Raw genomic sequence first — 222,768 nt, 5'->3', positions numbered from 1 at the left:
CCGAGGAGACCGGCACCATGACCAACCTCGAGGGCCGGGTGATCCTGCGGCAGCAGGCTGTCGAGCCGCCGCCCGGTGTCCTCTCGGACCTCGACGTGATCGCCGCGCTCGCCGAGCGTCTCGGCTCGCCGGTGCCGTTCGCGGCCGACCCCGAGGAGGTCTTCGCCGAGCTGGCCCGGGCGTCGTCCGGCGGCCGCGCCGACTACGCCGGCATCACCTACGACCGGATCCGGTCCGAGCACGGCGTGTTCTGGCCGTGTCCCGACCCCGAGCACCCGGGGACGCCCCGGCTGTTCGCCGGCCGGTTCGCCCATCCCGACGGCCTCGCCCGGTTCGTCGCTGTCGACCACCGCGGTCCGGCCGAGCCGACCGACGACGACTTCCCCGTCCACCTCACCACCGGCCGGGTCCTCGCGCAGTACCAGTCCGGCGCCCAGACCCGGCGGGTCCGCGACCTGCCCGACACCGGTCCCTTCGTCGAGCTGCACCCGATGCTGGCCGACCGCGTCGGTGCCCGTGACGGCGAGCTCGTCGTCGTGGCCACCCGGCGCGGTGAGCTCAAGGCCCCGGCCCGGGTCGTCTCGACGATCCGCCCCGACACCGTCTTCGTGCCGTTCCACTGGGTCGGCGCCAACCGGCTGACCAACGACGCCCTCGACCCGTCCAGCCGGATGCCGGAGTTCAAGGTGTGTGCAGCGCGGGTGCGCGCATGAGGATCGTCATCGTCGGCGCCGGCATGGCCGCGGCGCGCCTCGCCGACGGGCTCTCCGGCCACGAGGTCACGCTGCTGGGCGACGAGGCCCACCCGCCCTACAACCGGATCCTGCTCTCCGCCGTCCTCGAGGGCACCCACGACGCCTCCAGCCTCGCGCTGCGGCTCGCGGACCACGTCGACCTCCGGCTCGACGCCCGGGTTGTCGAGATCCACCGCGACGAGTGCGAGGTCGAGCTCGCCGACCGGTCGCGCCTGCCCTACGACGCGCTGGTGCTGGCCACCGGCAGCATCCCGACCCTGCCGCCCATCCGCGGCATCGTCCGGGTCGACGGCCGGCTCGACGACCGGGTCCACGCGTTCCGCAGCCTCGACGACTGCCTGCGCCTCGACGCCGCGGTGCCGGACGCCCGGCGGGCGGTCGTGGTGGGCGGCGGCCTGCTGGGCCTCCAGGTCGCCCGGGCGCTCGGCGTCCGCGGCCTGGAGACCGAGGTCGTCGAGGGTGGCGACCACCTGCTGCGCAGCCAGGTCGAGGGCAAGGCGGGCGCGATCCTGGCCCGGGACCTCAAGCGGCTCGGCACCAACGTCTACACCGGCGCCCGCGCCACCCGGCTCACCGACGAGGGGCCCAGCCGACGATTGAGCCTCGACAACGGCTACGAGCTGGACGATGTCGACCTGGTGGTGCTCACCGCCGGCGGCCGGCCCTCGACCGCGCTGGCCCGGCGCGCCGGCCTCGAGGTGCGCCGCGGCATCGTCGTGGACGACCGCCTCACCACCAGCGACCCACGGATCCACGCGATCGGCGACTGCGCCCAGCACGGCGGCCGGGTCACCGGGTTCGTGCCGCCTGCCTGGGAGCAGGCCGGGGTCCTGGCCAGGGTGCTCGCCGGCGAGGAGGCGACGTACGACGGCAGCCGGACCGTGGCCCGGCTGCGGGCCACCGGCCTCGACGTCGCCGTCCTCGGTGACCCGCTGGAGGCCGAGGGCCAGGTCGTCGAGGTGTCCAACCCAGTGGTCGGGTCGCACCGCCGGCTGGTGGTCCGCGACGGGGTCGTCGTGGCCGCGACCCTGGTCGGCGACCTGTCCCGGATCGGGCTGATCACCCAGCACTTCGACCGGCGCACGGTCCTCGGCCCCGCCGAGCCGGGCGACCTGCTGATGCCCGACCGCCCGCCACTGCCGCACGTGCTCGGCGCCGACGCCGAGGTCTGCGCCTGCGCCGGCGTCTCCGCCGGGGCCATCAGGGCATGCGCCTCCCTCGCCGAGGTGCGGGAGACCACCCGGGCCACCACCGGCTGCGGCGGCTGCACCGACACCGTTCGCCAGCTCCTAGCCCAACGCACCACCCCCACCCTGGAAGGAACCAGAGCATGAGCCCCCAGTTCCGCCGCCGCCTCGTCGTCGTCGGCCACGGCATGGTCGGCCACCGCTTCGTGCAGGCCGCCATCGAGCGCGGCCTCACCGAGACCCACGACGTCGTCGTCATCGGTGAGGAGCCGCGACCGGCCTACGACCGGGTGGCTCTCACCTCGTTCTTCGAGGTCGGCGCCGACGCGCTCTCGCTGCTGCCCGAGGGGGAGTACGACGACCCGCGCGTCGAGCTCGTCGTCGGCACCGCCGTCGAGGGGTTCGACACCGAGACGCAGACGGTGCTCCTGGAGGACGGCCGGGTGGTCGAGTACGACGAGCTCGTGCTCGCGACCGGCGCCGCGCCGTTCGTGCCGCCGGTCCCCGGTCACGAGCTGCCGGGGTGCTTCGTCTACCGGACCATCGAGGACCTGGAGGCGATCCGGGAGGCAGCGGCCGGGGCCACGGTCGGCGCGGTCATCGGTGGCGGCCTGCTCGGGCTCGAGGCCGCCAACGCCCTGGCCCAGCTCGGCCTGGAGACGCACGTCGTCGAGATGGCCCCGCGGCTGATGGCGGTCCAGGTGGACGACGCCGGCGGGGCCACGCTGCGCCGCCACATCGAGGGTCTCGGGCTGAGTGTGCACACCGGCGCGACGACCACCGAGGTGATCGAGCGCGACGGGCGGGCCGCTGGCCTCGGCCTCAAGGACGCCGAGCCGATCCCGGCCGAGGTCGTCGTCTTCTCGGCGGGCATCCGGCCCCGCGACGCCCTCGCCCGGAGGGCCGGGCTGGACCTGGCCGAGCGCGGCGGCGTCCTGGTCGACGAGCAGTGCCGCACCTCCGACCCGCACGTCTGGGCGATCGGTGAGTGCGCCGCCCCCGGCGGGATGATGTACGGCCTGGTCGCGCCGGGCTACGCCATGGCCGAGGTCGTCGTCGACGCCCTGCTCGGCGGCCCGGGGAGCTTCACCGGCGCGGACATGTCCACCAAGCTCAAGCTGCTCGGCGTCGACGTGGCCTCGTTCGGCGACGCGTTCGCCAAGACCGAGGGCGCCCTCGAGCTCGTCTTCGCCGACGCCGTCGCCGGGGTCTACAAGAAGCTCGTGGTCAGCGAGGACGGCGGGCGGCTGCTCGGCGGCGTGCTGGTCGGCGACGCGACGGCGTACGGCGTGCTGCGGCCGATGGTCTCCAGCGGCATCCCGCTGCCGGACAACCCCGAGGAGCTGATCCTCCCCCTCGGTCGCGGTGGCGTGGAGCTCGGCCTCCCCGACGAGGCCCAGGTCTGCTCGTGCAACGACGTGACCAAGGCCGAGATCACCGAGGCGGTGGCCGAGGGCGGCACCTGCGACAGTCCGTCGTGCGTCACCGCCTGCACCCGCGCAGGGTCCACCTGCGGCTCCTGCAAGCCGGTCGTCAAGAAGATCGTCGAGGAGTACTTCGAGTCGGTCGGCAAGGTCGTCGACCGCAGCCTCTGCGAGCACTTCCCGATGACCCGTCAGGAGCTCTTCGACGTCGTCGCGGTCCACGGCTACCGGTCCTTCGACCAGGTCGTCGAGGGCCACGGCCGGGGTCGCGGGTGCGACATCTGCAAGCCGGCGGTCGCCTCCATCCTGGCCTCGCTGGTCGGCGGGCACGTCCTGGAGGGCCCGACCCGCGTGCTGCAGGACACCAACGACGCCTTCCTCGCCAACATCCAGCGCAACGGCTCCTACTCCGTGGTCCCGCGCATCCCCGGCGGCGAGATCACACCGGAGAAGCTCATCGCCATCGGCGAGGTCGCCCGCGACTTCGGGCTCTACACCAAGATCACCGGCGGCCAGCGGATCGACCTGTTCGGCGCCCGGGTGGAGGAGCTGCCGGCGATCTGGCGGCGGCTGGTGGACGCGGGCTTCGAGTCCGGCCACGCCTACGGCAAGGCACTGCGCACCGTGAAGTCCTGCGTCGGCTCCACGTGGTGCCGATACGGCGTGCAGGACTCCGTCCAGCTCGCGATCGACCTCGAGCTGCGCTACCGGGGGCTGCGCTCGCCGCACAAGCTCAAGGGCGGAGTCAGCGGCTGCGCCCGCGAGTGCGCCGAGGCCCGGGGCAAGGACTTCGGGGTCATCGCGACCGAGAAGGGCTGGAACCTCTACGTCGGCGGCAACGGCGGTGCGACACCGGTGCACGCGCGGCTGCTGGCGGGCGACCTCGACACCGAGACGCTGGTCCGCTACCTGGACCGGTTCCTCATGTACTACATCCGCACGGCCGACCGGCTGCAGCGCACGGCCCCCTGGGTCGACTCGCTGGAGGGCGGCCTCGACCGGGTCCGGGAGGTCGTCGTCGACGACGCGCTCGGGCTCGGCAGCGAGCTCGAGGCGGCGATGGCCCGGCACGTGGAGGGCTACCGCGACGAGTGGGCCGCGACCCTGGAGGACCCCGACAAGCTGCGCCGGTTCGTCTCGTTCGTCAACGCCCCGGGTGTGCCCGACCCGCACATCACCTTCCGCGACGAGCGTGACCAGATCGCGCCCGCCGACTCCGCGGGCCCGGTGTCGCTGGGCGCGACGATCCCCGTGGGGGCGCCCCGATGACCCCGATGACGAGCACCGGGGTGGACACGTCGACCTACACCGAGGTGTGCCGCGTCGACGACATCGACGTCGAGGGAGGTGTCGCAGGTCTCGTCGACGGCGAGGCCGTGGCCATCCTGAGGACACACGACGGAAACGTCTACGCAATCAGCAACTACGACCCTTTCTCCAACGCCTCGGTGCTTTCGCGCGGCATCGTCGGCTCCCGCTCCACGGCGGAGGGCGACGTGCCGTTCGTGGCCTCACCGATGCACAAGCAGGCTTTCGACCTGCGCACCGGCCAGTGCCTCGACGACGCGGACGTCCGGATCCCGACGTACGACGTGCGGGTGCTCGACGGCTGCGTGCTCGTCGGCCCCGCCCAGGAGTTCCCGCAGACCTAGGAGACACAGTGAGCCTGCCGCTCACCGGCTACCGGATCGGCGTCACCGCCGCCCGGAAGGTCGACGAGCAGGTCGGCCTCCTGGAGCGCCGCGGGGCGGACGTGGTCTGGGCCCCAGCGCTGTCCATAGCGCCCAACCAGGTCGACGACGCCTCCCTGCGGGACGCGACGCTCGACGTGCTGGCCCGGCCGGTCGACCTGTTCCTCGCGACGACCGGCATCGGCATGCGGGCGTGGTTCGACGCCGCCGAGGCGTGGGGACTGCTGCCGGACCTCCTCGCGTCGCTCGAGCGGGCCGAGATCCTGGCCCGCGGCCCCAAGAGCGTCGGCGCCCTCCGCCGACGCGGGCTGCGCGAGCTGTGGGCCCCGGACTCCGAGTGTTTCGACGACGTGCTCGCCCACCTGCGGGGCCGGTCACTCGACGGCCTGCGGATCGTGGTGCAGGAGCACGGCCAGTCCCTCTCGATGGACGCCCACGCCCTACGCCGGCAGGGAGCCGACGTCACCACGGTCACCGTCTACCGGGTCGCCTCGGCCGAGGACCCCGAGCCGATGTTCCGGATGGTCGACCTGGTCGCGGACCGCGCTCTCCAGGCGGTCACCTTCACGTCCGCGCCAGCGGTTGCCGCGATGATGGAGGCGGCCGGCTCGACGGGTCGCCGCGACGACGTGATCGGCGCCTTCCAGGCCGACGTGCTGGCCGCCTGCGTCGGCCCGGTCACCGCCGCGGCGTTCGAGATGTGGGGCGTGCCCACGATCTTCCCGGACCGTTCGCGGCTGGGTGCCATGGTCAAACAGCTGGAGACCGAGCTGCCGTCGCGGACCGCGGGCACCACGCTGGAGGTGGCCGGTCACCGGTTGCTCGTCCATGGCGAGACGGTCCTGCTGGACGGCGTCGAGACCAAGCTCTCCCCCGCGCCGTTCGCCGTCCTGCAGAGCCTGATGGTCAACCCGGGGCACGTCGTCTCCCGTCGCGAGCTGCTGGCCGCGCTTCCCTCGGGGACGGCGGGCTCCGAGCACGCGGTGGAGATGGCGGTGGCCCGGCTGCGGGCCTCGATCGGCACCCGCTGCGTGCAGACCGTGGTCAAGCGCGGCTACCGGCTGGCGGTCTCGCTGCCCGGCTCGGTGCCCGGGTCGACGCCGGGGTCGCCGTCATGAGGCTGGTCACCGTCGCCCACGGGACCCGGCTGGCCGCCGGCAACCGGGTCGCGGCGGACCTCACCGCCGCGGCCGGCGTGGAGCTCGGCCTGCCCGCCACGGCGGCGTACGTCGAGCTGTGCGAGCCCTCGCTCGAGTCGGTGCTGGCCTCGTCGGCAGAGCCCACGGTCGTGGTCCCGTTGCTGTTGTCCACCGGCCACCACGTCCGGCACGACCTGCCCGCGTCCGTGGCGGGCGCTGCCGGGCCGGTGGTGCTCGGGCCGGCGCTGGGGCCTCATCCCCTGCTGGCGCAGGCCCAGGCCGAGCGCCTCCTCGTGGCGGGAGCAGTGCCCGGCCAGCCGGTCGTCCTGGTCGCGGCAGGGTCGCGCGACCCGCTCGCCGCGCGTGACCTCGACCAGGCCGGCCGCCTCCTCGCCCAGCGGTGGGGTGGGCCGGTCGCTGTCGCGACCCTGGGCGGACCCGGTGAGCGCCCCGCCGACCTGGTCACCCCCGAGTGCGCGGTGTCGCCCTACCTGCTGGCCGAGGGCCACTTCGCCGAGCGACTCCGCGAGCAGTGCGCCGGGGCCCGCGTCGTCGCCGGGGTCATCGGTGCCCACCGCCGCGCGGTGGAGCTGGTGGTACAGAGGTTCCGTGAGGCTGTGAGGGAGGTTTCACCAGGCGCGGTCGCCTGAGCGCAACGAGGTGAAACAGGCCGGCGGCAACGTTCCTCCATGGACACCGACCTGCTGACCGAGAGCCTGATGCTCGCCGACGCACCCGAGGACGGGTTGACCCGTCGCTTCTACGACATCCTCTTCGAGCGCTATCCGGACGTCCGCCCGCTCTTCGGCGCGGACCTCGGGCCGCAGGCAGCGATGCTCCGCACCGCCGTGCTCGCGGTGCTCGACCACCTCGACGACGAGCCGTGGCTGGCGAGCACGCTGGGCTCGTTGGGCGCCAAGCACGCGGAGTGGGGCGTCACCGAGCCGATGTACGCCGCGGTGGCCGAGTGCATGCTCGCCGCCATGGCCGAGCTCGCCGGCGACGACTGGACGCCGGACATGACCGCGGCGTGGACCGAGGCGCTGACCGCCGTGGCCGGGCTGATGCTGGCCGGCGACCCTGCCTTCCGGGCCGAGGCGAGCTGACCCCTGGGGCTTGCTCAGCCGGCTCAGCGGAAGTCGATGAGCAGCATGTCGGTGTCGGCGCCGTCCGAGGTCTGGGCGGCCGGCTCGGCCTCGACAGTGCTGGTCTCGGAGGTCCCGGTGTAGGACGCCGGCCGGTCCAGCACCCGGGTCCGGTAGCAGTGTGCGCCGTAGGGCAGCTGCATGCCGTCCATGCCGCGGCCGTATTCGCCGTAGAGAGCGAGCACCTCGGCGATCTTGGCCTCGCGCTGGTCAGGAGGAAGGGTCGCGATGTTGGAGCGGGAGAGCACGAGGTCCTTGATCGAGTGCTGGTCGACCTGCTGGCGGAAACGGAACACCGCGTGCTCGAGCTCGCCGAACAGGCCGGTGCCCTCCAACGCACCGGACGGGTCACGGAGCTGCTCCTGGGTGCCGATGATCGCGCCGAGCCTGCGTACCCACGGCACCCGCTCGTCGCGCTCGTTCCAGACCATCGACAGCCGGCCCCCGGGCTTGAGCACCCGGGCGATCTCGGGCAGCGCCTTGTCGAGGTCGAACCAGTGGAACGCCTGCGCGCAGACCACGACGTCGTAGGAGCGGTCGCCGGCCGGGATCTCCTCCGCGGACGCCTGTGAGGTGCGCACCTTCGGCAGGCGCTCGGAGAGCCTGGCCAGCATCGCCGCGTCCGGGTCCGTGGCGTGCACGTCGTGACCGAGGGCGACCAGCTGGTCGGTGAGCTTGCCGGTGCCGGCGCCGAGCTCGAGCACCGACACCGGGGCGTCAGCGGTCAGCCAGGCGGCCGCCTGACGGGGGTAGGTCGGCCGGCCGCGGTCGTAGGCGTCGGCCACCGCTCCGAAGGAGTGGGCGTAGTCGGGGGCGTCGTGGCTCATCACCGCCGAAATTACCCGGTGGGTAGCGTTCCGGCCGTGACCTCGCCCGCCGCGTCCTCGCCGAGCTCGCAGGAGTCGCTGAAGTCACTGGCGAACCTCGAGGGTGTCCCGTCGGCGTTCGCCGCGGCCCGCGACGGGATCGACGCGCTGCTGCGCGACCGGGGCCTGCGGCGCACGGCGCCGGAGATGACCGCGGAGTCGCTGCTTCGTGGCGCCCACGCCAGCGCAGTGCTCGAGGGCTCGGCGTCGTCCCTCGACGAGGTCCGGGCCGGGGCGGGCGACGAGGTCTCCCAGGACGCGGTCCGGCTCTCCACCGAGCTGCTGTCGTGGGGACCGACGCTGTCCCGCTCGCCGCTGCAGGTGCTGGCGCGCCTGCACACCGTGGTCGCGGCCCGGTCCCTGCCCGACGACCGGCTCGGCCGGCCGCGCGACGCGGAGTCGGCGGCCAGGCTGCACGGCGTGGCCGACGTCCTCGCCGCGAGTGCCGACACACCGGCGATGCTCGTGGCCGCCGTGGCCCACGCCGAGCTCCTGGCCGCAGCGCCCTTCGGGTCCCACAACGGGGTCCTCGCCCGCGCCGTCGAGCGCCTGGTGCTGGTCTCCCGCGGCGTGGACGAGAAGTCGCTGGTGGTGCCGGAGCTGGGCCACCTGGCCAACCGCGCGGCGTACGAGTCCAACCTCGGCGCCTACCGCGACGGCGGTCCCGCAGGGGTCCACGCGTGGCTGCTCTACGCCGCCGAGGCCTACGCCGCCGGGGCCGAGGCGAGCCCGCTCGCGGACGCCTGACACATGGCGAGTGCGGCCCAGGAAGGCCGCACCCACGCCCCAAGATCCTCCCTTCGGGGCTCGATTTCAAGGCCTTGTCTGCGCGCCCGAAGAGGCGTAGACATGAGGACAGACAACTACACAGACAACACGCGAGCCGGGTACCCACGCGGCGATCTACCCTCTCGAAGAGGGCGCTTGCCACACCGGAACCTGTCCGGGGCAGTAGTTAGATGTTGCACGCCTGGTAGCCGATCGGCTCACGTGTCAGCGGTGGCACTCGAGGTCCTGGAGAACTCGGGTGCCACCTGCATTTGAGGAGCGCAGCGACGAGCGTGCAGCCGAGCCTCCGAACGTCACGCGATGTGAGCTCGTGAACCGTCCGAGCGGGAGCTCAGACGCCCAGCCGCTTCTTCCGCGCGTTCGCCCAGAGCACCCCGCCAGCCGCCAGCACCCCGCTCACCGCCAGGACCGCAATGGTGTGTTTCGCCGGCGGCAGCGAGACCCGGCTGCGCAGCGCGACCGGCTTGGTGAAGACCAGGACCGGCCACCCTTTCGCCACCGCCACCCGGCGGAGCTCCTTGTCCGGGTTGACGACGTGCGCGTGCCCGACCACCTCGAGCATCGGGACATCCGTCACGGAGTCGCTGTAGGCGTAGCACTCGTCGAGGTCGTAGCCGCGCAGCTCGGCCAGCTCGACGATCGCGCGGGCCTTCTCCTCGGCGTAGGCGTAGTACTCGATCTGACCGGTGTACTTGCCGTCGACCACCTCCAGCCGCGAGGCGACCACGATGTCCGCCCCCAGCATGGCGCCGATCGGCTCGACCACCTCGGTGCCGCTGGTGGAGACGATGACGACGTCCCGGCCGGCGGCCTTGTGCTCCTCGATCAACCCGACCGCCTCGTCGTAGACCAGCGGGTCGACGACGGTCTGGAGGGTGTCGGCGACGATCTCGCGCACCGTGGCCACGTCCCACCCGGCGACCAGGGTCGACATGAACGCGCGCATCTTCTCCATCTGGTCGTGGTCGGCACCGCCGAGCACGTAGACGAACTGGGCGTACGTCGAGCGCAGCACCGCGCGCCGGGAGATGAGGCCGCCCGCCTGGAACGGCTTGCTGAACGCCATCGTGCTCGACTTGGCGATGATCGTCTTGTCGAGGTCGAAGAAGGCCGCGGTGCGTCCAGGAGGCCGCGAGGATGTCACCGCCGCGGCCATGCCTTCATCGTAGGTGGGCACCCGGCTGTGCCGCGGGAGATCCGGCTCGCGCGCACAAGCCCGGTGTGAAGCACGTTGTCCACAGGTGACGTGTCGTCGGGACCCGGCGGTCGCGGCCCCGGGCAGGGTCGCGTCATGCGCCCTCCTCTGGTCGTCTCGCGCGACTCACCTCTCCTCGAGGAGCTCATCCGCCTCACGGCGGCCGCGGGGGTCACCCCCCACGTGGAGCCGCCCGGGATCGCCGCGCTGCAGGGCTGGGTCCTCGCCCCGCTGGTCCTCGTCGGCCTCGACGCCGCTGCGGAGCTGCAGTCCTTGGGGCCACCTCGGCGCCCGGACGTGCACGTCGTCACCGCCACGCCCCCCGAGCACGGCGACACTGACACGACCTACCGGACGGCGCTCGCGCTGGGAGCGGAGCGGGTCCTCAGCCTGCCGGTCGACGCCGAGTGGCTGACCCAACGGCTCATCGACGCCGGAGACGACGGGCTGGCTCCGGGCCGCCTCGTCGGGGTGCTCGGCGGCTCGGGTGGCGCCGGGGCCACGACGTTCGCCTGCGCCCTCGCCCAGGTCGCCTCTCGGTCCGGCACCGCACTCGTCGTCGACACCGACCCCCTCGGCCCAGGGGTCGACCGGGTGCTCGGCCTCGACGCGACCGAGGGGGTGCGCTGGCCCGACCTCGAGACCACGACCGGGCGGCTGGGCGCCCGCGCCCTCCGGGAGGCACTGCCGGGGCGCGACCGGCTGAGCGCCCTGTCCTGGCCGGCCGGGCGCTCGGCACCCCTGGAGCCCGGCGTCCTGCGCGAGTGCCTTTCCGCCGCTCGGCGCGGACACGACCTGGTCGCAGTCGACCTGCCCCGCAGCGCCGACCCGATGGTGGCCGAGGTGGCCTCGCGATGCGACCTGGTCGTGCTCGTGGTGGCGCCCACCGTCTGCGGGGCGGCTTCCACGACGAGCACCGTGGCCCGGTTCGAGCAGCGCGGACAGTGGGGCGTCGTCGTGCGCGGACGGGGCCTGGATCCCGACGACGTCGCCCGGGTCACCGGGCTGCCGCTGTTGGCGGAGATGGCCGACCAACGACGGGTCGTCGAGTCCGTCGACCTCGGCCTCGGCCCGGTGCGCTCGCGTGGTGGGCCACTCGCCCGGGCGGCGTCCCGGGTGCTGGCGGCGGTGCGCCCGTGATCGACCGATCGGGCACAGCCCTGGTGGAAGTGGTCCGGGAGCGCCTCGCGAGGACGCCTGGGGAGCTGACGCCCCACCGGGTGGCCGAGGCCCTGCGCGAGACCGGCCGGCCGGTCGGAGACGCGACCGTCCTCACCGTCTACGAGTCCCTCCGGCACGACGTGGTGGGCGCGGGCCCGCTGGAGCCCCTGCTCCGGCAGGACGGGGTCACCGACGTGCTCGTCAACGGGCCTGGTCAGGTCTACGTCGACCGCGGCGCCGGTCTCGAGGGCGTCCCGGTCCGGTTCCCCGACGACGAGGCGGTCCGCCGGCTGGCCCAGCGCCTCGCTTCCCTGGGGGGTCGCCGGCTGGACGACGCGACCCCACACGTCGACGTCCGCCTGCCCGACGGCACCCGGCTGCACGCGGTGCTCGCCCCGGTCTCCCGGCCCGGCACGTTGATCTCGCTCCGGGTCCCCCGGGCCCGGGTCTTCAGCCTCGACGAGCTCATCGACGCCGGCACCGTGTCCCGCGCCGGAGCCGAGCTGCTCCGTGGGCTGGTGGCCTCCCGCGTCGCCTTCCTGGTCAGCGGGGGCACGGGCTCGGGCAAGACCACGCTGCTCTCCTCGCTGCTGTCGCTGGTCGACCCCGCGGAGCGGGTCGTGCTGGTCGAGGACGCCGCCGAGCTGCGCCCCGACCACCCGCACGTGGTCGGGCTCGAGGCGCGCACCGCCAACGTCGAGGGGGCCGGGGCGATCGAGCTCCGCACGCTGGTGCGCCAGGCACTCCGGATGAGACCGGACCGGCTGGTCGTCGGCGAGGTCCGGGGCGGCGAGGTGGTCGACCTGCTGGCGGCGCTCAACACCGGGCACGACGGCGGCTGCGGCACGGTGCACGCCAACTCGGCCGGCGACGTCCCCGCCAGGGTGGAGGCGCTGGCCCTGGCCGCCGGCCTCGACCGGCTCGCGGTGCACAGCCAGCTCGCCTCCGGGGTCGCGGCGGTCGTCCACCTCCGCCGCGGCCGCGACGGCCTACGCCGGCTCGCCGAGGTCGCGTTGCCGACCAGGGACACGGCCGGGTTCGTCACCATGACGCCCGCCGTGACCGTGTCCTCCGACGGCGGGCTCCGGGAGGGTCCGGCGGTGGCGCGGCTCCAAAGGCTGCTGGACGGCAGTGGCCGGTGAGCAGCGTCTCCGGGCTGGGGGCCGTCCTCGCCTCGGTGGCCGCCGTCGCGCTGCTGCTGACGCCACCGCGTCCGAGCGGTGCCGACGGTCGTGCGTGGCCGGGCTGGCTGCTCGTGGCGGCGGCAGTGACTGCGGCCGGGCTGGTCGCCGGGCCCGACCGGCTGGTGCCCACGCTCGTCGCGGCCGCCGCCTGCTGGTCGGGCTGGTCACTGTGGCGACGACGACGCCGACGTCATGAGGAGTGGCTCGTCGCGGAGCGGGTGCGCGAGGCGTGCGAGCACCTCGCCGCCGAGCTCGCGGCCGGCCGGCCGTCCGGCGCTGCCCTCGACCAGGTGGCCCTGAGCTGGTCGCCGTTGGCCCCGGTGGCCGAGGCCCACCGGGTCGGCGCCGACGTCCCAGACGCCCTACGGCAGGCAGCTTCCCTCCCGGGCGCTGCCGACCTGCGGCTCCTCGCGGCCGCCTGGCAGGTGGCTCACCGCACGGGCCAGGGACTCGCGTCGGCCGTGGAACGGGTCGCCGGTGACCTGGTCGCGACCCGACGCACACGTCGCGTGGTCGAGGGCGAGCTGGCCTCGGCCCGGGCCACGGCCAGGCTGGTCGGCGGTCTGCCGCTGCTGGCCTGGGCGATGGGGTCCGGTGCCGGCGGCGACCCGCTCGGGTTCCTGCTCGGCACCCCACTGGGGTGGGGCTGCTTGGTGCTCGGGGTGGCCTTCGGGGTGGTCGGTCTGTGGTGGATCGAGGCGATCGCGCGCAGCGTCCTCGACGGGGCCGACGGGCCATGAACGGCAGTGCGGTGGTGGCGGTGTGCCTGGGGCTCGCGGCAGCCATCACAATGCCTCCGGCGCCGCCCAGGTGGGCGCCGGCACAGGGCGGCCGCGATGTCGAGGCACCCGCCGGCGAGGGCTGGATGAGGCGATGGCGCCCCTTGTGGGCACTGCTCGCCGGGGGCGCGGCGGCGACGTTCCTCTCCGGGTCGCTGGCCTGGCCGGGCGGGCTGGTCGCCACGCTCGCGGTCTGGGTGGTCATCGGTCGGGCCGAGCCACCTTCGGTGCGACGGGCGCGCGAGAGGGCACGACGAGACCTGCCCCACCTGGTCGGACTGCTTGCCGACGCACTGCGGGCCGGCCAGTCGCCTACCGACGCGCTGGCCCTGGTCACCCGGGCTCTGCCCGGGCCCGCGAGCGACCGGCTGGCACCCGTCGTCCCGCGGCTGCGGCTCGGCGTCGAACCGCAAACCGTGTGGGCGAGCCTGGCCGCCGACCCCGCTCTGGCGCCGCTCGGCCGGGTCCTGTCCCGTGCCGAGGCGACGGGCGCCCCCATCGTCGGTGCCGTGGCCCGCCTGGCCGAGGCCCTGGCCGAGGACGTGCGGGGCGAGGTCGAGGACCGCGCCCGCGCGGTTGGCGTCAAGGCCGCGCTCCCCCTGGGGCTGTGCCTGCTGCCGGCGTTCGTCCTGCTGGGCATCGTGCCGGTCGCCGCCGGGATGCTCGACACCCTGGGCCTGTGATCTGGGCCTGTGATCTGGGCCCCTGACCACCAACCCTCCCCAGCGCACCTGTGACAGCGCTGCTCCACAGGTGGCCGCCGACCCGGCCTCGAGCGGGGCGGGCCTCGCGCAGAGTCGCTGCAGCCGGCCGCGACGCGGCCACCCGACAAGGAGGACTCGCATGCACCACACCACGCCCACCCCTTGCGCTCCGGGCCGCAGTGACGACGGCATCACCACGGCGGAGTACGCCGTCGGCACCGCCGCCGGCGCCGGCCTGGCCGGGCTGCTCTACCAGCTGCTCACCGGAGGCTTCGGCGACCGGCTGCTCAAGACGCTGTTCGACCACGTCTTGGGGCTCCTGGGCATCGGATGACCCGACCAGGACGGCAGGACGAGCGGGGGGCCGTGACGGCCGAGCTGGCGCTCGTCCTGCCGATGCTGGTGGCGGTGACAGTCGGACTGGTCTGGCTGCTGGCCGTCGGCAGCGCCCAGGTGCGCACCGTCGACGCGGCCCGCGAGACCGCCCGGGCTCTGGCCCGGGGCGACGAGCAGGCCGCCGCGCTCGCGCGAGGAAGGCAGGTGGCCCCACCCGGCAGCACCTTCACGGTGGTGCGCACCGGCGGCGAAGTACGGGTGACGGTCAGCGACGAGGTGACCGGCCCCGGCGGCCTGTTCTCCCGCCTGCCGACACCGACCGTCCGCGCCGAGGCCGTCGCGGCCGACGAGCAGGAGACGCCGTGAGCCCGCGCCGGTCCAGGGGCGAGCACGGCGCCGCGACGGTGCTGGCGATGTCGTTCCTGGCCGTGCTGCTCCTCGTCGGCAGCGCGTTGGCGGTCGTCGCCGCCATGGTGGTCGCCCACCGCGCGGCTCAGTCCGCGGCGGACCTCGCGGCGCTGGCCGGGGCGGGTGCCGTCGCCGAGGGCACCGACCCGTGCCTGGCCGCAGCCGGACTGGCCGCCGACAACCACGCGCGGCTGGTCAGCTGCTCGGTGGCCGGGCGCGAGGTGACCGTCGAGGTGTCGGTGCCTGGGCCACGCTGGCTCGGCCAGCCACACGACCTGACGGGCCGGGCGCGTGCCGGGCCCGCGGAGACTCAGATCGTCGGGCGATCCTCGTCGGCGTGGTCGCTGATGTCGTGGCGGCGCTCGGCGTCAGCACGGTCCAGCTTCTCGGACAGCTCGTTGAGCTTCTTCTGCTCGCGGCGGCGGGCCAGCCCACGCTTGGTGCCCCACTTGAAGATGGAGAACCCCCACAAGACCGCCACGCCTGCGGCGACCCCGACGATGAAGAGGCCGAGCGGCGAAACCTCGACGCCGACCAGCTCGATGTCACCGCCGACGATCTCGACGGTGAAGACCGCGGCGACGATGGCCAGGGCCCCGAGCGCGATCAGGATCAGTCCGAGCAGCAGCATGGGGGGACAGTACCGCTGCACTGCGCCGGCGGGCAGCAACCGGAGCGCGCGGATCCTCGGGACCGAGACGCCTGCGCCAACCTTTCACGGACGCCTTGCCAGCGTGATTACATTGGGGTCGGCGCAGGAGGGGTTCACAGGTGACCACCCCGCGGCTCGGACAGGGAGCACACGTGGATCTGACTCTTTCGACCCGAGAGGTCGACGGCACCACCATCGTCGCGGTCGGTGGCGAGATCGACGTCTACACGGCTCCCAAGCTGCGCGACAAGATCACCGAGCTCGTCGCTGACGGTGTCTTCAACATCATCATCGACATGGAGTCGGTGGAGTTCCTCGACTCGACGGGTCTCGGCGTCCTCGTCGGCGGGCTCAAGAAGGTCCGCGCCCACGACGGTGCGCTGGAGCTCATCTGCACCCAGGACCGGCTCCTCAAGATCTTCCGGATCACCGGGCTCGCCAAGGTCTTCGTCATCCACGACTCCGCCGACGGAGCGCTCGCCGCCCGCTGAGGCCACCGGCCGGTCGGCGGCCCCGTGCGACAGGTCACACCGGGTTCGGTGACCCGGTTTCCCATGCGTAGACTCCGGCTCGTTCCGTGCCCTGTCGGCCCTTCTGCGCAGGTGGACAGCCGGCGCGGCGTTCTCAGCTCATCCCTGATCTGCATGGAGGCAACCGCATGGCCGGGATCATTCCCGCTCTCGCCACTCCCCTCGCCATCGAGCTCGAAGGCACCAACCTGGTCCTCGTCGTCGTCGTCGCCCTGATCGCGCTCGGCGCGCTGGCGATGGGTGCGATGTTCCGCCAGGAGGTCCTGTCGGCCGACGAGGGTACCGACAACATGAAGAACATCGCCCTGGCGGTGCAGGAGGGTGCGGACGCCTATCTGCAGCGCCAGTTCCGCACCCTGGCGATCTTCGCGGCCATCGCGTTCTTCGCGCTGCTCGCGCTCCCCGCCGACGACGCCGCGGTCCGGATCTTCCGTTCCGTGTTCTTCCTCGTCGGCGCCGGGTTCTCGGCATCCGTGGGATACCTCGGCATGTCGCTCGCGGTGCGCGCCAACCTCCGGGTGGCCGCCGCAGCCAACACCCAGGGCCGCGACCCGGCGATGAACATCGGTTTCCGCACCGGGGCAACCGTCGGCATGCTCACTGTCGGCCTGGGCCTCCTCGGCGCCAGCGTCGTGGTGCTCGCCTTCCAGGACCAGGCCCCCAAGGTGCTCGAAGGCTTCGGCTTCGGCGCCGCCCTGCTCGCCATGTTCATGCGTGTCGGCGGCGGGATCTTCACCAAGGCCGCCGACGTCGGCGCCGACCTGGTGGGCAAGGTCGAGAACAACATCCCGGAGGACGACCCGCGCAACGCCGCCACTATCGCCGACAACGTCGGCGACAACGTGGGTGACTGCGCCGGCATGGCCGCGGACCTGTTCGAGTCCTACGCCGTCACCCTGGTGGCCGCGCTGATCCTCGGTTCGCAGGCGTTCGGCGAGAAGGGCCTGGTCTTCCCGTTGCTCGTCCCCGCGATCGGCGCCCTGAGTGCCGTGGCCGGCGTCTTCCTCATGAAGCCGCGGGCGGGCGAGAACGGCCTGGTCACGATCAACCGCGCGTTCTACCTCTCCGCCGCGGTCGGTGCCATCGGCAGCGCGATCCTCGCGTTCGTCTACCTGCCTGGTGAATGGAGCAAGCTCAAGGGTGCCGGCGGCTTCGGCGGCGTGTTCAGCCTCGGTGAGGAGCCCCCGACCAGCCCGCGGGTCCTGGCGGCCGGAGCGGTCGTCATCGGCATCGTGCTGGCCGCCGCCATCCTGGCGCTGACCGGCTACTTCACCGGCACCGACTACAAGCCGGTCAAGGACGTGGGCGCGACCTCGCGCACCGGCCCGGCGACGGTCATCCTCTCCGGCCTCGCGGTCGGCTTCGAGTCGGCGGTCTACACCGCCATCGTGATCGGCGCGGCTGTGTTCGGCGCCGCCCTGCTCGGTGGCTCGGCGGCGCTCTTCGCGGTGGCACTGGCGGGCTGTGGCCTGCTGACCACCGTCGGCGTGATCGTGGCGATGGACACCTTCGGCCCGGTCTCCGACAACGCGCAGGGCATCGCCGAGATGTCGGGCGACGTCAGCCCGGAGGGCGCGCAGATCCTGACCGAGCTCGACGCGGTCGGCAACACGACCAAGGCGATCACCAAGGGCATCGCGATCGCGACCGCGGTGCTGGCGGCGAGCGCGCTGTTCGCGTCCTACACCCAGGACGGGGTCGAGGCGCTGGCCGAGGCCAGCGGCGTGACCGGCGAGGAGGGCAGCGCGTTCGCGCTCGGCTTCCTGGTCTTCGACGCCAAGCTGCTCGTGGGCGCGCTCCTCGGCGCGGCCGTGGTGTTCCTGTTCTCCGGCCTGGCGATCAACGCGGTCGGCCGGGCGGCCGGCGCGGTGGTCTTCGAGGTCCGCCGCCAGTTCCGAGAGATCCCCGGGATCATGGAGGGCACGGGTCGTCCGGAGTACGGCAAGGTCGTCGACATCGTCACCAAGGACTCGCTGCGCGAGCTGGCGACCCCCGGGATCCTCGCGATCCTGGCTCCCGTGGCCGTCGGCTTCGGCCTCGGGGTCGGTCCGCTGGCCGGCTTCCTGGCCGGCGCGATCGTGACCGGCACCCTGATGGCGGTGTTCCTGGCCAACTCCGGTGGTGCCTGGGACAACGCCAAGAAGCTGGTCGAGGACGGCCACCACGGCGGCAAGGGCTCGTCGGCCCACGAGGCGACGATCATCGGCGACACCGTCGGTGACCCGTTCAAGGACACCGCCGGCCCGGCCATCAACCCGCTGCTCAAGGTCATGAACCTGGTCTCGCTGCTCATCGTGGCGGCGATCGTGGACATGTCCTACGGCGAGGGCGAGAACGACGTCCTGCGCATCATCATCGCGCTGGCCGCCGCCTCCGGCATCGCCGCCGCCGTGATCATCTCCAAGCGGCGCTCGACGGTCCTCGGCGACGACGAGGACACGCCCGCATCACCGGCGACACCGGCTCCGACGACCGAACCGGCCGTCTAGCCACAGGCTCCACACGCCGACCCGCCCGACCTGTTCGGGCGGGTCGGTGTCATTTCGGGGTCATCGAGGGAGCAGGACGACGAACGTCGCTCCGCCCTCCGGCGCGGTATCCACGTCGATCCGGCCGCCGAGCCGCTGGACCAGCCGGTGAGCGATCGCCAGCCCGAGGCCGGCGCCACCCGCCCGGTCCGGGTGGCGCTCGTGCAGGACGCCCGGCGCGAACGCGACCGCGGCCTCCTGCGCCGTGAGGCCAGGGCCCGAGTCGCTGACCTCGACCCGCACGCCCGCGTCGTCGGGCCCGGCCCGCAGGACGACCCGGTCGCCCCCGGCGCACACCCGCACCGCGTTGTCCACGAGCACGTCGAGGACCTGGCGCAGGCGGGCGCCGTCGGTCACCACGACACAGGGAGTCGTGACGGTCTCGACAGTGACCCCGGCCCGTTCGGCACGGTCGCGCCAGGCGACGGCCGCCTGCTCGACCACCTCGGCGACGTCGACCTCACCGGGCGAGAGGACGAAGTCGTCGGCCTCGAGGCGCGAGAGCGCGAGGAGATCGGCGACGTAGCGCTCCAGCCGCTGCGTCTCGGCGACCATGGTCCGGCCGACCGAGGCCGCCTCGTCCGGGCCGACGACGCCGTCGGCCAGCCCCTCGGCGTACCCCCGGATGGTGGTCAGCGGGGTCCGCAGCTCGTGCGAGACCGACCGCAGGAACTCGCGCTGCCTGCCCTCGCTGGTGGCCAGGGCGGCGTCCAGACCGCCGAGCGCGGTGGCCACCTCGGCGACCTCGAGGGTGGTCGACGCCGGCACGGGTACGCCGCGCTCGCCCGCGGCGAGCCGCCGGGCCGCGGTGGCGGTCTCGGCCAGCGGCCGGGACAGCCGGCGGGCGAGCACCGTGGCCGCCAGGACGGCGACCACCAGTCCGAGCCCGATCGCCAGGACGACCCGGCGCACCAGCCGGGCACCGACCGCGTCGGCCAGCCGGAGGTCCTTGGCGACGACCACCGCGCCGCCGTCCCGGGTCGGCCGGGCCTCGAGGAGGAGCAGGTCGCCGTCGTAGCGCGTCCGCGACGAGACCGGCCGCCCCTCGGCGAGCGCCTCCACGTCCTCCGGGGCGAGGGCGGCCGCGACCCCCTCGGCGCTGCCGTCGGGACCCACCAGACCCAGGATCACGTCGCTGTCCGCGGTCAGCCGGTCGAGCCGCTCGGAACGGAGCACCGCCGGGGGAAGCCTGGCCAGCAGCTCGGCCTGCTGGGCGAGCGGCTCCCGCACGGCGTCGCGGGTCGCGCCGGAGAGCAGCGGCGCGGTGAGCAGACCGGCCAGCAGCGCGCCGAGCACCGCCACGCCCGTCATCGCCAGGAGCAGCCGCGAGGAGAGGGAGCGCATCGGGTTGCTCAGCTCCGGACCCGGTAGCCGACGCCGCGGACCGTCTCGATCGGGCAGTGCTCGCCGAGCTTGGCGCGCAGCTGGGCGACGTGCACGTCGACCGTGCGGCTGGCCGCGTAGTCGGCCTGGCCCCACGCCGAGGCCATCAGCTCCGGCCGTTCCACGACCCGGCCACTGGCGGACATCAGCGCCGCCAGCAGGTTGAACTCGGTGACGGTGAGCGTGACCTCGTCCTCGCCCACCCAGACCCTCCGGGTCGCCGGGTCGACCCGGACCGGCCCCGCCTCGAGGCTGCGCCGGCCCGGGCGGCCGTCGCTGCGGCGCAGGATCGCCTTGATCCGGGCGACCAGCTCGCGCGGTGAGAACGGCTTGGTGAGGTAGTCGTCCGCGCCGATCTCGAGGCCGAGGACGCGGTCGACCTCGTCGTCGCGGGCGGTGACGAACAGGACCGGCGTCCAGTCACCTCGCTCGCGCAGCTCCCGGCAGACCGAGACGCCGTCCCGGCCCGGCAGACCGACGTCGAGCACCACCGCGACCGGCTTCAGCCGGGCCGCAGCGGCGAGGGCCCCCTCGCCGTCCCGCTCGACGTGCACGCCGAAGCCCTCGTCGACGAGGTAGCGGCGCTGCAGCTCCGCGATCTGAGGTTCGTCCTCGACGACCAGGACCAGACCGCGTCCGCCCTCCGTGCCCGTCATGCGAGTCACGCTAGTGGCCGCGGAGCTCACCGGACGGCGTCTCGACGCGCCCTTACCGAACCCGAACATCCGCCTGACGCTGCGGTCACCGCGCGCCGCCACCGTGGTCGACATCCCACTCATCCATGAAGGAGCACGTCATGTCCCGTCCCGTGATCACCACCGTCAGCGCCGCCCTCGCCGGAGCCGTCCTCGCCACCGTCACCGTCGTCGGGGTCACCAACGCCTACGCCGCGCCTGCCGCGGACCCGACCGCCGTCGACGAGCTGGTGGTGCCGTGCGGCGCCATCTGGAAGCGCCTCCCCCAGGAGCTGCGCGACGACCTGTTGGCCATCCAGGACCTGCCGGACGCTGACAAGCCGGCCGCGATCCGCGAGGTCCGCGCCGACGCTCTCGCCGGGGAGTACGGCGAGAAGGTCGCCGCTGCCGCCGAGCGCATCAAGGAGCGACGGGCCCGGCTCTTCACCCGCCTGCCCGAGGATCTGCAGGCCGACCTGAAGACGCTCAAGACCCTCCCGGACGCCGACAAGGTCGCCTACGCCAGGGAGATCCGGGCCGACGCGCTGGCGGGAGAGTACGGCGAGCGCGTGCAGGACTTCGCCGAGAAGGTGCAGGACCGCCGCGAGCAGTGCGCTGCCTGATCTCAGTGCCCGCTCAGCCGCCCCTGGCCGAGGTCACATCCGTGTGCGTGAAGTCGTCGCCCTTGAAGAGCAACGGCTCACCGGTCACCTTGGCCAGGGCGTAGGCCATGCAGTCGCCGAAGTTGAGCTGTGCCTTCGAGCCGGACCTCTTGCCGTACCTCGCGTAAGCCGCCCGAGCGAACCTCGCCTGCGCGGCATCGAAGGGGACCACGGTGATCTCGGCGTCCTCGAACAGGCGATCCAAGTCGTCGTGCCGGTCCTCTCCGACCACGATCGCGGTCTCCAAGGCTGAAGCCGCGGAGATCTTGGTGACGTCCCTGGACATGCTGAGCATGAACTCCGCCCGGTCCGGTTCGGCCTTGAGGATCGCCACCAAGGCGGACGAGTCCGCGATCAACGGGGCAGCCCCCGGTCGTCGTAGAGGTCGTCGTCGGTGAGGTAGGGCCCAGGCTTGGCGGCCGCGCGCAGGGCGATCTCCTCCATCCGACGGACCTTCTCCTCCGGCGTCAGCCGGGTCCGCTGGAGGGCCTCGGTGAGCGCGTCACGGACGGCACCCGTCATCGAGGTGTCTCTACGACGGGCGAGCTCGTGGGCCAGCCGGTACACCTCAGGATCCTTGATGTTGAGTGTCGGCACGACAGACATTCTACCGTCCACGGTAGAACTCACCCCGCCGCCTGCTGAGCCTCCAGGGCCCGGTCCCGGGCTCGGCACAGGGTGCGCCGGGTCGAGGCGAGCAGCAGGTCGGACCGGCCGAGCGGCAGCAGGTCCGGCAGCTCGTAGAGCCGCCCCGTCCGCTGGGACGTGAACTCCCGGTAGCCGACCAGGGCGCGGTGGACGACCTTGCCGTAGGTCGACGGGGTCGCGTGGAGCGCCAGCTCCTCCTTCAGCCGGGTGACGGAGATGCGGCGCTGGGGGCCGAGCACCCCGTTGGCCTTCGCCACGAGCCAGGCGACGCCGCCGGCGACCTGGGCAGCGGTGACCGCGTCGAGCACGATGTCGGGCTCTCGGTCCCAGACGCTCAGCAGGCAGACCCGAAAGGCGACACCGGCCTCCGCGTCGAACCGGCGCGCGGCGACCGCGTCCAGCAGCTCGGCGACCGCGGACAGGCGCGACCGCGCCTGTCCGCTGGCGACCTCAGGGAGGTCCGGGCAGTCCTCGAGTGGAGCGGGGTCGAGCGCGATCACCGCGCCGCGTCCTCCGCAGACGTCGTCGAGCCAGGCCAGCACCCGCTCGTACGTCGGCACGGGTGGTGGCGCCGGCCGCTCGCGCTCGCGGTCGAAACGCTCGGCGACCTCGGCCCAGGGGCTCCCCCCGACCGGCTCGGTCCAGGTCTCGACGAGCCGGCCGTCGACGTAGGCCACGAGCCGGAGCCGCTCGGCAGGATCGGGGCTGAAGGACTCGAAACCGCCGTAGGAGTCGCGGTGACGATAGGGATCGGGTGCGTAGCCGTGCATGGTGGGACCTCCCGGGACTCGACCGACTTCCGGGTCCACGCTGGCACGGTCCGGTGACCTCCCGCGGGGCTCATCCACAGGCCTGAAGGGGGGAACGGTCGACAGGTCGCGCTACCGTGTGCCGCCGTGGGCCGCTCGGCCCACGACTCTCGAATGCGCAGGACAGGCAGCAGTGGCACACAAGTTGGTGATCGTCGAGTCCCCGGCGAAGGCCCGCACGATCGGCGGGTACCTCGGTCAGGGCTTCGTCGTCGAGTCCTCCATCGGCCACATCCGCGACCTCCCGCAGAGCGCCGCCGAGACCCCGGCCAAGATCAAGGACAAGCCGTGGGGGCGGCTGGCGGTCGACGTCGACAACGGGTTCGAGCCCTACTACGTCGTGCCGCGCGACAAGAAGCAGCACATCTCCAAGCTCAAGTCACTGCTCAAGGACGCCGACGAGCTCTACCTCGCCACCGACGAGGACCGCGAGGGCGAGGCGATCGCCTGGCACCTGCTCGACGAGCTCAAGCCCAAGGAGGGCATCCCCGTCAAGCGGATGGTCTTCCACGAGATCACCAAGGCCGCGATCCTCGAGGCCGCCGAGCACCCCCGCGAGCTGGACATGGACCTCGTCGAGGCCCAGGAGGCGCGGCGCATCCTCGACCGCCTCTACGGCTACGAGGTCAGCCCGGTGCTCTGGAAGAAGGTCATGTCCGGCCTGTCGGCCGGCCGCGTCCAGTCCGTCGCCACGCGCCTGGTCGTCGACCGCGAGCGGGAGCGGATGGCGTTCAAGGTCGCGTCCTACTGGGATCTCGAGGGCACCTTCGACGCGGGCGCCACCAAAGAACCGCGGATGTTCCCCGGCAAGCTGCACGCGATCGACGACGTCCGGGTCGCCAGCGGCTCCGACTTCGGCGACGACGGAGTGCTCAAGGACAAGAAGGGCGGCCGGGTCCACCTCGACCGCTCCTCCGCCGAGGCGCTGGTGGCGGCCCTGTCCGACACGACGTTCGCGGTCCGCTCGGTCGAGGCCAAGCCCTACCGGCGCTCGCCGTACGCGCCGTTCCGCACTACGACGCTCCAGCAGGAGGCGAGCCGCAAGCTCGGGATGTCGGCCTCGGTAACCATGTCGGTCGCCCAGCGGCTCTACGAGAACGGCTTCATCACCTACATGCGCACCGACTCGACGACGCTCTCCGACGGCGCGGTGCAGGCAGCGCGGTCGCAGGTCCGCGAGCTCTACGGCGCGGAGTACCTCCCCGACGCGCCGCGCACCTACGCGAGCAAGGTCAAGAACGCCCAGGAGGCGCACGAGGCGATCCGGCCCGCGGGCGAGACCTTCCGCACCCCCGCCGAGACCGGTCTGACGGGCGAGCAGTTCCGGCTCTACGAGCTCATCTGGATGCGCACCGTGGCCTCACAGATGAAGGACGCCGTCGGCCAGTCGGTCTCCGTCCGGATCGGTGGCGCCGCGTCAGACGGCCGCGACGTCGTCTTCTCGGCGTCCGGCCGGGTCATCACCTTCCACGGGTTCCTCAAGGCCTACGTCGAGGGCACCGACGCCGGCAAGCGCAGCGACGACGACCAGGTGCCGCTGCCCGAGCTCGCCGAGGGCGATGCCGTCTCCGCCGCGACGCTGACGGCCAACGGCCACGAGACCAAGCCGCCGGCCCGCTACACCGAGGCCACGCTGATCAAGGAGCTCGAGGAGCGCGAGATCGGCCGCCCGTCGACCTACGCCTCGATCATCGGGACGATCATCAACCGCGGCTACGTCTACAAGAAGGGCACCGCCCTGGTGCCGGCCTGGATCGCCTTCTCCACGATCCGCCTTCTCGAGGAGCACTTCCCGCGCCAGATCTCCTACGAGTTCACGGCGCGCATGGAGGACGTCCTCGACGACATCGCCGGCGGTCGCAAGGATCGCGAGACCGAGCTGGCCGAGTTCTACTTCGGCTCCGAACGGGTGCAGGGGCTGCATGACCTGATCACCAACCTCGGCGAGATCGATGCGCGCGAGCTGGCGACGTTCCCGGTGGGAGGCCCGGGCAGCGGGATCAACCTGCGGGTGGGTCGCTACGGTCCCTATCTCGAGGGACCGGACCCCGACGACCCTGAGGGCAACCCCACCGGCAGGCGTGCCAACGTCCCCGACGACCTGCCGCCCGACGAGCTGACACTGGAGAAGGCCAAGGAGCTGTTCGCCAACCCCGCCGGTGAGGAGATCCGGCTCGGCGTGCACCCCGAGACCGGGCTGGAGGTCGTCGCCAAGAACGGGCGCTACGGCCCCTACGTCACCGAGGTCCTGCCCGAGGACGCGAAGAAGAACGACAAGCCGCGCACAGGCTCGCTGTTCAAGTCGATGACGCTGGACACGATCACCCTCGAGGACGCCGTCAAGCTGCTCTCGCTCCCCCGTGTCGTCGGTGCCGACCCGGAGTCCGGTGAGGAGATCACCGCGCAGAACGGCCGCTACGGGCCCTATCTCAAGAAGGGCACCGACTCCCGCTCGCTCACCTCCGAGGACCAGCTGCTGACGATCGGTCTCGACGAGGCGCTGCGGATCTACGCCCAGCCCAAGCAGCGCGGCCGGGCCGCCGCGACCCCGCCACTCAAGGAGCTGGGTCCCGACCCGGTCTCCGGGCAGCCGGTGGTGGTCAAGTCCGGCCGCTTCGGCGAATACGTCACCGACGGTGAGTACAACGCCACCCTCCGCAAGGACGACACCGTCGAAAGCATCACCCTCGAGCGCGCGGCCGAGCTGCTCGCCGAGCGCCGCGAGCGCGGTCCGGCCAAGAAGGCTGCGAAGAAGACCGGTGCGAAGAAGACCACCAAGAAGACCGCGAAGAAGACCGCCAAGAAGGCGGCTGCGAAGAAGTCCTGAGCCCTGGGGAGGGATGGAGATGGCATGTGCCCGGACGGGCTTGGCCACGGTGACAGGGCTGCTCCTGGCCGCGACGATGGCGGCACCCGGGGGCGCCGTCGCCCCATCAGGACCCCTCGGGGCCACGCAGGTGAGCGCACGCGCCACCGACCTGGGTCTCGCGCCGACCGACGCTGCTCCCGGTGAGGTGTCCTCGGCATCCCATGTCTACGACGTGGGTCTCGGCCCCGAGACCCGTCATTTCACCTATCGCATCCCCAAGTCGCTGGCCGAGGCCGCACCGTCGACCGTGCCGGTGGTGGTCCTGCTGCACGGCGGGATCCCGCGAGGGACCGGCGACGAAGGCTTCATCCGGGACTTCCTCGACGGGATCGACGAGACCGCCGCGCCCTACTCGGGCTACGCCTACGTCTCGCTGCGCGCCGCCCGGCTGCTGCCGCGCCAGTGCCGGGACCGTTTCCAGCGTAGGCTTCTCGACCGGGCGGGCCGCGACCGCTGTCTCGCCCGGGCCGCACAAGGCCGGCAGCCGTGGCGGTTCGTGGGCGCCAGTGCGAGCGGCTCACCCGACATCGACGCATCCGACGCCCTGACCGTCGAGGACCCCGACGCCTACGCCGACGTCGCCACACTGCGCGCGCTCCTGGCCGACCTGCAGGCAACCTTCCCCAGTCTCGCTCTCGACCAGGTCCACCTCGCCACGTTCTCCTACGGCAGCCACGTGGCCGACCAGGTCATCTGCTCGGCCTCCTCGCTGGTCCGCGGCGTCGCGAGCATCACCGGGAGCTGGTTGACCGCACGGCAGTTCGGCGCCGACGGAACCCTCGGCGGAAACGACGGCAACACCGAGTGCGGGTCGGGACGCGAACCCGGGCACCGGGCTCTCACCGGCGAGTCGTCCGACGCCTACGGTCGGCGGCACCGCGGCTTCCCCTCGGCGCAGGGCACGGTTCGCCACCGGATCCCCGTGTTCCGTGCCCTCGGGCGCGCGGACCACAACCTCGAGGAGGGTCTCACCGCGGCGGTGGCGGCCCGCGTGATGGCTGCCCTCAACGGGGTCCGGGCGCGCCCGTCGTCAGTGGCACTGCTGCCCGACATCGACCCCGCGAGCGACGACGGCAAGGCGATGACCATGGCCGTTCACCGCACCCGCAGGTCAGGGGAGCGGCTGCGCGCGGTCCGGCCCCTGGTGATCGGCCAGTGCGGGCTCAGCACCCGGCAAGGCCTGCCGCGGTTCGACCCGAAGGTCGTCCCTGGGAAGGCGGGGCGCGGCTGTGACCACGGCGTGTGGGGCAAGAACGACGACGCGTCCATCGGCACGGACCAGCATTGGCCTCAGCTCGCGATCCAGTTCTTCGAGCAGCTCTGAGCCGAGGTCACCACACCCAGCTGAAGCCGACCAGCCCGGCCCGCAGGACCGTCCACGTGGCCGACGCGCGGTGCTCGTGGTCCAGGTCGACCAGCGCCGAGGCCACCGGCTCGGAGTCGGCCACCGTCGCCCAGGTGCTGAGGTGCACGGCGGCGGGCAGCCGGGTCGGGTCGAAGGACACCACCATCTCGACCTCGGTCTCCTGCGGTGATGCGGCGCGACGGACCACCGGGGCGGGGGCCTGTGGGAAGTCGAACGTCGTGGTGTAGGTCAGGTCGCAGGACTCACCGGCGCGCAGCGGTCTGTCGAGGGTGATCACCACTGCCCAGATGCCGTCGGCGACCTGCCGCGGCGCGTCTCCCGTGCCGCCCCCCGACACCTCGACGCTGACCGGCTCGGTGTCGAGGAGGTAGCGGCATGCGGTCACGTCGTCGACGAGGGCACGGACGGTCTGGGTGGTCCGGTGGTAGGCGGGTCGTCCGTCCGCGCCCAGGACGTGCTCGTCGCGCGTGCGGTCGACGGCGTAGCGACTCCTGTCGGGGAGTCCCTCGAGGCGCAGCTCGCCGGGCTCGTACATCGCCGGCGAGTCGCTCTCGAGCAGCTGACGCAGCCGGTCGCGTTCGCCCTCCTCGATGCCGAAGGCATCCAGGAACAGCTCGAGCTCGAGGTGGGTGAGCATGGCACCGCTGAGCCGGCTGCGCACCCAGTCGCGCCGCGCCCGTGGCCAGTCCCCCTCCTCGAAGTCCGCGAGCAGGCCCCGGTCGACGAGATAGGCAGCGACGACCTTGGCGACTGCCGTCTGGTTGAGGTCCCGGCCCCGGTAGGCTGCGCCGCGTTGCTCCCACAGGTGTCGATAGGGAAGCCCCGGATCTGCGAGAATGCGACGCAAGGCACGACCCGCGTCGACCCCCGTCATACGACCAGTGTCACTGATGTCTGGCGATAGCGGGCCTCCCTCGACATGATTCGACATCTGTCTCCCTACGGTCACTCCAGCGGCCACTCCACGAGAGCGGTGAAGAACGGGACCCGGCAACGGGTCAAGGGCCTGGGGGGTCCTTTCTCGTGGGGTGGTCGCCGCTATGTTCGCCGTGATGGACTTCCACGGGACCTACCTGCCACGCGGTGTCTTCGTCTGCTTCGAGGGCGGCGAGGGCTCCGGCAAGTCGACGCAGTCCCGGCTCCTCGCTCAGCGCCTGGAGGACCTCGGCCACGTCGTGCGGCTGACCTTCGAGCCCGGCGACACCGAGGTGGGCGCGCAGGTGCGCCGGATCGTGCTCTCCCCCGAGACCGGTGAGCTGTCGCACCGCACCGAGGTGCTGCTCTATGCCGCCGACAAGGCCGAGCACGTCGACACGGTCGTCCTCCCCGCGCTGGCGCGCGGCGAGGTCGTCATCACCGACCGCTACGTCGACTCGACGTTGGCCTACCAGGGCGCCGGCCGCGCGCTCGACGTGCGTGAGGTCGAGGAGGTGGCCCGCTGGGCGACCGGCGACGTCCGGCCGCACCTCACGGTCCTGCTCGACGTCGACCCGCGCGAAGGCTTGAGCAGGTTCGAGGGCCGGGACCGGATCGAGGCCGAGTCGTTCGACTTCCACGAGCGGGCACGGCAGTCGTTCCTCGACCTCGCGGCGGCCGACCCCGAGCACTACCTCGTGCTCGACGCGCGCGCCGACCGCGACGACCTCGCCGACCGGATCCTCGAGCGGGTCTCGCCGCTGCTCGGCCAGGCCACGGCCACCGTGGAGGCCCGCGCGTGAGCGTGTGGGACGACCTGGTCGGTCAGCACCGCACCGTCGAGGAGCTGCGCACCGCGGCTGGCGGCCACGGGATGAGCCATGCGTGGCTCTTCACCGGCCCGCCCGGCTCGGGGCGTTCCAACGCGGCGATCGCCTTCGCGGCCGCGTTGGAGTGCGAGCAGCACGACCCGCAGGCCAAGGGCTGTGGCACCTGCCCGCAGTGCCACACCGTCCTGGCCGGCTCGCACGCCGACGTGACCCTGGTGCGCACCGCGAAGCTGTCGCTGGGCGTGGCCGAGGTCCGCGACCTGGTCCGGCGCGCGGCGATGCGCCCGGTCGGGCTGGGTTGGCAGATCATCATCGTCGAGGACGCCGACCGGCTCACCGAACAGGCCTGCAACGCGCTCCTCAAGGCCATCGAGGAGCCGAACTCGCACACCGTGTGGATGCTGTGCACGCCGACGATCGAGGACGTCCTCCCGACCATCCGCTCCCGGTGCCGGCTCGTCACGCTGACCACCCCGACGACCGAGGACGTCGCCGCCTTCCTGGTCCGCGCCGACGGCGTCGAGCCCGGCCTCGCGGCCTACGCCGCCCGGGCCAGCCAGGGACACATCGGCCGCGCCCGGGCGCTGGCCCGCGACGAGGGCACGCGCAACCGCCGCCGCGAGATCGTCGGCTACCCCGCCAAGCTGACCACGCTGGGGGCCTGCATGACCGCCGCGGCCAACCTCGCCGAGGTGGCCAAGGAGGAGGCCGAGCTGATGACCGGTGAGCTCGACGCCCGGGAGAAGGTCGACCTCGACACCGCCTACGGCGTGGTCGAGCGCGGGCGCCGGCCCCGGGAGTACGCCCCGGCGCTTTCGGAGCTGGAGAAGGGTCAGAAGACCCGGGCCAAGCGCCGGGTGCTCGACGTCGTCGACCGCGGCCTGATGGACCTGGTGTCGGTCTACCGGGACGCGATCGCCCTGGGCACCGGGGTGCCGGGCCCCCTGGTCAACGAGGAGATCCGCGGCGACGTCGAGAAGGTCGCACGCACCTCAACCCCCGAGCTCAATCTGCGCCGGATCGGGTGGATCTTCGACGCTCGCGAGCAGATGCTCGAGTTCAACGTGCCGGTCCCGCTCGCGCTCGAGTCGATGATGGTCGCCCTCAAAGCCCCCGAAGGACGTGGCTAGCGGGGTGCGAGCGGCAATGATGTCCGCGTGAAGGACACGACGACCCGCGCTGTCGCGGCCCTGGTGGTGGTCGCGATGCTGCTCGCCGGCGCCGGACTGGCCATCTCGTTCCTGTCCGACGACTCCGGTGACCCCGACGGTGGTGGCTCCCCGAGCGCCCAGCCGGAGCTGCCGACCGTCGAGCCGACGCCCGACCCCGGCTCGTCCGACCCACCCGCCCCCGACCTGGCCGCCTTCTACTCCCAGGAGCTGGAGTGGGACGACTGCCGCGATGGCTTCCAGTGCGCCCGGCTCAGGGTGCCCGTCGACTACGCCGACCCCGGCGGCGCCACCATCGAGGTGGAGGTGCTCCGCGACCCGGCCGACGACCCCTCCGCGCGGGTCGGCTCCCTGGTCGTCAACCCCGGCGGACCCGGAGCTCCCGGCACGTCCTACGCCGAGCAGGCCGGCCAGGTCTTCCGCTCTGCGCTGACCGACCACTTCGACGTCGTCGGGTTCGACCCCCGCGGGACCGGCGCGTCAGCACCCGTCGACTGCCTCTCCGACCGCGAGATGGACGCGTTCCTGCAGGCCGACCCGGTCCCCGACGACGCCGGGGAGATCGGTGACGTCGTGGAGGGCCTCGAGAACTTCTGGGCAGGGTGCGTGACCAACACCGACGGCGGCGCCGACGGCATCGTCGCCCACGTCACCACGGTCGAGGCCGCGCGCGACATGGACGTGCTCCGGGCCGCGCTCGGCGAGTCGACACTCACCTACTTCGGGGCCTCCTACGGCACCAAGCTCGGGGCGACCTACGCCGACCTGTTCCCGGACAAGGTCGGCCGACTGGTCCTCGACGGAGCCGTCGACGTGTCGCTCGACTCCGAGTCCCTCAGCCTCGGGCAGGCGGCGGGCTTCGAGCGGGCGCTGACGGCCTACGTCGACAACTGCATCGACGAGGGCGACTGCTTCCTCGGCGACTCGACGCAGGAGGGGCTCGACACGATCGCGGGGATCCTCGCCGACCTCGACTCCGACCCGCTGCCCACGCTGGACGAGCGCGAGCTCACCGTCGGCACCGGCTTCCTCGGCGTCATCACCCCGCTCTACAACCGCGACTACTGGTACCTCCTCGACCAAGGGCTCGAGACGGCGCTGGACGGCGACGGGACGACGCTCCAGCTGCTCGCCGACGCCTATGCCTCGCGCAACCGCGACGGGTCCTACGGCGACAACTCGACCGAGGCGATCTATGCGATCAACTGCCTCGACGACCCCTTCGCGATCACCGCGGACGAGGTGCCCGACCACATCCCGCAGTTCCTGGAGGCCTCCCCGACCCTGGGCGAGGTGTTCGCCTGGGGTCTCATCGGCTGCGACGGCATCCAGGTGGAGTCCTCGGAGCCGGACCGTGAGATCAGGGGCACCGGCGCGGCGCCGATCGTCGTCGTGGGCACCACCCGCGACCCGGCGACGCCCTACGAGTGGGCGGTCGCGCTCGCCGACCAGCTCGAGTCCGGGGTCCTGGTGAGCCGCGACGGTGACGGTCACACCGGCTACAACTCCGGCAACCAGTGCGTGGACGAGGCGCTCGAGGCCTACCTCGTCGACGGGACGGTGCCCGAGGACGGGCTGGAGTGCTGATCGGAGACCACCGACGAAGGAGGTGGGATCCGATCGACGGTGGTCGAGCAGCGACCGCGGCATCGCGAGGAACGAGCGAGGCCGCGACGGAGCGTGACGAGACCTCCGCAGCCTGGGCTGGGACTGGCCACTAACGCCGGAGCGCGAGACGGCCCAGGCCGGCGACCGAGGACGCGAGCAGGCTCCCCCAGCCGAAGGCGTCGTCCCAGAGCACGATCCGGCCGTCCTCGACGAGGAAGGTGCCGCGCACCCAGAACGACGTGCGGAAACGCTTGAACGTGATCGTGTCCGTCCGGTCGGTGAGCACGACGTCACCGGACGAAGCGACGTGGTGCATCTCGATGGCCACGCCGACACCGCGGCGTTCGAGGTCGAGCAGCGCGCCGCCGACCCGGCGGCCGCGCAGCGTCGGCAGCCCGGTGTTGCGCCACTCGACGTCGGGATGGAGCAGCTCGACGGCGGCCGCCGTGTCCGGCACAGCGAGGAGGTTGAGGAAGTCCCTGACCAGGATCTCGGCGTCGTCCACGACGGCTGACGCTAGTCGCTACATCGGTGTGGCGATGGACTGGATCCGCTTGGTCGCCAGCTCGATCATCAGCTGGGCGGCCGGCGACAGCGTCGCGCCGGCCCGGTGCACGATCGCGAACATGTCGTAGAGCCTGGGCCGCATCGACACCCAGCCGGCGTTGGGCGCCAGGCGGGGCAGCAGCTGGACGGCGGCGCCGCGCGGGATGACGGAGTCGGCGAGCCCCATGCCCACGAGCTCGACGGCGATCTCGACGTCCTCGACCTCGATCCGGGTGGCCGGGTTGACCCCGGTCTCGTGGAGCATCTGCCGGAGCAGGGTGCGGACCGAGTCGGTCGCCCGCCACGTGGTCTCGGGCATCACCAGGGAGGCCTGGGCCAGCTTCTTCGCCGTGATGGGCGCGGCCAGGGTCTCCGGGTCGGCACTGATGTAGACGATCTCGTCGCGGGCCACCGGCGTGACCTGCATGCCCTCGCTCTCGACCGAGGGCATCGCGATCATCGCCGCCTCGAGGCGTCCGCGGCGCAGGTCCTCCTGCACCTCGCTGGAGTTCTGGCCCACCAGCTCCACACGTACGCCGGGGTGCCGGGCGAGGACGTCAGCCACGAGCCCGGCCCCCGCGTACAGCCTGGCGACCCCGAACATGCCGAACCGGATCGTGCCGGTCTCGAACCGGGTCACCCGCTGCGCCGCGAGTCGGGTCTCCTCCGCGGCCGCGAGGGTGCGCTCGGCGTGCGGGCGCAGGGTGTCGGCGACCGTCGTCGGCACGACGCCGCGCCCGACCCGACGGAACAGGGTGACCCCCAGGCTCTTCTCCAGGCCCCGGACCTGTTCCGAGATCGACGGCTGCGCGTAGCCCAGCTCCTCGGCCGCCCTGGTGAGCGAGCCGTGCTCGTAGACGGCCAGGAAGACGGTCAGCTGGTGCAGCGAGAGCATGCCGCCCAATCTATAGGCTCATCCTTGGGTTGGCATCGGAAAGCGAGGCTACCCCTATGTCTACTCGTTGGTCACACTTGACGTGTCGATCCCCTAGCCAGCACGAACGCCGGCACCGACACACGACGAGGAGGACCTCCATGTTCGACCACACCTGCACCGAGTGCGAGCGCCGCCAGCTGATCTTCCCGAGCCAGGTCACCTCGCTCGTCAACACCGACCACGGCATCGTCGTCGCCTTCACCTGCTGGTGCGGCGCCGAGCAGACGATCGTGACCGGCAACGCCGCCGGCCGACCGCTCGCCGAGCCCGTCGCTGCCTGACCCTTCGGACCTCAGGTCCGCGGCGGCAGCCCCAGGACCAGCCCCAGGCCGTCCACGGACCTGTCGGAGTTGCCGAGGGCCACCGAGCCGCGGCGCGCCTCGGGGCACACCACGACCATCGAGCGGAACCCGGCGGTCCCGCCGTTGTGGAACCAGGACTCCGGTCCGCCTCGCCCAGGGGTTCGGATCCAGCCGAGGCCGTGCGGTCCCCCGCTCGCGCCGAGGTGCGGTGACATCGCCAGCCGCATCGCGGCACCGAGGTCGTCGTCGGGTGGGACGAGGTGAGCGCGGATGAAGCCCTGCATGTCCGCGAGGGTCGACCACAGCGCGCCGGCGCCCGCCAGGGCGTCGAACCGCCACGCCGTCCGGCGCACCTTGCCGCGCCGGGTGTGCCCCGTGGCCGAGCGCGCGACCTGGCTCTCCGAACGCTCCACGACGGTGTCGTGCAGACCGAGCGGTGCCGTCACCTCGGCGGCGACCAGCGCCCCGTACGACGTCCCGCGATGGTGCGCGAGGGCGTGGCCGAGGAGTCCCATGCCCAGGTTGGAGTAGCGCTGCCGGCCCCGCCCACGCAGTCGGCAGCGGGGCAGTGCGGCGGCGAGCGCGGGTGCACCGACGTCGGCGTACGGGTCGGGGTCGCGTCTCAGCACCTTGCCCCACATGCCGGGCGGGATGCGCGGGAGCCCTGAGGAGTGCGTGGCCAGCTCGCCGAGCGTGATCGGCGGACCCGTCGGCCAGCGCCAGCCGCTCGGCAGGAGGTCGGCGACCGGCTGGTCGAGGGCGAGGTCACCCCGGACCACGTGCCGCGCCAGCACCAGGCCGGTGAACACCTTCGTGACCGAGCCGATCTGGAACAGCGTGGTCGCGGTGGGCGGCTCCCGACCCGCGAGGGTCATCGAGCCATCGGCGTCGTCCACCACGGCCAGCGCCAGGCTGGGAACGTGAGGTGCCAGCCGGTCGATCAGTCTCTCGAGGGTCGGCGTGCGCATACCCCGATCGTGCCGCCCGAGCGGTTCGTGGCCATCGGCCGAAGGTCGATCGGACCCCGACCTTGGTCTCCCCTCGCTCCCGGCCCCGGGGCCGGTCGCGAGTTCGGCAGCACCGCCCGCCCTCCGTATACTTCGGCAGGTTGCCCGGGCCATGACACGTCGAGTCCCGGGCAGTGCGCCGCCTTAGCTCAGTCGGTAGAGCGATTCACTCGTAATGAATAGGTCGTCGGTTCGATTCCGACAGGCGGCTCCGCCGAGGGCCCCTGACCTGCAGAGATGCAGTCAGGGGCCTCGTTAGTTCCGGCGCCTGGTCGATCTGCTCGATCGTCTCGCCGCGAGTCGCCGCACTCTCGAGCAGCGGTCCGACACCCTCAGTGCTGAGCCACGTCGTTGTCGCGGACGGAGTAGAGGACGGGCACCGGGCAGATGCCACCGGGGAAGGTCAGGCAGATCTGTGCCTGGACGACCGGGTTCAGGGGCTTCCCGCAGATGAACCGGTCACCGTTGGCGTCAAGGTCGGGCACGAAGACGTAGCCCTCGTCCTCCAGGTCGTCGAGGGACAGCAGCTGGTACGCGGCGGGGCAGCCGGTCTCTGGGGTGGTGGGCACGGCGGCCGCCAGGGCAGCGGCGGGCGCGAGGCCCACGCAGACAAGTCCAGTGCCCAGGACAAGTCGGCCGACAGTGGTGATTCGCATGGACTGACCTCCGTTCCGAGCAGGGCATCTGTCAGAAACGTAGGCAGCGGAGCCGCCTGAGGACATGTACATTTCTGCATACTCCGGATGACGTGGTGAGGCGATGTGGATGCGCGGGACGTCGTCAATCACCGCTGGTGAGGCCGCTCTCCTCGGCGAGATCGTGGAGGCCTGCAGACCGCCCTCTGACACGCCGCTGCCGCCTCGTGTGCTCGAGCTCGTGCGGACGCTGTTGCATGCGGAGGCGGTCGCCTTCAACGCGTTCGACACCCAGATGCAGCGCGTCAGGTTCCAGCAGTACGTGGAGCGCGACGGCAGCTACGGGTTCGAGGGCGACATCCTGACCGAAGCCGAGTCGGAAGCATTCTGGCGCTGCTACTGGGATCCGAAGCGTCGGTGGTGCCTTCCTGATCTGACCGGCGACTACACGCTTGTCTACACCGCGGACGACCTCACCAGCCTGCGCCAGCGTCGTGCATGGCACGACCAGTCCCTCGAGTGGTTCACCGAGCGGATGATCCAGGCGGTGCTTCCCGATAGCTCGTCCGGTCGGCACCTTCGGTTCTCAGGATGGCGCGACGGACCGAACTTCACCCACAAGGACGTCTTGTTCCTGAAGCTGCTCCGACCTCACTTCGAGCGCGCGTACGCCGCGAACGTCCGGGCACGACGTACGACGCGGAGGCTGACGCCCCGGCAGCTCCAGGTCATGGGCATGGTGCGGGCCGGGCTCTCCAACCGTCAGATCGCCAGGAAGCTGGACGTCAGCGAGGGGACTGTCCACAACCACCTGACGAACGTCTTCGCCCGCCTCGAGGTCCAGAGCCGGACCGCCGCCGTGCGCGCGGTGTTCGACGCAACCGAGGGATGGCCGGCCAGTCCGGGTTGACCACACACGATCCGGGCCTCTCCAGCGGCGGTCTCCGGGCCCGGGTCCCTGGCCCGCAGTATGCGTCAGCCCGCTGGTGCCACGCCCGGGCCGGCGGTCAGAACGGGTAGCTCGCCGGCTCTCCTCGCATCGTGATCCAGCGGGTCTCGGTGAACGCCTCGATGTTCGCCGCCGCCCCGCCGATCCGCCCCAGCCCGGACGCGCCGACGCCGCCGAAGGGGACGTTCGCCTCGTCGTTCACCGTCTGGTCGTTGATGTGCACGATGCCGGTCGGGATCTGCTCGGCGAGCGCCAGTCCGCGCATCACGTCGCGGGTGACGATGCCCAGCGACAGCCCGTAGTCGCCCTCCGCGGCCAGCTGGACCGCTTCCTCGACGGAGGAGACCCGGGTGACCGGAGCGACCGGGCCGAAGACCTCCTCGGTGAAGACGGGCGAGGTGAGCGGGACCTCGGCCAGCACGGTCGGCCGGTAGAAGAGCCGGTCGTACTCCCCGCCCGCGGCCAGTCGCGCGCCCTGGTCCACGCTCGCCGTGACCAGGCCGTGGATCTTGTCCCGCGCCCGCTCGTCGATGACCGGACCGAGCGCAACCTGCTCGGTGGCCGGGTCGCCGACCGGCAGGTGGCCGGCCTTCGCGGCGAGCTGGTCGACGAAGTCGTCGTAGATCCGGTCGGCGACGAAGTAGCGGCCGGTGGTCATGCAGATCTGGCCCTGGTGGAGGAACGACGCCCAGCCGGTCAGGCCGACCGCCTTCTCGACGTCCGCGTCGTCGAGGATCAGCAGCGCGGAGTTGCCGCCCAGCTCGAGGTGTGCCCGCTTGAGGTGCCGGCCCGCGAGCTCGCCGATCGACCGGCCGACCGCCGTCGAGCCGGTGAACGAGATCACCCGGACGAGCGGGTCGGTCACCATCGCCTCACCGACGTCCTTGCCGCCGGGGAGCATCTGCAGCACGCCGGCGGGCAGCCCGGCCTCCTCGAAGATGCGTGCCATCAGCGTGCCGCCCGTGACGGCCGTGCGCGGGTCGGGCTTCAGCAGCACCGCGTTCCCCAGCGCGAGCGCCGGAGCCACCGACCGGATGCCGAGGATGATCGGGACGTTGAACGGCGAGATGACGGCGACCACGCCGGCCGGGACCTGGCGGGCCATGGAGAGCCGGGGCTGCTCGCTGGGGAGCACCTGGCCGATCGGCTGGCCCGGCAACGACGCGGCCTGGTAGCACTCCTCGGCCGCGACGTGGATCGCGAAGTCGGCCATCGGGGGGATGGCGCCGACCTCGCGCACGTTCCAGTCGCGGATCTCGTCGGCGTGCTCGGTCCACAGGTCACCGGCCCTGCGGAGGACGGCCGCTCGCGCGGTGTGCGGGAGCGCCGCCCACTCCTTCTGCGCCTCCGCCGCGGAGGCGGCGGCCTCGGCGACGTCCTCGGCGTCCGCCTGGCCCATCGTGCCGAGCTCGTTGCCGGTGGCCGGCTCCACGACGGCGTACGTGCCGCCGCGTCCGTCGGTCCACGCACCGCCCTTGAGGACCTTGCCCTCCCACGCGACGCCGTCCAGCAGTGCCATGACCTACCCCCACACTTCCTCGGCGGTCTCGACGACCAGCCGTAGCTTGGCGAGCTCCTGCTCCTCGGTCAGCTCGTTGCCCTCCACTGTGGAGGAGAAACCGCACTGGGGCGAGAGGCAGAGCTGCTCGAGCGGCACGTACTTCGACGCCTCGTCGATACGCCGCTTCAGCTCGTCCTTGTCCTCGAGCTCGCCGGTCTTGGTGGTGACCAGGCCGAGCACCACCTGCTTGCCCTCGGGGACGAACCGCAGCGGCTCGAAGCCGCCGGACCGCTCGTCGTCGTACTCGAGGAAGAAGCCGTCCACGTCGAGCTGGGAGAAGAGGACCTCGGCCACGAAGTCGTAGCCACCCTCGGCCGCCCACGACGACCGGAAGTTGCCGCGGCACATGTGCGTGGTGACCCGCATGCCCTCCGGGCGGCCGGCGATCGCGGCGTTGACGTTGGCGACGTACTGCTCGTGCAGGTGCTCGGGGTCCCCACCCTGGGCCGCGACCATCGCCCGCTGCTCGGGGTCGTTGAGGTAGGCGAGGCTGGTGTCGTCGAGCTGGAGGTAGGTGCAGCCGAGCTCCCCGAGGCGCCGGACCTCCTCCGCGTACGCCGCGGTGAGGTCGGCCCAGAACGGCTCGAGCTCGGGATAGACCGACTCGTCGATCGCCGCCCGGCCGCCGCGGTAGTGGACCATGTTGGGCGAGGGGATGGTCAGCTTCGGCACCTGGTCGCCGGTCGTCACTCCGGACAGGAACTCGAAGGCGTCCCCGAAGATCGTGTGCCCGAGCCCCACCCGGTCGTGGACGCTCAGGGCCGCGGTCTCGAAGTCGAGGTCGCCGGCCCTGTTGTGGAAGTGCACCGCGAGCTTCTGGTCCGTCGGGTCCACGCCCTCGAGCTGGTAGATGAAGTCCATGTGCCACGACGTGCGCCGGAACTCGCCGTCGGTCGCGGTGCGCACCCCCGCGTCGCGCTGGAGGGCGACCACGTCGCGGATCGCCGTGTCCTCGGCGTCCCGCAACCCGGCGTCGTCGAGATCGCCCGCCCGGTGCCGGGCCCGCGCGTCGAGCAGCGCCGACGGTCTCAGCAGGCTGCCCACGTGGTCGGCTCGGAACGGCGGTAGCGTGCGGGCGGCCATCTTGCGAACGTACTCCCGCGTCGCGCCGTCGCGCAGCGTCCGCTTCCACTCAGCAGAAGGTCGACGTTGACTTAGCCTGTATCCACCGATGGATACAGGCTTAGCCTCGGTCGACGTACCTCCACGCTCGAAGGGGCACCGATGACCGCACCAGGCGACGAGACCGTCGGCGTGGTCGGCGGGGGGATCCTCGGGCTCGCGGTCGCGCGCGAGGTCGTTCGGCGCCGCCCCGGCACCCGGGTCGTGGTGTTCGAGAAGGAGAACCGGCTCGCCAGCCACCAGACCGGCCACAACTCGGGCGTCGTCCACGCCGGTCTCTACTACAAGCCAGGCAGCCTTAAGGCCGAGCTGTGCACGCGGGGCCGGGCGCTCATGCGTGACTTCTGCGCCGAGCACAGGCTGCCGTACGACGAGTGCGGCAAGCTCGTCGTCGCCGTCAGCCCGGACGAGATGGCCCGGTTCGAGGCGCTCGAGCGGACCGCCCGGCACAACGGCGTACCCGGCCTGCGTCGGGTCGACGGCGCCGCGATCACCGAGATCGAGCCGCACGCGGCGGGGATCGCCGCCCTGCACTCTCCGCGCACGGCGATCACCGACTACGTCGCGATCGCGGAGCGGATGGGGGAAGAGGTCGGGGCCGCCGGCGGTCAGGTCCTGCTCTCCAGCGCGGTGACCGGCGTCGAGCGAAGTCCCGGCCGGATCGACGTGCTCTGCGGGATGGAACGCCACGTGGTGGACCGGCTCGTCGTGTGCGGGGGGCTCGAGTCCGACCGGCTGGGACGGATGGTGGGAGGCACCGCGGCGCCGCGCATCGTCCCCTTCAGGGGCGAGTACATGTCCGTCGTCGCGTCCAAGCGTGACCACGTCCGCGGGATGATCTACCCGGTCCCCGACCCGCGTTACCCGTTCCTCGGCGTGCACTTCACCCGGCGCGTCAGCGGCGAGCTCGAGGTCGGTCCCAACGCGTTCCTCGCCCTGAGCCGCCGCCGCTACGGACGCATGTCGCTGAACACACGCGACCTGGCCAACACCCTGGGGTGGCCAGGTTTCTGGCGGTTCGCCGGTGAGCACTGGCGCACCGGCGTCACCGAGCTCCGCGGCGTCGTGTCCAAGCGTGCTTACATGCGGGCCGCACAGCGCTACGTGCCGGACATCGGGGTCGCCGACGTACACCGCTCCGGCCTGGGTTTGCGAGCTCAGGCGGTCGAGCGCGACGGCTCGCTGGTCGACGACTTCGTGATCCAGCAGGTCGACGGCATCACCAGCGTGCGCAACGCCCCGTCGCCGGCCGCCACCTCGAGCCTGGCCATCGCCGAGCACGTCGTGGACCGCATCGATCGGGAATAGGGCCCACGCGACTCGGGGTCGTCAGGCGAAGGTCAGGTGTGCATCGCCCGCAGGAGCAGCACCACGCCACGCGCCGTGTCGAGGTTGGCCGCGACGGCGACGACCGCCAGCCCCCACAGCGGTAGACCACTGATCGCCGCCAGGGCGAAGATCAGCAGCCGGACCTCGCGCCGGAAGAGCAGCCGCACGTCGGTGTCGCGGCCCACCGCGTGGATGTAGGAGATCAGCAGGCACCCGCAGCCGGCGGCGAACCCCCAGGCCCAGGCGGTCTGCGTGTGGCCGGCCCCGATCACCAGGCCGACCACCACGGCAAGGTCGGCGTAGCGGTCCAGCAGCGTGTCGAGCGCGGCGCCGCGGCGCGAGGCCCGCCCGCTCACCCGCGCGAGCTCGCCGTCGACGCCGTCGAGGGCGGAGCCGAGCAGGACGCCGAGCCCGCCCGCCGCCATCACCCACCGGTCGCCGACCGCGATCAGGCCGGACGCGAGCAGCGTGGTGGCGAAGGCCAGCACCGTGGCCACGTGCGGGCTGAGCCCGGTGCGCAGCAGCTGGCGGGTCAGTGGGCCGGAGATCCGCCGGTTGACGGTGCGGGCGATGATCTGGTCGGTCGGCTTGGGCCCGTAGCGGTGCCACATCGCCCGCTCCAGGGCCCGCACCCCCTCGGGTGTGTCGATGGCCGCCCAGAGCCCGGTGAAGTCGCAGGTGGTCATCTCGAAGCCGTGGTCCAACATCCGCCGCCGCACGGCGGCCCACGGCATCCCCGGGGCGTCGGCGGTCGCGGCCAGGACGTCGGCGACGTGGACGGAGCTGAGGCCGGCGTCGACCGCGGCGTACTCCTTCAGGTCCGCGGCCAGCTCGACCAGCCGGCCGTCGGTCGCGATCCGCGCCCGGACCGGCGGCACCCCTCCCAGGCCGCCCACCTGGCGCTGCGGATCACGGTCGACGGCCAGGACGTTGCGGCCCGGGGCGGCCATCAGCCGGCGTACGTCGTCGGCCTCGAACACGTGGTCGCCCATGACGACCAGGCACCTGTCCTCGTCGACCTGCCGGAGGCCGGCCAGCACCGAGGTCGACGTGCCCTGCTGCCAGTCCGGGTTGACCACCAGCTCGACCGGGAGGCCGTGGGAGTGGATGGTGGCGGCCACGTCCTCGCTCCGGTAGCCGGCCACCACCACGATCCGGGTCACGCCGGCCTCGCGCAGCACCTTGACGGTGCGGTCCAGCAGCGTCACACCGCCCACCCGCCGCAGCACCGTCGGCTGGAGTGACCGGGTCCGGTGCCGCGACTCCGCGGTGACGACCACAGCGGTCGTCGCCCGGGGCTGGGGTTCAGCCTCCGGGCGCGGGTCCATGGCTCGCAGTATGCGTCAGCACGTGCCCGGAGGGGGCGGGTCGATCGAGGCGGTCTACTCCCTTGTGCGTCAGACTCCGCACATGGAAGCGTCGGCCGGCCGGGTGTGGGTGCACATCGCCACCACCCAAGAGGTCGTCGAGGTAGGTCTCCGCACGATTCTGGAGACGGCCGATGCTCCCTTCGAGATCACTACCCGAGGTGCACCGGACGCAGAGCCCGACGTGGTGCTGTTCGACGTCATCCACCTGCGCGCCGGCGACACCACCGATCTGGAGGGCTGGCTCTCGGACACCGCGACGACCGTGATCGCGATCGACCGCACCCTGCGCCCGGAGCTCGGCGCCCAGGCCCGTGAGAAGGGTGTGGAGTGGGGCATCACGCTCGGCATCAAGGCCGAGGAGCTCATCCAGCTCATCACCGATGCGGTCACCGGGTCGCTCGAAGGCAGCGAGATCGTTCAGGAGTGGGAGGCGGGGAGCTGGCTCGGCCTGGAGGCCGGTCTGACCCGCCGCGAGTCGGAGATCATCGGCCTGGTCGTCAGCGGACTCGGCAACCAGGAGATCGCCGATCAGCTCTTCCTGTCGATCAACTCGATCAAGAGCCACATCCGCTCGGCGTACCGCAAGATCGGCGCCAGGAGCAGGGCGCAGGCCGTCGCCTGGGGTGCCGGGCATGGCTTCCCGGTCGACCGTCCGGAGGAGTCTCGACGAGACGACGCGGTCGACTGAGGTTCGCCTGAGGTTCACCGCGATCCGGGTCGGGTCAGCGGATCGTGACCTGGCGGTTGGCGAGGCCCGAACGGGCGGCGCGCTGCTCGGCGGTCAGCGGGGAGTCGTCGGCCAGCGCCTCGGCCAACGCGGCCGCGAAGTCGGTGGCCGGGTCCTCGAGCGCCTCGGGTCCGGTGCCGAGCGGCAGGTCCCAGACCGGGGTGAGGAGACCGTGGGCCCGGAACATCCCGACCAGCCGGCCGCCGTCGACGAGCGAGTCGCGGCCCGCCGCGTGCAGCCGCGACAAGGCGTCGAGCAGCTGGTCCTCCGGCTCGGGCATCACCCAGCGCAGGTGCTCCTTGGTCGTGACGTCGGTCCAGTACGCCGCCTCGACCTGGGTGAGCCTGGCCGTCGGCGAGGCCGCGGCGTTGGCGGCCTCGAGTCCCGCGGCGAGCGACCCGTCGTCCTCCACGTCGGCCACCCAGAAGTCGAAGCCGTCGTGCACCGTGACGTCGAGATGGTCGCCCTCGACCAGGTCCTGCAGCCGCGGACCCTCGCCGGGCGGTGCGGTCAGCCCCACGATGCCGGGCTCGGCCTCGAGCGCGAGGCTGAGCACCGCACCCAGGTCGCGGGACGGGTCGCCGAAGTTGTGCTGCACCTGGAGCCCCAGCCAGATGTCGCCGCTGTCGCGCACCATCGCCGGCGCCGCCATCGGCAGCAACGAGGCGAGGAGGACATTGCGATCGCTGCCCTTGACGGTCAGCGGAGCGGTCGCGGCCGGCACCAGCTCACGCAGCGCGATCACGTCGCACTCCGAGGGCAGGCCCTCGAACGGGCGCGCGACGTACGCCGCGGGCGCACCCGCCCCCGCGCCGTGGCAGGCCTTGTAGCGCTTGCCGGACCCGCACGGGCACGGCTGCCGCGGGCCGACCGCGCCCTCCGGCGTACCTGTCTCACGGGTCTTGGTGCGGGACTTCTTCGCCATGGTGGGAAACCTACCCAGGGCGGTCCTCGTCCCCGGGGGCGCCGTCGAGCAGGTGCAGCATGAGCGCCGGCCGGTCGCTGATCACGGCCTGGACCCCGAGCTCGAGGCAGAGCTTCAGGTCCTCCTCGGTGTTGACCGTCCACACGTGGATGTCGTGGCCGCGCCGATGGATCCGCCTGGCCAGCTCGGGCTCCTCGCGCAGCAGCTCGATGCCGGGTCCCACCAGCCAGTCCTTGCCGATCATCCGCCGCAGGACCGGCCACATGCTGGTCTTGTCGATCAGCATTACCAGCGGGACCTCGGGCGCCATCTGGTCGACCCGGCTGAGCGCGGTGAAGCTGAAGCTCATCACCCGCACCGGGGTGCCGGCCTTGTGCCAGCCGAAGTCGCGCAGGGTCTCGACCAGGCGCTTCTCGACCAGACCGCCGTAGCGGGTCGGGTGCTTGGTCTCGATCGCCAGCTCGACCCGGCGGTGGTAGTCGGCGGCAGTCTCCAGCAGCTTGCGCAGCGTGAGCACCCGGTCCATGGACTCGTCCCGGATGGGGGCCTCGTCGTCGAGGTCGGCCCAGGGGTTCTTCCACGAGGCGACGTCCAGCCGCTCGAGGTCGGCGAGATCCATCGTCGAGATCGCGTCGCGCCGGCCGGCCGTACGCCGCAGGTCCCGGTCGTGCACGCACACGAGGTGCCCGTCGGCGGTGAGCCGGACGTCGCACTCGAGGCCCTCCGCGCCGGCGTCCAGCGCGGCGACGTAGGCGCCCAGGGTGTGCTCGGCGTTCTCATAGCTCGCGCCCCGGTGCGCGACCACCTGCGGCCGCCCTGCCGGTGTCGCGGGGCTCATAGCCAGCATCATGACGGACCGATGACCTGTCCGGATGGGAGGTCCGCGCCGACGGGATGGAGTAGTTTATGTGCTAGAGGCATATACCTGGAGGTGGTCGTGCGCACCCGCGACGTGGCAACGGCGGTCCTGGCATTCGCGCTGACCGGGTGCGGGTCGGCCCAGGTCCAGGCCCCGGTCCAGGTCCCGGTCGCCGAGCAGGCCCTCGCGGACGTGGGGCGGCCGTCGAGCGCCTCCTTCGAGCACGGCAGCTTCGACTTCAGCAGGCAGATCAAGGGTGTGGGCAACGAGGATGATGACCGGCTGGCGAGCATGTCGTGGGACATCTACTACGTGCTCGACGACGGAGATGTCGGCGCGTGGGGGGCCGGGATGGATGTCTTCGGCTCGGCCGAGGCCGCCCGGGAGTCCGCCGAGGAGCTGGCGACCTTCTGGGTCTGCGACGGGCCGAGGGAGCCGGTCGAGGTCGAGGACCCCCGCTACGACCTGCTGGAGGCGTCGACGTGCAAGCGGCCGACCGGGGTCGGCTACTACGCGACCCTCAGCGCGGCGGACGGCCTGGTCACGGCGAACCTGGCGGTGGCCTCCCGCGACCGCGGCGTCGCCACCGCCGCTCTGGTGGCCGTCTGGGCCGAGTTCTCCGTCAGCGCCCAGCAGGTCGTCGACCACATCAGCTGAGCTCGCGCGCGTCGGCGCCGGCGGTGACCGGACACTCGCCACGCAGGTGGCCGCACGCGGCGGCGTCGCAGAGTCGGCAGATGGCGCGGGCCTCCGCGCGGCTGACCGCCCCCTCGTGCAGGATCGCCCCGGCCGCGCCGGCCAGGGCCCGCCGCTGGTCGTCGGTCAACGTCGCCAGCACGTCGTTCAGCGCGGCCGACCGGGCCGCGAGGACCCGCTCGGCGGTCGCTCGGCCCCTCCTGGTCAGGTGGACCAACGCCCGCCGTCCGTCGGTCCGGTCCGCGCTGCGCACGGCGAGCCCGGCTCGCTCGAGCCCGTCGACGACCCGCACCGCGCGCGAGTGGCTCACCCGGAGGCCCATGGCGAGCGCGTCGATGTGCGCGCCGTCCGCCCACGCGAGCAGGGCGGTCAGCCCCGCCGCGGACGCGCCCGTCGTGCCCGTCACGGGCTCGACCGCCTCGCGCATCCGGTCCGCGACCAGCAGCACTGCCGCACCGATCACGTTCTCGTCGTGACCGACCGCCGCCTCTTGCATGCCTCGAGCATAGAGAGCGCCGAGTCGCGACGTAGGTTGTCGACGTGACGATGCCGCCGGTCGGGCCCATGCCCTCGGTGTTCGTGCGGCCGGCGACCGAGCACGACGTCGCGTTCCTGACCGACGTCGTGGTCGTCGCGACCCGGGCCCAGGGCCGGCTGCCCGATGACTTCGACGAGTCGGCGTTCCGCGCGGGCTTCGCCGAGTGGACCGGCGAACAGGTCCGCGGCGAGGTGGAGCACAACCTGACGTCGGTGATCGAGATCGACGGCGAGCGGGCCGGCCGCCTCCGGGTCGTCCGGGCGCCCGACCACGTCGAGCTCGCGGGGATCCAGCTGCTGCCCGCCCATCAGGGCCACGGCATCGGCACTCACCTCGTCGAGCAGATCGTCACCGACGCCCGCAGGGCTGGGCTGCCTGTCCGCCTGTCGGTGGAGAAGGACAACCCGCGGGCGCGGTCTCTCTACGAGCGGCTGGGATTTGTCGAGGTCGGCGAGACCGAGTCGGACGTGCTCCTCGAGGCGAGCACGAGCGCCGTGCGCCCGGCACCCAGCAGCGGCCCGAAGGGCAGCGCGTAGCCGATCCAGTAGGCGAGCTCGAACGGCAGGAGGATCAACGACGCCGTCTGGCCGCGACCTCGCCACAGCGCGACGCCGACACCGACCTCGGCGACGCAGACGGCCAGGAAGCCGCCGAGCAGCACCGGCGTGGAGTCGATCCCTGCCGACTCGAAGGGTCCGTCGCCGTACGTCGGGAACCCCATGAAGGTCCAGACCTCGTCCTCACGGGCGAGGTGCACGAGGCCGGGGATGCCCGGCAGCCCGAAGCCGAGGCCGGCCACGACCGAAAGGACACCGGCGATCCGCAGCTTCACCGTGCCTCCTTCGGTCAGGCCTGCTGCCGAAGATAGCGACCGAAGTGCGGCACGGTGAAGGCGATCCGGCCGCGCTCGCCGGAGTAGATCAGGCCCTTCTTGAGCAGCGCGTCGCGCGCCGGTGAGAGGGACTGCGGCTTCTTGCCGAGGTAGGCCGCCACGTCGGCGGTCGCCACCGAGCCGACCGCGTCGGTGACCTCGTTGGGCAGCTCGCTGGCGGCGTCGGCCATGGCGCGCAGGTAGTCCCGCTCCCCCGGTGTCGCGCGCTCGTATCGGCTGCCGAAGAACCCGACGGCCAGCTCGCGCTCGGCCTCGGGTGCGGCGACCGCGACGTCGGCGCGGGTGATGGGCGAATGGGGGGCGAGGTCCCAGACCGTCTTGCCGTAGGCCTGGACGAAGTAGGGATAGCCGCCGGTCGCGTCGTACATCGCGGCCAGCGCATCGTCGTCGTACGACGCGTCCTCGCTCTGCGCGGGGGCGGTCAGCGCGCGGTCGGCCTCCTCGCGGGTGAGGCGGTCGATGCGCTGGTAGGAGAAGAGGCGCTCGGAGTAGGACTTGCTGGCGCTGAGGACGGCGGGCAGGTGGGGCAGTCCGGCGCCGACGACGATCACCGGCAGGCCGGCCTGGCCGAGCTCGTGGCACGCGGCGCACAGCGCGGAGACGTCGTCGGGCCCGAGGTCCTGCATCTCGTCGACGAAGACGGCCACGCCCTTGCCCGTGTCGGCGGCCAGGCCGCCCAGGTCGGAGAGCAGCTCGACCAGGTCGATCTCGATGTCGCCGGAGTCCGCCCTTCCCCGCACAGGCGCTGCGTCGATGCCCGAGCTCCAGCGGTCGCGGAGCTTGGCGCCGGCGGGCTCGCGCTCGGCGAATGCCCTCAGCACGCCGAGCAGGTGGTCGGACTCCTCCTGCTGGGGGTGTCCGAGCTCGCGCACGGCCTGGTGCAGGGCGCTGGCCAGCGGCTTGCGGAGCCGCTGGTCGGGGCGGGCCTCGAGCTTGCCGGTGCCCCAGCCCTTGCGGACCGCCTGGCTGCGCAGCGCGTTGAGGAGGACGGTCTTGCCGACGCCCCGCAGCCCGGTGAGCACCAGTGAGCGCTCGGGCCGGTTGTGCGCGACCCGCTCCAGCACGACGTCGAAGGCGCGCAGCTGCTCGTCACGGCCGGCCAGCTCGGGCGGGCGCTGGCCCGCGCCGGGGGCGTAGGGGTTCCGGATCGGGTCCACGCTCGGACGGTATCCGGGTCTCTAGCCGATTCCTTAGATAACTCGCCGAGCATGCAGCCTCGGGCGCGTGAGCGGTGGCTGAGGCACAGTTCCCCGCGCCAGAAACCTGCCTGGCTCACCGCTCGCCCGGGCCGGGGCAACTGAGCGGTGGCTGAGGCACAGTTCCCCGCGCCAGAAACCTGCCTGGCTCACCGCTCGCCCGGACCGGCGGCCCGGGCCGTCAGGCGGGCCGGGCGGCCCGGGCCCCGGCGTACGCCGACCCGAGGCCGGACGACAGGAACGCGATCAGGTCGGGGACCTCGTCGATGGCGAGCCGGAAGGAGCCCACGCAGACGTTCTCGCGCCACATCGACAGCACCACCAGGTCGGCCTCGGTGTGCCAGGAGACCCGGAGCGCACGGTCGGCGCCCCGCGCGTCGAGGAACATCGACGCCGCGGCCGGCAGGGGCGCGGTGTCCGCCATCTGCCCATGATGCTCCCGGCCTCGAAATCTGTCACCGGTCGGCGGGGGCGGACCTACATAGACTGACGCGCGTGCCCGAGCTGCCCGAGGTCGAGGCGCTGGCCCTCGACCTGGAGGGCCGGCTGGCCGGCCACGCGATCAAGACCGTGCACATCGCAGCGTTCAGCGCGCTCAAGACCTTCGACCCGCCACTGCGCGCGCTGGAGGGCGGCTCGGTCGAGGGCGTGACGAGGCACGGGAAGTTCCTCGACATCGACGTCTCCGGGCTCCACCTCGTCATGCACCTCGCCCGCGGCGGCTGGGTGCGGTGGCGGGACGAGGTGCCGACGCTGCCGCCCAAGCCGAGCGGCCGCAACCCGCTCGCGGCCCGGGTGGTGCTCGACGACCAGTCGGGGCTCGACATCACCGAGGCCGGCACCAAGAAGCGGCTGGCGATCTACGTCGTCCGCGACCCCCAGGACGTGCCAGGCATCGCCAGCCTCGGGCCCGACCCTCTGTCCGACGACTTCACCCTCGAGCGGCTGCGCGGCGTCCTCGAGGCCGAGGGCCGCAAACAGCTCAAGGGCGTGCTCCGCCACCAGGGCACCATCGCCGGCATCGGCAACGCCTACTCCGACGAGATCCTGCACGCCGCCAGGATGTCGCCGTTCAAGCCGGCGTCCACCCTCGTCGAGGGCGACGACGACAGCGAGCTCGTGGTGCTCTACGACGCCATCCGGGTCACCCTCGGCGACGCGGTCGACCGCTCCCGGGGCCTGGCCGCCAGCGAGCTGAAGAGCGAGAAGAAGTCCAACCTCGCCGTCCACGGCCGCACCGGCGAGGCCTGCCCGGTGTGCGGCGACACCGTGCGCGAGGTGTCCTTCGCCGACTCGAGCCTGCAGTACTGCTCCACCTGCCAGACCGGGGGCAAGCCGCTCGCCGACCGGCGGACCAGCAAGTTCCTCAAGTAGCCCGTCAACGTTTCGTGACCCGCCCCCGTCTCCAGGGGGGAGCAGGAACAGAACCGGGAGGCCGTGTGAGCGGGACCGACGAGGACTTCGCGGCGTTCGTCGACGCGCAGAGCCCAGCGCTGCTGGGTCTGGCACACGCGCTCACGGGCAACCGTCACGACGCCTGGGACCTGCTGCAGGAGACCCTCGTCAGGGTCGGCGAGAAGTGGCGCCGGATCGACCAGCCGGCGGCGTACGCCCGCACGGTGATGACCCGGCTCAACATCGACCGGATCCGGCGGCTGCGTCGTGAGCTGCCGGGACTGCGCTCGAGCGAGCCGGCGCCCGACGTCGGGCTGACCAGCTCCTCGCAGGCGTGGCTGGTCGAGGCGCTGGCCACGCTCAGCCCGCGCCAGCGCACGGCGTTGGCGCTGCGGTACGTCGAGGATCTCGACGTGCGCGGGATCGCCGACCGGATGGGGTGCTCGGAAGGAACCGTCAAGAGCCAGCTGTCACGGGGGGTCCAGCGGCTGAAGGACCATGCCGAACGAGTCGAGAAGGTGAACCGATGACCGAGCCCCAGATCCTCCAGGCCTACCGGAGCCTCAGCGCACCCACTGCTCCTCCCGACGACCTGCTGGCCGGTGTCGGCCGCCGCATCCGGCGACGTCGCACGATGCGCCGCGCGCTCGTCAGCGTGGCCGCAGTGGCAGTCGCCGCCGGCACAGCGACCCAGGTCCTCGGTGGCAGCGACGGCGGGGACCGCGTGGCCAACGACCCCGGGACGACCGACACCAGCTCGCTCACCTACACCGACACCGACGGTTCCACCTACACCTGGGAGGCCAAGGACATCGGACTCGCCTGCGCGACGAGCGAGCGCGACGGCAAGGCCTTCCAGGTCCTGACCCTGACGTCGAACGCGATGCTCCAGGCAGCCGCCCAGGACGTTGCCCCGCCCGAGGAGACCTTCACCGGACCGGTCCTGCACGTCGAGCTGCTGACCGAGAAGGTCCGGCCGGGCCAGACGTTCGACCTCCCCTACGAATCTGTGGATGGAAGCAGCGACCGGAGGACCATGACGTTCTTCTTCACCAACGGCGTCACGGACGACTCCAACGAGCTGAGCAGTGCCCAACCGGGCTCCTCCGGCACCGTCACAGTCCACGAGGCGTCATGCGACCCGACGCCGACACTGTCCATCGAGATCGACGGCACGCTCGGCAGCGAGGTGGACCAACCGGCGCTGGCGATCAAGGGCAGCTACCACTCGTAGGCTGGCCACGTGACCGGCATCCCCACCGTCTCGATCGACGGCGTCCCCGACCCGCTGCCCGACGGCCTCACCGTCCTCGACGTGCGTGAGCCCGTGGAGTGGGCGCACGGCCACATCGAGGGCGCGGTCCATGTCCCGCTGATGGAGCTGCAGGAGCGGATCGGCGAGGTGCCGGACGCGCAGGTGCTGGTGGTCTGCAAAGTCGGCGCCCGGTCCGCGCACGCCGCGGCGTTCCTCATCCAGCAGGGCCGCGACGCCGTCAACCTCGACGGCGGCATGCTCGACTGGGCCGCTGCCGGCCGGGACCTGGTGAGCGAGACGGGTCAGCCGGCGCTCGTCTTCTGACCCGCGCGCCAGTCCGGCTCCGGCACCGTCAGGGCGCCGGCGAGCCGGTTGAGGTAGTCGTCCCGCGGGATCTCGACCGCACCCAGCGTCGCGAGGTGCGGCGTCACCCACTGGACGTCGAGCAGCCGGTCCGCCGCGCGCGAGTCCGACAGCAGGTCGACCAGGCCGACCAGCGCGACCTTGGACGCATCCCGCTCGCGGTGGAACATCGACTCCCCCGCGAACAGTCCGCCGATCGCCACCCCGTAGAGCCCGCCGACGAGCCGGCCGTCACGCCAGGCCTCGACCGAGTGCGCCCAGCCGAGGCGGTGCAGCGCGACGTAGGCCTCGGCGATGTCCGGGGTGATCCAGCCCTGCGGCCGGCGCGGGTCGGCGCACGCGGTCACCACCTGGGCGAACGCGGTGTCGACCCGGATCTCGCACGCCCGTACGGCGCGGCGCAGCGAGCGCGACACCCGCAGCCCGTCCAGCGGGATGATCCCGCGCCGGACCGGCGAGAACCAGCACATCGGTGGGCGGACCCCGCCGTCGGGCATCGGGAACATCCCCCGGCGGTAGGCCGCGAGCAGGGTGCCCGGCTCGAGGTCCGCGCCGATGCCGACCAGGTCCTCGTCGTCGCCGGCCTCCCGGGGATCGCCGAAGTCCCAGACGGACCTGGGTGGCTCGACGGGCATGGACGGACAGTAGCCATCGGGGACGACGTGGAGCGCCTACCTAGGATCGCTGCATGAGCCTGACCAGCCGCGCCGCCAGCCAAGCGGGCCGCCAGCTCGCCCCGAAGATCACCCAGCTGGCCCCCGGGCTGACCACGACCTTCGTGCGCGAGGCCCTGCACCGCGCCATCGTCGGTGTTGGCCCGCTGCCGCCGGCGGCGCACGCGGCCGAGGCCCAGCTCAAGGAGCAGAAGGGCCACCGCGAGCGGGCGGTGCACGAGGTGATCGAGAACCACGTGCGCTACGCCGGCGCCCAGGGGTTCGTCACCAACATCGGCGGCATCGTCACCATGGCGCTCACCATCCCGGCCAACGTCTCCGGCCTGGCGCTGATCCAGTGCCGGATGATCGCCGGCATCGCCCACCTGCGCGGCTACGACCTCGACGACCCGAGGGTGCGCAACGCGATCCTGACCTGCCTCCTCGGCGAGGACACGGTCAACTCGATGATCAAGCAGCGCAAGCTGCCCGCCCCGCCGATGGCGCTGGCCACGGCGCCGGTCAACGACCCCGACCTCGACCGGATCCTGTCCGCCGAGGTCGCCTCCGAGCTGATCACCAAGGTGGCGGGCAAGCGGCTGGCGATCACCGTCGGGCGCCGGGTGCCGATCGTGGGCGGCGTGGTCGGCCTCAGTGCCGACGCCTACTCCACCTGGCGGATCGGCCGCTACGCCGACAGGGAGCTCCTCCCCCGCGCCGCGCGGTAGACCTTCAGCAGGCCCTTGCCTGGCAGGCTCCGCTCGAGCCGGCGGACGACCTTCTCGCGCAGCCGGTAGGTCGGCCGCAGGAAGGAGCGTTCCAGCGCGAGGTGCGACTCGTGCAGCTCGGCGTGCAGCCGCTCCTCCTCGCGGCGCAGCCGGGCGTTGTCGAGCAGCAGGGCCTTGATCGCGTCGACGGCCGCGTCGGCGACCTGGCGCTCGGCGGGGCGGTCCGGGTCGACGTAGTCGGTCGACGCCGGCGCGCCGAGGAGGTCGCTGAGCTCGCCGACGACGTCGTAGCCGCGGCGGCGGATCTCGGCGACCCACGACTCGGAGAGCTCGTGCACCCACGGGTGGATGTCCGGCGGCAGCGCGAGCCGGGGTGACGACGTACGCCGCGACAGCGTCTGGTGGGCGAGCAGCTCGCGCACCAGCGGCCGGTAGTCCGCGGGGGGCAGGTCCTTGTTGGCGCGGCGGTTGATCCGCCGGATGAGCGCGATCTCGGGGACCCCGAGCGACGGGTTGACCCGCTCGGCCTCCAGATCGAGGTCGAGGCCGTCGAGCCCGAACGCCGTGCTGAACCGCTTCCACAGCAGGTCGGGCGCCCCGGGCGGCGGCACGGTGACCAGGTGGACGTGCTCCGGCGGCAGGTCGTGGCCCCAGCGGTTGAGGATGTCGGGGATCTCCTGGACGCCCCAGAACCAGCTGCCGATCCGGCTCGCCCGCTCCGGGTCCTGGATCCGCTTGAGGAAGTCCTGGTAGCTCAGGCCCGCGCGGTGCTTGACGTTCTCCTGCCACTCGGCCGGGATCTGCCGCACCAGGTCGCGGACCGACAGGATCACGTGGACCTCGGTGCCGGCGCCGTAGCCGACCGACTCGAGCGCCCGCTTCACCTGGGAGCGGGAGGCGGTCGCCAGGATCTCGTGGCTGATGATCGCCGTGCCCGGGGCCTTGCGGACCGCGGCCGCCAGCTCGTCCCAGGCGCCGATCGCCTCGGCCTGCAGCCCGCCCCAGGGCATCTTCATCAGGTCGAGGGCGGCGAGGAAGTGCGCGTCGAACCGCTCCGCCGGGTAGGTGATGCCGCTGGCCAGCAGCTTGACCCGGTTGCGGAACAGCACGTCCTGGAGATAGGACGTGCCCGTCTTCGGGGTGCCGACGTGGAGCAGGACCCGCTCGCTCACCGGCGTCCACCTCCGCCGGCCGGGGCGAGCAGGAGGCCCAGCGCCAGGTTCAGCACGTGCTCGGACTGCCGGGCGGCCGAGTCCTCGGCCGGGAGGTCCGGCCAGCGCGGCAAGAGCGCGTCCAGGTCACCCACGACAGGGTAGTCACCGGCCCGGATCCCCTGCTGGACGAGCCGGGCCTGCTCCTCGAGCCACTCACGGTGCGCGCTCGGGACGACAGGACGCGGCCCGGGCACACCGGCGAGCCGAGGCAGCAGCACGGTCCGCATCAGCTCCGCGCGACGCGGCGGGGTCACCAACAGGCCGAGCGCGCCGGCCGTACGCCGGGCCAGCTCCGCCGCGTCCGCAGCCACGTCGGGCGGCACCGCCAGGCGGCGTACGCCGACCACCTTGGCGACCCGGGCCGGGTCGAGCACCACGCGCACCTGGTCGGCGCCGCCGAGCTCGCCGGCCCAGCGCGCGGCGGTCGCGGCCAGGTCGACCCGGCGCGGCAGCCGGCCGCGACGCCGCATCCCCGAGCAGTAGTCGGCCCAGTCGACCGCGCCGTCGGTGAAGCACGACGCCAGCCACTCGTGGGCGACCATCGTGGCCAGGTCGGTCCCCACCACCGCGGCGACCGCGCCCCGGCCACCCGGCGGTCGGCCCTGGGCGACCAGCTCGGCGCGCATGGCGCCGGCGAGCCACGGGTCGCCGGCCAGCCGGTAGCGAGTGCGCCAGCGCCGGACCTTCACCGGCTCGGCCGGCGGCCCGCCGGCCGCGACGACGTCCTCGGCGATCAGTCCGACGGCGACCCGCACCAGGTCGTCGGCGCTCAGGGTGGCCGGGTCGATCGGCGGCGGCCCGAACGCCAGGGGCTCGACGGCTCCCAGGAGCTCGAGGTCCTGCCGCCCGCGGCCGGGTGCGCTGGCGACCAGCACCCGCTCGACCAGGTCGGTCGAGACCCGCCCGGCCTGGTTGAGCCGCCGGACGAGCTCGAGCTGCTGGGCTCCGGGCAGCAGGCGGTCGCCCCCGCGCGGGTCGTCGGCGTCGGCCGCCGCGGCCAGCCAGTCGGCCCACGGGGTCGTTCCTCCACCGCGGAGGTGGTCGACCCACAGCCACGCGGCGGCGGTGTTGACGGTGGCGTTCATGACTCGCGCAGTCGGCGCGCGCCCACCCGCACCTTGTTGACGAAGGCCCGGTCCGGGTCGGGCCGGCGGGCCGCCTCGGCGGTCATCGCGGCCAGGGCGGCGACCGCGGCGTCGAGCTGCTTCTTGGCCGAGACCTTGTCGGGGTCGACCCACTCGGTCCCCTCGGGTGGCGCCAGCGGTCGCAGCTCGGCGAGGTCGCCGATGACGTGGACCCCGCTCTGCTCGAGCCACTCGATCCAGCGGTCGCTCTGCTCCTCGGCCCAGCCGAAGAGGTCGGGCGGGAGCCGCACGAGCCCGGACTCACGACCGCCGAGCTGGTCCTCCATCAGCAGGTCGCGGATCAGGTCGTCGTAGCGCCCTTGCTGCCGCGCGGTCCGCTCGACGCCGCGGTTGAGGCGCCGCAGCAGCTGCGTCTCGGCCATCCCGAGCGAGCGGTTGGCCCGCTCGCTGTCCACGGGCGCCCACGCCGGGTCGATGCCGAACGCCTCGCAGAACCGGTGCCACAACAGCTCGCCGCGCCGCTCGGCCACCCCCCGCCGCGGCACGGTCACCACGTGCACCTGCTCGGGCGGCAGCCCCGCTCCCCAGGTGTTGAGCACGTTGGGCAGGTCGAAGGCGCGGTAGAACCACAGGTCGCCGTGCTGCATCCGCAGGAGGAACTTGCGGTAGGACCACTTGCGGCCCTGCTTGATGCTCTCCTGCCAGGCGGCCGGCACCTGGCGGGCCAGGTCGCGGGCGCCGTAGACGACGTGGATCTCCGCGCCGCGCAGGTCGCGCTTGAGCTTGTCGACGTACGCCGGCCGCGCGGGCGCGAGGATCTCGTGGCTGAGGATCACCGAGCCACTGCGGCGTCGGGCGCGCCGGACGAACGCGTCCCAGGCGCCCTCGGCGTGCCCCGGCGTACCTCCCCAGTCCTGGCCGAGCAGGTCGAGCGCGACCCGGAACTGGAAGAGGGTCGGGTCGATGATCGGTGACCGCGACAGGTAGTGGACGCCCTGGTCCGAGAGCGACTTCGTGTTGAGCGCGAGCCGGTCCTGCACGTAGGACGTGCCGGTCTTGGGTGCACCGATGTGCACGTAGACGCGCTGCTTGACCACGGACCCAGTCTGACAGCGCGCCGACAGGTGCAACTCGCGCGGGCATAGGCGATCAGCGCACGGGCACGCGCAACCCGAAGCCACGGACCCGGGGCCGAGACTCGCGGGGGTGTTCAGCATCAGCACGCGCAACCCGAGACCACGGACGCTTGTATCTGCGACCGGAGGGAGCGCGCCCCGCGATCGGCCCGTCGCCCACGATGGACGGCGAAGCTCGCGAGCGGAGCGAGCGTCCGTCGTGGGTGCCGGGCAGAACTTGCGGGGGTATCGGGTCAGCGCGCGGGGTATCCCGCATCAGCACGCCGGCCCGAAGCCACGGACGCTTGAATCTGCGAGCGCAGCGAGCGCGCCCCGCGATCGGCCCGTCGCCCACGATGGACGGCGAAGCTCGCGAGCGCAGCGAGCGTCCGTCGTGGGTGCCGGGCCGAAACTCGCGGGGGTATCAATTGGCCAGCGCGCGGACCACGGCCGACGGGCTGGGACGCCCGAGCACCCCGGCCATCCAGGCGCTGGTCGCGACCAGGGCGTCGAGGTCGACGCCGTGCTCGATGCCCAGGCCGGTGAGCAGCCAGACGAGGTCCTCGGTGGCCAGGTTGCCGGTGGCGCTCTTGGCGTAGGGGCAGCCGCCGAGGCCGCCCGCGCTGGCGTCGAAGGTGGTGATGCCGGCCTGGAGGCCGGCGTAGGTGTTGGCGAGCGCCTGCCCGTAGGTGTCGTGGAAGTGCAGGGCGAGCTGGTCGCGCGACATCCCGGCCTCGACGAACGCCTCGACCAGGCTCGTCACTTGGTTGGCGGTGCCCACGCCGATGGTGTCGCCGAGGCTGAGTTGGCTCGCGCCGAGGTCGAACAGCCGCTTGCCGACGGAGACGACCTGGTCGACGGGCACGTCGCCCTCCCATGGGTCGCCGAAGCACATGGAGACGTAGGCGCGGACGTCGAGCCCGGCGTCGCGGGCCCGGCGCACCGTCGGCTCGAACATCGCGAACTGCTCGTCGAGGCTGCGGTTGAGGTTCTTCTGCGCGAACGTCTCGGTCGCCGAGCCGAAGATCGCGATGTGCCGGACGCCGAGCTCGAGAGCCCGGTCGAGCCCGCGCTCGTTGGGCACCAGCACCGGGCAGTCGCGGCCCGCCTCCCCGAGCTCGCCGATCAGCAGGGTCATCAGCTCGCCGGCGTCGGCGAGCTGGGGCACCCACTTCGGGTGGACGAACGACGTGGCCTCGACCACCGGCAGGCCCGCGGCGAGCAGGCGCCGGACGAACTCGGCCTTGTCGGCGGTCGGCACGGTGGTCTGCTCGTTCTGCAGGCCGTCGCGCGGGCCGACCTCGTAGATGGTGACGCGTTCAGGAAGGTGCATCGTCCGGCTCCACGTGGAACAGCGTGTCACCCAGCGCCACCTGGGCGCCGACCTGGGCGCCGACCGTCGTCACGGTGCCGGCGAACGGTGCTTTGAGGCTCAGCTCCATCTTCATCGCCTCGACCACCCCGAGCACCTGACCCTCCTCGACGGTGTCGCCCTCGGCGACCCGGACGTCGAGCACCGTGCCCGGCATCGGCGAGAGCAGCGTCCCGTCGCCGGCGACCGCGGTGTGCTGGACCATGAAGTCGGGTCTGTCGAACGCGAACCGCTGGCCGTGCTGCGCGACCTCGACCCGGTCGTGGCGGACGACGGCCACCGGATCCCGCTCCGGCGGGACGCCCAGGGTCACCGGCTGGTCGAGCTCGATCACGACCGGCGCCGCGGCCGACGCGATCCGGAAGCCGTCGGAGCGGAACGGGCCGGCCGGCTCCCGCTCGCGACGGAAGACGGCCCAGGCCGCCAGGTCGCGCGCCGGGCCGGGGTCGGGAGCGGGGAGGTCGTGCCGGTCGAGCCAGGCGGTGTCGATCGTGGCGTCGCGGAACTCCTCGCTCGCGACCAGCGCCCGCAGGAAGCCCGCGTTGGTGGTGAGCCCGAGGATCGCGGTGTCGTCGAGGGCCTGCACCAGCGCCTGGCGCGCGGCCTCGCGGTCCGGCCCGTGGGCGATCACCTTGCCGAGCATCGGGTCGTAGGCCGTCGAGACCACCTGTCCGGACTCCAGCGCGTGGTCGACCCGCACGGTGCTCGAGGTGGCCGGCCAGTGCACCTCCGTCGCCCGTCCGGCCTGGGGCAGGAACCCGCCGAACGAGTCCTCGGCGTAGACCCGCGCCTCGATCGCGTGGCCGGTGACGGTGACGTCGTCCTGGCCGACCGGGAGGGGCTCGCCCGCCGCGACCTGCAGCTGCAGCTCGACGAGGTCCAGCCCGGTCACCAGCTCGGTCACCGGGTGCTCGACCTGGAGCCGGGTGTTCATCTCCAGGAAGTAGGCCTCGTCGGTGTCGGCGTCGAGCAGGAACTCGACCGTCCCGGCCCCGGTGTAGCCGACCGCGCGGGCCAGCGCGACGGCCGACGACGTGACCAGCTCGCGGGTCGCGGCGCTGATCGTCGGGGCCGGCGCCTCCTCCAGGACCTTCTGGTGCCGGCGCTGGGTCGAGCAGTCCCGCTCCCACAGGTGCAGCACCGTGCCGTGCGTGTCGGCCATGACCTGCACCTCGATGTGCCGGCCGTGCTCGACGTACTTCTCCAGCAGCAGGGTGTCGTCGGCGAAGGCGCCGGCCGCCTCGCGCTGCGCGGAGAGGACCGCCTCGGCGTAGTCCTCCTGGGAGCGGACGATCCGCATGCCCTTGCCGCCGCCGCCGGCGGCCGCCTTGACCAGCACGGGGTAGGGCAGCTCCTGGCTGAGGGCCACCCGCGCGTCGGTCATCGAGTAGGACGGGACGACGGGTACGCCGGCGGCGACGGCGATCTCGCGGGCGGCGTCCTTGCGGGCCATCGCCTCCATCGCCGCGACCGGCGGGCCGACCCACGCCAGGCCGGCGTCGGTCACGGCCTGCGCGAACCCGGCGTTCTCCGACAGGAACCCGTAGCCGGGGTGCACGGCCCCCGCGCCCGCCGACAGGGCGGCGGCGACCACGGCGTCGGCGTCGAGGTAGGACGGGACGCGGACGACCTCGTCGGCCGCGCGGACGTGCAGCGCGTCGCGGTCGATCTCCGTGGCGACCGCAACGGTCCTCAGCCCCAGGCGACGGCACGTCCGGATGACCCGCAGCGCGATCTCGCCGCGGTTGGCGATCAGGACGCCGCCGGGCCAGGCGGCGTCGAGACCCACCAAATGGCTGCCCGAGGGGTCGTCTGACGACCATTTCGTGTGTCTCGACGGCGCCGGATCCATGCCCATCACATCCGCCAGATGCCGTAGGAGGGCTCGGCGATCGGCGCGTGCGCGGCCGCGGCCAGGCCCATGCCGAGCACCCGGCGGGTGTCGACCGGGTCGATCACGCCGTCGTCCCAGAGCCGGGCGGTGGAGTAGTAGGGCGAGCCCTGCGTCTCGTACTGGTCCCGGATCGCCGCCTTGAAGTCCTCCTCGGACACTGCCTCGTCGGGCCGCCGCACCTCCGCCAGCACCGACGCGGCCTGCTCGCCGCCCATCACCGAGATCCGCGCGTTGGGCCACATCCAGAGGAAGCGCGGGTCGTAGGCCCGGCCGCACATCCCGTAGTTGCCGGCACCGAACGAGCCGCCGATGACGACGGTGAACTTCGGCACCACCGAGCACGCGACCGCGGTGACGAGCTTGGCGCCGTCGCGGGCGATGCCCTTGTTCTCGTACTCCCGGCCGACCATGAAGCCGCTGATGTTCTGCAGGAACACCAGCGGGATGCCGCGCTGGTTGCACAGCTCGATGAAGTGCGCGCCCTTGAGCGCCGACTCGCTGAACAGGATCCCGTTGTTGGCGACGATGCCTACCTCGTAGCCCCAGACCCGGGCGAACCCGCACACCAGCGTCTCGGCGTAGAGCTGCTTGAACTCGTGGAAGCGGCTGCCGTCGACGATGCGGCGGATGACCTCGCGCACGTCATAGGGCGTCCGGGTGTCGGTGGGCACGACGTCGTAGAGGCCGTCCGGGTCCTCGACCGGCTCCTCCACGTCGTACGCCGTCAGGCTGGGCGGCTCCTCGCGCAGCGTGCCGACGATGGAGCGGATGATGTCGAGCGCGTGCGCGTCGTCCTCGGCGAGATGGTCGACGACCCCCGAGGTGCGGGCGTGCACGTCGCCGCCGCCCAGCTCCTCGGCGGTGACGATCTCGCCGGTCGCGGCCTTCACCAGCGGCGGGCCGCCGAGGAAGATCGTCCCCTGGTTGCGCACGATGATCGTCTCGTCCGACATCGCTGGCACGTAGGCACCGCCGGCGGTGCACGAGCCCATGACCGAGGCGATCTGCGGGATCCGCTGCGCCGAGAGGTTGGCCTGGTTGAAGAAGATCCGGCCGAAGTGCTCGCGGTCGGGGAAGACCTCGTCCTGCATCGGCAGGAACGCGCCGCCGGAGTCGACGAGGTAGACACAGGGCAGCCGGTTGTCGGCTGCGACCGTCTGCGCGCGCAGGTGCTTCTTGACGGTGACCGGGTAGTAGGTGCCGCCCTTGACCGTGGCGTCGTTGGCGACGACCACGCACTCGCGGCCGCTGATCCGGCCGATGCCCGTGACGATCCCGGCGGCGGGGACCGCGTTGGATCCCGGGGCGCCGTACATCTCGTACGCCGCCAGCGGGCTGAGCTCGAGGAACGGGCTGCCCGGGTCGAGCAGCCGGTCGACCCGGTCGCGCACCAGCAGCTTGCCGCGGGCGGTGTGCTTCTCGCGGGCGGCGTCGCTGCCCCCGCGGCGGACCACGGCGAGCCGCTCGCGCAGGTCGTCGGTGAGGTCGCGCAGCGAGCTGGTGGTCACCGCCCCAGGTTAGCGATCGTTAACCTGGCTCGCCACCCAGGCGCGACCGCCGACCCGGTCAGGCGAAGGCCCGCGGCGCCAGCGCTGGCGGCTTGCACACCCGGCACGGCTCCATCTGCCGCGAGAACGCATCCTCGAGGCCGACGACGTAGGCCTCGTCGCGGGCCTCGGTGAGCGTGCAGTCGAGCCGGTGGTAGGAGCTCCCGCCGGCCAGCACCATCGCGCCGCCTCCACCCATCGGCGCGTAGCCCGAGCGCGGGGCCGAAGCCCCGCCGGCGGCCTCGTTGGCCGCGGCGATCCGCTCCAGCACCGCCTCCAGCCGGGCCCGGTCCTCACGCGCGTTCTGCACGATCAGCATCGCCGCACCGATCACGACGATGGCGAGACCGACGAGGCCGCCGGAGATGAGGAACGGGAACTGGGCCATGATCGTGTTCTTGCCGGCCGCGCCGTTCCAGCCCAGGAAGATCGCGGCGAAACCGATCAGGCACAGCAGCACCCCGAGCTGGCCGCCGAGGCGTCCGAACGGTGAGGCGCCGACGGTCAGCTGCCGGGTGGTCTGGTCGTTGGGTGTGGTCATGGTTCCTCACGCTCCGAGGTAGGCATCACGAAGGTTGACGTCGCGGATCTCGTCGCCGACCACCTGGTGGGCCAGCGTCCCCTTCTCCATCAGCAGGGCCCGGTCCGCGAGCGGCAGGGCACCGGCGTTCTGCTCGACCATCAGCACGGTCGTGCCGTCCCGGGCGATCCGGGAGGTCGCGTCCCACACGGTCCGGGCCAGGGTCGGGCTGAGGCCCATGGAGGCCTCGTCGATCATCAGCAGCCGGGGGCTCGACATGAGGGCCCGGCCGATCGCGAGCATCTGCTGCTCGCCACCCGACAGGGTGCCGGCCACCTGGTCCGCGCGCTCGTCGAGGCGGGGGAAGTAGTCGAGGACCAGCTCCATCTGCCGGCGTACGGTCCGGGGCCGGCGGCGCTGCACCCACGAGCCGAGCCGGAGATTCTGCTCCACGGTCAGCCGCGGGAAGACGCGGCGCCCCTCGGGGCAGAGCGCGATGCCGGCCTTGACCCGCGCCGACGGCGATCGGCGGCCGAGCGAGCGGCCGTCGAAGACGACCCGTCCCGATGTCGGCCTGAGCAGACCGGCGATGGTCGACACGGTCGTGGTCTTGCCGGCGCCGTTGAGGCCGAGCAGCACGCAGACCTCGCCCTCCTCCACCACGAAGTCGATGCCGTGCAGCACCGGGAACCGCCCGTAGCCGACGACCAGGTCGTGCACCTCGAGCAGCGCCATCAGACCGGCACCTCCTGGGTCAGCTCGGCGTCGGCCCCCACAACCGGGCCGGCAGGCGGCTCGGCGTCCTCGCCGAGGTAGGCACGGACAACCTCGGGGTGCCGGCGCACGACGTCCGGCGCGCCCTCGGCGAGCACCTCGCCGAAGTTGAGGCAGTAGACGTAGTCGGAGACCCGGGTCACCAGCGGCACGTGATGGTCGATCATCACGATGGTCAGCGCGAACTCCCGGCGCACCTGCAGCAGCAGGTCGCCGAGACGCTCGGCTTCCTCGGGACCCATGCCCGAGCCGGGCTCGTCGAGGAGCAGCAGGTCCGGGTCGGTGGCCAGCACGGCGGCGATCTCGACCCGCTTGAGCAGCCCGTAGGGGAGGTCGGCGACCCGGGCGGTCGCCACGTCGGCGAGGTCGAGGAGCTCGAGGATCTGCCCGCCGCGGTGGGAGAGGCGACGCTCCTCGGCGTACGTCGCGGGCAGGCCGAGCATCCCGGCGACCGGTTCGTAGCCCACCTGCAGGTGCTGGGCGGTGCGCAGGTTGTCGAGCACGGTGGCGTTCTTGACCAGGCCGACGTTCTGGAACGTCCGGCCGATGCCGAGCGCGGTGCGCTTGTGGACCGGCAGCCGGCTGATGTCCCGGCCGCGGTAGAGCACCCGGCCGGCGGTCGGCGCGTAGAACCCGGTGATGCAGTTGAACAGCGTGGTCTTGCCGGCCCCGTTGGGGCCGATGATGCCGACGATCTCCCACTCGCCCGCCCGCAGGTCGACGTGCTGGAGCGCCTTGATGCCACCGAAGTGGATGGACAGGTCCTGGACCTCAAGCACGGACATCGGCGACCGTCACCTCCTCGACCTGGCCGGCGTGCCGGTCGAAGCGACCGCCGAGCAGCCACTGCCGCACCGGCGCCACCTGCTGCCCGATGCCGCCGGGGTAGAGGGTGATGGTGACGAGCAGCAGGAGGGGACCGACGACCAGCGCGACGAACTCCTGAGGGAGGCCGATGGTGCCCTCGATGAAGGTCGTGAGGCTGAAGTCGACGACGCCGAGGGGCTTGTCGACCATCTCGAGCAGCTTGCCGGTGCCGAGGAGCGCGAAGAACGCCGCACCGATCACGACGCCCGAGCGCGAGCGAAGGCCGCCGACCACGGTCATCAACACGAACAGCAGCGCGAGCTGGAACCCGAACTTGCTGCCGACGATGACCTCGTCGTGGTGAGCGAGCAGGGCGCCCGCCAGGCCGGCGATCATCCCCGAGGTCACGAAGGCGAGCAGGATGTAGGCCTTGACGTTGATGCCGTAGGACGAGGCGACCCGGGGGTTCTCGCGCAGCGCGGCCAGCGCCCGGCCGGCCTTGCTGCTGGTGAGCCGCCAGTCGATGAACAGCACCAGCGCGAGGAAGCCGAGGCACAGCAGGTAGTAGCGGACTTCCGACTCGAAGCCGGCGGGCCGCGGCGCCGCCTTGCCGCCCTCACCGCCCGTGAGCTCGGTGAGGCCGAGCAGGGTCTGCTCGGTGAACGCGCCGTAGGCCAGCGTCACGAGCGCGAAGTAGAGACCGGTGAGCCGCAGCGACACGGCGCCGAGCAGCCCGGCCTGCAGGGCACCGACACCGGAGGCGATCAGCAGCGCGATCCAGAAGCTCAGCTGGAGGTCGACCACGACGTACGCCGAGGTGAACGCGCCGATCCCGACGAAGGCCTGGTGCCCGAGCGAGATCTGGCCGGCGTAGCCGAGGAGCACGTTGAGGGAGAGGCCGACGATGCCGAAGATGACCGCCTCGGTCGCGGCGCCGACATCGGCGACGCCGAGGTCGAACGGCGAGAGCCAGTTGGCCGGGACGGCGAGCACGAACCACGCCAACAGCCCCCACACGAAGCCACGGGCGCACCAGCCGGCGCGGCTCGGCCGGAACGTCTCGCCCTCGTCCCGGGCCTCGCGCTCCGCGAGGACGACCTCGAGCTCCTGGGTCTCCTCCGCGCCGCCTCCTGGGCCTGACGTCTCGGGGCGGGCATCCAGGGCGGTCATGCCGTCACCGCCCGGCCTACGAAGACACCCGTGGGCTTGACCAGGAGCACCACCAGCAGGAACACGAAGAGCACGGCGGCTCCGGTGCCGGGGATCCGCTCGCTCATCAGGCTGAGCGAGCCGAGCTGCTCCACGCAGCCGACCAGCAGGCCGCCAGCGACCGCGCCGGGCATGCTGCGCATCCCGGCCAGCACCGCCGCCATGAACCCGGGCAGCAGCGCGGCGAACGCGCCGAAGCTGAGGAAGCCCGCGGTGAAGGTCAGGATCGGGCCGGTGAGGATGCCGGCCAGTCCGCCGAGTGCCGCGGCGATGCCCCAGGTGAGCATCGAGACCCGGCGCACGCTGACGCCGATCAGCTCGGCCGCGACCGGCTCCTGCTCGGCGGCCTGGATCGCCAGCCCCGACGGCGACCGGAAGAACAGCGCGAGCAGGACCGCCACGACGACCAGCACCCCCGCGGCGATCAGGGCCTGCATCGTGACGGCGGCACCCCACGGCGTGACGAAGTAGCGCTCGCTGATCTTGGGCATGGTCATGATCAGCGTCTCGTTGAAGAGCCAGAACTGGAGACCGATGGCGGCGAGGGCGACGCCCGCGGTGCCGACCAGGAGGGTCACCCTGGACGCGTTGCGCAGCGGATGGATGACCAGGCGCTCGGTCAGCAGGCCCATCGCCACGGCCACCCCCATGCCGAAGAGGAAGGCCTGCCAGTAGCTCCAGCCCCACAGCGTCAGCGCGGCGTAGGCGGCGAACAGCCCCGTCGTGCCGAACTCGGCCTGGGCGAAGTTGAAGACGCCCGAGGCGCGGTAGACGAGCACGATGCCGAGCGCGACCAATGCATAGACGCTGCCGCGCAGCACGCCGGAGGTCATCGCGATCGCGAGCTCCTGGAGGAAACCGTCCATCGTGACCGTCCCCGGGCCCTACGGCGCCTCGTTGGTGCGGACCGTCGTGTACTCCCGGCTGCCACAGTCGGCCTGGAGCAGGTGCATCGCGGTGCCCCCGAACCTGCTGGTGAAGTTGGTCGGCGGGTAGACCCCGCCGCCGTCGAACTTCTTGACCTTGGCGACCGTCGCCATGAACCCCTCGCGGGTGAGGTTCTCCCCCGTGGCGGCAAGCATCCCTGCGACGACCCGCTCGACCCCGTAGATCGCGGCGCCGATGTCGTCCGGCGCGGCGCCGCCGTTGCTGGCTTGGTAGTCGGCAACGAACTGGCCGTTCTTGCGCATCACGTCCATGCCGGGGAACGGCGAGTAGAACACCGCGCCGTCGATGTTGGGGCAGCCGACGTTGGCGACGATGTTGAGCCCGTTGGTGAGACCGGGGCCGATGAACTGTGGCCGGCACACCATGGACTTCGAGACGTTGAGCAGAGTGCTCGGGCTGGCGTTCCAGATCACCGCCTCGGCACCGCTGTTGCAGATCTTGGTGGCGATGGACAGCGCCTCCGACTGGGTGTTCTTGGGGATCCGCTCGGCGTAGGCGAAGGACCCACCGGCAGCGCTCTGCAGCGCGGCCACGGCCTTGTCGTGGTAGCCGTTCAGCGAGTCGTTGTCGGCGGTGATCACCACGACCTTGTCGCCGCTGTGGAGCGACTTGTAGAGCCGCGCCAGCATCGGGACCTGCTGGTCGTAGGTCAGGGAGAGGGCGAAGTAGGTCGAAAGGTCGCCCAGCGGGGTCTGGCCCGGCCGGCTCTCGTGGACACCGGCGGACAGGTAGGGCACTCCGGCCTCCGCGGCGTAGCGCGCACAGGCGTCGATCTGGTCGGCCCCGGCCCCACCGATGAGAAGGAAGACCTCCTCCTGCTCGGCGAGCTCCTTGCACTTGGTGCGCGCCACGTCCGGCCGGAACTGGTCGTCCTCGAAGATCACCTCGACCTTGCGGCCGAAGATCCCGCCCTTGCGGTTGACCGCGTCGAAGTAGACCCCGACCGCCCGCTCGAACGAGCTCTGCGGGATGGCCGCGGCACCGGTGACCGGCGCGTGGACGCCGATCTTGATGGTGTCGGCGGTGACCCCGGTCGTGTCACCGGCACCGCTCTCGCTGCCACCAGAGTTGCCGCCACCGCCGTTCCCACCGGAGCCGTTGCCACCGCCACCGCCCCCGGAGCCGTTGCCACCGCCACCACCGCTGCCGCTGCCGGGGGCCGAGCTGCCCGAGTCCGCGAGGGTCCCACCGTCATCGAGGGGCGCGCCGGGCACGGGTGCGCCGGACGCGTCGACTGCCACCACCTGTCCGGTGGCGGGGTCCACGACCGTGCCGGCCGCGGCGCCCGCAGGCACGTAGGCCGGGGCGGCGGTCTCGACACCGGCCTTCTGACCACAGGCGGCCAGGCTCAGGCTCAAGGTGAGAGCCGCAGCGACCGCGCCGACGCGCCGACGCTGGGTGTGTCGTTCGGCGAGGAGTGCGATCGTCACTGGAGGCTCCTTCCGCCGAGACTGCCCACGCCGGCCGTCCTCATCCGGTCGAGAGCGCGGCTGACGCCCCGACGACCGCCGCCGACGGCGGGCTGGCCGGCCGGACCCATCGCGAGCATCACGAGGTAGGCGAGCAGCAGGGCCGGCACCGCGAGCAACGCCTTGGCCCCGATCTCGTCATGCCAGGCGAGGACCGGCGCGGCGACCGGCGCGAGTGCGGAGGTCGTGGTCTCGGGCGGCGACGCCTCGATCGCGGCCGGGGGCGCCGTCTCGACCGGGAGCGCTTCCGGGAGCGCCTCGAGGATCGCGTCGCCGACACCGCCGAGCCCGCCGGTGGCACCGCCGCCCACGCCACCCGGCGGCTCGGCCTCCGGCTCCGGTGTGGGCTCCGGCTCGGCGGGGTCCTCGTCCTCGGCCTGGGCCAGGGTCCTGGCGACGAGCCCGACGCCGGCCGCCTTGTCGTAGGCGACCTGGAAGGTGCTCGAGGCCGGCTCGGGTGGGTCGGTGGCGGTCGGCTCGGTCGGGGGCGTGCTCACCAGCACGACCGCGGGCGCGAACTCCCGGTCCGTGGCCAGCCACTGGCTCGCCAACGGGGTGAGGTCGAAGGTCCAGACGCCCTTGTCGTCGCGGGTCCCGGCGACGGCACCCGCCGCGCAGTCATAGGTCGGCCGGGTGGCCCAGGGCCCGTTGTCGACGGGCACCCAGAACGCCTCGGTCATCGGGCAGGCGGTCACGGTGCCGGACGCCGAGTTGGGGTTGGCCGCGGGGTCGGCTGCCTCCTTGAGGGCCAGCACGACGCTGCCGACCTCGTCGCCCTCGTCGCCCTCCAGCGCGAACTCCAGGGCCGTGATCCGCTCGGCCTCCCCCGCGATCGCCGAGACTGGCAGGGTGCCCGCCGGGGCGGCGACTGCGGGAACCGAGGGCGGCGCGAGCAGCCCGGTCTCGGGGGGCTGCTCGTTGCTGCGCGCCCACCAGCCCGTCTTGGTCAGGGTGCCGCCCGCGAACGTGCCGGGGACCGGCGTGTCGCCGGCGGCGGACGCGGGGGCCGCGAGCACAGGCGCGACGAGCGCGGGCGTCACGAGCAGAGTGAGGCCGAGCAGCGGGGCGGAGAGCAGAACCGCGATCGACGCGGAAAGGTGTGCGAGGTGGCGCATGGCCGGTCCCTTCGAGAACTCCCAGGTGCGTGACCAACGCCACTACCTCGCCTGGGGTTACGCAGGGGTCACTTGGGCCCGAGTCCAAGCTCTGTGATGTCGAAGAACCGGGCCAGCGCCGCCTCCCGGTCGGCGGCCGGCGCCTGGGTCAGCGGTCCGTCGAGGTGGAGCACGGCGAACCCGTGGACCCCGGCCCAGCACACGACGTCGGCCCCGGGTCGTCGGTCGGCCGCCAGGTAGCCCACGTCGACCAGCTCGTCGAGGACCGAGTTGAGCAGCGCGTAGGGGCCCCCGTCGCCGTCCCCCCCGTCGCTGGCGTCGCTGCCCTCGGCCTCCTCGCGGTGACCGTGCGCGAGGCTGGAGAACGCGGTCCGGAACAGTCCGGGCTCCGCCAACGCGAACTCGACGTAGGCGCGGCCCACCTCGCGCAACCGCGCCTGCGCCCGGGCCACCGGGTGCAGGTCGCCGGGCACGTTGGCCAGGCGGGCCTCCATCGCCTGCGTGAGCAGGTCCATGCCCCGGTGGGCGATCTCGGCGAGGAGGTCCTCCCGGTCGGCGAAGTGCCGGTAGGCGGCGTTGTGCGAGACGCCCACGCGACGGGCCACTTCGCGCAGCGCCACGCCCTCCGGTCCGGACTCGCGGGCCATGGTCAGCCCGGTCTCCACCAGCGCGGCCCGCAGGTTGCCGTGGTGGTAGGACGCGGTGGGCACCAGGTCAGCCTAGCCCGGTGTTGACAGTGCCCACATCCTGCGACACCCTATGTTGACACCGCCCACATTGGAGTCGACCTCATGCCCTCCCTGCGTTCGAAGCCCGCGCTCCTCGCGACCGTCTGCGTCGCCGTGCTGGTCATCAACCTCAACACGACGATCGTCAACATCGCGCTGCCGACGTTGTCGACCGAGCTCGGCGCCGGCACCCGAGAGCTGCTGTGGATTGTCGACGGCTACAACCTCTCGTTCGCCGCCCTGGTGCTCGCCGCCGGCAGCCTGTCCGACCGGTTCGGTCGCCGGCCGGCGCTGGTGCTGGGACTGCTGGGCTTCGGCCTGGCGAGCACCGCGGCCGCCCTGGTCGACTCGGCCGGTGCCCTGGTCGCCACCCGGTTCGCCGCGGGCCTCTGCGCCGCGGTCATCTTCCCCACCACGTTGTCGGTCATCGCCAACGCGTTCACGGAGCGCCGCGAGCGGGCCGCCGCCCTGGGCATCTGGGGTGCCGCCACCGGTGTCGGTGTGGCCACCGGGCCGGTCGCCGGAGGATGGCTGCTCGAGCACTTCTCGTGGCAGAGCGTCTTCTGGGCCATGGTCCCGGTGGCGGCGGTCGCCATCGCGCTGGCCATCGCCTTCGTCCCCGAGTCGCGCGACCCAGGCGTGCCGCCGCTCGACAAGCGCGGACTGGTGGCCTCGATCGCCCTGCTCGGCCTGCTGACCTGGACGATCATCGAGGCACCCGAAGCCGGGTGGACCAGCGCCCAGACCCTCCTCGGCTTCGGCGGCGCCGTCGGCCTGCTGGCGGTCTTCGTGCGGCTCGAGCTCGTCGCCGACCACCCGATGCTGGACCTGTCCCTGTTCCGCGACCGTCGCTTCTCCGCCGCGGCGACCGCGGTGACGATCAGCACCTTCGCGTTGTTCGGCTTCATCTTCCTGATCACGCAGTTCTTCCAGTTCGTGCGCGACTACTCCGCCCTCGGCACCGGGACGCGCATCCTTCCGGTCGCCGGGGCGATCGCGGGCGCGTCGATCCTGGGCGGCTTCCTCGCGCCGCGGGTCGGGGTGAAGGCCGTCGTCACCGTCGGTATGACCCTGCTCGGCGGGTCGTTCGTCTGGGTCTCGACGATGGCCGTCGACGCGTCGTACGCCGCCGAGATCGTCCCGATGATGCTGCTGATGGGCGCCGGACTGGGGCTTATCAGCACCCCCGCCACCGAGTCGATCATGCAGGTGCTGCCGCCGTCCCGGGCCGGCGTCGGGTCGGCGGTCAACGACGCGACCCGCGAGCTCGGCGGCACCCTCGGGGTCGCTGTCGTCGGGTCGCTGTTCTCCTCGCTCTACGCCGCGCGTCTGGTCGAGCTCCTCGACGGCCGGTTGCCCGCCGGACAGCTCACCGCCGCCGAGGAGTCGGTCGGCGTGGCCGACGCCATCGGGGCCCAGGTCGCGGGTGTCACCGCGGCGATGGAGGACGCGTTCATGGCCGGGCTCGGCACCGCGAGCCTCGTCGTGGGCCTGCTCTGCCTCACGGGTGCGGTGTTCTCGGTGGTCGCGCTCCCCGGCAACCGGTTCGTCGCGCCGGCCGACCGGGTGCCCACGCCGGAGCTGGTCGGTGCCGAGCTGGGTTAGTGATCGCTAACGTGGGTGGGTGACCACCCGGACAGTGGAGCCCTCGCGCCGCGAGCAGATCCTGGCCACGGCGGCCGACCTGTTCGCGGCGCGCGGGTTCCACGGCGTCTCGGTGGCCGACCTCGGTGCCGCCTGCGGCATCTCCGGACCGGCGCTCTACAAGCACTTCGCCTCCAAGGACGCGGTGCTCGCCGAGATGCTGGTCTCGATCAGCCAGCGGCTCCTGGAGGTGGGCCGGGAACGCTCCGGATCCACCGGCGACCCGGCGGCCGCGGTGCGCGCACTCATCGACTGGCACGTCGACTTCGCGCTCCGGCACCGCTCGCTGATCGTCGTGCAGGACCGCGACTGGGAGTCGCTGCCCCCGGAGGCACGCGAGCAGGTGCGGTCCCTGCAGCGCGCGTACGTCGACGTGTGGGCCGCGCGACTCCGTGAGGTGCACGGCGGGCTGCACCTCGACCAGGCGCGGGCGATGGCGCACGCGGCATTCGGCTTGATCAACTCCACGCCGCACAGCGGCGTGATCCCCGACGACCGGATGCGTGGGCTGCTGACCGACATGGCGCGGCGCGCGCTGGGGGTCTGATGAGAGCGCGGGTCCTGGCTCCCCTGGTGTCCGTGCTTGTCGGCGTCGTCGCCGGCACCACGACCGCGCTGGTCACCGTCGACGCCTCGACCGGCGACCGCGAGGAACAGCGCGACGGGCCAGGGACAGTGGGCGACCCCCTGAGTCTAGGAATCCCACTGGTCGGCTACGAGTGCACCGGTGAGGGCCTGCTCGTCCTGGGCTACGGCGACACGTCGGGCTCGCTGCGGGAGGGGATGGCCGGCAACCAGGACCTCGGTCTCAGCTATCTCGAGACCGCCGAGTCCTGCGACACCAACTTCGGGCCGGAGCGGTTGGAGACCAAGCCGACCTACGCCGTGGTGTCCGGGCCCTACTCGGACCTCGACGAGCCATGCCTGCTGCGGATGACACCGGAGCACCGTGGCGACTTCGTCACCGCGCTGCGCGACGGCAACGAGATCTCGGTCAAGTGCGTGTGCGTGCTGGACGCCTCGGCCGCGCCGGTGCTCCGCCCCGGCATGACGGCGTCCGACGAGGACGCCGTGTGGATCCGCAGCCTGCAGCAGATGCTGGTCGACCGGGAGGATCTGACGAAGGAACAGGTCACGGGGGTCTACGACCAGCGCACGGAAACCCGGGTCCGCGCGATCCAGTCGACCACGGCGATGCCCGTCACCGGCGTCATGGACGAGCAGACGTGGAGGCTCTTCAAGCGGCGGACCTGCGGCCTCTACGACTTCTGAGCCACCCGGCCGCGATCCGGGCGAGTGGTCGGGACCTTGGTCACTGCACTCCCGGCGCAACGGCCCTGCCGAGAGCGACCCCCGAAGCGCAGCCTCGTGTCATGAGGCCCCGGACCGGCGGCGCCCACGACCGCGGCGCGCACCCCGTGTCGACAGGCGTGTGGACGCGGCGCCTGTGGCCACTCCTGGCCGGGACCGTGACCGCCGTCGGTGTGTTCGGTGCCGGCCGGGCCTACGGCCTGCTCGGACTGCTGCTGGCGGTGGTGCTCCTCTCGCCCTTCGCGATCCTCACAGTGTGGGGGCTCTCGGACGAGATCGGCATCCCCCGCTCCGGGGTGGTTCCGATCGGTCTCACGGCGACCCTCTGCGTCCTGGTGCTGCTCGGCCTGAGCGAGCTTCTCGACGCCTACGGCATGCTCGTCTTCGCGGTCACCGGGCTCAGCTCGCCTGCCGCCCTCGGGCTCCTCGGGCGGCTCCGCCGTCGCCACAGTCGGCTCCGGCAACGCGCCACGCCACCCGGCATCCTGCTGGACCCGACCCATCTCGACCGCGAGTTCAAGGACATCGTGCGGCGCCTCGACGAGTCGGGCTGAGCCGCACCCGGCCGCGTTCAGAGCAGGTGCTCGACCCGCGCGGCCGGATCCTGCGCCAGCAGGGCTAGCGCCCGGGCCGCGCGCAGCGCGGCGTCCTCGGCGATCTCCAGGTCGGGGTCCTCGAGGTCCTCGACCGGTGCGGGGGTCTGCTGGTGCAGCCGGGACAGCAGGTCGTCACGCGGCAGCCCGCGCAGGTGGATCAGCACGAACGGGTCGGCCTCGAGCAGCCAGGTGAGCTGGTAGAGCACGGCCAGCGCGTGGGGGCACGGCTGGGTCCACGCGCCGCAGGTGCAGTCGGAGCCCAGCTCGCTGCCGAACGGCAGCACCTCCACGCCGGCCTCCTCGGCGTGCTCGACCAGGGTGTGCGGCAGGTCGCCGGAGAGCAGCGCACCGATCCGGCCGGCCTCGGCGGCGACGGTCTCGACCAGCGCGGCCGAGGCTGCCTCATCGAGGACGGGCAGGGTGCCGGCCACCGTCCAGAGGCCACGGGCGTCCTCGACCGACGCGACGAACCGGCCCGGCTCGACCATGATCTGGCCGACCTGTCCCGACCGGGAGATCCGGCGGCCGACGCGCAGGTCGGCCGAGGAGTAGGCCGACTCCTCGACCGCGCGCACCCACGCTCTGCCCCACCACGAAACGGCGCGCGCCGACCCGTTGCGCGGCGCGACGCGCGGGTGGACCACGGTCCTCATCGCCACGGCATCACCAGCGGTCTACCGGTCCCAGCCGTGCTGGCGGTCCTCGTCGCGGCGCAGGGTCACCAGGTCACGCAGCTCGTCGTCGCTGAGCTCGGTGAGAGCTGCCTCGCCGTTGCCGAGCACGGCGTCGGCCAGCGCCCGCTTGCGCGACAGCAGCTCGGCTATCCGTTCCTCGATGGTGCCCCGGGTGATGAGCCGGTGGACCTGCACCGGCTTGGTCTGGCCGATCCGGTAGGCCCGGTCGGTGGCCTGCTCCTCGACCGCCGGGTTCCACCAGCGGTCGACGTGGATGACGTGGTCGGCGCCGGTGAGGTTGAGGCCCGTGCCGCCCGCCTTGAGCGACAGCAGGAACACCGGGAAGTCACCGGCCTGGAACGACGCCACCATCGCCTCGCGCTCGCGGATCGGCGTGCCGCCGTGCAGGAACCGGTGCTCGAGGCCGCCCTTGGCCAGGTGGGCGGAGAGGAGACGTCCCATCGCGACGTACTGCGTGAACACCAGCGCCGCGCCGTCCTCGGCGAGGACGGTGCCGAGCAGCTCGTCGATCAGGTCGAGCTTTTCCGACCGGCCGGTGAGCCGCACGGCCCCGGACTGCTTCAGGAAGTGAGCGGGGTGGTTGCAGATCTGCTTGAGGCCGGTGAGCAGCGCCAGCACGAGACCTCGGCGGGTCACCTGGTCGGCCGGGTCGGCGCGCTCGATGCGCTCCATCGTGTCCTTGACGAACGCCTCGTAGAGGACGACCTGCTCACGGGTGAGCCCGAGCGGGTGGTCGGTCTCGGTCTTGGCCGGCAGCTCGGGCGCGATGCCCGGGTCGGACTTGCGGCGGCGCAGCACGAACGGGCTGATCAGCTCGGTGAACTGCCGGGTCACGGCCGGGTCGACACCGGCCTCGACCTGCGCGGCCCAGCGCTTGCGGAACGCGAGCCGGCTGCCCAGCAGGCCGGGGGTGGCCCAGTCGAGGATCGCCCACAGCTCGGTGAGGTTGTTCTCGACGGGGGTGCCGGTCATCGCGATCCGCGCGCCGTGCGGGATGGCGCGCAGCGCCCGGGCCGTGGACGAACGGGCGTTCTTGACGTGCTGGGCCTCGTCCGCGACGACCAGTCCCCAGCGCACGGCCGCGAGCGCCTCGGCGGAGACCCGCATGGTGCCGTAGGTCGTGAGCACGAAGCCGTCAACCGTCTGGTGGTCGAGCCTGTCGAGACCGGCCAGCGAGCGGCCGCCGCCGTGGAACCGGCGTACGGCGACCCCGGGGGCGAACCGGGCGATCTCGGCCTCCCAGTTGCCGAGCAGGCTGGCCGGGCAGACCACCAAGGTCGGGCCGTGCTCTGTCGACTCCTGGGCGCGGTGGAGGTGGAGCGCGATCAGCGTGATCGTCTTGCCGAGCCCCATGTCGTCGGCCAGGCACGCACCCAGGCCGAGCGAAGTCATCTCCACCAGCCACGACAGGCCCTGACGCTGGTAGTCGCGCAGGGTCCCGGCCAGGGCCGCCGGCGGGTCGATGCCGTCGGCGGTGGCGCGGGTCGCCGCCCCGAGCAAGCGCTCACGGACGTCGAGCAGCGAGGCGCCGACCACGACCTGCTCGGCGACCGTGTCGTCGCCCTGGGCGATCTCCACCGTGCCCGTGAGCGCGGCGGCGACGGCGGGGCCCGGCGCGACGGTGCGGATCAGCCGCTTGCGCGCCTTGCGGGCCACGGCGGGGTCGATGACCGTCCAGCTGCCGCGCAGCTTGAGGATGGGGGCTGCCGCCCTGGCGAGCCTGGCCATCTCCTCCTCGGTGAGCGTCTCGCCGTGCAGGGCGACCTGCCACTGGAAGCTGAACATCTGGTCGGGCCCGAACAGCCCGGTCTGCAGCGCGTTGTCGGACGGCGTGACCGAGGCCCGCTCGAGCACTGCCGTGGCGGTGAGGTCTCGGCCGAGGCTGCGCGGCCAGAGCACGTCGACCCCGCACGCCGCGAGGTCGGCGACCCCCGCGTTGAGCAGGCTGACCAGCTCGTCGGTGTCGAGGGTGATCTGGTCTGGCACCCGCAGCTCGGCCAGCCGGTCGAGCACCGGCCACGCCTGCGCCGCGGCCCGCAGCGCGATGGCCGCGTGGATGCGGGCCCGGTCGCCGAACCCATGGCTGGACCCCGGCCCGGACTCGGTCCACAGCAGGGCCGCGTCGCACAGGTGCAGCGGGTCCTGCTCGTCGTGGACCTGGAGCACCAGCCGCACCGAGCCCGCGACGAGCTCCTCCTCGTCGGCCTCCACACGCAGCGAGATCCGGACGAGCTGGGGGAGATCACCGTCGTCGGGCCGCGGCTGGAGCCGGCGGGCGAGCCGCTCGTGGAACGACACGGGCCCAGCCGTCTGCTGAGCCGGACGTGGCCGCGCGTGCGGCGTCGGCGCCGCCCGCGGCATGGCATCGGCGACGGCATCCAGCATCGCGCGCACCGTCACCTCGTCGTCGGCCCCCTCGCCGACCAGCGAGCGCACCCGGTCCTCGTCCTCGCGACCCAGGGGTCCAACCCGCCAGTGCGGCGCCGGACCCGCCGCCGGCTGGAGGCGGCCGGCCGCGACCAGGCGCAACCCGAGCAGGGCGGCCGCGGTGAGCAGCCGGACGCTCGGGTGCAGGTCGTCGCGGACATGGGCCTTGGTCAGCACCGGGAGCGCCGCCCGGATGGGCAGCGCCACCGTGCGCCGTTCGTCGGTGAACTCCACGACGCCCTCGCGTGGCGGGTCACCGACGCGCAGCAGCGCCGTTCCGGTCACCGGCACGAACCCCACGTCCGAGACGGTAGCCCGGGCCGTCGACAGGGCTTGACCAACGCCGGATCGGGTCTACGTTGAGATCAGTCACGGATCTCTCGGGAGGGGAACGTCTCCATGACTCAGTCCGTAGAACGCCGCACCCTGCTCAAGACCACCGCCGCCGGCGCCGCACTCGGAGGGCCGTTCGCGGGCCTCGTCGCGAGACCGGCCGGCGCAGCCCACCATCCGCCCGACCCCGGCGGGCTGGTGGCGATCCCTGACCGACGCGACGACGTCGTCCGCCTGCACCTGCCCGAGGGCTTCAGCTATCGCTCGTTCCACGACACCGAGCAGCCCGTGGTGCTCACCGACGGCACCAGCCTGCCCGGCCGCCACGACGGCATGGGCGCGTTCGCCGGACCGCGGCGGAGCTATGTCCTGGTCCGCAACCACGAGGTCAACAACCCGGGACCGGCCTTCGGCCCGGGCACGCCCTACGACTCGATGGCGCGCGGCGGCACGACCACGATCCAGGTCACGCCGCACGGCAGGCCGATCCGGGCGTTCACCAGCCTCAACGGCACGATGATGAACTGCTCGGGCGGGGTGATGCCGTGGGGCTCCTGGGTGACGTGTGAGGAGACCGTCAACGGTCCGGACGTCGGGGCCGACTTCACCGGGACGCCCAACGTCCCACTCACCAAACCGCACGGCTACGTGTTCGAGGTGCCGGCCAGCCACCAGCCGGGCCAGGGTCAGTCCAACCGGGAGCCGATCAGGCAGGCCGGCCGGTTCGCCCACGAGGCGGTGGCGTTCGACCCGCGCCGCGGCCACCTCTACCTCACCGAGGACAACTTCGGCTTCCCGTCCGGGTTCTACCGCTACCGGCCCCCACGCGACCCGATGAAGGTCGGTCGGCTCCTCGACGGCGGGACGCTCCAGATGCTCCGGGTCAAGGGCGTCGACAACGCCCAGCTGGCCGCGGAGCAGGTCACCGGGGCGACGTACGACGTCGAGTGGGTCACCATCCCCGAGCCCGACGTGGAGTACGACTACACGCCTGGCCAGCCCGCGCCCACGCCCAACGACACCGCGCTGGTCCACGTGGGCAGCCAGGGCTGGGCGCAGGGTGCCGCGTTCTTCTCGCGGCTCGAGGGGCAGGTCTACGACCGTGGGGTCGTCTACTTCACCTCGACCCAGGGTGGTGGACCGCCCGAGGCGCCGCCGACGACGCCACCGACGCCGGTGGCCAACGGCTACGGCAACGGGTCAGGCCAGGTGTGGGCCTACGACATCAAGCGCCGCAAGCTGACCTGTGTCTTCCAGTCACCGGGCCCGCTCGTCCTCGACCTGCCCGACAACATCACCACCTCGAAGCGCGGGACCCTGGTCGTCTGCGAGGACAACGTCAGCGACAACTTCATCCGGGGCCTGACCAGGAAGGGCGACCTCTTCGACATCGCCCTCAACCGGCTCCGGAGCAGCTCGGGGACCGACCGGTCCAACGACGAGTTCGCCGGGTCGACGTTCAGCCCCGACGGGCGCACGCTGTTCGTCAACATCCAGGCGTCGGCCGGCATGAGCTTCGCGATCTGGGGGCCGTGGGGCCGGATCGGGGTCTGAGGCGCAGCGCGTCTAGGCTTTCCCGGTGAGCATCCTCGACGCAAAGATCGCCCGTCTCGACGGGACGCCCACCACCTTCGGCGAGATCACGGAGGGTCGGGCGGCCCTCGTGGTCAACGTGGCCAGCCGGTGCGGGCTGACCCCCCAGTACGCCGGCCTCGAGGAACTGCAGAGAACCTACGGCGGCGACGCGTTCACCGTGGTCGGCATGCCGTGCAACCAGTTCTACGGCCAGGAGCCGGGCAGCTCGGAGGAGATCGCCGAGTTCTGCTCGGCGACCTACGGCGTCACGTTCCCGATGACCGAGAAGGTCGACGTCAACGGCGACGACCGTCACGAGATCTACGACGCGCTGGTCGGCACGCCCAACGAGAAGGGCGAGGCCGGCGACGTCACCTGGAACTTCGAGAAGTTCCTGGTGGCCGCGGACGGCAAGGTGATCGCCCGGTTCAGCCCCGGCGTCGTGCCGGAGGACCCGAGGATCGTCGACGCCGTGAAGGCCCTCGCGTAGTTACGAACCCCGGGACAGCCGCTGCGAGCGAGGGAGCGCAGCGACCGAGGCGAGCGATGGCGCGCGGAGCGCGCGCCGCGTGATCGGCCTCGGGCCACGATGGACGGCGAAGCCTGCGAGCGGAGCGAGCGTCCGTCGTGGGTTGAGGCCGAAGCTCACGCGGGTGATGAACAGTGCTTTCCGATCGGCAGCACCAGCGGCGTGCCGCTGACCTCGTCCACCACGACCCTGGTCGACAGGCCGAACACGTCGGCGACGAGCTCCTCGGTGATGACGCTCGCGGGGGGTCCGGCGGCAACGATGGCACCCTGCTTCATCGCCACGAGGTGGTCGCTGTAGCGCGCGGCCTGGTTGAGGTCGTGGAGCACCAGCACGATGGTCCGCCCGTGCGCCAGGTTGAGGTCCACGAGCAGGTCCAGCACGTCGATCTGGTGGGCGAGGTCGAGGTAGGTCGTCGGCTCGTCGAGCAGCATCAGGTCGGTGTCCTGGGCCAGCGCCATCGCGATCCAGGCGCGCTGGCGCTGGCCCCCCGAGAGCTCGTCCACCGGTCGGTCGGCCAGCTCCACCGTGCCGGTCACCCGCATCGCCTCCACGACGAGCGACTCGTCCCGCTCGGACCACTGGCGCAGCCACGTCCGGTGGGGGTGGCGACCCCGGGAGACCAGGTCGGCCACGGTGATGCCCTCGGGGGCGACCGGGGTCTGCGGGAGGATCCCGAGCCTGGTGGCGACCTGCTTGGTCGACATCGAGTGGATCCGCTCGCCGTCGAGGAGGACCGACCCCGCTGCGGGCTTGAGCAGCCTGGCCAGGGCCCGCAGCAACGTCGACTTGCCGCACGCGTTGGCGCCGACGATGCAGGTGATCCTGCCCGCCGGGACGGCCAGGCTGAGGTCGCGGGCGACCTCGAGCTTGTCATAGGCGAGGGTCAGGCCCTCGGCGGCCAGGGTGTGATGGGTCATGTCAACCTCCGCTTCCGATGCGGTTGGAACGGGCGAGCAGCCAGAGCAGGTAGGGCGCGCCGATGATCCCGGTGACGACCCCGACGGGCAGGGCCGTGGTCGGGAGGGCCTCGCGGGCGACGACGTCGGCCCCGAGAACGAGCACCGCGCCGACCAGGGCCGCCGGCACCAGCGCCAGCGGCGAGCCCACCAGTCGGCGGGCGATCGGTGCGGCGAGCAGGGCCACGAACTCGACGGGTCCCGCGGCCGCAGTGGCCAGGGCGGCGAGCGCCACGGCCACGAGGACGAGGAGGAGGCGCGACCGCTCGACCCGGAGCCCGAGCCCGGCCGCGGTGTCGTCGCCGAGCATGAGGAGCCGGAGCGACGGACCCAGCGCGAGGGTCGCGGGCACGAGGACCACCATGGCCAGGGCCAGCGGCCGGAGGTCTGCCCAGGTCCGGCCGTTGAGCGACCCGGTCAGCCACACGACCGCGGACTGCACGTCCCAGATCCGCGCCTTGGTGAGCAGGTAGGCCGTGCCCGCGTCGACGGCGGCCGCGACGCCGATGCCGACGAGGACCAGGCGGTAGGACGAGAGGCCGCGCCTCCAGGCCAGGAGGTAGATCGCCGCCGCGGAGGTCAACGCACCCACGAGGGCTGCGACGACGATGACGGTGCCGCCGGCGTGGAGCACGACGATCCCGAAGACGGCAGCGAGCGAGGCGCCCGAGGTGATGCCGATGAAGTCCGGGGAGGCGAGCGGGTTGCGGGCCAGGGTCTGGAAGATCGCGCCGGCGAGCCCGAAGGCGGCGCCGACGAGCACGGCGGCGGCGGCGCGTGGCAGCCGCAGCTGGCCGACGATGAACTGGGCCGCCGGGTCGCCGGCACCGAAGATCGCCGGCACCACCTCGACCAGCGGGACCCGGAAGTCGCCGGTGGAGACCGAGAGGCAGAACAGCGCGAACGCCACGACGGCCAGCACCGCACCGACCGCCGGCCCACGGGCCCGCCGGACCAGCGCGGTCACAGCTCGGCCAGCCGGCGCCGGCGTACGAGCATGACGAAGAAGGGGGCGCCGACGACGGCGGTGACGATGCCGACCTGGAGCTCGCCGGGACGGGCGGCGACCCGGCCGATCACGTCGGAGCCGAGCAGCAGGATCGGGGCGAGCACCATCGAGTAGGCCAGCACCCACCGGTAGTCGGGACCCGTGATCGCCCGGGCGACGTGCGGGATGGTGAGGCCGACGAAGGCGACGGGTCCGGCGAGGGCGGTGGCCGCGCCGACGAGCAGCACGACCGCCACCGCGGCGACGACCCGGGCGAGCCCGACCCGGCTGCCGAGCGACCTCGCGACCTCGTCCCCGAGGGCCAGGGAGTTGAGCGCCGGCCCGGCCGCCAGCGCCATCAGCGCCCCGACGACGAGGAACGGGGCGAGCTGGGTGATGACGTCGCGGTCGCGCCCGGCGATCGAGCCGACCGCCCAGAACCGGTAGTCGTCCAGGGTGCTCTGGTCCATGAGCAGCATGGCGGTCGTCATCGAGAGCAGGAACGAGCTGACCGCGGCCCCGGCGAGGGCGAGCTTGACCGGCGTCGCGCCGCCGCGGCCGATCGCCCCGAGGGTGTAGACGACCACCGAAGCGACCGCCGCGCCGGCGAACGCGAACCAGATGTAGCCGAGCGCGCTGCCCACGCCGAGCACGGAGATCCCGAGGACGACGGCGAACGACGCACCGCCGCTGACCCCCAGCAGGCCGGGGTCGGCCAGTGGGTTGCGGGTGACGCCCTGCATCACCGCCCCGGCCAGCCCCAGGGCGACTCCGACCAGCAGCCCCGCGACGGTGCGCGGGATGCGCAGCGACCGGACCACGACGTGGTCGTCATCGGTGGCCGAGGGGTGCGCGAGCGCGTCGAGCACGGTGCCGAGCGGGATGTGCCGTGCGCCGATGGCGATCGAGGCGAGCACGACCGCGACGAGTACGCCGCCTGCGGCGAGCAGCCAGAGCAGCCGCCAGGATCCCCCTGTCATGCGGGGAGCGTAGCGAGTTAGGTTTGCCTACGCTAACTTGGTGGTAGTTGGCTGAGCACTGGTCAGTCCTCGTCGCCGTCCTCGTCGCCCTCGATCACCACGACCTCGAAGTTCTCGTCCAGCCGGACGTCGACGGTCCGGCCGTCCGGGTCGGTGACCTCGACCTCGTAGGTCGCGCCGTTCTCAGAGTCGGTCTCCACACTGTTGGCGGTGCCCCCGCCGGTCGCCTCGAGCGCGGCCTCCTTGGCCCGCTCCGCCTGCTCCGGCGTGTACTGGTGGCTGGCCGGACCGTCGTCACCGTCGCCGGCCACGGCGATCCCGCCCAGCGTGATGGCGGCCGCGGCCCCGAGCCCGAGACCGGTCACCATGATTCGCTTGCGCATGTCCGTCTCCCTCGTCGTCTGGTCGTCTGTGTCCACAGTGCACGAGGGATGCTGAAGCGGCGCTGAACGTCAGGCCGCCCCTCAGGCCGACGCCGCGAACCGGCCTGTGACCGGCGGCAGGTCGGCCAGGGTCACGATCCCCGGCTCCGCTGCGACGACGTACGGCACCGCATTGGTCACCGGCATCGCGGTGTAGATCATGCCGAGGCCCATGAACCCGGGCTCGGTCCAGTCCGCCGGCGGCAGGCAGTGCAGGACCGTGCGCATGTTGGGCAGCCCGAAGACCTGGATGACGTGGCCGTGCGCGAGTGGTTTCGGCGGTTCGACGTGCGAGCCCATGGTCCAGTTGAAGCCGACGCTGACGACGTTGTGCTCGCCCACCCAGCCGCGGTGGTATCCCATCACGCCGCCGACCGTGCCGGCCGGGATCTGCATGAACCCGAGGTCGCTGTCGCCGGTCGCCGCGGTGAAGGTGACGTCGAAGGTCAGCCGGTCGAGGGTGACGCCGAGGGCGTCGGCCATCATCGCGGCCGATTCGGCGAACACCTCGCTCTCGCGGCGGACGGTCTCGGCGAGGCCCGGGGTGTCCGGCAACTGCGAGAAGCCCATCGCGGTCTGGGTCTCCGCGGACTCGTACGTCGAGCAGTCGACCGACTCGGTGATCACGATCGAGTCCACGCGCTCGCACGAACCGCTCAGGACCATGCCGACCAGGTTGGTCATGCCCGGGTGCGCCCCGCTGCCGAAGATCGTGCTGCCGCCCCGCTCGCACGCCTCGCGGATCCTGGCCTGGTCCTCGGGGGTCTGCTTGCCGCCGGTGATCCATGCCGCGCTGGAGCAGACGTTGACACCGGACTCGAGCAGTCGCACCAGCTCGTCGATGCTCGGCCAGAGGGGGTTGTAGCAGCAGGCGTCCGCGCCGACGGCGAGCAGCGCGTCGACGTCGTTCGTGGCAATGATCCCGGTGGGCTCCGGCCAGCCGCAGAGCTCGGCCGCGTCGTTGCCGACCTTGTCGGCGCCGTGCGCGAACACCCCGACCAGCTCCATGTCGGGCCGCCCCAGGATGGCGTGGAGCGACCGCCGGCCGATGTTGCCGGTCGTCCACTGGATGACTTTGACCGGCCGGTCGAACGTCGGGATCGTCATGCCCGCACGCTAGAACGTGTTCTAGTTGTTGGCTAGGTCTGGGAGGCGAGCGCGAGCGGGAGCACGGCCGCCGCGCCCGCCTTGCGGATCGCCTGGGCGGCCAGCGTCATCGTCCAGCCGGTGTCGATGCGGTCGTCGACCAGCAGCACGCGGGCGCCATCTGAGATCTCGGCCTGCAGGCTCGTACGCCGCCCGACCGCGGCGATGCGTTGGGCGGAGTTGGCCTGGCCGCGACCGGGAGGGACGTCCGGGTCGACGATCGCCCACCGCCCGACGATCGGGACCTGGAGGAAGCGGGACAGCCCAGCGGCCAGGTCGCTGGTGAGCGCGGGCCGCGACGCGGACTCGACGACGACGATCGAGTCGACCTGCGGCTGCCAGTCCCGGAGCAGCGCGACCACCGCGCGGGCGAGGCCGTCGGGGACCGGGCCGTCCTCGGCGCCCTGCCGGAACAGGGCGCGCAGCTGCTCGCCGTAGCCGAGGTCGGTCAGCCGGGCGACGACCCGCCCCTCCTCGGCGCCGTCGGCGATCTTGCCCTTGAGCTGAATCCCCAGCGTGGGCAGGGCGGAGGGCCACATCCGCCGAGGGGCGACCGGGACGCCGGGCCGGGACAGCCGCGCGTCGGCCTCCTGCACCGCGGCCTCCGACACCGCGGCTGACAGCGAGAGGCCACCGCAGTTGTCGCAGCGCCCGCAAGACGGCTCTGCGTCCGGGTCGTCGAGCGCTGGATCATCCAACTGCATGCGGAGGTACTTCATCCGGCACTCGGTGGTGTCGAGGTAGGCCAGCATCGCCGCCTGCTCACGCTCCCGGGCCTCGTGGACCCGGGCGTAGCGGTCGGCGTCGTAGCTCCAGTCCTGCCCGGTGGCGACCCAGCCGCCCTGCACACGGCGTACGGCGCCGTCGACGTCGAGCACCTTGAGCATGGTCTCGAGCCGGCCCCGGTTGAGCTCCACCCGCGTCTCCAGGGCAGCGAGACCCATCGGGCCGTCGTGCTCGGCGAGCGCCTGCAGCGTCTCGCGGACCAGCGACTCGCGGGGGAAGGCGAGGGAGGCGAAGTAGGCCCAGATGTCGCGGTCCTCGAGCGCGGGGAGCAGCACGACGGTCGCCTGGCCTCCGGGGTCGAGGCCGCGGCCGGCCCGGCCGACCTGTTGGTAGTAGGCGACCGGTGACTGGGGCGCGCCCATGTTGACCACGAAGCCGAGGGTCGCGTCGAAGCCCATGCCGAGCGCGCTGGTCGCGACCAGCGCCTTGACCCGGCCGTCGATGAGGTCCTGCTCGAGGGCCTGGCGCTCGGTGGTCTCGGTCTGGCCGGAGTAGGCGGCGACCTCGTGCCCCCGGGAGCGGAGGTAGTCGGCGATCTCCTGGGTGGCGGCGACGGTGAGGCAGTAGACGATGCCGGAGCCGGGCTGCTCGGCCAGGTGGTCCGCCAGCCAGGCCAGCCGCTGCTGGGCGGTCTTGAGCCGCACCACGCCCAGCCGCAGGGACTCGCGGTCGAGGCTGCCCCGGAGCACGAGGACGTCGCTGCCCAGCTGGTCGGCCACGTCGTCGGTGACCCGGGCGTTGGCGGTGGCGGTGGTCGCCAGCACCGGGATGCCCTCGGGGAGGTCGTCGAGCAGGGTGCGGATCCGCCGGTAGTCGGGCCGGAAGTCATGGCCCCAGTCGGAGATGCAGTGGGCCTCGTCGACGACGAGCAGACCGCAGGTGGCCGCGAGCCGGGGCAGCACCTGGTCGCGGAAGCCCGGGTTGTTGAGCCGCTCCGGGCTCACCAGCAGCACGTCGACCTCACCGGCCCGGATCTGGTCCTGGATCGGCTCCCAGGCCTCGATGTTGGTCGAGTTGATCGTCACCGCGCGGATGCCGGCCCGCTCGGCGGCGGCGATCTGGTTGCGCATCAGCGCCAGCAGCGGGCTGACGATGACGGTCGGCCCGGCTCCCTCCGCGCGCAGCAGCAGCGTGGCCACGAAGTAGACCGCCGACTTGCCCCAGCCGGTGCGCTGCACGACCAGCGACCGGCGCCGGTCGACGGCCAGCGCCTCGATCGCCCGCCACTGGTCCTCACGGAGCTCGGCGTCCTCGCTGCCGACGAGAGCCCTGAGGTGCCGCTCCGCCTCGCGGCGTACGTCGGTCGTCGGCGTCGTCGTCACACGACAGGTCTACCAGCGGCGACCGACGAGCCCGGGGCCCTCTCCACAGCCGTCAGGCCGCGGGACCCTTGGCACGTACGTCGGCGACGCTCGCCATCGCGTCGCGCAGCTCGGTCAGCCAGTCGTCCTCGTGCTGGCCGACGAGCCGCACGCACCAGGCCAGCGCGTCCGCGCGGGACCGCGCGACACCGGCGTCGACCAGGGTGTCGAGCACCATCCGCTGCGGCTGGCGCAGCCGGGTCATCACCGGCGCGGCGACGTGGGTCCACAGCTCGCGGTGCCGGTCGTCGCCCTCGCCCACCGAGAGCCCCCACGACACCTTGGCGTCGTAGCGGTGCTCGGCCTCGCGGGCGATCTCCATCCGCCTGGCCCGTGTCTCCTCACGGAACGCCTTGGCCCGGCCGGCCCGCGCCTCCGCGCGGGCGGCGTCGCTGGCGTCGGCCCCGAGGTCGACGTCGGGGATGGAGAGCCGGACAGTGATCTCCTCGCGGTCGATCGTGATCTCGGCAGGAGTGGCCTGCCACTCCTGCGGGAGCCGGCCGGCGAACCAGCCGGCGACGCGGTCCCGCGTCTCGTCTGTAATCATGATTACATCATTACAGAGGGATCCAAGCTGGTCGATCCCGAGGAGGATGCGGTCATGGCTGTCGATGAGCCGGACCTGCCCACGTTGTTCGAGTGGGCGGGCGGCCTGGTCGCCGTCCGGCGGCTGATCGACGCGTTCTACGACCGTGTGGAGACCGATGAGCTGCTCTCGCCGTTCTTCCCAGGTGGCGTGTCCGAGCTCCATCGCGCGCACGTCACGGTGTTCTGGGCCGAGGTCCTCGGCGGCCCGACGACCTACAGCGACGAGCTCGGCGGGCACGCCGGGATGGTGGCGCACCACCGCGACCTGGCGATCACACCCGAGCAGCGCCACCGGTTCGCCTCGACCATGAGCCTGGCCGCCGACGACGCGGTGCTGCCGGACGACCCCGAGTTCCGGGCCGCGATCATCGGCTACCTCGAGTGGGGAACCCGGCTGGCGATGCTCAACTCCCGGCCTGGCTTCGACGGCGTCGTCGAGGACGCCCCCATGCCCCGTTGGGGCTGGGGCGTGGCACCGCCCTGGCAGGGCTGAGCCGGGTCAGGCGGCGGGCCAGTCGAGTCTGGTCTCGGGAAGGTCGCCGCAGTTTCATCAGGGGATGTCGCTCAACCCGCACTCCCCGGGGTGAACTCGGCATGGGAACGGCAGGTTCGTCAGCATCCCTTGATGAACCGTCGGGGAGCCGACCGTCCTCATCTGCCGCGATCCGCGCGGCCGAGGGAGGGCGTAGGCCCTTCAGCCACGACCATTCCGCCACGACTACGCGCGTACGACCTGGGTACCCGCGACGGAGGCCAGCCGGCCCTATCCCTTGACGCGCCCGGTCTCGTACGCCCACATCGCAACCTCGACGCGGTTGCGGGCGCCGAGCTTGTTCATCAGCGCGCCGACATGGGTCTTCACCGTGCTCAGGGTGATGTGCAGCTCGTCGGCGATCTCGGCGTTGGTGCGGCCGCGGGCGACGGTGAGCAGCACTTCTTCCTCGCGTTCGGTGAGCGGCTCGATCGGCTGCGTCGGCGGGGAGGCTCGCTCCAGGCCAGCCAGCGTGGTGAGCAGGCGGCGGGTGATGTCGGGAGAGATGAGCGCGTCGCCGTTCGCGGCTGCGTGGATCGCCTGGACCAGCAGCTCGGGCCCGGCGTCCTTGAGGAGGAACCCCCGAGCACCGGCCTTGAGGGCGCCGAGGACGTACTCGTCGAGGTCGAAGGTCGTGATGACCACGATCGCCAGGGGGTTCTCGACGCCTGGGCCGGCGAGCTGGCGGGTGGCCTCGACGCCGTCGATGCCGGGCATCCGGATGTCGAAGAGACAGACGTCGGGACGCAGCTCGCGGGCCACGGCGACCGCCTCGTGACCGTCGGTTGCCTCGCCGACGACCTCGATCCCGGGCTGTGCGTTGAGAATCATCGTCAGGCCGGTGCGGACCAGGAGCTGGTCGTCGGCCACGACGACTCTGATCGTCATCGCGGCACTTCGCGCGGCAGGGTCGCTTCGACGGTCCAGCCGCCGGCCGGGTCCGGCCCGGCCTGACAGGTGCCGCCGAGGAGCTTGGCCCGCTCGGCCATACCCAGCAGGCCATAGCCCGCGGTGCTGGAGGGGCGGGCGCCCTCTCCGTCGTCGTGCACACGCAACCGTACGACGCCGACGTCACCGCACACCTCCACGGTGACAGCCGTGGCGTTGACCGCATGCCGGATCGCGTTGGTGACCGACTCCTGACAGATCCGGTACACCGCGACCCCCACCGGCTGGGGCAGGTCAGCCAGATCGCCGGTGCACCGCACCTGGACGAGGGTGCTCATCCGGCTCAGCTCGTCCAGATCGTTGATGCCCCGTTGCGGCGCGTACTCGGCCGCCTCGCCGTCGCGGAGCACCCGGACCATCGTCCGCATCTCGTGCAACGTCCGAGAGGCCTCTGCCTCGATCACCGCCAGTGCCTCCACCGCTGACGCCGGGTCTGCGGCAGCCACGGCTCGCCCTGCCTGCGCCTGGATCGCGATGGCCGACACGTGGTGGGCCACGGTGTCGTGCAGCTCGCGGGCGAGCTCACCGCGCTCGAGCGTCCTGACCTGGTTCACCTCGCGCTGGCGCGCAACCGCGCGGTAGCGCATCGCAGCCCCGAGCGCGAACACCGCGACCAGCAGGGTGGTGCCGCCGATCACGTCCCCGAGGGTCGCGCTGGTCGCGAGACCCAGGCCTGCCGGAACGGCGACGATCGCGGTCCCGATTATCGCCTCGCGTCCGGAGGCCCAGCGGTACAACGCGTAGGGCAGCAACACGATGCCCGCCATGGAGTAGAGCCCCACATCGGCGACATCCTCGACGAAGGCCGGGATGTGCAGGACCATCGCGCCGCCGAAGCCGACCGCGGTCGCCAGCAACGGATGGGTACGCCGCCAGAGCAGGACCGGGATCACCAGGAGCGCGACCACGGTGGCCAAGGGCCGCCACGCCACGTCAGGGCGGAAGATCGCCTCGCCCACGGCCGTGACCAGCAGAGCGCCGACCAGGGCCCAGTCCCGCCACACCCGCACCGGCGGGTCCGGCGCACGGGGCTCGGCAAGGACCGAGCGGACGAACGTGGCTAGCACCACGCCAGCCTAGGGAGCGGCCGGCCCCGTCGTACGGGGCACAAGCACGAGCCGCTCGTCGTACTTTCGGCCGAGGAGCCGACCCGTCCTTGGCCCGATGTGGCTCGTGCGCCGCCGCGACAGCGTGGGGGCATGTCCAGACTCCTCTACCGGCTCGGCCGGTCCGCCGCCACCCGCCCCTGGGCCGCCATCGGCGCCTGGGTCGTCCTCGCAATCGTCGTCATCGCCTCGTCGGTGGCGTTCGGGCGCGAGCTCGACGAGAGCTTCGAGGCACCCGGCCTCGACTCCTACCAAGCTGCGGAGCTGCTCGCCGAGACCCAGGCTGACGAGGGCGGGATCACCGCCCACGTCGTACTCGAGGCCCAGGACGCTGCGGCGCAGCTGGCGCCGGTCGAGGCCGCTCTCGAGGCACTCCCGCACGTGCTCGGGACGAGTAGCAGCGTCTCGCCGCACGGCGACATCGCGCTCGTGCGCGTGCAGTACCCCGCGATCGAGCACCTCGAGACGTCCGACCTGGACAACCTCAAGGAGACCGTCGCCGACCTGCGCGACGAGTCGTCGCTGACGCTGGAGACCGGAGGCGATCTGTTCTTCGCGTTCGAGGAGGCGCCCACCGGCGTGGGCGAGGTCGCTGGGCTCGTCGTCGCGATGGTCGTCCTGCTGATCGCGTTCGGTTCCCTCGTCGCGATGGGGCTGCCGATCGGGATGGCGCTGTTCGGCCTGGTCGTCGGCGCCACCGCGATGAAGCTGGTGACCTACCTGGTCGACATCCCGGCGTGGGCGCCGCAGCTCGCGGCCATGGTCGGCCTCGGCGTCGGCATCGACTACGCGCTCTTCCTGGTCACCCGGCACCGCGAGCACCTGGCCCAGGGGATGCCGGTCGCGGAGGCGGTCGGGCGAGCCCTGGCGACAGCAGGACAGGCAGTGATCTTCGCCGGCGGCACAGTCGTCGTGGCGATCCTCGGGCTGCTCGTCGCGGGGATCCCGTTCGTGACCGGTGGTGGGGTCGCCATCTCCGCGATGGTGCTCGTCATGGTGCTCGCGTCGGTCACGCTGCTGCCGGCGCTGCTCGGGCTGGCGGGGCACCGGATCAACGGACGCCGGCGCTCGCCCCACCGACCGAGCACCGGCTGGTTCCGGTGGGGCGCGCACGTGACCCGCAACGCGACGGCGTACCTCCTCGGTGGAGGAGTGCTGATGCTGGCCCTGGCGGCGCCGGTCCTCGCGCTCGACCTGGGCTTCCCCGACGACGGGACGAAGCCCGAGTCGAGGACCGAACGACGGGCCTACGACCTCATCGCCGAAGGCTTCGGCCCCGGGGCCAACGGGCCACTGGTGATCGCGGTCGACGTCGCGCAGGACGCGTCCGTGGTGGTGCCGCTGGCCGAGGCAGTCTCAGCCGACCCGGGCATCACGTCGGTCGCTGAACCGGTCATCGACCTCACAGCGGGGGTGGCGACCCTGGTGGCGCAGCCGACGACGTCGCCCCAGGACGAGGCCACCCAGGAGACGGTGACGAGGCTGCGGGGCGAGGTGTTCCCCGCGGTGCTCGACGGCACCTCTGCGACCGCCCACGTGGGCGGGCAGACCGCGACCTTCGCAGACCTCGGTGACCGGGTGCAGGAGCGGATGCCCCGCTTCGTGGCAGCTGTGCTGCTGCTGTCGTTCCTCCTGCTCACGGTGCTGTTCCGGTCGGTCCTGGTGCCGCTGAAGGCGGTCGTGCTCAACCTGCTGAGCGTCGGCGCGGCCTACGGCGTGCTCGTCATGGTCTTCCAGTGGGGCTGGGCGGCCGGCCTGATCGGCGTGGAGTCGACGGTGCCGATCGTGTCGTTCATCCCGCTGTTCATGTTCGCGATCCTGTTCGGGCTCTCCATGGACTACGAGGTGTTCCTGCTGTCGCGGGTCCGCGAGGAGTACCACCGCCACGGCGACAACACCCGCGCGGTCATCGACGGGATCGCCGGCACCGGGCGCACCATCACCGCAGCCGCGCTGATCATGGTGGCGGTCTTCTCGGGCTTCGTCCTGGGCAGTGACCCGGCCGTGAAGATGATGGGGGTGGGACTGGCCACGGCCATCTTCCTCGATGCGACCGTCGTCCGCCTGGTCCTCGTCCCGGCCACCATGAAGCTTCTGGGAGACGCGAACTGGTGGCTGCCGGCGTGGCTGGATCGGCTGCTTCCGGAGTTGGCCCCTGCTGCGTCGGTGGAGAAGCCGGTGGAGGTCGCGGTAGGCCAACCACCGCTGGCCTCCTAGGGCGCGGCTGCGTCATGTCGCCGCCTGACGGCGCGGCAGGACGTGCACGCTCATGCCGAGTTGAGGTCGCCGCAGTTTCATCAAGGGATGTCGCCCAACCCGCACTCCCCGAGGTGAACTCGGCATGGGAACGGCAGGTTCGTCAGCATCCCTTGATGAACCGTCGGGGAACCGACCGTCCTCATCTGCCGCTATCCGTGCCCTCGCAGAGGAGCGTCATGTCGCCGCGAGCGGGAGCCAGTGCGATCAAGCAGGTGGCGACTCGGAAGGCGTGTCGATCCAGTGGATCGTGTAGGCCAGCCCAGGTTGGGCATGAGGTCGCCGGCTGACGCCGTCGACCGGAAGGCCCCAGCGCGCCAGGTCGTCAGCCAGCTCGTCGTCGTCGGGCAGGTTGTGGACGCCGATGATCAGCCGGCCGCCGGGGGCGACGACGTGGTCGGCCAGGTGCTGGAGGTACGCCGGCCGGGAGCCGGCTGGGACGTAGTCGAGCCCGGTCCGGACGAAGTCGTAGCGGCGCGGCGGCATCCACCCGTTCGCGTTGGCGGTGTGGATGCGGTCGGCCCACTGCGGGCATCTCGCGCGGGCCAGGTCGGCGAGCTTGGCGCTGATCTCGACGCCGTGCGGCTCGATCGCGTGTTCTTCGGCCGCGGCCCAACGCTGGAGGTCCGCCATGAGAAGCCCGTTGGCGCAGCCGATGTCGAGGAAGGTGCCGTCCCGGTGGATGGCGTCGCACAGCAGCCGTCGGGCGTACTCCCACCCGGCCGCGTCCCCACCCTTTCCCGACTGGGCGTGCGGGGTGGTCGCGGAGAGGTACGCCGCCTCGATCAGGGCCAGCGCCCTCTCGTGCCACTGGGCCTCATCTATCCGGCCCGACTCCAGGTCGGCGTCGATGCGGGCCAGATCGCGCCAGCCACGGTCCTGGTGGTCTCGCTCGTCGAAGGGCTTGCGCGCGATGAAGACCAGCTCGTGGCCGGGCCGGCCCCGTGGCCCGCGCACCTCGACTAGGTCAAGCCAGGCATCGGCGAGCGACTGCTCGATCTCCGCACGGGAGCGGAACCTCGGCGTGAAGGGGCCGCGTGCCTGCGTCCGGGCTGGGTCGCGGACCTCGAAGACCAGGTGACCGCCGGTGCCCAGCACCGCGGCGGCACGCCTGAGCACCGCGGCCCACTCCTCGTCCTCGAGGAACATCTGCGCGACGTTCCCGGTCATCACCACCACGTCGACGTCCTCGGCGACCGGTAGGTGGGCGGCGTCGGCCTCGACCCAGGTGACCCGCTCCGAGCCCGGCTCGGCGCGAGCCACGTCCAGAGACGCGACGGCCGGGTCCACGCCGATGACCTCCATCCCGCGGTCGGCCATCATCAGCGCCAGCACGCCCGTGCCGCAGCCGATGTCGAGCACCCGCGACGCCCCGAGCTCCTCCACCAGCCCGACGTAGTGATCCAGATCAGACCGTTGAGAATCGAACGCGTCGTAGAGGCGTGCCAGCTGCGGGTCGGCGAAGTGCGGGTCAGGCACAGGCCCGACCCTCGCACCGCCGAACACACCTGTCCATCCGCAAAGCAGTGCAACCGGCCCTCCCCACGAGGAGCAGGCGCTGTGGGGTGACCGTTGCGTCTCCGGGCGGCCCTGGCCGTGCCGGTCGCATGGGCGCACACTGAAGGGTCGGGTGCGAGTCGAGGAGGCGTGGCCTGTCATGAACAATCTGAAGCGGTTCACCGTCTGCAAGGTGGCAGGCCACAACTGGGCGACGGTCGGCTACCCGCCTGGTTCGGACGGGGAGGCCGCAGGCACCTTCCTGCGCTGCCAGCGCTGTGGCAAGGAGAACCACGAGGCAGGAACGCACGCACGCGGCGGGGGCGCCGTCTTCTAGCCGATCCCTCCCGCTCGCCGCAGCCCGCGGCGGCCCATACCCTCGGTCCGTGGGACGGCCCGAGGACGAGAAGCTGCCGCTCCCCTCCATGGTCCTCTACGGCACCCAGCACATCCTGACCATGTACGGCGGCGTCATCGCCCCTCCGCTCATCCTCGGCGGTGCGGCCGGACTGGCCCCCGGCGACATGGCGCTGCTGGTCACCGCGGGCATCTTCGTCAGTGGTCTGGCCACGTTGCTGCAGACCTTGGGTGTGTGGCGGTTCGGCGCCCGTCTCCCGATCGTGCAGGGGATCTCGTTCGCCAGCGTCTCGACGATGGTGGCCATCGCCGAGGAGGACGGCCTCCGTCCGGTGTTCGGAGCCGTCATGGCTGCCGGCCTCATCGGGCTGGTGGTGGCGACGTTCTTCGCCCACCTGGTGCGGTTCTTCCCGCCCGTGGTCACTGGCTCGATCATCACGGTGATCGGGCTGTCCCTGCTGCCGGTGGCCTTCACCTGGGCCATGGGCGGCTCAGGGGCACCCGACCTCGGGTCGAGGTCCAACATCGGCCTGGCCGGGCTGACGCTGGCCGTGATCCTGGTGACGAGCCGGGTGTTCACCGGTCTGCTGTCGCGGCTCGCCGTCCTGGTCGGCATCGTCATCGGCACCGTGCTCGCGGCCGGGCTGGGTCACGCCGACTTCTCCCCCGTCACCGAGGGGGCGTACGTCGCCCTCCCTCCGGTGCTCCACTTCGGCAGCCCGACGTTCCAGGTCGGCGCCATCGTGTCGATGACCGTCGTGATGCTCGTCATCATGACCGAGACCACCGCGGACATCCTGGCGGTGGGCGAGATCATCCAGACCGAGGTCGACGAGCGCCGGGTGGCGGACGGCCTGCGCGCCGACATGCTCTCGACCACGCTGTCGCCGTTGCTCGGCTCGTTCCCGTGCAGTGCCTTCGCACAGAACGTCGGGCTGGTCGCGCTCACCCGGGTGAGGAGCCGGTATGTCGTGGCGGTCGGTGGTGTGCTGCTGGTGGTCTTCGGCCTGCTGCCCGTCGTGGGACGCGTCGTCGCGGCGATCCCCTACCCGGTGCTCGGCGGCGCCGGCGTCGTGCTGTTCGGCTCGGTGGCCGCCAGCGGTGTGAAGACGCTGTCTCGCGTGGACTTCGAGGGCAGCTCCAACCTGCTCATCGTGGCGACGGCCCTCGGGGCCGGCATGGTGCCGGTGGCCGCGCCGGAGTTCTGGGCGGAGTTCCCCCAAGGCCTGCGAGTGATCCTGGGATCGGGGATCAGCGCAGCGGCCGTCACCGCGGTGCTGCTCAACCTGCTGTTCAACGAGCTGCCTAGGACGACGAGGTCGTCGTAGCGAGCAGGCGTCGCGCTCGACGGCCCAGGTCGCTCAGATCCACCCGACCCTCCTCGGCCGCGGCCGCCAGACGCGCGGCGAGGTCGAGCGCCTCGTCGAGCTCGGGCACAGCGGCGGCGGTCTCCTGGCCCATGTCACGAAGGATCGTGATCTCGGTCCTGGAGGCGATCAAGGGGTCCACGACGCCGTCGATCCAGACCCGCGTGCGGCGGCCGTCACCGCGCTCTTCGCCGGTGATGCGCTCCAGGGCGAAGATCCGGTCGGCGCGTGCGTACTTGCCGAACCCCAACGCCACCATGCGGGAGTCTGCCGCCATGTAGGCATCTTGACACTGCCCACCGACATCGTGCCTGGTCCAAGTCCCCCCGATGCACGAAGGGCCCCGACCGCAGACGCGGTCGGGGCCCTTCGCGGTGAGTCAGGAGGAGACGCGGACGTTCTCGGCCTGCGGGCCCTTGGGGCCGGCCGTGACGTCGAACTCGACCTTCTGGTTCTCGTCGAGCGACTTGTAGCCGCTGGTCTGGATCGCGGAGAAGTGGACGAAGACGTCCTCGCCGCCGCCATCCTGAGCGATGAAGCCGAAGCCCTTGTCAGCGTTGAACCACTTGACGGTTCCCTGAGCCATGATCATTTCCTTTGTTCGGTGCCGGGGGCAATGTGCCCTCGTGCTGCTGAAGACATCCACCTGTGCTGATGTCCAGCGAACCGAAAACCAGGAAGTACGAGATACAAGCCGCGACTTCTTGCGCGGCCAGGACGACTCGAGAGCCATCCCTTCAACACGACCCACGGTACGGCACCGGTGGCTGGATCCGGGATTCGGCGAGACCACTCACGTGAGCGCAACCACCGAGGCGCCTACGCCGCACCGGCCTCCGGCGAGTCCGCCGCGACCAGGGAGGCATCGGTGATGGTGACGCCCGGGCCCTTGACGACGGCGAAGAACACCGTCTGCCCGAGCATGATCTCGACCTCAGCGGGTTCGGGCGTGCCGTCGCTGATCATGACGAGCGTCCCTTCGCCGAGGCGGGACTGCCAGGCGCGCAGCTCCTCCAGGTCGCGCGGCTTGGGGTCGGCCACGCGCACGACGCCGTGGAGCCCGGAGCCGTTCGCGTCGACGTACTCGTGCTCCCCCGGTGTCATGAAGACGTGGGTGTAGCCGCACTCGTTGGTCAGCGCGGTGCTGCCGAAGAACTCCTTCTGGCCGTCCACGGCGAACGGCCGGGTGGCCGCGTCGGGTGAGTTCCACACGACCATGTCGCCGGCCTCGACCGTCACGCGGTCCTGGTCGGGCACGAAGCGGCCCGGGTCGGCGGTGCGCTCGTCGCAGCAGTCGCCGTGGCGCTCCTTCACGAAGCGCACCGTGACTGTCGACTGGCGCATGTGCTCGGCCTCCTTGGACTTCTCGACCACCTCGACGACGTAGGGGAAGTCACCGCTCGCCCCCGCTGCTCCCGCCGGGACCAGCGCGTAGGTGTAGGTGCCCGGCCTCATGAACCGCTGGCCGTAGCAGTCGGTGTTGCGCAGCGCGCGGCTGTCCAGGTTCTCACTCATGGGACTGCTCCTCAGGGCTTGATGTCGGCGAGGACGACGAGCTCGTCCTCGGGTGCGTTGTGCTGGACCTCGGCGCCGAGGCTCTCGACGGTGACGAAGACCGCGGGGTCGAACGGGCCCGAGGCCGGGAGCACCTCGAACAGGGCGTCCACCTCGGTGATCGGGAACCGCGTGCCCGAGACGAACGGCGTGATGAGCGGGCCCAGCAGCCCGGTCAGGCCGGCGATGCCGATGGCGGCCACGACCGCGCCGACGAGGACGGCCAGGAAGGGGCCGATCAGCGGCACCCACGCGACCGCGGCCGCGACCGCCAGTCCGATGGCGGCCAGCAGGGCGGCCGTCGAGGCACCGAACTGCAGGTTGGGGACGCCCTGGACGACGCCCTCCACCTTCCAGACGCCGGAGACGAGGGTCAGCGCGACACCGAGGTCGACGGTGGTCTTCACGAAGTCCCCGAAGGACACCGGCACGGTGACCGTCGGCCAGACGATGTCGATCTTGGGTGTGCACACCTCGCCGACGCACGGGATGTCGATGCACACCTGCGGGATGTGGATGTCGGGGATGAAGTCGCCGATGTCGAGCTGGAAGCTCAGGTCGACGTGCCAGTCCAGCCTGAGGTCGGCAATCCTGACCGTGGCTGGCGGGATCAGGTCGATGGTCCCGTTGGACAGGGTCCCGCTCACGGCGTACGTCACCCCGAACGGACCGAGCGACGACGAGCCGCTCGTGGACTGCGTGCCGAGCGAGGCGACCTGCGTGTCGAACAGCTGCTGGGCCGCACCCTCGTCGATGGCGGCAACGATCTCTGACATGACTACCTCCTAGAAGTCGCCGCGGGCCAAGACGCGGTCGAGGTCGATCAGGGGACCCTCGGTCGGGGTCAGGGTGAACGCGTCGAGCGCGAGCGCGGTCACGGGGAGCGACAAGGTGGCGAGCACCGAGCGCAGGATCATGGTGAGGAGGCACTCGAGCACGGCCTCCAGGGCGTTGGGCTCGACGTCGACGATCTCGACGGCGTCCACGGCGAAGCCGATGGCCCGCTGGCCACCCACCCAGGTGCTGACCAGGTGCCCCACCGCGTGGACGCCGAGCCGGCAGCACATCGGGTTGCGCGCCTTGCCCCAGTCGTCCCGGTCGTCGGGCCACGGCTGGTCGCCGCGGTCGTCGTTCTCCTTCGGGTCGTGGTCCTTGGGGTCGTGGTCGTCGTGGCCATGGTCGTGGTCGTCGCCCTGCGGGTCGCGCTTGCCGCGGTCGGCGCAGTCGACGCACAGGGTGACCACCGTCGAGAGGCTGAACTGACCCGGACCCAGGCTCAGCTCGGGCGGCAGGGGCACGTCCTCGTCGAAGAGGTCCAGCTGGGGGATGCTCAGCTCGACCGACCACTGCAGCCCCGGCGATCCCGGGAACGGGATCGGGGCCATCTGGGTGGCCGAGGTGCTGGAGGCCGGCACGAACGCCGGCGAGCCGTAGTGCAGCAGGTGTGGCCTGGTGGTGCACACCGCGGTGATGAGGTCGTTGAGCGCCGACTCCTCGACGGCGACGAAGACCTCGCTGGCTTCGGTGAGACTCATGCTTCCCTCCCGGGTCGAGCGGCCCCTGAGAAGGCCGTTGACAGGAGGAGGCGCCGGGCGCGCCGGTGATACAGGTCCCGCGGAAGTCGGACCTGCCGGCTACCAGATGCGGACGCGCTCGCCCGGGTAGAGCCAGAGACCGTCGCCCTCGGCGGTGCCGAAGACCTCGTGGAACTCGTCGAGGTTGCGCACGATGTTGGCGCGGAACTCCGGCGGGCTGTGCGGGTCGATGGTGAGCAGCTGACGCTCCTGCTCCTCGCGCCGCTTGGTTCGCCAGCAGAACGCCCAGTTCATGAAGAGCTTCCGACGGTCCTCGTCGCTGGGCGCGCCGTCGGTGGAGATGACGTACGCCGTGTGCCCGATGGTGAGGCCGCCGAGGTCACCGATGTTCTCGCCGACGGTGAGCTGGCCGTTGACGTGCTCGCCGGGCAGGGTGCGCGGCTCGAAGGCGTTGTACTGGGCGACGAGCGCCTGCGACTTGACCTCGAAGGCCGCCTTGTCGTCGGCGGTCCACCAGTCGTGGAGGTTGCCCTGGCCGTCGTACTGCGCGCCCTGGTCGTCGAAGCCGTGACCGATCTCGTGGCCGATGACCGCGCCGATGCCGCCGTAGTTCTCGGCCGGGTGGGCGTCAGGTGAGAAGAACGGCTTCTGCAGGATGCCGGCGGGGAAGCAGATCTCGTTGGTGCCGGGGTTGTAGTAGGCGTTGACCGTCTGCGGCAGCATGAACCACTCGTCGCGGTCCACCGGTGAGCCGATCTTGTTGAGCTGGCGGTCGGTCTCGAACGCCGAGGCCGCGGCGACGTTGCCCATCAGGTCGTCGGGCCGGACCCGCAGTGCGGAGTAGTCGCGGAACTTCTCTGGGTAGCCGATCTTGGGGCGGAAGGTGTCGAGCTTCTCGTAGGCCTTCTGCTTGGTCTCGTCGGTCATCCAGTCGAGCCGCGAGATCGACTGGCGGTAGGCCGCCAGCAGGTTGGCGACGAGGTCGTCCATCAGCGCCTTGGACGTGGGCGGGAAGTGCCGGGCGACGTACTCCTTGCCGACGGCCTCGCCGAGCGCCGCCTCGACGAGGGCGACCCCGCGCTTCCAGCGGGCCCGCAGCTCGGGTGTGCCGTTGAGGGTGCGGCCGTAGAAGTCGAAGTTGGCCTCGACGAAGGGCTCCGACAGGTAGGGCGCCGCCGAGCGCAGGACGTGGGAGAGCAACCACGCGCGCCAGTCGTCGATCGACACCTCCTCGAGCACCGTCGAGAGGTGGGAGTAGTAGGACGGCTGCTTGACGCACACCTCGAAGAGCAGCTCGTCGGCCTCGAGGGCCGAGGCGCTCAGGTTGCGGACGTAGGCGTCCCAGTCGAACGCCGGGCAGAGCTCGCGCAGTCCTCCGACGGTGAACAGGTTGTAGGTCTTCTGCACGTCGCGGGTCTCGGCGCGCTCCCAGTGCCCCTCCGCCAGCCGGGTGTCGATCCGCAGCACCGTGGCGGCCGCGCCCTCGGGGTCGGCGTGGTCGGCGAGCCGGAACAGGGTGGCGAGGTAGGCGGCGTACTTCTCGCGGATCTCGGCGAACTTGTCCTCGCGGTAGTAGGACTCGTCCGGCAGCCCCAGCCCGCCTTGCACGAAGTGGACGAGGTAGCGGTCTGAGTCGCGGTCGTCGTTGTCGACGTAGGAGCCGAAGAGCCCGTGCCCGCCGATCCGCTCGAACTCGCCGAGGAACGCCGCGAGGTCGCGGACGTCGCGCAGCTTGGCGACCGCCTCCAGCAGCGGGCGGACCGGCCGGATGCCGAGGCGCTCGATGCGCTGCTCGTCCATGAACGAGGCGAACAGGTCGCCGATCTTCTGAGCGTCGGGGTTGAGCTCCGGTGCTGCGCCGTCGGTCGGGTCGTGGTCGGTGGCCGCCTTCGCCAGGTCCTCGATGATCCGGTGGACCTGCTCCTCGGCGACGTCGGCGAGCTGGATGAACGGTCCCCAGCTGGACCGGTCGGAGGGGATCTCGGTCTCGGCCAGCCACCGGCCGTTGACGTGGCCGAAGAGGTCGTCCTGGGGACGGACGTCGAGGTCCATCCCCTCCCTTGCGTCGTCGAGGATGCTCACGCTCGCGAGCCTATGTCAGCCCCCCGAGAACGCACCGCCCTCGGTCAGGACGGGCACGACCTGCGACACGTCGAGCATCGAGGCGACGGCCACGTCCTCGGCGAAGCCCGCCTCGGCCAGCTCGAGGCCGCTCGCGCAGGCCTCGAGCCGGTCCGGCAGGTGGTCGGCCACGGACCGGTACGCCGCGGCTGCGACCTCCGCCTCGGGGCTGAGGTCCTCGACCCCGAGATCGACCAGCGCGGCCAGCACCGCGCCGGCACCCCACAGATCCTCGGCGCCTGGGCGCAGCGACCCGTCGGGCCACCGCTCGCCCGCGGCGACGACCGCCACCGAGCCGGCGTCGCGCAGGTGGCGCGCCACCGCCGACCGGTTGCGTAGGCACGCTCCGACCACCGGGATCCCGGAGCTCGCCAGCTGGGCGCAGATCGACGAGCCATTGGGTGACGGGAGCACCAGCCGCTCGATGCCGGTCACCCGGGACATGTCCGCGGGGCTCAGGCTGACCCCACCCGACCCACCCGACCCGGCGGACCGCGCCTCGAGCCGGCCGACGGCGAGGGTGGCGTCGTGCTCGGCGGCGTACGCCGCGGCGCGCTCGTCCTTCCACGGGAAGGGCAGGACCGTGATGCCGCGCTCGACGGCGACCGTGAGGGTCGTCGTGAACGAGAGGACGTCGACCACCACGGCGACGTCCGCGCCGTCGGAGATCGCGGACGCGCCGGCCGGACCCCAGTCGAAGCGGAGCCGGTGTCCGGCTTGCCGATGCGGACCGATCACCGCACCCGGACGACGGACTTGCCCAGGGTGAGCCGGTCGTCCATGTCCTGCAGGGCGCGGCCGAAGTCGTCGAGCTCGTAGGTCGCGCCGATCGGCGGCTTGACGAAGCCGGCCTCGATCATCGGCACCAGCTCGGCCCACTGCTGCTGCATGTAGTCGGGCCGGACCATCGCGTAGGCGCCCCACCCGACGCCGCGCACGTCGATGTTGTTGAGGAGCAGCCGGTTGACCTTGACCTCCGGGATGCCCTGGCCGGAGGCGAAGCCGACCACGAGCAGCCGGCCCTGGGCACCGAGGACCCGCAGCGAGTCCATGAAAGCGTCACCGCCGACGACGTCGACGACCACGTCGACACCGCGGCCCCCGGTGAGCCCGCCGACGGCGTCCTTGAACCCCTCGAGCAGCACCACGTCGTCGGCACCCGCCGCGCGCGCGACCTCGGCCTTGGCCTCGCTGCTCACGACCCCGATGGCCCGCGCGCCCATGCCCTTGGCGACCTGGATGGCCGCGGTGCCCACCCCGCCGGCCGCCCCGTGCACCAGCACCGTCTCGCCCGCGCGCAGGTCGCCGCGCTCGGCGAGCGCGAACAGCGCGGTCAGGTAGTTCATCGGCAACGCCGCGCCCTCGTCGTACGACATCGCGTCCGGCAGCGCGAAGGTGAACGGCGCCGGGTTGGCGACGAGCTCGGCCGCGCCACCCCAGCCGCCGACCCCGGCGACCCGCTGGCCCGGCTCGAAGCCGCTCGACCCGGGCTGCACCACAGTGCCGGCGAAGTCGACGCCCAGGGTGAAGGGGGTCTCGGGCTTGAGCTGATACTCACCCTTGGAGAGCAGCAGGTCGGGGAACGAGATCCCCACGCTGTGCACCTCGACCAGGACGTCGTCGGGGCCGGGTGTGGGTTCGGGGACGTCGGTGACGACGACGTCGGCAGGGCCGGTGGTGGTCACGACCTGGGCAGCGCGCATGGTCCGGAGGCTATAGAAGGCCGGACATCACTCAGGGCGCGGTGTATACCCAGACGTACCGGACCGTCGCAAGCCCGGCGGCGTCGGAGAGCGCGGAGACCGTGAACCCGCTGGCCTCGGCACCGTCGTCCAGGAACGCGGAGCCGGCCTTGAGCTTGGTGGATCCCGGGATCGTGTTGCCACTCGTCGCGATGTAGACACACAGCGTGCCGGGCGTCGCAGTCGGGGTGATGGCCGTACCCGCGCACCGCGACGCGCTCTCCTCACTGCCGGTGAAGTCGACGTGGGGACCGCCGAACAGTGTGCGGCCGGGCGCGTCGTCGTCCAGCTCGACGCTCAGTGTGACGGGCAGAGGGCTGTAGCTGTAGACGGTGTCGTTCTCGCTGTCGACGTAGCCGGCCGCGATGCCACCGCCGGTCAGCACGGTCCCCGTAGGGGGCGGCGCGAACGCCGAGGCACCGTCGGCCCCGTCCTGACCGTCCTGGCCCCGAAGCCGGTTGACCGACGCCTTGCTCAGGTCCTTGACCTTCAGCGACCGGTTCTTGATGTCCTTGCCGGTGACCGACCCGTCCTTGATCTGGGCCCCGGTGACCAGGGCCGCGCCGGTCGCGGCGCCGCCGGCGGCGGACAGCACGACGGCGAGGGCAAGGGCGGAGAAGGGGATCGCAAGACGGCGCGAGGGCTGAGTCATGGCGACACTCTGCCCGGTCGGAGGGGAACTAAGGGCTGCGCGGGTCGACCAACCGGACCATCTCGAAGTGCATGGGGTCGGTGTAGCTCCAGTCGCCGCCCCAGCCGAAGCCCCACTTCTTGAAGATGGAGACGACGGTCCGGTCCATCTCGCCGACCGTGCCGCGCTGGTTGCCCGGGACGTTGAAGTCCAGCGCCAGGCCGAAGGAGTGGTTGGAGAGCTTGGTCGAGCCGGCGATGAAGCGCGGGTAGTAGCAGCCGGCGTACTCGTCGGGGTGGATCTTGTCGGCCAGTCCGCGGTCCACGATCTCCTGCAGCGCGGCGACGAGCTGGGGGAAGAGGTACTTGTTGCAGGTGACGGTGCCCAGGATCGGCACCGGCTGCGTGGTGATGTGGCTGGCGACCCAGGACGGCTCCGGGGCGATCCGCCCCCCGCCGATCACCGTGTAGCGGAACACCCCCACGACGTCGGCGACCGTGCCCGTGGTGACGGCGACCTGCTGGACGTCGGGGTCCAGCCCGTTAAGGGCGATTGCATCGACCATTGCGACCGTCGCCTCGCCGGCGAGCTTCTCGATGGGTGCGCGCAGGGTCTGGGGAGCGGTGGCGCCGGTGCGCACCAGCAGCGCGTTGTCCGCGACCATGTCGAGGTCATCGATCCAGGTCTCGTTGACCACGGCGTCGACCTCGGCGACGGTGTCGGTCAGGGCACCGATGTGCACGGCCTTGGCGTCCTCGGTGCTGCCGAGGGTGACGAACTGGTTCTCGTCCTGGGGGAGCTTCTTGGCCAGCTTCTTGCGCAGTGCCAGCTCGCCGCCGGCGACCCGGTTCCAGATCTCCTCGCTGTCCGCGACCGCCAGCTCGGTGTAGTTGCGGTAGGTCGCAGGGTTGACGGCGGCCACGTTGATCGCTTCGTTCTCGATCACCACCTGCACCATCGAGAACTGCTCCACGCCGCGGACACCCTCGAGGGCCTTGATCGACTCCACGATCTCGTCGCTCAGCGTCTCCGCCGAGGTGATGAGGATGTCGGGGTTGGCGACCTCGCCGGTGCGCGGACCGACGTCCGGCATCACGTGGTCGGGGTCGATCGAAGGCGACTGGCTGCCTCCGGTCGATGGGCTGTCGGACGGCGTCGGCCCGGCATCCGGCGTCGGGGCGGCCTGGTCGCCGCACGCAGCCGTGAGCGTCAGCAGCAGTGCCGACGACACCAGCGTCGCGCGTGCCCGCATCCTTCAGCCCTCCCCGGCCTCCCCCGCGTCAAGGGTAGGTGAGGCTCCCAGCCCTTGGCCGGAGATCGAGGGCACCGGCCGCCGATCCGGATGGCTCGCCCACTCCGAATACAGACTGACGAAAGGTAGCCTTCGCTGACATGTCCTCCACGCTCGCTGCGTCGTCCGCGGCCGAGCGACGTCTCATCGAGCACGTCGACCGGCTGGCGGTCGAGCACCCCCCGATCGACCTCGACTCGGTCGACTACTCGGTGCGCAACCCGGTCGAGTTCGAGGCCAGGTTCGGGCACGTGCTGGACTACATGGCGCGCGTCGAGCTCGAGGTCGACCGCAACGTCCTGGAGCTCACCACGATGCTCCCGGACCCGCCGGAGATCGACCGGGTGTTCTACGCCGACGTGTGGCAGCCGCAGGAGATCCGCCACGGCCTGATCCTGGACGCGCTGCAGGTGCATCTCGGCCGGCAGCCGGCCGACGCCGACCTCGACTCTCTCGGCCTCAAGCTCAAGGTGCTCGGCGCGCTGGCCCACCTCGGCGCCTTCCAGGACGTCTGCCGGATGCTCTACTACCTGACCGGCATGGCCACCGAGCGCTCGGCGGTTCTGGCCTACAACTTCCTCCATGACGGAGTCATGGGCATGGGCGAGACCGGCATCGCCAAGACCGTGATCGGCCCGATCCGCCGCCAGGAGCCCGGCCACTACGCGTTCTACCAGCTCTCGGCGCGAGCCTTGTGGGCTGAGCTGGCCGCCTGGCAGAAGTGGATGGTCCGCATCATGCGCCGAGTGTCGTTCGCCCCCGTCGGCGCCAACAGCGACAAGCAGAAGGCCGACTTCGGCGACGTGATGACCACCCTCGGCATCACCGACCGCTTCGACGACTTCGCCGAACAGATCTCCCGGGTCGAGCGCGAGCTGCTCTGGGCCCGCACCCGCGGCCTCAAGGTGCCCGACTACGTCGCAGCCGCCTTCCGCGAGGCGGTCGACCTGGCGCGCCTGCGGCGCGCGGCCTAATCCCCTGCCGAGGTCGCGGCCATACGCGCGGCGTCGACCAACCGGTTTGCGGCGCGTTCAGCTCTCTTCAGTTCATCATTGGAAAGCGGCTGGTGGCTGTATCCGGCCTTGGTCTTGATACGCAGGAGGTTCCGTAGCGATCCGCTGAGGTCTGGCTCCGCTGAGTGCAACAGCGCGATTGCCTGCTCGTGATCATCCCCAATCGAATGCTGACCTAGGCGGACACAACAGACGACGTCGGCTGCGGCGATGCCCGCATGGACGTAAAGCGTGCCGAGCACGTCCGGCAACGCTCCGTCGTCGTCGAGGATTTGAATCTCCTCGGCGGCATTCAAGAAGCCTGTCGCCTTCCGCATGCGCCCTGCCTGCACCGATGAGTCGCACGCACGTTTGCGGGCGTTCACTCTTGACCTCGCATCTTCCGGCGCAGCCATCGTCGCGAACCGAAGACCGTCCACCCATGTTCGATGACGTCCTCAAGAACCGGTTCACCTGAAACGATCTGCTGCTCTGTCAAGTCGAGGATTCGAGTGTCGTTCCCTGTCCAGGCCGTGATTCGCTGGGACAACTGGGCAAGTTGCGAGTCCCAAACCACGAACGGAGTGCTCGCTTCTCGCACGACGAGAACGTCGATGTCGCTTGTCTCTTTCATGCTCCCTTGGGCCATGGATCCGAAGACAGCGGCATACACCGGCGGCTCGACCCAGGTCCGTAGATGCGACTCGACACGATCGATGAAGGTCGACTGCAGTCGCGCGATCTGAATGACGGCGTCGGCGGCCAGATGTTGTCGATTGAGCTGGTACCCCGTCGCTGTGCCGAGAGTCCTCGTCTCCACAATCCCTTGGCGATCAAGGCGTTTGAGTACACGCCTGATGCCCTCGTCCGAGAAGGGCAGCAGCTTCGCAAGTTGCCCCGTCGTAAAGGCAGCGTCAGCGAGAGCCAACACATTGAGAACCCGGCCGTCCAGCGTGGGCGTGATGAGCGCGAACGGGTTCTGGAACTCCACGCGAAGAGGATACCAACTATTGTTGGGGTACTCCCAGATTTCTTGGACATCCCCAAGTTTACTTGGCGTCGAGTACGCGCGACGCGATCCACGCGATGTCAGCCGCCGTCTCCGCGGGGCTGCCGGAGGGCTGCATGACGTGGCTGAGCACGACCCGGACCACCATGTCGATGGCCGCGTCGAGCCGGTCCGGGGACAGCCCGACGGCGTAGGGCTCGACCCGGGCGGCGACCACGGTCTTGGCGGCGGTCAGCAGGGACTCGGCGTGGGTGGTCAGCAGCGGCAGCAGCTCGGTGTCGGCGCCATGGGTGGCCGAGACCACCGCGTGCAGCAGCCGGTTGTCCTGGGCGTTGAGCAGGACCTGCTCGGAGGCGGCGCCGATCGCGGCGACCAGGTCGGTGGGGTGGTCGTCGAAGGCCACGCTGACGACGCCGAGGAAGCGGTCGAGCTCGCGCAGGATCATCGCCTCGGCGAGCCGTGGCTTCGAGCCGATCTCGTTGTAGACCGTCTGCCGGCTGACCCCCACCTCGTCGGCGAGCCGGGCCATGGTCACCGCGGACCAGCCCACGTCGGAGGTGAGCACGACGGCCGCGTCGATGATGCGCTCGCGCATCGTCAACGGCCGGGTGCTCACAGCCGTCACGCTATGCCACGACCTCCCGGTCCACCGGGACGAAGTCGACCTTCTCGCGGACCCCGCAGTCCGGGCAGCACCACGAGTCGGGGATGTCGGCCCACGCGGTGCCGGCGGCGAAGCCCTCGTGCTCGTCACCGCTGTCGACCGAGTAGGTGTAGCCGCAGCCCGGGCAGCGGGCCGCCAGCACCTCCACCTGCTCGAGCGCGGCGACGCTGATCGCGTCCGCGTGCGACTCGACGGTGTCGTCGACCGGTGGCGGGTACGCCGCGAGCAGCCGGTCCCGTTTGCGCGGGGAGAGGTTGGCCAGCCGCAGGTCGCCCTTGTAGTGCGCGAGCACCCGGGGGTCCATGACCCGGCGGTAGACCGGCGGGATCAGCGCCAGCACGATCATCCCGGCGTAGCCGGTCGGCAGCACCGGCGACTCCTCGAAGTCACGCAGCGCCTGGTAGCGCCGGGTCGGGTTCGCGTGGTGGTCGCTGTGCCGCTGCAGGTGGTAGAGCAGCACATTGGTGGCGATGTTGTTGGAGTTCCACGAGTGGGTGGGGTCGACGCGCTCGTAGCGCTGCCGCTCACCGACACCGACCTTCTGGCGCAGCATCCCGTAGTGCTCCATGAAGTTGACGATCTCCAGCAGCGAGAAGCCGACCACGGCCTGGACCACCAGGAAGGGCAGCACCTCGACACCCAGCCAGGCGACCAGCGCGCCCCACAGGACACCCGACATCAGCCAGGCGTTGAGCACGTCGTTGCCGATCCGGAACGGGTGCTGCTGCTTGCGGGCGTAGCGCCGCTTCTCCAGCCGCCAGGCGCTCTTGAGCGAGCCGACGACCGTGCGCGGCCAGAACTGGTAGAAGTTCTCGCCCATCCGCGCGCTGGCGGGGTCGTCGGGGGTGGCGACCCGGACGTGGTGGCCCCGGTTGTGCTCGATGTAGAAGTGGCCGTAGAACACCTGTGCCAGCGCGATCTTGGAGAGCCAGCGCTCGTGGCTCTCCTTCTTGTGACCGAGCTCGTGGGCGGTGTTGATGCCGATGCCGCCGATCACGCCGATCGAGATGGCCAGCCCGACCTTCTCCCAGAGCGCGAGCTCGCCACCGCCGAAGAACGGGTCACCCTCGACGATGAGGTACATCGCCGCCGGGAAGGCGACGTACTGGATCGGCAGGAAGAGGTAGGTGATCCAGCGGTAGTACTTGTCGTTCTCCAGCGCCTCGATGACGTCGTCGGGAGGGTTGGAGCGGTCGAGGCCGGCGACCAGGTCGATAAGGGGCACGACGACCAGCACGACGACCGGGCCGATCCAGAACCACAACCCCGACCACTGCGTCGAGCCGGTGGCCAGCCAGCCGGCGTAGCCGGCGAAGAACAGCGAGGGCACGACCAGCCCGATCAGCCAGAGGTAGCGCTTGGGGTCCGTCCAGTTCTCCGTGGAGCTGGCAGAGACGGTGCTGTTGGGGATGCTGCTGGCGGTCGTGTCCATCGAGCGGGCCTCCGTGGTTGGTTTACAGGAGGGTGCCAGATGTAAAGTCGTTTGACAAGAGGGTCGGGAATGTCAACCCCAACGCACGGCCGTGAGCTGGCGCCAGTCGCCGTCCTCCGGACCGGCCGGGGCGCTGCGGTTCCAGAGCCGCAGGTAGAGCTCGACGGCCGAGCCGGTGACCTCCCAGTCGGGGTCCACCGCTGCGTCGTACGCCGCCAGGTGCCGCGACACCACGGCCGGGTCCGGCCCGAGGGCGACCTCCCACCACTCGGGCGCGTCGTCGGGGGCCACGACCAGGAGGGCCTCCTCCTCGCACCGCAGCCGCGACCTGGGCCGGGCGAGGAACCCGCCCAGCAGCTCGTCGATGCCGTCGAGCGCCACCACCGGGTCGATCCAGGTCTCGTCCGGGCGGGGAGGCCGGCCGAGCGAGGCCGACAACGCGTCGACGGCATGGATCGTCGTCTCGTGACACTGCCGCCGCGCCCAGAACGCCCGCGGCGGCGGGGCGTCGTTGAGGAAGACCGGGGCGACCAGGTCGGCGGGCGCCTGCGTGACGGCCCGGGCCACCTCGAGCGCACCCTCGCGCAGCCACCCGGCGAGGTCGCCGCTCGCCCGGCCTTCGGTCTCGAACGCCGCGACGTCGGCGTCGTCGGGCCGCTCACCACGCACGAGTGCCGCGGCCCAGCGGTGCACCATGCCCTGGTGGGCGACCAGATCGCGCAGGGTCCAGTCGGGGCAGGTCGGCACCGGCGCGGCGGGCTCGGACCGGCCGAGGCAGCCGACGAAGGCCGCCACCGCCTCGCGGAGGCCGCCGAGGTGCTGCTCGGGCGTCAGGCTGGTGGGCATCCCGCGAGCGTGTCACCCGAGGCCCGGCGAGAGCGAGTGGGTTTAGCGTGCTGGCATGGACCTGCCGTTCGGCATCGACTTCGGCGGCTCGGGCATCAAGGGCGCCCCGGTGGACCTCGAGACCGGTGACTTCGCTGCCGAGCGGGCCCGGATCGAGACCCCGCAGCCCTCCACGCCCGAGGCGGTGGTCCGGGTCCTGGTCGAGCTGCTGGCCCGGTTCCCCGCCTCGTCGGCCTCGGTGGGGATCACCGTGCCCGCCGTCGTCCGGCACGGCGTGGTCAGCTCGGCCGCCAACATCGACGACACCTGGGTCGGCACGGATGCCGACGCGCTCTTCACCGAGGTCACCGGGCGCGACGTGCACATCGTCAACGACGCCGACGCCGCCGGACTGGCCGAGGTGCGCTACGGCGCCGCGCGCGGCCACCCCGGCCTGGTCATCCTGACCACGCTCGGGACAGGCATCGGGTCGGCCCTGGTCAACGACGGCGTGCTGGTGCCCAACACCGAGCTCGGCCACCTCGAGATCGAGGGGTACGACGCCGAGTCACGCGCCGCAAACAGCGCCCGGGAGCGGGAGGGCCTGACGATGGAGGAGTGGGCCGGGCGGCTCCGCATCTACTACCGGACCCTCGAGATGCTCTTCTCCCCCGACCTCTTCGTCGTCGGCGGGGGCATCAGCAAGCGCGCCGGGGAGTTCCTGCCGCTGCTGCGGATCGACACCGAGATCGTGCCCGCCCAGCTGCTCAACAAGGCGGGGATCGTGGGGGCCGCTCTCTACGCCAGCGAGGGTCGTCGCCCCTAGGAGGCGCCCTGGCCGCCGCGCACCGCCGCGGCGACCGCCTTGGGCACGTCGGGGTGGAACACCGTGGGGATGATGAAGTTGGGGTTGAGCTCCTCGTCGCGGACCACGTGCGCGATCGCGTCGGCGGCACGCAGCAGCATGTCGATCGTGACGTCGTGGGCCCGGGCGTCCAACAGGCCCCGGAAGACGCCGGGGAACGCCAGCACGTTGTTGATCTGGTTGGGGTAGTCCGACCGACCGCTGGCGACGACCGCGGCGAACTTCTCGGCCTCGACCGGGTCGACCTCGGGGTCGGGGTTGGCCAGCGCGAACACCACTGCCTGGTCGGCCATGTCGGCGATCCACTCGGGCTTGAGGACGCCCGGGGCGCTGACCCCGATGAACACGTCGGCGTCGTGGAGGGCGGTGTGCAGGTCACCGCGCACGTGTCGCGGGTTGGTCACCTCGGCGAGCTGACGGTGAGCGGCCGAGAGGCCCTCGTCGCCGGCGCAGATGGCGCCATCGCGGTCGCAGACGACGACGTCGGTCGCCCCCGCGGCGAGCAGCAGCGTGACGATCGCGGTGCCGGCCGCCCCGCCGCCCGACACGACGACGCGGATGTGGGCGAGCTCCTTGTGCACCACCCGGAGCGCGTTGGTCAGCGCGGCCAGCACGACGATGGCCGTGCCGTGCTGGTCGTCGTGGAAGACCGGGATGTCGAGGCTCTCGCGGAGCCGGCGCTCGATCTCGAAGCAGCGGGGCGCCGCGATGTCCTCGAGGTTGATGCCGCCGAAGCCTGGGGCGATCATCTCGACGGCCTTGACGATCTCGTCGGTGTCCTGGCTGGCCAGGCAGATCGGCCAGGCGTCGATGTCGGCGAACCGCTTGAACAGCGCTGCCTTGCCCTCCATCACCGGCAGCGCGGCACCAGGTCCGATGTTGCCCAGGCCGAGCACCGCGGAGCCGTCGGTCACCACGGCGACCGAGTTGCCCTTGATCGTGAGGCGGCGTACGTCGTCGGGGTTCTTCGCCAGCGCCATGCTCACCCGACCGACGCCCGGGGTGTAGGCCATGGACATGTCGTCCCGGTTCCTCAGCGGCACCTTCGAGCTGACCTCGATCTTGCCGCCGATGTGCAGCAGGAACGTGCGGTCGCTGACCTTGTAGACCTCGACACCGGCCACCGCGTCCACGGCGATCTCGAGCTCGGCGGCGTGGTCGGCGTCGCTCGCCGAGCAGGTGACGTCGACGACCAGGCGCTCGCGCGTCGACTCGGCGACGTCGATGGCGGTGACTACACCGCCCGCAGAGGCGATCGCCGTGGCGACCTGTCCCACCACCCCGTGGTCGGGCAGCGTGTGCAGCCGCATGGTGATCGAGTAGGACGAGGCGGTGACGGACACGCCAACACCCTCGTGCCCGGGCGGTGCTACGAGCAAGTAACGGTCACATTGGTCGCTGCTCGGCCCCCAGATGGGCGAGCAGGTTGGCGGAGAACCGGTCACCCATGCTGTCGATGACCCTACCCATCGCCGCCTTCACCGCGCCCCGGGCGACGCCGGGCAGCGGGAGGTCGAGGGAGATGGTGAGGTCGGTGACCAGGGCCGTGCCGCCACCCTCGTGCTCCGGCACGGGCGACAGGTCGTACCAGCCCTCCACGGACGACTTCTCGCGCACACCCGTGGGCGGGTCGTGGTGGAACTCGATGCGGTCCGGCTCCTTGAGGACCATCCGCTCGGTGAAGGCCGGCGCGACGCTCCTGCCCAGCACCTCGAGACCACCCATCTCCCAGCGCCAGTGCTCGCCGTCGGCGCTGATCCGCTTGACGAACGGCGTGAAGCCGGCGACCAGGTCGGGGTCGACCAGCACCTCCCAGATGTCCTGCTGCGGGGCGAGCACGACGGCCTCGGCGTGGGTGTTCGCGGAGAAGATGGTCATGGCGGCCCAGGTACCCGCTCAGGCGACCATGTAGCCGACGGCCCGCACCGGCTGCTGGTAGCCCGCCGGGTTGGCGTAGCCGTCCAGCAGCACCCGCACCCGGCGGTCGCCGAGGTCGAGCACTACCTCCTCGTCCCCCAGCTCGGCCACCTCGCCGCTGACGACGTATCGCAGGCCCGAGATCCGGTCGAGGCGCGACCCCGGTGGGCAGCGCTCGAGGTCCTCCGTGGCCCGCAGCACCAGCTCGACCCGCAGCGCGCCGCGGAAGCGGAGCATCAGCACGACCATCGCGACGAGGAAGACGTCGGCCAGCACGGTGACGACCAGGCCGAGGCGGCTGGTGATCTGGCCCTCGACGATGAAGGAGCCGCCGTCGTCCGACAGGACCCGGACGTCGAGCTGCTTGGTCTCCCGAGCCTCCTCGTAGGTCGCCGAGTCGACCTCCGCCACGGCGTTCTCGAACGGCTCGCGGCGCCCGTCACCCGGCACGGTGAACACGACCAGCAGGTCGCCACCGAGCTCGCGGGTCTCCGTGACCTCCGCGACGACGTCCACTCCCGACCGCTCCACCTGCCACCGGAGGAAGCTGCTGTGCAGCAGCGGGAAGTTGATGACGAAGGCGATGAACGCGACCAGCGCCACGCTCAGCCACTTGCGCGCGCCGCTCACGAGGCGTCTCCGGTCACCCCGGTGAGCCCGGCCCAGGGGGTGCCCCACCGCTCGCCGTGGGCGCGGGCCGACAGCGGCTCGCGACGCCGGACCCGTCGGTCGCGCTCGGCGTCGCGCTCGGAGACGTCGGCCGGGTCGCCGGGCACGCCGACCGCGATGCCGGTCAGCAGCCGGACGAAGTCCGGGACCCCGAGCTCGGCGGCGACGGCCTCCTTGTCGAAGCCGGCGAACTGGTGCGCCTCGAGCCCCATCGCCCGGGCCTGGAGGGTGACGTGGGCGGCCGCCTGGCCGGTGTCGTAGTCGGCGTACCTCGGCTTGTAGCCGCCCTCGCCCCGTTCGTCGGGGGCGAACTGCGCCCCGGCAATGAGCACGAGAGAGGCCCGAGGCACCCAGCCGGAGTTGCCCGTGGTCAGGTGCCTCACCAGCACCTCGTGGCTCCGGCTGCCGCGCTCGGCCACCACGAAGTGCGCCGGCTGGGCGTTGCCGCAGCTGGGTGCCCAGCGGCCCGCTGTGAGCAGCAGCGCGATCTGGTCGGGCTCGAGCACGTGGGTGTCGTCGAAGACGCTGACGCTCCGGCGCGAGCGCATCGGCTCGGCGAGGCTGTCCTGCGCGCCCAGGTCGGCGGCCCCCGAATCGGTCACGGCCGCCAGTGTGTCACCAGCCGGACGAGGTCCCTGTCGCCTCGCTGACCCACGCGAGGAAGCGGCGTACGTCGTCGGCCCGGGGCGCGTGGCGGCCGCCCAGCGTGACGGGCCGCTGGACCCGGTCGTGCCAGAAGTGCGGAGGCGCCGACGGCGGCCTGGTGGCCACCAGCCAGACCGCGGTGTCGGCGCCGTCCTCGGAGTCGCGCAGCACCGGCCTGCTGATCATGTTGAACGTCGGCAGGTGGCTGGCCACCCCCGGGGTCGCGACCCAGCCGGGGTGCATCGACTCGACCCGCACGTCCTGGTCCTCGAGCCGGCGTGCCCAGGCGTCGGCGAGCACGACCTGCATCCGCTTGGTGCGGGCGTAGGCCCGGACGCCGTTGTAGTCGCCACCCTTGTCGACACCGCGGGACTCGTAGCCGTCGACGTCGCCCGGCAGGCCGGCGCCATACATCCCGCCACTGCTCATCCACACCACGCTCGCGCCCTCGGCCGCCACCAGCGCCGGCTGCAGCAGCTCGGTCATCAGGTGCGGGCCGAGCACGTGCACGGCCAGGCCGAGCTCGTGGCCCTGGGCGCTCTCCCGGCGCTCCTGGGTCATCGTCCCGGCGTTGTGGACCAGCCCGTGCAGCGCCGGCACCCGGGCCGCGAAGGCCGTGGCCCAGGCGCGGACGGCGTCGAGGTCGCCGACGTCGCAGACCTCCTCCACGACCTCGGCCGTGGGCCGCTCCAGCCGCAGCTGCCGCGCCACCCCGCCGAGCTTGCCGGCGTCGCGCCCGAGCACGTGGACCGTGGCCCCGAGGTCGACGAATGAGCGCGCCATGGCCTCGCCGATGCCCGATGTCGCGCCTGTGACGAGCACCCGCTTGCCGGCGAGCGCGTTCGGCTCCGGGTCGGCGGGCCACCACCTGCGGCGCAGGGCCGACCCGACCTTGCTCCAGCCGAGGACCACCGACCGGTCGAGGACGGTGTCCAGGAGGTTCGCCATGGCTCCAGCCTGGCCGGGTGCTCCAAGCCGGGCCCCCAGGAGGACACTGGAGCCGTGGAGAACCCGGCACCGGTCAAGCGCGCGCGTCACCTGATGGACCCCAACAACCCGGTCCGCCCGGTCAACGACCGCGCCCTGACCAACGTCCAGCGCTGGGTGGCCTCGGTGCTGGCAACCACGACGATCTTCCACCTGGCCGCGGGGCTCGTGATCGCGGCGGTGTTCATGGACGACGGCAACCGCGTCTCCCAGATCGGGCTGTGCGTCATCGCGGGCGCGTTCGGGATCATCGCCATCGCGGTCGGGCTCCTCATCCACGGGCGCCGACCGATCAGCCCGTGGTCGGTCCTCGGCCTGCTGCCCACCGCGGTCGGGCTGTTCCTGATCCTGCGCTGACCGGGATCGGGCCGGCCGCAACCTCCGGCTGACGGACGGGACTCATTCGGCGAGGATCACCGGAGGCGGTGCGTAGTACGTCGAGTCCGGCGGCAGGGGCACCTGCCACAGCCTGGAGGCCCGCTCGCAGCTGCCCGTCAGGTCGCACCTGATGACTGCAGCCGTCCCGGCCTCGCTCTGCGCCAAGGTCAGGAAGTGACCGTCGTCCTCCCAGACCGCGCTCCAGTCGAGGCGTCCAGTGACCCGCGACAGGGGGTCTCCGGTGCTGCCGTCGGCGACCCACCACCTGTCCGTCCCGGCGGCATCGAAGTAGGTGTGGGTCGACAGCACGTGGGTGCCGTCCGGTGACCACTGGTGCGGTCCGCGGCGACACGTGCGCCACAGCGTGCGCGACGGCTTGGAGAGCACGGCGACCCGGACACAGGCGTCGTTGTCCGGAGACGTCGTGAACACGACCTTGTCGTGCCCGACGTCAGCCCGGATCGCGGCCTGGTCGTGGATCCGGCGGAGCCGGTCGCGCCGGAAGTCCCACCAGACCGTCGCCGGGTCGCGCCAGTGGGTGCGACGCCCCAGCAGCACCTGCTCAGTGGTCACCGCCACGAGGGTGGCCAGTCGCAGCGTCCGGCTCCCCAGCACCCGCCCGCTCCTCGGGCGCTCGACCGTCACGCGGGTCCACTCGCCCAGGCTTCCTGCGTTCTGCTGGACCGCCACCAAGCGTCCGCCGTCCTCCACCGCGACGCCGATCCAGTTCCGCGACTGCGCGACGAGCCGACGCTCACCGGTCCGGTCGATGAAGACGACCCGGATCAGCCCTCGCGGCCCGACGTTGTAGTCCCGGACGACGTAGCCGCCCTTGACGACCCACAAGGCGTCGTGCTTCCCGCGACGGGTCGCCGGTATCCGGAGGTCCCCGTCCCTGATGGTGTCCCCGACCAGGTACGCCACGGCCGGGTCCTCACCGCGCGGCAAGGCACCGGGGTCGACGCTGGTGCTTGCCACAGCGGTGGAGGGCTGGACGACCAGGGCCGCGGCCATGACCGCCGCGGTCGCCTGCATCACCACACGGAAGACCAGATCGGACCGCATGCCGCACCCTCCTCCTCAACGGCGCCAGGTGTTCATGGTCGATCCCGTGTCTCCTGGATCACAGGGGCCAAGGTCCCGCGCGGAACCGCGAAGGACCTGGGACTCTCAGGCGGCCCCGAAGAGATCGCGGCGACCGTCCGCCCGGACCACCAGGCCGCGGCGGCCCGGCCGGGTGCGCAGCCAGGCGAGCGCGCCCTCGTCCTGCGCGAACGCCGCTGTCGCATCGACGTCGGCCCACGTCAGGTTGGCGTGAACGACCGTGACCGAGGCGATCCGGCGCGGGGCGCGTCCGCTGCGCGGGTCGACGACGTGGTCCCCGCGGTGCACCGCGCCCGAGGTCGCCACCGCACCGGTGCGGAGGGGAACCACCGCGACCACCCGGGCCGGGTCGTGCGGGTCCTCGATCCCGATCCTCCAGTCCGGCGAGTCCTCGCGCGACACGTGGCAGACCACGTCGCCGCCGACCGACAGGCTGAAGTCCGTGCCGGGAAGCAGTCGCAGCACCCGGGCGGCCCGTTCTGCCGCCCAGCCCTTGACGACACCGCTCGGGTCCAGCACCGCAGTGCCGTCGGGCCCCGGCCGGCGTACGTCGAAGGCGCCGCCGGACTCCCGCCGCGCCCGCTCCCCGATCGCCAGCACCTCGGCGACTTCGGGCGGACAGTCGGCGACATCGATCTCGCCACGGGCCAGGCGGCTGACGTACGAGTCGGCCCGGTAGGTGCTGAAGACCCGGTCGACGTCCTGCAGGGTGGCCACCGCCTCGGCCCACGCCCCTCGCCCCCGGGCGTCGTCGGCGTGCTTGCCCCGCAGCGCCAGGCTGACGGGCATCCCCATGACGTGGGCGACCTGCCGGTGCACGGGGAGGCTGGTCGCGGTGCTCACAGGCCCGCCTGGTCCAGCGCGGACTGCAGGGAGTCGGTGTAGCCGACGCTGGTCACGGTCGCGCCGCTGACCATGTCGATGTCAGCGCTCTGGGCGGCGAGCGTCTCGTCGACGAGGATCGGCAGCGCGTAGTTGTTGATCTCCACGTCCTTGCCGTTCTCGGACGGATACTGCACGACCTGCACCGAGGTGATCGTGCCGTTGTCGGTGGTGACCTGCACCTGCACCGGGCCCCAGCGGGTATGGACCGTGTCGCCGGTGACCGTGGAGCCCGAGGTGCCGCCCGTCCCCGAGGTGGTGGTGGTCGACGTCGTCGACAGGCTGGAGCCGATGGGCTGCTGCGCGGGGGCGGCGACCCCGGACGTCGAGGTGTGGTAGCCGAAGAGCAGCACCAGCGCCGCCGCGGTGCTGGAGGCCCACAGGACGATCCGCCTCATCGGGTCACCACCGGAAGCTCTCGACGTGCAGGTGCCGGGGCGGCAGCCCGGCGGCCACCGCGACCTGGCCGACCTCGCGGGCCCAGGCGTCGGGGCCACAGACGAAGACGTCGCGCTCGGCCAGGTCCGGGACGTGGGCGAGCAGGTCGGACGGCGCGGTGCCCGGTGCGTTGCGGTGTCCGGGCACGCCCACCACGTCCAGGCCGCGCTCGGCCGCGATCACCGCGATCTCGCGCGCGAACAGCGGCTCCGCGGCGTACCGCTGGACGAGGACCGCGTCGCCGGGTGCGTACGCCAGTCCCTCGGCCAGCGCCCGCAGCGGCGTGATGCCGACGCCGGCGCCGACCAGCGCTACCTTGCGCCGGGTGCGGACCCGTTCGGTGAGGCGCCCGTAGGGACCCTCGAAGAGCGCGCGGGTGCCCGGGACGAGCCGCGCCAGCGCCCGGCTGCCGTCGCCGAGGTCCTTGACCGTGATCCGCAGGCTGCTGCCGTCGGGGGCCGCGGACAACGAGTAGGGGTGGGCCCGTGACCAGCCGGGACCGGCCAGGAAGCGCCACGTCAGGAAGTGGCCGGCCCGGACGGGGAGTCGCTCCAGGTCGCGACCGGTGACGTAGACCGACACAACGTCATCGGTCTCCCGGACCACCGAGGTGACCCGCAGGTCGTGCCGCCACGACCGGTAGACCGGCACGCCGATCCGCCAGACCAGGATCGAGCCCGCGGCGAGCGCCCAGGCTCCCCACCAGAACGCCGTCCGGACGGGGTGGGCGGTGAACTGCTCACCGGTCCACAGCTGGTGCGGCAGCGCCAGCCCCACCCCGAGGTAGGCGTAGAGGTGGAGCAGGTGCCAGGACTCGTAGCGCAGCCGGCCACGCGCCGCCTTCACGCTGGTGACCACCACCATGACCAGGCACAACGTGCCGGCCAGGGCCAGCAGCATCCCGGGGTAGTCGACGGTCAGGTCCCAGAACGTTCCGGGGCTGCCGCCGATCGAGCCGCCGGCGTACCCCACCGTGATCAGGCCGAGGTGGGCGAGCATCAGGTTGAACGACGTGAACCCGACCAGCCGGTGCAGGCGGGCCAGAGCGTCCTGGCCGACCGCTCGCTCGAGCACCGGCACACGGGCCATCAGGACCACCTGGGCGAGCAGCAGCACACTGGCGAGCAGCCCGGTCAGCTGTCCGGTCGAGGTGAACACGGCGCCGCCACTCAGCGAGGCGGACCACCCGCCGTCGCCGATCCACCAGGCCGTCACCAGGCCGAGGGCGCCGGTCAGCAGCGCCCCAGCGCCGACCCGGACCATCGCGTCGGTCCGGGTCCGGTCGAGCAGCACCGACACAGCAGCCGGCCGCATGTCCAGGACGGTCATGTGTCCGAGCCGTCGCGGCCGTCGTCGCCGTCGTCGTCCCCCTCGCCGAAACCGGGCCGGTCGCCATCGCGGTCGCGGTCGCGGTCGAGGTCGCCGGGGAACCCGGCGCCGCCGGGCGGGAAGCCGACCTGCTGGTGATTTCCGGGGCCGTCCCAGTCCTCATCGCCGGCAGTGGCCCGTCCGACCGCGAACCCGCCGACGCCACCGACGAGCAGCACCGCGGCCGCGACACCCGCGACGACCACCCGGGCTCGCGTGAAGGGCGAGGTGTGGCTCGACGGTGGCATCGTCGCCGCGGCCGGCTCGTGGCCGGGCTCGTCGCCGGGCTCGGTCGACGCGTCAGTCGGCTCCCAGCGGTTGCCGCTGTGGTCGGGCTCCGGACTGCTCGGGTCGGGAGTGCTGTTCTCGGGGCTGCGGTTCTCGGGGCTGCTGTTCTCGGGGCTGTTCTCGGGGGTCGTGTTCTCGCTCATGGGACGAGCGTGCGGACGCCGGCTGAGCGAGCACCCTGCCGGACCTGTCAGTCCCCTGTGAACCGAAATAGGTGACCATATTGACACGTGACAATGTAGTCACCTAACCTCCCCGTGTGGACGGCGAGGACCTGGTGTTCAAGGCGCTGGCGGACCCGACCCGCAGGCTCCTCCTCGATCGCCTCTTCGAGCGCGACGGGATGACGCTCGTGGAGCTCGAGGCCGAGGTCGTCGACCTCACCAGGTTCGGCGTGATGAAGCACCTGCGGGTGCTCGAGCAGGCCGGTCTCGTCGTCACGCGCAAGCAGGGGCGCCACAAGCACCACCACCTCAACCCGGTGCCGATCCGGCTCATCTACGAGCGTTGGATCGACAAGTACCGCGACCGGAGGGCGACGGCGCTCCTCGATCTCAAGGACCACGTGGAAGGAGTCCGATGACCAGCCCGACCGAGACCGTGCTGACCACCCAGGTCTACCAGCTCTACATCAACGCCTCGCAGGAGAGGGTGTGGGAGGCGATCACCGACCCGGCGATGGTGGCGAAGTTCTTCCACGGCGCGCGCGTCGAGTCGACCTACGAGGTCGGCACCAAGCTCCGCTTGGTCTCCCCCGACGGCGATCAGGTCTGGAACGACAACTCGATTCTCGAGTGCGACCCACCGCGTCGGCTCGTGCACACCTGGCGGAGCCTCTATGACCCCGACCTGGCCGCCGAGCCCGAGAGCCGCGTCACCTGGGAGGTCGAGGAGCAGCCCAGCGGCATCACCAAGCTGACGCTCGTCCACGACCTCCTCGAGGGCTCGCCGAAGACGGCCGCCAACGTGCGCGGGTGGTCCTACATCCTGAGCAGCCTCAAGACGGTGGTCGAGACCGGCTCGCCGCTGCCGCCGACTCAGGCGTGACGGCGCCCTCTGACTCCCCTACCGGACGACGTCATAGACGAGCTTCTGGACGCCGTTGCCGTAGGACTCGCTATCGATCAGCTCGAGGCGCTGCTTCTCGCGGTCGGTCTCGCTGAACAGGCGCATGCCGGCGCCGAGGAGGAAGGGGAACACCAGCAGGTGGTAGCGGTCGACCAGGCCGGCGTCGGAGAGCGCACGATGCAGCGAGGCGCTGCCGTGCATGCTGATCGGGCCACCGTCGGTCTCCTTGAGCTCGGCTACCTCGTCGACCGACCGCAGGATCGTGATGTCGCCCCAGTCGGTGACCAGGTCGTCCTCGGAGAGGGTGGTCGAGACGACGTACTTGGGCAGCCCGTTGTAGCGGCGCTGGAAGAAGTCGACCTTCGGCCAGACCGGCGCGAACGCGTCGTAGCTCGCCCGGCCCAGGAGCATCGCGGTCGCCTCCTCCATCTCGCGTTCCTTGAGCGAGTAGGCCTCCGGGTCTTCGGCGACCTGGAAGGTCCACCCCGAGTGGCGGTAGCCCGGCTCGCCGCCGGGTGAGTCGACGACGCCGTCGAGGGAGATGAAGTGGGTCGAGATGAGAGTGCGCATCGTGTTGTCCTTCCTCAGCTGCGAGTTGCGGTTGTCGTGCGGTGGGCTGTGCGGGTGGTCGGAGCGGGAGTCGTGATGGTGGTCATCGGGTCCTCCCAGGGATCACCGCGGCGGCCACGACGGCGGAGCCGGCTGCCACGGCCGCGGCCACGAGGTAGCCGCGCTCGAAGCCGCTCCCGGTGCCGGCGATCAGGCTGGCCGCGGCGACCCCGGAGACCACGGCCGCCCCCAGGGAGGAGCCGAGCTCGTGGCTGGTGCTCAGCACGCCGGACGCCACCCCGGCCTCCTCGGGTGCGACCTGGCCCAGGGCCGTGGCTGCGGCCACGACGAACAGGGCACCCAGACCGGCCGAGCCGACGCTCACCGCGACCACCGTGGTGACCGTGCTCAGGCTGACCGCCGGCACCGACAGGCCGGCGGCGGCGACGAGCAACCCGGCGACGCCCATCGGCCGCGCACCGGTGCGCCCGATGAGCCGGCCACCGACGGTGGCTCCGGCCATCGTGGCCAGTGCTACCGGCAGGAACAGCAGGCCGGTGGCCAGGGGACCGTGGTCCTCGGCCTCCTGCAGGTAGAAGGTGCCCAGGAAGAACACCGCGACCATCAGGCCGGTCGTCACGAACAGCACGAACGTGCCGGCCAGCACCGGGCGGCGCATGAGGAGCCGTGGGTCGACGAGAGGCGCGGCGGCACGGGTCAGGCGGAAGGCGAAGACGGCGTACGTCGCCACGCCGGCCGCGAGCAGGCCGAGCGTCGCAGCGCTTCCCCAGCCGCGCTCGCCCGCGCCGATGAACCCGTAGATCACCAGGAGCGTCGCGGTGGTGACCAAGGCCGCACCGACGACGTCGACCCGTGCTCCTGCGGCCCAGGGCGGCATCGGCGGCAGGAGCCGCTGCAGCCCGACGACCAGGACGACGCCGACCGGCACGTTGACGAAGAACACCCACTCCCAGCCAGGGCCTGCGGTGAGCACCCCGCCGACGAGGACGCCGACGGCGGCGCCCACGCCACCGAGCGAGGACCAGATGCCGAGCGCCTTGTTGCGCTCCTCTCCGTCGAAGAGCCGGACCACCACCGAGAGCGCGGCCGGTGAGAGGAGCGCGGCGCCGACGCCCTGGGCGACCCGGCCGCCGACGACGAGCTCGCCCGACGGCGCGAGCCCGACCCCCAGGGAGGCCAGCGTGAAGAGGCCCAGACCGGTCAGGACCAAGGGTCGCGGGCCGAGGATGTCGGCCGCCCGGCCGGCCAGCAGCATCAGGCCGCCGAAGGCCAGCGTGTAGGCGCTCATCACCCAGGTGAGTGCCTCCCGGCCCATGCCGAGGTCGGCTCCCATGTCGGGCATCGCCACGGTCACGACCGTGATGTCGAGGATCAGCATGAACTGCGCGACGGCCAGCAGCCCGAGAGCCTGCCAGCGACGCGGGTGGGCGCCGAGCGCCGCGTCCTGCGGTGTGGTTGTCATGGTGTGCTCCAGAGATAACTCGAACAGTGGTGTTCAAGTTGTAGCACAACTCATATACGGGTGTACAGTTTGTTGTCGTGACCTCCACCACGACCCCGGCCCCCAAGCGCGCCGATGCCCGCAAGAACATCGCCGCGATCCTGGACGCCGCCACGGCCTGCCTGGCCGTCGACCCCGACGCGAGCATCAACGAGATCGCCGCCGCGGCCGGCGTCGGGCGGGTGACTCTCTACGGACACTTCGCGAACCGAGCCGATCTCGTCGCACAGGTCGTCGAGCGGGCCATGGAGCGCTCGAACGCCGAGCTCGAGGCGGTCGACCTCGAGGGCGACGTCCGCGAAGCCCTCGGTCGGTTGCTGGAGGCCAGCTGGCACGTCACCCACCGCTACGGCGGACTGGTGCTGGCCGCCCAGGCCGCCCTCCCGGAGCGCGACCTCCGCGAGGCGCACGACAAGCCCGCCCAGCGGGTGCTCAAGCTCCTGCGGCGCGGCCGCCGCGAGGGCAGCGTCCGCACGGACATGCCCCTGGACTGGCAGGTGACCACCATCCAGGGCGTCATCCACGCCGCATCGGGCGCCGTGCACCGGGGCGAGCTGCCGGCGGAGCGGGCCCCGGGACTGGTCAAGGCCACGGTCATGGCGGCGCTGACGCCGCCCGGTCAGCCGGTGCCGTAGCTGTCGGTCGCTGCCGGGATGGCGGTGGCCCGCGAGCTGCTCGGTTACGCGTTGGTGCGGGTGGGCGTCAGCGAGCCCACCCGGTACGTGGCGGGCAGGTGCCCGGCGTCGACCAGCCACGTCAACGTGTCTCGCAACGACTCCTCCAAGGGGCGAGCCCGGACCCCGAGCTCCTGCTCCGCCGGTGAGGTGTCGAACCGGGTGTTGCGAGCACCCACCTCCGCGCCTTCCCGGTCCGCGGGGTAGCGCCAGCCCTTGGGCAGGAGGCGATGGAGCACATCGATCGGGGCCGTGGCCGCCGGCACGGCCCAAGCCGGGAGGCTGACGTGCGGGCGTCGTCTTCCGATCGCGGCGCCGACGATGCGGTACAGGTCGTCGCCTGTCATGTGGTGTCCCGGCACGACGTACCGTCGCGGCCCTCGGCCCGGTTGCAGGCAGGCCGCGACGAGCGCAGCGGTGTCGCGCACGTCGACTGTGTGCATGCCCCCGGCCGGCCAGATGGGGAAGAGTCCGCGGGCGATCCAGGCCAGGCGTGTTGCCTGTTCGCCCAGGTAGGGGTCAGCCGGTCCGTAGACACCTCCGGGATACACCGACACCACTGAGGCCCCTCGCTCCTGGAGGCCACGGGCCACGCGCTCGGAGGCGATCTTCGACCGGGAGTAGGGGAGGTCGAGGTCACCCAGCGGGAGGGAGTTGTCAGTCCCGGCACGTCGCAGGAGCGTGACGGTGCTGGAGATGTGGACGACTGGATCGCACCCTGCCTCGACGGCGGTCTCCAGGACCGTCCGGGTCGCACGTTCGTTCGTGGCGAGCATCTCCTTGGCCCTGCGTGGGTCGAGACTGAAGAGCGCCGCGGCGTGGACGACCGCGTCGCACCCGTCGAGCGCCCTGGCCACCGACGCGGAGTCGAGGAGGTCGACCACCATCACGTCGTCGGGCACGACATCGCGCCCGGAGAAGGTCTTGGCCACCTGCTCGGGTCGGCGTACCGCCAGACGCACGCCATGCCCGGCTTCGAGCAGAGCCGAGGTGATCCAGGAGCCGACGAAGCCGGTCCCGCCGGTGACCAGCACCTTCCGCAGAGGATCTGTTGAGCGTGGCATGACGCACACCTCCAGTAGATAGCAGTACTCTCTAGCAAGAAAGTGGCACTATCCATGTGGCGTGTCAAGAGGGAGGATCGCGTGCGGGTCTCCGAGCTGTCGGAGGCAACGGGGGTTTCCGTTGCCACGATCAAGTACTACCTGCGCGAGGGGCTCCTGCCTGCCGCGGACAAGCGCGCGGCGCGCCTGGCGGAGTACGACGAGCGGCACGTCCGTAGGCTGCAGCTGATCAAGCTGCTCCGCGAGGTCGGCGACATCCCGATCGAGGGCCTCAAACGGCTGGTCGCAACCGCCGAGCACACCGACGTCCCGATCCACGGCGTGTTCGCCTTTGCGGCCGACGCCCTCGCCCCGGCCCCGCCTCCCGCCGGCCAGCTGCGTCCGGTGACCCGTGCGCTGGCCGACCAGGTCATCGCCGCGGCGGGATGGACCAATGTCCGGCCGGACAGCCCTGATCGGGAGAACCTCGCGGCCACCCTCGAGCTCATCGCGTCGTACGACACCCACCCGCGCGACCCGGCGGAGATCGAACCGTACGTGCGGTTCGCCGACCAGATCGCCCGCTACGAGATCGGTCACCTCGACGACACCAAGGACCGGGTCGGGTTGCTCGAGGAGATGGTGGTCGGACAAGTCGTGTTCGGACAGGTCCTCGCGACGCTTCGCCGACTGGCCGAGGAGCACCACAGCCTGGAGCGATTCGGAGAGGACTACCGGGACTGACCTGGCAACCTGCGTCACAGCGCGGCGCTTGGAGGGAGATGTCAGCAGGATCCGCTCGTAGGACCGCCCGGGGAAGGCTTGGGTCGGCCGCACCGAAGCGACCCAGAAAGGCTCACACGGGTCGACGCCGGCGCCGTGCCGGCGGGATCGGGCGGGGCTCGACGCCCCCGACGATGCGGGTGCTCATCGTCCCGAGCTGCTCGACCGTGACGGTGACCAGGTCTCCCGGTCGCAGAGGGGGGTGGGCGTCGAATCCCTGGCGACCCCAGAGCTCGGCGAGGCAACCGCCGCCGCAGGTCCCGGAGCCGAGGATGTCGCCGGGGCGGACGTCGGTGCCGCGCGAGGCGTAGGCGACCATGTCGGCGTAGGAGAAGGCCATCGAGGACCACCGGTCCTCACCGAGGCGCCGACCGTTGATGTCGACGGTCATCGCGAGGTCGTAGGCCGTGTCTGTGCGCCACGGTTCCAGCTCGTCGGGCGTGACCAGGACGGGTCCCAGCGTGGTGGCGGTGTCCTTGCCTTTCGTGGGGCCGAGCCGGACCTCCATCTCGGCGAACTGCAGGTCCCTGGCGGACCAGTCGACGAGGATCGTGTATCCCGCGATGTGCTCATCGGCGTCGGCGGGGTCGATGTCGCGGCCGGGGCGGCCGATCACCGCGGCCACCTCCAGCTCCAGGTCGAACAGCTGGCTGCCAGGCGGGACGGGCACGTCGTCGTGCGGCCCGAGGATCGCGTAGGGGTTGGTGAAGTAGAACGCCGGAGCCTCGTACCAACGCGGCGGCACGGAGGCGCCGTCCCCCGCGAGGAGGGCAACCCCTTGCACGTGGCGCTCGAACGTCATGAAGTCCCGCACCGTCGGCGGGTCGGGAATCGGCGCCCGCAGACGTACGTCGGCTAGCGGAAGCACCGCCTCGGGATGAGCGAGCGCATGGTCGCCGGCTTCGCGAAGCGTGCCGTCAGCGAGGTGGTCGCGCAGCGCGGCACCCGCTGGGAGCGCGTGGACGAAGTCGCCGGCAAGAACGCCGACCCGGTCGCCGCCGACGTCGGCGTACGTCACGAACCTCATCTGATCCTCTCCCTCACACCCACGTGTGCATGGGTCGTCCGAGCCACGCGATGGCGTCGCTGAAGGCAGCGGCGAGGTCCAGCTCGCGACCCGCGCGGTCGGCGTAGAGCCGGTGCAGGTTCAGCACGATCCGCTCCGCGTCCGCCCAGCCGGCGAACTCGCCGAGGTCCGCCTGCCTGGCCGCCTCCAACGGAGACAATCCCCGCGCCCGCCCGTGCTCTGCTGTGTCGAGCAGGAACCGGTAGTACTGCCGGTGCTCGTCCAGCACCTCGTCGATGGCCGACCCCGTGAGGACCGGCCCGTGGCCCGGGACCAGGACCTCTGGCGAGAACGCCGCCACCCAGTCGACCGCGGCGAGCGCGCCGGTCACCGATCCCATGAACACCAGCGGCGTGAGCCCGGCGAACACGAGGTCACCGGAGAACAGGACATGCTCGTCCGGGAGCCAGGCGACCAGGTCGCCCGTGGTGTGCGCGGGAGTGCCCGGATGCAGCAGATCGACCCGGCGGTCACCGAGGTGGATCGTCAGGGCGGACTCGACCGTGAGGTCCGGCAGCCGCCTCGTGACCGCACCCCAGTCCGGAACGGGGTCCCACAGCGGCGGACACCCGTCGATCACCGGGTCGACGCGGAGTCCCTCGCGCATGTTCGCATGGCCGAGGAGCACCGTGGTGGCCGGCAGGAGGCTGTTGCCGTACGCGTGGTCGCCATGCTGGTGGGTGTTGGCCGCGAAGCGCACGGGCAGCCCGCCCGTCGCGGCGTGGACCGCGTCGAGGAAGCGACGGGTGCGGGCTTCCGTGGCGCAGGTGTCCACGACCAGGAGGGTGTCGCCGCCGGCGATCGCACCGGCGTTGTTCACCCACCAGGAGCCGTCGGGCTGGACCCACGCATGCACGCCCGGGCAGAGCTCTTCCAACCTCCCGGCTCGCGGCCCAGCCAGTGCGGCGCCGGGACCGGCGCTCACGCCGACAGGTTGGCCGACGCGAGGTCGCGGATCACCGCGAACCCACCGGACGGCACGGGTGGAAGCACCGGTACGGCGGCCCGGACCCGCTCGAGGACGTCCGCGGCGGAGGTGTCGGCCCGGGTCAGCAGGGCGGGCAGGTCCACGTCGATCATCATGCCGTCCCGCTTGACCACACGTCCCGCGACGAGCACCGTCCGCACGTCCGAGGTCGTCGTCTGGAAGATCAGCGTCCCGGCAGCGTCGACCACCGGGTGCTGCGACGTACCCGGACCGCCGACGATGATCAGATCAGCCTGCTTCCCGGGCGTGAGGCTCCCGATCCGGTCGCCGAGGCCGATCGCATCGGCGGCGTTCACCGTCGACCAGCGCAACGCCTCGAGGGCGGTCGTCGAGACCCTTTCCGGGTCTGCACCCGCAAGGTTGATCGCCTCGGTGTCGGCCCAGCGCTTGAAGCCCAGGCCCTGGCGCAGCTGTGCGAAGAGGTCGCCGGTGTTGAGCGAGATGATGTCGCACGACAGGGTCGGGGCGATCCCGTGCCGCTCACAGGCCGCGAATGCCGGCCGACCCATGCCCATGTTGAGCTCGGTCTCCACCGAGATGGAGACCTTCGCGCCGCGACGGGCCAGTACCTGCCACTCGTCCTCGGTGAGGGTGTTGCAGTGCACGTGCACCTGGTCCGGCCCGATCAGCCCCGCGGCGTCCAGCTGGCGGATGCCGTTCGGGAGCCCCCATACGCAGCCCGTGTGGGCGACCTGGATCGCCGAGCGCTCCCGGGCCGCGGCGACCTCGGCCGCCGTGGCCGACAAAGGGATGACGCCCACCTCGGTCAACGCCACGCCGAGCGTCACGAGTCCGCCCGGGGAGGAGAAGTACTGGTCCGCGACCCGCGCCAAGTCCTTCAGACGCGCGCCGTGCTCGGCGAAGTACGGCGGCGACATCGGGCTGGACTCGAAGAACCCGTATCCGAACACTGCCCGGATCCCGGCATCCAGGAGCCCGGTCACCGCCGCGTCGGCGTGCTCCGGGGTGTTGTTGCAGTGCGAGAAGTCCAGGATCGTCGTGACCCCGGACTCCAGCGCATCCACCGCCCCCAGCAGGTTGCCCAGGTGCACGTCGTCAGGCGTGTAGGCCGGGGAGACCGAGAACCGGACGCCGAACAGGTAGTCGGTCAAGGTCCAGTCGGCGCACAACGCCCGCATCTGCGTCTGCCAGGTGTGCCGGTGGGTGTCGATCAGCCCAGGGGCGACGATCTGCCCGGTTGCGTCGATCACCTCCGCATCCATCTCGCCCAGCGAGGGCTCCACCGCCACGATCACGCCGTCCTCGATGAGCACGTCTCCCTGCGACAGCTGGCCGATGTCCGGGTCCATCGACACGATGTGTCCGCCCCGGACGAGAGTTCGTTGAGTCGCCACGCCCGACCACCTGCTCTGGATTGACGCCTGTGCACGGCCGGTCTGCGACGGCCGTCGCGAGGAGTTCAGCAGGTTCGGGCGTGGGGATCATCAGCCAAGAATGTTGTGATCTCCGATGCGCACGCCTGGGTTCCCGTGCGTCGACCCGGCCCTCAAGCCGAGTCGGCCAGCGGCCAGACCGCGTCGGCGGAGCGAACGACCGCCGCTGCGCGCCTGAACGCGGACACTGCCGGCCGATCGTCTCCGCTGCGCGTCGCGAGGGCCACCCGGACCGGAGGTCCCTCCACCGGCACGAATCGGACATCGGGACGCGGGTAGTACTGGGCGGCAGCGGCGGCATGCAGCGACACCCGCCCGGTTGTAGCCACCGCCGTGGGGATCCCAGCGGGGTAGCGCACGCTCCGCGCGCCGGCGCCCGCCGCGGGACCCATCCAGGAGCGCAGCATCGGCTCGTGCGTGGCGACGTCCAGCCAGGACAGCCCGTCGAGGTCCCCGATGGCGAGGTACGGCGCCTCGCTGAGCGCGCAGGAAGCCGGCAGGACCGCAACCCGCGGCGACGCCAGGACCGGTTCGAGGTCCAGCCCGTCGAGGTCGCCGACGAACTGCACGATGGCCACGTCGACGTCACCTCGCCGCAAGGCGTCGTACTGGTCGACCAGGTCGAGGTCGCGGTACTCGAGCGTCAGGTCGTGCTGCTGCACGTCCACCGCACAGCGAAGCGCCTCCCAGCGATCGCCCACACCGAACCCGAGGATGCCCACGCGGAGAGCGCCGGTCGCTGGTCGGGCCTCCTCCGCGGCGATCTGGCGCAGCTGGTCGAGCTCGCCCAGAACGGCCCGCGCCCGCTCGACGAACCGCACCCCGGCCGAGGTCAGGCTCACTCGGCGGCTGGTCCGCTCGAACAGCCTCACCCCCAGCTCCCGCTCAAGGCGTTGCACGTGCTGACCGAAGGGCTGGGCGGAGATGAAGTGCCGGCTCGCCGCCCTGCCGAAGTGCAGCTCCTCGGCGAGCGTGACCACGTAGCGCAGCGCTCGAATGTCCATCAGCCCTCCGTCACGAGCCACCCCGAACATCAAGGTGCACTGAGGATACGCGGTGCAGCATGCCCAAGGCAGATGGTCGGAGGCGGCTGGACGTGGTCGAGGGACGCGGCTTCGACCTGACGGGACATTAGGCTGGGTTCGTCGAACCGCCGCGGCGGTGGCAGGTCCGGCGTAGCCGCCGGATTTCGTGTGGATCTTCGGGAACCCGGCCGGCCGCTGGGGAGTCGTCGTCTCGATGACCGCCTGGGAGATGGCCATGTCCGAGATCCGCGTGCGCGAGGGCCGGGACGGCTTCGTGCGCCCGCAGGTCACGCTGAGCGAGGCGTTCGAGGGCAGCTACCGGAAGCTCGTGGTCCAGCTCTACGGGGTGATCGGGGACTTTGCGGAGGCCGAGGACGTGGTCCAGGAGGCGTTCGTTCGTGCCGCAGCGGCGGGCCGCCGGTTCACTCGCGCGGACAACCCCGAGGCCTGGCTTCGCACCGTGGCGATCAACCTGCACCGCAGCCGGTGGCGCAAGCTGCGCAACTTCGGGCGGATCAAAGAGCGGCTCGCGGAGCCCGTCGACGCTCCCGACCTCGACGACCGGCTCGACGTGATCGACGCCCTCCGCCGACTGCCCGACGATCAGCGGGAGGTCGTTGCCCTGCATCACCTCGCCGACTTGGCGGTCGATGAGATCGCACGCACGCTCGGGATCCCCGAGGGAACGGTGAAGTCCCGGCTGAAGCGCGGACGAGACGCGCTGGCGGCTGACCTGTCCAGGGAGGAGAGGGACCATGTCTGAGGACAAGCTCACGCAGTTCCGGGAGCGGGCAGCAGCCGGGGTCAGGCTGCCGGACCTCGACGCGTTGGCGCGGCGCGGCGCCGCGCGGCGCCAGCGGCGCATCGCAGCGACGGCGGTCGCCACCGTCGCGGCGGCCGGAGTGATCGGGTTCGCAGTCCTCCAGCTGCCCGGAGACGACCGATCCGACGGATCGCACCTCGTCGACCAGCCATCCGAGGACGCGTCCCCCGGGGCACGGGCTCTCTCCGACGGTGTGACCCTCGAGCCGGGCATCCCGGCGTACGACGAGTTCCAGCTGTCGACCGGCGGGACGGTGCGGGTGGAGCTCGCGACGCCGGCCGAAGGATGGTTCGCGCACCTCGGCAACCCCGAGCGAGGGCTCAACGTCGGCCCGGACAACGACTGGACCGGGCTGCTCTGGTCCGAGGCGACCGGCGTCTACGAGCAGCGATGCGAGGACACGTCGGGTGCGGAGGAGCGGATCGTCCCGATGACGGACTCGCTCCGGCCGTTGCTCGACAAGGACTGGGTGACCGTTGTCCAGCAGCCCTCCGCGGACACGCTCGGCGGTCGCGAGGCCCAGCACGCCGTGCTGGTCGTCAAGGCGTGCGGCGGCGACCTCCCGGCCCCCCTCGCGACCGGCGGCGTGAGGGGGGCACTGCCGGGCGGCGCCGAGTTCGACATCTGGCTGGTATCGCTGCCCGAGGCGGAGACCGCGATGGTGGTGTGGGACCCCACCGGCGACGGATCGGATGCTGTCCGTCAGCAGTGGGACCAGGTCGTCGACTCGCTCGAGATCACCGTCGAACCAGCCCCCTGATCCCGGGAACCCGGCCCCCCGCTCGGGAGTCGTCCTCGCACACACCAACCGAGGAGGACGCATGCGGCACGCAGCCCCGGTCCTGGCGCTCACCGCACTGCTGCTGACGGCCGCCGGATGCAGTAGCGAGAACGACGGCCAGAGGACGGGAGATGCCGGTGACCCTTCGACGTCGGCCAGCCCGGACGTGACCGCCGCACCCGCGCGTGCGACCCCGCCCCCCGACGCCCGCCCCGACTCCGACGGCTCGATCTACTTCGCGGCCCAGGCCGGCGGCGGTCCCGATCTGAGCGAGCCGGTCAGCTTCGAGCAGGCCGAGTTCCGCGGCAAGCCGACGAACATCTATCTCAGCCGCCGGGGCCAGCCGATCCGGCGGATCACCGCGACGTCCGCAGCTGAGCACTGCCCCCGCGTCTCACCCGACGACCGCCGGCTCGCCTACCTGGAGGGGACGACCCTGGTCGTGGTGCCGCTCGACGCCGCGGGCAACCCGGGGCCGCCCCAGCTGCGGCTGAAGCTGACGGAACCAGCCAGCTGCCCGCAGTGGTCACCCGATGGCCGCCGCCTGGGATACCTCGTCCTTCTCGGTGACGGGGAAATCCCTCTCTACGAGACCCGGCGCGCCGAGGTGCACGCGGCCACCCTCGACGGGCGCGACAGGGTGCTCGCCTCGTTCGAGACACAGATCTGGCACCAGCCGGAGTTCGCGTGGTCGCCGGACGGTGATCAGCTCGTCTGGACCACCGAGGGCGGCGTGTGGCGGGCCGCGCTGGACCGAAGCCCACCGGAGGTCGTCTGGCGTCCCGCGGAGGGCGACCCGTCCCAGGAGCTGCCGATGGCCTTCGACCAGCCGGTGTCCGTGGCCTGGCTGCGTCCGGGCGAGGTCGTCTTCACGGTCCTTGCCAGTGAGCCGGATCAGGCCAACAACCCGTACGGAAAGGGCACCGAGACCAGGACGGTGCACGTCGTCGACCTCGGCTCCGGTCGTGTGCAGAGGCTCCAGGAGCTGCCCGACTCCCAGACCGACTCCTGGTCACCGGACGGCACACGACTCGCCGTCGTCGGGACTGACGGACGGATCTGGGTGCACGACCGAGCGACGGGCGCGACGTCGAGGGTCGCGCCACGCTCGGTCGACGGCGACAAGCTTTCCATCTTCGACGTGGGGTGGTCACCCGACGGGCGTGACCTGCTCGGCATCGCGTGGAAGCGCGCCAGCGGATACGCCCTCTTCACGGTCCCGGGGGACGGCTCGTCGTCAGAGGCCCGGACGCCCTGGACCTGGGCGCTCGACTGGATCGGCCTGGATGACGTGGACTGGAGCAGCCGATGATCGGACGACTCGACGCCATCGCCGTTCTCCTTGTGCTCCCGGTGCTGCTCGGGGGATGCGGCGGTCCCGCTGGAGCGCCGGCAGGCTCCCACGTGCCGACGGAGTCACCGCCGGGGTCCGCGCCGCCGAGCGTCTCGGCCGTGCCGACGAGCGTGCCCTCCACGTCATCGCGCGAGTCGCCGGATCCCTTCCCCACGGCGGCATTCCGGGGACTCACCGAACGCCGCGTGCCAGCCGAGCTGTCCGCGACGCTGCAGGCGACCTTGACGGACGCCGCGAACGGGTACGGGGTGACCGCCACGGTGATGTCCGCCGAGGGAACATGGACCGGCGCCGTCGGGCGTGCCGAAGGGAAGACTCCGATGCCGCCGGACGCCCAGATGGCGATCGGGAGCGTCACCAAGTCGATCGTCGCGGCGCAGGTCATGCAACTGGTCGAGGCCGGCGACCTAGCGCTGGACGACCCGGTGGCTGACCACCTCCCGGCCTGGGTCCACCTGGACACCAACCACGCCACGATCCGGGACCTGATGGCCATGCGCAGCGGCTTGTCGGACTACGTCGACGACGTCACTTGGGACGCGGTCATCGCCCATCCCCGTCGGGGCGAGACCTGGCGCGAGGTCCTGGCCCGGGTCGGGCCGCCGACTGCTCCCGCCGGTGAGACCTTCGAATACAACAACACCAACTACCTGCTGCTCGGTCTGGTGATCGAGCACGTCCGAGGGCGCACGTTGGCTGAGGTGCTCCGGTCAGGCGTCCTGGCCGGCGAGGGGCTCGACCGCCTCATCTTCCAGCCCCACGAGCGACCCACGCCGCCGATGGCCATGCCCGCCGCGGAGAGTGGAGCGTTCGAGAAGGGCGGCGGGTACCTGCCCTCGCTGGCCGCCATCAGTGGCGCGGGCGGAGCGGGCGCGATGGCTTCGGACTCGCGGACCCTGGCGCGTTGGTGGGCCAGGTTCTGCGGGGGCGAGGTCGTGTCCCGGGACTCGTTGACCGAGATGAAGGCGAACCTCGCGTCCGACGAGGAGCGCTACGGCCTCGGCGTCATGGACGAGGACGGCGGGAGCAGGCCGGGCATGGGGCATGAAGGCCTGCAGGTGGGCTTCGCATCCTTCGCGAGATGCCTCTACGAGGACGGGATCGTCATCACCGTCCTGACCAACAACGAGGAGCTGGTCACCGGCGACGTCGTCGACGCGCTGGCCGAGGCCGCCGCGACCTGGGAGGGCTGACCAGACGCAATCTCGCTCAGGACCGGCCTGGCAGCGGTCTCAGCTTGAACATCAGGATGCCGAGGTACTTGTTCATCACCGCCAGCTTGTGCGGATACCGCTGGCCGACGTCGCTGGACATCTGTGGCTCGACCGCGGTCTCGATCCACATCCCCGCTGCACTGAAGACATTGAGCAGATCCGACATCGTGTACGGCCGCTTGGTCAGTCTGACGTCCTCGTTCCAGCTGCGATGTCGGTAGTCGAAAGAACGGGTGGAGAAGTACTCCTCGCCCAGTGACGTTCCGTTCTGCTCGGAGCGTTCGATCGCGTATCGGATCGGCTGCGTCCGGGTCAGCAGGATGAAGCCGTCGTCGGTCAGCATCGTGCGGGCGGTTCGCAGTGCGTGAACCGGGTCCTCGGCGTACCCGAACGACTGCAGGAACAAGATCCGGTCGAACCGTCGACCCGCAAGACCCGGCACCGCGGCCAGGTCGGAGAGGTCACCCTGGATGAGCTCCAGGCCGGGCGGCGCACACGAGATGAAGTTGTCACTGATGTCGACCCCGACCGAGGCGGCCGCCCCGTCCTGAACCAGCTCCGCGATCTTGGCTCCGTTGCCGCACCCCGCATCGAGCAGGCACAGCCCGGTGACGTCTCCGAGCAGGCCGCGCTGCGCGGGCCACTCGACCAGCCGATCCAGAGAGTCCTCCCTGACCCGCGCCCGCTCGTACCCCGACGCGAGCTCGGTCCACGGTCGGCTCGCGTCGCCGCCACCGGTGCCGAGAGAGCCCGTCGGCATCTGAGAGTCGTCCGCCACCATCGAGACAGAGGGTAGGCCCGAACTGCACTCCCTGAGCGTGAAACCCCCGTCCCGTTAGGCCCTAGAGTCGATCCGGCCGCGGCTCGGCGGCTTGATGAGGTGAGGCGGCTCGCTTGTGATCCGGGTAGTGGTGGTGGACGACGAGGCACTGGTTCGTTCGGGCTTCGAGCTCATCCTGAGTGCCGCGCCGGACATCGAGGTCGTCGCGACCGCGAACGGCGGCGACGCGGTGGCAACGGTCCGCGACGCGCGGCCCGACGTGGTGCTGCTCGACATCCGGATGCCGGACGTCGACGGGCTCACCGTCCTGCGGGAGCTGCGGTCGATGCCGGATCCGCCGACCGTGGCGATGCTGACGACGTTCGACGCCGACGAGTTCATCCTCACCGCGTTGAACTGCGGTGCGGCCGGGTTCCTGCTCAAGGACACCGAGCCGCACCAGCTCGCCCACCTGGTCCGCACCCTCGCCGCAGGTGGCGTGGTGCTGTCTCCCAAAGCGTCGCGGGCGTTGCTGCACAACGGCTACAGCCCTGCCTTAGACGAGGAGGCAGCCCGAGTCGGGCTGCTCACCGCCCGCGAGCGCGAGGTGCTCGTCCTGGTGGCGCAGGGGCTGTCGAACGCCGACATCGGGAAGCGGATCCACCTCGCGGTGGGCACGGTGAAGGACCATGTCAGCGCGATCCTCACCAAGCTGCGGGTGACCAGCCGGGTCCAGGCCGCCCTCCTGGCCCAGCGTGCCGGGCTGCTCGACGAGGGCCCACGGCCCGGGGCTGGAACGTGAGCCGTGCGGGTGCGGCGTGGCAGCGGGTGCCCGCGCCGGTCATCGACATCCTTTTGGTGGCGGTCGCGGCCCTGGATGTCTGGCTGAACACCTGGGACACCAGCCGACTGGTTCTCTCGCTGGGCGCGGTGGGCTGCACTGCTCTGGCGTTCCGGCGCAGGTTCCCGATCGCGGTGTTCCTGCTCACCCTCCCGATCGCGCTGACGCAGGACGTCGCCCTGGCCGTCCTCGTGTCGCTGTTCACCGTGGCCGAGCGCATCCGCGACCGCCGCGTCCTCGCGGCGTGCCTCGCCCTCGCCGCGCTAGCGGGCACCAACCCGTGGTTTCTGGACGAGATCGACCGGACCACCACACTGGCTGTCTTCGTCTACAGCCTGGCCACCGCCGCGGCCCCGGTCCTGCTCGGTCAGCTGCTCCAGGCGCATCGCGACCTGTCGCGCCGCCTGGTCGAGATCCAGGAGGCCAGGGAGCACGAGCGGGCCCTGCACGCCCAAACCGTGCTCGCCCGCGAGCGCACCCAGCTCGCCCGCGAGATGCACGACGTGGTCTCGCACCAGGTCAGCCTGATCGCCGTTCGAGCGGGCGCTCTACAGGTCGCCACCGTGGACGACGACGCCCGCGAGGCCGCCCGGACCATCCGGGGACTGTGCGTCACCACCCTCGACGAGCTGCGCACCATGGTCGCGCTGCTGCGCGCCTCCGGCGGCCGCACCACAGAGCTCAGTCCGCAGCCCACCCTGGCCGACCTTCGCAAGCTGGTGGAGACGAGCGGCACGCAGGCGGAGCTGTCGGGTGAGTTGCCTCCCGACGTGGGCACCCCGGCGCAACGGGCCGTCTACCGCACCGTGCAGGAGTCGTTGACCAACGTCAGGAAGCATGCCCCAGGCGCCAGCGCCCGCGTCGACCTCTGGCAGGACGGCGACGAGGTCGGAGTGACGGTCACCAACACCCCGGCCGTGCGGCCCTCCCTGTCCCTACCCGGGTCGGGGCATGGCCTCGTGGGCTTGAGGGAACGGGCCGAGCTGCTGCACGGCACCTTGCAGGCGGGACCGATCGACGACGGCGGCTATCGGGTGACCCTGCGCATCCCGTTCGGCGCGGAATGACACCCACGCCACCCACTCGGGAGGCTGATATCCGCCGATCGGGGGGGTGGTGACCGACGCCTGCCGGATGGTTCCGCGCAGGCCGTCCCCGAAGGCTTGAGGCATGACCAAGATGCAGCCCCTGCCGGAGGCGCCGGCCCCTCTGAAGCCCGCGCCTCCGCAGGCCCACAAGCCGTCCGGATCTCCACGACCGACCTCTGCCAGCCCTTCCATCGGACGCCTCGTCGGGGTGGACCTCGCCCGCGCCCTGGCGGTCTTCGGCATGTACGTCGTGCACATCGGACCCCCGCTCTCGGCCACGAGCGGCGCCGCCAGCTGGGTCCGCTACCTCGCTGATGGCCACTCCTCCGTCCTGTTCGCCACCCTGGCCGGCTTCTCGCTGATGCTGCTCGCCGGACGCTTCGAGCCGAAGACCGGTGTGGCGGGACGGCAGGCGAGGGCCAGGATCGCGATCCGCGCACTGGCGCTGCTCGCCCTCGGCACGCTGCTGGCCGTGGAGTACGGCGGGGTGATCATCCTCGGCTTCTACGGGCTGTACTTCCTGCTGGCCCTGCCGCTGGTGCGCCTGCGGGCGAAGACCCTCGCAATCGTTGCGGCTGTCATCGCGGTCGTCGGACCGCAGCTGGCGTTCTTCCTGACCTCGGTCCTCCCGTGGTCGATGCAGCAGAGCATCAGCGCCTACGACCCGCTCTACCGGCTGAGCGGGGTCGGGGTGCTCGACCTCCTGCTGACCGGGTTCTACCCAGCCATCACCTGGATGGCGTTCGTGGTGGCCGGCATGGCGCTGGGCCGTCTCGACTTGTCCGCCGTCGCCGTGCAGAAGCGCCTGGCCGCCCTCGGAGCCGGACTGACCACGGCCGCCTACGGCCTGTCGTTGCTGCTGGCTGGCAAGAACGCGCTGAGGAGCATGGCCGAGGACTCGTCGTCCGGCGGGTCTTCGTTCAGCGGCTCCGGGTCCTTCAGCAGCTCCGGGTCCTTCAGCGACTCCGGGTCCTTCAGCGACTCCGGGTCCTTCGGGCCGATGGAGTCGGCCTCCTACCTCCTGACCGCGGGGCCGCATAGCGGCACCACCTTCGACGTCATCGGCAGCGTCGGGGTCGCGATCCTCGTGATCCTCGGCGCCACGGTGGCGATGGAGCGCCTCCCCCGGCTGCGCCGACTCGCCACCCCGGTCATCGCCGTCGGCACGATGTCCCTGACCGCCTACGTCGGCCACTTCGTCGCTCCGACGTGGCTGGGTGTGCCGGGCGCGGACGGGCTCCAGAGCTCCTGGACCCCACTGCTCACCTACGTCCTGGTGGCGACCGTGTTCGCAGGGATCTGGTCGCGCTTCTTCCGCCGCGGACCCCTCGAGCACCTGCTCAACCTCGCCACCCATCCGGCGCGACGCATCAGATGAAGGGGACGAGGGCCGGGTTGCAGTTCGCGTACGACGGCAACCTGCGCCTCGGGCGGCCTAGACCAAGGTCTCCGACTTGGGTTCGGCCCCACCCCTGCGGCGCCCAGTCTGCGTTCAACGGGGTGACTTCAACCGGATCGAGGAGGTGGCCCCGTGGCTGGATGTAGAACCATGGTGAGGTCGAAGGCTGGGCCGCTTGCCCTGATGCTGTGTCTTGCTCTGGCCGCGTGCGCCGAGGACAACCCGGAGGATGCCAGCGGGATCGATCCCACCCCTCCTCTCACCACGTCCTCGACGACGCCGACCGTGTCAACGAGCCCGGACGGTCGTCTCGTTCGCGTCGTCGTGGAGCACGTGTGTACGAACAGCGAACTGATGCGGTGTCCCGAGCGCGGCGACCGGCCACCATCGCTGGAGCTCGAGCTGACGGTGCCCGGGGGGTGGCGACAGCTGGAGGAGTTTCCGAACGTGATCTCCCCAGAGCTCTCCACCCCCACCGAGGGCCCGGACGGAGCCGCCCTCCTGCTGGGCTGGACGACCTTCCAGGTGGGCCTGAACTCCGACCCATGCCTCACCCGTGCGGAGGTCAAGCAGTTCCCCGACGGTCACGAGACCCCCGACGTCCGGGTCGGGCCCAGCGTCGACGACTTCGTGGAGGCGGTCCAGAAGGTGAAGGCGTTCGACGTGACCCGCCCGGTGGATGCCGAGGTCGGTGGTCATCCGGCGCGGTTCTTCTCACTGGAGGGGCCGGACGACCTCAGCGCCTGCGAGTTGTGGCGTCCGTGGGATCCCGGGATCTTTGCTCAGGGAGAGAGCAACCACTGGGACGTGTGGGCCGTCGACGTCGCCGGTGACCGGGTGCTGATCCTCGCCCAGCACTTCCCGGACACGCCACCTGACACCGTGGCCCAGCTCGAGGAGATGGTCGGGACGATCCACTTCGGGCCGTAGGAAGAAACTCCACGGCCACCCCCACCCGCGAAGGCCCGGTTCTGCGTTAGGAGTGACTGACAGGGTCGTCGCGAGGAGAGTTGGCCCATGGACCGGGATGCCGAGCTCCGCGAGTTCGTGGCAGCACGCGGTGCTGCACTCTCGCGGACGGCGTACCTGCTCACCGGCGACCACCAGGCAGCCGAGGACCTGGTGCAGGACACCTACGTGGTCATGGTCCGGCGCTGGCAGAAGGCCGGCTCGGTGGATCCCGAGGCCTACGTCCGCAGGATCATGTACAGCCGTTTCGTCGACAGCTGGAGACGGCGGCGACTGCTGGAGCTGCCCTGGGCCTCGCCACCTGACTCCCCGGGCCGGGACGAAGCAGGCACGGCCACCGATCGGCTGACCCTCGAGAGCGCCCTGGACCGGCTCACGCCGCGGCAGCGCACCGTACTGGTGCTGCGGTTCTACGAGGACCTCACGGAGGTGCAGGCCGCCGACGTGCTCGGCATCAGCGTGAACACGGTGAAGTCGCAGGTCCGGGTCGCGCTCCAGCGGGTGCGTCAGCTGGCACCCGACAGTGTGGCCGCGTTCGAAGGAGTCGAGTCGTGACTGGCCTCAAGGATGCTCTCAACGAGATCGTCGCCGACTTTCCTCCATACGGCGATCTGGACCGCGCGATCAAGCAGGCCGCCCGTGAGCAACGTCGCCGTCGACTCGGTCTCGTTGCGGGCATCTCAGCCGCCGCGGCGGTGACCGTGATCGCCGGGACGCTGGCGATCACCCGCGAGAACGCCGCTACCCGACCGACCGAGCCACTGATCGCCCCGACCGAAGTCGAGCCGACGGTCGTTCGGGACATCCAGGACGGTCCGCTCGAGCCGGGCCGGTACAGGTACGTCCTGAAGAACGCGTGCGAGGACGTGCCGGGCTGCTCACGCCCGAGCTCCCTGCCTCCGCCGCTGGACATCGAGGTGACGGTGCCTGCGGGATGGCAGCAGCTGCCGGACTTCCCCAACGTGGTCACGCCGGAGAGCCCCCTCTCGACACAAGCGCCGGACGGAGCCGCGCTGGTCCTCGGCTGGACCAATATCTGGGCAGAGCTGTACGCCGACCCCTGTCTCCCTGAGAAGCCCGGGCGGCCCGACATCACGGTGGGGCCGAGCGTCGACGACTTCGTCGAAGCGGTCCGGGCCAGCCGGCGGCTCGACGTCACCCCACCCGTGGAAGCACACGTCGGCGGCCACCCCGCCCGCTTCTTCACGCTCAGGGTGCCGGCGGACATCAGCGGCTGTGAGTTCTGGCGACCGTGGGAGCCGAGCTTCTACGCACAGGGGCCGAGCAACATCTGGGATGTCTGGGTCATCGACGTCGACGGCTTCCGCGTGTTGATCGTGACCAACTACTTCCCGGGCACGCCGACCGAGACTGTCGCCGAGCTCCACGAGATGGTCGAATCCATCGGCTTCAGACCCCGGGACTGACCACCCACCCGCGTTCCAAGCACCGCGCGCGGAGCTGGCGTCGAAAGGACGAAGCCCCGGATCCGAGGACCCGGGGCTTCGCCACACGTGCGCGAGGGGGGAGTTGAACCCCCACGTCCTTTCGGACACACGGACCTGAACCGTGCGCGTCTGCCTATTCCGCCACTCGCGCGTGGCGCCCCGCATGCGCAGGGCCCCAAGAGGGTAGCCCAGCGGCAGGAGCGGCAACAAAAGTGCGCGAACGCGTGGTCTGCGTCATGCGCAGGGCGGCGGCTGCGGGAGTCGGCGTGGCCACCCCGATACAGTCGGGACGGTCCCGCCACCGTGCGGCACTCAGGCCTGCCATCAACCAGAGCACACCACCACCACTCGGGGAAGGAGGCGACGTGGGCGGACTCCAGCGCTTCGAGCAACGGCTCGAGAGCATGATCTCCGGCGCCTTCGCGCGCGCCTTCCGCTCCGCGGTGCAGCCGGTGGAGATCGCCGCCGCCCTGCAGCGCGAGTGCGACAACAACGCGCAGATCCTCTCCCGCGAGCGGCGGATGGTGCCCAACGACTTCCACGTCGAGCTCAGCACCAGCGACCTCGAGCGCCTGGCGCCGTACGACACCGCGCTCGCCGACGAGCTGACCCACCAGGTCCAGGACCACGCCGACGCCCAGGGCTACGTGTTCCCGGGGCCGATCGCGATCGAGTTCGAGTCGGCGGAGGACCTGGTCACCGGCCGGTTCCGGATCCGCAGCCGCGCCCAGGCCCGGGTGCAGAGCAACGCGACGCACACGCAGGTACGCCGGGCGCGGGCCGTGCTCGAGATCAACGGCACCAAGCACCCGCTGACGCCGCCCGGTCTCGTGGTGGGCCGCGGCACGGAAGCCGACGTCCGGATCAACGACCCTGGGGTTAGTCGCCGGCACGTCGAGTTCGCGGTCGAGTCTGTCGCCACCGGGTCCGGGTCGCACGACCTGCGCATCGAGGCCAGGGACCTCGGGTCCACCAACGGCATCCTCATCGACGGCCACAAGGTCACCAAGGCCGGCGTCCGCGACGGCAGCGTGGTCCGGGTCGGCAACACCACGATGACCGTCCGGATGGGCGAGGACGTCGACGACGGACTGGGCGGGCTGGGCGACGGGTTCGGGGGCCAGGGTGTCTGAGCTGACGCTGTTCCTGATCCGGATCGCCTACCTGGCCATCCTGTGGATCTTCGTGCTCTCGGCCATCTCGGTCATCCGGTCCGACATGTTCGGCGCCCGGGTGCCCGAGGCCGCCCGCGCCGCCGAGCCCAAGGGCCGCGAGCGCAGGCCCAAGCAGCCGGCCAAGCGGCGTGGCTCGCCCACCCATGTCCTCGTGGTCGAGGGCAGCAACTCCGGCCAGCGCGCCGAGCTCGAGGCGGCGCCGATCCTGATCGGCCGCGGCAGCGACGCCGCGATCAGGCTCGACGACGACTACGTCTCGACCCGGCACGCCCGGATCGCCGCCAGCGGCGACCAGTGGTTCGTGGAGGACCTCGGCTCCACCAACGGCACCTACATCGGCACTGTCCGCATCACCCAGCCCACCACCATCACCCTCGGCACCCAGGTCCGCATCGGCAAGACGATCCTCGAGCTGAGGAAATGAAACTCGACTTCTCGGCGATCTCCGACGTGGGCCGGGTCCGCAGGGACAACCAGGACTCCGGCTATGCCGGCGCCCGTCTCCTCGCCGTCTGCGACGGGGTGGGCGGTGCCGCTCGCGGCGACATCGCCTCGGCCACGGCGATCCAGCAGCTGCGGAACCTGGACGAGGAACCGTCGATCGCACCCGCCGCGGGCGCACCGGGCGACAGCCTGAGCGGCGACGTGCTGCTGACCCGCATCTCCGAGGCACTGCACCGCGCACGCGACAGGATCGTCGAGCTGGTCGACGAGGACCCCGCCCTCGAGGGCACCAGCACCACGGCCACGATCGCGCTCTTCGACGGCGCCCGGGTCGGCATCGGGCACGTCGGTGACAGCCGTGCCTACCTCTTCCGCGACGGCGAGATCAGCCGGCTCACCAACGACCACACGTTCGTCCAGGGCCTGATCGACGAGGGCCGGATCACTGAGGAAGAGGCCCGGGTCCACCCGCACCGCAACCTGATCCTCCGCTCGGTCGACGGCAACCACGAGCTCGAGCCGGACCTGTTCGTGCTCGAGCTGGCGGTCGGCGACCGGCTCCTGCTCTGCAGCGACGGTGCCTGCGGGGTGCTGGACGACGGCCGGCTGGCCGACATCCTCTCCGGTGGCTCCCCCGACTACGCCGCCGTCGAGCTGGTCCGCGCCAGCCTCGAGGCCGGCAGCTCCGACAACGTCACCTGCGTCGTCGCCGACGTCAAGGACGACGGCGCCGAGGTCCAGCACGACATGCCGCTGATGGTGGGCGCGGCCGCCGAGCTGCGCCGCCGGGGCCGCGGCGGCCGGAGCGCGACGGGCAAGTCGCCCAGCCTGTTCCGGGGCCATCGGGCCGGCGACACCGGCGAGCTCGAGCCGATCGCCGCCGAGATCCTCGACGAGGTCCCGTTCGCGATCCAGTCCGACCCGGAGGTCGCCCGCTACGCGCCCCGCGCCCCCCACCGCCTGCGCTGGCTGCGCCTTGTCCTGGTGGCGTTCGTGGTCGTCGGCCTCGTGTGGACCGGCCTCGCGGTGGCCTGGTCGTGGACCCAGCAGCAGTACTACGTCGGCGAGGACGACGGCCTGGTCGTCATCTACCGCGGGCTCGACGCCTCGCTGCCCGGTCTCGAGCTGTCCGAGCCCTACGAGCGCAGCAACGTCGACCTGACGCGGCTCTCCGACTTCGACGCCCGCCAGGTGCGCGACGGCATCGACGCCGGCAGCCTCGACGATGCGCGCAGTACCGTCGAGAGCCTGGCTGCGCGGATGACCCCCGCCGACACCGAGACGACCGGGGCGACCGACTGATGGCGCAGCTGTCCGCCCAGGCCGGCCAGGGGCTCATGGGCTTCGTGCACCGGCGTCGCCGGGGCGCCGAGCTCTTCCTCCTGGTGCTCGCCCTCGCCGTCGGCATCGGCGCCTACGCCGCGGTCGGCATCGGGGTCGACGAGGAGGTGCCGGCCGACATCGTGGGCTACGGCGGCTGGCTGGCCGGCCTGACGATCGCGGCGCACATCGCGGTGCGGCTGGTCGCGCCGTACGCCGACCCGGTGCTGCTGCCCGCGGTCGCCGCACTCAACGGGCTCGGGCTGGCCGTGATCCACCGGCTCGACCTGGCCTACGAGGAAGCCGGGCGGGAGAACCACACGTTCGCCACCCAGCAGCTCACCTGGATGACCGTCGGCGTCGCGCTGTTCGTCGCCACGCTGGTGCTCCTGCGCGACCACCGGGTGCTCACCCGCTTCACCTACACCTCGGGTCTGAGCGCGATCGTGCTGCTCCTGCTGCCGATGGTCCCCGGGGTCGGCAAGACGGTCAACGGCGCCAAGATCTGGATCGGGATCGGCCCGTTCAGCTTCCAGCCCGGCGAGGTCGCCAAGGTGCTGCTGGTCGTCGCGTTCGCCGGCTATCTCGTGCTCCACCGGGACGCGCTGGCCCTCGCCGGCCGCCGGCTGCTGTTCGTCGACCTGCCGCGCGGCCGCGACCTGGGCCCGATCCTGGTCATGTGGCTGATCAGCCTGGCGGTCCTGGTGTTCCAGAAGGACCTCGGCTCCAGCCTGCTGTTCTTCGGCCTCTTCCTGATCATGCTCTACGTCGCCACCGAGCGGCCCGGCTGGCTGGCCCTGGGCGGACTGCTCTTCGTGGGCGGCAGCGCGGCCATCTACTTCCTCTCCGACACGGTGGGCGGGCTGAGCCACGTCCAGAACCGCATCAACATCTGGCTCGACCCGATGGCCTACTACGACCAGAGCCCCGGCAGCGGCCAGCTCGTCGAGGGCCTCTTCGGGATGGCCTGGGGCGGGCTCATCGGCCGTGGCTTCGGCGGCGGGAGCCCCGAGCGGGTGCCCTTCGCCGAGTCCGACTTCATCGTGGCCGCCATCGGCGAGGAGCTGGGACTCACCGCGGTGATCGCGGTCATCCTGGTCTACGGCCTGATCGTCGAGCGCGCGCTGCGGGCAGCGCTGATCTCCCGCGACGGCTTCGGCAAGCTGGTCGCCGTCGGCCTGGCCGGCGTACTCGCGCTCCAGGTCTTCGTCGTCATCGGCGGGGTGACCAAGCTGATCCCGCTCACTGGCCTCACCACCCCGTTCCTCTCCTACGGCGGCTCGTCGCTGGTCGCCAACTGGGTGATCGTCGCCCTGCTGCTGCGCATCTCCGACCTCGCGCGGCGGCCGGTCCCCGACCTCTCCGAGGACGACGACGTCGACGAGATGTCGACCCAGGTCATCAGGACGGCGGGGGTGCCGTCGTGAACAAGCCGATCCGCACCATCTCGGTGTTCTGCCTCCTCCTGTTCCTGGCGCTGATGGCCAACGCGACCTGGCTGCAGTACGCCAAGTCCCAGGACTACGCCGAGGACCCGCGCAACCGGCGGATCATCGAGGCGGCCTACTCCGCCGAGCGCGGCGCCATCCTGGTGGGGCGCGACCCGGTGGCGGAGAGCAAGCCGGTTGACGACAAGTACGAGTTCCAGCGCGAGTACGCCGAGCCCGAGAAGTACGCACACCTCACCGGCTACTTCTCCTACTTCAGCCAGACCGGCGTCGAGCAGACCCAGAACCGCCTCCTCTCCGGCGACGATGACCTGCTGTTCGTCACCAAGCTGGTGGACCTGCTCTCGGGCAAGGCCGGCAAGGGCGGCAACGTCCAGCTCACCATCGACCGGGCCGCGCAGAACGCCGCCTACGACGCCCTCGAGGCCCTGCCCGGTGAGGTGGAGGCCTCGGTCGTGGCCCTCGAGCCCGACACCGGCAAGATCCTGGCGATGGCCTCACTGCCGTCCTACGACCCCAACGAGCTGGCCTCCCACGACTTCCCGTCGGTCCTCGAGGCCTACGAACGGCTCGACCAGCGCGAGGACGAGCCGCTGGTCAACCGGGCGATCCGGACGACGCTCCCGCCGGGATCGACGTTCAAGCTGGTGACCGCCGCCGCGGCGATCGAGAGCGGCGCCTACGAGGCCTCGGGCGAGGTGCCCGGCGGCGCGTCCTACCAGCTGCCCCAGACCAGCGACAGCTCCGGCCTCATCGACAACGAGGGCCGCGAGTGCGGGGTCGACAAGATCCCGTTCGAGCAGGCGATGGGCAACTCCTGCAACACGACGTTCGCCCAGCTCGGCGTCGAGCTAGGCGAGGACGAGCTGCGTGAGCAGGCCGAGGCGTTCGGGTTCAACCAGGAGTACTTCGACGACCTCGGCGCTCAGTCGGTGTCCAACTTCCCCGAGCGGGCCAACCCGCCCCAGACGGGGCAGTCGGCCATCGGCCAGTTCGAGGTGCAGGCCAGCCCGCTGCAGATGGCCATGGTCGTGGCGGGGATCGCCAACCAGGGCACTGTGATGCGGCCCTACCTGGTCGACCAGGTCCAGTCGCCGACGTTCGAGGTGCTCCGTCAGACCGAGCCGGAGGAGTTCTCCAAGGCGGTCTCCGCGTCCACCGCCGACCAGCTCACCGACCTGATGGTCTACACCGTCGAGGAGGGCACCGCCTCTCCCGCCGCCATCAACGGGTTCACGGTCGCCGGCAAGACCGGCACCGCGCAGAGCGGCCAGGACGACGTGCCGCCGTACGCCTGGTTCGTCGCCTTCGCCCCCGCGCAGGACCCCCAGGTCGCGGTGGCCGTGATGATCCAGAAGATCGAGGACGTGGAGCGCGGCGAGATCGCCGGCGGCCGGCTCGGCGGACCCATCGCCAAGGCGATCATGGAGGCGGTGATCCAGTGAGCGACACACCCACCGGCCCGATGCAGCCCCCGATGCCGCCCCCGGAGGAGCCGCCGCGCTTCGCCGACGACGCCCGCCGCTACCGCCTCGACAGCCGGATCGCCACCGGCGGGATGGGCGAGGTCTGGCGCGGCACCGACACCGCCCTCAGCCGGCCGGTCGCCATCAAGCTGCTCAAGCACGAGTACGCCGACGACGCGACGTTCCGGTCCCGCTTCGAGACCGAGGCCCGGCACGCCGCGGGCCTGCAGCACCCGGGCATCGCCGCGGTCTTCGACGTGGGCGAGTCCCAGGCCTCGGGCGTCGCGGACGGCTCTGGGATCCCGCGGCCGTTCCTGGTGATGGAGCTCGTCGACGGGCAGCCGCTCTCGGCGCTGCTGCGGCCGGGCCAGTCGCTCGACCCAGCCGCGGTCCGCGACCTGCTCGCCCAGGCGGGCGACGCGATCGGCGCCGCCCACCGGGGTGGGATCGTGCACCGCGACATCAAGCCCGCCAACCTGATGGTCACGCCCGACCGCAAGATCAAGATCACCGACTTCGGCATCGCCCGCGCCAGCGAGGGCCTCGGTCTGACCGGCACCGGCCAGGTCATGGGCACCCCGCAGTACCTCTCCCCCGAGCAGGCCCGCGGCGAGGTCGCCACCTCCGCCTCCGACGTCTACTCGCTCGGGGTCGTGGCCTTCGAGTGCCTCGCCGGCCGACGTCCCTTCGAGGCCGAGTCGCCGGTCGCCACGGCGCTGGCCCACATCCAGCAGCCGGTGCCCGAGCTGCCGCCATCGGTGCCCGCCGACCTCGCCGCCGTCGTCCAGCGGGCGCTCGCGAAGGACCCACAGGCCCGGTTCAGGGATGGCACGGCGTTCGCCGCCGCCCTGCGCGACCCGTCGACCGCCGCCACCCAGGTCGTGGCCCCGCCGGTCCCCGTGCCCGCGCCGGCACCCACCCCGGCACCGACCCCCGTCGACCTGCACGAGCAGGTCACGGCCTACGACGACGAGGACCGCCGCAACGCCTGGCCGCTGGTCGTGCTGCTCCTGGCCCTGGTCGCCGCCGCGGTCATCATCGCCCTGGTCCTCACCCGCGACGGCGACGACCCCCAGGACGACCTCGGCGACGACCCGGTCCCGTCGCAGACGCAGTCGTCCGAGACCCCGTCCGAGACGCCCACGGAGAGCGAGACCCCCGAGCTGATCGAGCTCGACCCGGACGACTACGTGGGCCGCGACATCGACGAGGTCCTCGCCGACCTGCGCCAGCTCGGGCTCGAGCCGGACGCGCAGCGGATCGACAACCCCGGCGACAAGGAGACCGACACCGTCGAGTCGGTCTCTCCGACCAGCGGGCTGTCCGAGGGCGATGTCGTGACCGTGACCTACTACGCCGCCCCGGAACCCACCGAGGAGCCGACGCCGACCCCGGAGCCCACGCCGACGCCGACGCCCACGCCGACCCCGGAGCCAAGCCTGCCCACCGGATCTGCCAGCGGCGGCGGCGCGACGGGCTCCTCGTCCCCCACGGCCACCCCGATCCAAGAGGCAACACCATGAGCCACCCCACACCTCCCCCACCGCCCGCCGGCCCGCCCATGGTCGGCGGCCGCTACGAGCTCGGCGAGCTGCTCGGCCGCGGCGGCATGGCCGAGGTGCGCAAGGGCAACGACTCGCGGCTCGGCCGCGTGGTCGCGATCAAGAGGCTGCGCACCGACCTCGCCAGCGACTCGACGTTCCAGGCGAGGTTCCGTCGCGAGGCGCAGTCTGCGGCCTCCCTCAACCACCCTGCGATCGTCTCCGTCTACGACACCGGCGAGGAGCTCGCCACCGACGGGTCCGGGGTCGCCCAGCCCTACATCGTCATGGAGTTCGTCGCTGGACGGACGCTGCGCGACATCCTGCGCGAGGGCCGCAAGATCCTCCCCGAGCGCGCCCTGGAGATCACCTCGGGGGTGCTGTCCGCGCTGGACTACAGCCACCGGGCCGGGATCATCCACCGCGACATCAAGCCCGGCAACGTGATGCTGACCCCGAGCGGCGACGTCAAGGTCATGGACTTCGGCATCGCCCGGGCGATGAGCGACGCCAACACGATGACCCAGACCGCGGCGGTCGTCGGCACCGCGCAGTACCTCTCCCCCGAGCAGGCCCGCGGCGAGACGGTCGACTCGCGCTCGGATGTCTACTCCGCGGGCTGCCTGCTCTACGAGCTCCTCACCGGTCGGCCGCCGTTCGTCGGGGACAGCCCGGTCGCTGTCGCCTACCAGCACGTCCGCGAGCAGGCCGCCCCGCCGTCGGCGCACGACGCCGACCTGCCGCCGGCGGTGGACGCGATCGTGATGAAGGCGCTCGCCAAGCGCCTCGAGGACCGCTACCAGTCCGCCGCGGCGATGCGCAGCGACATCGAGCGCTACCTCGCCGGTCGCCCGGTCCAGGCCCCGGTGCCGGTCCCGGCGCCGGACCCTGACTACCAGACCCAGACCACCGTGGTCGGTGCCCCGCAGACCGACAGCACCTCGGTGCGGCCGCGCCAGCCGGTCCCGCCCGACGACGACCGGCGTACGCCCCGCACCGGCCTCCTCGTCCTGCTCGGCCTGCTCGTCATCGCGCTCATCGTCGGTGCCGTGCTCGCCTTCGGCAGCGACCTGTTCGAGTCGGCGCCCGAGCAGGAGCAGGTGCCCAACCTGATCGGCCTCACCGAGGACCAGGCCAGGATCGCCATCGGCGAGGCGGGCCTCACGGTCGGCGAGGTCGACTACGAGGCCAGCGAGACCGTCAACAAGGACGCGGTCATCGAGCAGGACCCCAACCGCGACCAGTACGTCGACCCGGGGACCGAGGTCGACCTCGTCGTCTCGACCGGCAAGCCGATGGTCCAGGTGCCGTTCGTCGTGGGTCAGACCAAGACCGAGGCCCGCAACCAGCTGCGCAACGCCAAGCTCGAGGTGAAGTTCGAGACCGAGGAGTCCGACCAGCCGAAGGGCGAGGTCGTGCGCACCAAACCCGCGGGCGGTGAGACCGTCCAGCAGGGCCTCACCGTCACGGTCTTCGTCTCCGACGGTCAGGAAAAGGTCCCCAACGTCATCGGCCTGCAACAGGCTGAGGCCGAGGAGCGGATCCGGGCGGCCAAGTTCGACCCCCAGGTCCGCAACGACAACACCTCCACCGAGCCGGCCGGCACCGTCACCGACCAGTTCCCGATCGACGGCACCCTCGCCGAGGGCTCGACGGTGATCATCTTCGTCTCGGTCTACGTCGAGCCGCCGCCGCCGACCGAGACCCCGACGGAGACGCCGACCGACCAGCCCACCGACCAGCCGACGATCCCGCCCGCGCGGGTGGGGCCGCGCCTTGGCGCTAGCGCAGCGGCCGGGCGAAGGACAGGCCGAGCAGGCCGGCGTACGCCGGCGCGATGAGCTCGTCGACCGGTTCGAAGTCCCAGCCGACGGCGATGTCGGGGTCGTTGGCCTGCTCCCGGTAGACCTGCAGGTAGGAGTCCTGGGCGATGGCCGCGGTCAGCTCACCCGTGTCGCCGAGCCCCTCGATCACGTAGGGCTGGGGATAGGGCACGCCCTGGAGGAGCACCGAGTTGCCCTCACACTTGATGCCAGTGGTCGAGATGACCCGCTGACCTTGGATGGTGACCGCCTCGGCGCCGCCCTTCCACAGCGCATTGACGACGGCCTGGATGTCCTGCTGGTGCACCACCAGCAGGTTCTTGTCGCCGGTGGCGGCGTCGATCACCTCGTCGGGCGCGTCCGAGAGGGTGATCTGCACGCCCGAACCCTTGCGTTCGACCAGGCCGGCGGGGTCCCGGAGCTGCTCGACCTGCGCCTGCACCCGCTGCACCGTGTCGTCCTCGACCCGGGAGCCCAGCTCGGCCACTTCCTCGGTGAGCGTGTTGACCTGGTCGGTCAGGTCCTCGGCGCGCTCCGCCTCGGCACCGACGAGACTGGCCAGGTCGTCGTAGCGACCCGGCCTCAGGTCGGTGCCCTCGCTGGACTGCGCACTGACCACGAACAGCGTCCCGCAGAGCAGTGCGACGACCGGCGTACCGATCCGCCACGTCCTGCTCCTACGCACGCCGACTAAGGTAGCCCGCGTGTCGAGGATGAAGCCCCGCCTGGGGCTGGGCCGCAAGTCGGAGATGGACCGTCTGGGCGAGCCGCCGCGGGAGCCGGTGCTGACCGCGCGGACGGTGGTCGCGCTGCTCCTCATGGTGCTCGGGATCGCCTGGATCGCCTACTACTACGTGGCCGTCCGCGTCGACCCGACGGTGCTGCCCCCGGAGAAGGCGGGTGGGCCCGGCTTCATGGCCGACCTGGGCGGGTGGAACTACGTCATCGGGTTCGTCGCGTTCTTCCTCGGCCTGATGATCTCCGCGCACCCCTCGACGCCCCTCGGCCGCGGCCGCGGCGTGGTGGTCGGCATGCTCGGCTGCTTCCTCATCGGCCTCATCTGGATCTGCACCTACTACGTCATCAGCGACGACGTGAGCAGGCTGCCGATCTTCGACGACCTGGCCAACTACAACCTGGTCGTCGGCATCGGCTTCATGGCCGTCGGGTTCACGTTCGCCACTCGCTGGGAGTGACGTAGGAGCTTTCCTGCGTCGCTCTACCGGCGGCAGACCGGCGGGCGTAGCCGCCCACAGCGCGGCAGGTACAACGGCCCTGGCCCGGTGCGTGCCGCTGGGGGACCCTTGAGGTGTTCGATGCCTCGCGAAGGGAAGCGGACATGACCACCACCCGCCAGGTCGTCGCTGTGCTCGCCGCTGTGACGTTGGGGATCGCCATCGCGGGGTGTGGCGACGACGACACAGGCACCGGCGGCACCACCGAGCCGTCAGTCACCACCACCGAGCCCACCGACACCAGCACCGAGCCCACCGACACCACCGAGCCCACCGAGCCCACAGAGCTCGAGCAACCCGCACTGTGGCCGGCCGCCGACGTGGTCTTCGACGACCCCGTGGCCGCCGCCCAGGACTTCCTCGACAACGTGCTCGAGGCCGGCACGGCCGGCGAGTTCCGCCAGGGCGATGCCCGCAGCGGTGAGGTCGACGCCCTGTTCTCCGGCGAGTCCGGCGACCGGTCGATCGTGCGTTCCACCCTCCTGCTGCGCCAGCTCGGCTCGGCCAGCGGCTGGTTCGTGATCGCCGCGGTCAACCCCAACGCCGCAATCACGGTCCCCGAGTCCCTCGCCGAGGTGCCGGCAGGACCCCTGACGGTCGAGGGCATCGGCCGCGGCTTCGAGGCCCACCTCACCGTGAGCGCCCAGGTGTCTGGCACCACAGGTGAGCCCCTCGACGTCCAGATCGCCCAGGGCGGCTCGGAGGCCACCCCGCTGCCGTTCACCACGACCCTCGACCTGAGCGGCGCGGCTCCCGGCGACGTCGTGACGATCATGGTGCGCGGCGGCACCGGCATCGAGACCGACCCCGGCGAGTTCGGCGCCATCCCCGTCGTCATCGCCGACTGACAGAGCGGCAGATCCGCCGAGGCCAGAGGTGTTGGCCGCTCCGGGGCCTAGCCCGCGGCGTTCTCGACCAGCTCGCGGATCAGCTTCTCCTCGGCCGGGCCGATCTCGACCACGGCGTACGACGTCACCCACATCGCGCCGTCGTCGAGCTGGGCGGCCTCCTCGAACCCGAGAGTGGCGTAGCGGGTCTTGAACTTCGAGGCCGGTTTGAAGAAGACGACGACCTTGCCGTCGCGGGCGTAGGACGGGAAGCCGTACCAGGTCTTCGGGTCCAGCTGCGGGGCGACGTCGAGCACGATCCGGTGGATGGCCTCGGCCAGCCCGCGGTCGGGCTGCGGGAGCGCCGTGATCGCCTCGACGCACGCCTCGGCCTCGTCGGCCTTCTTCGCGCCGCCCTTCTTCTCTGCACGCAGCTCGGCGGCGCGCTGCTTCATGGCGGCCAGCTCGTCCTCGGAGAAGCCGGAATCGGATGTCTTGGTGGTGGTCTTGGTAGTCATGACCTCACGCTAGAACCGACTGGCGGGCGCAGGCTTCTCGATTCCTGACCGCTTCCCGATAGGGGCCGTCCACTTCGTGTCCACAGGCCAGGCTGGATAGGTGCTGTCCACAGGTCTGTCATGCGTGTCCGTGGAGTGTCGGTGCCCGTGGGTGGGATGAGGACGGTCGGTTCCCCGACGGTTCATCAAGGGATGCTGACGAACCTGCCGTTCCCATGCCGAGTTCACCCCGGGGAGCGCGGGTTGAGCGACATCCCTTGATGAAACTGCGGCGACCTCAACTCGGCATGAGCGTGCGTTGCAGAGCCGTTGAGCGGCGCGGCATCGACCCGACGCTCTCCGTGGGATGAGCGGGACTGCCCATCCACACCTGTGCACAACCCTGTGGATGAACTACACCGGTGTAACTAGCCGGCCAGCATGAGGGTCCGGACCACGATCGCGACCAGCACGACCGTGGCGATCGCGGCCAGGCCGGCGACCTGGACGCGAGCCCGCTGGGGGCCGCGCGGGGCGTAGATCAGGACGCCGGCGCAGGCCAGACCGCCGAGGAAGCCGCCGACGTGGCCCTGCCACGAGATGTTGTTGACGAACACGAAGGTGATGAAGAAGTTGATGCCGATCCAGGTCAGGACGCCGCGGACGTCACCCCCGACCTTGAAGGCCAGCACCAGCAACGCCCCCATCAGGCCGAAGATCGCGCCGGAGGCCCCGTGGGTGCCGCCGAACTGCGGCCCGGCCGCCAGCACCAGCGCCGAGCCCGCCAAGCCCGAGATGAAGTAGAGGGCCAGGAAGCGCGCGCGGCCGACGGCCAGCTCGAGCTGAGGCCCGAGCACCCACAGCGCCATCATGTTGAACGCGATGTGCCACACCGCGACGTGGGTGAACATCGAGGTGACGACCTGCCAGTAGGCGCCGTCGGACACGCCGGGGATCAGCTGACCACCGAACTCACACTTCAGCCCTGGTGACGCCTCGTAGACACCGCCGGAGACCTCGCACAGCCCCTTGGGCCGCAACGCGAGCAGGTCGAAGACCCGGCCGTTGAACCCACCGGTGGCCAGGATGCCGATCCACACCGACACGTTGAGGACGATGAGCCCGATCGAGGTCGCCGAGGCGTCGGTCGGGCGGAGGCCGCCGTACGCCGTGCGCCCGCTGCGCGTCTCCTTGGCCCCGGCCTTGACGCAGTCGACGCACTGGAAGCCGACCGCCGCGTCGCGCATGCAGTCGGGGCAGATCGGCCGTTCGCACCGCTGGCAGCGGATGTAGGTCTCCCGGTCGGGGTGCCGGTAGCAGGTCGGCACCCCCGACCCGGGGCCCGACGGGGTCGGGATGGGCTGGGACACGGTCGCCCCTCGGCGGCGGTGCTCAGCCCTCGACGATCTCGACCGACGAGAACGTCACGGGCTCGAGGGGGCGGTCGCCCGGACCGGTCGGCAACGCCGCGATCGCGTCGACCACGTCGCGGCCGGCCTGGTCGGCCACCTCGCCGAAGATCGTGTGCTTGAAGTTGAGCCACGGCGTCTGGCCGACGGTGATGAAGAACTGCGACCCGTTGGTGCCGGGCCCGGCGTTGGCCATCGCCAGCAGGTAGGGCTTGTCGAAGACCAGCTCGGGGTGGGGCTCGTCCTTGAAGGTGTAGCCGGGACCGCCGGTCCCGGTGCCGAGGGGGCAGCCGCCCTGGATCATGAAGCCTGCGATGACCCGGTGGAAGCCCAGACCGTCGTAGAACGGCCCGCTGCGGCCGTTGCCCGCGTCGTAGGACTTCTCGCCCGTGGCGAGGCCGGTGAAGTTGGCCACCGTCTCCGGGGCGTGGTCGGGGAACAGGTTGACGGTGATGTCGCCCTTGTTGGTCTTGAGGATGGCCTGCTGCGCCATGTGGGGCCCCTTTAGCGTGGAGGAGTCTGGGTTCAGGGAGCGGGGCGATGGGTACCGCCCTCGCACACGGACGCTCGTCGCGCCCGGACGATCCTCGCACGGTCCGCAAGGACCGCCCTGGTGGGTGGCTTCGGTGACGTGGTGAGATGGACGAATCGGATCCGCACCCCCCGATCCGCAGCCCGACGTGGCCCAGAAGTGGAAGGAACTTCATCTCATGGTTCTCCGCAAGAAGAAGACCCTGCTCGACCAGGCCCAGGACTACGTCGAGGCGGTGCGCCCGCACGTCGAGTCGGCGGTCGCCACCACCCGCGACGCCGTGGAGGAGTTCGTCGAGAACACCGCCCGCCCCGCGCTCGCGGACGCCAAGGAGAAGGCCGGTCCCGCCGTCAAGGAGGCCAAGGCCAAGGCCGGTCCCAAGATCAAGGAGGCCCGCGCCAAGGCGGCGCCCGTCGTGGCCGATGTCGCCGCGCGCGCCAGCGAGGCTGCCGCCCACGCCAAGGAGTCCGCCGACGCCAAGGTCGCCACGCTGCGGGGCGAGGAGCCGGAGAAGAAGGGCGGCAAGCTCAAGAAGTTCGTCCTTTTCGCCGCCGTCGCCAGCGCGGTCGGGTTCGTCGCCAAGAAGCTCCAGGGCGGCAAGGAGACCGACAACTGGCAGTCGTCCTACGTGCCCAAGCCTGCCCCGGCGCCCACGCCCGCGCCCGTGAAGGACGCCGGCGGCTCGGCCCCGGACGAGGCGATCGCGGACGCGGCGGAGGAGCCCCACCAGGTGACCACGCCGGAGGACCCGGCCGACGTCGTCGACGTCGCCGACGCGGATGCAACTCCCCCCAAGAAGGCCGCCAAGAAGTCCTAGCCGTGCGGACCGAGCTTGCGAGGGCCGCGCCAGGCTAGGAGGTTGAGGAGCGTCGACTCACTCCGCGAGCTTGCGAGCGGGGTGAGTGACGCGTCTCGAAACCACGGAAGCCGGGGCTGGAAGGTGATCCGCGCGGAGCTGAGTCCCAGCCGCGCCTCACCTGGTCTCGTGACGGTCGCTAGCGCGACCTCCTCGACCACCGCCGCTTCGCGGGCTCGCTGCGCTCGCCCTGCTCGCTGATCCAGACGTCGATCCGCTCCCACCAGCCGAACAGCCACTCGATCCGGTCGTCGCGGTCCTCGGGGATCTCCGAGCGCGCGACCTTCCACCAGCGCATGACGATGCGCTTGTCCATCGGCAGCTCCCGCCAGATGTCACCGACGGTGAGCACGTGGTCCAGGCCGGTGTGCGCGACCAGCACCACGTCGGCCTCCGGCGCGGCGTCCAAGGCGGCGAGGAACCCGCCCGGACGGGGCGCCAGCACGTTGGTCATCGCCTCGGCCCGCTCGGCCATCCGGTCGAGTCCCAGCTTGCGCAACCGCTCGATGCCGCGGGTGCGCCGTCCCTCGGTGAAGTTGCCGCCCTCGGGGAAGATCACGAACGCGTCGTTCTCGTCGAGCCCGGTGGCCAGCTCGGCGATCTGCTCCTCCAGTCCCACACCCCCGGCCGGGGTGATGAAGCGGGCCGGGATGCGGTGCAACAGGATGTCGATGGCCGGGTCCCAGGCCAGGGTGTTCTTGAGGACCACCCTGGGCTCGCGCCCATACCAGTGCATCAGTGCGTGGATGAGGACGAACGAGTCGCCGGGCCCGGCGTGGCGGCAGCACACCAGGATCGGCAGTCCCGGATGGGCGTCGGGGCTGGGGCCGTCTGTGACGATCTCGAGGTTGAGGACCCGCTTGGCCTCCCGGAAGAACACCCACATGACGCCCTCGACCAGGTCGTAGTGGATGCCCTGCCAGTACGCCGAGCGCACGGTCCGCCCGAAGCCGGTGGCGAACCAGAACCCGCACAGCACGACCAGCAGCAGCGCCTCCATCACGGCGTACATGACGAAGATCCACAGCAGCCGCAGCGCCCGCCAGCGACCGGGGAGCAGTGGTGAGAGCGCGGCCGCGGCCAGCAGCCACAGCGGCAGGAACACGAACAGCATCCCGACCAGCCCGACCAGGGCCGGCGCCAGGACCAGCCGCCGCAGCAGGCTGGCGCGGCTGGTCACAGGTGCTCCTCCAGGTAGGCCCGGGAGGCGTCGTACGTCGCGTCGATCCGGTCCTGGACGCTGCTGAAGTCGCGGGTCCCGAGCCAGGTGTCGTCGCGGCTCGAGGTCCCCCGGGCCGGGAGGATGTGGCACTCCACCGACTCGGGCAGCTCGGCGAGCTCGCGCTGGAACCGGTGCCGGCGGGCGATCTCGAAGGAGACGCGGGCGACCTCCCACGGTCGCTTGGGCACGGTGAGCGGCCGGTCGATCCGGCCAACCTGCAGGACGAAGACCCGGTCGGCGCCGCGGGCGACGGCTCGTCCGAGCGGGATCGAGTTGACGATGCCGCCGTCGAGGAAGTGCTCGTCGCCGACCTTGGCCGGCGGCAGCAGGCCGGGGACGGCCGCGCTCGCCACCACGGCGTCGACCACCCGTCCGGTCGTGAACCAGTGCTCGGCGGCCCGCTCGATGCTGGCCGCGCACACCTCGAGCGTGACCGGCAGCTCCTCGAAGGTGACGTCGCCCAGCTCGTCCTCGAGTCGCTGGCGCAGCGGCTTGGCGGAGTAGATGTGGGTGCCCGAGGAGACCGCCCGGCGCACGGTCCGCAACGGCTTGTCGCCGTAGACCTCCTTGCCGGCCTCGCCGGCCATCGACCACAGCTCGATCAGCCGGTCCACCACGCCCAGGTCGGGCTGGCGGGCCACCAGCGCGCCGTTGAGCGCCCCCACACTGGTGCCCAGCACCAGGTCCGGGACGACGTCGCGCTCGAGCAGCGCGCGCAGCATGCCGACCTCCACGGCGCCGAGCACCCCGCCACCGCCGAGGACGAAGGCCGTCTTCACCTCAGTCGTTGGTCGACCGTGTCGTGGGCCAGGTCGTCCGCGTGCGCGGCGACCACCCGCTGCGTCACCACGCGCTCCACGAAGAAGATGAGCAGCGGGATCAGCCCGGCGGCCAGCACGAGGAGCGTGAACTGGACCGTCCAGTCCTCCCGGCGCGACAGCAGGAACGCGACCACGACGTAGACCATGAAGATCCAGCCGTGCGCCACCCACATGATGCTGGCGTCCTCACCGAACCGCTGGAGGTCCGTGCCCTCGGCCGGGAGGTACTTCAGGGGCAGCGCCACCAAGGAGCAGAAGGCCAGCAGCACCCCCACGACGTAGGCGAGGACCCGGTAGCTGACGAAGAGGCGGTTCACCTGGACATCACGCGGTCACGGTATCGGGGGCTGGGTCAGCAGAGTCATCGGCAGCCACGTCCTGCGGCACGTACGTCGCGTCCCGGACCCAGCGCCACCAGATGAACAGCGCGAAGGCGCCGAAGAACCACCACTCGACGGCGTAGAGCAGGTTGCGCAGCGCGGTGAAGCGGCCCACTTCCGGCAGCTGGGCCAGGTCGGCGGCGGGCAGTCCGGCGATGCCGTCACGAGCGACGGCGTAGGCCCCGTAGAGGTCCTGGTCGACGAGCTGCACCAGGTCGGCGGTGCGCAGCTGCGGGAGCACGTCGTCGGAGGGGTCCTCGTCGATGGCCGTTCCCCCCTCGGAGGGCTGGAGCCAGCCGACGAGCTCCGCGTCGCCGACGGGCGTCGACGGTGCGGCGTCCGGGGCGGCGACCCAGCCGAGCACGACCGGGACGGCCGCGCCGTCGGCCAGCCCGAGCGGGGTCACCATCCAGTAGCCGTCCGTGCCGGCCCGCTCCCGGCCGGACACGAACACCGTGCCGTCGGCCAGCCAGGTGCCGCTGACGGTCACCGGCTGCCCGACCCGGTCGCCCGGGAAGGGGTCGTCCGGGCCGAGGACGTCGGCGATCGGCACCGGATCGGACTGGGTCAGGTCCCGCGCCTCGGCCTCCCGGCGTTCCTGCCACGCCTCGAGCTGCCAGTAGCCCAAGGTCGCCGCGGCGGCCACCAGCACCACCGCGAGCAGGTGTCCCCACCACAGACGCGGGGCGAGGGCTGGCGGCACGCCTCCCAGCCTACGGCCGAATCTGACTGGTAAGACCACTTGACCTCAGACCATTGGCCGTCTTACGGTAAGGGGCATGGCTCTGCAACCAGTCGTACGCCGCTCGGTGCCGGACGAGGTCTTCGACCAGGTCCTGGCCGAGGTCGTGGACGGGGAGATCCCCGTCGGCGACCCGCTGCCCAGTGAGCGCCGGCTCGCCGAGGTACTGGGGGTGTCCCGGCCCGCCGTACGCGAGGCGCTGCAGCGGATGGCCCAGACCGGGCTCGTCCAGGTCCGCCACGGCGGCGCGACGACCGTGCGCGACTACAAGCGGCACGCCGGGCTCGACCTGCTCGCCCGGCTGCTCGTCCGCCACGGCGAGCTGGACCCCGCCGTCGCCCGGAGCATCCTCGAGGCCCGGCTCGCCGTCGGGCCCAGCGTGGCCGCGCTGGCCGCCACCCGCGGTGGCCCGGCGCTGGCAGCCCTGCTCACCGAGACGACCGACCGGCTCGCGGCCACCGACGACGACGTGCAGCGGCAGGTGCACGCCCTCGAATACTGGGACCAGGTGGTCGACGCGGCCGACTCCATCGTGTTCCGCCTGATGTTCAACAGCCTCCGCGCGGCCTACGAGCCGGCCCTCGAGGCGCTCGCCCCCGTGATGGCCGAGGAGGTCGGCCAGACCGAGGCCTACCGGCTGCTGACCGCGGCCATCGGCGCCGGTGACCCCGAGGTCGCGCGCGCGGCCGCCGACCGGGTGCTGCGCCCGGCCACCCAACACCTCATCGACGCACTCGCCGCCCTGGAGGACAAGTCATGACCAAGGCCCTGCGCCAGATTTCGGGGGCAGAGATCGAGCAGCTCGCCGCGCAGCGGCTCGCCGCCGACGAGTCCCCCGCCGCGCGCCGCCGCAGCCTGACCCTCGGCCAGGCGTGGGCGGAGTTCGTGCGCCACCCGAGCCCGTGGATGATCGGCGCCTTCCTGCTCGCCGCGGTCACCGCCCGCGTCGCTGTGCCGATCTCAGGGCAGGGTGGCGGTGCGTGGTGGGAGCTGCTGATCCCGGTCGGGCTCATCGCCCTCTTCCCGGTCATCGAGTGGGTCATCCACGTCGTGATCCTGCACTGGCGCCCGCGTTCCCTGGGCCCGGTCACCATCGACTCGCTGCTGGCCCGCGACCACCGCGCCCACCACGCCGACCCGCGTGACCTGCCGCTGGTCTTCATCCCGTGGCGGGCTCTGGTCTGGCTGCTGCCGGCGTACGTCGTCGTCGCGCTCCTCGCCATGCCCACGACGTCCAGCGCCCTGACCCTCCTGGTGTCGGTCTATGCGACCAAGGCCGGCTACGAGTGGACCCACTACCTCGTGCACAGCGACTACCGGCCGAAGTCGGCGTGGTACCGCTCGGTGTGGCGCAACCACCGGCTGCACCACTACAAGAACGAGCACTACTGGTTCACCGTCACCAGCGCCGGCACGGCCGACCGGCTGTTCGGCACCTACCCGGACCCGGCCACCGTCGAGAAGTCGCCCACCGCCAGGAGCCTGCACGCCGGCTGAACCTGCCGCCCTTCCGCCCACTCGCACATTTCGGCGACGATGCGGGAACCAAGACCGCCCGTCGCGCCTCGTCCTGTCGAGAGCACGGCGGCGGAACGAGGTGAGGCATGGGCGGGACGCTGGACATCGACGCGCTGTACACCGCGTCCTACCGGCGACTGGTCGTCCAGCTCTACGCGCTGTGCGGTGACCTGGCCGATGCGGAGGACGCGGTCCAGGAAGCCTTCGTCACCGCGATCCGCAAGCAGCGGGCGGTTGCCGCGGTCGACAACCCCGAGGCGTGGCTGCGCACCGTCGCAGTCAACCGGATCCGTGGCGGGTGGCGGCATGCGCTGGTCGTCCGCCGCTACGAGGTGAAGGTGCCAGGACCGCAGGCCGACGTGGAGGTGGGTCCCGAGCACGTCGCCATCGTCCGTGCGCTGGCCGACCTCGACGACCAGCAGCGCCACGTGGTCGTGCTCCACCACCTCGCCGACCTCGGCGTCGGCCAGATCGCTGCCGAGCTCGGCATTCCCGAGGGCACCGTCAAGTCCCGGCTGTCCCGCGCCCGCGAGCGCCTGGCCGGACTCCTCGACGACCGCGTGGACGAGCCCCGTCTCGACCGGGAGGAGCCCCGTCATGCGTGACCTCGACACGCTGCGCTCGCTGGGCGACCGGATGCAGCCGCCGGCGCTGGCCCTCCTGGAGGAGACGGCGCGCCGCCGCGACCGGCGCGCCGCGGTCACCACCGTCGGCACCGGGCTCGCCGCCGCCCTCCTGGTAGCGGGGGGCGCGGTGGCCCTGGGCACCGCGGACCGGGACCGGTCGCTCCCCGACCCGGTCACGCCGGTCTCGCCGTCGCCCACCCCCCAGGTCACGCCCGCTCCGTCGCCGGACGATGCCCCCAGCCACGCGTCCGAGACCGCGATGCGGCCGCGCGAGGTGGTGCACGCCGACAACGCGCAGCTCCGGTTCTCCGGGGTGTCCGCCGACGACCCGAACTTCATGCTCTCGGTGTGGACGGCGGAGTGCACCTGGTGCCCGGCCGACCCTGAGGGCAGGCGTCCGTGGTTCAACGCCATGGCCGTCACCACGGACGGCTGGAGGACGGCGACCTACCGGCGGCCGCCGATGGGCGCCGCCCGCCCGTTCTACGTGCACAGCCCGGCCCCGGGGGTGCTGCTGGTCGTGGATGACTCCAACGGTGGCGAGTGGCTGATCCGGGAGGACGGTTCGTCGGTCCGGCTCACTCGGGTCGTCTCCGACGTGGACGTCGCGGAGCCGCGACGCTGGTTCGTGTGCCTGTCCGGGGAGGAGCAGAGCACCTGGTGCGCCGTCGACGTCGACGACGAGATCGTGTACGAGCGACGAGGTGCGTGGAGCGGCACCGCGACGAGCACCTTGTCCGCGGTCAACCCGGCGACCGGGACGGAGCCCTGGGGTCGCGAAGTGATCGCCTCGCGTGCGGATCCGCTCCTGGCGTGGTGGTACGACGACGGCCAGCGCAGGTCGAGGACCCTGGTCGACGGCCATCCCACCGAGCTGAGAGCCGGTGCGGTCCTGGGCGCCGACGAGGGCGATCTCCTCTACTGGGCGCACGGGCGAGGGGACGGCTTCATGCGGTTCTTCGTCGGCGACGACCTCGGAGCGAGGTGGCGGACCATCGAGCAGCGGTACCCCGCTGACTCGACCTCGGAGATGGTGATCGACGTGCTGGCCACCCCGGAGGGAACCATCCTCATGCGGTCCATCGCCGAGGTCCCCGCGGGTGCCCGCACCCGGATCTGGCGGCTCGACTCCCTCGAGGAGGGTGAGTGGACCCTCGTCCACGACACGGGCGGCATCTCCTGGACGATCGATACCGGTTTCATGGGACCCCTGAGCGTGGTCGGAGACCGACTGGTCATGGGGACCTTGTCCTCCGACGACGACGGACGGTCCTGGACCGGGGTCGACCGCTGGCGGTGACGCCGCTCCACACCTGACCGGGCCGCACCTGACAGGATCGCGCCGTGACGGTCCACCACCTCAACTGCGCGACGCTGAAGCCGTTCGGCACCCTCGGCGGCCGACTGATGCCCTCGCGGCTGGTCGCGCACTGCCTGCTCGTCGAGCGCCCCGAAGGCCTGCTGCTTGTGGACTCCGGCCTCGGCACCGCCGACCTGGCGAACCCGAAGCGCCTCGGCCAGCCCTTCCGCGCCGCCGTCGGTCCGGTGCTCGACCCGAAGGAGACCGCGCTGGCGCAGGTGACCGCGCTCGGCCACCGAGCCGACGACGTCACCGACATCGTGCTCACCCACCTCGACCTCGACCACGCCGGCGGCATCGGCGACTTCCCGCATGCACGCGTCCACGTCTTCGAGGACGAGCTCGACCGCGCGCTGGCGCCGCCGCTCCGGGAGCGAGCCCGCTACGTCAGTGCCCAGTGGGCCCACGGTCCGGCCTGGGTGCGACACCGGGCGCGCGGGGACGAGTGGTTCGGCTTCGACTCCGTGACGGTCCTGGGCGACGACGTCCTGCTCGTGCCGCTGCGCGGTCACACCCACGGACACTGCGGCGTCGCGGTCCGCGACGGCGAGCGGTGGCTGCTGCACGCCGGGGACAGCTACTTCTTCCACGGCGAGAAGGACACGCCGCGCACCTGCCCGCCGGGCCTACGGGCGTTCCAGGGTCTCGTCCAGGTCGACAGGCGGGACCGCCACCACAACCAGGACCGGCTGCGGGACCTCCAGACGGAGGCCCACCCGGAGCTGACCATCTTCAGCGCCCACGACGCCACGGAGTTCGAGGCGTTCGAGGCGTTCGAGGCGTCCTAAGCATCCGCTAGGCGCAGGCCGTGAACGGGAGCTCTCTGGCCAGGGCCATCGCAGCGGCGGCCGCGGGATCTGTCATCACATAGCCGATCCGGCCGGTGGCCGGGTCGGCGACCCCGCCCTCGAAGGCGGCCTCGAACGCCGGCACGCCCTCGCCCATCCGCATCCGCGTGAAGAGGTCCATCCGGTCCTCGCCCAGCCGGGCCGTGGCGAGCGTGCCCTCGAACTGGACCGAGTAGACCTCGAGCTCGTCGACATCGACGGCCCCCGGCTCGTCGATGCAGCCGCGCGAGAGGTACGTCGCGTTGGCAGGCAGCCCCACCAGCGACCGGGCCGACTCGTCGGCGGCCAGGCTCTCGTCGCCGTCGGTCGTCGTCCCGAGCGTCACCAGTCCGCGGGCGGCGTCGACCGAGGCTCCCTGCAGGGCGACGAACCCGGCCTCGACGGCGCTGGAGACGGCGGTCATGTCGGTGCCGTCGCGGAACGCGATGACGAAGCCAGTCTCGTTCCCGGACTCGTCGTAGAGGTGCGCCTCCCAGTCGACGTCCAGCTGGGTGAGGCCGAACTCCTGCCTGAGCTTCGGCTCGATCGGGCGCAGCATCCCCGTCGAGAGCAGTGGTCGCTCGGCCTCCGCGCGGGCCCAGAAGGCGTCCCGGTCCTTGCGCTTGTCCTCGCTCGAGAGATCGGGCACGCCCATCTGCAGCCGGACCTGCTCGAAGTCGGTGACCGTCAGCGTCGCGACGTTCTGCGGCACGAGCGCGAGCACCGCGGCCGCCGGCTCCAGGCTGCCGTCGAAGGTCGGCGTCACCGCCTCGACGGTGTCCACCTCGGGCGGCAGGATCCTGGTCTCGTCACCCCCACACGCGCCCAGCAGCATGACGGCGCTCAGCGCAGCAGCGAGCGAGGTCCCCGTACGACGTCCCACCGGCCCAGTGTCCCAGCCGGGCCCGGGCGCCGTCACGAAACCTCGGGGTTCCTCAGCCGCAGTTGTCGCACACCCCGGTCGCCGGAATGGCCATGAAGCAGGTCGGGCAGGTGTTGACCGGCACGGCCTCGCGGGCGACCTTGCGGGCCCGCGCCCTGGAGGAAGCCAAGCGCGGGGTGAGCGCCGCGGTGCCACCGTCCTCGGGGAGCCGCACCGCCTTGTGGAAGCGGTAGCACTCCAGCCGTTCGTCGGCCGCGTGGACGTCGCCGTCGGCCGGCACCACTCCGGTCGCCTTCTCGACGGCCACGGCATAGGCGTCGCCCACACTGCCCTGGGAGTTGACGCACAGGGACGCGAGGTTGGGCTCGTCGCGTGCGGCGCAGTCGATGGCGACCCGGGCCAGCACGTCGCCGATCCAGTGCTGGCTGAGCTGCTTGGTCGAGATCCTGGTGCGCTCCTGGACGAGCGTCGCGAGCTCCTTGTGCGTGATCACGGCCCGATAGCTGCGCGCCACGTCGGCCAGGGAGTCGCGCGCGGCGAGGGCCCAGGCGGCGCGCGCCTCGTCGGCGTCCAGGTCCGCGGCGTCGCGCCACTGCTCGTCGTCGTCGGCGCCGAACCGGCCGGACACATCGGGTCCGGACACATCGAAGCCCAGCTCGCGGAGGACCTCCGCTGCCCTGCTCCGGCCTCCGGCGAGCTCATCCGCCTCGAGCGCCCGCCCGGCGGCGTAGCGGTGGGCCACCCCGAGAATCGCCTGGGAGTCGTAGTCGCGGTCGTTGAGTACCAGCAGGTATTCACGGGCGCGCCCAAAGCCGTAGTGGCTCATGAAGTGTTCAGTGCCGACCCGATCGCACTCGGCGGTCGCGGCCAGGACGTGTCCGCGTGTGATCACGCCGAGGTCGGTCATACCTTCGAGACTACTGACGTCACGTCTGACCGCGGCATCGACGGATGGTGCCTGGGAACCCCGTGCGCTGCCGGTGGACCCCCCCTCAGGTCGGCCTCAGTAGGCCGCCCGCCGTCTCAGCACGCTGCCTCCGGTGGTGCTTGTCCGTCCACCGAGAGGTCGACCTCGGCGTCCATCTGGGTTGCGGTGTGGTCCAGAAGGACCCCCAGCGCGGTATCTGTATCCAGGTCGAGGTCGTTCCTGCCGAGGATGTCGAACACCATGTTCCGTAGCTCTCGGCTCAGGGAGTCCAGGGCCTCGATCACGGTGCGGATCCGCTCGTCGACCAGGCCACCGCCGTCGCTGAGGGCGGGCAACTGTCTGATGGACGACAGTTCGAAACCGAGCCCGCTCAGTTGCCCGAGCGCCACGGCGAGCAGGTCACGCGCGATCCGCTCGCGCTCGTGACGAAGCAGGTCGGGCGGGTCGACCAGAACGGCCACGGGCACCGTGGAGTCCCCCTCGGACCGACCCGCCTTCTCGGATCGACCCGCCCCTCCAGCGTGTGACCGTGCCGCGGGCGTGCTCGACCCGCTCACGGCGCCGACCTCGCCCCACCACGGGCGGCATGGGCATTGGTCGCAGCAACGTCACCCTCGTGATCCAGCAGGCCGATCGCCACGTTCAGCGTCGCCAGCGCCCGCGCCAGGCACAGGGTCATCCTTTCCTCGGCGGCCCCGCGCAACCGTGCCCGAGCACGGCACAACACGTGGTGATCGTCGACGTCGGCCAGCAGGGCCAGGGCAGCGTCGATGGGTGCCCAGGACGGTTCCAACGCCGTCCGCACCACCTCGACCACGACCCATTGCGGTGATCGGGCTGGGATCAGCCGAGCCACTCGTCTCTGCCCGGCCGATCCCGGCCAGGAACCCGGCTCCAAGGCGATGGCCCGCATGGGCTCCGTCGACGACATGATCCCTCCCCAGGGCACGCGATGAGCCAAGCCGGGGTCCGGGGCGAGTGCTCGACGTCCCGCCGGGATCAGGAGCAAGGACCGAGAATGCGAACCCCGCCAAGTTAGCCCCGTCATGTCCACAGCGGCAAGGGTTCCCGTTCGGCTTCCGCCGGCAGCGGCGTGGGTCTGGGCCGCGACGACTGGCTGGAGATGGGCATCGCCCACGGCGCCGCGGTCGCGGAGCTCGAACGCACCCAGGAGTATGTGCAGGCCGGCGCATGCGTGACTGCGTTCAAGACCGGCCAGGTTGTGGCCATTCCCGAGCTGACCACCCAACGCGACCTGTGGCCCGACTATTGCGCCGCGGCCTCCCGCGTCGGCATCGTCGCCGTGGCAGCGCTCCCGATGCGGGTGGGTGAGCTGACCATCGGCGCGGTGAACCTGTACGCCGACGTCCGGCGGGACTGGTCCGGGGATGACCTCGCCGCAGCCGCGGTCATGGCCGACATGGCGACCGTCTACCTGATCAACGCGTCCCAGCGCCACCGAGATGCCGAACTCAACCGACAGCTGCAGCACGCGCTCGACAGCCGCGCGGTCATCGAGCAGGCCAAGGGCGTCCTGGTCGCAAGGAGACGGATCAGCCCCGACCAGGCCTTCGAACGCATCCGGCGTCATGCCCGCAACCACAACGCCACGGTCGTGAGCGTCGCCGACGCCGTCGTCGAACTCGGTCTCGACGTGTAGCCGCCAGGGCCGTGGACCAAAGACCCTGCCCCTGACGACCAGCACGCAGCACAGTGGTCGTGTCAGCGGCCGGAGGCACCAGGGGGTGGCCCGATGATGTGGGAGTCGATCCCGCGAAAGGTACTCGTCGGGGTGGAGTCGACCGACTGCGAGGCCGCTCTGGTCTACGCCGCGGAAGAGGCCCGCCGCCGATGCTGCGGCCTCCATCTGCTCCATGTCGCCCCACTGGTTACCGAAGGCGGCCTTGCCGGCCAAGGCCTGAAACGGCCGGGGACGTCGAGGAACGACGAGCTGCACCGGATCGGTATCGACTTGCTCGGTGGGCTCGCGGCACGCTTGGAGCGCGAGCTGCGCGACGACACCCTCACCGTCACCACCGAGCTGTGCCGGGGACCCGTCGTCGCCACCTTGGTCAGCGAGAGCCGCCACGGCTGCCTCGTGGTCGTGCAGCACCACCGCACGGACCCGGACCACCCGAACGCCTCCGCGACGGAGGGGGTCGCCGCGCGCGCCCATGCCCCGGTTGCCGTGGTACCTGCTGACTGGCGTCCGCCACCGCCGATGCGAACCCCGGTGGTGACAGTTGGGGTCCAGGACGCAGAGACGTCCACCGAAGTGGTTCGCATGGCTTTCGAGCACGCTGAGCGCGCCGACGCGCGCCTGCGAGTCCTCCACGCCTACAGCCGGGGGCGTGCCGAGCTCGGAGGATTGGCGGTCGCATCAGAGGCGCGGAGGCGTCGCCGCCAACTGAGGGCCGCTCTGGCCGGACTCATGGTCGACCATCCCGAGGTGCCGGTTGAGTTCACGGTCACCGTGGAGGGACCCGCTGATGCCCTGCTGCGGTTGGCCGTCGAGTCCTCGGTTCTCGTCCTGGGCCGCCGCCTTCCACACCTTCCCCTCTCTGCACACCTCGGGTCCGTGGCGCGCTCCGTGCTGCGCCGATCGCCCGTGCCCGTTCTCGTGGTCGACCCAGGGCCCCACGACGGGGGTCGAGCGGAGCTGGCGGAGGTAGCCATCCCATGACCCCAGGCCACCAGCCTCATCCCCCCGGTCCGGGCTGTCAGGGTCCATGGTCCCCGCCTCCGTGGGCGACGGAGGCACTCAGCGCGGCAAGCCCCCCTCACGTACGTACGACTCGCCCCGGTTGACCTCGATGTCGTAGCGCCTTCCGCGACATCCGACGTTGGTCAACGTCAGCGGAAGCATGCGTTCCGGCAAGGCGGGGTTGCACACGAGCGCCGCCCCTGCCGGCTCGAGACGCAGCAACGCTCGCAGCAACTGGACGGGCGCTGCGGACGCCCACGCCTGCGGTGAGCAAGCGGCCGGATAGGGCACCGGGATCCATGGATCCCCCCGTGAGAACCCGCCGAACAGCTCCGGGAGCCGCCCCGCGAAGTACGCCGCCGCATCCACGAGGCCGACCATCACATCTTGGGCCTCGTCCAGGTAGCCGTAGCGGGCCATCCCGGACGCGCAGATCGCGGTGTCGTGCGGCCAGACCGATCCATTGTGGTAGCTCATCGGGTTGAAGGCACCCATACCGGCACCGAGGGTGCGGATGCCCCAGCCGGTGAACATCTCCGGAGACATCAGGTGCTCGACCACCCTTGCCGCCTTGTCGTCATCGGCGATCCCGGTCCAGAGACAGTGCCCGATGTTGGACGTCAGGGCGTCGATCGGTCGCTTGTCATGATCCAGACCGACGGCGTACCAGCCCCGGTCCGGGAGCCAGAAGGCCTCGTTGAAGGACGACTTGAGCTCCATGGCGTGACCACGCCACCGCCTGGCGGTCACGTCATCACCGGTTGCCGCGGCCAGGTCCGAACGCGCCACGTACGCGGCAAAGGCGTAGGCCTGGACCTCCGCCAGGGCGATCGGCGGCTGCGCGATCGTGCCATCGGCGAAGTTGATGCCGTCCCAGGAGTCCTTCCAGCCCTGGTTCACCAGCCCTGCATCGGTGGACCGGGCGTACTCGATGAAGCCATCACCGTCGCGGTCACCGAATTCGCGCATCCACGTCAGTGCACGGTCGGCGTGCGGGATCAGGTCGGCCCACATCGTCGACGGGTGCCAGCGAAGCAGCTCCGCCACGGCCATCACGAACAGCGGGGTCGCATCGACCGTCCCGTAGTAGGCGTTGCGGCCCCCCAGGGCGAGTGTCCCGTCCGGACCCAGCCGGACCTCGTGCAGGATCCGCCCGGGTTCCTCTTCGGTCGCGAGGTCGACCCGGGTCCCCTGGTGCGCTGCGAGTGTCGTCAGTGTGCCCGCCAAGAGGCCGGGATCGAATGGCAGCCACATCATTGAGGTCAACAGGGAGTCGCGTCCGAACAGTGCCATGAACCATGGCGATCCAGCGGCGATCACCGGGCTGGCCGGAGAGTCGGGATCGAAGATCCTGAGGGTGCCCACGTCGTCGATGCTCCGCTCGATCGCGTCGGCCAGAGCTCGGTCTGCGGTAACCAGCCGTGGCACGTTGCTCCGGAACTCCTTGCGTCGGCGCTCCGGCACCGCCAGCTCGGGTGCGACCCCGGCCGCGTGGTGAGGCTCCAGCCTCCGTCCACGGACGCGCACGACCACCTGGACCATGGACGTCCAGGTCCCGTGACCGTCGAGGTCGACTTCCCACCGTAGGCCCGACGGGGTGATGGCAGCGGGGGGATCCGACGTGACGGTGACACCGAGATCCGAGTCTCCGACCACCGTGCTCAGATCCAGGCTCTCGCCGGTGACCACGATCCGCCGTTCCGGCCCTCCGCTCGCCCGGCCATCCTTCACTGCGAAGAGATCGGCGAAGTCGGCATCGATCGCCAACATCAGCTCCAGGCGCGTCGGGTCGGGTCCCGTGCTCTTGATCATGAAGTCCTCGCGCATGCCTTCTCCCACCAGGCGACGACGGGTGACCAACAGCTCGGATCCGCCCGTGTCGGGCCCGGGCTGCGCCAAGAGCAGGAAGGTTCCGGAATGCGGGGTCTCCCGGTGAACTCGCAGCGGCTCCAGATGCCAGGTCGTCATCGTCAGCCGCCAATGGCTCAGCACCCGTGAGTCGCGCACGTAGAGTCCACTCGCGAGGTGCGAGCCGACATCGCCCAGAGGATCGCTGATGCAGAACGTCGTCCCCTCCATCAGCGTGACCTCGCTGTCGCCCAGAGGTTCGGGTGCACCGGCGTAGGCCCACGGCCCCGTCACGAGACGTCCTGCATTTCCACCGCACGGGGGGTTCCACAGGCACTCGGCTCGACCGGGTCGAGATGTGCCGGGTCGAGAACCAGCTGCTCGTACACCCGCTCGTGATCCGCCGCCATCCTGTCGAGCGAGAACCGACGTTCGGCGTCACGCCGGCACGCGTGGCGATCGATCCTGGCGAGACGAGACACTGCTGTGACCGCAGACGCCACGTCCGGGCAGAGGAAGCCGGTCTGCCCGTCGGTCACGATCTCGGGGGCCGCCCCCTGGGGGAACGCGATGACCGGCGTACCGACTGCCAACGCCTCCGCCATCACCAGCCCGAACGGCTCGGCCCACGCGATGGGGTTCAGCAGTGCTGCGGCGTTCGCGAGGATCTCCGTTCGGATGCTCAGCGGCGGCTCCTCGACGATGATCGCGTCCGGGCCGAGCTCAGGTACCACCTGCGACTGGCAATACTCTCGCTCGGCCGGCTCGCGCATCTTCGTGACGATCACCAAGGCCCGGCCGGCGAGCCGAGCGATCCGCAGTGCGGCCACGACGCCTTTGTCGGGTGACATCCGGCCGATGAAGACCAGTCGGTCCCCTCCACGCGGACTGAACGCCAGCTCATCCAGGTCGACGCCGTGGTGGATCACCGCGACTGTCGGGACACCGTCTGCACGACGGGCCTGGTCCTGAGAGATCGCGATCACTGCGGCGGTCCGTGAGGCCTCTCGGTAGATGCGCAATGACACGTCGTCGAACGGGCCGTGGTTCGTCGTGACGACCGGCCCCGTGCGCACCCCGACGCGCCCGGCGATGAGAGGGCCCATGACGGTGTGGTCGTGAATCACGTCGGCGGACGCCAGCTGCTGGTATGCGGCCAACGCGTGGGCCGCTTCAGCCGCAGCCATGCCCATGGGTTCAGCCGGGCGTGCGAAGAGGTGGTACCGCTGCACGGGACACGTCGAGGTCGCCACCGTGAACAGCTGGACGTCATGGCCTCGCCTCGCCAGGCCGCGGGCCAGATTGCCGATCACCGCCTCGGTCCCGCCGTACCCGGGAGGTGGGACGGGGATCCAGGGTGGTGCGATCAGACCGATACGCATGCTCCAGCCTGAGCACTCGACCTCATCCGACGGCAGAGGAGAAGGTCACTCTCACGAGTGAAGGGTCACTGCCGGGTCGAGATCAGCAACACGGGCACCTTCGCATCCGTCAACAGCCGGCGAACGGTGGCCGCCCTACCCAGTGCAAGGTCCTGCTTCCAGCCGATCACGATGAGATCCGCGCCCGTGCGCCCGGCCTCCCGGAGCATCTCATCGGGAGTGCGGCCCCTGAGGAGGTCGAGCTTCACGGCCGTGGGCAGCTGACGGCGGACGAACTCCTGCTGCCACTCCTTCCCCGAGTGCGCGGCCTGGTCCCAGAATGCGGGAACCGTGCCGGCGTCGAAGACGTGCATGGCCACGACCTCCGCCCCGGCGTCGATCGCGCACTGAGCGGTTCCGGCGACGCTTGCCGCGGTCTCGGCCGTCCCGTCGAGCGGCAACAGCACCCTCTTGATCCGTTCGGCCGTCCGTTCACAGCCGGGCGGAACCACGAGGAGCGGTGCCGAGACCCGGCACGCGACGTCCCAGCAGAGGTTGGAGCCCTCGACCCCGAGTGCACCCGCGGCCACGTCATCCTGCGCCAAGGCCGCCACGATCTCGTCGCCGACATCGACCTGCGCGCTCGCACCGGGGATCGTGAACCGTCTCATGCCCACTCCGAGCAGATGCGCCACCGCCTCTGCCGCCCCGACAACCTTGCTGTCCGGATCGGTGCCGAGCACCGCAGTCAGGTACCTCATCGCTTCCCTTCCTGGGTGAAGACGACGTCGGACTCCGTTGCCACGTGGAGGCCCACACTGTCGGCGACCTGCACCGCCAGCCCTGCTGATGCGTCGACGGTCAGCCGGTCGCCGTCGACCCTTACGCGCACATCTCGCTCGATGCACCGGAACCGCGCTTCCAGCCTCGACCATGCCCTCGGCAGCACTGGGTCGAGGCGCAGCACCCCGTTCGCCACGCTGGCGCCCAGGAACCCGTGCACGACCGCCTGCCACGCGCCGCCGCACGCCCCGATGTGGACGCCGCCGGACGTTGTCCCTCCCAGGTCATCCAGGTCGATGCGCAGGCTGAGCGTGAGCAGTTGCGCCGCCTCGTCCGGTCTCCCCGCCCGAGCGTGCAGGAGCGCCGAGATCGCCGGGGACAGGGATGACCCGTGGGCGGTGCGTGGCATGTAGAAGTCCAGATTCGCGGCAAGTGACCCGGGCTGCGCGTCCTCGGGCAGCAGGTGATGAATCATCAGGACGTCCGGCTGCTTGATCACCTGCGACGCGGCGACCCGGTCACGCCCGGCCAACACGTCAGCTGCGATCGGCGGGTCTGCGAGATCACGTACCAGCAGCGGCTCCAGGGAGTGGTAGCCGTCGAATTGTTCGTAAAGACCGCTGGCGCGGTCGTATCCGTCGACCAGTCTGGCGGCCAGTTCGCTCCAGGTCCGCCGTTCTCCTGCCGGAGCTGCCGCACGCCGTGCGGCCGAACGCAGGTTCCATCGAGCCATCACATTGGTGAACGCGTTGTCATTCACGTTCTCGTGGTATTCGTCAGGACCGATGACACCGTCGATGTGGAGAGATCCATCGGTGTCTGTCCGCATGCGCGAGACCCAGTAGCGTGCGGTCTCCGCCAGCAGCACCCGCTCGCTCTTCGTCAACCTCCCACTCGACCTTGTCCACGTCGCGTTCCGCACGGCGGCCCATGCCACGTCGGCCGTGATGTGCTCCTCGAGACTCCCGGTCAGGATCGGCACGCTCTCTGCGCCGACCGAGCCCACCTCGGGTGTGACGTCCCGGCCGTCGTGCGCAGACTCCCAGGGGAACCTCGCCCCTCCTCGCCCTTCGGCCCGTGCGCGCTCGCGAGCAGCGTCGAGCCTGTTGATCCGGTAGTTGACCATGGCGGTCGCCGCTGCAGGATCGATGCTGACCAGGGCCGGGAGTACGAAGACATCCGCGTCCCAGAAGACGTGCCCCGCATACCCGCTCCCAGTGAGGCCCCTTGCTCCCACGGCGAGCTCCGCGTCGCCGTCGGCGAGGCCCCAGAGCTGGAACAGGGCGAACCGAATGCCCAGCTCCACTGTGGGGTCATCCGGGATCTCGACGCCCACGCGTCTCCACCGTTGCGCCCAGGTCGAACGCTGTGCGGCGAGTAGGCGCTCGAAACCACGGGCGCGGGCGCGGGCCAGCCTTGTCTCGGCCACGGTGCGACTGGGTTCGCCGCTCGGCGATCCGTGCAGGGCAAGCATCCGCTGCACCGTCTCCACCTCCCTGTCCCGAACGACCAACTGGTCTCGCACAGCGCCGATCCCTCCAGAACCTGACCGAACCGCACTCCAGCCGTCCCGCCACCCGTCCTCCGGGTCGGACAGGTGCAGACGCCCTCTGCCGGCCTCGAGTCGCATGCCGATGACGCCGGGCTCGACGACGCTGCCGAACCGCAACGAACGGAACGCTGGTCGATGTTCGTCCTCGACCTCCCGTCGGTGCAGCACCCCCGTGTGCAAATCGAGGATCCGGATGTCCTCCTGCACCGGAGGGTCGATCGCGACATCGACGACATCCGGGCCGCGCAAGAGCTCAGCCTCGTCACCTTGACCCTGGTAGACACCGTTCGCCACCACCAGCGGATGTCCGTAGCCGGTTGTCTCCTCCACTGAGCCCCGTAGGCCGATCCCCCCGGATATGACAGTGAAGAGACTCTCTGTCACGCGGTGGCGGGCGACATCGACCCCGCGCTCGACGATCGTCCATCGGGGATCACGACAGATCTCGGGCACACGGCGCAGCCTGGCTCGGCGAACCTGCTCATCGACGATCCCCAGGAACGCGGCAGAACCTCCTCCAACGTGCCGGACTCCGGCCGGCACCCCGCTCGGCTCAGCACCCACCGAGATCGCCAGCACTCCCACGGCCTCCGGCACGAGCAGGGATGCGTCACGCCCAGGCATCCCGCCGAGCGCACCGAACTCGTCGCCGACGACCAGGACCAGCTCGCCGGCCACGCCTTCCTCCGCCAGAACCCCGAGCACCTGTCGCATCGAGTCCGACATGTCCGTGAGACCGACCTCGACGTGCCCGCCGTCGAACCTGACCCGCGGTTGCGGCACGCCACACTGCTCGGCGACCTGTGACGCCAGTCGGACAACCTGGGCGATCGAGGTGAACCCGCCACGGCGCAGGCGATCCTGGAGGGCACCGGCGAACACCCCGGTCCGAGAGTCCGCAGGATCGGCCAGGTCCGGCCCTGGGATCAGGTCGATCGTTCTCCGGTTCAGGTGGCACGGCTCAACTACGACCGCCAGTCCTCTGGCCCGCAGCGCCGCCGCCGCCTGCTCGACGGCCGCGTCCAGGCGACGAGTGATGTCGCTGGCCTCCTCCTGCCTGGCGAGAACCACCGGACCGCTGGCGTCGACCGCGAAGAGCTCTGAGCCCCGGTTGAGAGCCAGGAGCAGGCGCCCGGGCCCCGGCGGTCTGGCTCGGATCTGTGCGTCGATGCTGCTCAGGTCCGCGCTGCTGACCACCGCCGTGTGCACTCCCAGGCTGGACAGCTTCTCGAGCCGGGCCCGCAAGGCTGCCGCGGAGGCACGACGACGAGGGATCGCGGTGCCGTCCCAGTCAAGGACCAGCGCGGCAATGGTGCGGCCGAGTTCCACTGGCTGCTCGCCTCTCCCACGGGAGTGCGCGCGGTCCGCCGGCGGAGGCAGCTCAGATCGTCTGCTTTGCGGTGTGACCGGCATAGGGACCTCAGGTGTGCGTGCGTACGAGCCCACGATCGATCCCCGCGGACAGAAGCCCCAGGGCAGAAGGTCCTGACGATGATGTCGAAGCACCCTGGCCACCTGCGATCGAGTTCCGCGATCGTGGGTGAATGGGGCGGGAGGTGGCGCGGATCGTGGTCGGCTACGACGCCACCCCCGATGCCGAGCGAGCAGTCGAGTGGGCCCTTGCGACCGCTCGCCTCTCCGGCCAGTCGGTCGAGCTGGTGATCGCCGTGAGCGACATGGACCCGATCCTGAGCGACTTCCACCAGGTCAATGAGCGAATCGCCGAAGAGCGACGCTCGAGGGCGACGCGATCCCTCCGACGAGACGACCTCATCCGCGGGGAGGTGAGGGTCGTCCACGGCAGCACCGTCCCCGTCCTCCTTGCCGAGTCCCGCTCGGCCGATCTGTTGGTACTCGGCAGCCGCGGCCACAGTCTCGCCGCTGGGACGTTCGGAGGAAGCACCAGCCAGCACGTCGCCCGCCACGCCTCGTGCTCGGTCGTCGTCGTTCGCGAACCCCGCCTGAAACAGGCGCACGCAATCGTTGTCGGTGTCGACGGATCCCCCGAGAGCCTCGCCGCTGTCAGGTTCGCGGCCAGGCGAGCAGCCGTTACCCACGAACGGGTCAGCGCTGTCTTCGCCTACCCCGCTCACTCGTTGCCCGGGAGGCAGCGCGAGAGCCACCGACACGTGGCGTCCCGTCACGAGACCGCGGCCGAACATCTGACTCGGTGGGTCGCCGAGTCCCGTTCTGGATCAGCCGATACATCCGTCCTCACAGAAGTCGTGAGCGGCCCAGCCGCTGAGGTGCTCATCGAGTGCAGCGCCGCGGCCTCGCTCCTCGCAGTCGGCTACCGGGGCCGGGACGCGTTCGCGGAGCTCCTGCTCGGGTCCACCACCCAGTCCGTCCTCCACGCCGCCCACTGCTCCGTGGCAGTCGTACGCTGAGCGCCCTCGAATCGGACGTTCAGCAGTGTGCGAGAGGGTCAGAGGCGGAAGGCGGGCTCTGGTCACGGTTCGCGCACGTCGAGCACCGTCGGTGGGCGTCGCAGGACAGGCGGACGGCTGCCATGTCCTAGGGCGGCACAGACGAACTCGATGCACTGCCGCGGCTCACGGAGTGTGTCGACCCGATGGCCTCCGGGCCACGGCGTCATCTGGTCGCGTAGCCGCCGAGCGATGTCGGCGTCCGCGTCGGAGACGCCGACCCGTGCGCTGATCCGACGATCGGCCTCCTCGGCGGGGAGGACACACTCGAAGACCACGAGCTCTGCGCTGATGTCGTCGGCGAGCTCCACGACCTGCTGACGCTGCTCGCCGTGGCCCCACGTGGCGTCGAGCACTACCGACTCTCCCATGGAGAGCAGGAGTCCGGCCCGGCGAAGCATCTCGTCGTACGTGCGCCGTGACCACTCCGGCGTGTAGAGACCGGCGCCGAAGGCGTCGGACGCCGAGCGCTCGGGGTCGACCCCCGCCAGCTCCTTCCTCACCCGGTCGCTGTTGATGGTGACGAAGCCGAGCCGGTCGGCCACCCCGGCCGCCAACGTGGTCTTCCCGCAGCCCGGCGCGCCTCCGACCACGACCAGCCGAACCGCACCCCACCGCAGGTGGTCGAGGCAGAGCCGCGCGTGCAGCGCGGCGTCGGCGATGGCTCCGGCGGCTCCCGGCAGACAGCCGACCTTGGCCCTCACGAAGGCTCTGTAAGCGATGAAGTGATGGAGCAGCGCCGGCGGCGCGGTATCGCCGGTCAGCTCGAGGTAGGTCTCGATGAACGAGGCGGCAGCCGACGATGCACCCAGCCGCTCCAGGTCCATGGCTAGACAGCAGACATCGTCGAGCTGGTCCAGGTGACGCAACCGGTCGTCGAACTCCAAGCAGTCGAGGACCCGCGGACCGTCATCGAGGCAGAAGATGTCCTCCGCGAGCAGATCTCCGTGTCCATCGACCACCCGACCGGCGGCCACACGGGCCTCGAACAACCGCGATCGACCGTCGAGGAACTGCAGCGTCAGGCGTTCGATCTCGTCGACCACGTCCGGATCCAGCATCGAGCCGCTGCCGCGGACCTGGTCGAAGCTGTCGGTCCACCGCTGCCTGATCGCGTCGCAGGTGCCCTCGGCCCCGATCTCGGGGCTGCGCGCTGCGTGCGTGTGGAAGATGGCCAGCTGCCGCGCGAGGCGACCCAGGTGCTCGTCGACGTCGACACCCCGCCGAACCAGTGAGGCGAGCCGCCGAGCCGCCGGGAGCCGGCGCATCACGACGACCGGCTCGGCACCCGAGATCGGGTCCTGGATGGCGCCCAGTCCGAGATAGACGTCCGGGGTGAGCCTCCGGTTGAGCGACAGCTCTCTCAGGCACACCTCGCGGCGCCGGTCGACCTCGGTGAAGTCCAGGAAGCCCAGCTGGATCGGGCGCTTCAGCTTGTAGGCCCTGTCGCCCACCATGAACACCACGCCGGAGTGGGTCAGGTGAGTCACGGCGTAGGGCTCGGCGGCCAGCTCCGGGCTCCCGTTGCTCATCACGCCCTCCTTCGGCCGACCACATCACGCTACTGACGCGAGGACCAGGAGGGCAGGACAGAAAGGCACCGGCACGGCGTGACCTTCGGCTCTGCCTGGGCCCGCCGCTGCTGGAGGCCCTGGTCACCCACGGGCGGGAGCGACCGACGACGGCCGATGGTCACGTGCCAAGGTCGGCGACCGTTGTCTGCGCAAGGGCCTCGACGAACGCCGCCGGTGAGGGCGCTGCACGGAAGAGCCGTCGCTGCCTCTCGGCGCCTCCCCCCAAGACACGGAGCCGCGTGAGTGTCGAGACGACCAGGGCCTCGTCGCCGTTGGCCCGCAGCTGCGGACGGACCTGAGCGACCAGCCTGTCGACGAGTCGCCACGCCTCGACCCGCGCCCCGGTCTGCGGATCGGTCAGGGTGCCCCCGAGGCCTACCTGGGCGGCGGATCGGCACGACTCGCGAAGCTCCGCCTGCGGGACGAACGCGACGGGTTTGCCACGATGGGCGTCGTCGACCGCCACGGTGACCAGGGCCCGGACGAGACCGGCATAACACAGGGCTTCGTCGACGGTCAGGCTGACGTCGGCCACACGCATCTCGACTGTCGGATACCGCGGCGAGAGGCGCGCCAGGAAGTAGACGCTGCGGGCGTCCAGCGCGTCGCCGCACGAGATCGCCCTGTCGAGCAGATCGTCATACTCCTCGACCGACGACACCGGTGGCGCTGGCACAGCCGTCGGCCAGCGGAACGCGAACGCCAAACGCTGGCTCGCCCACCCAGCATCACGGCCCTGCCAGATGGGGGAGTTGGCAGTGAGCGCGATGAGAGCCGGCAACCACCGTCGGAGCCGCAGCAGCACCTCGACCCCCAGCTGTCTGGTTGGCACCGCGACGTGCACATGGCACCCGCAGATCCCGTTGGTGCTCATCGCGAACGGGAAGCGTCTCGCGAGCTCGAGGTAGCGAGGGCGGTTCGTCACCGCCGGCGGGCTGGGCAGGCCGAAAGGAGCGAGCCCGGACGGCACGACCACAGCACCGTGCCGATGCGCCACCTCCGCGACCCGGAGACGCCCCGCCCGAAGCGCGTGGTGAACCTCCGGGAGAGAACGGCACACCGGTGTGCGGGTCTCGACCATGAAGGTCATCGACTCCGCGACCACGCCGGCCGAGTCGCGGCAGTCGCGAATCACCTCGGCCGCACGCGGAACGACCGCCCCTGTCAACGGATCCAGGAGCGTGAACTCCTCCTCGACCCCCACCGTCGGCGCGCGCTTCCACGGTGTCGCGCTCCGGCTGTTGCGGACGGGTGGCCTCTCGACAGTGGTGACCATCTTCCCTCCCGCATGTGCGCCCGGTCACGACGAGCGGGACTCTTGGGGGACCACCGCCACGGTGGCGTGGGCGCGTTCGATGACCGACGTCGCGATGGAGCCGGTGAGAAGTCGCTCGAGCGACGTCATGGGATGGCGCCCCACGACGATCATGGCCCATCCGCCGTGGCGCGGGCTGAGCGCTTCATCGGCGAAGCCGTGCCTGAGCGTGAGGGTGACGGGCACATCGGGGTACTCCTCGGCGAGACCGGCCACCGACTCGGAGAGCGAGGCGCGCAGATCCTCCAGCTCGGGCCAGTCGGCCTTCTCGCCTCGAGCCTCGTGGTACTGGGCTACCGCGGCCGCAGCATCCCAGAAGGAGTGCAGGACCGTCAGTGGCAGGTGTCGCAGGGATGCCTGGCGGTACGCGAACTCGATCACCGGCAACGACTCGGGCGTTCCGTCGGCGCCCACCACCACCCCTGCTTGGGTGTCGCCGGCGTTCGCGGGGCGGCAGACGACCACCGGACAGGCTGCCTGGGCGCTGACCGTGGCACTGACCGATCCGAGCAGCATGCTCCGCACTGGCCCACGACCCCGCGACCCGACGACCAGCATGTGTGCGTGCGCCGAGGCGTCGATCAGCACCTGGCGAGGGTCCCCGGGAACGGCCGATCCCCCCACGGAGAGGTCAGGATGCACGAGCCGCGCTGCAGCAACGGCGTCATCAACCAGAGTTCCTGCCTTGTCGCCCGTCGACACGACCGCCAGCCGGCGGTGCTCCAACGACGCCTGGTCGGCCGCCCATCGGACCGCCCGGTCGGCGTGGTCGGACCCGTCGGCCGCGACGACGACCGCACCCCGGATCTCGACAGGATCCAACGACCTGCTCATACGGTGAGGATCGCGCGTCCAGGCCCGGGTCGACACGGCCCAACGGCTCTCGCGCGGGGGACCATGGACACTCCCTCGCTCTGCCTGCTTCGCTCTGCCTGCTCGCTCTGCCTGCTCGGAGGGGTCCCGAGGTCGACGTTCTTCCTCCACGTGGAGGACCAAGGGCCGAACGTCCTCGCTCGCGCTGACTCGCGGCACTGCTCGAACGGTCCTTCCGACGGTTGGCTGGAAGCAACCAGATCGGAGGCAACACCATGGTCAAGGAGACAAACCTGCCTGTTGTCGCAGGCGTCGACGGCAGCGAACAGAGTGACCAGGGAGTGCGCTTCGCCCTGGCAGAGGCCCGTCGTCGCGATGTCGGGGTGCTCCTGGTGCACGTGGTGCCGGTTACCGCTCCCATGGGAGGCCGGTTCCCACAGCTCGGGATGGACCATTTCACCGACGTGAGCCGTCGCATCGTCGACGACGCCGAGCGCCTCGCGCTCGACATCGATCCCGCGATCGAGATCACCAAGACGCTCGAGGTCGGCGGCCGGGTCGCGACGCTCGTCGACGTAGGCGCGCAGGCCTCGGTGCTCGTGCTGGGCCATCGTTCCCGATCGCTCCCCGGCCGAGTGCTGATGAGCTCGACCACGACGGGGGTCGCCGCCCGCGCTCACTGCCCGGTGATCTCGGTCCCCGAGAACTGGGGCGACGGCAGCGAGGTGGGACGCGTCGTCGTGGGTGTCGATGGGTCCGACGCCTCGCACGACGCGCTGGACCTCGGGTTCCGGGAGGCCCGCCGGCGTGGGGCGAGCCTCGTGGCTCTGCACGCGTGGAGGCTGCCGATCGTCTACGAAGGCGTCGGGCACGCCGCGACGATGTTCGAGGACTGGACGACGGCGGCGGCCGAAGAGATGGACAGGACCCTGGTCCCGTTCCGCGAGGTCTACCCGGAGGTGGATGTCGAGGTCGACCTCCAGCACGAGTTCGCCGGCCTCGCCCTCCTGAAGGCCACCGAGCACGCGGACCTGATCGTCGTCGGTCGGCGCGGACACGGGGCGCCACTAGGGATGTACCTCGGCTCGCTGGCTCGCATGCTCATTCGCGAGGGCAAGTGCCCTGTCGAGATATCCCCTCAGCATCAGCGCGACGTCCCGAAGGTGGAGGAGCGTCTGCTCGGAACGGCCGAAGAGCTCTCTCCGGAGATGTGAGACCCGTCGGTCGGTTCTCTGGCGGCACCTGAACGGGACCGCCCGGGCCCAAGCGCTCCAAACGGGCTTTCGACCAAGGAGTCAGACGATGAACGAGCTCACCATCGACGTCGTCCCCATCGACATGCCCGAGGGTGTCAATCTCATCCTGGGACAAGCTCACTTCATCAAGACGGTGGAGGACGTCTATGAGACGATGATCGGCAGCTCGCCGCACCTTCGCTTCGGAATCTCCTTCTGCGAGGCGTCGGGCCCCCGGCTGGTCCGGCGGGCCGGCAACGATGCCGCTCTTGTCGCGCTTGCGGTCCAGAGCTCGCTGGCCGTCGGCGCTGGTCATTCGTTCGTGGTCTTCCTGCGCGAGGGCTTCCCCGTGAACGTCCTCAACCAGCTGAAGGCGGTCCCGGAGGTCTGTCACGTCTACTGTGCGACGGCCAACGCCGTCCAAGTGCTGGTCGCCGTCACCCAGCAGGGCCGCGGCATCGTCGGTGTCGTCGACGGCGAGCCACCGTTGGGAGTGGAGAGCCCGGATGACGAGCACTCCCGCAAGGCCCTGCTTCGCGACCTCGGCTACAAGTTCTGAGCGGCGGCGCACCGCCGGGACAGGTGACCACGGCTTGCTGCCGCGACGTTGTGGAGCCTAGGGGACTCGAACCCCTAACCCCCTGCTTGCAAACCGACTTTGAGGACCTCGCAATCAGCGATTTGAGCGTGACTGTGCAGGTCAAATGCGGACATTGTTGGTCTGGTTCGGACTTTCCTTCCCCCTAGTCACCCCATGGTTGTGCTACTAGAGCAGGGGGTTGGCTGTTACCGTCTTAGCAGGCGACGCACTCGGGAGGTCTCGGCCATGGCACGACGACGAGGGTTCGGCGAGCTCGAGCGACGTACCGGGCCGACTGGGTCGTCCTATCGAGCGCGGTACGCGATGCCCGACGGCACCCGTCACTCGCGCAACTTCCGGACCAAGATGGACGCCGAGGCCTGGCTCGCCTACGAGCGGTCGCTCATCGACCGCGACGAGTGGACGCCGCCCAGGTCCCGCAAGGTCGCCGAGGCGCGCCGCGAGCGAGAGCAGGCGATGAACACGCTCCAAAAGTTCGCCGAGCGGTACGTCGCTGAGCGCGGCCTGCGGCCGACGACCGTGCGGGGCTACGAGGCACTCCTCGCGACGCGGATCCTGCCGTACTTCGGTGCGATGCCACTGCGCGACGTGACCCTGTCGGAGATCAAGGCGTGGCGACGCTCGCTCGATCCGAAGACGGCGTCCTCCAACGCGGCGGCTTACCGGCTGCTGCGCTCGATCCTCCAAGCGGCCGAAGAGGAGGAGCTGATCGACCGAGCACCGCCCAAGATTCGCGGCGCCAGCAGCGCTCCGGTCAAGCATGTGGTCATCCCGGCGACCTTCGATGAGATCTCGGTGATCGTCGACGAGATGCCGGATCGACTGAAGCTGCTCATCCTGCTTGCCGCCTTCGTCGGACTCCGGGAGGGCGAACTGTTGGAGCTGCGCCGCTCCGACGTCGACGGGGTCACCGGCCGCATCAATGTGATGCGAAAGGTCGACAAGGACGCCAACCCGGCGGTCCGCGGTGCCTGCCCCGAGTGCGGGCGCCACATCAGCTCACCGAAGACCAAGAAGGGAGTTCGGACCGTCCACGTCCCCCCGCCGTTCCTGCCGATGCTGCAGCAACACCTGCTCGAGCACACCGCCGAGGGTTCGAACGGCCTGCTCTTCCCCGGCGACCGCACCGACCACATGAGCGTCCGCTACCTGATGGACCGCTACCGCCCGGCCCGGGAGAAGGCGGGTCGGCCCGACCTCACGATCCACCACCTCCGCCATACAGCGCTCACGATCGCCGGCCAGCATGGCGCCACCGGTGCCGAGCTTCAGGCCCGTGCCGGCCACGCCTCACAGGCTGCGATGGCGATCTACCAGCACGCCACCCTCGACCGCGACCGCCTTCTTGCCGAGAAGATCGGCGAGACGTATGCGGCATGGATGAAGGCCCGCTCCAAGTAGGACTCAACCACGACGAGCTGCAGACGATGCCACTTCTCCGACAGGCGCCAGAAGAGTCGCAGTGTCCACAATGGCGTTGGAGCTATCGATGAGCCCGTCGCTACGAAGGGCGCCGAGCACCTCAGACACCGTGCTCGGTGATCGGTCGAGGTCCCGCGCATGAGCACGTCCGGTGACGGGCTCGCTCGGCCACAGCAATAGGTGCGCAGCGACCTCAAGACCGGCGCTGCCTGAGAGAGCATCCTGTCGATCGCGCTCATGTTTGATCGTCGGGCACATCTGCTTTGACCACGATGCCGCTGGCCCGCAAGCCCAAGCGCCCACGGAGATCCAAGTAGCCTGCCCTGGCCGCGAGGAGTTGGCGGCGCGCATCGTCGGTAACGCGGTCACCGACGACCAGCAACAGGCCACCAGCCCCGCCGGATTCAACGAGCAGTCGCTCAGCTGCTTTCGCATCCAAGTGATCGCCGCTTCAGTTGGACTGGGATCACTGTTCCGTCCAACTCGATCGTGAGATCAGCGGGTGCGGCACCTGCGGCAACAGGAACACTCAACTCCACTCCAAGATGAGCGAAGGCGTCATGCACCACTGCCTCGACGTCCATTGACCCATTAAATGGACGGTGTTCGGTGTCCGGTCAATACCGGACACCGAACGATCCCGTGGAGGTTTGAGATCGTCGCCGCGGCGCACTGTCGTAAGAAACCCGATGCAGGCGTCACCGAGGGCGGTGCCCAGCGAGGCACCTACCGATGCGTGTACTTCTAGAGCTTGCCGTTGATGAGGACCCGAACGTCAGCGTTGTGGCTGTCCTCGCCCGAGGAGGGTCATCATGAAGTTGCGGTGCGAGAAGCCCGGGGGCCTGACGCTAGACGGACACGCGCCCTCGCGCCCGTTCGAACGCGTCCGCAACCTCCGAGTACCACTCGGGCTTGCCGGGCAGGTGCGTGATGATTCGCTCTGCTTGGCGGCCGGTGAGCTTCGAACGGATCGTAACGAACTCAGGGTTGTCGAGGCTCAAGAAGGTCCGCTGCACGACAGCGTTCACAGCATTGCGAACCACAGCACTGTCCCCATACAACGGATCGAGCTTCACTCTGAACGACACGTCCACCAAATCCGGCTCTTCGGCGGCAAGCTCCGTCAACCGCTTGAAGCCAGCTTCCACGGCGTCGTAGAAATGCTCTTCACGCATGGAGACGGTTGGAACGTCGCGGCGCGTCAACTCTGCGAAGAGACCCAGGATGAAGTCATCGGCCGTCATCTCCTCCAAGTCATCCGTCACGGCTGCCACTCTCTCCTAAGTTTTCGCCCGCGTCACGGGTTCGGCCCGGTAGGTCACGACGATCTTGCCTGAACGGTCCAGCAGAACCGACATCGCCGACGACCAAGTATCGAACAGGTGTTCGATCGCTGTCTACACCAATTACCTTACCAGTATAGTTATTGGCCATGCCCCGTCCGGTCAGCACGCCTGCGCGAGTCGCGCGTGCCCGCCGACTGGGGTCGCACCTCCGGACGCTGCGCGAGCAAGCGGGACTAAGCCGGGAGCGGTTGGCCCGCCTCGCAGACGTCTCGACTGAAACTGTGCGCAAGATTGAGTCCGGCGCGACGACGTCACCGGAACTGTTCACCTTTGTCTCGTTGATGGACCACCTAGATGCCTCGATAGAGGATGTCATCGATGAAGTGCGCGACATCGGCGGCGGCCCTTAACCTTTCACCGTGCCTACGCCCCCGTCCTCTGCCGCTAGCGATGAGCAACTCGACGCCCATCGGGTTGCTCTCGAGGCACTCGCCGAGGATCTCTTGCGTCCGTACATAGAACGGGTAGCGGATGGCCGCGTCGTGCGCGGACCGAAGGAATTCAACGACCCAATTTGGGGGACCATTCGCCTCGAGCCGCTAGAGGTGACGATCTTGGACTCCCCCTTACTTCAGCGCCTGCGAAGAATCCGCCAACTTGGAGTCGTGCACCTGGTCTATATGGCGGCCACGCACACGAGACTCGAACACAGTGTCGGGGTAGTTCACCAGGTCCAGAGTCTTGTCGAGAGCCTCAACACCAGAGGGTTGGTCGCGTCCGGTCCTGGTCCGGTTATTAAGGATTCGCTCCGTGAGACGCTCCGTCTCGCTGCGCTATGCCACGACATCGGCCATGGAGCGATGTCTCACGTATCTGAGTACGCTCTCGACGGCAATGCCGAGTGCAAGCACATCATTTCTGCATTCTCCGAACACGCTGGAATCTCCCATGAGAGCCAGCTGTCGGAAATGGCCGCTTATTTCCTCTTAGGGTCGCCCGCTTTTCGCGAGTTTCTCGCTGGGATTCGTGCCCAACTCTCGATGCCTCCAGATGCGGAACAAGCGTCCAGGATGCAGAAGTTGGTCATTAAGCAAAGGATCGACGACGAGGTGCCGCTAGCGCACGAGATGATCAGCGGACCCTTTGACGCTGACAAATTGGACTATCTCGCTCGCGACGCGCGGATGTGCGGCGTCCCAATCGTTTCCGATATCACGCGGCTCATTCAGAAGGTCCGCGCCACGAGGGCAATGTCCGCCGATTTGCCGGAGCCACTTCAGACACGTCTTCCTGAAAATAGGCTCGGCTACATCATTACGGGATTGGCGCGATCCGGCGGCAGCACCCTCATGGAACTGACGTTGGCGCGCGTCCTGATGTTCGACAAGGTGTATAGGCACCACAAGGTCCGGGCGGCCGAGTCCATGGTCTTCGAGATCATTCAACAGCTCGCCGTCCTCACATCCGGTCGTCCGGGTCTACTGCCTCTTCAACTGAGCGACGAACAACTACTTGACCTCACCGAGGAGTCCGTCTGTCGATTTGTGAATCGTTCGGCCGATGAAATGGAGGAAGATGAGCGCGATCGCGTTCAAACGATCGCCGACCTAGCCGCACGACTGAGGGCTCGGCAACTCTTCGTCCGCGGATTTGCTATAGCCGGAACGATGACCAACGACGTCTTCAAAGACGATGAGCAGCACTCGGAAGGACTGCAGCTCTTCCTGCAAGCGCTCCCGAAACCGCGTAGTCGCGCAAGGATCAAGAGCGCGATTGTAGGAAGACTACGGCAGATAATCGAGACACTCGGACTCGCTGAGCAATTCGCACATTTTGAGCCCGCCTTGGAGGCGTACGTCCAACTAAGCCCCCCCAAACCGGCGCCGAAGACTCTCGGCACCGACACGGACCACGCTCTCCTAGTGGACGAAGACGGCACACTAACCAGCTTCAACGACGACGCCCCAGAGATCACCGGATGGTCGGACGCCTTCATTGCGACCCAGGACTTAGGGCACGTGTTCTGTCCGGCGGAAATAGCCCCGTATGTCTTTCTAGCCGCAGAGGCGGAGGTTCGGGCCACGCACGGTATCCATCTTCCTCGGTCGATGCTGCCCTACGCGAAGCAGCAAGAAACAGAACTCGATGATATCCGCCGAGCGCTCGTCGGGGCCGGCTTCTACGCCGACCTGCCGGCTGACCTTCGCCCCGACCCTAAGGCGTTCAGCCACGCTGGCTTCTCCGAGCGGCTCGACAACGCTGTTAGTAAACTCGATGGGTATGCAGGTCCGGTGTCGGGTGACAATCAGGTGCGCCTGCAGAAGCGGGAACAGACTCGCGCTCGTCTGCGCAACTATCTGAAGCAGTTCGATGACGAGAACGAGCAACTCATTGAACTCGCCCTCAAGATGCTCACGGCGACGCAGCAGATCAGTCGTGACGATATTAACTCGGCGTTGAACGCGTTCTTAGCCGCGAGTCCGGAGTTCGAAGGTGCGAACCTGTGCACCCTGGGCTCCATGAAGGACTCATCGGCAATATTTGCCAACCTCGCGCTCGACGCGGGGGCTGTGCACGGAATGACAACTCGCGATCTGTCTGTTGCGCTGGCTGACAGTCGGCCGATCGTCTTTATCGACGACTTCATAGGCCGAGGGAGCCAGACCAAAGACATCATCCAGGCTTGGCTCGGTCTCGAGCGCACCGAGGAACTTCACGAAGAGCGGGAGGAGTTGCAGGAAGCGGAGCAGCAAGCCCTGAGGGCTCACAAGCTAGGGTTCGTCTATGTCGCGGGCTTGAACGAAGGAAAGCCTGCGCTCGAACAGTTCCTCGCCGAAGAAGAACTCGATGGGGCCATTCATGTCCACATTCCCGAGGAGAGCCTTCCAACGCTCTACTCCGTTCTCGGTAGCGATCCTGACTTCGAACCGTTCAGAAACTTCCTTCACGACGCGGGCATGAGAGCTTTGGAGAATCACCACGGGGAAGCTCGCACGGAGGAGTGGCGATCTGAGAAGGCACTTGGCTACGGCCAAAAGGCCCTGCTCTTTACGTCTATGTTCAACACGCCGACTGTGTCGGTCGCCGCGCTATGGGCCGGCGGCGACTCGTCCAGCTGGCAACCGATCTTCCCACGACGAAGCAAGAACTAGAGGTTTTCGGCACAGCCTCGTCCACCGCGCGCCGCCCCTATCGGCTGCGGGCGCTGCGCAGCCCTATGTGCGCTTGCCACCGCTTCTCACCCATGCCAGTGAGCCCTCGGCTTTGGGTTCGGCGCGCGCTTCTTGATAGCGATCGGAGAACTCGACTTGAGCCACATCGCCGCCATTGTGCTCTGCATCGGGGGCACAATGATCTGGTCGCAGATCACCAGTCTTTCGCGGACGGCACGGGACGCATCATCGCCTCCAGGTCGTCGGTTTTGATGCGGATCGTCTTGCCGCAGCGGTAGGCGCGGAGCTCGCCGGCGGCGATCTTGCGGCGGATGGTCCTGGCGGACAGGCTCACCCAGAGCGCGGCTCCGGTGATGCTCAGCCACCGGGGCCGCTCGTCGGCCGGCCCGGTGGTCGCGGCCATCTCACTCACCCGCCTTGAGGAAGCGGCGCAGCTCGGCGACGGTCGTGTAGAGACGGCCGTTGCCGTTGAAGCGCCACCAGCGCGGCCCGCGCTTGAGGCGGCGCCAGTCCCGGACGGTGCGCTGCGGCGTGCGGATGAAGGCGCAGAACTCCTCGAATAGGAGGATGCCGTTGTCGTCCCAGTCGTCGGGGACGCTGATCGGTGCGATCGTCATCGTGACTCCTTGGTCATTGGAGCGCCGGGTTGCGCTCATGCCCGGAGAAGCAACGGCCGCTGCAGCGGATCGGACGGCAGCCGTTGGCTTCTCTCAGTCACCTACGTCCCGGATCGCCCTCCGAGCGATCACATCCGACGAGAATTGTCAGCGACCGATTCCGGGCCCGACCGGACGAGAACCGATCGGCTGCAGCTCCTCCGGTCGCCGCCGACGCTCGGCCAGTGCCGCGGCCTGAAGCGATACCGAGCGACTCGGCGCCTGTGCGCCGTACCGCTCGACGTCCTCGTCGACGCGGGTCGCGGCGTGGCCGGGCCCGAGGTCCGCGCGGTCGCGGCTGAAGACCTCGATCCATTGCTGGCGCGCGTCGCCGACCGAGTCGGCGACTAGGTGAGCGACGTTGCGATGGCGGCCGCGGGTCATGGCGACGTACGCCGCTGCTGCGCCTGTGGCCTCGCCGACGATGAAGTGGGCGGAGTCGACGGTCTCTCCCTGGGCGCCGTACGCGGTCGAGGCGAAGGCGAGCTCGACGTGTCGGTTGACGTAGTCGGCTGGCAGCTCGCGTTGGCCGGCGCGGCCGGTGACGATGAGGCTTCCGTCGTCTCCGATGCCGGCAACTGTCCAGACGTCGCGGTTGGCGACGCCGAGGTCGCGGTCGTTGCGGCGCGTTGCGACGCGATCACCGAGGCCGATCCGCTCACCAAGGCGGGTGACGGGCTCACCATCTCGCTCACCAGTGTCATGGCGGCGGTCGCGGATGGCTGCGTTGGTGGATGCGACCTGCTCGCGGGTGTCGGCGATGATCAGTTCCTCACCGGTTGCGCCGATGTCGGCGAGTGCGTCGGCGCGCTCGACCTCGCTGGCGTGGACGACGACCTGGTCGCGCGCAGCAAGTGCGTCGAAGACCTCACCGGGACGCTCGCCTCCGCGCATGAGCAGGCTGAGGTCGGCGTACGCCGGGTCGGCGAAGCGGTGCACGGACTCGAGCTCGAGGTGCGCCTCGGGCCGCACCCACCGCGCGGCGAGGTCGAGTACCCCACCACGGCCGACAGCGGGCAGCTGGTGACGGTCGCCGAGCAGCGCGACAGTCGCGTGAGCTCGGTCGGCGATCGCGAACAACGCGCGGGCGGCGTCCTGATCGAGCATGCCGGCCTCGTCGACCAGGAGTACGTCGCCGGGCAGCAGCCGTGCGCGGGCGTCGGGACTGGCGTCGATCTGCGACCAGTGTCCGTCCTCGTCCCACCGGAACCCGTGCTGGTGGATGAGCCACGCCGCCGAGAACGCGTCGGTGCCGACCTGTTGCCGGGCTGTCTGCGCGGCCTTGAGGGTGGGGGTGACGACGACGAGTCGTCGGTCATGGGCGTCGAGTACGTCGCGCGCGGTGGCGAGTGTCGTGGTCTTGCCGGTGCCAGCGGCCCCTTCGATGACGAGCAGACCCGCTTCGCCGGCCAGGGCGGCGACGACCTTCCGCTGGGCGATGTCGAGGTGGTCGGTCCCGTGGACGCGGGCGGCGTGCTCGACCGGTCCCATTGAACGCGTGGCGAGGCTGTCGATCAGCTCGGCCTCGATGGCGAGGACTCGATCGGAGGTGAGGTTCCGGATGTGGTCGGGTACGTCGGCGCGTTCGCGCAGTGTTCGGCACTCGCGCAGAGCACGGGCGGTGAGGTCCTCGGCGAGCTCTACGCGGACGGCTCGATCAGCGACGATCCCGACGGACGCGATCAACCTCTCCGCTTCTCCTCGGATGTCGGCTGCGTTCCACGCGGAGCGCTTCGATCCCAGGCGCGTGAGGATCAGATCGACGGCAACGTCTCGTCGGAGCCGGCCGACTGCCATGGGGGCGAGCTGTCTCGACTGGGTCGGCTGCCGGAAGCCAAGATCCAGCAGCTCGTCGTTCCAACGCGCCACAAGCTCGGCACCGCTGGCGGGGACGACCTTGTCGGGTCGCGCGTCCGCCCACGCCCGTCGGTCCCATGAACGTCGCAGCTTCGGCCCCGGTTCCTGTGCGGGATGGTCCGCTCGCCATTCGGCCTCGTATCGGTGGACGTTGCGGGTGATCTGCGAAGCGCGCTGGCTGAACTGTCCGGCATACGGCGCGAGCTGCTCGACCTCGCCAGCTTCGTCGAGCGTGTACCCCCGGGCGGCCAGAGCTGCACGGAACTCGGGGTCGCAGATGACGGCGGCGTGACCAATGCCGTTAATCGCCTCGATGCTGTCACGGGTGCCGACCGAGTGGAGCGCGCGCCACTTCCCCTCCGCGAACACCTTCGCGTTGATCTGGAGGTGGAGGTGGCGGTGTGGGTCGCCGGCACGCGACGTGTAATGGCGGATCACCGCCGCCTCGAATCCCCGCTCGACCGGCACCTGCACCTGGCGGTCGCGCGGCCCGGCTCTGGTCGTAGAGTGCTCGGCCAGCCAGGCGATGATCTCGCCTGCTCCGCGTTCCTGAGCGGCGTCGTACGCAGCGGCGATCTCCGGGTGCAGCGATGCCGCGAGCGACCAGCTCTTCGGACCGTTGACGACGACCTCGACCATGCGCAGCGCATTGTCGGCTTTACTGATCTGCCCCTTCGCGCTGCCGGTGTCTACGTCATAGCCGGTGACCCAGCGCTCGTAGGTCGCTCCGTCCATGGCGCCCGCGCGGTCGACCTTGCAGTCCGTTGCAGAACCGACGTTCCGCAACGTCACCTCGTATCGCTCGGCGACGCCGCTGCCCTCTGCGAGGTAGTAGTCGTCCGCACGTGAGTGGTCGGCCTCGACGTAGGCGCGCGCGGCGGCCGCGGAGCCGCTGTAGAACTTCACGCCGCCGTGCATGATGTGCTCGCCACCGCCCGTCACGTCTCGTCAAAGACCCCTGAACTGACGCTGGCCCGTCCCCGGGGGGACGGACCTGCTACGGACCTTCGTAGCATGCGTGCCGCTCGGTTTCGAGGCTTCGAATGGCCTTGCAGGGCGAGGGTTTTCGGGCTCGTCAGAGTCCGTCAACGATCGTCAGAGCGGGACGCTGATGGCGGAGGAGGTGGGACGTCGTCGGTGACGTCGTACGGGCCGTAGTAGGTGCGGCCGCAGCTTGTGCAGTCGACAACGAACGGGGCGTGGCGCAGGTACCAGGCGGCCGGCTCGCACCGTGCGCAGCGGCGCGATTGGCGCCCGGTGATGTCCGCCAGGGTGTCCGATCGACGATGGGAACTGGAGGTCGGTCGGCATCCGCACGGGCGACTGGGCGGACACGTCTCGGAGGAAGTTCTCGATCAGTTCGAGGGCGCTCGGGGTGAGCCCGGTGGCGGTAGCAGGAGCGAGAAGGAGTGCCCTAACGCCTCGCCGTTCGAGTTCGACCGACGCGAACATGCCACGCGTCAGTGCCCACCCTTCTTCGACATCTGCGGCACCGGTGAAGTCGAAGAAGGCGCGGCCGAGGTCGTCGTCGCACCACACGACAGCGTCGATCTCGGGGTGCTCCGTCAACCAGTTCTCCAGCGCCCACCACTTCCACCAGCGGCAATCGCGCCACTGTTCGCCTGCCCGGAGAAGGGCGGCGTCCTCGTCGTAGACCGGCGGACCCGAGTCGGCGAAGTGATGGGCGACCGTGGTCCAGCTGGCACCCGGGAAGCGCATGCCATGGCGCATCTCCGCGTCCCAGCTCGTGAGCCAGGCGGCCGTGACGTCGGCCCGCTCGGCGAGCGCATCGAGCCGAGTGTTCAGGGCCGGCGAAACCGGTAGGTAGCCCAGTCCGGGCCCGCCCGCAACGTCGGCCCCCCACGCGGTTGCACCGTGCACGGGTGAGATCACGCCATCGACATCGACTACCAGCGCGGCCCTCATGCGGTGATTCTTCAGCGTTCTCGGCCGGAGCGGCCCGACCCGCGCCGGAGGTCGTCGAGGTGCTGCGTCGGAATGACTGAGGCCCAAGGGCCGCGAGCGCCGCGAAACCGGCGGCGCGCCGATTCAATCCGGCTAGGTTGGGGCGGTGGTCAAGGCGCAGGAGACGTATCTCGAGACGCTTCTGGAGGGGAAGAAGCAATACCAAGTTCCGCTCTACCAACGGGTCTACGCGTGGGACAAGAAGGACCGCGATCGCTTGTGGGATGACATTCTTGAGCTCGTAGAGACCCGGCGCACCGACAACGCAGCTACCCACTTCATCGGGTCTGTCGTACTCGCCGAGAGCCCCGACAATGCGGCCGCTCGGATGCAGCGGTACCTCGTGGTCGACGGACAGCAGCGGCTCACCACGCTCTCTTTGCTGATCGCCGCGCTCCGTGACCATCTCGTGGCGACAGGCGAGGCTGGCGCTCGTCAGTCGTACGACGCTCAGTACTTGATCAACGTCTACGAGCGCGACGCGCCGTCGAAGCTGTTGCCGACGCAGGCCGACCGGACGTCGTTCCTTGCGGTCATCGGCGGAACGCCGCACGCCGGCAGTGAGGATGCCATCGGAGACGCCTACCGCTACTTCTTGTCCCGGATCGCCGAGTACGACGACCCCGATGATCCCAACGACCTCGTCGAGTTGGAGGACGCCGTCCTCCGCGGGCTGGCTGTGGTGGCCGTCACCGCGGAGGCCAGCGACAACGCCTACCGGATCTTCGAGTCACTGAACTACACCGGCAAACCGCTCACTCAGGCCGACCTACTCAAGAACTACCTGTTCATGAGGTTGCACGATCGCGCTGAGCCGATCTACAACACCGTGTGGCTTCCCTTGGAGAAGAAGCTCTCCTCGAAGGATCTCGAGTTGCTCTTCTGGCTCGACTTGGTCAAAGACGACGAGCGGGCCAAGCAGACCGAGATCTACGCAGGGCAGCAGAGGCGTCTCGCCGCTCTCGGCGTCGACGAGGTCGAGACCGAGGTACGACGGATAGCCACCCTCGGCGACGTCCTCGCCGTCGTGCTCGATCCTGCCCAAGAGCCCGATCCCGAGGTTCGTCATCGGCTCATGCGGCTCCGCGCCTGGGGCTCAACGACGTCTATGCCGTTGGTCATTCAGATCCTCGATCGACGGGCTCGCGGTTTGATTACGACGGCGCAGGTCCTCAACGTGCTCACCTACCTCGAGTCCTACTTCGTACGGCGGATCCTGATCGGCCGCGCGACGGCGAATCTCAACCGCACGCTCCTGCAGGCTGTCCGGGCGGTCGCAGACGAATCTGAGGTCGACGTTGCGCTGCGACGGTTCCTGTCAACGGGGCGCAAGCACTTCGCAACGGACGCACAGGTCCGTCAGGCAATTCAGACGGTGCCGTTTTACTGGCAGGGGCGTGGCCTGCAGAAGAAGCTCATCCTGCAATGGCTAGAAGAGGCCCTCGGCTCCAAGGAGGTAGTCGACCCCTCGAGCCTCACGATCGAGCACGTACTTCCGCAGACGCTGAGTGACGAGGTCCGAGAGCAGTTCGCGGCTGGTCTGGCGGAGGGTGCTGATGTCACCTACGAGCACGAACGATTGGTCCACACTCTCGGCAACCTGACGCTCACGGGTTACAACAGCGAGCTCAGCAATCATCCGTTCACCGATAAGCGAGCGAAACTCGCGACCAGCGGCCTGCTGATGAACCAAGAGATCGCAGGGCACGGATCCTGGGGTGCCGCCGAGATCGCCGAGCGCAGCTCCCTCCTCGCCGAGCGGGTCATCGCCCTGTGGCCCGGCCCCGACGAGAGCGTCGTGAATGACGCCGCATCAGAGGAAACCTCGGCCCTGCGTGCGACCGTCGCCGAGGTGCTCGGAGCAATCCCCGCAGGACGCTGGACTTCCTACGGTGAGGTCGCGATCGTTGCGGGCACCTACCCCCAGCCACTTGCGGCTGTCCTGGTCCGGTACGACCTGCCGAACGCCTGGAGGGTCCTGCAGGCCGCTGGGACCGTTTCCCCGGGGTTCCGATGGTCCGATCCCACGCGCAACGACGACCCACGAGACGTGCTGACTGCTGAGGGCGTCCGCTTCGATGAGGCCGGACGGGCAGCTCCTGAGGACTTCCTGACAGCTCAGGATCTCGCCGCAGCGGCTGGCCTCGACATCGATGACGAAACCGCGCCGTGGCGCGAGGGTGGCACCGGCGGAGCGGGCATTGGTCTCGATCAAGAGGCCTTCTACACCGAGCTGCGCGCGCTAGGAGAGGCAACCGCTGAGCACATCGACTCGTGGCGCCGAGCGTCACGGCAGCACTGGTACGACATCGGGATCGGCAGCTCGCGCGCCCATCTGTCCCTGACTGTGAACTCAGTCAAGAAGCGCGTCGGCGTCGAGCTCTACATCCCCGACGACGAGGCGCTCTTTCACTCGCTCTATTCGGAGCGCGGGGACATCGAGGGCGAACTCGGCCTTCGGCTTGACTGGCAAGAACTGCCCGGAAAGAAAGCTTGCCGCGCCATCGCCTCCATTCCTGGCGACTTCCGCGATCCGACCTCGCGCCCCGACCTGCAACGCTGGATGGTCGAAACTGCCGACAGCCTCGCGAAGGTCTTCCGCGCTCTGCTCTAACTGGTTGACGCCGAGTCACCTCAGACGGCGCCAGGGGTGCTGAAGGTTCGAGTCACAAGCTTGCCTGCTCGTCGATCGCGGCCTCGTAGAACGCATCGGCAAGCGCGATGATCACCCCGTTGACGCCTGGGCCGTCACTGAAGAAGTAGTCGGCCATCGTGTTGTGGGCCTCCTGGTTCTCGACGACCGCCTCGGTGACGGCGGCCTGGAAGTCCTGCGACTCCATGAACTGCTTCTTCGAGTTCACCTTGGTCTGCTTCACCAGGTCGGGGTAGGCCAACAATCGTTGGACGAGGCCCTGCACGAACTCGCGGATCTGGGACTCCGCGAACGACTCCGCACCGAACAGGTCGTTCATCCTGTCGATGACGACCTGGAGCGCGACGTACTTCGGTTCCTTTCTGGCGCCGGTGCCGGCGGCGCTGATGCCCTTCAGCTCACCGTCGCCGGTCAGGGAAATGTCGACCGCGATGCCCTTGTTGTGCTTGACCCCGATGAGGACGACGTCGGAGAGGTCGACTTCCGCTGCCCAGGCGGACTCGGCGATGACCTTCTCGAGCAGGCGCAGGAAGATGGAGAGCATCTCCATGTACGGGTCGCCGTAGTCGACGATCTGGCTCATGAAGTCGTAGAGCCGGACGTAGGTGGAGACGTCCTTGCGGAACAGGTCGAGGGTGTTGAGTGTGACCTTGTCGTCGGCTTCGATCGCGGCGGCGTAGCGGCGGGCGAAGGCGTGCTGGGCTGGGCTGATCGCCGCCGACAGCGCGTTGTTTCCCTTGCGGGTTACCCACAGCTCTGCGACCTTGCGGACGTCCTCCTCGCCGTAGATGCCGGCCTGTGCGAGCTTGGTGGCGAGGTGAACGACGACGTAGGGGTCGGTCTCTGTCTCCAGAGTGGCGTTCTTGAAGTACGGCTCGAAGGACGCCCGGATGTCCTCGGGCTTGTTCTGGAAGTCGATGACGAACGTCTTGCGCTTTTGCTCGCCGCCGGCCGTCCGATGCGTGCGGTTGAGGCGCGAGAGCGTCTGTACGGCGGTCACTCCCGCAAGCCGCTTGTCGACGTACATCGCCGATAGCAGCGGCTGGTCGAAACCGGTCTGGAACTTGTTGGCGACCGTCATGAGCCTGTAGGTATCGCCCTTGAAGGCGGCCGCGAGGTCGGCTCCTGCGCCCGGGTTCATGTTCGCCTCGGTGAACTCGTCGTCGTTCGACGGCGCCGCCCCCCACTCGACGGCCCACTCCTCGTCCTCGGGCATCGACACCGAGCCCGAGAAGGCGACCAGCGTCCGATAGTTGTACGACACATCCTCGGCGGCTCGCCTTTCGATGTACGCGTCGATCGCCGTCTTGTACTTCACCGCGGCCCGGCGGGAGTCGGTCACGACCATGGCCTTCGCCTTGCCCTCCAGGAGATGGGCGACGTTGGTGTGGAAGTGCTCGATGATGATCTGGACCTTCTGGCTGATGTTCGTCGGGTGCAGCCGGACCCACCGCATGAGTCCCTTGCGGGCGGCGCCCTCCTCGACCTCCCCGTCGGCGTTGGCGTTCCCGGCGATCTTCAGTGCGGTGTCGTAGGACTGGTAGCCCTTGAGCACGTCGAGGATGTAGCCCTCCTCGATGGCCTGTTTCATCGAGTACAGATGGAACTCGACCGGCTTGCCGTCGGCGCCCTTGCGCCCGAACAGCTCCAGGGTCTTGTTCTTCGGGGTGGCGGTGAACGCGAGGTACGAGATGTTCTCCGACTCTGCGCGCTCGGTCATCTCCGCAGCCAGGATCGACTCCACGTCGACCTCGCCACCCTCCTCAATGTCCTTGAGCTCCTCAGCGGTCAGGACCTGCTTGAGCTTCGAGGAAATCTGCCCTGACTGCGAGGAGTGGGCCTCATCCGCGATCACGGCGAATCGTTTGCCCTTCAGGGTCAGGTCTTCCCTGGCCCATTTGATCACCGCCGGGAACGTCTGCACCGTGACCGCGATGATCAGTTCGCCGTTCGTCAACGCGGCTGCCAGCAGGTTCGACTTCGACTTGGCTCCAGCCTTGCGGACGTCCTCGGGGCTGATGGTGGCCACGATCTTCCCTGACCCATCAATCTGCCGGATCGCGTCCTGGAGTTGGCCGTCGAGGACAGTACGGTCGACGACCACGATGACCGAGTCGAAGACCTTCTGGTTCTTGACGTGGAGGCGGGCCAGGCGGTGCGCGGTCCAGGCGATGGTGTTGGTCTTGCCGGATCCTGCCGAGTGTTCGATCAGGTACCGCTGCCCCACACCCTCCTCGGTCACCGCCGCCTCGATGTTGGTCACGGCCTCCCACTGATGGAATCGCGGAAACAGCATGGACGTGCGCCGCACCGAGGTGCCGGTGACGACGTCCCACTCCTCCTTGGTCTCCACGATCATCAGTCGGCCGATGATGGTGAGCCAGGCGTGCTTCTCCCAGACCCGCTCCCACAGGTACGACGTCGAGGACATCCCGTCGGCACCCGGCGGGTTGCCTGCACCTGAGTCGTAGCCGGTGTTGAACGGCAGGAAGTGGGTCTTCTCGCCCTCCAGCTTGGTGGTCATGGCGGCGAGATCGTTGGAGACAGCGAAATGGACTAATGCTCGGTGGCCGAACGACAGCAACGGTTCGGGCCGCCCGTTCGTAATCGGGTTGCGAGCCTTCTTGTACTGGTTGATCGCCTCGTCGAGCGACTGGGTGAAGTCGGTCTTCAGCTCGACCGTGGCGACCGGGATGCCATTGATGAAGAAGACCAGGTCGATGCTGCGCCGGTCGGCGGTCGAGAAGTGAACCTGCCGCATCACCCGGACCCGCATCGCCGCGTACTCGGCGTTTGTCGTGGCGTTGAGCGTCGTCTCGGGACGGAACTGCGCCGTCTTCAGCCGGCCACCGCCGATGTACTGCACCCCGTTGCGCAGGATGTTCAGCGTGCCACCGCCGTGCTCCAGCGGCTTGTCGAGTGCTGCGACGAGGACGTCGAGGAACTTCGCCTCGGAGCCCGCCGCCTTTTGCGCCTTCTGGTACGACGCCGGCTGTGTCTCCTCCAGCCAAGCGAACAAGTCCTTGGGAAACAGTGCGCGCTCTCGGTCGTAGCCGGCGTCGTTCGCCGAGCACAGCCACCCGCGGGTCTCGAGGTGCGCGCAGATCTCAGTCTCGAAGACGACCTCGTTGTGGTCAGCCATCACGCCACCTCACGTACGTCGATCTGCCCAGTCACGGCTGCCGTGATTAGCGCTGCCCGCCGCTCGCGCGACAGTTCGACGAAGCGCTCCGCCTCTGCGATCAACTCGTCGATCCTCGCGGTCTCCTGATCAAGCAGCGCAACGACGCGCAGCTGCTCGGCCGGAGGAGCCGATGGCACACGCATGGCACGCAATTTCTCGGCCGTCAGGTGCGCGATGGTCGACTTGTTGCAAACGATGTCAATCACGCCAATGTCCCGGTATGTGCGCAGGACGTAGCCCAGCCAGGCCGAGGACCAATCGTCAAGCGGCCGGAGTCGGTTGACCGTCTTCTGGAAGGACCACCCGGGCATGTCCTCCCGGATCAGGACGTTCGTCCCGACGGCGCCGCCCTCGACCACCAACAGGTCACCAGCGAGCAGATTGAGATTGGCTGCCTCCGCCGCTGAGTACGGCATCTCGTTCACATCGCCGAGCCTCAGCCCGGAATCCTGGATGTTCCCTGCTCGGATGTAGGGGAGCAATTGATCGTCTGAGCGGACCACCTTGCCCGCGTCGAGCATCTTTCCCAGCGTCACCGAGAAGTGATGGCCGATCGCGGTGAACGCAGCCGCCGCAGACGGGGCGAATGGGTTCTCATCGCCGAGAACTGCAGCGCGGATCAGGTCCTGACGCCTCTCGCGGAGCATTTCGATCAGGCGCTGCTGCTCTAGGATGAGCCTGTCGATGCGGGCGGTCTCGCGGTCGAGGTAGTGGGCGATGGCGCGTTGCTCCTCCAGCGGCGGCACGACGATCTGCAACGAGGCCGCATCCTTCTGGTAGATCGTCTGATGGGTCGACCCCATGTTGAGCGACTTGAACACCGGCCCCATCGACTTGAACTGGTAGTTCAGGTACTCGGGGAGCAGCTTCGGACCGCAGATCCAGTTCCAGAAATCCTGACTGGTTGCCATTGGGTGCGGCATGATCCCTGAGAAGCCGACCGAGGCGGTCCGCGAAAGCACCACGGTTCCCGCAGGCAGTAATTCAGCCGCAGAGTTCGCGAGCCCGAGCTCGTTGATCGTGTTGGCTGTTTCGCCAAGGTAGGTCTGCCGACCGTCCCGCAGTTGCCAGACGTCCGCGAGGGTGAACCAAGGGATGTCGGTGTTCTCCCAGTACTCGGGCATCGACCGGCTCGGCGTGTGGCCGCTCTTCATCTGCGCGAAGAGACGAATGTTGCCGCGTTCCCACATCTCAGGAACAGCAGGCAGTGGGATCACCGCTCCACCTCTCGGAGCAGGTCGAGGATCTTGGCGACCTGCTTCTCCAGGTCGGCGTCGATCTCGGCAAGGGGGCGGGGTGGAACGTACTTGTAGAAGTGTCGGGTGAAGGGGATCTCGTAGCCGGTCTTGGTCCTTGCCCAGTCGATCCAAGCGTCGGGGACGTGCGGCTTCACCTCGGCGTCGACGTAGGCGTTGATGACCTCGACCTTGCCTGCAGCGCCGACAGTCGAACCGCCGTACGTGAAGGGGACGTTCTCGGTGTCACGCTTCTTCGAGTCCGGCTTCGGATTGCCCTTCCGGTCAACGGTCGGCTTGCCGTCCTCATCGAGGAGCGGGCGCTCGACGGTGATGGTCCAGTAGCCGAACTCGTCGTTGCGCAGCACCTTGGAGAAGTCGGGGTCTGCATCGGTGAAGCCGGCGTACAGCTTGACCACCTCGGCGCGGTTGTCGTCGCTGATCTCGCGATTCTTGGAGCCGAGATTCTTCCGGGTCTTGGTCCAGTACGACGTGCCGTCGATCAACTGGACCTTTCCCTTGCGGTCGGGGTGCTTTGCGTTGTCGAGGATCCAGATGTAGGTGGCGATGCCGGTGTTGAAGAACATGTTGGTCGGCAGCGCCACGATCGCCTCGACCAGGTCGTTCTCCAGCAAGTGCCTGCGGATGTTGGAGGGCCCGGATTCGGCGGCGCCGTTGAATAGCGGCGAGCCGTTCATGACGATGCCGACCCTGCCGCCGCCGTCCTCGCGAGCTTGCATCTTGTGAGCGAGGTGGAGCAAGAAGAGCATCTGCCCGTCCGAGGTCGCCGGCAGGCCAGGCGCGAATCGCCCGTAGGGTCCGGCCTGCTCCTGCTCGGCCTTGACCGCTTTGGCGTACTGCTTCCAGTCCACGCCATAGGGTGGGTTCGACATGCAGAAGTCGAACCTGCGGCCTTTGAACGCGTCGTCTGTAAGCGTGTTGCCGAACGCGATCCTGCTCGGGTCATGGCCTCTGGCCAGCAGGTCCGACTTGCAGATCGCGTACGACTGCGGGTTGTACTCCTGACCGTAGAGGTTCAGTTGCGCTTCTGGGTTCAGCCCGGGCTTCTCCTTGGTCCCGACCAGATGCTCTTCTGCCAGCGCGAGCATGCCGCCGGTGCCAGCAGTCGGGTCGTAGAGCGAGCGGACGATGCCGGCCTCGGCGAGGCGAGGGTCGTCCTCGGCGAAGAGCAGATCGACCAGCAGCCTGATCGCGTCACGCGGCGTGTAGTGGTCACCCGAGGTCTCGTTCGCGGCCTCGTTGAACTTCCGGATGATGTACTCGAAGGCGTCACCCATGTCGGCGTTCGACACGACGTCCGGGTGCAGGTCGACCGCCTTGAAGGACGTGATGACCTCGCGCAGGAGCCCCGCCTTCTCCAAGGCCAGGATCTCCTTCTTGAAGTCGAAGTACTCGAACACGTCGACGTCTGGGGAGAACCGGTCGATGTAGTCGACGAGGTTGTCGGCGAGTCCGTCGGCGTCGGCCAGGAGGTTGGCGAAGGAGTAGTTCGAGGTGTTGTAGAAGGTCCGGTCGGTGGCCTTCTTGACCTCGACCTTGAGACGGTTGGGGTTGTCGAACTTCGCCGCCAACTGGCGCACGACGTCGCGGTCCGGCTCGAGGATGCAGTCCAGCCGGCGCAGGATGGTGAGCGGCAGGATCACGTTGCCGTACTGGTTGGGGCGGTAGGGCCCGCGCAACTGATCGGCAATCGACCAGATGAAGCTGCCAAGAGTACTCACGAAGGTCCTTACGGGCTCGAACGGTGGCGGGGCCCATCTTGCCTAAGGCGCTCAGAGGCCGTACGGCGGCCGAGGATTCAGCTCCTTCCCCCTCCAGTCCCCCATGAGTCCAGACCTGCCCCCGTTGCGGACGCCAATGAACCAAAGAAACCGCAGGCTGACCTGCGGTTTCTTGTGGTGGAGCCTACGGGACTCGAACCCGTAACCCCCTGCTTGCAAAGCAGGTGCGCTACCAGTTGCGCCAAGGCCCCGTTGCTGCTGCGGGGAGGTCAGCTGCGCTTGACCGCGTCCGTCGCCTCGGCCCACAGGGCCTGCTCGGCCTTGCTCTCGTCGATCTTCTTCTTCGCGACCACGGCGCCGGCGGCAGCGATGGCCAGGAGGAGCAGCTTCTTCACGCTTGGAGCGTAGCAACGGGAGCCGGGCCGGGCCGATTCGCTGGAGGTCAGCGCTCGGCCAGCGCCGCGTGCGCGGCGTTGTAGCCCGGCACGAAGGTGATGCCCGGCCCGCCGTGGCAGCCACAGCCGCCGAGGTAGAGCCCGGTGAGCGGGAGCGGGTCGTGGACGTAGCCGCGTGGGCCTGGCCGGTTGTGGCCCATCTGGTCGGCGTGCATCAGGCCGTGGCAGTAGTCGCCGCCGGGGGCGCCGAACATGGTGCCCATGTGCTTGGGGGTGAAGGTCGTGTGCCGGATGATCCGCGACTCGAAGTCGGGTGCGATCGCGTTGACCCGCTCGATCACCCGCTGACCCATCTCCACCTTGAGGGCGCCGTAGCGCTCGGGGTCGGCCTCCACCGGGAACCACAACGAGAACGCCGACGCCGCCACCTTGCCGGGCGGCGCCAGCTCGGGGTCGTGGACGCTCGGGAACTGCAGGGCCACGGCCGGGTTGGCCGGCACCACGCCGTTGCGGCAGTCCTCCCATTGGCGCTGGAGCTCCTCGGGAGTCGCGAAGAGGCCGATGCTCCCCTGGTTGACCGGGTCGTTGAGCATCTCGTAGGGCGCCGCGAAGGTCGGCATGCCGTCGAGGGCGAAGTGCATCTGCACATAGCTGCCGCGGTGGTCGATCCCGCGGTACGGCGCGAGGCTCTCCTCCGGCAGCGCCCCGGGCTGCACCAGGTCGAGGACCGTGAGGTCGGGGGCGAGCGACGAGATGACCACCGGTGCGGCGATCTCCTCGTCGTCTTCAAGCCGTACGCCGGTGACCCGGCCGTCGGCGGCCAGGATCTGGCTCACTGCGGCGTTCAGCCGCAGCTCGCCGCCGGCCGCCTCGAACTGGCTGAGCAGGTGCTCGGAGAGCACCCCGATGCCGCCCTTGATCTTGGAGACCAGCTGCGCCTCGGCCGAGGGCATCGCGAAGCCGTAGGCCAGCGACGCCGCGGTGCCGGGCGTCGCCGGGCCGCGGTAGACGGTGTTGATCGCCAGGAACGACAGCATGCCCCGCAGCGCACCGTGCTTGTCCTTGTCGGGGATGAACCGGTCGAGCACGTCGGTGACCGACCCGTAGACCAGGTCGTCGATGCTCTGCCGCTCGAAGGCGTTGGTGGCGCAGGCATACATGTCGTCGACCGTGCGTGGGAGGGTGCGGGCCTCGAAGCGGCCGAGTGCCTTGGCCGGCGCGGTGCTCCATGCGGCCAGCATCGCCATCGCGTTGACGACCTCCTCGCCGTGCACGCCGACGAGGTGCTCGAAGAGCCGCATGGGGTCGGTGTAGTAGATCAGCGGCTCGTCGCCGTTGCCGAGCAGCGAGACGGACATGACCTCGAGATCGACGGTCGGCAGCGTGTCCAGACCGAGCTCGAGGCTCACCTCCGCGGAGGTGCTGATCTGCACCGACCCGGCGATCTCGAAGGTGTAGCCGTCGAAGAGCTCGACGTTGGAGGCCATGCCGCCGGTGTAGCGCTTGGACTCCAGCAGGAGCACCCGAAGACCGGCGCGCTGCAGCACCAAGGCCGAGGTCAGGCCGTTGTGGCCGGCGCCGATGACGATCGCGTCGTACTGCGGGGTGCCCTGGGTCATGAGCGGCAGGTTCCCAGCGCCGGGGCTGTTTCGTCAATAGTGACGAAACCCGAGACGGAACTAGACCGAGGCTCGGACCGCCAGGTGGTCGAGGGCGAGGTTGCACAGCCGTGAGAGCTCGGCCATGGTGCGCTCGCCGTGGACCATCCAGGTCTCCATCGCCGCGAACGTCGCGGCGGCCAGGGTCCGCGCGGTCACCGCCACGGCCAGGTGCTCGTCGATGTTCGCGGGTGCCTCACGCCGGACGAGATGGTCGGTGATCGCCTGCGCGAAGTCGGCCTCGACCCGGCGCAGGTGGCCGACGATCCGCTCGTGGTCGAGGTGTTCCACGCGCAACGCGGCCATCTGGGTCATCTGCGAGATCGCGTCGATGTCCTGGGGGAACGCGAAGATCGCGGCCTGCACCGCCTCGATCACCGGCTCCCCGTCGGGCCGGGCAGCCAGCGCCGCGCGGAACCAGTGCAGCCCCGCGTCGTAGTCGGCGAACAGCAGGTCGTGCTTGGTCGCGAAGTGGCGGTAGAACGTGCGCACTGTGACGCCGGCGTCCGAGGCGATCTCCTCGACCGACGTCGCCTCGACACCCTGGCTGACGAAGCGCGACAGCGCCGCCCGGCGCAGCGCAGCCCGGGTCCGGGTGCTGCGGACCGTCTGCGCCTCACGAGCCATGGCGAAACCGTACTCGACCGGATGCCGTCGAGTTATGTCACTGTTGACAAAACTCTCCCACGGTGTCGAGACTCGCCGGGTGATCGCCATCTACGCACACCTGGTCCTGGGCTTCGTCGCCATCTGGCTCGTCCTGCGCGCCAACCCGCTGGCCGCGCGGCGGGTCGCCGGTGGCCCGGCGTTGTCGTGGCTCGAGTCGGCGTACCTCGTCGCCGGCGTGCTGTCGGTGGCGCTGGGCTACTACTTCAACATCCAGTTCGTCCAGGACTACCGGCCCGAGAGCGGTGGCAACGCGCTCTGGGGGCCGGGCAGCTGGCAGGATTTCATCGTCAAGATCTTCGACAACCCCGCCGCGGCGTCCGCCGGCGAGGACTACATCTGGATCAACGTGGTCATCCTGCCCCTCTTCACCATCGTCGACGGCTACCGACGCGGCTTGGGCAAGCCGTGGCTGTTCTTCGTGGCCACGCTCTTCACCAGCTGCACCTTCGGGCTGTGCCTTTACCTGTACGTCGCGGAGCGGACCCGCCGGCACGGCGCCTGGCGCGAGGAGGTCACCGAGAGGGAGACGCCACCGGTCAGCGTGGTGACGTGACCGTGGAGAGATCGTCGAGTGGGCCTAACAGGACTTGAACCTGTGACCTCTTCCTTATCAGGGAAGCGCTCTAACCGTCTGAGCTATAGGCCCGCCGCGTCCGTCACAGGGTGGGGACGCGAGGGGGAACGTTACCGGAGGGCGCCTGCCGCGACGAAACTGGGAGCGACGCTCACTTGTCCTCGGCGAGCGTGACCTCGATGCCGCCCAGCAGCGAGGCCGACATGTTGTAGAGGAACGCGCCGAGAGTGGCGATCGCGGTCAGCAGGACCACGTCGACCGCGGCCACGATCATCGCGAAGCCGACCACCCGGCGGGTGCCGAGATAGTCCTCGATGTCGAAGCTGGTCGCGCTCTCGCCGCCGAGGACGTCGCGCACCGTCTGGTTGATCGACGACCACACGTCCGCGGCATCGAGAACCGACCAGACCATGAAGACCGAGACCACGACGACGATGCCGAAGGCGATGGAGAGGAGGAACGCGGTCTTCATCACCGACCACGGGTCGATCCGGGTCATCCGCAGCCGGGCCCGGCGGCTCGGCTTGGCAGCCGGCTTGGGACTCGACCTGGCCGCGCTCCTGGAATCCCGCTGCTCCTGAGCGGCCCGCTTGGCGGCCGCGCGCTCGGCGGCCTTCTTGTCTCTCTCGGCCTGCCGCTCGGCCCGCTTGTCGACCTCGGGCACGACCGGCATCGGGCTCACGGCCGGCCGCTGCCTGGCCCCGGGTGTGCCGGTGGCCGGGGTGGGTGCCGGCGCCGGAGCAGCGGCGGGCGTCGCCTTGGCAGCAGGTTTCGCGGTGGGCCTGGCAGTCGGTTTCGCGGTGGGCCTGGCCGTGGGCTTGGCGGTGGGCTTGGCCGTCGGCTTGCCCGGCGGAGGAGGCGGCGTTGCCGACCGGCCGCTCGGGGGGTCCTTGGGCATCGGGGGGAGGACCTTGCCGTTGCCCGAGGAGGAACCCTGAGGATTAGCGGGTCGGTTGACCGGGATGGCGACGGTGTCCTCGTGACCCGCAGCTGGGTCGGACGCCGGCGGCGCCTGAGGCGGGCGACGCTCCACCATCAGCCGTCACACTCCCCACATCTAGCGGGCCACATCATCGGGCCACCGTCTCGGATCACGCCGCCTAGGACGTCTCTTCGGGCTCGATTGTTGCATCCCCGGGGTCATCTGCCGATTCCACTGCCTCGTCCTCGACGACCTTGGCCTCGACCGAGCGGGTCACGACCGCGACCGCGTCACCCTCCTTGGGCGTCACGAACTTCACGCCCATGGTGGAGCGGCCGGTCGACCGGAAGTTGTCGTTGATCGGGCTGCGCACCACCTGGCCGGCCTGGGTGATCGAGAGGACCTCGTCGCCCTCCTCGACAATGAACGCCCCGACGAGCACGCCGCGCGCCTCGTTTGCGAGGGTCATCGCCTTGACGCCCTTGGTGCCGCGGTTGGTGAGCCGGTATTCGCTGATCCGCGAGCGCTTGGCGAACCCGCCGTCGGTCATCGTGAAGACGTACTGGACGTTCTCGTCGGAGTCCTCGGCCGCGGCCTGCGCGGCCCGGATCACCGACATCGACAGCACGGAGTCGCCCGCGGCGTACTTCATTCCGGAGACGCCGGACGTCGCCCGGCCCATCGGCCGCAGCTGGGAGTCGTCGGCCTTGAACCGGACCGCCTGGCCCTTGCGTGACACGAGCAGGATCTCGTCCTCGGGGAAGACCAGCTCGGCGCCGATCAGCTCGTCGTCGTCCTCGCGGAAGTTGATCGCGATCACGCCTGCCTGCCGCGGGCTGTTGTAGTCGCCGAGGCGGGTCTTCTTGACCAGGCCGTTGCGGGTGGCGAGCACCAGGTAGGGCGCCTGCTCGTAGTCGCGGATCGCCAGCACCTGCGCGATGTTCTCGTCGGGCTGGAAGCTGAGCAGCCCGGCGACGTGGCCGCCCTTGGCGTCACGGGACGCCTCGGGGAGGTTGTAGGCCTTGGTGCGGTAGACCCGCCCGGCCGTGGTGAAGAACAGCAGCCAGTGGTGGTTGGTCGTCGCGATGAAGTGCTCGACCACGTCGTCGCCGCGCAGGGTGGCGCCGCGGACGCCCTTGCCGCCACGCTTCTGGGAGCGGTAGAGGTCGGCGCGGGTGCGCTTGGCGTAGCCGCCGCGGGTGATCGAGACGACCAGCTCCTCGTCGGGGATCAGGTCCTCCATCGAGAGGTCGCCGTCGGCCGCGATGATCTGCGAACGGCGGTCGTCGCCGTACTTGTCGACGATCTCGGTGAGCTCCTCGGCCACGATCTGCCGCTGCCGGGCCTCGTTGGCCAGGATGTCCTCGTAGTCGGCGATCTCGGCCTCGATCTTGGCGAGCTCCTCGATGATCTTCTGCCGCTCGAGAGCCGCGAGGCGGCGCAGCTGCATGTCGAGGATCGCGTTGGCCTGGATCTCGTCGATCTCCAGGAGCTGCATCAGGCCGGTGCGCGCGTCGTCGACCTCGGGCGAGCGGCGGATCAGCGCGATGACCTCGTCGAGGTTGTCGAGCGCCTTGACCAGCCCGCGGTAGATGTGGGCGCGGCGCTCGGCCTCGGCCAGGCGGAACGCCGTACGCCGCTGGATGACGTCGATCTGGTGGGCGACCCAGCTGCTGACGAACTGGTCGATCGTGAGCGTGCGCGGCACGCCGTCGACCAGCGCCAGCATGTTGGCGCTGAAGTTGGTCTGCAGCTCGGTGTGCTTGAGCAGGTTGTTGAGGACGACCCGGGCGACCGCGTCGCGCTTGAGCACGACCACGAGCCGCTGGCCGGTGCGGCCCGAGGAGTCGTCGCGGACGTCGGCGATGCCCTGGACCCGGCCGGTGTCGGCGAGCTCGGCGATCTTGAGCGCCAGGTTGTCCGGGTTGACCATGTAGGGCAGCTCGGTGATGGACAGGCAGGTGCGGCCTTTGTTGTCCTCGTCGATCTCGATCACCGCACGCTGGGTGATGGAGCCGCGGCCGGTGCGGTAGGCCTGCTCGATGCCCTCGCGGCCGACGATCAGGGCGCCGTTGGGGAAGTCGGGGCCCTTGACCCGCTCGACCAGCGCGTCCTGGAGCTCCTCACGGGTGGCGTCCGGGTGCTCGAGCGCCCACAGCGCGCCCTCGGCGACCTCACGCAGGTTGTGCGGCGGGATGTTGGTCGCCATCCCGACCGCGATGCCGGCCGAGCCGTTGACCAGCAGGTTGGGGTAGCGCGACGGGAGCACCGTCGGCTCCTGCGAGCGGCCGTCGTAGTTGGGCTGGAAGTCGACGGTGTCCTCGGTGATGTCACGGACCATCTCCAGCGCCAACGGGGCCATCCGGCACTCGGTGTAACGCATCGCGGCCGCGGCGTCGTTGCCGGGGGAGCCGAAGTTGCCCTGGCCGTGGATCAGCGGCGCGCGCATCACCCACGGCTGGGCGAGCCGGACCAGGGTGTCGTAGATCGCGGTGTCGCCGTGGGGGTGGTACTGACCCATGACGTCGCCGACCACGCGGCTGCACTTGGAGAAGCCACGGTCGGGCCGGTAGCCGCCGTCGTACATCGCGTAGAGCACGCGGCGGTGCACGGGCTTGAGCCCGTCGCGCACGTCGGGCAGCGCGCGCCCGACGATGACCGCCATCGCGTAGTCGATGTAGGCGCGCTGCATCGAGGTCTGCAGCTCGATGGGCTCGATGCGGCCGCCTGGCCCGGGGGGCTGCGTCGGGGTCTCGGTCATTCGGTGTCTCTCTGCCTCTACGGGAATCTAGGACGTCTGCTAGATGCCTAGATATCCAGGAATCGGACGTCCTTGGCGTTGCGCTGGATGAAGGAGCGGCGCTGCTCGACGTCCTCGCCCATCAGGATCGAGAAGATCTCGTCGGCGTGCGCGGCGTCGTCCAGGGTGACCTGGAGCATCAGCCGCTGCTCGGGGTTCATCGTGGTCTCCCACAGCTCCTCGGCGTTCATCTCCCCGAGGCCCTTGTAGCGCTGGACCGGGTTCTCCTTGGGGAGCTTCTTGCCCTGCTCGAGCCCGTCTCGCTGGAGCGCCTCGCGCTCGGCGTCGGAGTAGACGAACTCGTGCTCGTGCGGCTTGTTCCAGCGGATCCGGTAGAGCGGGGGCTGGGCCATGTAGACGTAGCCCTGCTCGATCAGCGGGCGCATGAACCGGAAGAGCAGCGTGAGCAGCAGGGTGTTGATGTGGTGGCCGTCGACATCGGCGTCGGCCATCAGCACCACCTTGTGGTAGCGCAGCTTGTCGATGTCGAACTCTTCGTGGATGCCGGTGCCGAGCGCGGAGATGATCGCCTGCACCTCGGCGTTGGCCAGCACCTTGTCGATGCGCGCCTTCTCGACGTTGAGGATCTTGCCGCGGATCGGCAGGATCGCCTGGATGCGCGGGTCGCGGCCCTGGCGGGCCGAGCCGCCCGCGGAGTCGCCCTCGACGATGAAGACCTCGCACTCCGCGGGGTTGGTCGACTGGCAGTCCGACAGCTTGCCGGGGAGGCCGCCGCCGCCGAGGAGCCCCTTGCGGGAGCGGGCCAGGTCACGCGCCTTGCGCGCCGCGATCCGCGCGGACGCCGCGGCCTGCGCCTTGCGGATGATCTCCCGGCCCTCGGTGGGGTTCTGCTCCAGCCACGCGCCGAGCTGGTCGTTGACGACCCGCTGCACGAAGCCCTTGGCCTCGGTGTTGCCGAGCTTGGTCTTGGTCTGGCCCTCGAACTGCGGCTCGCCGAGCTTGATCGAGATGATCGCGGTGAGGCCCTCGCGGATGTCGTCGCCCGAGACCCGGTCCTCGCGCTTCTTGATCAGGCCCCACTCCTCGCCCCAGTGGTTGACCAGCGAGGTGAGCGCGGCGCGGAAGCCCTCCTCGTGGGTGCCGCCCTCGTGGGTGTTGATCGTGTTGGCGAAGGTGTGCACCGACTCGGTGTAGGAGGCGCTCCACTGCATCGCGACCTCGAGACTCATGTGGTTCTCGACGCTCTCGGGCGTCTCGGCCTCGAAGCTGATGATCGTGGGGTTGGCCGGCTGCTTGCGCTTGTTGAGGTGCTCGACGAAGTCGACGAGCCCGCGCTCGTACTTGAAGACCTGCTCGCTGCCGCCGCCCTCGCCGCGGCGGATCGAGTCGGTGCCGGCCTGGTCGACCTCCTCGTTGATCGTGTCGTCCTCGACGGCGTCGACCATGGCGTCGGCGGCGGGCCGCTCGTCACGGACGACGATCTCGAGGCCTTTGTTGAGGAAGGCGTATTCGCGGAACCGGGTAGTGATCGTCTCGAGGGAGTAGTCAGTGGTCTCGAAGGTGTCCTCCGAGGCCCAGTAGGTGATCGTCGTCCCGGTGCCCTCGCCGTCCTCCAGTGCGCGGACCTGCTCGAGCGGGCCGTCGGGGTCGCCGTGGTTGAACGACTGGCGCCACAGGTGGCCGCGGTTCCTGACCTCGACCAGGAGCCGGGTGGACAGGGCGTTGACGACGGAGACGCCCACGCCGTGCAGGCCACCGGAGACCTTGTAGCCGCCCCCGCCGAACTTGCCGCCGGCGTGCAGCTGGGTCAGCGCGATCGTGACCGCAGGCAGCTCCTGGCCGGGTGCGGTGTCGGTGGGGATGCCGCGGCCGTTGTCCTCGACCCGGACCGCGCCGTCGTCGGTGAGCGTGACGACGATCCGGTCGCAGTAGCCGGCCAGCGCCTCGTCGACGGCGTTGTCGACGATCTCCCAGATGAGGTGGTGCAGGCCGCGCTCACCGGTGGAGCCGATGTACATGCCGGGGCGCTTGCGGACCGCCTCGAGCCCTTCGAGAACCTGGATCGCGGAGGCGTCGTACTCAACGCCGTTGGGCGGCTCCGGGGGGTTGTCGATGGTCACTCGGGCCGCCTCTGTCGAACTGGGGTCTGGACATGGAGCAGGCCGTGCACCGTGGGGAAGAACCGTGGTGACGGCCGAAGGCCATACTACCGCCCAGAAGGCCGCATTCCACGCACCGCCCCTCACGGCCAGGGGGATTTGTGGACAGAGAGGCGCCTCAGCGGCCTGGGGAGGCCTGCGGGACGGACGAACAGGGGGTCAGGTGACTCCCCATACCGGCCACCGGCCCGTGGATCGGCTGTGAAGGCCTATCCATAGGTGTCGCGCGGACCCCGGCCGTCCCGGCTCGACAGCCGGCCCTTCTTCCAGCTCGGGCCGTGCGGGCCGAGCACCTCCAGCACGGTGACGGTGCCCTGACCGAGGTCCTCGTTGAGGCGGCGCAGCACCGTCGGCGCCAGCAGCTTGAGCTGGGTCGCCCAGGCCGTGGAGTCGGTGCGGACCACGAGCTTGCCGTCGGTGAACGTCTCCGGCGTGGAGTGGGCGGCCACCTCGTCACCGACGAGCTCGGGCCAGCGGGCGAACACGCCGCGCACCCGGAGCTCGAGCTCCCAGCCCTGGTCGCCGACGAGCTTGTCGACCATCGCGCCCAGCAGCTGGGGGTCGCGGTCGTCGGGGTGGGCGCCGCTGACCGTGGTCTCGTCGGGTCCGCGGCGCCGCTGCCGGCGACGGCGGGCGGCCGGGGTGGATCCGGCGGTCGCCCTGGTCTGGGCGCGGGCCAGGTCGAGCCCGTCGGCCTTGGGCGGCTGTGGGTCCGGCGGGTCACTCATCTCGGGTCACCTCCCCGTCGGACACCACGAACCGGGTCCCCGACAGCGCCTCGGGTACGTCGGCCGGCACGGCGGCCGTGACCAGCACCTGCTCGGCCCCGGCCACCAGCTCCGCGAGCTGGGTCCGCCGGCCGGTGTCGAGCTCGGCGAAGACGTCGTCGAGGACCAGGATCGGGTCGTCGCCGTCCGCACGCAACAGGTCGTAGGCCGCCAGGCGCAGCGCGAGCGCGAACGACCAGGACTCGCCGTGGCTGGCGTAGCCCTTGACCGGCAGCTTCTCCCGGGTGGCCCCGGCGGGGGCCAGGGTGAGCAGCAGGTCGTCACGGTGAGGGCCCACGAGCGACAGCCCGCGGTCCAGCTCGTCCTTGCGGCGCTCACCCAGGGCCGCGAGGAACGAGCCCGTCAGGTCGACGTCGAGAGGGACGGTCGAGCGGTAGTCGATCTCGGCGTCCTCCCGGGACGCGCCCCGGGCCACCGCCTCGTAGGCCTTGCCGACGTAGGGCCGGAGGTCGTCGACGAGCGCCACCCGGGCGGCCAGGAGCTCGGCGCCGTGCTGGGCGAGCTGCTCGTCCCAGACCGCCAGGGTGGAGGCCGCGTGCTCGTCCTCGCGCCGGCCCCGTCGGGCGGCGAGCATCGACTTGAGCAGGGAGTTGCGCTGCTTGAGCACCCGGTCGTAGTCAGCACGCAGACCGGCCAGCCGAGGAGTGCGCAGGACGAGCAGGTCGTCGAGGAAGCGCCGGCGCTCGGCGGGGTCACCCTTGACCAGGGTCAGATCCTCGGGGGAGAAGACGACGGTGCGCACCAGGCCGACCAGGTCGCGAGTCCGGGGCAGGACCGACTTGTTGACCCGGGCCCGGTTGGCGCGCCCCGGGTTGATCTCGACCTCGAGCACCGCCGTACGGCCGTCCTTGACCACGGCGGCCCGGACCACCGCCTGCGCGCAGCCGGACCGCACCAGCGGCGCGTCGGTGGCCACCCGGTGTGAGGACAGCCGGGAGAGGTAGTCCACCGCTTCGACCAGGTTGGTCTTGCCCTGCCCGTTGCGGCCGACGAACGCCGTCACGCCCGGGTCGAGCGCGACGTCGACCGCCGCGTAGGACCGGAAGTCGTGGAGGGTCAGGTGCGAGACGTACACAGAGTCATGATCACGCGCTGTCGGCCGGGGCGTCGCCCGGCGACGCCTCGCCGCCCGGTGGGGGAGCGGTGCGGACGGCGTGCCCGCCGAACTGGTTGCGCATGGCGGCGATCGCCTTCATCGCCGGGCTGTCGTCCTGGCGCGAGGTGAAGCGGGCGAACAACGACGCCGCGATGACGTGCATGGGCACCGCGTTGTCGATGGCGGCCTCGACCGTCCAGCGGCCCTCGCCGCTGTCCTCGGCGTAGCCGGTCAGCTTGTCGAGGTGGGCGTCCTCCTCGAGGGCCGCGACCAGCAGGTCGAGCAGCCAGGAACGGATGACCGTGCCACCGCGCCAGGAGGCGAACACCTCGGCGACGTTGTCGACCTGGTCGACCGCCTCGAGCAGCTCCCAGCCCTCGGCGTAGGCCTGCATCATGGCGTACTCGATGCCGTTGTGGACCATCTTGGCGAAGTGGCCGGCGCCCGGCTTGCGGCCGGCGTGCACGAAGCCGAACTCCCCTTCGGGACGCAGCGCGTCGAGGGCAGGCTGCACCTTGGCGACGTCCTCGTCGGACCCGCCGACCATCAGTGCGTAGCCGTTCTCGAGGCCCCAGACGCCACCGGAAGTGCCGCAGTCGACGAAGCCGATGCCGCGCTCGGCGAGCATCGTGGCGTTGAGCTCGTCGTCGGTGTACTTCGAGTTGCCGCCGTCGACGACGAGGTCGCCCTCGCCCAGCAGGTCGGCGAGGTCGCGGATCGTGTCGCGGGTCGGGTCACCCGCCGGGACCATCACCCACACCACCCGGGCGCCGCCGTCGGGGCCGGGCAGCTGCTCGACCATCTCGGCCAGGCTCGCCACGTCGGCGAGGTCCGGGTTGCGGTCGTAGCCCACGACGGTGAGCCCGGAGTTGCGCATCCGGGTGCGCATGTTGCCGCCCATCTTGCCGAGGCCTACCAGACCGATGTGCACTTCGGACTCCCTCCGTCAGGTGGCGTGCTCGGAAGCCCGCTCAGGAGAGCAGGCGGCGCGGCATCAGCAGGTAGCGGAACGCCGGAACCCCCGAGCTGCCCGGCTCGACGTGGCCGCTGATCACCACGGGCTTGGAGGACTGGGTGAAGGCGAGCTCGACGACCGGCTCGTCGATGGCGGTGAGCCCGTCGAGGAGGAACTGCGGGTTGAAGCCGGTGGTGATGTCCTCGCCCTCGACCTCCGCCTCGATCGACTCCGAGGCCTGCGCCTCGTCACCGGAGCCGGCGTCGAGGGTGAGCATGCCCGAGGTGAACGCCATCTGCACCGCGGTGTTGCGCTCGGCCACGAGCGCGACCCGGCGTACGGACTCGATGAGGGCCGTCTTGTCGACCCGCGCCACGGTCTGGTGCTCGGCGGGGAACAGGCTGCGGACCTTGGGGAAGTCGCCGTCCAGCAGTCGGGTCGTGGTGCGCCGGGTGCCGCCCGCGGCCGCGCCCTCGAAGCCGATGATGCCTTCTCCGGCGCCACCGCTGGCCAGCGCGATCGTGACCTCGCTGCCGCTGGTGAGCGACTTGGCGGTGTCACCGAGCACCTTGGCCGGCACCAGCGCGGCCAAGGTGTCGTCGGGTGTGCGTGGGTCCCAGCTCAGCTCGCGGAGGGAGAGCCGGAACCGGTCCGTGGCCAGCAGCGAGATGGTGGAGCCGTCGATCTCCAGGCGTACGCCGGTCAGCACCGGAAGCATGTCGTCACGGCCGGCCGCGGTGACCGCCTGGGCGACGGCGTGGGCGAACTGGTCGCTCTGCACCGTCCCGGTCGCCGCGGGCATCGGCGGCAACGACGGGTAGTCCTCGACCGGCATCGTCTGCAGGCTGAAGCGGGCCGAGCCACAGGTCAGGGAGACGCGGGCGCCGTCGATCACCATCTCGACCGGCTTGGCCGGCAGGCTCCGGCAGATGTCGGCGAGCAGTCGGCCGCTGACCAGGGCGCGGCCCTCGTCGGCGACCTCGGCCTGGAGCGTCGCGCGCGCCGAGGTCTCGTAGTCGAAGGTCGAGAGCACCAGACCGTCGTGGCCCGCCTCGATCAGGAGGCCGGCGAGCACCGGGACGCTGGGACGGACGGGGAGGCTGCGGGCCGCCCATGCGACGGCGTCCGCGAGCACGTCACGGTCGACGCGGAACTTCACGATGTCGAGCCCTTCGACGGAGCGGCTGGGGAGGGTGCGCGGTGGTGGGAGGTGAATCCTGCCATGCGGGGCCCCACGGGGGAGGTTGTCCCCAGGCAAGGAGCCGAGTGGAGTTCCACCGATCGTCGAGCAACAGGAGTCTCGTCGTAGTCGTAGGGTCGGTGGAATCTGTGGACAGAGGGTGTTCGTGCAGGTCGCGCCGCATGAACCGGTTGCACAGGGGGGTGTGGACGACTGGGGACGAACCGGGCGGGGCTGTGCACTCCGGGCGAGCCGGTGGAGACAGCGGTCTGCCGCTCCCCAGATCCTCCCCGTGTAGTTCGCACCCTGGACCCCGCGTTGTCCACAGGTTCGGGACAGCGCGCAGCTCGGGTCGGGAAGAGGCTCACGACTGGCGGGCCTGCACCTTGATCCGGTTGGTGAGCTCGGAGACCTGGTTGAACACCGCGCGCCGTTCGGCGAGCAGCTGGTTGATCTTGCGGTCGGCGTACATCACCGTCGTGTGGTCGCGGCCGCCGAACTGCGCGCCGATCTTGGGCAGCGACAGGCTGGTGAGCTCACGGCACAGGTACATCGCGATCTGACGGGCCATCACCAGGTGCCGGCCGCGGCTTGGGCCGGTGAGGTCGTCGATCGAGAGACCGAAGTAGGCCGCGGTCTGCGCGATGATCAGGCCGGCGGTGATCTCGGGCTCACCACCCTCGGGGATCAGGTCCTTGAGGACGATCTCGGCCAGGGTCATGTCGACCTCCTGGCGGTTGAGGTTGGCGAACGCGGTCACCCGGATCAGCGCGCCCTCGAGCTCGCGGATGTTGGTCTGGATCTTGGAGGCGATGAACTCGAGCACGTCCGGCGGCGCGGTGAGCCGGTCCATGGCGGCCTTCTTGCGGAGGATCGCGATGCGGGTCTCGAGGTCGGGGGGCTGGACGTCGGTGATCAGGCCCCACTCGAACCGGTTGCGCAGCCGGTCCTCGAGCGCCTCGAGCCGCTTGGGCGGCCGGTCGGAGGTCAGCACGATCTGCTTGTTGGCGTTGTGGAGGGTGTTGAAGGTGTGGAAGAACTCCTCCTGGGTCTGGGTCTTGCCCTCCAGGAACTGGATGTCGTCGATGAGGAGCACGTCGACATCGCGGTAGCGGCGCTTGAACCGGTCCTGCCGGTCGTCGCGGATCGCGTTGATGAACTCGTTGGTGAACTCCTCGCTGGACACGTAGCGCACCCGGGCGCCGGTGTAGAGGCTGCGCACGTAGTGGCCGATCGCGTGGAGCAGGTGGGTCTTGCCCAGCCCGGAGTCGCCGTAGACGAGAAGGGGGTTGTAGGCCTTGCCCGGCGCCTCGGAGACCGCGACCGCGGCGGCGTGCGGGAACCGGTTGGACGAACCGATGACGAAGGTCTCGAAGGTGTACTTCGGGTTGAGCCGGGCCTCCTGCGCGGTGCCGAGGGCCGAGGTGGCGGCGTGCTGCTCGGGGAAGTCGGGCAGCTCCTCGGAGTCGGTGAGTGAGCCGAGGTGGGTGGCCGGTGTCATCGGCAGCACCGTCGCCAAAGGGGTATTTGTCGACATGTCGTCTTGTCGATCAGTTGATTCGACGACATCCGGTGGCGGTGTGGCCTCGGGGTTGACGGTCACCACCAGGCGCAGCTCGCCGCCGTATACGGCGGACAGGGCGTCCTCGAGCTGTCCGCGGAGCCTTCCCTCGATCTGGTTGCGGGTGAAGTCGTCCGGGACCTCGATGATGGCGAGCCCCTCGTGCAGCGAGATCGGTTTGCTCGAGGTCAGCCAGGCCGCCTGGTTGGGCTCGAGCTCGGCGACCACCGCGCGCCACGTGGAGTCCAGAGGTGTCGGGTCATTGGGGTTTCCGTCGGGGGTGCTGGAATCCACGAAAAAGCACTGCCTTCCCTGATGTCAGGTGCTGTCCACAAGGTTGTCCACAGGCTGTGCACCTGGGCCTTTGCGAAGGGGTGGGGCAGAGGGGAAGCGCCGGGGCACCAGGAGGAAGCCGGACCGAGACGCACTGCCTGGTTGTCGGGCCGCTTGTCGGGCGGGTGTCGGCAGGACAGGAGTGGTAGGGAACCTCGGCCGGGCGAACCTAACTCTCGCCGGGCGGCCCGCACAACCCGTCATCCACAGGTGGACCCGGTTGTTCACAGGCCGGCACGGCGTGTCGGGGGCAACACGCCGAGGGCGGCGTTGCGGCTTGTCCACAGGGTGACGTCACGACGGCTGCGCGCGGGGGTCCGTGGTTTGACCCTGTCGGCGCGCTCCGCGTACCGTTGGCAGGTCCATGCACGGCCGTCTCCGTCGATTCAGGGCGGCCGCGCGACGGGATGATGCGAACCCGTCGCCCCAGACCATGTAACGCAGACCATGCAGCACTGCCCAGCCGGAAGAGAAGCCACGTGAGCAAGCGGACCTACCAGCCGAACAACCGTCGTCGTCACAAGACGCACGGGTTCCGCCTGCGGATGCGCACCCGTGCGGGCCGCGCCATCCTCTCCTCCCGCCGCCGCAAGGGCCGCAAGAGCCTCGCGGTCTGAGCGCCGGTCCGACCCGGTGCTGCCCGCCGCCCATCGACTGACGGAGCCCGCGGCCTTCTCGATCACGGTTCGCGCCGGCCGGCGGGCTGGTTCCCGGACCGTCGTCGCCCATCTGCATACCGACGGTATGTCCCAGGCCCCCCCGCGTGTGGGACTCGTGGTCAGCAAGGCGGTCGGCAACGCCGTGGTCCGCAATCGGGTGAAGCGCCGGCTTCGTCACCAGGTCGCTCCACTGCTGAGCACCCTGCCGCCCGGCACCACGGTCGTGCTCCGGGCCCTGCCACCGGCGGCGGCCAGCACCTCGGCCGAGCTTGCCGAGGAACTGCGGGCCGCGCTGAGCCGTTGTCTCCCACGGACCATGGTGACCTCGTGAAGTACCCGCTGATCTGGTTCCTGCGCGCCTACCGCGCGCTGATCAGTCCGCTCTACGGCCAGGTGTGCCGCTACCACCCGTCCTGCTCGGCGTACGCCCTCGAGGCCGTCGAGCGGCACGGCAGCATCCGGGGCAGCTGGCTCGCGGTCCGGCGCCTCGGGCGCTGTCACCCGTGGGCCGCCGGCGGCTACGACCCCGTTCCTTCCACCACCCCCGAGCCCGGACAAGGAGCCTGACCCGTGGGCGCACTCAAGGACCTCTGGGGCTTCATCGTCGCCCCGCTCTACATCGCCATCTCGGCGGTGCTGATCGGCTGGCACAACCTGTTCGGACGAGTGTTCGGTGAGGCGAGCGGGGCTGCCTGGGTCCTCTCGATCGTGGGCCTGACGCTGGTCATCCGGGCCGCGCTGATCCCGCTGTTCGTCAAGCAGATCAAGTCCAGCCGCAACATGCAGCTCATCCAGCCCAAGGTCAAGGAGCTGCAGAAGAAGTTCGGCCACGACCGGGAGCGTCTCGCCCAGGAGACGATGAAGCTCTACAAGGACTCGGGCACCAACCCGTTCGCGTCCTGCCTGCCGATCCTGCTGCAGATGCCGATCTTCTTCACCTTGTTCTCCCTGCTCAACAACGCGGCGAAGGAGAAGCCGAAGGGGATCCTGAGCAAGGCCGACGCCCTCCAGTTCGGTGAGGCCAAGCTGTTCGGCACGGTCAAGATCTCCGACACCTTCCTCAAGGCCGACGGCGACCCCGCCACCATGGCGCTGGCGGCGTTCCTGGTCCTGGCCATGACCGCGACGACCTTCCTCACCCAGCGCCAGCTGATGAGCAAGAACATGCCCAAGGACGCCCTGACCGGCCCCTACGCCCAGCAGCAGAAGCTGCTGCTCTACGTCCTGCCGGTCGTGTTCGCCGTCGGTGGCATCGCCTTCCCTATCGGCGTGCTCTTCTACTGGACGACCTCCAACCTGTGGACGATGGGCCAGCAGTTCTACGTCATCCGCAACAACCCGGCACCCGGCACCGAGGCCGAGCGGGCCAAGCTGGAGCGCGACAAGGCCAAGGCGATCAAGAAGGGCCTGGTCCCCGTCGAGGAGGTCCTGCCGGAGCCTGAGCCCAAGCGTCCCGCCCAACGGCAGCAGCCCCAGCGCCAGCCGCGCAGCAAGCGAAAGGGTGCGGCCGGCCCCAAGCCGCCGGCGGGCACCACGGCCGCATCGCCCGCGCCTGAGCCGGCGCCGCAACCTGATCCCTCGTCGTCCAACGGCCAGGCGATCACCCCCAAGCAGAAGCGGGCGCCCGCCAAGGGTGCCCCCAACAAGGCGGGGCCCACCAAGGCCGTGCCCAACAAGAACAGGAAGAAGCGTTGACCGAGTCCGACGTGGAGATGTCCGTGACCGACGAGGCTCCCGAGGCTCCTGAGATTGATGAGGCTCCCGAGGCCGTCGCCGTCGAGGAGGCGGACCAGGCCACCGAGAGTGGCGCCAGGCCCTCACGTCTGGAGCAGCTCGAGCAGGAGGGCGACATTGCGGCCGACTACCTCGAGGAGCTGCTCGACATCGCCGACCTCGACGGCGACCTGGACATGGATGTGGAGGGCGACCGCGCCGCGGTGTCGATCGTGGGCGCCGACCTCTCGCACCTGGTGGGCGACCGCGGCGAGGTGCTGGAGGCTCTGCAGGAGCTGACTCGCCTGGCCGTTTACCGCGAGACCGGGGAGCGGTCCCGGCTGATGCTCGACATCTCCGGGTTCCGTGCGGAGAAGCGGGTCGAGCTGGAGCGCCTCGCCGAGGCGACGGTGACGCGGGTCAAGGCCGAGGGGGCGCCCGTGTCCCTCGACCCGATGTCCCCCTTCGAGCGCAAGGTCGTGCACGACGCGGTCGCTGCCGCGGGACTGACCTCGGAGAGCGAGGGCGTGGAGCCCCGCAGGTACGTCGTCGTCCTGCCCGCCTAGTGGCGCCTCATGGATGATGTTTCACGTGAAACAACGGACCGCGATTCGGTTTCACGTGAAACACCGCCCGCTGCCGCGGGCCTGTTGTTCAGCACCGAGCGGCGCGAGCTGGCGGAGCGTTACGCCGTTCTTCTGGCGACAGCGGGTGTCGAGCGCGGTCTGATCGGCCCTCGTGAGGCACCCCGGCTCTGGGACCGGCACCTGCTCAACTGCGCCATGCTGGCCGAGGCGGTTCCCAACGGGGCGACCGTCGCGGATCTCGGTTCGGGGGCCGGACTGCCGGGACTGGTGCTGGCCATCGGCCGCCCAGACCTCACCGTCACGCTGGTCGAGCCACTGGAACGCCGCACCCGGTTCCTGCACGAGGTCGTCGAGGAGCTCCGCCTGACCGACGTCGAGGTCGTGCGCGGGCGTGCGGAGTCGTTGCACGGGCACCGGGTGTTCGACATCGTCACCTCCCGTGCGCTCGCCCCGCTGACCCGGCTCCTCCAGTGGTCGATGCCGCTGGTGGCTCCCCATGGCACGTTGCTCGCGATGAAGGGCAAGTCTCTGGAGGAGGAGATCGAGGCGGCCCAGGAGGAGCTGAAGCGCCTTCGGTGCGCCACACCGGAGATCCTCGAGCTGGGCGTCCAGGTGGTCTCCACAGCGGCCCCTCAGGGCGGGCTGTCCGCCACCAGGGCGGTGCGGGTGGCTCATGCCGATCCCTCGCGAGTAGCGTGGCCGACGGGTGTCGGCGCGCAGACCCGTGCCCGACGACCACGAGGTTCGGCGAATCAATCGGCGGGGCGGAGGCACAGCGGGTGACGGAGCAGACTCCGGGCGACTGGCCGGCAGAGTTATCCACCGGTTCCCAGGCGGATGCGGAGCGTGAATCTCCACAGATCGAGGCTACTTCTCCACAGATCGAGCACGGCCACGTTTCACGTGAAACCAACGTGCTCGCGGCCGGACCGCCGGTGCGGACCGCCTCCGAAGTAGCCGATCTGGACCCGGCGCCCGGCGTCAGCTTCGGCAACGAGGCCACGCCGTTGGCGCAGGCTGCCGAGCATATGCTGCTGGCCCGCCAGGGCGCCCAGAGACGACCGAGCCTGCCCCGGCCGGCCCGTACCCGGGTCGTGGTCGTCGCCAACCAGAAGGGCGGGGTCGGCAAGACCACCTCGACGGTCAACGTGGCTGCCGCCCTGGCCCAGTTCGGGCAGCGCGTCCTGGTGGTCGATCTCGACCCGCAGGGCAACGCGTCCACGGCGGTCAGCGTCGAGCACCACCGCGGCATCCCTTCGACCTACGACCTCCTCGTCGACGGAGTGCCGCTCGCGGAGGTCGTGACGCCCTGCCCGGACCTGGACAACCTCTTCGTGGTGCCTGCCACGATCGACCTCGCCGGCGCGGAGATCGAGCTGGTCAGCGTGGTGGCCCGCGAGCAGAGACTCCAGAAGGCGCTGGCCGCCTCTCCGTGGATCGGCACCGCAGAGCAGGCGGGTGAGGACCGCTACGACTACGTCTTCATCGACTGCCCGCCGTCGTTGGGGCTGCTCACGCTCAACGCGCTGGTCGCCGGCCAGGAGATGATGGTCCCGATCCAGGCCGAGTACTACGCCTTGGAGGGTCTGGGGCAGCTCCTGGCCACCGTCGACATGGTGCGCCAGCACCTCAACCCCGAGCTGGCGATCTCGGCGATCCTCATCACCATGTACGACGCCCGCACCAGACTCGCCGCAGGGGTGGCCGACGAGGTGCGCGAGCACTTCGGCGACCAGGTGCTCAGGACCTTCATCCCCCGCTCGGTCCGGGTGTCGGAGGCGCCGTCATACGGTCAGACCGTGATGACCTACGACCCGGGCTCGCCCGGTGCGATGAGCTATCTCGAGGCGGCCCGCGAGCTCGCCAGCAGAGCCATTTCCTAGGGAGGGTGTGACCGATGGCGGAGAGCAGAACCCAGCGTCGAGGCCTCGGGCGAGGCCTGGGGTCGCTCATCCAGAGCACCAGCGCGCCCGAGCGGGAGGCCGCTCCCGCGGCCAGCGACGAGATGGTGTACTCGACGCCCGAGAGCCCGGGTCGGGACCAGGTCGGCCCAGCGGAACTGGCCCCGGGGATGTCCCCCGTGCCCGGGGCGTCGTTCGCCGAGCTGCCCGTGGACCGGATCACGCCCAACCCCTCGCAGCCACGCCAGGTGTTCGACGAGGAGGCAATGGCCGAGCTCGGCCACTCGATCCGCGAGATCGGGCTCCTGCAGCCGATCGTGGTCCGGCCCACCGGCACCGACGCCGAAGGGGCCACGCTCTACGAGCTCGTGATGGGGGAGCGGCGCTGGCGCGCGACCCAGGCGGCCGGTCTTTCGGTCATCCCGGCGATCGTCCGCGAGACCGAGGACACCGCCATGCTGCGCGACGCGCTGCTGGAGAACCTCCACCGGGCCCAGCTCAACCCGCTCGAGGAGGCGGCTGCCTACTCGCAGCTGCTCGAGGACTTCGAGTGCACCCATGACGAGCTCGCCGGCCGGATCGGCAGGTCGCGCCCCCAGATCTCCAACACGATCCGACTGCTCCGCCTCTCGCCCGCCGTCCAGCGGCGGGTCGCCGCGGGCGTGCTGTCGGCCGGCCACGCCCGGTCGCTGCTGGCCATCGAGGACCCCGAGCAGCAGGACCGGCTCGCGCAGCGGGTCATCGCCGAGGGGATCAGCGTGCGCGGTCTCGAGGAGATCGTGGCCGTCGGTGCCGGGACCGGGCCGGAGTCACGCCGGAGCCCGCGGTCCAGGCCGACCGCGCCGGGACTTGCCGAGCTCGCCGACCGGCTGTCCGACCGTTTCGAGACTCGGGTCAAGGTGGATCTGGGCCGGGCCAAGGGCAAGATCACCGTCGAGTTCGCCAGCCTGGACGACCTGCGCCGGATCGTCGACATCATGGACCCGGCCTGATACCCCGCGAATTTCGACCCCGGGCCTACGACGACCTGTCTACCCTCGTGAGCTTCGGCCTCGGGACCGCGACGACGCTCGCTCCGCTCGAGGGCTTCGCAGTCGTCGCGGCCGCCGAGGCCGATCGCGGGGCGCGCTCGCTTCGCTCGCAAGGCTCGCTGCGCTCGCACGTGGCGGACCGACATGCCCGCTGACCTGGCAACGACAGGCCCGCTGACCTGGGCAAACAGTGAAATGTCGATAAAGCGATAAGTCGATGTAGCGATATATCGTTAGGTCGACGAGGAGCGTCGGGCGGCGCGCTGTCGCTTCTCCTCGGCGTCCATCTCGGCCGCCTCGGCCAGGCTCGGGGCGCTGCCACCGAACCGCTTGGGCAGCCACCACGACCCTGGGGGCTGCTCGTCGGCCGGGTAGTCCCGGATGGACTCCTCGAGCATCTGTGACATCACCCGGTGGAGCTCAGCGGTCTCTGCCACCGGGTCCTCGGCGGTCGGGTGCATCGGGTGGCCGACCCGCAGCATGATGGTCTTGCCGCGGGAGAAGTCCTTGGGGTGGTCCTTGGTCAGCATCCGCTGGGTGCCCCACATCACCACCGGCACCAGGGGGACCTCGGCCGCGGCCGCGATTCGCACCGCGCCGGTCTTGAACTCCTTGAGCTCCATGGCCCGCGAGATGGTGGCCTCGGGGAAGATCCCGACCGCCTCGCCGTCCTGCAGGTAGTCGACGGCGGTGTGGAACGACGCGAGGCCCTCTCCTCGGTCCACCTCGATGTGGTGCATCGAGCGCATCAGCGGTCCGGTCAGCTTGTGGTCGAACAGCTCGCGCTTGGCCATGAACCGAACCTTGCGACCCGCGGGGTTGGCGGCCAGGCCGCCATAGACGAAGTCGACGTAGCCGATGTGGTTGCAGGCGAGCAGCACACCCCCGGTGCGCGGGACCAGGTCGGCCCCGATGATGTCGATCTTCTGCCCCAGGAGCCGGAAGCCGGTCTTGCAGGCCAGGATGACCGGCGGGTAGGTGAGGTCGAGCACCCGCGAAGTCTGCCCTACGACAGGTCGCTGCTGGGACCGTCGTAGCTGGGGTAGGCGATCTCCCGGGCGGGAGCGGTGGCCCCGAAGGTCGCGCGCAGCTCCATCTCGGCCTCGATCACGCCCGCGAGGCGGCGTACGCCCTCGCGGATCCGTTCGGGCGTGGGATAGCAGAAGGACAGCCGCATCGCGCCGGAGCCGAAGCCGTCGGCGTAGAAGGCGGTGCCGGGGACGTAGGCGACCCGCGCGGTCACCGCACGCGGCAGCATCGCCTTGGCGTCGATGCCGGGCGGCAGGCTCAGCCAGACGTAGAAGCCGCCGTCGGGCACGTTCCAGCGGCAGGCGGCCGGCATCATGTCGTGCAGCGCCTCGACCATCGCGTCGCGCCGCTCGCGATACATCTCCCGGAACTGCTTGATCTGCCCCTGCCAGTCGTGCTTGGAGAGGTAGGCCGAGACCGCCATCTGCGAGAACTGCGGCGGGCAGAGCGTCGCGGACTCCTGGGCGAGCACCAGCTTCTCCCGCACCATGTGGGGGGCCAGCGCCCACCCGACCCGGAAGCCGGGCGCGAAGGTCTTGGAGAACGAGCCGAGGTAGATCACGCCCTCGGCCTCGTCGGCGCGCAGGGCGCGCAGCGGCTCGCCTTCGAAGCCGAGCAGGCCGTAAGGGTTGTCCTCGAGGATCAAGAGATCCTCCTCGCGGCAGATCTCGAGGATCTCGGCTCGCCGCTCGACCGCCAGGGTGACGCCGGCCGGGTTGTGGAAGTTGGGGATCGTGTAGAGGAACTTGAGGGTCTTGCCCGCTGCCTTGACCGAGGCGATCGCCTGCCTCAGCGCCTCGGGGACCAGACCGTCGGCGTCCATCTCGGCGTGCACGACCTCGCACTGGTAGGCCTTGAAGACGCCGAGGGCGCCGACGTAGGACGGCGCCTCGCAGATCACCACGTCGCCGGGGTCGCAGAAGACCCGGGTCACCAGGTCCACGGCCTGCTGGGATCCGACGGTCACCACGACGTCGTCGGGGTGCGCCTCGATCCCCTCGAGCCTCATCACGTCGGTGATCTGCTCGCGGAGCTCGGGGACGCCCTGGCCGGAGCCGTACTGCATGGCGACCGGGCCCTGCTCGGCCACCAGGTCGGCGATCGCGCCGCCCACGACATCGAGCGGGAGGCCGGAGATGTTGGGCATGCCCCCGGCCAGGGACACGACCTCGGGCCGGGAGGCCACCGCGAACAGCGCCCGGATCTCCGAGGCCGTCATCCCGGCCGTACGCGCGGCGTAGCGCTCGACGTAGGGGTCGAGACGGCCGTGTGGAGCGCGCGGGGAGAGATCCATGGCGCTTCTAGTGTGATGGACAGACCGTTGCTTGGCACACTGATACCACCACCGGTTGCGTCACAGGACCGCCACCACAGGGAGACCTGATGTCCCGCAAGGTCGTACGCCTCACCCTGGACAACCTCGCCCAGCTCGACGAGGACCTCAGCGCGCCCTGCACGACCTGCCTGTTCTGGCAGCTCGACCCGGTGAGCCGCGCCCGGGTGCCCGAGGGGGAGGCCGCCGCGGAGAAGGAGGCCTGGGTTTCCCACGTGCTGCGCGAGTGGGGCTCCTGTGGCCGGATCGCGCTCGTCGACGAGCGAGCGGTGGGCTATGCGATCTATGCGCCGCCGGCGTTCCTGCCCGGAGCCGCCGCGTTCCCGACCGCGCCCGTCTCACCGGACGCCGTGCTGCTGAGCACCGTGTGGGTGCACCCCGACCACCGGGGCGGCGGACTCGGCCGGATGCTGGTGCAGGGGATGGCCCGCGACCTGGTGAGACGGGGCGGGATCGCGGCGGTGGAGGCGTTCGGCGACACTCGCGGCCCGGGTCTCGGAGCGAGCCGGCGGACCTGCGTGGTGCCTGCCGACTTCCTGGGCAGCGTCGGCTTCAAGACGCACCGGCCGCACGGCACCACCCCGCGGATGCGGATGGATCTCCGCACCGCCCTGACCTGGCGGACCGAGGTCGAGGCGGCGCTGGAGCGCCTGGTGGGCGCCGTACGGCCGGCGAAGCCTGCACCCGCGCCGGGGGAGGCTCGGCTCAACTAGGCCAGTTCCTGCCTTCGCTGCGGAGGGTCTCGACCCGCCCGTCGCGGCTTCGTGCCTCAGCCGCGGGGCTTGCTCGACCTAGCGCGCGACGTCGACCGCTCGTCCCTCGCGGTCGACTGCTCGCTAAATGAACTCGGCGAGCTCGTTGAGCAGCATCGCCTTGGGCCTGGCCCCGACGATCGACTTCACGACCTCGCCGTCCTTGTAGACGTTGATCGTGGGGATGCCGGTGACCCGATAGGAGGACGGGGTCACGGGGTTCTCGTCGACGTTCATCTTCAGGAAGGTGATCTTGTCGCCGTGGGCTCCGGCGATCTCGTCGAGGATGGGTGCGACCTGCTTGCACGGTCCGCACCACTCCGCCCAGAAGTCCACGAGCACCGGCTTGTCGGACTTGAGGACCTGGGAGTCGAACTCCTCGTCGGTCACGGCACTGATGAGCGCCATCGATGTCACTCTCCTTGGTGGTTGCGTCGAACGGAACGTCTAACGGCTGTAGCCAGTCAACAGCACGGCACGGACGGATGTTCCCCGGCTCGCGGAGCGGTCAGGCAGGTGCCAGGACAGCCGAAGCCGCGTGGTCCAGGTCGGCCAGGTAGCGCTCGGCGTCCAGGGCCGCGGCGCAGCCGGTGCCGGCCGCCGTGATGGCCTGCCGGTAGTGGTGATCGACCAGGTCGCCCGCGGCGAAGACGCCAGGCAGGTTGGTGACCGTCGAGGGGTGGTCGACGAGCACGTAGCCGTTGTCGTCGAGGTCGACCTGGCCGGTCAGGAGCTCCGAGCGCGGGTCGTGGCCGATCGCGATGAACAGCCCGGTCGCGTCGAGGTCGCGGGTCTCGCCGGTGACGGTGTCCTTGAGGGTCACCGACTCCAGGCGGTCCTCACCGTTGATCGACTCGACGACCGAGTTCCAGACGATCTCGAGCTTGGGGTCGGCGAACGCACGCTCCTGCATGATCTTGGAGGCGCGCAGCTCATCGCGCCGCACGATCATCGACACCTTGGACCCGAAGCGGGTCAGGAACGTCGCCTCCTCGACGGCGGAGTCGCCGCCACCGACCACCGCGATGTGCTGCTCGCGGAAGAAGAACCCGTCACAGGTCGCACACCACGAGACCCCACGGCCCGACAGCGCGTCCTCGTTGGGCAGGCCCAGCTTGCGGTAGCCCGAGCCCATGGCCAGGATCACTGCCCGCGCCTGGTAGGTGTCGGTGGCGGTCTTGACGATCTTGACGTCGCCGGTGAGGTCGACCTCGACGACGTCGTCGGTGACCAGCTCGGCGCCGAAGCGCTCCGCCTGGGCACGCATCTCGTCCATCAGCGCCGGGCCCATGATGCCGTCGCGGAAGCCCGGGAAGTTCTCGACCTCGGTGGTGTTCATCAGTGCCCCGCCGGCGGTCACCGACCCCTCGAACACCAGGGGCTGGAGGCTCGCGCGGGCGGCGTAGACCGCCGCGGTGTAGCCGGTCGGGCCGGAGCCGATGATGATGACGTTGCGCACTGCGGACATGGGTGTCGCTTTCCTCGGTGGACGACCGGATAACCGATCGTAGGCGAGGAAGATTCCCGGAGGTGAGGGCCCTCACTGCCCGTGGGAAGGCGGTCAGAAGGCGGTCAGGGCGCGGGCAGATCCAGGGAGTTGAGCGTGACCGCGGTGCCGCAGGTGAGCAGGTCGACGTGTTGGATGCCCGACCGCGGCTTGCGCAGGACCAGCACGGCCTCCTCGGCGTCGTAGTAGACCGGCAGCTTGGCGCCCTCGCCGTAGGGTCCGGCCGGACAGACGAAGCCGGGATCGGCCTGTGCGTAGGCGGCGACCCCGTCGTAGTCGGCCTTGGCCGCGACGCGCCGCTCGTCCGCGGTGCGGAGCAGCTCGCGCTGGACGTCGGCGGCGAAGTCCTCGGAGGTGAGGTCGAGGGGAGCCCCGGCCTGGAGGAGCAGGTAGGCCTGCTCCGGGGCAGCCTCGGGGGCCGCGTCACCCCCGGAGTTGCCGTCCTCGACGCTGTCTGCGGACTCCTCATCGACGCGGCCGGCGCTCGCCCGTGGGGGCTCGGCCAGCGCAGTGTCCGCCTCTCCCGAGTCGCCGCCACCCATGTCGAGGCCCGTGCCGGCGATGTTCTGCCCGACGGCCACACCACCGACGATGACGGCAGCGGCGGCCAGGAGCAGCCGCCCGGCGTTGCGGCGGCGACGCCGCATTCCGGCGAGCTCAGTGACGACTGGTGAGCCGCCGGCCTCGAAGACCTCCAGGTCGTCGGCTCCTTCGTCGGCCACCAGCTCGTCGAGCTTCGCGTCCAGGCGGGCCGCGACGTCGGCGGGGACCGGAGCCTCGTGACGCGCCTGCTGGAGGAGGCGGCGGACAGCGGCCTCCTGCTCGGCGGTGAGCTCGTCGGTCACGGGGACAACACTTCTCTCGTCACGGTCGATCGGTCAGATGGGTGAACGGTCGGTGGGGGACGGCGGCGGTCCGCGCGGCGCGTCCGCGGTTGGGACGGCCGGTCGGGGGGCGGGGTTCCCCGGGCCGGCGTGCTCCCGGTCACCGCCCGGCGCCAGGATGCCGAGCCTCTCGGCCAGGCGGGCACGACCACGGGAACATCGGGACTTCACCGTGCCGACCGCGCAGTCGAGCATCTCGGCGACCTCGGCCACGGGATAGCCCTCCATGTCCACCAGCACGAGCGCGGCCCGTTGCTCGGCGGGCAGCTCCGCCAGGGCGGCGAGGACCAGGCGGCGACGTTCGTCGACGACCGCGAGGTCCGCGGGGTCGGTGGTCGACCTGTCGGACGTCGTCCCGGCGCGCCGGTCACCGTGCTCGTCGAGGTCGTCGGGCAGGGCGTCGGCCCTGCGGACCTTGGCCGCGCGGAGCCGGTCGAGGCACGCGTTGACGACCACCCGGTGCAGCCACGTGGTCACCGCGGCGTCGCCGCGGAAGGAGCCGGCCCGGCGGAACGCCGAGACCATGCCGTCCTGCAGCCCGTCCGCGGCGTCCTCAGGGTTCCCCATGGTGCGCAGCGCGACCGCCCAGAGCCGGTCCCGGTGTCGGCGGAAAAGGATGCCGAACGCCTCCGGGTCTCCGTCGACGTGCGACTGGAGCAGGTGGGCGTCGGTCGGCTCCCCAGCGTGGGAAACCTGGGCGTCCGGCATGGTCGAGTCGGTCATGGGGAGGCCAACACTTGCAGGTCGACGACCTCACCGCGGAAACGGCCGTCCTTGGTGGTCGGCAGCGCCGTCAGCCACAGCACGAGGTAGCGCCCCGACCGGGCGCCGGTGAGGCCGACGAGACCCTCGGGCAGCTCCTCCTGTCCGGCGGCAGTCAACCCGTCGACGCTGGCGGGCACCTCGTCGGTCAGGAACACCTCCAGCTCGGTCCCTTCGCCGGCCAGGTCGAGCTCGAGGGCGGCGACCTCGCGGGCGCTGCCGAGGTCGAGGAGCAGCCCGACGCCGGACTTCAGCCCGCCCGGCCCCAGCTGCTGCTCGTAGGTCGAGGTCGACCACGACGTCGACGGGTCCCCGTCGACCGTGTTTGCGGCGTCGTCCGGGTTCTCCTCGGGCGGGTCGCCCTCGGGGTCGAAGTCGTCGGCGACGACGTCCTCCACCGGAACCAGGTCGCCTCCCGTGGAGGCGGACGGCGGCGAGGAGATCGTGGACGAGTCGGTGGGCTTCTCGTCCGGCTGGCCACCCAGCGGAGTCCGGCCCCGGCTCAGGTTGAACGCGATCGCCAGGGCCACGACCGCGAGGAGCACCAGGGCGACCAGGGCAGCCAGCCGCAGTGCCC

The 222,768-nt window shown here is 70.7% G+C and carries 222 protein-coding genes, 4 tRNA genes and 1 pseudogene (2 of these 227 running past the window's edge); 97 read left to right on the top strand and 130 right to left on the bottom strand.

All coding sequences use genetic code 11. The annotated features are described in order from the left end of the window. The 7 genes in view from ACYVC6_RS02995 to ACYVC6_RS02965 are tightly spaced (at most 39 nt apart) and all read left to right on the top strand, a layout consistent with a single transcriptional unit that may run on beyond the window. Positions 1-713: the 3' portion of a molybdopterin oxidoreductase family protein gene (locus ACYVC6_RS02995; protein ID WP_460710817.1), read on the top strand. Its footprint begins 1,333 nt before the window's first position; the window shows 713 of its 2,046 coding nt (coding positions 1,334-2,046); its start codon lies beyond the left edge, outside the window; its stop codon occupies positions 711-713. After that, a complete protein-coding gene (locus ACYVC6_RS02990) occupies positions 710-2,089 on the top strand; it encodes an FAD-dependent oxidoreductase (protein ID WP_460710815.1) in 1,380 nt (459 codons plus the stop codon). Before ACYVC6_RS02995 ends, ACYVC6_RS02990 begins: the two co-directional genes overlap by 4 nt. After that, positions 2,086-4,635, top strand: coding sequence for a nitrite reductase large subunit NirB (gene nirB / locus ACYVC6_RS02985; RefSeq protein WP_460710814.1), 2,550 nt, complete (start codon positions 2,086-2,088; stop codon positions 4,633-4,635). The genes ACYVC6_RS02990 and nirB overlap by 4 nt, the downstream gene beginning before the upstream one ends. Next, entirely contained in the window at positions 4,632-5,018 is a 387-nt protein-coding gene (gene nirD / locus ACYVC6_RS02980) for a nitrite reductase small subunit NirD (protein WP_460710811.1), read from the top strand. Before nirB ends, nirD begins: the two co-directional genes overlap by 4 nt. Positions 5,019-5,026: 8 nt before the next feature. After that, complete coding sequence (locus tag ACYVC6_RS02975) at positions 5,027-6,175, top strand: uroporphyrinogen-III synthase (RefSeq protein WP_460710809.1); 1,149 nt, start codon at positions 5,027-5,029, stop codon at positions 6,173-6,175. Beyond that, on the top strand, positions 6,172-6,846 hold the full coding sequence (locus ACYVC6_RS02970) for a sirohydrochlorin chelatase (RefSeq protein WP_460710807.1): 675 nt from the start codon (positions 6,172-6,174) through the stop codon (positions 6,844-6,846). The genes ACYVC6_RS02975 and ACYVC6_RS02970 overlap by 4 nt, the downstream gene beginning before the upstream one ends. A gap of 39 nt (positions 6,847-6,885) precedes the next feature. Next, positions 6,886-7,302: a globin domain-containing protein gene (locus tag ACYVC6_RS02965; protein ID WP_460710806.1), complete on the top strand. Its 417-nt coding sequence runs from the start codon at positions 6,886-6,888 to the stop codon at positions 7,300-7,302. A 23-nt stretch (positions 7,303-7,325) separates the two neighbouring features. On the opposite strand, the gene ACYVC6_RS02960 is transcribed toward ACYVC6_RS02965, so the two are convergent. Further along, the gene (locus ACYVC6_RS02960; RefSeq protein ID WP_460710805.1) at positions 7,326-8,168 is read right to left on the bottom strand and encodes a class I SAM-dependent methyltransferase; all 843 of its coding nucleotides are present in this window, start codon (positions 8,166-8,168) and stop codon (positions 7,326-7,328) included. Between the two features lie 36 nt (positions 8,169-8,204). Here ACYVC6_RS02960 and ACYVC6_RS02955 point away from each other — a divergent pair, with 36 nt between their 5' ends. Continuing rightward, positions 8,205-8,954: a Fic family protein gene (locus ACYVC6_RS02955; RefSeq protein WP_460710804.1), complete on the top strand. Its 750-nt coding sequence runs from the start codon at positions 8,205-8,207 to the stop codon at positions 8,952-8,954. 373 nt (positions 8,955-9,327) lie between these two features. On the opposite strand, the gene ACYVC6_RS02950 is transcribed toward ACYVC6_RS02955, so the two are convergent. Next, positions 9,328-10,152, bottom strand: coding sequence for an HAD family hydrolase (locus ACYVC6_RS02950; RefSeq protein WP_460710803.1), 825 nt, complete (start codon positions 10,150-10,152; stop codon positions 9,328-9,330). Between the two features lie 135 nt (positions 10,153-10,287). Between ACYVC6_RS02950 and ssd the strand changes: the two genes are divergently transcribed. From ssd to ACYVC6_RS02915, 7 genes and pseudogenes are all read left to right on the top strand, one after another. Beyond that, positions 10,288-11,331 carry a septum site-determining protein Ssd gene (gene ssd / locus ACYVC6_RS02945; protein ID WP_460710802.1) on the top strand — a complete coding sequence of 348 codons (1,044 nt, stop codon included), beginning with the start codon at positions 10,288-10,290 and terminating at the stop codon, positions 11,329-11,331. Next, positions 11,328-12,494: a TadA family conjugal transfer-associated ATPase gene (locus ACYVC6_RS02940; protein ID WP_460710801.1), complete on the top strand. Its 1,167-nt coding sequence runs from the start codon at positions 11,328-11,330 to the stop codon at positions 12,492-12,494. Before ssd ends, ACYVC6_RS02940 begins: the two co-directional genes overlap by 4 nt. Then, the gene (locus ACYVC6_RS02935; RefSeq protein WP_460710799.1) at positions 12,491-13,276 is read left to right on the top strand and encodes a type II secretion system F family protein; all 786 of its coding nucleotides are present in this window, start codon (positions 12,491-12,493) and stop codon (positions 13,274-13,276) included. Before ACYVC6_RS02940 ends, ACYVC6_RS02935 begins: the two co-directional genes overlap by 4 nt. After that, positions 13,273-13,998 carry a type II secretion system F family protein gene (locus ACYVC6_RS02930; protein WP_460710797.1) on the top strand — a complete coding sequence of 242 codons (726 nt, stop codon included), beginning with the start codon at positions 13,273-13,275 and terminating at the stop codon, positions 13,996-13,998. Before ACYVC6_RS02935 ends, ACYVC6_RS02930 begins: the two co-directional genes overlap by 4 nt. A 160-nt stretch (positions 13,999-14,158) precedes the next feature. Continuing rightward, the gene (locus ACYVC6_RS02925) at positions 14,159-14,353 is read left to right on the top strand and encodes a DUF4244 domain-containing protein (protein ID WP_460710795.1); all 195 of its coding nucleotides are present in this window, start codon (positions 14,159-14,161) and stop codon (positions 14,351-14,353) included. A gap of 32 nt (positions 14,354-14,385) precedes the next feature. Then, complete coding sequence (locus ACYVC6_RS02920) at positions 14,386-14,721, top strand: TadE family type IV pilus minor pilin (protein ID WP_460710793.1); 336 nt, start codon at positions 14,386-14,388, stop codon at positions 14,719-14,721. Beyond that, a pseudogene (locus ACYVC6_RS02915) lies at positions 14,718-15,053 on the top strand (Rv3654c family TadE-like protein); the annotation flags it as partial. The gene ACYVC6_RS02920 and the pseudogene ACYVC6_RS02915, both read left to right, overlap by 4 nt. Positions 15,054-15,073: 20 nt before the next feature. Here ACYVC6_RS02915 and ACYVC6_RS02910 read toward each other — a convergent pair. Continuing rightward, positions 15,074-15,394, bottom strand: a complete 321-nt coding sequence (locus ACYVC6_RS02910) for a hypothetical protein (protein WP_460713347.1) — start codon at positions 15,392-15,394, stop codon at positions 15,074-15,076. 173 nt (positions 15,395-15,567) lie between these two features. On the opposite strand from ACYVC6_RS02910, the gene ACYVC6_RS02905 reads away from it, so the two are divergent. Continuing rightward, complete coding sequence (locus tag ACYVC6_RS02905; protein ID WP_460710791.1) at positions 15,568-15,906, top strand: STAS domain-containing protein; 339 nt, start codon at positions 15,568-15,570, stop codon at positions 15,904-15,906. A 167-nt stretch (positions 15,907-16,073) separates the two neighbouring features. After that, on the top strand, positions 16,074-18,434 hold the full coding sequence (locus tag ACYVC6_RS02900; protein WP_460710789.1) for a sodium-translocating pyrophosphatase: 2,361 nt from the start codon (positions 16,074-16,076) through the stop codon (positions 18,432-18,434). A 60-nt stretch (positions 18,435-18,494) separates the two neighbouring features. On the opposite strand, the gene ACYVC6_RS02895 is transcribed toward ACYVC6_RS02900, so the two are convergent. Both ACYVC6_RS02895 and ACYVC6_RS02890 read right to left on the bottom strand, forming a co-directional pair. Beyond that, positions 18,495-19,817, bottom strand: a complete 1,323-nt coding sequence (locus tag ACYVC6_RS02895) for a sensor histidine kinase (protein ID WP_460710787.1) — start codon at positions 19,815-19,817, stop codon at positions 18,495-18,497. An 8-nt stretch (positions 19,818-19,825) separates the two neighbouring features. Next, positions 19,826-20,512 (bottom strand): response regulator transcription factor, encoded by a 687-nt coding sequence (locus tag ACYVC6_RS02890; protein WP_460710785.1) that lies wholly within the window; start codon positions 20,510-20,512, stop codon positions 19,826-19,828. Positions 20,513-20,652: 140 nt separating this feature from the next. Here ACYVC6_RS02890 and ACYVC6_RS02885 point away from each other — a divergent pair, with 140 nt between their 5' ends. After that, positions 20,653-21,153 (top strand): hypothetical protein, encoded by a 501-nt coding sequence (locus ACYVC6_RS02885; RefSeq protein ID WP_460710783.1) that lies wholly within the window; start codon positions 20,653-20,655, stop codon positions 21,151-21,153. A 13-nt stretch (positions 21,154-21,166) separates the two neighbouring features. On the opposite strand, the gene ACYVC6_RS02880 is transcribed toward ACYVC6_RS02885, so the two are convergent. From ACYVC6_RS02880 to ACYVC6_RS02870, 3 genes are read right to left on the bottom strand one after another with little or no spacing between them, the layout of a single operon-like run. Beyond that, on the bottom strand, positions 21,167-21,550 hold the full coding sequence (locus ACYVC6_RS02880; protein WP_460710781.1) for a type II toxin-antitoxin system VapC family toxin: 384 nt from the start codon (positions 21,548-21,550) through the stop codon (positions 21,167-21,169). Then, positions 21,547-21,789 (bottom strand): type II toxin-antitoxin system VapB family antitoxin, encoded by a 243-nt coding sequence (locus ACYVC6_RS02875; RefSeq protein WP_460710779.1) that lies wholly within the window; start codon positions 21,787-21,789, stop codon positions 21,547-21,549. Before ACYVC6_RS02875 ends, ACYVC6_RS02880 begins: the two co-directional genes overlap by 4 nt. Positions 21,790-21,818: 29 nt before the next feature. After that, the gene (locus ACYVC6_RS02870) at positions 21,819-22,649 is read right to left on the bottom strand and encodes a hypothetical protein (protein WP_460710777.1); all 831 of its coding nucleotides are present in this window, start codon (positions 22,647-22,649) and stop codon (positions 21,819-21,821) included. 133 nt (positions 22,650-22,782) lie between these two features. Here ACYVC6_RS02870 and topA point away from each other — a divergent pair, with 133 nt between their 5' ends. Together topA and ACYVC6_RS02860 are read left to right on the top strand one after the other, a co-directional pair. After that, positions 22,783-25,476, top strand: a complete 2,694-nt coding sequence (gene topA / locus ACYVC6_RS02865; RefSeq protein WP_460710775.1) for a type I DNA topoisomerase — start codon at positions 22,783-22,785, stop codon at positions 25,474-25,476. 130 nt (positions 25,477-25,606) lie between these two features. Next, positions 25,607-26,842, top strand: coding sequence for an alpha/beta hydrolase family protein (locus tag ACYVC6_RS02860; RefSeq protein ID WP_460710773.1), 1,236 nt, complete (start codon positions 25,607-25,609; stop codon positions 26,840-26,842). 7 nt (positions 26,843-26,849) lie between these two features. Here the strand turns inward: ACYVC6_RS02860 and ACYVC6_RS02855 are convergent, their stop codons facing one another. Further along, positions 26,850-27,758, bottom strand: a complete 909-nt coding sequence (locus tag ACYVC6_RS02855; RefSeq protein WP_460710771.1) for a hypothetical protein — start codon at positions 27,756-27,758, stop codon at positions 26,850-26,852. A 178-nt stretch (positions 27,759-27,936) separates the two neighbouring features. On the opposite strand from ACYVC6_RS02855, the gene tmk reads away from it, so the two are divergent. The 3 genes from tmk to ACYVC6_RS02840 are packed head-to-tail and all read left to right on the top strand — an operon-like array spanning position 27,937 to position 31,385. After that, positions 27,937-28,602 carry a dTMP kinase gene (tmk, locus tag ACYVC6_RS02850; protein WP_460710769.1) on the top strand — a complete coding sequence of 222 codons (666 nt, stop codon included), beginning with the start codon at positions 27,937-27,939 and terminating at the stop codon, positions 28,600-28,602. Continuing rightward, entirely contained in the window at positions 28,599-29,759 is a 1,161-nt protein-coding gene (locus tag ACYVC6_RS02845; RefSeq protein ID WP_460710767.1) for a DNA polymerase III subunit delta', read from the top strand. The genes tmk and ACYVC6_RS02845 overlap by 4 nt, the downstream gene beginning before the upstream one ends. Before the next feature lie 27 nt (positions 29,760-29,786). After that, positions 29,787-31,385 carry an alpha/beta hydrolase gene (locus ACYVC6_RS02840; RefSeq protein WP_460710764.1) on the top strand — a complete coding sequence of 533 codons (1,599 nt, stop codon included), beginning with the start codon at positions 29,787-29,789 and terminating at the stop codon, positions 31,383-31,385. A gap of 130 nt (positions 31,386-31,515) precedes the next feature. Here the strand turns inward: ACYVC6_RS02840 and ACYVC6_RS02835 are convergent, their stop codons facing one another. Together ACYVC6_RS02835 and ACYVC6_RS02830 are read right to left on the bottom strand one after the other, a co-directional pair. Continuing rightward, entirely contained in the window at positions 31,516-31,911 is a 396-nt protein-coding gene (locus ACYVC6_RS02835) for a limonene-1,2-epoxide hydrolase family protein (protein WP_460710762.1), read from the bottom strand. 18 nt (positions 31,912-31,929) lie between these two features. Further along, positions 31,930-32,847 carry a LysR family transcriptional regulator gene (locus ACYVC6_RS02830; protein ID WP_460710760.1) on the bottom strand — a complete coding sequence of 306 codons (918 nt, stop codon included), beginning with the start codon at positions 32,845-32,847 and terminating at the stop codon, positions 31,930-31,932. 140 nt (positions 32,848-32,987) lie between these two features. On the opposite strand from ACYVC6_RS02830, the gene ACYVC6_RS02825 reads away from it, so the two are divergent. Beyond that, the gene (locus tag ACYVC6_RS02825) at positions 32,988-33,170 is read left to right on the top strand and encodes a hypothetical protein (RefSeq protein ID WP_460710758.1); all 183 of its coding nucleotides are present in this window, start codon (positions 32,988-32,990) and stop codon (positions 33,168-33,170) included. Between the two features lie 11 nt (positions 33,171-33,181). On the opposite strand, the gene ACYVC6_RS02820 is transcribed toward ACYVC6_RS02825, so the two are convergent. Next, complete coding sequence (locus ACYVC6_RS02820) at positions 33,182-34,159, bottom strand: serine hydrolase domain-containing protein (RefSeq protein ID WP_460710755.1); 978 nt, start codon at positions 34,157-34,159, stop codon at positions 33,182-33,184. Positions 34,160-34,336: 177 nt separating this feature from the next. Here ACYVC6_RS02820 and ACYVC6_RS02815 point away from each other — a divergent pair. Beyond that, positions 34,337-34,409: transfer RNA gene (locus ACYVC6_RS02815), tRNA-Thr, on the top strand. A gap of 121 nt (positions 34,410-34,530) precedes the next feature. On the opposite strand, the gene ACYVC6_RS02810 is transcribed toward ACYVC6_RS02815, so the two are convergent. After that, positions 34,531-34,803, bottom strand: coding sequence for a hypothetical protein (locus ACYVC6_RS02810; protein WP_460710753.1), 273 nt, complete (start codon positions 34,801-34,803; stop codon positions 34,531-34,533). A 160-nt stretch (positions 34,804-34,963) separates the two neighbouring features. Here ACYVC6_RS02810 and ACYVC6_RS02805 point away from each other — a divergent pair, with 160 nt between their 5' ends. Next, positions 34,964-35,743, top strand: a complete 780-nt coding sequence (locus tag ACYVC6_RS02805; protein ID WP_460710751.1) for a helix-turn-helix domain-containing protein — start codon at positions 34,964-34,966, stop codon at positions 35,741-35,743. Positions 35,744-35,840: 97 nt separating this feature from the next. Here the strand turns inward: ACYVC6_RS02805 and ACYVC6_RS02800 are convergent, their stop codons facing one another. After that, entirely contained in the window at positions 35,841-37,301 is a 1,461-nt protein-coding gene (locus tag ACYVC6_RS02800) for a benzaldehyde dehydrogenase (protein ID WP_460710749.1), read from the bottom strand. Between the two features lie 3 nt (positions 37,302-37,304). Further along, on the bottom strand, positions 37,305-38,426 hold the full coding sequence (locus ACYVC6_RS02795; protein WP_460710747.1) for a 5-methyltetrahydropteroyltriglutamate--homocysteine S-methyltransferase: 1,122 nt from the start codon (positions 38,424-38,426) through the stop codon (positions 37,305-37,307). A 141-nt stretch (positions 38,427-38,567) separates the two neighbouring features. On the opposite strand from ACYVC6_RS02795, the gene lhgO reads away from it, so the two are divergent. Then, positions 38,568-39,773, top strand: a complete 1,206-nt coding sequence (lhgO, locus tag ACYVC6_RS02790; RefSeq protein ID WP_460710745.1) for an L-2-hydroxyglutarate oxidase — start codon at positions 38,568-38,570, stop codon at positions 39,771-39,773. A 32-nt stretch (positions 39,774-39,805) separates the two neighbouring features. Here lhgO and ACYVC6_RS02785 read toward each other — a convergent pair whose 3' ends face one another. Next, positions 39,806-41,122 carry an NTP transferase domain-containing protein gene (locus tag ACYVC6_RS02785; RefSeq protein WP_460710743.1) on the bottom strand — a complete coding sequence of 439 codons (1,317 nt, stop codon included), beginning with the start codon at positions 41,120-41,122 and terminating at the stop codon, positions 39,806-39,808. Positions 41,123-41,204: 82 nt separating this feature from the next. Between ACYVC6_RS02785 and ACYVC6_RS02780 the strand changes: the two genes are divergently transcribed. Next, the gene (locus ACYVC6_RS02780; protein WP_460710741.1) at positions 41,205-41,852 is read left to right on the top strand and encodes a LuxR C-terminal-related transcriptional regulator; all 648 of its coding nucleotides are present in this window, start codon (positions 41,205-41,207) and stop codon (positions 41,850-41,852) included. 34 nt (positions 41,853-41,886) lie between these two features. Here ACYVC6_RS02780 and ACYVC6_RS02775 read toward each other — a convergent pair whose 3' ends face one another. Then, on the bottom strand, positions 41,887-42,816 hold the full coding sequence (locus ACYVC6_RS02775) for a DUF5926 family protein (RefSeq protein ID WP_460710739.1): 930 nt from the start codon (positions 42,814-42,816) through the stop codon (positions 41,887-41,889). Between the two features lie 10 nt (positions 42,817-42,826). After that, positions 42,827-43,654, bottom strand: coding sequence for a glycerophosphodiester phosphodiesterase (locus ACYVC6_RS02770; RefSeq protein ID WP_460710737.1), 828 nt, complete (start codon positions 43,652-43,654; stop codon positions 42,827-42,829). Between the two features lie 99 nt (positions 43,655-43,753). Between ACYVC6_RS02770 and ACYVC6_RS02765 the strand changes: the two genes are divergently transcribed. Then, positions 43,754-44,332 (top strand): hypothetical protein, encoded by a 579-nt coding sequence (locus ACYVC6_RS02765; RefSeq protein WP_460710735.1) that lies wholly within the window; start codon positions 43,754-43,756, stop codon positions 44,330-44,332. Here ACYVC6_RS02765 and ACYVC6_RS02760 read toward each other — a convergent pair. Next, on the bottom strand, positions 44,325-44,867 hold the full coding sequence (locus ACYVC6_RS02760; protein WP_460710733.1) for a MarR family transcriptional regulator: 543 nt from the start codon (positions 44,865-44,867) through the stop codon (positions 44,325-44,327). The two genes, ACYVC6_RS02765 and ACYVC6_RS02760, sit on opposite strands and share 8 nt — an antisense overlap. Positions 44,868-44,917: 50 nt before the next feature. Between ACYVC6_RS02760 and ACYVC6_RS02755 the strand changes: the two genes are divergently transcribed. Beyond that, the gene (locus tag ACYVC6_RS02755; RefSeq protein WP_460713295.1) at positions 44,918-45,445 is read left to right on the top strand and encodes a GNAT family N-acetyltransferase; all 528 of its coding nucleotides are present in this window, start codon (positions 44,918-44,920) and stop codon (positions 45,443-45,445) included. Here ACYVC6_RS02755 and ACYVC6_RS02750 read toward each other — a convergent pair. From ACYVC6_RS02750 to ACYVC6_RS02740, 3 genes are all read right to left on the bottom strand, one after another. Beyond that, positions 45,331-45,741: a hypothetical protein gene (locus ACYVC6_RS02750; RefSeq protein ID WP_460710731.1), complete on the bottom strand. Its 411-nt coding sequence runs from the start codon at positions 45,739-45,741 to the stop codon at positions 45,331-45,333. The genes ACYVC6_RS02755 and ACYVC6_RS02750 overlap by 115 nt on opposite strands. A 14-nt stretch (positions 45,742-45,755) precedes the next feature. Then, a complete protein-coding gene (locus ACYVC6_RS02745; protein ID WP_460710729.1) occupies positions 45,756-46,958 on the bottom strand; it encodes an ATP-binding protein in 1,203 nt (400 codons plus the stop codon). Between the two features lie 220 nt (positions 46,959-47,178). Next, positions 47,179-47,421, bottom strand: coding sequence for a hypothetical protein (locus tag ACYVC6_RS02740; RefSeq protein ID WP_460710727.1), 243 nt, complete (start codon positions 47,419-47,421; stop codon positions 47,179-47,181). Positions 47,422-47,492: 71 nt separating this feature from the next. Here ACYVC6_RS02740 and ACYVC6_RS02735 point away from each other — a divergent pair, with 71 nt between their 5' ends. The 4 genes from ACYVC6_RS02735 to ACYVC6_RS02720 all read left to right on the top strand — a co-directional run bounded on the left by ACYVC6_RS02735 (position 47,493) and on the right by ACYVC6_RS02720 (position 49,971). Continuing rightward, entirely contained in the window at positions 47,493-48,371 is an 879-nt protein-coding gene (locus ACYVC6_RS02735) for an Fpg/Nei family DNA glycosylase (RefSeq protein WP_460710725.1), read from the top strand. A 65-nt stretch (positions 48,372-48,436) separates the two neighbouring features. Next, a complete protein-coding gene (locus ACYVC6_RS02730) occupies positions 48,437-48,922 on the top strand; it encodes a SigE family RNA polymerase sigma factor (RefSeq protein WP_460710723.1) in 486 nt (161 codons plus the stop codon). After that, positions 48,919-49,626 carry a hypothetical protein gene (locus tag ACYVC6_RS02725; RefSeq protein WP_460710721.1) on the top strand — a complete coding sequence of 236 codons (708 nt, stop codon included), beginning with the start codon at positions 48,919-48,921 and terminating at the stop codon, positions 49,624-49,626. The genes ACYVC6_RS02730 and ACYVC6_RS02725 overlap by 4 nt, the downstream gene beginning before the upstream one ends. A gap of 9 nt (positions 49,627-49,635) precedes the next feature. After that, complete coding sequence (locus tag ACYVC6_RS02720) at positions 49,636-49,971, top strand: rhodanese-like domain-containing protein (protein ID WP_460710719.1); 336 nt, start codon at positions 49,636-49,638, stop codon at positions 49,969-49,971. Here ACYVC6_RS02720 and aat read toward each other — a convergent pair. Then, positions 49,950-50,645 carry a leucyl/phenylalanyl-tRNA--protein transferase gene (aat, locus tag ACYVC6_RS02715; RefSeq protein ID WP_460710717.1) on the bottom strand — a complete coding sequence of 232 codons (696 nt, stop codon included), beginning with the start codon at positions 50,643-50,645 and terminating at the stop codon, positions 49,950-49,952. The genes ACYVC6_RS02720 and aat overlap by 22 nt on opposite strands. 53 nt (positions 50,646-50,698) lie before the next feature. Here aat and ACYVC6_RS02710 point away from each other — a divergent pair, with 53 nt between their 5' ends. After that, a complete protein-coding gene (locus ACYVC6_RS02710) occupies positions 50,699-51,391 on the top strand; it encodes an EcsC family protein (RefSeq protein WP_460710715.1) in 693 nt (230 codons plus the stop codon). Here the strand turns inward: ACYVC6_RS02710 and ACYVC6_RS02705 are convergent. From ACYVC6_RS02705 to ACYVC6_RS02640, 14 genes are all read right to left on the bottom strand, one after another. Further along, positions 51,352-52,563, bottom strand: coding sequence for a hypothetical protein (locus tag ACYVC6_RS02705; protein ID WP_460710713.1), 1,212 nt, complete (start codon positions 52,561-52,563; stop codon positions 51,352-51,354). The genes ACYVC6_RS02710 and ACYVC6_RS02705 overlap by 40 nt on opposite strands. Continuing rightward, a complete protein-coding gene (locus ACYVC6_RS02700) occupies positions 52,560-53,690 on the bottom strand; it encodes a hypothetical protein (protein WP_460710711.1) in 1,131 nt (376 codons plus the stop codon). Before ACYVC6_RS02700 ends, ACYVC6_RS02705 begins: the two co-directional genes overlap by 4 nt. Next, positions 53,687-54,787 carry a hypothetical protein gene (locus ACYVC6_RS02695; protein WP_460710709.1) on the bottom strand — a complete coding sequence of 367 codons (1,101 nt, stop codon included), beginning with the start codon at positions 54,785-54,787 and terminating at the stop codon, positions 53,687-53,689. Before ACYVC6_RS02695 ends, ACYVC6_RS02700 begins: the two co-directional genes overlap by 4 nt. Before the next feature lie 442 nt (positions 54,788-55,229). Further along, complete coding sequence (locus tag ACYVC6_RS02690; RefSeq protein ID WP_460710707.1) at positions 55,230-56,138, bottom strand: hydroxymethylglutaryl-CoA lyase; 909 nt, start codon at positions 56,136-56,138, stop codon at positions 55,230-55,232. Continuing rightward, the gene (locus tag ACYVC6_RS02685; protein WP_460710705.1) at positions 56,125-57,966 is read right to left on the bottom strand and encodes an acetyl/propionyl/methylcrotonyl-CoA carboxylase subunit alpha; all 1,842 of its coding nucleotides are present in this window, start codon (positions 57,964-57,966) and stop codon (positions 56,125-56,127) included. Before ACYVC6_RS02685 ends, ACYVC6_RS02690 begins: the two co-directional genes overlap by 14 nt. A 68-nt stretch (positions 57,967-58,034) precedes the next feature. After that, positions 58,035-59,579 (bottom strand): carboxyl transferase domain-containing protein, encoded by a 1,545-nt coding sequence (locus tag ACYVC6_RS02680; protein WP_460710704.1) that lies wholly within the window; start codon positions 59,577-59,579, stop codon positions 58,035-58,037. 58 nt (positions 59,580-59,637) lie between these two features. Next, positions 59,638-60,159: a hypothetical protein gene (locus ACYVC6_RS02675; protein ID WP_460710703.1), complete on the bottom strand. Its 522-nt coding sequence runs from the start codon at positions 60,157-60,159 to the stop codon at positions 59,638-59,640. Positions 60,160-60,165: 6 nt separating this feature from the next. Then, positions 60,166-60,873 (bottom strand): ABC transporter ATP-binding protein, encoded by a 708-nt coding sequence (locus ACYVC6_RS02670; protein WP_460710701.1) that lies wholly within the window; start codon positions 60,871-60,873, stop codon positions 60,166-60,168. Then, entirely contained in the window at positions 60,873-61,697 is an 825-nt protein-coding gene (locus tag ACYVC6_RS02665; protein WP_460710698.1) for an ABC transporter ATP-binding protein, read from the bottom strand. The genes ACYVC6_RS02670 and ACYVC6_RS02665 overlap by 1 nt, the downstream gene beginning before the upstream one ends. Further along, complete coding sequence (locus tag ACYVC6_RS02660) at positions 61,684-62,889, bottom strand: branched-chain amino acid ABC transporter permease (protein WP_460710696.1); 1,206 nt, start codon at positions 62,887-62,889, stop codon at positions 61,684-61,686. The genes ACYVC6_RS02665 and ACYVC6_RS02660 overlap by 14 nt, the downstream gene beginning before the upstream one ends. Beyond that, positions 62,886-63,794 (bottom strand): branched-chain amino acid ABC transporter permease, encoded by a 909-nt coding sequence (locus tag ACYVC6_RS02655; RefSeq protein WP_460710694.1) that lies wholly within the window; start codon positions 63,792-63,794, stop codon positions 62,886-62,888. Before ACYVC6_RS02655 ends, ACYVC6_RS02660 begins: the two co-directional genes overlap by 4 nt. Positions 63,795-63,812: 18 nt before the next feature. Then, positions 63,813-65,306 (bottom strand): ABC transporter substrate-binding protein, encoded by a 1,494-nt coding sequence (locus ACYVC6_RS02650; RefSeq protein ID WP_460710692.1) that lies wholly within the window; start codon positions 65,304-65,306, stop codon positions 63,813-63,815. Beyond that, positions 65,303-66,460, bottom strand: coding sequence for a hypothetical protein (locus ACYVC6_RS02645; protein ID WP_460710690.1), 1,158 nt, complete (start codon positions 66,458-66,460; stop codon positions 65,303-65,305). Before ACYVC6_RS02645 ends, ACYVC6_RS02650 begins: the two co-directional genes overlap by 4 nt. Before the next feature lie 68 nt (positions 66,461-66,528). After that, positions 66,529-67,170 (bottom strand): TetR/AcrR family transcriptional regulator, encoded by a 642-nt coding sequence (locus ACYVC6_RS02640; RefSeq protein ID WP_460710688.1) that lies wholly within the window; start codon positions 67,168-67,170, stop codon positions 66,529-66,531. Positions 67,171-67,251: 81 nt separating this feature from the next. Between ACYVC6_RS02640 and ACYVC6_RS02635 the strand changes: the two genes are divergently transcribed. The 4 genes from ACYVC6_RS02635 (at position 67,252) to ACYVC6_RS02620 (ending at position 70,697) form a co-directional block, all read left to right on the top strand. Further along, positions 67,252-68,793 (top strand): DHA2 family efflux MFS transporter permease subunit, encoded by a 1,542-nt coding sequence (locus ACYVC6_RS02635; RefSeq protein WP_460710686.1) that lies wholly within the window; start codon positions 67,252-67,254, stop codon positions 68,791-68,793. A 19-nt stretch (positions 68,794-68,812) separates the two neighbouring features. Then, positions 68,813-69,379 (top strand): SACE_7040 family transcriptional regulator, encoded by a 567-nt coding sequence (locus ACYVC6_RS02630; RefSeq protein WP_460710684.1) that lies wholly within the window; start codon positions 68,813-68,815, stop codon positions 69,377-69,379. 26 nt (positions 69,380-69,405) lie between these two features. Beyond that, positions 69,406-70,104, top strand: a complete 699-nt coding sequence (locus ACYVC6_RS02625) for a peptidoglycan-binding domain-containing protein (RefSeq protein WP_460710682.1) — start codon at positions 69,406-69,408, stop codon at positions 70,102-70,104. A gap of 101 nt (positions 70,105-70,205) precedes the next feature. Continuing rightward, the gene (locus ACYVC6_RS02620) at positions 70,206-70,697 is read left to right on the top strand and encodes a hypothetical protein (RefSeq protein WP_460710680.1); all 492 of its coding nucleotides are present in this window, start codon (positions 70,206-70,208) and stop codon (positions 70,695-70,697) included. 17 nt (positions 70,698-70,714) lie between these two features. On the opposite strand, the gene ACYVC6_RS02615 is transcribed toward ACYVC6_RS02620, so the two are convergent. Both ACYVC6_RS02615 and ACYVC6_RS02610 read right to left on the bottom strand, forming a co-directional pair. Next, positions 70,715-71,392, bottom strand: coding sequence for an SWIM zinc finger family protein (locus tag ACYVC6_RS02615; RefSeq protein ID WP_460710678.1), 678 nt, complete (start codon positions 71,390-71,392; stop codon positions 70,715-70,717). Between the two features lie 21 nt (positions 71,393-71,413). Next, positions 71,414-74,161, bottom strand: a complete 2,748-nt coding sequence (locus ACYVC6_RS02610; protein ID WP_460710676.1) for a DEAD/DEAH box helicase — start codon at positions 74,159-74,161, stop codon at positions 71,414-71,416. Positions 74,162-74,260: 99 nt separating this feature from the next. On the opposite strand from ACYVC6_RS02610, the gene ACYVC6_RS02605 reads away from it, so the two are divergent. Both ACYVC6_RS02605 and ACYVC6_RS02600 read left to right on the top strand, forming a co-directional pair. Next, on the top strand, positions 74,261-75,748 hold the full coding sequence (locus ACYVC6_RS02605; RefSeq protein WP_460710674.1) for a PhoX family protein: 1,488 nt from the start codon (positions 74,261-74,263) through the stop codon (positions 75,746-75,748). 25 nt (positions 75,749-75,773) lie between these two features. Continuing rightward, the gene (locus ACYVC6_RS02600; protein WP_460710672.1) at positions 75,774-76,259 is read left to right on the top strand and encodes a glutathione peroxidase; all 486 of its coding nucleotides are present in this window, start codon (positions 75,774-75,776) and stop codon (positions 76,257-76,259) included. A gap of 155 nt (positions 76,260-76,414) precedes the next feature. Here the strand turns inward: ACYVC6_RS02600 and ACYVC6_RS02595 are convergent, their stop codons facing one another. The 7 genes from ACYVC6_RS02595 to ACYVC6_RS02565 all read right to left on the bottom strand — a co-directional run bounded on the left by ACYVC6_RS02595 (position 76,415) and on the right by ACYVC6_RS02565 (position 83,487). Further along, a complete protein-coding gene (locus ACYVC6_RS02595) occupies positions 76,415-77,218 on the bottom strand; it encodes an ABC transporter ATP-binding protein (protein ID WP_460710670.1) in 804 nt (267 codons plus the stop codon). A 1-nt stretch (position 77,219) separates the two neighbouring features. After that, complete coding sequence (locus ACYVC6_RS02590) at positions 77,220-78,224, bottom strand: FecCD family ABC transporter permease (protein WP_460710668.1); 1,005 nt, start codon at positions 78,222-78,224, stop codon at positions 77,220-77,222. Further along, the gene (locus ACYVC6_RS02585) at positions 78,221-79,225 is read right to left on the bottom strand and encodes a FecCD family ABC transporter permease (RefSeq protein WP_460710666.1); all 1,005 of its coding nucleotides are present in this window, start codon (positions 79,223-79,225) and stop codon (positions 78,221-78,223) included. The genes ACYVC6_RS02590 and ACYVC6_RS02585 overlap by 4 nt, the downstream gene beginning before the upstream one ends. Positions 79,226-79,287: 62 nt before the next feature. Beyond that, positions 79,288-79,608, bottom strand: a complete 321-nt coding sequence (locus ACYVC6_RS02580) for a PepSY domain-containing protein (protein WP_460710664.1) — start codon at positions 79,606-79,608, stop codon at positions 79,288-79,290. 81 nt (positions 79,609-79,689) lie between these two features. Beyond that, the gene (locus ACYVC6_RS02575) at positions 79,690-80,754 is read right to left on the bottom strand and encodes an NAD(P)H-dependent amine dehydrogenase family protein (RefSeq protein WP_460710662.1); all 1,065 of its coding nucleotides are present in this window, start codon (positions 80,752-80,754) and stop codon (positions 79,690-79,692) included. A gap of 32 nt (positions 80,755-80,786) precedes the next feature. Further along, positions 80,787-82,901 carry a RecQ family ATP-dependent DNA helicase gene (locus tag ACYVC6_RS02570; RefSeq protein ID WP_460710659.1) on the bottom strand — a complete coding sequence of 705 codons (2,115 nt, stop codon included), beginning with the start codon at positions 82,899-82,901 and terminating at the stop codon, positions 80,787-80,789. Positions 82,902-82,953: 52 nt separating this feature from the next. After that, positions 82,954-83,487, bottom strand: coding sequence for a hypothetical protein (locus tag ACYVC6_RS02565; RefSeq protein ID WP_460710657.1), 534 nt, complete (start codon positions 83,485-83,487; stop codon positions 82,954-82,956). Between the two features lie 54 nt (positions 83,488-83,541). On the opposite strand from ACYVC6_RS02565, the gene ACYVC6_RS02560 reads away from it, so the two are divergent. Continuing rightward, positions 83,542-84,021 (top strand): group II truncated hemoglobin, encoded by a 480-nt coding sequence (locus ACYVC6_RS02560; protein WP_460710655.1) that lies wholly within the window; start codon positions 83,542-83,544, stop codon positions 84,019-84,021. Between the two features lie 270 nt (positions 84,022-84,291). Here ACYVC6_RS02560 and ACYVC6_RS02555 read toward each other — a convergent pair whose 3' ends face one another. Together ACYVC6_RS02555 and ACYVC6_RS02550 are read right to left on the bottom strand one after the other, a co-directional pair. Further along, a complete protein-coding gene (locus ACYVC6_RS02555; protein WP_460710653.1) occupies positions 84,292-84,948 on the bottom strand; it encodes a response regulator in 657 nt (218 codons plus the stop codon). Next, positions 84,945-86,075: a sensor histidine kinase gene (locus ACYVC6_RS02550; protein WP_460710651.1), complete on the bottom strand. Its 1,131-nt coding sequence runs from the start codon at positions 86,073-86,075 to the stop codon at positions 84,945-84,947. The genes ACYVC6_RS02555 and ACYVC6_RS02550 overlap by 4 nt, the downstream gene beginning before the upstream one ends. Before the next feature lie 132 nt (positions 86,076-86,207). On the opposite strand from ACYVC6_RS02550, the gene ACYVC6_RS02545 reads away from it, so the two are divergent. Next, positions 86,208-88,331 (top strand): MMPL family transporter, encoded by a 2,124-nt coding sequence (locus tag ACYVC6_RS02545; protein WP_460710649.1) that lies wholly within the window; start codon positions 86,208-86,210, stop codon positions 88,329-88,331. 246 nt (positions 88,332-88,577) lie between these two features. On the opposite strand, the gene ACYVC6_RS02540 is transcribed toward ACYVC6_RS02545, so the two are convergent. Continuing rightward, the gene (locus ACYVC6_RS02540; RefSeq protein WP_460710647.1) at positions 88,578-89,849 is read right to left on the bottom strand and encodes a methyltransferase domain-containing protein; all 1,272 of its coding nucleotides are present in this window, start codon (positions 89,847-89,849) and stop codon (positions 88,578-88,580) included. Between the two features lie 178 nt (positions 89,850-90,027). Here ACYVC6_RS02540 and ACYVC6_RS02535 point away from each other — a divergent pair, with 178 nt between their 5' ends. Together ACYVC6_RS02535 and ACYVC6_RS02530 are read left to right on the top strand one after the other, a co-directional pair. Beyond that, positions 90,028-90,204 (top strand): hypothetical protein, encoded by a 177-nt coding sequence (locus ACYVC6_RS02535; protein ID WP_460710645.1) that lies wholly within the window; start codon positions 90,028-90,030, stop codon positions 90,202-90,204. Between the two features lie 49 nt (positions 90,205-90,253). Continuing rightward, positions 90,254-91,552 (top strand): nucleobase:cation symporter-2 family protein, encoded by a 1,299-nt coding sequence (locus tag ACYVC6_RS02530; RefSeq protein WP_460710643.1) that lies wholly within the window; start codon positions 90,254-90,256, stop codon positions 91,550-91,552. Here ACYVC6_RS02530 and ACYVC6_RS02525 read toward each other — a convergent pair. The 10 genes from ACYVC6_RS02525 to ACYVC6_RS02480 form a co-directional block, all read right to left on the bottom strand. Further along, the gene (locus ACYVC6_RS02525) at positions 91,530-91,868 is read right to left on the bottom strand and encodes a hypothetical protein (protein WP_460710641.1); all 339 of its coding nucleotides are present in this window, start codon (positions 91,866-91,868) and stop codon (positions 91,530-91,532) included. The two genes, ACYVC6_RS02530 and ACYVC6_RS02525, sit on opposite strands and share 23 nt — an antisense overlap. 102 nt (positions 91,869-91,970) lie before the next feature. Next, positions 91,971-92,177, bottom strand: a complete 207-nt coding sequence (locus ACYVC6_RS02520) for a cold-shock protein (RefSeq protein WP_460710639.1) — start codon at positions 92,175-92,177, stop codon at positions 91,971-91,973. Between the two features lie 233 nt (positions 92,178-92,410). Next, positions 92,411-93,106 carry a cupredoxin domain-containing protein gene (locus tag ACYVC6_RS02515; protein ID WP_460710637.1) on the bottom strand — a complete coding sequence of 232 codons (696 nt, stop codon included), beginning with the start codon at positions 93,104-93,106 and terminating at the stop codon, positions 92,411-92,413. Between the two features lie 11 nt (positions 93,107-93,117). Then, positions 93,118-93,921 (bottom strand): hypothetical protein, encoded by an 804-nt coding sequence (locus ACYVC6_RS02510; protein ID WP_460710635.1) that lies wholly within the window; start codon positions 93,919-93,921, stop codon positions 93,118-93,120. A 9-nt stretch (positions 93,922-93,930) separates the two neighbouring features. Beyond that, positions 93,931-94,680, bottom strand: coding sequence for a hypothetical protein (locus ACYVC6_RS02505; RefSeq protein WP_460710633.1), 750 nt, complete (start codon positions 94,678-94,680; stop codon positions 93,931-93,933). 99 nt (positions 94,681-94,779) lie between these two features. After that, positions 94,780-96,762, bottom strand: a complete 1,983-nt coding sequence (locus tag ACYVC6_RS02500; protein ID WP_460710631.1) for a M13 family metallopeptidase — start codon at positions 96,760-96,762, stop codon at positions 94,780-94,782. 15 nt (positions 96,763-96,777) lie between these two features. Then, positions 96,778-97,539: a 2-phosphosulfolactate phosphatase gene (locus ACYVC6_RS02495; RefSeq protein WP_460710629.1), complete on the bottom strand. Its 762-nt coding sequence runs from the start codon at positions 97,537-97,539 to the stop codon at positions 96,778-96,780. Beyond that, positions 97,536-98,504, bottom strand: a complete 969-nt coding sequence (locus ACYVC6_RS02490) for an NADPH:quinone oxidoreductase family protein (RefSeq protein ID WP_460710627.1) — start codon at positions 98,502-98,504, stop codon at positions 97,536-97,538. Before ACYVC6_RS02490 ends, ACYVC6_RS02495 begins: the two co-directional genes overlap by 4 nt. Positions 98,505-98,535: 31 nt before the next feature. Next, positions 98,536-99,195 (bottom strand): hypothetical protein, encoded by a 660-nt coding sequence (locus ACYVC6_RS02485; protein WP_460710625.1) that lies wholly within the window; start codon positions 99,193-99,195, stop codon positions 98,536-98,538. Between the two features lie 28 nt (positions 99,196-99,223). Beyond that, positions 99,224-100,426, bottom strand: coding sequence for a M15 family metallopeptidase (locus ACYVC6_RS02480; RefSeq protein ID WP_460710623.1), 1,203 nt, complete (start codon positions 100,424-100,426; stop codon positions 99,224-99,226). Between the two features lie 140 nt (positions 100,427-100,566). Between ACYVC6_RS02480 and ACYVC6_RS02475 the strand changes: the two genes are divergently transcribed. Then, positions 100,567-101,439 (top strand): GTP-binding protein LepA, encoded by an 873-nt coding sequence (locus ACYVC6_RS02475; RefSeq protein ID WP_460710621.1) that lies wholly within the window; start codon positions 100,567-100,569, stop codon positions 101,437-101,439. On the opposite strand, the gene ACYVC6_RS02470 is transcribed toward ACYVC6_RS02475, so the two are convergent. From ACYVC6_RS02470 to ACYVC6_RS02450, 5 genes are all read right to left on the bottom strand, one after another. Then, positions 101,436-101,795, bottom strand: coding sequence for a hypothetical protein (locus tag ACYVC6_RS02470; protein ID WP_460710619.1), 360 nt, complete (start codon positions 101,793-101,795; stop codon positions 101,436-101,438). The two genes, ACYVC6_RS02475 and ACYVC6_RS02470, sit on opposite strands and share 4 nt — an antisense overlap. 44 nt (positions 101,796-101,839) lie before the next feature. Continuing rightward, positions 101,840-102,448 (bottom strand): nucleotidyltransferase domain-containing protein, encoded by a 609-nt coding sequence (locus ACYVC6_RS02465; RefSeq protein WP_460710617.1) that lies wholly within the window; start codon positions 102,446-102,448, stop codon positions 101,840-101,842. Positions 102,449-102,506: 58 nt separating this feature from the next. Continuing rightward, positions 102,507-103,082 (bottom strand): TetR family transcriptional regulator, encoded by a 576-nt coding sequence (locus ACYVC6_RS02460; protein WP_460710615.1) that lies wholly within the window; start codon positions 103,080-103,082, stop codon positions 102,507-102,509. A gap of 10 nt (positions 103,083-103,092) precedes the next feature. Continuing rightward, on the bottom strand, positions 103,093-104,562 hold the full coding sequence (locus tag ACYVC6_RS02455) for a fatty acid desaturase (protein ID WP_460710613.1): 1,470 nt from the start codon (positions 104,560-104,562) through the stop codon (positions 103,093-103,095). Positions 104,563-104,634: 72 nt separating this feature from the next. After that, on the bottom strand, positions 104,635-105,408 hold the full coding sequence (locus ACYVC6_RS02450; protein ID WP_460710611.1) for a maleylpyruvate isomerase family mycothiol-dependent enzyme: 774 nt from the start codon (positions 105,406-105,408) through the stop codon (positions 104,635-104,637). A gap of 55 nt (positions 105,409-105,463) precedes the next feature. Between ACYVC6_RS02450 and ppgK the strand changes: the two genes are divergently transcribed. Beyond that, on the top strand, positions 105,464-106,213 hold the full coding sequence (gene ppgK / locus ACYVC6_RS02445; RefSeq protein ID WP_460710609.1) for a polyphosphate--glucose phosphotransferase: 750 nt from the start codon (positions 105,464-105,466) through the stop codon (positions 106,211-106,213). On the opposite strand, the gene ACYVC6_RS02440 is transcribed toward ppgK, so the two are convergent. Genes ACYVC6_RS02440 through ACYVC6_RS02420 form a run of 5 tightly spaced genes read right to left on the bottom strand, consistent with a single transcriptional unit; the run spans position 106,210 to position 110,431 of the window. Further along, positions 106,210-107,595: a malic enzyme-like NAD(P)-binding protein gene (locus tag ACYVC6_RS02440; RefSeq protein ID WP_460710607.1), complete on the bottom strand. Its 1,386-nt coding sequence runs from the start codon at positions 107,593-107,595 to the stop codon at positions 106,210-106,212. The two genes, ppgK and ACYVC6_RS02440, sit on opposite strands and share 4 nt — an antisense overlap. A gap of 43 nt (positions 107,596-107,638) precedes the next feature. Then, positions 107,639-108,130: an SRPBCC family protein gene (locus tag ACYVC6_RS02435; RefSeq protein WP_460710605.1), complete on the bottom strand. Its 492-nt coding sequence runs from the start codon at positions 108,128-108,130 to the stop codon at positions 107,639-107,641. A gap of 18 nt (positions 108,131-108,148) precedes the next feature. After that, complete coding sequence (locus ACYVC6_RS02430) at positions 108,149-108,799, bottom strand: hypothetical protein (RefSeq protein ID WP_460710603.1); 651 nt, start codon at positions 108,797-108,799, stop codon at positions 108,149-108,151. After that, entirely contained in the window at positions 108,796-109,440 is a 645-nt protein-coding gene (locus tag ACYVC6_RS02425; RefSeq protein ID WP_460710601.1) for a nitroreductase family protein, read from the bottom strand. The genes ACYVC6_RS02430 and ACYVC6_RS02425 overlap by 4 nt, the downstream gene beginning before the upstream one ends. 13 nt (positions 109,441-109,453) lie before the next feature. After that, positions 109,454-110,431, bottom strand: a complete 978-nt coding sequence (locus tag ACYVC6_RS02420) for an SDR family NAD(P)-dependent oxidoreductase (protein ID WP_460710599.1) — start codon at positions 110,429-110,431, stop codon at positions 109,454-109,456. Positions 110,432-110,485: 54 nt separating this feature from the next. Here ACYVC6_RS02420 and ACYVC6_RS02415 point away from each other — a divergent pair, with 54 nt between their 5' ends. Continuing rightward, positions 110,486-110,827 carry a hypothetical protein gene (locus tag ACYVC6_RS02415; protein WP_460710597.1) on the top strand — a complete coding sequence of 114 codons (342 nt, stop codon included), beginning with the start codon at positions 110,486-110,488 and terminating at the stop codon, positions 110,825-110,827. 42 nt (positions 110,828-110,869) lie between these two features. Here ACYVC6_RS02415 and ACYVC6_RS02410 read toward each other — a convergent pair whose 3' ends face one another. The 5 genes from ACYVC6_RS02410 to ACYVC6_RS02390 form a co-directional block, all read right to left on the bottom strand. After that, the gene (locus ACYVC6_RS02410; protein ID WP_460710595.1) at positions 110,870-111,913 is read right to left on the bottom strand and encodes a hypothetical protein; all 1,044 of its coding nucleotides are present in this window, start codon (positions 111,911-111,913) and stop codon (positions 110,870-110,872) included. 105 nt (positions 111,914-112,018) lie between these two features. Next, the gene (locus ACYVC6_RS02405) at positions 112,019-112,795 is read right to left on the bottom strand and encodes an FAD:protein FMN transferase (protein WP_460710592.1); all 777 of its coding nucleotides are present in this window, start codon (positions 112,793-112,795) and stop codon (positions 112,019-112,021) included. Further along, the gene (locus tag ACYVC6_RS02400; protein WP_460710590.1) at positions 112,792-113,232 is read right to left on the bottom strand and encodes an FMN-binding protein; all 441 of its coding nucleotides are present in this window, start codon (positions 113,230-113,232) and stop codon (positions 112,792-112,794) included. Before ACYVC6_RS02400 ends, ACYVC6_RS02405 begins: the two co-directional genes overlap by 4 nt. Before the next feature lie 4 nt (positions 113,233-113,236). Continuing rightward, positions 113,237-114,601, bottom strand: coding sequence for a ferredoxin reductase family protein (locus ACYVC6_RS02395; RefSeq protein ID WP_460710588.1), 1,365 nt, complete (start codon positions 114,599-114,601; stop codon positions 113,237-113,239). Beyond that, entirely contained in the window at positions 114,598-115,071 is a 474-nt protein-coding gene (locus tag ACYVC6_RS02390) for a hypothetical protein (RefSeq protein WP_460710586.1), read from the bottom strand. The genes ACYVC6_RS02395 and ACYVC6_RS02390 overlap by 4 nt, the downstream gene beginning before the upstream one ends. Positions 115,072-115,187: 116 nt before the next feature. On the opposite strand from ACYVC6_RS02390, the gene ACYVC6_RS02385 reads away from it, so the two are divergent. Further along, positions 115,188-115,511, top strand: coding sequence for an ArsR/SmtB family transcription factor (locus ACYVC6_RS02385; RefSeq protein ID WP_460710584.1), 324 nt, complete (start codon positions 115,188-115,190; stop codon positions 115,509-115,511). Continuing rightward, the gene (locus ACYVC6_RS02380) at positions 115,508-115,975 is read left to right on the top strand and encodes an SRPBCC family protein (protein WP_460710582.1); all 468 of its coding nucleotides are present in this window, start codon (positions 115,508-115,510) and stop codon (positions 115,973-115,975) included. The genes ACYVC6_RS02385 and ACYVC6_RS02380 overlap by 4 nt, the downstream gene beginning before the upstream one ends. An 18-nt stretch (positions 115,976-115,993) precedes the next feature. On the opposite strand, the gene ACYVC6_RS02375 is transcribed toward ACYVC6_RS02380, so the two are convergent. Next, entirely contained in the window at positions 115,994-116,566 is a 573-nt protein-coding gene (locus ACYVC6_RS02375; RefSeq protein ID WP_460710580.1) for a dihydrofolate reductase family protein, read from the bottom strand. 82 nt (positions 116,567-116,648) lie between these two features. Continuing rightward, the gene (locus ACYVC6_RS02370) at positions 116,649-118,028 is read right to left on the bottom strand and encodes an MFS transporter (protein ID WP_460710578.1); all 1,380 of its coding nucleotides are present in this window, start codon (positions 118,026-118,028) and stop codon (positions 116,649-116,651) included. A gap of 77 nt (positions 118,029-118,105) precedes the next feature. Between ACYVC6_RS02370 and ACYVC6_RS02365 the strand changes: the two genes are divergently transcribed. Beyond that, positions 118,106-118,702, top strand: coding sequence for a TetR/AcrR family transcriptional regulator (locus ACYVC6_RS02365; protein ID WP_460710576.1), 597 nt, complete (start codon positions 118,106-118,108; stop codon positions 118,700-118,702). Between the two features lie 44 nt (positions 118,703-118,746). Here the strand turns inward: ACYVC6_RS02365 and ACYVC6_RS02360 are convergent, their stop codons facing one another. After that, complete coding sequence (locus ACYVC6_RS02360) at positions 118,747-119,805, bottom strand: NAD-dependent epimerase/dehydratase family protein (RefSeq protein WP_460710574.1); 1,059 nt, start codon at positions 119,803-119,805, stop codon at positions 118,747-118,749. Positions 119,806-119,886: 81 nt separating this feature from the next. On the opposite strand from ACYVC6_RS02360, the gene ACYVC6_RS02355 reads away from it, so the two are divergent. Beyond that, positions 119,887-120,528, top strand: a complete 642-nt coding sequence (locus tag ACYVC6_RS02355) for a MerR family transcriptional regulator (RefSeq protein WP_460710572.1) — start codon at positions 119,887-119,889, stop codon at positions 120,526-120,528. A gap of 112 nt (positions 120,529-120,640) precedes the next feature. On the opposite strand, the gene ACYVC6_RS02350 is transcribed toward ACYVC6_RS02355, so the two are convergent. From ACYVC6_RS02350 to ACYVC6_RS02335, 4 genes are all read right to left on the bottom strand, one after another. Next, entirely contained in the window at positions 120,641-121,594 is a 954-nt protein-coding gene (locus ACYVC6_RS02350) for a fumarylacetoacetate hydrolase family protein (protein WP_460710570.1), read from the bottom strand. A gap of 13 nt (positions 121,595-121,607) precedes the next feature. Beyond that, entirely contained in the window at positions 121,608-122,558 is a 951-nt protein-coding gene (locus tag ACYVC6_RS02345) for an MBL fold metallo-hydrolase (protein ID WP_460710568.1), read from the bottom strand. Beyond that, entirely contained in the window at positions 122,555-123,976 is a 1,422-nt protein-coding gene (locus tag ACYVC6_RS02340) for an amidohydrolase family protein (RefSeq protein WP_460710566.1), read from the bottom strand. Before ACYVC6_RS02340 ends, ACYVC6_RS02345 begins: the two co-directional genes overlap by 4 nt. A gap of 152 nt (positions 123,977-124,128) precedes the next feature. Beyond that, positions 124,129-125,019, bottom strand: coding sequence for a LysR family transcriptional regulator (locus ACYVC6_RS02335; protein WP_460710564.1), 891 nt, complete (start codon positions 125,017-125,019; stop codon positions 124,129-124,131). A 187-nt stretch (positions 125,020-125,206) separates the two neighbouring features. On the opposite strand from ACYVC6_RS02335, the gene ACYVC6_RS02330 reads away from it, so the two are divergent. From ACYVC6_RS02330 to ACYVC6_RS02315, 4 genes are all read left to right on the top strand, one after another. Further along, positions 125,207-125,803, top strand: a complete 597-nt coding sequence (locus ACYVC6_RS02330; protein ID WP_460710562.1) for a SigE family RNA polymerase sigma factor — start codon at positions 125,207-125,209, stop codon at positions 125,801-125,803. Next, positions 125,796-126,623 carry a hypothetical protein gene (locus tag ACYVC6_RS02325; protein WP_460710560.1) on the top strand — a complete coding sequence of 276 codons (828 nt, stop codon included), beginning with the start codon at positions 125,796-125,798 and terminating at the stop codon, positions 126,621-126,623. The genes ACYVC6_RS02330 and ACYVC6_RS02325 overlap by 8 nt, the downstream gene beginning before the upstream one ends. Before the next feature lie 61 nt (positions 126,624-126,684). Continuing rightward, positions 126,685-127,956 carry a WD40 repeat domain-containing protein gene (locus tag ACYVC6_RS02320; RefSeq protein WP_460710558.1) on the top strand — a complete coding sequence of 424 codons (1,272 nt, stop codon included), beginning with the start codon at positions 126,685-126,687 and terminating at the stop codon, positions 127,954-127,956. Positions 127,957-128,183: 227 nt separating this feature from the next. Beyond that, the gene (locus ACYVC6_RS02315; RefSeq protein WP_460710556.1) at positions 128,184-129,191 is read left to right on the top strand and encodes a serine hydrolase domain-containing protein; all 1,008 of its coding nucleotides are present in this window, start codon (positions 128,184-128,186) and stop codon (positions 129,189-129,191) included. 16 nt (positions 129,192-129,207) lie between these two features. On the opposite strand, the gene ACYVC6_RS02310 is transcribed toward ACYVC6_RS02315, so the two are convergent. Next, positions 129,208-129,972, bottom strand: coding sequence for a class I SAM-dependent methyltransferase (locus tag ACYVC6_RS02310; protein ID WP_460710554.1), 765 nt, complete (start codon positions 129,970-129,972; stop codon positions 129,208-129,210). Positions 129,973-130,108: 136 nt separating this feature from the next. Between ACYVC6_RS02310 and ACYVC6_RS02305 the strand changes: the two genes are divergently transcribed. The 6 genes from ACYVC6_RS02305 (at position 130,109) to ACYVC6_RS02280 (ending at position 135,696) form a co-directional block, all read left to right on the top strand. Then, positions 130,109-130,774, top strand: coding sequence for a response regulator (locus ACYVC6_RS02305; RefSeq protein ID WP_460710552.1), 666 nt, complete (start codon positions 130,109-130,111; stop codon positions 130,772-130,774). Beyond that, entirely contained in the window at positions 130,771-131,880 is a 1,110-nt protein-coding gene (locus tag ACYVC6_RS02300) for a sensor histidine kinase (protein WP_460710549.1), read from the top strand. The genes ACYVC6_RS02305 and ACYVC6_RS02300 overlap by 4 nt, the downstream gene beginning before the upstream one ends. Before the next feature lie 103 nt (positions 131,881-131,983). After that, positions 131,984-133,279 carry a heparan-alpha-glucosaminide N-acetyltransferase domain-containing protein gene (locus tag ACYVC6_RS02295; RefSeq protein WP_460710547.1) on the top strand — a complete coding sequence of 432 codons (1,296 nt, stop codon included), beginning with the start codon at positions 131,984-131,986 and terminating at the stop codon, positions 133,277-133,279. A 468-nt stretch (positions 133,280-133,747) separates the two neighbouring features. Beyond that, complete coding sequence (locus ACYVC6_RS02290; protein ID WP_460710544.1) at positions 133,748-134,230, top strand: hypothetical protein; 483 nt, start codon at positions 133,748-133,750, stop codon at positions 134,228-134,230. A gap of 87 nt (positions 134,231-134,317) precedes the next feature. Further along, positions 134,318-134,824 (top strand): SigE family RNA polymerase sigma factor, encoded by a 507-nt coding sequence (locus ACYVC6_RS02285; protein WP_460710542.1) that lies wholly within the window; start codon positions 134,318-134,320, stop codon positions 134,822-134,824. Beyond that, on the top strand, positions 134,821-135,696 hold the full coding sequence (locus tag ACYVC6_RS02280) for a hypothetical protein (RefSeq protein WP_460710540.1): 876 nt from the start codon (positions 134,821-134,823) through the stop codon (positions 135,694-135,696). The genes ACYVC6_RS02285 and ACYVC6_RS02280 overlap by 4 nt, the downstream gene beginning before the upstream one ends. Before the next feature lie 88 nt (positions 135,697-135,784). Here ACYVC6_RS02280 and ACYVC6_RS02275 read toward each other — a convergent pair. Continuing rightward, positions 135,785-135,868 (bottom strand) — tRNA-Leu (locus ACYVC6_RS02275). Positions 135,869-136,082: 214 nt separating this feature from the next. Between ACYVC6_RS02275 and ACYVC6_RS02270 the strand changes: the two genes are divergently transcribed. From ACYVC6_RS02270 to pknB, 7 genes are read left to right on the top strand one after another with little or no spacing between them, the layout of a single operon-like run. Beyond that, positions 136,083-136,850, top strand: a complete 768-nt coding sequence (locus ACYVC6_RS02270) for an FhaA domain-containing protein (protein WP_460710538.1) — start codon at positions 136,083-136,085, stop codon at positions 136,848-136,850. Next, positions 136,843-137,316, top strand: coding sequence for an FHA domain-containing protein FhaB/FipA (locus ACYVC6_RS02265; RefSeq protein WP_460710536.1), 474 nt, complete (start codon positions 136,843-136,845; stop codon positions 137,314-137,316). The genes ACYVC6_RS02270 and ACYVC6_RS02265 overlap by 8 nt, the downstream gene beginning before the upstream one ends. Then, on the top strand, positions 137,313-138,638 hold the full coding sequence (locus ACYVC6_RS02260; RefSeq protein ID WP_460710534.1) for a PP2C family protein-serine/threonine phosphatase: 1,326 nt from the start codon (positions 137,313-137,315) through the stop codon (positions 138,636-138,638). The genes ACYVC6_RS02265 and ACYVC6_RS02260 overlap by 4 nt, the downstream gene beginning before the upstream one ends. Next, positions 138,638-140,083, top strand: coding sequence for an FtsW/RodA/SpoVE family cell cycle protein (locus ACYVC6_RS02255; protein WP_460710532.1), 1,446 nt, complete (start codon positions 138,638-138,640; stop codon positions 140,081-140,083). The genes ACYVC6_RS02260 and ACYVC6_RS02255 overlap by 1 nt, the downstream gene beginning before the upstream one ends. Then, complete coding sequence (locus tag ACYVC6_RS02250) at positions 140,080-141,549, top strand: peptidoglycan D,D-transpeptidase FtsI family protein (RefSeq protein ID WP_460710530.1); 1,470 nt, start codon at positions 140,080-140,082, stop codon at positions 141,547-141,549. Before ACYVC6_RS02255 ends, ACYVC6_RS02250 begins: the two co-directional genes overlap by 4 nt. After that, a complete protein-coding gene (locus ACYVC6_RS02245; protein ID WP_460710528.1) occupies positions 141,546-143,093 on the top strand; it encodes a serine/threonine-protein kinase in 1,548 nt (515 codons plus the stop codon). The genes ACYVC6_RS02250 and ACYVC6_RS02245 overlap by 4 nt, the downstream gene beginning before the upstream one ends. Continuing rightward, positions 143,090-144,952, top strand: a complete 1,863-nt coding sequence (gene pknB, locus ACYVC6_RS02240; protein ID WP_460710526.1) for a Stk1 family PASTA domain-containing Ser/Thr kinase — start codon at positions 143,090-143,092, stop codon at positions 144,950-144,952. The genes ACYVC6_RS02245 and pknB overlap by 4 nt, the downstream gene beginning before the upstream one ends. Here pknB and ACYVC6_RS02235 read toward each other — a convergent pair. After that, positions 144,894-145,619 carry a DUF881 domain-containing protein gene (locus tag ACYVC6_RS02235; protein ID WP_460710524.1) on the bottom strand — a complete coding sequence of 242 codons (726 nt, stop codon included), beginning with the start codon at positions 145,617-145,619 and terminating at the stop codon, positions 144,894-144,896. The genes pknB and ACYVC6_RS02235 overlap by 59 nt on opposite strands. 28 nt (positions 145,620-145,647) lie before the next feature. On the opposite strand from ACYVC6_RS02235, the gene ACYVC6_RS02230 reads away from it, so the two are divergent. Both ACYVC6_RS02230 and ACYVC6_RS02225 read left to right on the top strand, forming a co-directional pair. Next, the gene (locus tag ACYVC6_RS02230) at positions 145,648-146,130 is read left to right on the top strand and encodes a cell division protein CrgA (RefSeq protein ID WP_460713293.1); all 483 of its coding nucleotides are present in this window, start codon (positions 145,648-145,650) and stop codon (positions 146,128-146,130) included. A gap of 143 nt (positions 146,131-146,273) precedes the next feature. Continuing rightward, positions 146,274-147,017, top strand: a complete 744-nt coding sequence (locus ACYVC6_RS02225; RefSeq protein ID WP_460710522.1) for a hypothetical protein — start codon at positions 146,274-146,276, stop codon at positions 147,015-147,017. A 47-nt stretch (positions 147,018-147,064) separates the two neighbouring features. On the opposite strand, the gene ACYVC6_RS02220 is transcribed toward ACYVC6_RS02225, so the two are convergent. From ACYVC6_RS02220 to ACYVC6_RS02210, 3 genes are all read right to left on the bottom strand, one after another. Continuing rightward, positions 147,065-147,514, bottom strand: coding sequence for an iron chaperone (locus ACYVC6_RS02220; protein ID WP_460710520.1), 450 nt, complete (start codon positions 147,512-147,514; stop codon positions 147,065-147,067). A gap of 407 nt (positions 147,515-147,921) precedes the next feature. Then, complete coding sequence (locus tag ACYVC6_RS02215) at positions 147,922-148,863, bottom strand: rhomboid family intramembrane serine protease (RefSeq protein WP_460710518.1); 942 nt, start codon at positions 148,861-148,863, stop codon at positions 147,922-147,924. A gap of 22 nt (positions 148,864-148,885) precedes the next feature. After that, positions 148,886-149,395, bottom strand: coding sequence for a peptidylprolyl isomerase (locus tag ACYVC6_RS02210; RefSeq protein WP_460710516.1), 510 nt, complete (start codon positions 149,393-149,395; stop codon positions 148,886-148,888). 217 nt (positions 149,396-149,612) lie between these two features. On the opposite strand from ACYVC6_RS02210, the gene ACYVC6_RS02205 reads away from it, so the two are divergent. After that, the gene (locus tag ACYVC6_RS02205) at positions 149,613-150,251 is read left to right on the top strand and encodes a hypothetical protein (protein ID WP_460710514.1); all 639 of its coding nucleotides are present in this window, start codon (positions 149,613-149,615) and stop codon (positions 150,249-150,251) included. Positions 150,252-150,429: 178 nt separating this feature from the next. On the opposite strand, the gene ACYVC6_RS02200 is transcribed toward ACYVC6_RS02205, so the two are convergent. Genes ACYVC6_RS02200 through ACYVC6_RS02185 form a run of 4 tightly spaced genes read right to left on the bottom strand, consistent with a single transcriptional unit; the run spans position 150,430 to position 153,416 of the window. Further along, complete coding sequence (locus ACYVC6_RS02200; RefSeq protein ID WP_460710512.1) at positions 150,430-151,470, bottom strand: 1-acyl-sn-glycerol-3-phosphate acyltransferase; 1,041 nt, start codon at positions 151,468-151,470, stop codon at positions 150,430-150,432. Next, the gene (locus ACYVC6_RS02195) at positions 151,467-152,291 is read right to left on the bottom strand and encodes a patatin-like phospholipase family protein (RefSeq protein ID WP_460710510.1); all 825 of its coding nucleotides are present in this window, start codon (positions 152,289-152,291) and stop codon (positions 151,467-151,469) included. Before ACYVC6_RS02195 ends, ACYVC6_RS02200 begins: the two co-directional genes overlap by 4 nt. Then, positions 152,288-152,650, bottom strand: coding sequence for a DUF3817 domain-containing protein (locus tag ACYVC6_RS02190; protein ID WP_460710508.1), 363 nt, complete (start codon positions 152,648-152,650; stop codon positions 152,288-152,290). Before ACYVC6_RS02190 ends, ACYVC6_RS02195 begins: the two co-directional genes overlap by 4 nt. A 7-nt stretch (positions 152,651-152,657) precedes the next feature. Continuing rightward, positions 152,658-153,416 carry an SURF1 family protein gene (locus ACYVC6_RS02185; protein WP_460710506.1) on the bottom strand — a complete coding sequence of 253 codons (759 nt, stop codon included), beginning with the start codon at positions 153,414-153,416 and terminating at the stop codon, positions 152,658-152,660. Positions 153,417-153,492: 76 nt separating this feature from the next. Here ACYVC6_RS02185 and ACYVC6_RS02180 point away from each other — a divergent pair, with 76 nt between their 5' ends. The 5 genes from ACYVC6_RS02180 to ACYVC6_RS02160 all read left to right on the top strand — a co-directional run bounded on the left by ACYVC6_RS02180 (position 153,493) and on the right by ACYVC6_RS02160 (position 157,747). Continuing rightward, a complete protein-coding gene (locus ACYVC6_RS02180) occupies positions 153,493-154,215 on the top strand; it encodes a FadR/GntR family transcriptional regulator (protein ID WP_460710504.1) in 723 nt (240 codons plus the stop codon). Beyond that, on the top strand, positions 154,212-154,952 hold the full coding sequence (locus tag ACYVC6_RS02175; RefSeq protein WP_460710502.1) for a sterol desaturase family protein: 741 nt from the start codon (positions 154,212-154,214) through the stop codon (positions 154,950-154,952). The genes ACYVC6_RS02180 and ACYVC6_RS02175 overlap by 4 nt, the downstream gene beginning before the upstream one ends. 107 nt (positions 154,953-155,059) lie before the next feature. Further along, on the top strand, positions 155,060-155,578 hold the full coding sequence (locus ACYVC6_RS02170) for an RNA polymerase sigma factor (protein WP_460710500.1): 519 nt from the start codon (positions 155,060-155,062) through the stop codon (positions 155,576-155,578). Continuing rightward, the gene (locus ACYVC6_RS02165) at positions 155,571-156,899 is read left to right on the top strand and encodes a hypothetical protein (protein WP_460710498.1); all 1,329 of its coding nucleotides are present in this window, start codon (positions 155,571-155,573) and stop codon (positions 156,897-156,899) included. Before ACYVC6_RS02170 ends, ACYVC6_RS02165 begins: the two co-directional genes overlap by 8 nt. A 44-nt stretch (positions 156,900-156,943) precedes the next feature. Beyond that, positions 156,944-157,747 (top strand): MBL fold metallo-hydrolase, encoded by an 804-nt coding sequence (locus ACYVC6_RS02160; protein WP_460710496.1) that lies wholly within the window; start codon positions 156,944-156,946, stop codon positions 157,745-157,747. Positions 157,748-157,754: 7 nt separating this feature from the next. On the opposite strand, the gene ACYVC6_RS02155 is transcribed toward ACYVC6_RS02160, so the two are convergent. The 4 genes from ACYVC6_RS02155 to ACYVC6_RS02140 form a co-directional block, all read right to left on the bottom strand. After that, on the bottom strand, positions 157,755-158,669 hold the full coding sequence (locus ACYVC6_RS02155; protein ID WP_460710494.1) for a hypothetical protein: 915 nt from the start codon (positions 158,667-158,669) through the stop codon (positions 157,755-157,757). 52 nt (positions 158,670-158,721) lie between these two features. Next, positions 158,722-159,576, bottom strand: a complete 855-nt coding sequence (locus tag ACYVC6_RS02150; protein WP_460710492.1) for a hypothetical protein — start codon at positions 159,574-159,576, stop codon at positions 158,722-158,724. A 116-nt stretch (positions 159,577-159,692) separates the two neighbouring features. Continuing rightward, positions 159,693-160,064 carry a sensor histidine kinase gene (locus ACYVC6_RS02145; RefSeq protein WP_460710490.1) on the bottom strand — a complete coding sequence of 124 codons (372 nt, stop codon included), beginning with the start codon at positions 160,062-160,064 and terminating at the stop codon, positions 159,693-159,695. Positions 160,065-160,150: 86 nt separating this feature from the next. After that, positions 160,151-160,414 carry a hypothetical protein gene (locus ACYVC6_RS02140; RefSeq protein WP_460710488.1) on the bottom strand — a complete coding sequence of 88 codons (264 nt, stop codon included), beginning with the start codon at positions 160,412-160,414 and terminating at the stop codon, positions 160,151-160,153. A 276-nt stretch (positions 160,415-160,690) separates the two neighbouring features. Between ACYVC6_RS02140 and ACYVC6_RS02135 the strand changes: the two genes are divergently transcribed. Next, entirely contained in the window at positions 160,691-161,257 is a 567-nt protein-coding gene (locus ACYVC6_RS02135; protein WP_460710486.1) for an ANTAR domain-containing protein, read from the top strand. Between the two features lie 96 nt (positions 161,258-161,353). After that, on the top strand, positions 161,354-162,280 hold the full coding sequence (locus ACYVC6_RS02130; protein ID WP_460710484.1) for a universal stress protein: 927 nt from the start codon (positions 161,354-161,356) through the stop codon (positions 162,278-162,280). A gap of 78 nt (positions 162,281-162,358) precedes the next feature. Here ACYVC6_RS02130 and ACYVC6_RS02125 read toward each other — a convergent pair whose 3' ends face one another. From ACYVC6_RS02125 to ACYVC6_RS02110, 4 genes are all read right to left on the bottom strand, one after another. Continuing rightward, positions 162,359-164,443, bottom strand: a complete 2,085-nt coding sequence (locus ACYVC6_RS02125; protein WP_460710481.1) for an amylo-alpha-1,6-glucosidase — start codon at positions 164,441-164,443, stop codon at positions 162,359-162,361. Next, positions 164,440-165,531, bottom strand: a complete 1,092-nt coding sequence (locus tag ACYVC6_RS02120) for a glycosyltransferase family 4 protein (RefSeq protein ID WP_460710479.1) — start codon at positions 165,529-165,531, stop codon at positions 164,440-164,442. Before ACYVC6_RS02120 ends, ACYVC6_RS02125 begins: the two co-directional genes overlap by 4 nt. Before the next feature lie 65 nt (positions 165,532-165,596). After that, positions 165,597-166,271, bottom strand: coding sequence for a universal stress protein (locus ACYVC6_RS02115; protein WP_460710477.1), 675 nt, complete (start codon positions 166,269-166,271; stop codon positions 165,597-165,599). Further along, positions 166,268-169,360: a glycosyl hydrolase family 65 protein gene (locus tag ACYVC6_RS02110; RefSeq protein WP_460710475.1), complete on the bottom strand. Its 3,093-nt coding sequence runs from the start codon at positions 169,358-169,360 to the stop codon at positions 166,268-166,270. Before ACYVC6_RS02110 ends, ACYVC6_RS02115 begins: the two co-directional genes overlap by 4 nt. Positions 169,361-169,389: 29 nt before the next feature. On the opposite strand from ACYVC6_RS02110, the gene ACYVC6_RS02105 reads away from it, so the two are divergent. After that, positions 169,390-170,232, top strand: a complete 843-nt coding sequence (locus tag ACYVC6_RS02105) for a universal stress protein (protein ID WP_460710473.1) — start codon at positions 169,390-169,392, stop codon at positions 170,230-170,232. A 62-nt stretch (positions 170,233-170,294) separates the two neighbouring features. Here the strand turns inward: ACYVC6_RS02105 and ACYVC6_RS02100 are convergent, their stop codons facing one another. The 3 genes from ACYVC6_RS02100 to ACYVC6_RS02090 form a co-directional block, all read right to left on the bottom strand. Next, positions 170,295-171,803: a bifunctional aminoglycoside phosphotransferase/ATP-binding protein gene (locus ACYVC6_RS02100; RefSeq protein ID WP_460710471.1), complete on the bottom strand. Its 1,509-nt coding sequence runs from the start codon at positions 171,801-171,803 to the stop codon at positions 170,295-170,297. Between the two features lie 160 nt (positions 171,804-171,963). Further along, entirely contained in the window at positions 171,964-173,121 is a 1,158-nt protein-coding gene (locus tag ACYVC6_RS02095; protein WP_460710469.1) for a carboxylate-amine ligase, read from the bottom strand. 24 nt (positions 173,122-173,145) lie between these two features. Further along, entirely contained in the window at positions 173,146-173,994 is an 849-nt protein-coding gene (locus ACYVC6_RS02090; protein WP_460710467.1) for a universal stress protein, read from the bottom strand. Between the two features lie 254 nt (positions 173,995-174,248). Between ACYVC6_RS02090 and ACYVC6_RS02085 the strand changes: the two genes are divergently transcribed. From ACYVC6_RS02085 to ACYVC6_RS02075, 3 genes are all read left to right on the top strand, one after another. Beyond that, complete coding sequence (locus tag ACYVC6_RS02085; protein ID WP_460710464.1) at positions 174,249-175,187, top strand: universal stress protein; 939 nt, start codon at positions 174,249-174,251, stop codon at positions 175,185-175,187. A gap of 88 nt (positions 175,188-175,275) precedes the next feature. After that, complete coding sequence (locus ACYVC6_RS02080) at positions 175,276-175,767, top strand: adenosine-specific kinase (RefSeq protein ID WP_460710462.1); 492 nt, start codon at positions 175,276-175,278, stop codon at positions 175,765-175,767. A 267-nt stretch (positions 175,768-176,034) separates the two neighbouring features. Further along, the gene (locus tag ACYVC6_RS02075) at positions 176,035-177,210 is read left to right on the top strand and encodes a tyrosine-type recombinase/integrase (protein ID WP_460710460.1); all 1,176 of its coding nucleotides are present in this window, start codon (positions 176,035-176,037) and stop codon (positions 177,208-177,210) included. A gap of 869 nt (positions 177,211-178,079) precedes the next feature. Here the strand turns inward: ACYVC6_RS02075 and ACYVC6_RS02070 are convergent. After that, on the bottom strand, positions 178,080-178,496 hold the full coding sequence (locus tag ACYVC6_RS02070; RefSeq protein ID WP_460710458.1) for a hypothetical protein: 417 nt from the start codon (positions 178,494-178,496) through the stop codon (positions 178,080-178,082). 167 nt (positions 178,497-178,663) lie between these two features. Here ACYVC6_RS02070 and ACYVC6_RS02065 point away from each other — a divergent pair, with 167 nt between their 5' ends. Further along, positions 178,664-178,927 (top strand): helix-turn-helix transcriptional regulator, encoded by a 264-nt coding sequence (locus tag ACYVC6_RS02065; RefSeq protein WP_460710456.1) that lies wholly within the window; start codon positions 178,664-178,666, stop codon positions 178,925-178,927. Between the two features lie 255 nt (positions 178,928-179,182). After that, positions 179,183-181,669, top strand: a complete 2,487-nt coding sequence (locus tag ACYVC6_RS02060) for a phosphoribosyltransferase-like protein (protein ID WP_460710454.1) — start codon at positions 179,183-179,185, stop codon at positions 181,667-181,669. 214 nt (positions 181,670-181,883) lie between these two features. On the opposite strand, the gene ACYVC6_RS02055 is transcribed toward ACYVC6_RS02060, so the two are convergent. The 4 genes from ACYVC6_RS02055 to ACYVC6_RS02040 all read right to left on the bottom strand — a co-directional run bounded on the left by ACYVC6_RS02055 (position 181,884) and on the right by ACYVC6_RS02040 (position 186,129). Beyond that, positions 181,884-182,093, bottom strand: coding sequence for an excisionase family DNA-binding protein (locus tag ACYVC6_RS02055; RefSeq protein ID WP_460710452.1), 210 nt, complete (start codon positions 182,091-182,093; stop codon positions 181,884-181,886). Position 182,094: 1 nt separating this feature from the next. Then, entirely contained in the window at positions 182,095-182,307 is a 213-nt protein-coding gene (locus ACYVC6_RS02050; RefSeq protein WP_460710450.1) for a PLC family EF-hand domain-containing protein, read from the bottom strand. A gap of 147 nt (positions 182,308-182,454) precedes the next feature. Then, the gene (gene mobF, locus ACYVC6_RS02045) at positions 182,455-185,145 is read right to left on the bottom strand and encodes a MobF family relaxase (RefSeq protein WP_460710448.1); all 2,691 of its coding nucleotides are present in this window, start codon (positions 185,143-185,145) and stop codon (positions 182,455-182,457) included. A 153-nt stretch (positions 185,146-185,298) separates the two neighbouring features. After that, positions 185,299-186,129, bottom strand: coding sequence for an HAD domain-containing protein (locus ACYVC6_RS02040; RefSeq protein WP_460710446.1), 831 nt, complete (start codon positions 186,127-186,129; stop codon positions 185,299-185,301). Between the two features lie 145 nt (positions 186,130-186,274). Between ACYVC6_RS02040 and ACYVC6_RS02035 the strand changes: the two genes are divergently transcribed. Beyond that, positions 186,275-188,782, top strand: coding sequence for a DUF4268 domain-containing protein (locus ACYVC6_RS02035; protein WP_460710444.1), 2,508 nt, complete (start codon positions 186,275-186,277; stop codon positions 188,780-188,782). A gap of 52 nt (positions 188,783-188,834) precedes the next feature. Here ACYVC6_RS02035 and ACYVC6_RS02030 read toward each other — a convergent pair whose 3' ends face one another. From ACYVC6_RS02030 to ACYVC6_RS02000, 7 genes are all read right to left on the bottom strand, one after another. Further along, positions 188,835-191,963 carry a type I restriction endonuclease subunit R gene (locus tag ACYVC6_RS02030; protein WP_460710442.1) on the bottom strand — a complete coding sequence of 1,043 codons (3,129 nt, stop codon included), beginning with the start codon at positions 191,961-191,963 and terminating at the stop codon, positions 188,835-188,837. After that, positions 191,963-193,222 (bottom strand): restriction endonuclease subunit S, encoded by a 1,260-nt coding sequence (locus ACYVC6_RS02025; protein WP_460710439.1) that lies wholly within the window; start codon positions 193,220-193,222, stop codon positions 191,963-191,965. Before ACYVC6_RS02025 ends, ACYVC6_RS02030 begins: the two co-directional genes overlap by 1 nt. Then, a complete protein-coding gene (locus ACYVC6_RS02020) occupies positions 193,219-194,982 on the bottom strand; it encodes an N-6 DNA methylase (RefSeq protein ID WP_460710437.1) in 1,764 nt (587 codons plus the stop codon). The genes ACYVC6_RS02025 and ACYVC6_RS02020 overlap by 4 nt, the downstream gene beginning before the upstream one ends. Positions 194,983-195,157: 175 nt before the next feature. Further along, positions 195,158-195,233, bottom strand: a tRNA-Ala gene (locus ACYVC6_RS02015). Between the two features lie 18 nt (positions 195,234-195,251). Beyond that, entirely contained in the window at positions 195,252-195,377 is a 126-nt protein-coding gene (locus tag ACYVC6_RS02010) for a DLW-39 family protein (RefSeq protein ID WP_460710435.1), read from the bottom strand. A gap of 47 nt (positions 195,378-195,424) precedes the next feature. Continuing rightward, positions 195,425-196,996, bottom strand: a complete 1,572-nt coding sequence (locus tag ACYVC6_RS02005; protein WP_460710433.1) for a phytoene desaturase family protein — start codon at positions 196,994-196,996, stop codon at positions 195,425-195,427. A gap of 60 nt (positions 196,997-197,056) precedes the next feature. Further along, a complete protein-coding gene (locus ACYVC6_RS02000; protein WP_460710431.1) occupies positions 197,057-197,662 on the bottom strand; it encodes a TetR/AcrR family transcriptional regulator in 606 nt (201 codons plus the stop codon). Between the two features lie 79 nt (positions 197,663-197,741). Between ACYVC6_RS02000 and ACYVC6_RS01995 the strand changes: the two genes are divergently transcribed. Continuing rightward, complete coding sequence (locus ACYVC6_RS01995) at positions 197,742-198,257, top strand: DUF2834 domain-containing protein (protein ID WP_460710428.1); 516 nt, start codon at positions 197,742-197,744, stop codon at positions 198,255-198,257. Positions 198,258-198,276: 19 nt separating this feature from the next. On the opposite strand, the gene ACYVC6_RS01990 is transcribed toward ACYVC6_RS01995, so the two are convergent. The 9 genes from ACYVC6_RS01990 to dnaA form a co-directional block, all read right to left on the bottom strand. After that, positions 198,277-198,350 (bottom strand) — tRNA-Ile (locus tag ACYVC6_RS01990). A gap of 79 nt (positions 198,351-198,429) precedes the next feature. Continuing rightward, the gene (locus ACYVC6_RS01985; protein WP_460710426.1) at positions 198,430-199,176 is read right to left on the bottom strand and encodes a DUF3566 domain-containing protein; all 747 of its coding nucleotides are present in this window, start codon (positions 199,174-199,176) and stop codon (positions 198,430-198,432) included. A 202-nt stretch (positions 199,177-199,378) separates the two neighbouring features. After that, positions 199,379-201,961: a DNA gyrase subunit A gene (gyrA, locus tag ACYVC6_RS01980; protein WP_460710424.1), complete on the bottom strand. Its 2,583-nt coding sequence runs from the start codon at positions 201,959-201,961 to the stop codon at positions 199,379-199,381. A 47-nt stretch (positions 201,962-202,008) separates the two neighbouring features. Further along, entirely contained in the window at positions 202,009-204,075 is a 2,067-nt protein-coding gene (gene gyrB / locus ACYVC6_RS01975; protein WP_460713291.1) for a DNA topoisomerase (ATP-hydrolyzing) subunit B, read from the bottom strand. 254 nt (positions 204,076-204,329) lie between these two features. Then, positions 204,330-204,848 carry a DciA family protein gene (locus tag ACYVC6_RS01970; RefSeq protein ID WP_460710422.1) on the bottom strand — a complete coding sequence of 173 codons (519 nt, stop codon included), beginning with the start codon at positions 204,846-204,848 and terminating at the stop codon, positions 204,330-204,332. After that, positions 204,841-205,983: a DNA replication/repair protein RecF gene (recF, locus tag ACYVC6_RS01965; protein ID WP_460710419.1), complete on the bottom strand. Its 1,143-nt coding sequence runs from the start codon at positions 205,981-205,983 to the stop codon at positions 204,841-204,843. Before recF ends, ACYVC6_RS01970 begins: the two co-directional genes overlap by 8 nt. A gap of 10 nt (positions 205,984-205,993) precedes the next feature. Further along, positions 205,994-206,935 carry a phosphogluconate dehydrogenase (NAD(+)-dependent, decarboxylating) gene (gnd, locus tag ACYVC6_RS01960; protein WP_460710417.1) on the bottom strand — a complete coding sequence of 314 codons (942 nt, stop codon included), beginning with the start codon at positions 206,933-206,935 and terminating at the stop codon, positions 205,994-205,996. A 40-nt stretch (positions 206,936-206,975) separates the two neighbouring features. Continuing rightward, entirely contained in the window at positions 206,976-208,118 is a 1,143-nt protein-coding gene (dnaN, locus tag ACYVC6_RS01955) for a DNA polymerase III subunit beta (protein WP_460710415.1), read from the bottom strand. A 385-nt stretch (positions 208,119-208,503) separates the two neighbouring features. Next, a complete protein-coding gene (gene dnaA, locus ACYVC6_RS01950; protein WP_460710413.1) occupies positions 208,504-209,994 on the bottom strand; it encodes a chromosomal replication initiator protein DnaA in 1,491 nt (496 codons plus the stop codon). A 518-nt stretch (positions 209,995-210,512) separates the two neighbouring features. On the opposite strand from dnaA, the gene rpmH reads away from it, so the two are divergent. From rpmH to ACYVC6_RS01905, 9 genes are all read left to right on the top strand, one after another. Further along, positions 210,513-210,650 (top strand): 50S ribosomal protein L34, encoded by a 138-nt coding sequence (rpmH, locus tag ACYVC6_RS01945; protein ID WP_030483636.1) that lies wholly within the window; start codon positions 210,513-210,515, stop codon positions 210,648-210,650. Further along, positions 210,589-211,023, top strand: a complete 435-nt coding sequence (rnpA, locus tag ACYVC6_RS01940; protein WP_460710410.1) for a ribonuclease P protein component — start codon at positions 210,589-210,591, stop codon at positions 211,021-211,023. Before rpmH ends, rnpA begins: the two co-directional genes overlap by 62 nt. Next, complete coding sequence (gene yidD, locus ACYVC6_RS01935) at positions 211,020-211,259, top strand: membrane protein insertion efficiency factor YidD (protein ID WP_460710408.1); 240 nt, start codon at positions 211,020-211,022, stop codon at positions 211,257-211,259. Before rnpA ends, yidD begins: the two co-directional genes overlap by 4 nt. A gap of 3 nt (positions 211,260-211,262) precedes the next feature. Beyond that, the gene (gene yidC, locus ACYVC6_RS01930; protein ID WP_460710406.1) at positions 211,263-212,387 is read left to right on the top strand and encodes a membrane protein insertase YidC; all 1,125 of its coding nucleotides are present in this window, start codon (positions 211,263-211,265) and stop codon (positions 212,385-212,387) included. 17 nt (positions 212,388-212,404) lie between these two features. Next, the gene (locus ACYVC6_RS01925) at positions 212,405-212,971 is read left to right on the top strand and encodes a Jag family protein (protein ID WP_460713289.1); all 567 of its coding nucleotides are present in this window, start codon (positions 212,405-212,407) and stop codon (positions 212,969-212,971) included. An 84-nt stretch (positions 212,972-213,055) separates the two neighbouring features. Then, positions 213,056-213,775 carry a 16S rRNA (guanine(527)-N(7))-methyltransferase RsmG gene (rsmG, locus tag ACYVC6_RS01920; protein WP_460710404.1) on the top strand — a complete coding sequence of 240 codons (720 nt, stop codon included), beginning with the start codon at positions 213,056-213,058 and terminating at the stop codon, positions 213,773-213,775. Between the two features lie 131 nt (positions 213,776-213,906). Next, positions 213,907-214,875 carry a ParA family protein gene (locus tag ACYVC6_RS01915; protein ID WP_460710402.1) on the top strand — a complete coding sequence of 323 codons (969 nt, stop codon included), beginning with the start codon at positions 213,907-213,909 and terminating at the stop codon, positions 214,873-214,875. A 14-nt stretch (positions 214,876-214,889) separates the two neighbouring features. Continuing rightward, the gene (locus tag ACYVC6_RS01910) at positions 214,890-215,885 is read left to right on the top strand and encodes a ParB/RepB/Spo0J family partition protein (protein ID WP_460710400.1); all 996 of its coding nucleotides are present in this window, start codon (positions 214,890-214,892) and stop codon (positions 215,883-215,885) included. A 47-nt stretch (positions 215,886-215,932) separates the two neighbouring features. Continuing rightward, a complete protein-coding gene (locus ACYVC6_RS01905) occupies positions 215,933-216,079 on the top strand; it encodes a hypothetical protein (protein ID WP_460710398.1) in 147 nt (48 codons plus the stop codon). Positions 216,080-216,157: 78 nt separating this feature from the next. On the opposite strand, the gene ACYVC6_RS01900 is transcribed toward ACYVC6_RS01905, so the two are convergent. Together ACYVC6_RS01900 and ACYVC6_RS01895 are read right to left on the bottom strand one after the other, a co-directional pair. Continuing rightward, on the bottom strand, positions 216,158-216,916 hold the full coding sequence (locus ACYVC6_RS01900) for a lysophospholipid acyltransferase family protein (RefSeq protein ID WP_460710396.1): 759 nt from the start codon (positions 216,914-216,916) through the stop codon (positions 216,158-216,160). A gap of 14 nt (positions 216,917-216,930) precedes the next feature. Next, a complete protein-coding gene (locus ACYVC6_RS01895) occupies positions 216,931-218,247 on the bottom strand; it encodes an aminotransferase-like domain-containing protein (protein ID WP_460710394.1) in 1,317 nt (438 codons plus the stop codon). 89 nt (positions 218,248-218,336) lie between these two features. On the opposite strand from ACYVC6_RS01895, the gene ACYVC6_RS01890 reads away from it, so the two are divergent. Continuing rightward, positions 218,337-218,999 (top strand): GNAT family N-acetyltransferase, encoded by a 663-nt coding sequence (locus ACYVC6_RS01890; protein WP_460710392.1) that lies wholly within the window; start codon positions 218,337-218,339, stop codon positions 218,997-218,999. Positions 219,000-219,122: 123 nt separating this feature from the next. Here the strand turns inward: ACYVC6_RS01890 and trxA are convergent, their stop codons facing one another. From trxA to ACYVC6_RS01865, 5 genes are all read right to left on the bottom strand, one after another. Then, positions 219,123-219,446, bottom strand: a complete 324-nt coding sequence (gene trxA / locus ACYVC6_RS01885) for a thioredoxin (protein WP_292678816.1) — start codon at positions 219,444-219,446, stop codon at positions 219,123-219,125. Between the two features lie 100 nt (positions 219,447-219,546). Continuing rightward, positions 219,547-220,506 carry a thioredoxin-disulfide reductase gene (trxB, locus tag ACYVC6_RS01880; protein WP_460710389.1) on the bottom strand — a complete coding sequence of 320 codons (960 nt, stop codon included), beginning with the start codon at positions 220,504-220,506 and terminating at the stop codon, positions 219,547-219,549. A 104-nt stretch (positions 220,507-220,610) separates the two neighbouring features. After that, the gene (locus ACYVC6_RS01875; RefSeq protein ID WP_460710386.1) at positions 220,611-221,390 is read right to left on the bottom strand and encodes a hypothetical protein; all 780 of its coding nucleotides are present in this window, start codon (positions 221,388-221,390) and stop codon (positions 220,611-220,613) included. 33 nt (positions 221,391-221,423) lie between these two features. Further along, positions 221,424-222,152 (bottom strand): RNA polymerase sigma factor SigM, encoded by a 729-nt coding sequence (sigM, locus tag ACYVC6_RS01870; RefSeq protein ID WP_460710384.1) that lies wholly within the window; start codon positions 222,150-222,152, stop codon positions 221,424-221,426. Then, on the bottom strand, positions 222,149-222,768 hold the final stretch of the coding sequence (locus ACYVC6_RS01865; protein WP_460710382.1) for a hypothetical protein. The gene runs 1,291 nt beyond the window's last position; the window shows 620 of its 1,911 coding nt (coding positions 1,292-1,911); the start codon falls outside the window, past its right edge; it ends in the stop codon at positions 222,149-222,151. Before ACYVC6_RS01865 ends, sigM begins: the two co-directional genes overlap by 4 nt.

The sequence above is a fragment of the Nocardioides dilutus genome, assembly GCF_054779555.1.
The sequence above is the reverse complement of the archived record's forward strand: the minus strand, read 5'-3'. Positions and strand labels throughout refer to the sequence as shown.

What these genes read in the sequence shown, in the direction of transcription:
- ACYVC6_RS02890 (WP_460710785.1), bottom strand. Translation starts at nt 20,512, where the DNA reads ATGACGGGCACGGAGGGCGGACGCGGTCTGGTCCTGGTCGTCGAGGAC.
- ACYVC6_RS02775 (WP_460710739.1), bottom strand. Translation starts at nt 42,816, where the DNA reads ATGGCGAAGAAGTCCCGCACCAAGACCCGTGAGACAGGTACGCCGGAG.
- ACYVC6_RS02645 (WP_460710690.1), bottom strand. Translation starts at nt 66,460, where the DNA reads ATGCGCCACCTCGCACACCTTTCCGCGTCGATCGCGGTTCTGCTCTCC.
- ACYVC6_RS02990 (WP_460710815.1), top strand. Translation starts at nt 710, where the DNA reads ATGAGGATCGTCATCGTCGGCGCCGGCATGGCCGCGGCGCGCCTCGCC.
- lhgO (WP_460710745.1), top strand. Translation starts at nt 38,568, where the DNA reads ATGACCGCACCAGGCGACGAGACCGTCGGCGTGGTCGGCGGGGGGATC.
- ACYVC6_RS02910 (WP_460713347.1), bottom strand. Translation starts at nt 15,394, where the DNA reads ATGCTGCTGCTCGGACTGATCCTGATCGCGCTCGGGGCCCTGGCCATC.
- ACYVC6_RS02085 (WP_460710464.1), top strand. Translation starts at nt 174,249, where the DNA reads ATGGTCAAGGAGACAAACCTGCCTGTTGTCGCAGGCGTCGACGGCAGC.
- ACYVC6_RS02170 (WP_460710500.1), top strand. Translation starts at nt 155,060, where the DNA reads ATGGGCGGGACGCTGGACATCGACGCGCTGTACACCGCGTCCTACCGG.
- ACYVC6_RS02605 (WP_460710674.1), top strand. Translation starts at nt 74,261, where the DNA reads ATGACTCAGTCCGTAGAACGCCGCACCCTGCTCAAGACCACCGCCGCC.
- ACYVC6_RS02490 (WP_460710627.1), bottom strand. Translation starts at nt 98,504, where the DNA reads ATGCGCGCTGCCCAGGTCGTGACCACCACCGGCCCTGCCGACGTCGTC.
- ACYVC6_RS02175 (WP_460710502.1), top strand. Translation starts at nt 154,212, where the DNA reads ATGACCAAGGCCCTGCGCCAGATTTCGGGGGCAGAGATCGAGCAGCTC.
- ACYVC6_RS02480 (WP_460710623.1), bottom strand. Translation starts at nt 100,426, where the DNA reads ATGCGGGCACGCGCGACGCTGGTGTCGTCGGCACTGCTGCTGACGCTC.
- ACYVC6_RS02655 (WP_460710694.1), bottom strand. Translation starts at nt 63,794, where the DNA reads ATGGACGGTTTCCTCCAGGAGCTCGCGATCGCGATGACCTCCGGCGTG.
- ACYVC6_RS02390 (WP_460710586.1), bottom strand. Translation starts at nt 115,071, where the DNA reads ATGAGCGAGAACACGACCCCCGAGAACAGCCCCGAGAACAGCAGCCCC.
- ACYVC6_RS02080 (WP_460710462.1), top strand. Translation starts at nt 175,276, where the DNA reads ATGAACGAGCTCACCATCGACGTCGTCCCCATCGACATGCCCGAGGGT.
- ACYVC6_RS01890 (WP_460710392.1), top strand. Translation starts at nt 218,337, where the DNA reads ATGTCCCGCAAGGTCGTACGCCTCACCCTGGACAACCTCGCCCAGCTC.
- ACYVC6_RS02065 (WP_460710456.1), top strand. Translation starts at nt 178,664, where the DNA reads ATGCCCCGTCCGGTCAGCACGCCTGCGCGAGTCGCGCGTGCCCGCCGA.
- ACYVC6_RS02375 (WP_460710580.1), bottom strand. Translation starts at nt 116,566, where the DNA reads ATGCGCACTCTCATCTCGACCCACTTCATCTCCCTCGACGGCGTCGTC.
- ACYVC6_RS02575 (WP_460710662.1), bottom strand. Translation starts at nt 80,754, where the DNA reads ATGACGATCCCGACGTTCGACCGGCCGGTCAAAGTCATCCAGTGGACG.
- ACYVC6_RS02100 (WP_460710471.1), bottom strand. Translation starts at nt 171,803, where the DNA reads ATGAGCAACGGGAGCCCGGAGCTGGCCGCCGAGCCCTACGCCGTGACT.
- ACYVC6_RS02555 (WP_460710653.1), bottom strand. Translation starts at nt 84,948, where the DNA reads ATGACGATCAGAGTCGTCGTGGCCGACGACCAGCTCCTGGTCCGCACC.
- ACYVC6_RS01985 (WP_460710426.1), bottom strand. Translation starts at nt 199,176, where the DNA reads ATGCCCAAGGACCCCCCGAGCGGCCGGTCGGCAACGCCGCCTCCTCCG.
- ACYVC6_RS01970 (WP_460710422.1), bottom strand. Translation starts at nt 204,848, where the DNA reads ATGAGTGACCCGCCGGACCCACAGCCGCCCAAGGCCGACGGGCTCGAC.
- ACYVC6_RS02805 (WP_460710751.1), top strand. Translation starts at nt 34,964, where the DNA reads ATGCGCGGGACGTCGTCAATCACCGCTGGTGAGGCCGCTCTCCTCGGC.
- ACYVC6_RS02780 (WP_460710741.1), top strand. Translation starts at nt 41,205, where the DNA reads ATGGAAGCGTCGGCCGGCCGGGTGTGGGTGCACATCGCCACCACCCAA.
- ACYVC6_RS02470 (WP_460710619.1), bottom strand. Translation starts at nt 101,795, where the DNA reads ATGCGGAAGGCGACAGGCTTCTTGAATGCCGCCGAGGAGATTCAAATC.
- ACYVC6_RS02580 (WP_460710664.1), bottom strand. Translation starts at nt 79,608, where the DNA reads ATGCGCAAGCGAATCATGGTGACCGGTCTCGGGCTCGGGGCCGCGGCC.
- ACYVC6_RS02665 (WP_460710698.1), bottom strand. Translation starts at nt 61,697, where the DNA reads ATGTCCGTGCTTGAGGTCCAGGACCTGTCCATCCACTTCGGTGGCATC.
- ACYVC6_RS02615 (WP_460710678.1), bottom strand. Translation starts at nt 71,392, where the DNA reads ATGAGGACCGTGGTCCACCCGCGCGTCGCGCCGCGCAACGGGTCGGCG.
- ACYVC6_RS02410 (WP_460710595.1), bottom strand. Translation starts at nt 111,913, where the DNA reads ATGCGGTCCGATCTGGTCTTCCGTGTGGTGATGCAGGCGACCGCGGCG.
- ACYVC6_RS02130 (WP_460710484.1), top strand. Translation starts at nt 161,354, where the DNA reads ATGTGGGAGTCGATCCCGCGAAAGGTACTCGTCGGGGTGGAGTCGACC.
- ACYVC6_RS02260 (WP_460710534.1), top strand. Translation starts at nt 137,313, where the DNA reads ATGAAACTCGACTTCTCGGCGATCTCCGACGTGGGCCGGGTCCGCAGG.
- gyrA (WP_460710424.1), bottom strand. Translation starts at nt 201,961, where the DNA reads ATGACCGAGACCCCGACGCAGCCCCCCGGGCCAGGCGGCCGCATCGAG.
- nirB (WP_460710814.1), top strand. Translation starts at nt 2,086, where the DNA reads ATGAGCCCCCAGTTCCGCCGCCGCCTCGTCGTCGTCGGCCACGGCATG.
- ACYVC6_RS01895 (WP_460710394.1), bottom strand. Translation starts at nt 218,247, where the DNA reads ATGGATCTCTCCCCGCGCGCTCCACACGGCCGTCTCGACCCCTACGTC.
- ACYVC6_RS02930 (WP_460710797.1), top strand. Translation starts at nt 13,273, where the DNA reads ATGAACGGCAGTGCGGTGGTGGCGGTGTGCCTGGGGCTCGCGGCAGCC.
- ACYVC6_RS02755 (WP_460713295.1), top strand. Translation starts at nt 44,918, where the DNA reads ATGCCGCCGGTCGGGCCCATGCCCTCGGTGTTCGTGCGGCCGGCGACC.
- ACYVC6_RS02725 (WP_460710721.1), top strand. Translation starts at nt 48,919, where the DNA reads ATGACCGAGCCCCAGATCCTCCAGGCCTACCGGAGCCTCAGCGCACCC.
- ACYVC6_RS02400 (WP_460710590.1), bottom strand. Translation starts at nt 113,232, where the DNA reads ATGAGGCGGATCGTCCTGTGGGCCTCCAGCACCGCGGCGGCGCTGGTG.
- ACYVC6_RS02005 (WP_460710433.1), bottom strand. Translation starts at nt 196,996, where the DNA reads ATGACCCAGGGCACCCCGCAGTACGACGCGATCGTCATCGGCGCCGGC.
- ACYVC6_RS02455 (WP_460710613.1), bottom strand. Translation starts at nt 104,562, where the DNA reads ATGGACACGACCGCCAGCAGCATCCCCAACAGCACCGTCTCTGCCAGC.
- ACYVC6_RS02295 (WP_460710547.1), top strand. Translation starts at nt 131,984, where the DNA reads ATGACCAAGATGCAGCCCCTGCCGGAGGCGCCGGCCCCTCTGAAGCCC.
- ACYVC6_RS02310 (WP_460710554.1), bottom strand. Translation starts at nt 129,972, where the DNA reads ATGCCGACGGGCTCTCTCGGCACCGGTGGCGGCGACGCGAGCCGACCG.
- ACYVC6_RS02335 (WP_460710564.1), bottom strand. Translation starts at nt 125,019, where the DNA reads ATGGACATTCGAGCGCTGCGCTACGTGGTCACGCTCGCCGAGGAGCTG.
- ACYVC6_RS02105 (WP_460710473.1), top strand. Translation starts at nt 169,390, where the DNA reads ATGGGGCGGGAGGTGGCGCGGATCGTGGTCGGCTACGACGCCACCCCC.
- ACYVC6_RS02320 (WP_460710558.1), top strand. Translation starts at nt 126,685, where the DNA reads ATGCGGCACGCAGCCCCGGTCCTGGCGCTCACCGCACTGCTGCTGACG.
- ACYVC6_RS02285 (WP_460710542.1), top strand. Translation starts at nt 134,318, where the DNA reads ATGGACCGGGATGCCGAGCTCCGCGAGTTCGTGGCAGCACGCGGTGCT.
- ACYVC6_RS02900 (WP_460710789.1), top strand. Translation starts at nt 16,074, where the DNA reads ATGGCCGGGATCATTCCCGCTCTCGCCACTCCCCTCGCCATCGAGCTC.
- ACYVC6_RS02895 (WP_460710787.1), bottom strand. Translation starts at nt 19,817, where the DNA reads ATGCGCTCCCTCTCCTCGCGGCTGCTCCTGGCGATGACGGGCGTGGCG.
- ACYVC6_RS02370 (WP_460710578.1), bottom strand. Translation starts at nt 118,028, where the DNA reads ATGACAACCACACCGCAGGACGCGGCGCTCGGCGCCCACCCGCGTCGC.
- ACYVC6_RS02210 (WP_460710516.1), bottom strand. Translation starts at nt 149,395, where the DNA reads ATGGCGCAGCAGGCCATCCTCAAGACCAACAAGGGCGACATCACCGTC.
- sigM (WP_460710384.1), bottom strand. Translation starts at nt 222,152, where the DNA reads ATGACCGACTCGACCATGCCGGACGCCCAGGTTTCCCACGCTGGGGAG.
- ACYVC6_RS02970 (WP_460710807.1), top strand. Translation starts at nt 6,172, where the DNA reads ATGAGGCTGGTCACCGTCGCCCACGGGACCCGGCTGGCCGCCGGCAAC.
- ACYVC6_RS02545 (WP_460710649.1), top strand. Translation starts at nt 86,208, where the DNA reads ATGTCCAGACTCCTCTACCGGCTCGGCCGGTCCGCCGCCACCCGCCCC.
- pknB (WP_460710526.1), top strand. Translation starts at nt 143,090, where the DNA reads ATGAGCCACCCCACACCTCCCCCACCGCCCGCCGGCCCGCCCATGGTC.
- ACYVC6_RS02585 (WP_460710666.1), bottom strand. Translation starts at nt 79,225, where the DNA reads ATGACAGGGGGATCCTGGCGGCTGCTCTGGCTGCTCGCCGCAGGCGGC.
- ACYVC6_RS02395 (WP_460710588.1), bottom strand. Translation starts at nt 114,601, where the DNA reads ATGACCGTCCTGGACATGCGGCCGGCTGCTGTGTCGGTGCTGCTCGAC.
- ACYVC6_RS02220 (WP_460710520.1), bottom strand. Translation starts at nt 147,514, where the DNA reads ATGACTACCAAGACCACCACCAAGACATCCGATTCCGGCTTCTCCGAG.
- ACYVC6_RS02770 (WP_460710737.1), bottom strand. Translation starts at nt 43,654, where the DNA reads ATGAGCCCCGCGACACCGGCAGGGCGGCCGCAGGTGGTCGCGCACCGG.
- trxB (WP_460710389.1), bottom strand. Translation starts at nt 220,506, where the DNA reads ATGTCCGCAGTGCGCAACGTCATCATCATCGGCTCCGGCCCGACCGGC.
- ACYVC6_RS02515 (WP_460710637.1), bottom strand. Translation starts at nt 93,106, where the DNA reads ATGAGTGAGAACCTGGACAGCCGCGCGCTGCGCAACACCGACTGCTAC.
- ACYVC6_RS02435 (WP_460710605.1), bottom strand. Translation starts at nt 108,130, where the DNA reads ATGACCATCTTCTCCGCGAACACCCACGCCGAGGCCGTCGTGCTCGCC.
- ACYVC6_RS02150 (WP_460710492.1), bottom strand. Translation starts at nt 159,576, where the DNA reads ATGACCGACCTCGGCGTGATCACACGCGGACACGTCCTGGCCGCGACC.
- ACYVC6_RS02360 (WP_460710574.1), bottom strand. Translation starts at nt 119,805, where the DNA reads ATGCCACGCTCAACAGATCCTCTGCGGAAGGTGCTGGTCACCGGCGGG.
- ACYVC6_RS02885 (WP_460710783.1), top strand. Translation starts at nt 20,653, where the DNA reads ATGTCCCGTCCCGTGATCACCACCGTCAGCGCCGCCCTCGCCGGAGCC.
- ACYVC6_RS02525 (WP_460710641.1), bottom strand. Translation starts at nt 91,868, where the DNA reads ATGGCGGCAGACTCCCGCATGGTGGCGTTGGGGTTCGGCAAGTACGCA.
- ACYVC6_RS02820 (WP_460710755.1), bottom strand. Translation starts at nt 34,159, where the DNA reads ATGCGCACGCCGACCCTCGAGAGACTGATCGACCGGCTGGCACCTCAC.
- ppgK (WP_460710609.1), top strand. Translation starts at nt 105,464, where the DNA reads ATGGACCTGCCGTTCGGCATCGACTTCGGCGGCTCGGGCATCAAGGGC.
- ACYVC6_RS02520 (WP_460710639.1), bottom strand. Translation starts at nt 92,177, where the DNA reads ATGGCTCAGGGAACCGTCAAGTGGTTCAACGCTGACAAGGGCTTCGGC.
- ACYVC6_RS02785 (WP_460710743.1), bottom strand. Translation starts at nt 41,122, where the DNA reads ATGGACCCGCGCCCGGAGGCTGAACCCCAGCCCCGGGCGACGACCGCT.
- ACYVC6_RS02180 (WP_460710504.1), top strand. Translation starts at nt 153,493, where the DNA reads ATGGCTCTGCAACCAGTCGTACGCCGCTCGGTGCCGGACGAGGTCTTC.
- ACYVC6_RS02225 (WP_460710522.1), top strand. Translation starts at nt 146,274, where the DNA reads ATGACCACCACCCGCCAGGTCGTCGCTGTGCTCGCCGCTGTGACGTTG.
- ACYVC6_RS02965 (WP_460710806.1), top strand. Translation starts at nt 6,886, where the DNA reads ATGGACACCGACCTGCTGACCGAGAGCCTGATGCTCGCCGACGCACCC.
- ACYVC6_RS02205 (WP_460710514.1), top strand. Translation starts at nt 149,613, where the DNA reads ATGGTTCTCCGCAAGAAGAAGACCCTGCTCGACCAGGCCCAGGACTAC.
- ACYVC6_RS02825 (WP_460710758.1), top strand. Translation starts at nt 32,988, where the DNA reads ATGTTCGACCACACCTGCACCGAGTGCGAGCGCCGCCAGCTGATCTTC.
- ACYVC6_RS02510 (WP_460710635.1), bottom strand. Translation starts at nt 93,921, where the DNA reads ATGTCAGAGATCGTTGCCGCCATCGACGAGGGTGCGGCCCAGCAGCTG.
- ACYVC6_RS02960 (WP_460710805.1), bottom strand. Translation starts at nt 8,168, where the DNA reads ATGAGCCACGACGCCCCCGACTACGCCCACTCCTTCGGAGCGGTGGCC.
- ACYVC6_RS02255 (WP_460710532.1), top strand. Translation starts at nt 138,638, where the DNA reads ATGGCGCAGCTGTCCGCCCAGGCCGGCCAGGGGCTCATGGGCTTCGTG.
- ACYVC6_RS02230 (WP_460713293.1), top strand. Translation starts at nt 145,648, where the DNA reads ATGAAGCCCCGCCTGGGGCTGGGCCGCAAGTCGGAGATGGACCGTCTG.
- ACYVC6_RS02950 (WP_460710803.1), bottom strand. Translation starts at nt 10,152, where the DNA reads ATGGCCGCGGCGGTGACATCCTCGCGGCCTCCTGGACGCACCGCGGCC.
- ACYVC6_RS02485 (WP_460710625.1), bottom strand. Translation starts at nt 99,195, where the DNA reads ATGACTCAGCCCTCGCGCCGTCTTGCGATCCCCTTCTCCGCCCTTGCC.
- ACYVC6_RS02450 (WP_460710611.1), bottom strand. Translation starts at nt 105,408, where the DNA reads ATGCCCACCAGCCTGACGCCCGAGCAGCACCTCGGCGGCCTCCGCGAG.
- ACYVC6_RS02710 (WP_460710715.1), top strand. Translation starts at nt 50,699, where the DNA reads ATGAGCCTGACCAGCCGCGCCGCCAGCCAAGCGGGCCGCCAGCTCGCC.
- ACYVC6_RS02635 (WP_460710686.1), top strand. Translation starts at nt 67,252, where the DNA reads ATGCCCTCCCTGCGTTCGAAGCCCGCGCTCCTCGCGACCGTCTGCGTC.
- ACYVC6_RS02420 (WP_460710599.1), bottom strand. Translation starts at nt 110,431, where the DNA reads ATGGCGAACCTCCTGGACACCGTCCTCGACCGGTCGGTGGTCCTCGGC.
- ACYVC6_RS02095 (WP_460710469.1), bottom strand. Translation starts at nt 173,121, where the DNA reads ATGGTCACCACTGTCGAGAGGCCACCCGTCCGCAACAGCCGGAGCGCG.
- ACYVC6_RS02560 (WP_460710655.1), top strand. Translation starts at nt 83,542, where the DNA reads ATGGCTGTCGATGAGCCGGACCTGCCCACGTTGTTCGAGTGGGCGGGC.
- ACYVC6_RS02620 (WP_460710680.1), top strand. Translation starts at nt 70,206, where the DNA reads ATGAGGCCCCGGACCGGCGGCGCCCACGACCGCGGCGCGCACCCCGTG.
- ACYVC6_RS02380 (WP_460710582.1), top strand. Translation starts at nt 115,508, where the DNA reads ATGACCAGCCCGACCGAGACCGTGCTGACCACCCAGGTCTACCAGCTC.
- ACYVC6_RS02740 (WP_460710727.1), bottom strand. Translation starts at nt 47,421, where the DNA reads ATGGCGGACACCGCGCCCCTGCCGGCCGCGGCGTCGATGTTCCTCGAC.
- ACYVC6_RS02565 (WP_460710657.1), bottom strand. Translation starts at nt 83,487, where the DNA reads ATGATTACAGACGAGACGCGGGACCGCGTCGCCGGCTGGTTCGCCGGC.
- ACYVC6_RS02670 (WP_460710701.1), bottom strand. Translation starts at nt 60,873, where the DNA reads ATGGCGCTGCTCGAGGTGCACGACCTGGTCGTCGGCTACGGGCGGTTC.
- ACYVC6_RS02055 (WP_460710452.1), bottom strand. Translation starts at nt 182,093, where the DNA reads ATGGCCGCGACCACCGGGCCGGCCGACGAGCGGCCCCGGTGGCTGAGC.
- ACYVC6_RS02350 (WP_460710570.1), bottom strand. Translation starts at nt 121,594, where the DNA reads ATGAGGTTCGTGACGTACGCCGACGTCGGCGGCGACCGGGTCGGCGTT.
- ACYVC6_RS02800 (WP_460710749.1), bottom strand. Translation starts at nt 37,301, where the DNA reads ATGGCACTGCTGGACGGCGTCGCGTGGGAGGGCAAGGTCCTCAAGGGC.
- ACYVC6_RS02925 (WP_460710795.1), top strand. Translation starts at nt 14,159, where the DNA reads ATGCACCACACCACGCCCACCCCTTGCGCTCCGGGCCGCAGTGACGAC.
- ACYVC6_RS02000 (WP_460710431.1), bottom strand. Translation starts at nt 197,662, where the DNA reads ATGGCTCGTGAGGCGCAGACGGTCCGCAGCACCCGGACCCGGGCTGCG.
- aat (WP_460710717.1), bottom strand. Translation starts at nt 50,645, where the DNA reads ATGCCCGTCGAGCCACCCAGGTCCGTCTGGGACTTCGGCGATCCCCGG.
- ACYVC6_RS02675 (WP_460710703.1), bottom strand. Translation starts at nt 60,159, where the DNA reads ATGACCACACCCAACGACCAGACCACCCGGCAGCTGACCGTCGGCGCC.
- ACYVC6_RS01925 (WP_460713289.1), top strand. Translation starts at nt 212,405, where the DNA reads ATGTCCGTGACCGACGAGGCTCCCGAGGCTCCTGAGATTGATGAGGCT.
- ACYVC6_RS02535 (WP_460710645.1), top strand. Translation starts at nt 90,028, where the DNA reads ATGAACAATCTGAAGCGGTTCACCGTCTGCAAGGTGGCAGGCCACAAC.
- ACYVC6_RS02660 (WP_460710696.1), bottom strand. Translation starts at nt 62,889, where the DNA reads ATGACCGCCCTGGATGCCCGCCCCGAGACGTCAGGCCCAGGAGGCGGC.
- ACYVC6_RS02505 (WP_460710633.1), bottom strand. Translation starts at nt 94,680, where the DNA reads ATGAGTCTCACCGAAGCCAGCGAGGTCTTCGTCGCCGTCGAGGAGTCG.
- ACYVC6_RS02700 (WP_460710711.1), bottom strand. Translation starts at nt 53,690, where the DNA reads ATGAACGCCACCGTCAACACCGCCGCCGCGTGGCTGTGGGTCGACCAC.
- ACYVC6_RS02120 (WP_460710479.1), bottom strand. Translation starts at nt 165,531, where the DNA reads ATGCGTATCGGTCTGATCGCACCACCCTGGATCCCCGTCCCACCTCCC.
- nirD (WP_460710811.1), top strand. Translation starts at nt 4,632, where the DNA reads ATGACCCCGATGACGAGCACCGGGGTGGACACGTCGACCTACACCGAG.
- ACYVC6_RS02795 (WP_460710747.1), bottom strand. Translation starts at nt 38,426, where the DNA reads ATGGCCGCCCGCACGCTACCGCCGTTCCGAGCCGACCACGTGGGCAGC.
- ACYVC6_RS02830 (WP_460710760.1), bottom strand. Translation starts at nt 32,847, where the DNA reads ATGCTCTCGCTGCACCAGCTGACCGTCTTCCTGGCCGTCTACGAGCAC.
- ACYVC6_RS02075 (WP_460710460.1), top strand. Translation starts at nt 176,035, where the DNA reads ATGGCACGACGACGAGGGTTCGGCGAGCTCGAGCGACGTACCGGGCCG.
- ssd (WP_460710802.1), top strand. Translation starts at nt 10,288, where the DNA reads ATGCGCCCTCCTCTGGTCGTCTCGCGCGACTCACCTCTCCTCGAGGAG.
- ACYVC6_RS02030 (WP_460710442.1), bottom strand. Translation starts at nt 191,963, where the DNA reads ATGGCTGACCACAACGAGGTCGTCTTCGAGACTGAGATCTGCGCGCAC.
- ACYVC6_RS01910 (WP_460710400.1), top strand. Translation starts at nt 214,890, where the DNA reads ATGGCGGAGAGCAGAACCCAGCGTCGAGGCCTCGGGCGAGGCCTGGGG.
- ACYVC6_RS02090 (WP_460710467.1), bottom strand. Translation starts at nt 173,994, where the DNA reads ATGAGCAGGTCGTTGGATCCTGTCGAGATCCGGGGTGCGGTCGTCGTC.
- ACYVC6_RS02115 (WP_460710477.1), bottom strand. Translation starts at nt 166,271, where the DNA reads ATGAGGTACCTGACTGCGGTGCTCGGCACCGATCCGGACAGCAAGGTT.
- ACYVC6_RS02690 (WP_460710707.1), bottom strand. Translation starts at nt 56,138, where the DNA reads ATGCACCTTCCTGAACGCGTCACCATCTACGAGGTCGGCCCGCGCGAC.
- tmk (WP_460710769.1), top strand. Translation starts at nt 27,937, where the DNA reads ATGGACTTCCACGGGACCTACCTGCCACGCGGTGTCTTCGTCTGCTTC.
- ACYVC6_RS02050 (WP_460710450.1), bottom strand. Translation starts at nt 182,307, where the DNA reads ATGACGATCGCACCGATCAGCGTCCCCGACGACTGGGACGACAACGGC.
- ACYVC6_RS02040 (WP_460710446.1), bottom strand. Translation starts at nt 186,129, where the DNA reads ATGAGGGCCGCGCTGGTAGTCGATGTCGATGGCGTGATCTCACCCGTG.
- trxA (WP_292678816.1), bottom strand. Translation starts at nt 219,446, where the DNA reads ATGGCGCTCATCAGTGCCGTGACCGACGAGGAGTTCGACTCCCAGGTC.
- ACYVC6_RS02325 (WP_460710560.1), top strand. Translation starts at nt 125,796, where the DNA reads ATGTCTGAGGACAAGCTCACGCAGTTCCGGGAGCGGGCAGCAGCCGGG.
- ACYVC6_RS02595 (WP_460710670.1), bottom strand. Translation starts at nt 77,218, where the DNA reads ATGACCCATCACACCCTGGCCGCCGAGGGCCTGACCCTCGCCTATGAC.
- ACYVC6_RS02760 (WP_460710733.1), bottom strand. Translation starts at nt 44,867, where the DNA reads ATGCAAGAGGCGGCGGTCGGTCACGACGAGAACGTGATCGGTGCGGCA.
- ACYVC6_RS02855 (WP_460710771.1), bottom strand. Translation starts at nt 27,758, where the DNA reads ATGACGGGGGTCGACGCGGGTCGTGCCTTGCGTCGCATTCTCGCAGAT.
- ACYVC6_RS02475 (WP_460710621.1), top strand. Translation starts at nt 100,567, where the DNA reads ATGTCCTCCACGCTCGCTGCGTCGTCCGCGGCCGAGCGACGTCTCATC.
- ACYVC6_RS02165 (WP_460710498.1), top strand. Translation starts at nt 155,571, where the DNA reads ATGCGTGACCTCGACACGCTGCGCTCGCTGGGCGACCGGATGCAGCCG.